This window comes from Paenibacillus sp. cl6col (assembly GCF_900102125.1).
GTDB lineage: Bacteria > Bacillota > Bacilli > Paenibacillales > Paenibacillaceae > Paenibacillus_B > Paenibacillus_B suaedae.
Map to the genome: position 1 here is coordinate 1 of NZ_FNAZ01000006.1, position 230,686 is coordinate 230,686.

General features: G+C 44.6%; 165 protein-coding genes and 8 pseudogenes (1 of these 173 cut by a window edge). 57 read left to right on the forward strand and 116 right to left on the reverse strand.

The features are described from left to right. Window positions 1–216 (reverse strand): transposase (locus BLS15_RS16405; RefSeq protein WP_090512751.1); only part of this gene is annotated, 216 nt, incomplete at its 3' end. 791 nt (window positions 217–1,007) lie between these two features. On the opposite strand from BLS15_RS16405, the gene BLS15_RS16410 reads away from it, so the two are divergent. From BLS15_RS16410 to BLS15_RS16450, 9 genes are all read left to right on the forward strand, one after another. Continuing rightward, complete coding sequence (locus BLS15_RS16410; protein WP_175460801.1) at window positions 1,008–2,354, forward strand: lytic polysaccharide monooxygenase; 1,347 nt, start codon at window positions 1,008–1,010, stop codon at window positions 2,352–2,354. Window positions 2,355–2,669: 315 nt separating this feature from the next. After that, the gene (locus BLS15_RS16415; RefSeq protein WP_028532866.1) at window positions 2,670–3,044 is read left to right on the forward strand and encodes a hypothetical protein; all 375 of its coding nucleotides are present in this window, start codon (window positions 2,670–2,672) and stop codon (window positions 3,042–3,044) included. A 201-nt stretch (window positions 3,045–3,245) separates the two neighbouring features. Then, window positions 3,246–3,878: an HAD family hydrolase gene (locus BLS15_RS16420; protein ID WP_021253360.1), complete on the forward strand. Its 633-nt coding sequence runs from the start codon at window positions 3,246–3,248 to the stop codon at window positions 3,876–3,878. 358 nt (window positions 3,879–4,236) lie between these two features. Next, the gene (locus BLS15_RS16425; protein ID WP_090512761.1) at window positions 4,237–5,208 is read left to right on the forward strand and encodes a glycerophosphodiester phosphodiesterase family protein; all 972 of its coding nucleotides are present in this window, start codon (window positions 4,237–4,239) and stop codon (window positions 5,206–5,208) included. A 366-nt stretch (window positions 5,209–5,574) separates the two neighbouring features. Then, complete coding sequence (rpiA, locus tag BLS15_RS16430) at window positions 5,575–6,270, forward strand: ribose-5-phosphate isomerase RpiA (RefSeq protein ID WP_021253362.1); 696 nt, start codon at window positions 5,575–5,577, stop codon at window positions 6,268–6,270. A 796-nt stretch (window positions 6,271–7,066) separates the two neighbouring features. Next, entirely contained in the window at window positions 7,067–7,333 is a 267-nt protein-coding gene (locus BLS15_RS16435) for a hypothetical protein (RefSeq protein ID WP_021253363.1), read from the forward strand. A gap of 46 nt (window positions 7,334–7,379) precedes the next feature. After that, the gene (locus BLS15_RS16440) at window positions 7,380–7,670 is read left to right on the forward strand and encodes a hypothetical protein (protein ID WP_021253364.1); all 291 of its coding nucleotides are present in this window, start codon (window positions 7,380–7,382) and stop codon (window positions 7,668–7,670) included. A 221-nt stretch (window positions 7,671–7,891) separates the two neighbouring features. Beyond that, on the forward strand, window positions 7,892–8,305 hold the full coding sequence (locus BLS15_RS16445; RefSeq protein WP_254777362.1) for a hypothetical protein: 414 nt from the start codon (window positions 7,892–7,894) through the stop codon (window positions 8,303–8,305). 30 nt (window positions 8,306–8,335) lie between these two features. Next, window positions 8,336–10,690, forward strand: coding sequence for a M13-type metalloendopeptidase (locus BLS15_RS16450; RefSeq protein WP_090513127.1), 2,355 nt, complete (start codon window positions 8,336–8,338; stop codon window positions 10,688–10,690). 484 nt (window positions 10,691–11,174) lie between these two features. Here the strand turns inward: BLS15_RS16450 and BLS15_RS16455 are convergent, their stop codons facing one another. Then, the gene (locus BLS15_RS16455; protein ID WP_021253367.1) at window positions 11,175–11,606 is read right to left on the reverse strand and encodes a protein-tyrosine phosphatase family protein; all 432 of its coding nucleotides are present in this window, start codon (window positions 11,604–11,606) and stop codon (window positions 11,175–11,177) included. A 370-nt stretch (window positions 11,607–11,976) separates the two neighbouring features. Between BLS15_RS16455 and BLS15_RS16460 the strand changes: the two genes are divergently transcribed. The 5 genes from BLS15_RS16460 to BLS15_RS29060 all read left to right on the forward strand — a co-directional run bounded on the left by BLS15_RS16460 (window position 11,977) and on the right by BLS15_RS29060 (window position 17,925). Further along, window positions 11,977–12,297, forward strand: coding sequence for an ArsR/SmtB family transcription factor (locus BLS15_RS16460; protein WP_021253368.1), 321 nt, complete (start codon window positions 11,977–11,979; stop codon window positions 12,295–12,297). A gap of 14 nt (window positions 12,298–12,311) precedes the next feature. Further along, window positions 12,312–13,370, forward strand: a complete 1,059-nt coding sequence (gene arsB, locus BLS15_RS16465) for an ACR3 family arsenite efflux transporter (protein ID WP_021253369.1) — start codon at window positions 12,312–12,314, stop codon at window positions 13,368–13,370. Between the two features lie 136 nt (window positions 13,371–13,506). Then, window positions 13,507–14,850, forward strand: coding sequence for an MATE family efflux transporter (locus BLS15_RS16470; protein ID WP_021253370.1), 1,344 nt, complete (start codon window positions 13,507–13,509; stop codon window positions 14,848–14,850). 26 nt (window positions 14,851–14,876) lie between these two features. Further along, complete coding sequence (gshAB, locus tag BLS15_RS16475) at window positions 14,877–17,216, forward strand: bifunctional glutamate--cysteine ligase GshA/glutathione synthetase GshB (RefSeq protein ID WP_021253371.1); 2,340 nt, start codon at window positions 14,877–14,879, stop codon at window positions 17,214–17,216. Window positions 17,217–17,772: 556 nt separating this feature from the next. Beyond that, window positions 17,773–17,925 (forward strand): hypothetical protein, encoded by a 153-nt coding sequence (locus BLS15_RS29060; protein ID WP_175460792.1) that lies wholly within the window; start codon window positions 17,773–17,775, stop codon window positions 17,923–17,925. Between the two features lie 363 nt (window positions 17,926–18,288). Here the strand turns inward: BLS15_RS29060 and BLS15_RS16480 are convergent, their stop codons facing one another. Then, on the reverse strand, window positions 18,289–18,690 hold the full coding sequence (locus BLS15_RS16480) for a hypothetical protein (RefSeq protein ID WP_021253372.1): 402 nt from the start codon (window positions 18,688–18,690) through the stop codon (window positions 18,289–18,291). Between the two features lie 640 nt (window positions 18,691–19,330). Here BLS15_RS16480 and BLS15_RS16490 point away from each other — a divergent pair. From BLS15_RS16490 to BLS15_RS28620, 6 genes are all read left to right on the forward strand, one after another. Further along, a complete protein-coding gene (locus BLS15_RS16490; RefSeq protein WP_021253374.1) occupies window positions 19,331–20,038 on the forward strand; it encodes a response regulator transcription factor in 708 nt (235 codons plus the stop codon). Continuing rightward, complete coding sequence (locus BLS15_RS16495; RefSeq protein ID WP_021253375.1) at window positions 20,035–21,441, forward strand: sensor histidine kinase; 1,407 nt, start codon at window positions 20,035–20,037, stop codon at window positions 21,439–21,441. The genes BLS15_RS16490 and BLS15_RS16495 overlap by 4 nt, the downstream gene beginning before the upstream one ends. Before the next feature lie 308 nt (window positions 21,442–21,749). Then, complete coding sequence (locus tag BLS15_RS16505) at window positions 21,750–22,007, forward strand: hypothetical protein (protein WP_021253377.1); 258 nt, start codon at window positions 21,750–21,752, stop codon at window positions 22,005–22,007. A gap of 453 nt (window positions 22,008–22,460) precedes the next feature. Then, window positions 22,461–22,742: a glutamate/cysteine ligase /amino acid ligase gene (locus BLS15_RS29550; protein WP_021253378.1), complete on the forward strand. Its 282-nt coding sequence runs from the start codon at window positions 22,461–22,463 to the stop codon at window positions 22,740–22,742. 282 nt (window positions 22,743–23,024) lie between these two features. Then, window positions 23,025–23,504 (forward strand): DUF2975 domain-containing protein, encoded by a 480-nt coding sequence (locus BLS15_RS16515; RefSeq protein WP_021253379.1) that lies wholly within the window; start codon window positions 23,025–23,027, stop codon window positions 23,502–23,504. Between the two features lie 278 nt (window positions 23,505–23,782). Beyond that, window positions 23,783–23,908, forward strand: a complete 126-nt coding sequence (locus BLS15_RS28620) for a hypothetical protein (protein WP_231515162.1) — start codon at window positions 23,783–23,785, stop codon at window positions 23,906–23,908. 283 nt (window positions 23,909–24,191) lie between these two features. On the opposite strand, the gene BLS15_RS16520 is transcribed toward BLS15_RS28620, so the two are convergent. Then, window positions 24,192–24,515, reverse strand: a complete 324-nt coding sequence (locus BLS15_RS16520; RefSeq protein WP_021253380.1) for a 2Fe-2S iron-sulfur cluster-binding protein — start codon at window positions 24,513–24,515, stop codon at window positions 24,192–24,194. Window positions 24,516–25,006: 491 nt separating this feature from the next. On the opposite strand from BLS15_RS16520, the gene BLS15_RS16525 reads away from it, so the two are divergent. Both BLS15_RS16525 and BLS15_RS16530 read left to right on the forward strand, forming a co-directional pair. Next, complete coding sequence (locus BLS15_RS16525) at window positions 25,007–25,597, forward strand: hypothetical protein (protein WP_021253381.1); 591 nt, start codon at window positions 25,007–25,009, stop codon at window positions 25,595–25,597. Between the two features lie 140 nt (window positions 25,598–25,737). After that, window positions 25,738–25,959 (forward strand): hypothetical protein, encoded by a 222-nt coding sequence (locus BLS15_RS16530; RefSeq protein WP_036590810.1) that lies wholly within the window; start codon window positions 25,738–25,740, stop codon window positions 25,957–25,959. Window positions 25,960–26,360: 401 nt separating this feature from the next. On the opposite strand, the gene BLS15_RS16535 is transcribed toward BLS15_RS16530, so the two are convergent. Then, a complete protein-coding gene (locus tag BLS15_RS16535) occupies window positions 26,361–27,209 on the reverse strand; it encodes a hypothetical protein (protein ID WP_028532859.1) in 849 nt (282 codons plus the stop codon). 559 nt (window positions 27,210–27,768) lie between these two features. Here BLS15_RS16535 and BLS15_RS29555 point away from each other — a divergent pair. From BLS15_RS29555 to BLS15_RS16550, 3 genes are all read left to right on the forward strand, one after another. Then, window positions 27,769–27,927 (forward strand): site-specific integrase, encoded by a 159-nt coding sequence (locus BLS15_RS29555; RefSeq protein ID WP_231515161.1) that lies wholly within the window; start codon window positions 27,769–27,771, stop codon window positions 27,925–27,927. 144 nt (window positions 27,928–28,071) lie between these two features. Beyond that, a complete protein-coding gene (locus tag BLS15_RS16545) occupies window positions 28,072–28,311 on the forward strand; it encodes a hypothetical protein (RefSeq protein ID WP_028532858.1) in 240 nt (79 codons plus the stop codon). 366 nt (window positions 28,312–28,677) lie between these two features. Then, on the forward strand, window positions 28,678–30,024 hold the full coding sequence (locus BLS15_RS16550) for a DJ-1/PfpI family protein (RefSeq protein ID WP_028532857.1): 1,347 nt from the start codon (window positions 28,678–28,680) through the stop codon (window positions 30,022–30,024). Window positions 30,025–30,217: 193 nt separating this feature from the next. Here the strand turns inward: BLS15_RS16550 and BLS15_RS16555 are convergent, their stop codons facing one another. From BLS15_RS16555 to alv, 15 genes and pseudogenes are all read right to left on the reverse strand, one after another. Next, window positions 30,218–30,607, reverse strand: a complete 390-nt coding sequence (locus tag BLS15_RS16555; protein ID WP_021253386.1) for a hypothetical protein — start codon at window positions 30,605–30,607, stop codon at window positions 30,218–30,220. Window positions 30,608–32,514: 1,907 nt separating this feature from the next. Continuing rightward, window positions 32,515–32,910, reverse strand: a pseudogene (locus BLS15_RS29560) (FtsX-like permease family protein); the annotation flags it as partial. A gap of 157 nt (window positions 32,911–33,067) precedes the next feature. Next, window positions 33,068–34,310: pseudogene (locus tag BLS15_RS16560) on the reverse strand (diaminobutyrate--2-oxoglutarate transaminase). Between the two features lie 24 nt (window positions 34,311–34,334). Next, entirely contained in the window at window positions 34,335–35,621 is a 1,287-nt protein-coding gene (locus BLS15_RS16565) for an MFS transporter (protein ID WP_021253392.1), read from the reverse strand. Window positions 35,622–35,651: 30 nt separating this feature from the next. Then, complete coding sequence (locus tag BLS15_RS16570) at window positions 35,652–46,637, reverse strand: non-ribosomal peptide synthetase (RefSeq protein ID WP_090512766.1); 10,986 nt, start codon at window positions 46,635–46,637, stop codon at window positions 35,652–35,654. 18 nt (window positions 46,638–46,655) lie between these two features. Next, the gene (locus BLS15_RS16575; protein WP_028532856.1) at window positions 46,656–54,365 is read right to left on the reverse strand and encodes a non-ribosomal peptide synthetase; all 7,710 of its coding nucleotides are present in this window, start codon (window positions 54,363–54,365) and stop codon (window positions 46,656–46,658) included. A 24-nt stretch (window positions 54,366–54,389) separates the two neighbouring features. Beyond that, window positions 54,390–70,097, reverse strand: a complete 15,708-nt coding sequence (locus tag BLS15_RS16580) for a non-ribosomal peptide synthetase (RefSeq protein WP_090512770.1) — start codon at window positions 70,095–70,097, stop codon at window positions 54,390–54,392. A 16-nt stretch (window positions 70,098–70,113) separates the two neighbouring features. Next, complete coding sequence (fabD, locus tag BLS15_RS16585) at window positions 70,114–71,325, reverse strand: ACP S-malonyltransferase (RefSeq protein WP_036590782.1); 1,212 nt, start codon at window positions 71,323–71,325, stop codon at window positions 70,114–70,116. Window positions 71,326–71,615: 290 nt separating this feature from the next. Then, entirely contained in the window at window positions 71,616–73,994 is a 2,379-nt protein-coding gene (locus BLS15_RS16590) for an ABC transporter permease (RefSeq protein ID WP_021253397.1), read from the reverse strand. A 6-nt stretch (window positions 73,995–74,000) separates the two neighbouring features. Then, window positions 74,001–74,771: an ABC transporter ATP-binding protein gene (locus tag BLS15_RS16595; protein ID WP_021253398.1), complete on the reverse strand. Its 771-nt coding sequence runs from the start codon at window positions 74,769–74,771 to the stop codon at window positions 74,001–74,003. A gap of 26 nt (window positions 74,772–74,797) precedes the next feature. Then, window positions 74,798–75,541 (reverse strand): DUF4097 family beta strand repeat-containing protein, encoded by a 744-nt coding sequence (locus BLS15_RS16600; protein WP_021253399.1) that lies wholly within the window; start codon window positions 75,539–75,541, stop codon window positions 74,798–74,800. 1 nt (window position 75,542) lies between these two features. Then, complete coding sequence (locus BLS15_RS16605) at window positions 75,543–76,088, reverse strand: HAAS signaling domain-containing protein (RefSeq protein ID WP_021253400.1); 546 nt, start codon at window positions 76,086–76,088, stop codon at window positions 75,543–75,545. Further along, window positions 76,085–76,402: a PadR family transcriptional regulator gene (locus BLS15_RS16610; RefSeq protein WP_021253401.1), complete on the reverse strand. Its 318-nt coding sequence runs from the start codon at window positions 76,400–76,402 to the stop codon at window positions 76,085–76,087. The genes BLS15_RS16605 and BLS15_RS16610 overlap by 4 nt, the downstream gene beginning before the upstream one ends. A 681-nt stretch (window positions 76,403–77,083) precedes the next feature. Further along, window positions 77,084–78,280: a macrolide family glycosyltransferase gene (locus BLS15_RS16615; RefSeq protein WP_021253402.1), complete on the reverse strand. Its 1,197-nt coding sequence runs from the start codon at window positions 78,278–78,280 to the stop codon at window positions 77,084–77,086. 266 nt (window positions 78,281–78,546) lie between these two features. Continuing rightward, a complete protein-coding gene (gene alv / locus BLS15_RS16620; protein WP_021253403.1) occupies window positions 78,547–80,052 on the reverse strand; it encodes a cholesterol-dependent cytolysin alveolysin in 1,506 nt (501 codons plus the stop codon). A 438-nt stretch (window positions 80,053–80,490) separates the two neighbouring features. On the opposite strand from alv, the gene BLS15_RS16625 reads away from it, so the two are divergent. Next, window positions 80,491–80,679, forward strand: coding sequence for a YgaP family membrane protein (locus BLS15_RS16625; RefSeq protein ID WP_021253404.1), 189 nt, complete (start codon window positions 80,491–80,493; stop codon window positions 80,677–80,679). A gap of 121 nt (window positions 80,680–80,800) precedes the next feature. On the opposite strand, the gene BLS15_RS16630 is transcribed toward BLS15_RS16625, so the two are convergent. From BLS15_RS16630 to BLS15_RS16700, 15 genes and pseudogenes are all read right to left on the reverse strand, one after another. Beyond that, on the reverse strand, window positions 80,801–81,697 hold the full coding sequence (locus tag BLS15_RS16630; RefSeq protein WP_028532854.1) for a LysR family transcriptional regulator: 897 nt from the start codon (window positions 81,695–81,697) through the stop codon (window positions 80,801–80,803). A 145-nt stretch (window positions 81,698–81,842) separates the two neighbouring features. Then, complete coding sequence (locus tag BLS15_RS16635) at window positions 81,843–83,381, reverse strand: acyl-CoA carboxylase subunit beta (RefSeq protein ID WP_090512778.1); 1,539 nt, start codon at window positions 83,379–83,381, stop codon at window positions 81,843–81,845. 31 nt (window positions 83,382–83,412) lie between these two features. Further along, a complete protein-coding gene (locus BLS15_RS16640) occupies window positions 83,413–84,195 on the reverse strand; it encodes an enoyl-CoA hydratase (protein WP_090512783.1) in 783 nt (260 codons plus the stop codon). A 51-nt stretch (window positions 84,196–84,246) separates the two neighbouring features. Beyond that, entirely contained in the window at window positions 84,247–85,149 is a 903-nt protein-coding gene (locus BLS15_RS16645; protein WP_090512787.1) for a hydroxymethylglutaryl-CoA lyase, read from the reverse strand. Between the two features lie 23 nt (window positions 85,150–85,172). Continuing rightward, window positions 85,173–85,385 carry an acetyl-CoA carboxylase biotin carboxyl carrier protein subunit gene (locus BLS15_RS29565; protein ID WP_021253409.1) on the reverse strand — a complete coding sequence of 71 codons (213 nt, stop codon included), beginning with the start codon at window positions 85,383–85,385 and terminating at the stop codon, window positions 85,173–85,175. A 63-nt stretch (window positions 85,386–85,448) separates the two neighbouring features. After that, window positions 85,449–86,795: an acetyl-CoA carboxylase biotin carboxylase subunit gene (locus tag BLS15_RS16655; protein ID WP_028532851.1), complete on the reverse strand. Its 1,347-nt coding sequence runs from the start codon at window positions 86,793–86,795 to the stop codon at window positions 85,449–85,451. Window positions 86,796–86,809: 14 nt separating this feature from the next. Beyond that, the gene (locus BLS15_RS16660; protein ID WP_021253411.1) at window positions 86,810–87,949 is read right to left on the reverse strand and encodes an acyl-CoA dehydrogenase family protein; all 1,140 of its coding nucleotides are present in this window, start codon (window positions 87,947–87,949) and stop codon (window positions 86,810–86,812) included. A gap of 17 nt (window positions 87,950–87,966) precedes the next feature. After that, window positions 87,967–89,265, reverse strand: coding sequence for a dihydrolipoamide acetyltransferase family protein (locus BLS15_RS16665; RefSeq protein WP_021253412.1), 1,299 nt, complete (start codon window positions 89,263–89,265; stop codon window positions 87,967–87,969). A 17-nt stretch (window positions 89,266–89,282) separates the two neighbouring features. Beyond that, window positions 89,283–90,266: an alpha-ketoacid dehydrogenase subunit beta gene (locus BLS15_RS16670; RefSeq protein WP_021253413.1), complete on the reverse strand. Its 984-nt coding sequence runs from the start codon at window positions 90,264–90,266 to the stop codon at window positions 89,283–89,285. A 15-nt stretch (window positions 90,267–90,281) separates the two neighbouring features. Further along, window positions 90,282–91,295, reverse strand: coding sequence for a thiamine pyrophosphate-dependent dehydrogenase E1 component subunit alpha (locus BLS15_RS16675; protein WP_090512791.1), 1,014 nt, complete (start codon window positions 91,293–91,295; stop codon window positions 90,282–90,284). A gap of 262 nt (window positions 91,296–91,557) precedes the next feature. Then, a complete protein-coding gene (bla, locus tag BLS15_RS16680) occupies window positions 91,558–92,484 on the reverse strand; it encodes a class A beta-lactamase (RefSeq protein WP_028532850.1) in 927 nt (308 codons plus the stop codon). 261 nt (window positions 92,485–92,745) lie between these two features. After that, a pseudogene (locus BLS15_RS16685) lies at window positions 92,746–92,841 on the reverse strand (DNA-binding response regulator); the annotation flags it as partial. 83 nt (window positions 92,842–92,924) lie between these two features. Further along, window positions 92,925–93,764 carry a polysaccharide deacetylase family protein gene (locus BLS15_RS16690; RefSeq protein WP_090513130.1) on the reverse strand — a complete coding sequence of 280 codons (840 nt, stop codon included), beginning with the start codon at window positions 93,762–93,764 and terminating at the stop codon, window positions 92,925–92,927. Window positions 93,765–94,063: 299 nt separating this feature from the next. Beyond that, the gene (locus BLS15_RS16695; protein WP_090512795.1) at window positions 94,064–95,419 is read right to left on the reverse strand and encodes an erythromycin esterase family protein; all 1,356 of its coding nucleotides are present in this window, start codon (window positions 95,417–95,419) and stop codon (window positions 94,064–94,066) included. A gap of 130 nt (window positions 95,420–95,549) precedes the next feature. After that, a complete protein-coding gene (locus BLS15_RS16700; protein ID WP_200865981.1) occupies window positions 95,550–96,215 on the reverse strand; it encodes an AraC family transcriptional regulator in 666 nt (221 codons plus the stop codon). A gap of 312 nt (window positions 96,216–96,527) precedes the next feature. On the opposite strand from BLS15_RS16700, the gene BLS15_RS16705 reads away from it, so the two are divergent. Beyond that, the gene (locus tag BLS15_RS16705; RefSeq protein WP_090512803.1) at window positions 96,528–97,970 is read left to right on the forward strand and encodes an MFS transporter; all 1,443 of its coding nucleotides are present in this window, start codon (window positions 96,528–96,530) and stop codon (window positions 97,968–97,970) included. Between the two features lie 175 nt (window positions 97,971–98,145). On the opposite strand, the pseudogene BLS15_RS28630 reads toward BLS15_RS16705, so the two are convergent. The 10 genes and pseudogenes from BLS15_RS28630 to BLS15_RS30025 all read right to left on the reverse strand — a co-directional run. Next, a pseudogene (locus BLS15_RS28630) lies at window positions 98,146–98,271 on the reverse strand (DinB family protein); the annotation flags it as partial. 28 nt (window positions 98,272–98,299) lie between these two features. Further along, the gene (locus BLS15_RS16710) at window positions 98,300–98,932 is read right to left on the reverse strand and encodes a class I SAM-dependent methyltransferase (protein ID WP_028532846.1); all 633 of its coding nucleotides are present in this window, start codon (window positions 98,930–98,932) and stop codon (window positions 98,300–98,302) included. Window positions 98,933–99,510: 578 nt separating this feature from the next. Further along, window positions 99,511–99,726, reverse strand: a pseudogene (locus tag BLS15_RS28635) (iron-containing alcohol dehydrogenase); the annotation flags it as partial. 52 nt (window positions 99,727–99,778) lie between these two features. Next, complete coding sequence (gene sbnB / locus BLS15_RS16715; protein ID WP_028532845.1) at window positions 99,779–100,744, reverse strand: 2,3-diaminopropionate biosynthesis protein SbnB; 966 nt, start codon at window positions 100,742–100,744, stop codon at window positions 99,779–99,781. 262 nt (window positions 100,745–101,006) lie between these two features. Next, window positions 101,007–101,357, reverse strand: coding sequence for an AMP-binding protein (locus BLS15_RS30020; protein ID WP_139170690.1), 351 nt, complete (start codon window positions 101,355–101,357; stop codon window positions 101,007–101,009). A gap of 207 nt (window positions 101,358–101,564) precedes the next feature. Beyond that, window positions 101,565–101,792: an AMP-binding protein gene (locus BLS15_RS16725; protein WP_021255702.1), complete on the reverse strand. Its 228-nt coding sequence runs from the start codon at window positions 101,790–101,792 to the stop codon at window positions 101,565–101,567. Between the two features lie 33 nt (window positions 101,793–101,825). Continuing rightward, window positions 101,826–102,224, reverse strand: a complete 399-nt coding sequence (locus BLS15_RS16730; RefSeq protein ID WP_021255701.1) for a VOC family protein — start codon at window positions 102,222–102,224, stop codon at window positions 101,826–101,828. A 108-nt stretch (window positions 102,225–102,332) separates the two neighbouring features. Next, window positions 102,333–102,887, reverse strand: a pseudogene (locus BLS15_RS16735) (GyrI-like domain-containing protein); the annotation flags it as partial. Window positions 102,888–102,938: 51 nt separating this feature from the next. Next, complete coding sequence (locus BLS15_RS16740) at window positions 102,939–103,187, reverse strand: VOC family protein (protein ID WP_021255699.1); 249 nt, start codon at window positions 103,185–103,187, stop codon at window positions 102,939–102,941. Further along, window positions 103,184–103,291: a VOC family protein gene (locus BLS15_RS30025; protein WP_139170691.1), complete on the reverse strand. Its 108-nt coding sequence runs from the start codon at window positions 103,289–103,291 to the stop codon at window positions 103,184–103,186. Before BLS15_RS30025 ends, BLS15_RS16740 begins: the two co-directional genes overlap by 4 nt. Before the next feature lie 1,178 nt (window positions 103,292–104,469). Between BLS15_RS30025 and BLS15_RS16745 the strand changes: the two genes are divergently transcribed. Beyond that, complete coding sequence (locus tag BLS15_RS16745) at window positions 104,470–105,099, forward strand: MMPL family transporter (RefSeq protein WP_051614122.1); 630 nt, start codon at window positions 104,470–104,472, stop codon at window positions 105,097–105,099. Then, window positions 105,099–106,109, forward strand: coding sequence for an MMPL family transporter (locus tag BLS15_RS16750; RefSeq protein WP_028532840.1), 1,011 nt, complete (start codon window positions 105,099–105,101; stop codon window positions 106,107–106,109). Before BLS15_RS16745 ends, BLS15_RS16750 begins: the two co-directional genes overlap by 1 nt. Here BLS15_RS16750 and BLS15_RS16755 read toward each other — a convergent pair. The 7 genes and pseudogenes from BLS15_RS16755 to BLS15_RS16780 all read right to left on the reverse strand — a co-directional run bounded on the left by BLS15_RS16755 (window position 105,999) and on the right by BLS15_RS16780 (window position 111,182). After that, window positions 105,999–106,597: pseudogene (locus BLS15_RS16755) on the reverse strand (DJ-1/PfpI family protein). The gene BLS15_RS16750 and the pseudogene BLS15_RS16755 sit on opposite strands and share 111 nt — an antisense overlap. Window positions 106,598–106,783: 186 nt before the next feature. Continuing rightward, entirely contained in the window at window positions 106,784–107,530 is a 747-nt protein-coding gene (locus BLS15_RS16760; RefSeq protein ID WP_139170680.1) for an aminoglycoside 3'-phosphotransferase, read from the reverse strand. A gap of 56 nt (window positions 107,531–107,586) precedes the next feature. Then, window positions 107,587–108,426 carry a GNAT family N-acetyltransferase gene (locus BLS15_RS16765; protein WP_368087129.1) on the reverse strand — a complete coding sequence of 280 codons (840 nt, stop codon included), beginning with the start codon at window positions 108,424–108,426 and terminating at the stop codon, window positions 107,587–107,589. 263 nt (window positions 108,427–108,689) lie between these two features. Continuing rightward, window positions 108,690–109,579 (reverse strand): annotated as a pseudogene (locus tag BLS15_RS16770) (alpha/beta hydrolase family protein). Between the two features lie 132 nt (window positions 109,580–109,711). After that, a complete protein-coding gene (locus BLS15_RS16775; RefSeq protein WP_021255694.1) occupies window positions 109,712–110,017 on the reverse strand; it encodes a hypothetical protein in 306 nt (101 codons plus the stop codon). A 10-nt stretch (window positions 110,018–110,027) separates the two neighbouring features. Next, entirely contained in the window at window positions 110,028–110,162 is a 135-nt protein-coding gene (locus BLS15_RS29850) for a hypothetical protein (RefSeq protein WP_268632172.1), read from the reverse strand. Between the two features lie 69 nt (window positions 110,163–110,231). Beyond that, window positions 110,232–111,182, reverse strand: a complete 951-nt coding sequence (locus BLS15_RS16780; RefSeq protein WP_036667250.1) for a BadF/BadG/BcrA/BcrD ATPase family protein — start codon at window positions 111,180–111,182, stop codon at window positions 110,232–110,234. Window positions 111,183–111,647: 465 nt separating this feature from the next. Here BLS15_RS16780 and BLS15_RS16785 point away from each other — a divergent pair, with 465 nt between their 5' ends. Then, window positions 111,648–111,896: a hypothetical protein gene (locus BLS15_RS16785; RefSeq protein ID WP_021255691.1), complete on the forward strand. Its 249-nt coding sequence runs from the start codon at window positions 111,648–111,650 to the stop codon at window positions 111,894–111,896. A 257-nt stretch (window positions 111,897–112,153) separates the two neighbouring features. Here the strand turns inward: BLS15_RS16785 and BLS15_RS16790 are convergent, their stop codons facing one another. The 6 genes from BLS15_RS16790 to BLS15_RS16815 all read right to left on the reverse strand — a co-directional run bounded on the left by BLS15_RS16790 (window position 112,154) and on the right by BLS15_RS16815 (window position 117,885). Beyond that, entirely contained in the window at window positions 112,154–113,581 is a 1,428-nt protein-coding gene (locus tag BLS15_RS16790; RefSeq protein ID WP_090512820.1) for an MFS transporter, read from the reverse strand. A 338-nt stretch (window positions 113,582–113,919) separates the two neighbouring features. Continuing rightward, window positions 113,920–115,209 carry a DUF4179 domain-containing protein gene (locus tag BLS15_RS16795; RefSeq protein WP_090512823.1) on the reverse strand — a complete coding sequence of 430 codons (1,290 nt, stop codon included), beginning with the start codon at window positions 115,207–115,209 and terminating at the stop codon, window positions 113,920–113,922. Continuing rightward, window positions 115,175–115,738: a sigma-70 family RNA polymerase sigma factor gene (locus BLS15_RS16800; RefSeq protein WP_090512827.1), complete on the reverse strand. Its 564-nt coding sequence runs from the start codon at window positions 115,736–115,738 to the stop codon at window positions 115,175–115,177. Before BLS15_RS16800 ends, BLS15_RS16795 begins: the two co-directional genes overlap by 35 nt. Before the next feature lie 234 nt (window positions 115,739–115,972). Further along, window positions 115,973–116,344, reverse strand: coding sequence for a hypothetical protein (locus BLS15_RS16805; RefSeq protein WP_090512829.1), 372 nt, complete (start codon window positions 116,342–116,344; stop codon window positions 115,973–115,975). A 33-nt stretch (window positions 116,345–116,377) separates the two neighbouring features. Next, window positions 116,378–117,145: a GNAT family N-acetyltransferase gene (locus BLS15_RS16810; RefSeq protein WP_217635866.1), complete on the reverse strand. Its 768-nt coding sequence runs from the start codon at window positions 117,143–117,145 to the stop codon at window positions 116,378–116,380. Between the two features lie 158 nt (window positions 117,146–117,303). Then, entirely contained in the window at window positions 117,304–117,885 is a 582-nt protein-coding gene (locus tag BLS15_RS16815; RefSeq protein WP_021255685.1) for a DJ-1/PfpI family protein, read from the reverse strand. A 140-nt stretch (window positions 117,886–118,025) separates the two neighbouring features. Between BLS15_RS16815 and BLS15_RS16820 the strand changes: the two genes are divergently transcribed. Together BLS15_RS16820 and BLS15_RS16825 are read left to right on the forward strand one after the other, a co-directional pair. Then, entirely contained in the window at window positions 118,026–118,463 is a 438-nt protein-coding gene (locus tag BLS15_RS16820) for an Lrp/AsnC family transcriptional regulator (protein WP_021255684.1), read from the forward strand. Between the two features lie 35 nt (window positions 118,464–118,498). After that, window positions 118,499–119,062, forward strand: coding sequence for an SMI1/KNR4 family protein (locus BLS15_RS16825; RefSeq protein WP_021255683.1), 564 nt, complete (start codon window positions 118,499–118,501; stop codon window positions 119,060–119,062). 184 nt (window positions 119,063–119,246) lie between these two features. On the opposite strand, the gene BLS15_RS16830 is transcribed toward BLS15_RS16825, so the two are convergent. Continuing rightward, window positions 119,247–119,543, reverse strand: a complete 297-nt coding sequence (locus BLS15_RS16830; protein ID WP_021255682.1) for a putative quinol monooxygenase — start codon at window positions 119,541–119,543, stop codon at window positions 119,247–119,249. 49 nt (window positions 119,544–119,592) lie between these two features. After that, a complete protein-coding gene (locus tag BLS15_RS16835) occupies window positions 119,593–120,231 on the reverse strand; it encodes a nitroreductase family protein (RefSeq protein ID WP_021255681.1) in 639 nt (212 codons plus the stop codon). Between the two features lie 229 nt (window positions 120,232–120,460). Between BLS15_RS16835 and BLS15_RS16840 the strand changes: the two genes are divergently transcribed. Genes BLS15_RS16840 through BLS15_RS16850 form a run of 3 tightly spaced genes read left to right on the forward strand, consistent with a single transcriptional unit; the run spans window position 120,461 to window position 122,776 of the window. Next, window positions 120,461–120,892 (forward strand): MarR family winged helix-turn-helix transcriptional regulator, encoded by a 432-nt coding sequence (locus BLS15_RS16840; RefSeq protein ID WP_090512832.1) that lies wholly within the window; start codon window positions 120,461–120,463, stop codon window positions 120,890–120,892. Window positions 120,893–120,910: 18 nt separating this feature from the next. After that, complete coding sequence (locus BLS15_RS28650) at window positions 120,911–121,357, forward strand: hypothetical protein (RefSeq protein ID WP_139170682.1); 447 nt, start codon at window positions 120,911–120,913, stop codon at window positions 121,355–121,357. Between the two features lie 36 nt (window positions 121,358–121,393). Beyond that, window positions 121,394–122,776 (forward strand): SMI1/KNR4 family protein, encoded by a 1,383-nt coding sequence (locus tag BLS15_RS16850; protein ID WP_090512838.1) that lies wholly within the window; start codon window positions 121,394–121,396, stop codon window positions 122,774–122,776. A 137-nt stretch (window positions 122,777–122,913) separates the two neighbouring features. On the opposite strand, the gene BLS15_RS16855 is transcribed toward BLS15_RS16850, so the two are convergent. The 6 genes from BLS15_RS16855 to BLS15_RS16880 all read right to left on the reverse strand — a co-directional run bounded on the left by BLS15_RS16855 (window position 122,914) and on the right by BLS15_RS16880 (window position 128,207). Continuing rightward, complete coding sequence (locus tag BLS15_RS16855) at window positions 122,914–123,474, reverse strand: SMI1/KNR4 family protein (protein WP_028532825.1); 561 nt, start codon at window positions 123,472–123,474, stop codon at window positions 122,914–122,916. A gap of 17 nt (window positions 123,475–123,491) precedes the next feature. After that, window positions 123,492–123,932: a DMP19 family protein gene (locus BLS15_RS16860; protein ID WP_021262872.1), complete on the reverse strand. Its 441-nt coding sequence runs from the start codon at window positions 123,930–123,932 to the stop codon at window positions 123,492–123,494. Window positions 123,933–124,048: 116 nt separating this feature from the next. Beyond that, on the reverse strand, window positions 124,049–125,716 hold the full coding sequence (locus BLS15_RS16865; protein ID WP_028532824.1) for a DUF6138 family protein: 1,668 nt from the start codon (window positions 125,714–125,716) through the stop codon (window positions 124,049–124,051). 49 nt (window positions 125,717–125,765) lie between these two features. After that, window positions 125,766–127,061, reverse strand: a complete 1,296-nt coding sequence (locus BLS15_RS16870; RefSeq protein ID WP_028532823.1) for a hypothetical protein — start codon at window positions 127,059–127,061, stop codon at window positions 125,766–125,768. 51 nt (window positions 127,062–127,112) lie between these two features. Continuing rightward, on the reverse strand, window positions 127,113–127,472 hold the full coding sequence (locus BLS15_RS16875) for a hypothetical protein (RefSeq protein WP_021255673.1): 360 nt from the start codon (window positions 127,470–127,472) through the stop codon (window positions 127,113–127,115). 60 nt (window positions 127,473–127,532) lie between these two features. Further along, window positions 127,533–128,207, reverse strand: coding sequence for a hypothetical protein (locus tag BLS15_RS16880; RefSeq protein ID WP_021255672.1), 675 nt, complete (start codon window positions 128,205–128,207; stop codon window positions 127,533–127,535). Window positions 128,208–128,584: 377 nt separating this feature from the next. Here BLS15_RS16880 and BLS15_RS16885 point away from each other — a divergent pair, with 377 nt between their 5' ends. The 4 genes from BLS15_RS16885 (at window position 128,585) to BLS15_RS16900 (ending at window position 131,833) form a co-directional block, all read left to right on the forward strand. Beyond that, complete coding sequence (locus BLS15_RS16885; protein WP_021255671.1) at window positions 128,585–129,397, forward strand: helix-turn-helix domain-containing protein; 813 nt, start codon at window positions 128,585–128,587, stop codon at window positions 129,395–129,397. Beyond that, window positions 129,372–130,004, forward strand: a complete 633-nt coding sequence (locus tag BLS15_RS16890) for a GNAT family N-acetyltransferase (RefSeq protein ID WP_021255670.1) — start codon at window positions 129,372–129,374, stop codon at window positions 130,002–130,004. Before BLS15_RS16885 ends, BLS15_RS16890 begins: the two co-directional genes overlap by 26 nt. Before the next feature lie 26 nt (window positions 130,005–130,030). Further along, window positions 130,031–131,038, forward strand: coding sequence for an alpha/beta hydrolase family protein (locus BLS15_RS16895; RefSeq protein WP_021255669.1), 1,008 nt, complete (start codon window positions 130,031–130,033; stop codon window positions 131,036–131,038). A gap of 177 nt (window positions 131,039–131,215) precedes the next feature. Then, entirely contained in the window at window positions 131,216–131,833 is a 618-nt protein-coding gene (locus tag BLS15_RS16900) for a hypothetical protein (RefSeq protein ID WP_021255668.1), read from the forward strand. A 117-nt stretch (window positions 131,834–131,950) separates the two neighbouring features. On the opposite strand, the gene BLS15_RS16905 is transcribed toward BLS15_RS16900, so the two are convergent. Both BLS15_RS16905 and BLS15_RS16910 read right to left on the reverse strand, forming a co-directional pair. Then, window positions 131,951–132,802: a lipase family protein gene (locus tag BLS15_RS16905; protein ID WP_090512841.1), complete on the reverse strand. Its 852-nt coding sequence runs from the start codon at window positions 132,800–132,802 to the stop codon at window positions 131,951–131,953. Between the two features lie 36 nt (window positions 132,803–132,838). Further along, on the reverse strand, window positions 132,839–133,654 hold the full coding sequence (locus tag BLS15_RS16910; RefSeq protein ID WP_090512845.1) for a lipase family protein: 816 nt from the start codon (window positions 133,652–133,654) through the stop codon (window positions 132,839–132,841). An 853-nt stretch (window positions 133,655–134,507) separates the two neighbouring features. Between BLS15_RS16910 and BLS15_RS16915 the strand changes: the two genes are divergently transcribed. Then, on the forward strand, window positions 134,508–135,854 hold the full coding sequence (locus BLS15_RS16915) for a lytic polysaccharide monooxygenase (RefSeq protein WP_028532817.1): 1,347 nt from the start codon (window positions 134,508–134,510) through the stop codon (window positions 135,852–135,854). 80 nt (window positions 135,855–135,934) lie between these two features. On the opposite strand, the gene BLS15_RS16920 is transcribed toward BLS15_RS16915, so the two are convergent. From BLS15_RS16920 to BLS15_RS16935, 4 genes are all read right to left on the reverse strand, one after another. Then, window positions 135,935–138,511 (reverse strand): ABC transporter permease, encoded by a 2,577-nt coding sequence (locus BLS15_RS16920; RefSeq protein WP_090512848.1) that lies wholly within the window; start codon window positions 138,509–138,511, stop codon window positions 135,935–135,937. Further along, window positions 138,508–139,191, reverse strand: coding sequence for an ABC transporter ATP-binding protein (locus tag BLS15_RS16925; protein WP_090512851.1), 684 nt, complete (start codon window positions 139,189–139,191; stop codon window positions 138,508–138,510). The genes BLS15_RS16920 and BLS15_RS16925 overlap by 4 nt, the downstream gene beginning before the upstream one ends. 94 nt (window positions 139,192–139,285) lie before the next feature. Then, window positions 139,286–140,287, reverse strand: coding sequence for a sensor histidine kinase (locus BLS15_RS16930; RefSeq protein WP_090512855.1), 1,002 nt, complete (start codon window positions 140,285–140,287; stop codon window positions 139,286–139,288). Beyond that, on the reverse strand, window positions 140,288–140,971 hold the full coding sequence (locus BLS15_RS16935) for a response regulator transcription factor (RefSeq protein WP_021255661.1): 684 nt from the start codon (window positions 140,969–140,971) through the stop codon (window positions 140,288–140,290). A gap of 315 nt (window positions 140,972–141,286) precedes the next feature. On the opposite strand from BLS15_RS16935, the gene BLS15_RS16940 reads away from it, so the two are divergent. The 3 genes from BLS15_RS16940 (at window position 141,287) to BLS15_RS16950 (ending at window position 158,109) form a co-directional block, all read left to right on the forward strand. After that, window positions 141,287–151,240: a hybrid non-ribosomal peptide synthetase/type I polyketide synthase gene (locus tag BLS15_RS16940; RefSeq protein WP_090512858.1), complete on the forward strand. Its 9,954-nt coding sequence runs from the start codon at window positions 141,287–141,289 to the stop codon at window positions 151,238–151,240. Further along, window positions 151,237–156,678 (forward strand): non-ribosomal peptide synthetase, encoded by a 5,442-nt coding sequence (locus BLS15_RS16945; protein ID WP_021255659.1) that lies wholly within the window; start codon window positions 151,237–151,239, stop codon window positions 156,676–156,678. The genes BLS15_RS16940 and BLS15_RS16945 overlap by 4 nt, the downstream gene beginning before the upstream one ends. Before the next feature lie 291 nt (window positions 156,679–156,969). Beyond that, window positions 156,970–158,109: a hypothetical protein gene (locus BLS15_RS16950; RefSeq protein WP_021255658.1), complete on the forward strand. Its 1,140-nt coding sequence runs from the start codon at window positions 156,970–156,972 to the stop codon at window positions 158,107–158,109. Window positions 158,110–158,228: 119 nt separating this feature from the next. Here BLS15_RS16950 and BLS15_RS16955 read toward each other — a convergent pair whose 3' ends face one another. From BLS15_RS16955 to BLS15_RS17005, 11 genes are all read right to left on the reverse strand, one after another. Then, on the reverse strand, window positions 158,229–159,125 hold the full coding sequence (locus BLS15_RS16955; protein WP_090512861.1) for a CPBP family intramembrane glutamic endopeptidase: 897 nt from the start codon (window positions 159,123–159,125) through the stop codon (window positions 158,229–158,231). 36 nt (window positions 159,126–159,161) lie between these two features. After that, window positions 159,162–159,452, reverse strand: coding sequence for a YfzA family protein (locus tag BLS15_RS16960; RefSeq protein WP_021255656.1), 291 nt, complete (start codon window positions 159,450–159,452; stop codon window positions 159,162–159,164). A gap of 55 nt (window positions 159,453–159,507) precedes the next feature. Continuing rightward, window positions 159,508–160,134, reverse strand: coding sequence for an ABC-2 transporter permease (locus BLS15_RS16965; RefSeq protein WP_028532812.1), 627 nt, complete (start codon window positions 160,132–160,134; stop codon window positions 159,508–159,510). Next, window positions 160,127–160,993, reverse strand: a complete 867-nt coding sequence (locus BLS15_RS16970; protein ID WP_021255654.1) for an ABC transporter ATP-binding protein — start codon at window positions 160,991–160,993, stop codon at window positions 160,127–160,129. Before BLS15_RS16970 ends, BLS15_RS16965 begins: the two co-directional genes overlap by 8 nt. Beyond that, entirely contained in the window at window positions 160,990–161,373 is a 384-nt protein-coding gene (locus BLS15_RS16975) for a GntR family transcriptional regulator (RefSeq protein WP_028532811.1), read from the reverse strand. Before BLS15_RS16975 ends, BLS15_RS16970 begins: the two co-directional genes overlap by 4 nt. 390 nt (window positions 161,374–161,763) lie before the next feature. After that, window positions 161,764–163,338: a sigma-70 family RNA polymerase sigma factor gene (locus tag BLS15_RS16980; RefSeq protein WP_090512865.1), complete on the reverse strand. Its 1,575-nt coding sequence runs from the start codon at window positions 163,336–163,338 to the stop codon at window positions 161,764–161,766. 306 nt (window positions 163,339–163,644) lie between these two features. Further along, entirely contained in the window at window positions 163,645–163,911 is a 267-nt protein-coding gene (locus BLS15_RS16985; protein WP_051614118.1) for a hypothetical protein, read from the reverse strand. Window positions 163,912–163,928: 17 nt separating this feature from the next. Next, window positions 163,929–165,137, reverse strand: a complete 1,209-nt coding sequence (locus tag BLS15_RS16990) for a hypothetical protein (protein ID WP_028532809.1) — start codon at window positions 165,135–165,137, stop codon at window positions 163,929–163,931. Window positions 165,138–165,151: 14 nt separating this feature from the next. After that, entirely contained in the window at window positions 165,152–165,979 is an 828-nt protein-coding gene (locus BLS15_RS16995) for a hypothetical protein (protein ID WP_028532808.1), read from the reverse strand. Further along, window positions 165,976–166,665, reverse strand: a complete 690-nt coding sequence (locus tag BLS15_RS17000; RefSeq protein ID WP_090512868.1) for an ATP-binding cassette domain-containing protein — start codon at window positions 166,663–166,665, stop codon at window positions 165,976–165,978. The genes BLS15_RS16995 and BLS15_RS17000 overlap by 4 nt, the downstream gene beginning before the upstream one ends. Next, entirely contained in the window at window positions 166,658–167,080 is a 423-nt protein-coding gene (locus tag BLS15_RS17005; RefSeq protein WP_028532806.1) for a GntR family transcriptional regulator, read from the reverse strand. The genes BLS15_RS17000 and BLS15_RS17005 overlap by 8 nt, the downstream gene beginning before the upstream one ends. Before the next feature lie 412 nt (window positions 167,081–167,492). On the opposite strand from BLS15_RS17005, the gene BLS15_RS17010 reads away from it, so the two are divergent. After that, entirely contained in the window at window positions 167,493–169,409 is a 1,917-nt protein-coding gene (locus tag BLS15_RS17010; protein WP_028532805.1) for an N-acetylmuramoyl-L-alanine amidase, read from the forward strand. Window positions 169,410–170,061: 652 nt separating this feature from the next. Here the strand turns inward: BLS15_RS17010 and BLS15_RS17015 are convergent. The 4 genes from BLS15_RS17015 to BLS15_RS17030 all read right to left on the reverse strand — a co-directional run bounded on the left by BLS15_RS17015 (window position 170,062) and on the right by BLS15_RS17030 (window position 176,084). Continuing rightward, window positions 170,062–170,406, reverse strand: coding sequence for a hypothetical protein (locus BLS15_RS17015; protein WP_028532804.1), 345 nt, complete (start codon window positions 170,404–170,406; stop codon window positions 170,062–170,064). A 140-nt stretch (window positions 170,407–170,546) separates the two neighbouring features. Then, window positions 170,547–172,139, reverse strand: a complete 1,593-nt coding sequence (locus tag BLS15_RS17020) for a SagB family peptide dehydrogenase (protein ID WP_036667245.1) — start codon at window positions 172,137–172,139, stop codon at window positions 170,547–170,549. Between the two features lie 43 nt (window positions 172,140–172,182). Beyond that, window positions 172,183–174,132, reverse strand: a complete 1,950-nt coding sequence (locus tag BLS15_RS17025) for a TOMM precursor leader peptide-binding protein (protein WP_090512872.1) — start codon at window positions 174,130–174,132, stop codon at window positions 172,183–172,185. Continuing rightward, the gene (locus BLS15_RS17030; protein ID WP_090512877.1) at window positions 174,129–176,084 is read right to left on the reverse strand and encodes a putative thiazole-containing bacteriocin maturation protein; all 1,956 of its coding nucleotides are present in this window, start codon (window positions 176,082–176,084) and stop codon (window positions 174,129–174,131) included. The genes BLS15_RS17025 and BLS15_RS17030 overlap by 4 nt, the downstream gene beginning before the upstream one ends. A gap of 101 nt (window positions 176,085–176,185) precedes the next feature. Between BLS15_RS17030 and BLS15_RS28655 the strand changes: the two genes are divergently transcribed. The 3 genes from BLS15_RS28655 to BLS15_RS29580 all read left to right on the forward strand — a co-directional run bounded on the left by BLS15_RS28655 (window position 176,186) and on the right by BLS15_RS29580 (window position 177,585). Beyond that, window positions 176,186–176,395: a hypothetical protein gene (locus tag BLS15_RS28655; RefSeq protein ID WP_139170683.1), complete on the forward strand. Its 210-nt coding sequence runs from the start codon at window positions 176,186–176,188 to the stop codon at window positions 176,393–176,395. Between the two features lie 513 nt (window positions 176,396–176,908). Beyond that, window positions 176,909–177,130 carry a hypothetical protein gene (locus BLS15_RS29575; RefSeq protein WP_235075106.1) on the forward strand — a complete coding sequence of 74 codons (222 nt, stop codon included), beginning with the start codon at window positions 176,909–176,911 and terminating at the stop codon, window positions 177,128–177,130. Window positions 177,131–177,222: 92 nt separating this feature from the next. Continuing rightward, window positions 177,223–177,585, forward strand: a complete 363-nt coding sequence (locus BLS15_RS29580) for a cytochrome P450 (RefSeq protein ID WP_231515132.1) — start codon at window positions 177,223–177,225, stop codon at window positions 177,583–177,585. Window positions 177,586–177,757: 172 nt separating this feature from the next. Here BLS15_RS29580 and BLS15_RS17040 read toward each other — a convergent pair whose 3' ends face one another. From BLS15_RS17040 to BLS15_RS17135, 20 genes are all read right to left on the reverse strand, one after another. Continuing rightward, window positions 177,758–178,330, reverse strand: coding sequence for a uridine kinase family protein (locus BLS15_RS17040; protein WP_028532799.1), 573 nt, complete (start codon window positions 178,328–178,330; stop codon window positions 177,758–177,760). Between the two features lie 71 nt (window positions 178,331–178,401). Continuing rightward, window positions 178,402–179,217, reverse strand: coding sequence for an ABC transporter permease (locus BLS15_RS17045; RefSeq protein WP_021255639.1), 816 nt, complete (start codon window positions 179,215–179,217; stop codon window positions 178,402–178,404). A 2-nt stretch (window positions 179,218–179,219) separates the two neighbouring features. After that, window positions 179,220–180,029, reverse strand: a complete 810-nt coding sequence (locus BLS15_RS17050; RefSeq protein WP_090512882.1) for an ABC transporter permease — start codon at window positions 180,027–180,029, stop codon at window positions 179,220–179,222. After that, window positions 180,026–181,015 carry an ABC transporter ATP-binding protein gene (locus tag BLS15_RS17055; RefSeq protein ID WP_090512889.1) on the reverse strand — a complete coding sequence of 330 codons (990 nt, stop codon included), beginning with the start codon at window positions 181,013–181,015 and terminating at the stop codon, window positions 180,026–180,028. The genes BLS15_RS17050 and BLS15_RS17055 overlap by 4 nt, the downstream gene beginning before the upstream one ends. Before the next feature lie 122 nt (window positions 181,016–181,137). Then, window positions 181,138–182,280 carry a radical SAM/SPASM domain-containing protein gene (locus tag BLS15_RS17060; protein WP_090512895.1) on the reverse strand — a complete coding sequence of 381 codons (1,143 nt, stop codon included), beginning with the start codon at window positions 182,278–182,280 and terminating at the stop codon, window positions 181,138–181,140. Between the two features lie 196 nt (window positions 182,281–182,476). Next, on the reverse strand, window positions 182,477–182,731 hold the full coding sequence (locus BLS15_RS17065) for an acyl carrier protein (protein WP_021255636.1): 255 nt from the start codon (window positions 182,729–182,731) through the stop codon (window positions 182,477–182,479). Between the two features lie 19 nt (window positions 182,732–182,750). After that, complete coding sequence (locus BLS15_RS17070; protein WP_021255635.1) at window positions 182,751–183,677, reverse strand: Gfo/Idh/MocA family protein; 927 nt, start codon at window positions 183,675–183,677, stop codon at window positions 182,751–182,753. Between the two features lie 28 nt (window positions 183,678–183,705). Beyond that, window positions 183,706–187,002: a beta-ketoacyl synthase N-terminal-like domain-containing protein gene (locus BLS15_RS17075; RefSeq protein ID WP_090512901.1), complete on the reverse strand. Its 3,297-nt coding sequence runs from the start codon at window positions 187,000–187,002 to the stop codon at window positions 183,706–183,708. Beyond that, entirely contained in the window at window positions 186,995–190,831 is a 3,837-nt protein-coding gene (locus BLS15_RS17080; protein WP_090512905.1) for a type I polyketide synthase, read from the reverse strand. The genes BLS15_RS17075 and BLS15_RS17080 overlap by 8 nt, the downstream gene beginning before the upstream one ends. Window positions 190,832–190,861: 30 nt before the next feature. Beyond that, window positions 190,862–192,121: an ACP S-malonyltransferase gene (gene fabD, locus BLS15_RS17085; RefSeq protein WP_021255632.1), complete on the reverse strand. Its 1,260-nt coding sequence runs from the start codon at window positions 192,119–192,121 to the stop codon at window positions 190,862–190,864. A gap of 13 nt (window positions 192,122–192,134) precedes the next feature. Beyond that, window positions 192,135–195,875: a non-ribosomal peptide synthetase gene (locus BLS15_RS17090; RefSeq protein WP_021255631.1), complete on the reverse strand. Its 3,741-nt coding sequence runs from the start codon at window positions 195,873–195,875 to the stop codon at window positions 192,135–192,137. A gap of 31 nt (window positions 195,876–195,906) precedes the next feature. Beyond that, window positions 195,907–199,014: a cyclic peptide export ABC transporter gene (locus BLS15_RS17095; protein WP_028532792.1), complete on the reverse strand. Its 3,108-nt coding sequence runs from the start codon at window positions 199,012–199,014 to the stop codon at window positions 195,907–195,909. A gap of 15 nt (window positions 199,015–199,029) precedes the next feature. Beyond that, window positions 199,030–200,280, reverse strand: coding sequence for a macrolide family glycosyltransferase (locus BLS15_RS17100; RefSeq protein WP_175460794.1), 1,251 nt, complete (start codon window positions 200,278–200,280; stop codon window positions 199,030–199,032). A 23-nt stretch (window positions 200,281–200,303) separates the two neighbouring features. Continuing rightward, window positions 200,304–204,818 (reverse strand): non-ribosomal peptide synthetase, encoded by a 4,515-nt coding sequence (locus BLS15_RS17105; RefSeq protein WP_051614115.1) that lies wholly within the window; start codon window positions 204,816–204,818, stop codon window positions 200,304–200,306. A 114-nt stretch (window positions 204,819–204,932) separates the two neighbouring features. Beyond that, a complete protein-coding gene (locus tag BLS15_RS17110; RefSeq protein WP_021255627.1) occupies window positions 204,933–205,958 on the reverse strand; it encodes a hypothetical protein in 1,026 nt (341 codons plus the stop codon). A gap of 240 nt (window positions 205,959–206,198) precedes the next feature. Beyond that, on the reverse strand, window positions 206,199–208,583 hold the full coding sequence (locus tag BLS15_RS17115) for a polyprenyl synthetase family protein (RefSeq protein ID WP_028532789.1): 2,385 nt from the start codon (window positions 208,581–208,583) through the stop codon (window positions 206,199–206,201). 328 nt (window positions 208,584–208,911) lie between these two features. Beyond that, a complete protein-coding gene (locus BLS15_RS17120; protein WP_090512913.1) occupies window positions 208,912–209,781 on the reverse strand; it encodes an anti-sigma-V factor RsiV in 870 nt (289 codons plus the stop codon). Next, on the reverse strand, window positions 209,778–210,284 hold the full coding sequence (locus BLS15_RS17125) for a sigma-70 family RNA polymerase sigma factor (protein WP_028532787.1): 507 nt from the start codon (window positions 210,282–210,284) through the stop codon (window positions 209,778–209,780). Before BLS15_RS17125 ends, BLS15_RS17120 begins: the two co-directional genes overlap by 4 nt. 356 nt (window positions 210,285–210,640) lie before the next feature. Next, window positions 210,641–211,603, reverse strand: a complete 963-nt coding sequence (locus tag BLS15_RS29065; protein ID WP_021255624.1) for a hypothetical protein — start codon at window positions 211,601–211,603, stop codon at window positions 210,641–210,643. A 274-nt stretch (window positions 211,604–211,877) separates the two neighbouring features. Then, complete coding sequence (locus BLS15_RS17135; protein ID WP_028532786.1) at window positions 211,878–213,005, reverse strand: NAD(P)/FAD-dependent oxidoreductase; 1,128 nt, start codon at window positions 213,003–213,005, stop codon at window positions 211,878–211,880. 311 nt (window positions 213,006–213,316) lie between these two features. On the opposite strand from BLS15_RS17135, the gene BLS15_RS17140 reads away from it, so the two are divergent. Further along, window positions 213,317–214,114 carry a DUF2935 domain-containing protein gene (locus BLS15_RS17140; RefSeq protein WP_021255622.1) on the forward strand — a complete coding sequence of 266 codons (798 nt, stop codon included), beginning with the start codon at window positions 213,317–213,319 and terminating at the stop codon, window positions 214,112–214,114. 13 nt (window positions 214,115–214,127) lie between these two features. On the opposite strand, the gene BLS15_RS17145 is transcribed toward BLS15_RS17140, so the two are convergent. After that, the gene (locus BLS15_RS17145) at window positions 214,128–215,147 is read right to left on the reverse strand and encodes a serine hydrolase domain-containing protein (RefSeq protein WP_028532785.1); all 1,020 of its coding nucleotides are present in this window, start codon (window positions 215,145–215,147) and stop codon (window positions 214,128–214,130) included. Window positions 215,148–215,220: 73 nt separating this feature from the next. After that, window positions 215,221–216,045 (reverse strand): MerR family transcriptional regulator, encoded by an 825-nt coding sequence (locus BLS15_RS17150; protein WP_090512917.1) that lies wholly within the window; start codon window positions 216,043–216,045, stop codon window positions 215,221–215,223. A gap of 272 nt (window positions 216,046–216,317) precedes the next feature. Here BLS15_RS17150 and BLS15_RS17155 point away from each other — a divergent pair, with 272 nt between their 5' ends. Then, window positions 216,318–217,862, forward strand: coding sequence for a flavocytochrome c (locus BLS15_RS17155; protein ID WP_028532783.1), 1,545 nt, complete (start codon window positions 216,318–216,320; stop codon window positions 217,860–217,862). Window positions 217,863–218,181: 319 nt separating this feature from the next. Here the strand turns inward: BLS15_RS17155 and BLS15_RS17160 are convergent, their stop codons facing one another. Then, a complete protein-coding gene (locus tag BLS15_RS17160) occupies window positions 218,182–218,784 on the reverse strand; it encodes an HD domain-containing protein (protein ID WP_254777364.1) in 603 nt (200 codons plus the stop codon). Window positions 218,785–219,100: 316 nt separating this feature from the next. On the opposite strand from BLS15_RS17160, the gene BLS15_RS17165 reads away from it, so the two are divergent. Then, on the forward strand, window positions 219,101–219,415 hold the full coding sequence (locus BLS15_RS17165) for a DUF1904 family protein (protein WP_021255617.1): 315 nt from the start codon (window positions 219,101–219,103) through the stop codon (window positions 219,413–219,415). Window positions 219,416–219,490: 75 nt separating this feature from the next. Beyond that, complete coding sequence (locus BLS15_RS17170; RefSeq protein ID WP_021255616.1) at window positions 219,491–219,676, forward strand: small acid-soluble spore protein H; 186 nt, start codon at window positions 219,491–219,493, stop codon at window positions 219,674–219,676. Window positions 219,677–219,880: 204 nt separating this feature from the next. Here the strand turns inward: BLS15_RS17170 and BLS15_RS17175 are convergent, their stop codons facing one another. From BLS15_RS17175 to BLS15_RS17185, 3 genes are all read right to left on the reverse strand, one after another. After that, complete coding sequence (locus BLS15_RS17175) at window positions 219,881–220,381, reverse strand: GNAT family N-acetyltransferase (protein ID WP_021255615.1); 501 nt, start codon at window positions 220,379–220,381, stop codon at window positions 219,881–219,883. A gap of 207 nt (window positions 220,382–220,588) precedes the next feature. Beyond that, window positions 220,589–221,140, reverse strand: coding sequence for a GNAT family N-acetyltransferase (locus tag BLS15_RS17180; RefSeq protein ID WP_090512921.1), 552 nt, complete (start codon window positions 221,138–221,140; stop codon window positions 220,589–220,591). 312 nt (window positions 221,141–221,452) lie between these two features. Beyond that, window positions 221,453–221,719, reverse strand: a complete 267-nt coding sequence (locus BLS15_RS17185; RefSeq protein ID WP_090512924.1) for a CD3324 family protein — start codon at window positions 221,717–221,719, stop codon at window positions 221,453–221,455. A gap of 444 nt (window positions 221,720–222,163) precedes the next feature. Between BLS15_RS17185 and BLS15_RS17190 the strand changes: the two genes are divergently transcribed. After that, complete coding sequence (locus BLS15_RS17190) at window positions 222,164–222,613, forward strand: MarR family winged helix-turn-helix transcriptional regulator (RefSeq protein ID WP_021255612.1); 450 nt, start codon at window positions 222,164–222,166, stop codon at window positions 222,611–222,613. 61 nt (window positions 222,614–222,674) lie between these two features. Continuing rightward, the gene (locus BLS15_RS17195; RefSeq protein ID WP_090512928.1) at window positions 222,675–223,883 is read left to right on the forward strand and encodes an MFS transporter; all 1,209 of its coding nucleotides are present in this window, start codon (window positions 222,675–222,677) and stop codon (window positions 223,881–223,883) included. A gap of 174 nt (window positions 223,884–224,057) precedes the next feature. Here the strand turns inward: BLS15_RS17195 and BLS15_RS17200 are convergent, their stop codons facing one another. Then, window positions 224,058–225,230 carry an outer membrane protein assembly factor BamB family protein gene (locus tag BLS15_RS17200; RefSeq protein ID WP_254777365.1) on the reverse strand — a complete coding sequence of 391 codons (1,173 nt, stop codon included), beginning with the start codon at window positions 225,228–225,230 and terminating at the stop codon, window positions 224,058–224,060. Between the two features lie 147 nt (window positions 225,231–225,377). Continuing rightward, on the reverse strand, window positions 225,378–226,217 hold the full coding sequence (locus tag BLS15_RS17205) for a helix-turn-helix transcriptional regulator (RefSeq protein WP_090512931.1): 840 nt from the start codon (window positions 226,215–226,217) through the stop codon (window positions 225,378–225,380). Between BLS15_RS17205 and BLS15_RS17210 the strand changes: the two genes are divergently transcribed. After that, the gene (locus tag BLS15_RS17210; RefSeq protein ID WP_090512935.1) at window positions 226,211–227,353 is read left to right on the forward strand and encodes an MFS transporter; all 1,143 of its coding nucleotides are present in this window, start codon (window positions 226,211–226,213) and stop codon (window positions 227,351–227,353) included. The genes BLS15_RS17205 and BLS15_RS17210 overlap by 7 nt on opposite strands. A 41-nt stretch (window positions 227,354–227,394) precedes the next feature. Next, entirely contained in the window at window positions 227,395–227,790 is a 396-nt protein-coding gene (locus tag BLS15_RS17215; RefSeq protein ID WP_090512939.1) for a carboxymuconolactone decarboxylase family protein, read from the forward strand. A gap of 91 nt (window positions 227,791–227,881) precedes the next feature. On the opposite strand, the gene BLS15_RS17220 is transcribed toward BLS15_RS17215, so the two are convergent. Next, a complete protein-coding gene (locus BLS15_RS17220; protein WP_090512943.1) occupies window positions 227,882–229,333 on the reverse strand; it encodes a 4-hydroxyphenylacetate 3-hydroxylase family protein in 1,452 nt (483 codons plus the stop codon). A 444-nt stretch (window positions 229,334–229,777) separates the two neighbouring features. On the opposite strand from BLS15_RS17220, the gene BLS15_RS17225 reads away from it, so the two are divergent. Beyond that, window positions 229,778–230,434, forward strand: coding sequence for a class I SAM-dependent methyltransferase (locus BLS15_RS17225; RefSeq protein WP_028532777.1), 657 nt, complete (start codon window positions 229,778–229,780; stop codon window positions 230,432–230,434). Between the two features lie 179 nt (window positions 230,435–230,613). Beyond that, on the forward strand, window positions 230,614–230,686 hold the 5' portion of the coding sequence (locus BLS15_RS17230; protein ID WP_028532776.1) for a glycoside hydrolase family 19 protein. It continues 1,172 nt past the right edge of the window; the window shows 73 of its 1,245 coding nt (coding positions 1–73); the start codon lies at window positions 230,614–230,616; its stop codon lies off the right edge, out of view.

A 230,686-nucleotide genomic window follows, 5' to 3' on the forward strand; every position in this document is an offset into this window, starting at 1 on the left:
CTGATCATTTTCTTCAGCTATTGCTTTGGAGTCGAACTCCGGGATTTGTTCCATTTGAACATCACCGAATTTGCCATCGCGATATTCATTAATCCAACGATGGAGCATATTCGTTGCTATTTCATAGCGGCGAGCAACTGCCGCTTTATTTCCAGTCTCCAGTGCTTCTTTCACCAATTGTAATTTGAAGTTTGTTGAATGTTTCGTTCGTTTCATTTCATCATCCCCTGTCAACTATTAGTGTAATTCATATACACTCTTAGTGTCCAAGATCATTAAGGGGCTTATGAGGTAACATACCTTGATGATTCCAACCACTCCACACTTATTAGAGGAACTAATCTTTAACTTTACAGGAGCGGATTTTTGTTTTAATGGTATAAGTTCATGTCCCGAGCTAAGGATAAGAACTTGTATTCATAGCCGATTAGATACCTGCATAAAAAATAAAAGCGGTATTATTTAAGTCTTATTGTTCAGAGGGAAAATCCCTTAAAGAAAAGTGCTAATCATGACACTCCGATAACACGACTCCAATTGAGACGAAATTCTATTATGCTTATCTGTATAAATTCCTCCATATTGAGACATGATTCCAATCCCCTCCATGCTTTACCCATAGGCGTACTTACTTGGTTTTTGATCCCCAATTAATTGCGCGTTATGAATGTCAGCGTTCATCAGCAGTTTACTAGCTGATTCTATATTGTAGAGCAGAGTTGCTCACGCTTAATTTCCCCTTCCTACGTAGATTCCCAACCCGCTTGTCTATGCTTCTCACGATGTGATTAGGTATTGTTTTTCATGACTTTGTACGAGTATATAAGCTCTAAGGAGTTTGTATAAATCGGTTTAAGAAGGAGTGGATGCCCGCACGTTAACGGTTGTGCACAGCTTAGGCAAGATCCTATTCAAGAGAGGAGGCAGCTCACAAGATCGAGGTAAAGAAGGTGTCGAAAAACGAAGGCACATTATGACCAAACCAAATCATGGGAGGTAATGTGATGATGTTTCAAACCCGTTTGGATTCCCGTTTCATCCAGCGATTAACGCTGATTGGAGGCGGATTGCTGCTCGTGTTCGCTTGTATGTTCGCGTTCTCGAAGACCTTGTCAGCCCACGGATATATTAATGATCCAGCCAGCCGGGCGATCCAGTGTAAAAACGGATTAAATACCAACTGCGGCCCGATCGTCTATGAGCCTCAGAGCCTAGAGGGGCCGAAAGGTTTTCCTGCTGCCGGACCCCCTGACGGCAAAATCGCCAGCGCCGGCCTTGCCGGCTTCGCTCCGCTTGACCAGCAATCAGCTACTCGCTGGAACAAGGTGAGCATGAAGAGCGGCACCAACAACTTTACTTGGATTTTTACCGCTCGTCATGCCACGACAAGCTACCGGTATTTCATCACCAAGCCGGATTGGAATCCCAATGCACCGTTGACCCGCGCCCAGTTTGATCTGACTCCGTTCTGCACGATTAACGGGAATGGCCAGCAGCCGCCGGCCACGTTAACCCAAACCTGCAATGTGCCGCAAAGAGACGGCTACCATGTTATCCTCGGCGTGTGGGATATCGCGGATACCCAAAATGCCTGGTACATCGTCATCGATGCCCAATTCGGTCCTGGCGACAGCGTTGCACCTACGGCGCCGACTAATTTGGCCGTCAGCAACGTTGGCACAACGACCGCTACACTGACTTGGGGGGCCTCGACAGACAACATTGCCGTCACGGGTTATGAGGTGTACAACGGCGTCAATGTCATCGCCACGGTTCCTGGCAATCAGACGAGCGCCAATCTCACCAATCTATTGGCAGGCACGACTTATAATCTAGCTGTGAAGGCGTTCGACGCTTCCGGTAATCGGTCACCGCTCAGCAATAGTGTCCAGTTTACAACCACGAAATTACCGGTTGACGTGACGCCGCCGACCAATCCGACCGGCCTGCATGTGATGGGCACCCCGACATCGACGTCAGTTACGTTGATGTGGAATGCATCCACAGATGATTCCGGCATCGCTGGTTACCGGATTTACAACGGCAGCACGGTGATCGCTACTGTCACTGGTACGGCAACCGAGAAGGTCGTTACCGGTTTGTCGCCGAACACGCAATATACGTTTACGGTTCGCGCTTACGACTCATCGAACAACGAATCTGGTGACAGCAATGCCGTGACGTTGTCAACGCCTGACGGTCCGAGTGCAACGCCATGGGCTCCAAATACCGCTTATGCGGTCAATGCGCTCGTATCTTATAATGGCAAGGTGTACAAATGCCTCCAGAACCATACCTCCTTGCCGGGTTGGGAGCCGAGCAACGTGCCCGCACTCTGGCAACTGCAACCGTAAACGCAGGCTTTAGAATAGCAGGAAGCCCGCCGCTTGCAAAGAGCGGCGGGCTTCTTGTTGATGGTCGATTCGATCGAGTGAATTTCATGCAAGGATTCTACAATACTACCAGTGTTAAATATACAGACTAGAAATGGGGAGTAGGATAAAAGAATTATTGCGGATCCGTACGCCTCATCCCAAAATGCTATGGAAGGTGTTCGGCCAACCGGAGACAGTAAAATTGAATGCGAATTCGAAACAGAAAAGATCATCCGCCTGGTACAAAGAAGTGCTTGTCGAGTTCACTCTATGAAAAAAGGAGCTTGAGATGGTATGAAAAGGAAAATCGCGTCTATCGCTTTCGTGTTTGTCCTGTTGTTCAGTTTTGTTTCCACTGGTTTGGCCGCCTCAAGCGGACCGGGTACAGGCAACAATACTTGGGCGCCGGTTCAAGCCCATGGCAATATTTATATCGAAGGCAACTTTATAAACAACGGGCAGATCAGCCTCGGGGTTAATTTTAATCTGTACCGGGTTACCCCGACGGGAGATGTGCTGGTAGGGAGTAATTCGACGAATACTATTGCGGCCGGTCAATATGCACGTCTCAAGGTTCCTTTGGCTTCGAATCAACCCGACGGACAGTATAGACTTGTCTTAAGCTCACCAGGTGACTTCACCGTCGTTGCCTATCTGGGCTACAATTAACGTTAAAAACCTCCTCGGCCACATTTCTCCTTACGTTGGCGATGGAGGTTTTCCTTATTTTTAACATATTAACGAACTCATATGTCTTTTAACAAAGTTAGCTGCTTTCGGAATCAATTTAGCTATTGACCTGAAATGGATTTCATACTTTAGCATACAAATAGGAGTTCTTTTTAAATATGCCAAAGGAGGATGATAACCATGTATACAACAATTATTTTTGATATTGATGGAACATTAATAAATACAGAACAAGCGGTGTTGAGATCCTTGCAGAAGCTGCTAAAAATTACCTATGATCGGGAAGTTGACTTCTCAGAACTTGCTTTTGTGCTAGGGATTCCAGGTTCTGTCTCCTTGAAACGACTGGGCATTAAGGATAATGACATCGAATATGCAAATCATTGTTGGAATGAGTTTATGGGGGATTATAAACATACAATCCATGTTTACGAAGGTATTCAACAGTTGCTTGCGAGTCTGAAAGAACATTCTATTTCTACCGGGGTAGTCACATCCAAGACGAAACAAGAATTTGTCGACGATTTTGTTCCGTTTGGTCTTGATCAATATATGCAATATGTAATATGTGCAGATGATACAACCTTGCACAAACCTAATCCCGAACCATTACTAAAGTTTCTGGATATCTCGGGGGCGAAATCTGGGGCATCCATATACATCGGCGACACCATTTATGATTCTGAATGTGCCAGAGACGCTGGTGTTGACTTTGGACTAGCTTTGTGGGGATGTAAGCATGGGGATTCTATTCCAGCAAAGTATAAGTTCAAACATCCACTGGACATGCTTACACTTTTAAATCTCCAGTAAAGGTATGCATTACAGCTAAAACTTCTCATCTAAAGATTGAATAGATGAGAAGTTTTTTAATATATGTAAATGATATTTATAGGTAAAGAGCATAGATTAGTTCAATCAGACTTATTGGGAATGATAAAAATTCATCTCAACTATCTGATGATGCCACTTTGACACCTGCTTGTCGGGGGACAAGAACACGGTCCTATTTAAAGTCGCTATTAGCGGATTTTTTAAGATTGATTTTTCAGATAGTCGTTATCTAGATTACATTTTTATACATTGAACTGTATTAAAAGTTCTAATACTCTTATAAAAAGGATATGACATTGTAAATTCATTTTAAAGTAAGAAAAGAAAGGATAAACAAATGAAAAAAAGAAAAAAGAAAAAGACTTATATCATTTTGGGGGTAACCCTTTTGGCTGTTATGGTTTGGATGAATAATACGAGTCTATTTTACTCGAAAGATACAAATTATAAGATTCTAGCTCATAGAGGGTTGGCTCAAACCTTTGATATTTCACAGGTAGCGTATGATACGAATACAGCTGAAATCATTTATCCACCTGAGCACCCTTATTTAGAAAATACAATTCCTTCCATGAAGGCAGCATTTGATCATGGTGCTGACGTAGTGGAATTAGATATTCAGTTAACGAAGGATCATCAATTAGCTGTTTTTCATGATTTTACTTTAGAATATAGAACAAATGGTAAAGGTGAAGTCAAAGATTATAGAATGAACGAATTGAAGAAACTAGATGTCGGCTATAGATATACGGCTGATAATGGTGAGAGCTATCCGTTTCGTGGCAAAGGCATTGGCATGATGCCAAGCTTAGATGAGGTGTTTGCAGTTTTTCCTAATAAAGAGTTTTTAATTCATGACAAAGATGGAGATATGGAAACAACAAAAGTATTGTGGGATTCTTATTTAAGTAAATTGTCTAAGAATCAATTAGATAAAATAACAGTTTATGGTGATGGAGACAGCGAAGGGTTTGATTATTTACGTTCAAAACATGCAGAGTTGAAATTGTTAACGAAAACAATGATGAAAAACGCACTTTTAAAATACGAATTATTAGGTTGGACGGGATATATTCCGAAAGAATTGCATAATATGGAGCTTCATTTGCCTTTAAATTATGCGAAGTTCTTATGGGGTTGGCCAAATAAATTTATTGATAGAATGGAATCTGTCAACACGCGAGTCGTAATCGTAGAGGGAAATGGTAAATGGTCAGAAGGATATGATACAAAAGAAAGCCTTGAAAAAATTCCAGCAGGATATCAGGGCTATATATGGACAAATAGGGTTGATAAAGTTACTAAATGATTTCATTCATCAAAAACAGTTGCTTCTTCATTGACCTTGAGGGGAATGCGGCACGGGATAAGGAATAGCGATTAGGGAATTAGAAAGCAATTAGAATCAGACATAGGAGGCATGGCCATCAGAATGTAGCGCTGGCATGCCTCTTTTTTGTTTTCAGGATTACATTCCAACGTATAGTATAGGAAGAAAGGCCCGACAAGGGTTTGAATATACTTTTATACATATGAACAAAATACAATGTATTCTACACTCTGAAGCATATATCGCCGAAGTGGTTGATACGGAGGAAGCCTTTGTTAAGACCAAATAGGTTTGTTGAAGAGGTTGTATCAAAAAATCAACTAGCTTGCGTGGGTGAAACGACAGATGACCAATTATGAACAAGAAAAAAAGCTAGCTGCATTAACGGCGCTGGCTTATGTAGAAGACAAGATGATAATCGGGATCGGAAGCGGGAGCACGGCAAGCCACTTTATCCAATTTCTCGGAGAGAAAGTGCGAGAAGGGCTTCAAGTAACCGGCGTGCCTACGTCCAAAGAGACGGAACGCCTCTGTACATTACTTGGCATTCCACTGATCACAACTCAAATTCCGGAAAAAATTGATCTTACCGTTGACGGAGCAGATGAATTCGATCCGTATCTGCGGTTAATAAAAGGGGGAGGCGGCTACTTGCTAAAAGAAAAACTGGTTGCCTCTTGTTCCGCTAGAACGGTTATTATTACGGATTCCAGAAAACAAGTCAGCGTACTCGGACGCACATACGCGCTACCGATCGAAGTGATTCCGCTAATGTGGGGCCAGATCGCGAAGAAGCTTAAGTACTTGGGAGGCGAAGCGAAATTACGCTCATTTGGGACACCGCCTGTACCTTATTTGAGCGAAAATGGAAACTATATTCTAGACTGCAAGTTCGCATCTATCGATCAGCCAGAACGCCTAGCCGATGAGCTTTCCCGAATGAACGGCATCGTCGAACACGGACTGTTCATCGGAATTGCTGATGAGGTCATCATGGGGGAGAATGAGGGGACGAGATGTTTTCGCATTGGCTCAAAATGACAGAGTTTCAATGTTGTTTTTCCGGAGCAGCAATCGACATCAATATCTTGAGACGTTTCTCGCTGCCAGAGAAATATCCGCAACTTCGTTGGGATGAGTCATAAGGATGGCGTAGAGTCGATAGCAAGCGTTTATTCCACCTTATTACAAACCGTAAATTGTAGGAATAAACTCTACGGACGAGCTTTTGACTTACAAATTATATTAAATATTAGGGACATTAAAAACTGCCTAAAATGCGGTTTTTTTGTTTTATGTCATCAACTTCTTAACAAAATCTATACGTTTCCTTGAAAGAGTTGGTCTTGACATACACATTAAGCACATTAAGCAATTTGAATTGGAGAAAGATTAGTCATGACGAAGATGACATTTGCACTTAAGAAGCGGGTTCCATTTGCACGTGCTCAATGATTCCAAGAACCAGATGATCTCCGCCGACGGGTATAATTCGAGAAACTCATTCTTTAACAGCCCGACATTAACTGACGAACGCTGCATCGCTTCGCCTAGAGGCACGGAAACCATATTAATAACATACTCTCTGAGCTCTACGGTGAGCTCAAGCGGCGCATTCCAAACATTAATTAGCGTTGAGTTTGTTTCTTAAGCCAGTATTGGCGATTGTAGGTCTGAATGAAAGGTTGTTCGGATTGCACTTGAAAGGTGAAACTGTGCTTTCATTGAGTCCATGTGAAACAAAGTGGAACATAATGTAATCATTTTACGTCTACGTTATTAAAGGGAGGGGTTCGATGCTTCGAAAAATACTGCCGATTATATAAGACCAGAAGAAATGCTTAGAGATAAGGAAAAAGAAACAGTAATTGCGAATGCAACTATTAAGTTTAGGTTTGAAGGAAAACAGCCGACGGAGATAAACCTTTCCAAATTTCATGATGGCGAACAGACCCAAGTAACAATAAGTGAAAACTACTTTCAAGCTCCTAAAGAAAAAGGTGCTTATTACTATTCTCTTTTTGCAACTTGGCTAAAAGATAAGGAAAAGAGAATTTCTGAAGGTAGTTCAAGCTACGTATTTGTTATCGAAGTGATAGATTAACTTGTTTGTTCAATGAAACCAGGGAGCAAACCTTAGGGGGGATTCAATGAGTGTACCTGCTCATTTGGACGGTGCGAAGGTGATAATGTATGTGGATAATGATGTGAACCGTCCAATCGCAAGAATGCTATATGAAGAAGATAATGGCTCTTCTAAGGAAATAATCATTACAGGGTTAGCACTTGCGAAATACGACGATTCCAATGATTATTATCTGTTCTTATGTGATAAGAACTGGGAAGTCTATCAAGATTTTGATATGGGATCAATCGAAGAGGCACTCCATAGTTCTATCGCAAGTTTTGAGCTAAACAAGAGTGATTGGAAGTATGTATAGATTACGCTAATAAGACACGATAGTTTAAACATATTTTGTTGAGCAGCTTCCGAAGCCAGCATACTTAATCAGTATGTAAACCTTTTAAAAAACAAAAAAAGGGACGGAGTCCCTCTTTTCAAAGAGTATATTAGATTTTAACTGTACCCGTTTGTCTGTCTGATGCAATAAATAATGGATTTCCAGTTTCAGTATGCTTCACACCTGCATCTGAAGTAAAGATGATGCCAATAGAAATCATCAAAAATAACAATGCATCAGGTGTACTATATACTTTTATTTTGATGAGAGACACAGCAGTAGGGTTTGAAATAGACACACTGATAAAAACATTAGTAGGAGCAACAGGCTATCTAACATTAACCACACTTCTCAGTGCAGCTGTAGGTGCATTACTAAGACTAACCACTCTTGCCTTAGTAATATTGCTTGGTTATTATTTCATTGTTAGTCCATTGTCGGGAGATTTTCTGCCTAATTATTTTCCGGATACGGCAGGATATTATATGTATATGCCGGCTTCCACTGATGAAATAAATATCTTTACACCAATGCAAGGGACAGGTATTTTAATGTTATGGACACTGGTTTTTATTACAGTAGCTATTATATTTTACCGTAAACGAGATGCCTAGATGCTCAATCCAAATTTAGGGGGAGAAGACTTGAAAAAAATTGCAGTATTATTATTGTCCTCATCATTGTTCCTGACCGCGTTGCCTACATACGTGCTGGCACAAGAAGCCAAACCGAACGTAACACGGGGAGAAGTTGTAGAATTTTTGCTGAATGCCGCAGACGATTACAATCCGGGCATCAAAAGAGAAGATATTTTGAAAGGTTACGGCAAAGGAGAGGCAAGAGAAGATCAGGAAGTGACCAGAATTGAAGCTTTGATCATGCTGGGCCGCGCGTTTTCGAACCTGCCTGCGCCAAAAGGCAATGATTTGCGCGTAGCCAACACCTCTGCATCCTATACTGACGTACCGAAATGGGGACAAGACGAAATCACCAAGCTGATTGCTTCTGGCGTGCTTACCGATTATCCGGACGGCAAACTCGGCGTTTCCGATCATATCACGAAAGAACAACTGCTTACGCTGACGAATCGGGTCATGGCCCTTAAAGGCTCGAATCCACGCGATGATTATTATGAATACGTTAATAAAAAATGGCTGAACGATTCCAAGATCCCAGCAGGCGAAATGTCCAACGGCGTATTTAACGAGCTGGCAAAAGCCAACGAGGACCGGACTAAAGCAATCATCGATGAACTTGTAAAAAAACAAAACCCAGCAGGCTCCAAAGAGCAAAAAATCGCCGATTTCTACAAATCGGTACTCGATATGGAAAGCCGCAACAAGCTAGGGATCAAACCGATTGCAACTTATATTACAGATCTGGACAAGGCTTCCTCCGTCAAAGAATTATTTGATATTAACATGAAGATGGAGAACGAAATCTCGAAAGGCGGTTTGTTGTCTTTTGCCGTGATGGGCGACGCGAAGGACAGTAACGTCAATGCGCTGTATTTCTCGGGCCTTGGCACGAGGCTTGACAAAAACAGCTATGTCTCCGGCGACGAAAAGACCAAAAAAGTGTACACGAACTACCTGACCAAATTGTTTGTACTGTCCGGTACCGACGAGATAGCGGCTAAAGCGCAAGCCGAAGATGTGTACGCATTCGAAAAAGAACTGGCTGCATCCTCAATGGATCTTCAGGATCAGGGGAAAGTTGAAAATTACTATAATCCTTACACCAACGATAAATTCATCGCGCTCTTTAAATCGATCGATATGGGCAAATATATGAAAGAACTCCGGGTAGATCAAGCGGACAAAGTGATTGTAACCGACATTGGATTATTGAATAAAAGCGCGGAAGTTTTGAACGAGAAAAATCTGGACAAGATCAAAGCCTACGCCAAAGCCACTTTGTTGATGAATGCCGGTGGCACTTTATCGGGAGATTTTGTGAAATTGGCAACTGAATTTGAAGCCCAACTGTTTGGAATTGAAGGAGAAAAGACAAATGAAGAAATGGCGGTCATGACCACCCAAACCGTCATGAGTCAGTATCTCAGCCAGGAATTCGCAGAAAAATATTTCACGAAAGAAGCCAAACAAGACGTTGAACAGATGGTTAAGCAGTTCATCGAGGTTTACAAAGAACGGATCAAAGCGCTGGACTGGATGTCTGAAGCAACCAAAGCCAAAGCCATCAAAAAGCTGGATAAAATGACAATCAAAATCGGATATCCAGATCAGTGGAATGATTACTTGAAGGATGCTTCGATTAAAACTTTTGCGGACGGCGGATCGCTGTTTGACAACATAGTGGCAATTAATAAAGCACTCAAAAAACAAGCGTTCTCTTCGCTTGGAAAACCTGTCGATAAGAGCAGTTGGATGATGAGCACCTATGAGGTAAATGCTTATTATAATCCGCTGAATAACGAAATTGTGTTCCCGGCGGGCATTCTGCAAGCTCCGTTTTATGATATCAAAGCCAAACGCGAAACGAATTTGGGAGCGATCGGCATGGTCATTGCACATGAAATCAGCCATGCTTTTGATAATTTAGGTTCTGCATACGATGAAAACGGAAATGCGGTCAACTGGTGGACTCCGGAGGACTTTAAAAAATTCCAGGAAAAATGTGATCAGGTTATTTCCTATTATGACCATGTTGAGGTGCTTCCTGGCGTGTACAATAATGGCAAGCTGACGGTAAGCGAAAATATCGCCGACCTTGGCGGTATGGCGGCATCGCTTCAAGTACTGTCCAAAATGGAAAACCCAGATTTCAAAGCCTACTTTGAAGGTTATGCAACGATCTGGCGTATGACCATGAGTAAAGAAACGGCTGCGTACCTATCGACAGTAGACACGCATTCAGCAAACAAAGTACGCGTAAACCGTACCGTCTCGAACTTCCCAGAGTTCTATAAAGTATACGAAGTAAGCGAAAAGGATGCCATGTACGTCGCTCCTAAAGACCGCGTGAGCATTTGGTAAACCTGCAATAAATAAGCCTTTTATTTTGCCACGAGCAAGTGACATGAAATAAACGAAGCTGAAAAAGCTGGCTCCGGAAACCTACCGGCGTCAGCTTTTTTTTAGGCTCAACAATTAAAAGAAAGGTTTAGAGTAAGCTCTACGGATATGTATGAAGCAGATTCATTTCTCCAAAAAGTCCAAACTCCCGAAGATCTATTTCAGAAGTTGGTGAATCCGGACAGAATGCTTTTCGATACAGACTGGGGACATCTGTAAACGAGCTGAAAACGATGCTAACGCAAAGTGGATTTCAAGATGTGGTGGTCGAGCCAAAAGAGGAATCCAGGGCGTTATTAAAGTTTGGGTTCCTGGGTCGAAGGTGGAGGGTTATATCGTTTAGCTGTAAAAAAGGGATCGAGCCGTAATTAAGTAGTCATCATGGTAATTAATGAATAAGAGCCACCCGAATTATTTGGGTGTCTCTTATTGTATTCAGCTTAACCTATAGGTAAAGACGCATCAAAGTTGCACGTTGAGCCTCATTCATCTTCAGAATGGAACGTGATTCTCTGGCTTTAGATAAAGCACTATCGATGTCGGAGGCTAATCCTAATTCCATCAATGTTCCAACGGCAACAGCTCCCGTGCGTCCTCGTCCAGCCCCGCAGTGGAAAGCAACCTTTTTGCCTGCTTGGTGATGGGTAACAACAGCCTGAATTGCTTCTTTCATTTGCGATTCTTCTGTACCCTCCGCATGATCCTCTAGAGGGGCATGAATTCTTGTAATGTTGAGTGGTGTAAGCTCAGCAGGGTCTACCTCTGCTCGTAGATCAACAACCACATCAATGCCTTGCTCTTGGATCAGTTGATTTACATCATTTGCCCCACACATATAGAGATTTGGTATCAACGCGTGGTAAGGTTTTTCGTTCATTTCAGGCTCCTTTAATGTTGAGTAAGAATTTCTAGCAGTCTCCATTGGTTCGGTTGTTTTCCAAAGAAAGAGAGCGGTGTGTTTGGATAACACCTTGACTTTTTGAATCCATTTACTGACGATTACAACGTGGGTCTCCTCAGGATTGCAAAGGTATGGGTACTTCTCCTCTATATCATCTCCAAGGGCGAGGGAGAGGTGAACTGCGGGATCTGTTGTCGTCTCCTTGAGTGTGATATTCTCGAATACGTGAGTAATTATATAATTATGTACTTATATTTTCAACAGTTTCCGTCGCATTAAATAATCAGTTGCTTATATAAGTGGATGATTATATAATAAGCTTGAAATCAGGGAGGTGCACCGAAACATGATGATCTCAATAGAGGAAATGGCGGAGCAATTTAAGTTGTTAGGTGATAAAACTCGACTAAAAATTGTCTCACTTTTATCCCAACAACAAATGTGCGTTTGTCATTTAGTTGAGCTATTGCAATCGACTCAACCGAATATTAGCCAGCATCTTCGCAAACTAAAAGACGCCGGTTTAGTGGTAGAAGAACGAAGAGGACAGTGGATTTATTACTCTCTTTCGATTGAGGATAAACCTCATTTAAAAGAAGCAATTGAATATTTGCCGAAGGTAGGGGAAGAAGAGCAAGAAAAAATCAACGCGATGATGTGTGAATAAGGAGTGTGGATGTCATGAGTCAAGACAACACCAAGAGACTCTCTTTTCTGGATCGCTATCTCACTTTTTGGATCTTTGGGGCAATGGCCATTGGATTAGGTTTAGGGTATCTGGTGCCTAATTTCTCTGATGTGCTTTCTAGTATGCAAATTGGAACGACTTCGGTACCGCTTGCTATAGGTCTGATTGTGATGATGTATCCGCCGCTTGCAAAAGTGAAGTATGAAAAGCTTGGACGGGTGTTTAAAGATTGGAAGGTGCTCCTTCTGTCCTTAGTACAGAACTGGATTATCGGTCCGATTCTGATGTTCTTCTTAGCCATTTTGTTTCTAAGTGATATGCCTGAATACATGATCGGGCTAATCATGATTGGGCTTGCAAGATGTATTGCGATGGTCTTGGTATGGAGTGATCTAGCTAAGGGAGATCCTGAATACACAGCGGGCCTTGTTGCATTTAACTCGATCTTTCAGATCCTGTTTTATTCCGTTTTTACGTATGTGTTTATTACGGTGCTACCAGGCTGGTTTGGGGTTGAGGGCGCTGTTGTTGATGTCTCCATGGGACAGATTGCAGAGAGCGTGCTGATTTATTTGGGAATTCCGTTTGCAGCAGGGTTACTGACACGCGTGATTGGGATCAAGCTGAAGGGTCAACAGTGGTATGAACAAGTGTTGATTCCGAAGATTAGTCCTCTTGCCCTAATTGCATTATTATTTACGATTGTCTTGATGTTCACGCTTAAAGCAGAATTGATTGTCAAGCTCCCGCTTGATGTAGTGCGTATTGCGATTCCAATGATCATATACTTTGTCGTGATGTTCTTAGTATCCTTCTTCTTATCGAAAAAGTCAGGAACCTCCTATCCGGTGGCTTCATCTTTATCTTTCACGGCTGCAAGCAATAACTTTGAACTAGCGATAGCCGTAGCAATTGGTGTGTTCGGTCTGGATTCAGGAGTTGCATTCGCCGCGGTAATTGGACCACTCGTTGAGGTACCCGTATTGATCGGGCTTGTAAATGTATCGCTATGGATTAAGCGGAAGTATTTCGAGCCTGCACTAAATAAGTAAGAACTCATAGCTCAATTCCGTGAGGTACGCGATACAATCAAAGCCAGAATCGAATGTTTCCTACAGAGGGGAAATAACAAGCGCTTTGAACCGACCCTTGTGGTCGGTTTTTACTTAGGGCATAAAGGAGTACAGCATGAAAGGCACAACTGATTTAACCCAAGGGAAGATTATGCCGACTTTGATGAAACTATCCCTTCCGATTATAGCAACCAACTTCATCTCTATGACTTATGGACTTGTCGATATGATATGGGTTGGCCGGCTTGGAAGTGGTCCTGTTGCAGCAATCGGGACGGCGAGCTTCTTTATTAATCTAGCGATCGCTTTGGCTACGATGATTACGATCGGAACGGGGATCAAGGTATCCCATTGCATGGGAGCAGGCGAGGGTGAAAAAGCTAAGACCTATATCAAAAATGGATTTATCATGTCTGTCTTGCTAGGCCTTCTTTATATGGCATTCGTCTTTTTGACAAAGGATCAGCTTATTGGGTTCTTCGATTTAGGTAGTGGTGAAGTTGAGTTGATGGCGAAGCAGTTCTTATTGATCTCCATCTTGGGTACTGTCTTTTCCGTCGTAAATATGTTGTTCGCGACCATATTGAACGCGATGGGGAACAGCAAGCAGCCGTTTCATATCTTCACGGTTGGTCTTATTCTTAATATCATTCTCGATCCTTTTCTGATTTTTGGCATAGGACGTTTTGAAGGGTTGGGCGTTGTAGGGGCAGCTATTGCGACTTTGTTGGCAAACCTTCTTGTGACGGTATTATTTATCATTCAAACAAGACATTCTGGAATGATTACCAAGTCATCAGCATGGAATAGCCATCTCATGAAAGAAGTCATCCGCATGGGGCTTCCGATCACGATTCAAAGGGTGACCTTCACGTTGATTTCCATCATCATCGCGAAGATCATAGTACGCTTTGGTGCGGATGCCATTGCGGTTCAAAAAGTCGGTATTCAGATTGAATCAATCTCCTACATGACCATAGGTGGGCTGCAAGGCGCTATTGCTGCTTTCTTTGGACAAAATTATGGAGCGGGTCGAATAGATCGTATCCGGCAAGGATACCAACAAGCTTTGCTGTTGACGTCGGGATTCGGCATCTTTATATCGATCATCTTTATTCTCTTTCCTGGGCAGCTCTTCTCTGTTTTTTTATCTGATGAGGCGAGTTTAGCGCTAGGGACGGATTATATGCGAATCCTTGGTTATTCCCAACTGTTTATGTGTATGGAGCTTATGACGGTAGGTGCCTTTAATGGAATCGGGAAAACCCATATCCCACCGATTTTCAGCATTACCTTTACAGCATTACGAATACCACTAGCTCTGTTACTATCCGAACCATTCGACTTGAACGGGGTGTGGATGTCTATTGCATTAAGCAGTGTGTTCAAGGGAATCGTTTTAGTCTTCTGGTTTAGGAGAACACTGCGTAAAATGAAAGTTCCACAAATTTCGGCTTAACATAAGTAAGAAGGAAGGTCCAACATGTGAAATTGCTACAACGTGAAATCATACAACAAATCATCGACAATTCGTTAAATAAGAATTTGTTTCGAGGTCATTTTGGCTTAGAGAAAGAGAATGTTAGGGTAGATCATGAAGGTAAATTGGCGCTGACTCCACATCCTAAGTCGTTTGGGAATAAGACGGAGAATCCCTATATCCAAACCGACTTTTCGGAGAGTCAGATCGAGATGATAACCCCATCTTTTGACTCGATTGAAGAGACATATGGGTTCATGGAAGCCCTCCAGGATATTGTGTCTTTAGAGCTTGATGGAGAGTACTTGTGGCCAAGCAGTAATCCTCCAATCTTACCCGATGAAAAAGAGATTCCTATTGCCAAGATGAATGATCCAATCGCGGATGAGTACCGTCATGAATTAGCAGATAAATATGGCCGTAAAAGACAACTGCTGAGTGGAATCCATTATAATTTCTCGTTTGATGAACGATTTTTACAAAAGTTACATGAAACAATAGGGCAAGGTGAAACCTACAAGGACTTTAAGGATGCAATTTACTTTAAGATCACACGCAACCTGCTTCGGTACCGTTGGTTGCTCATTTATTTAACAGGGGCAAGTCCAGTCTTTGATAAAACTTACATGCAAAAGTGTGTGTCATTAAGCCATTCAGATGATAACAAGAGCCACTACTTCGCGAATATGAATTCGCTGCGAAATAGTGTATGTGGCTATCGGAATGAAAAACCGCTCTATGTATCCTTTGATTCGGCACATGACTACGTACGGGATTTGAACACATTAATTCAGCAGGACGAATTAATGAATGCGAAGGAATTTTACAGCCCCGTTCGCTTGAAAACAGCCAAAGGATTGAATCCATTGCAAGAACTTTTAGAAGATGGTGTGGCTTACTTAGAGCTGCGCTTGATTGATCTCAACCCGCTTCATAAGATTGGGATCAGTAAAAATACGATGCATTTTGTCCATCTATTTATTCTCTTTATGCTGCTCAAAGGAGATGAGCCTTTTGGTGCGGAAGACCAGAAGATGGCGGAACTCAATCATGATCAGGTGATCATGGAAGGCCTGGAAGGGGTCCTACATGATTCAAAGAGCTCCCTTGGTACGATGAAGGAGATGGCCATTACTTGTATCCATGAGATGCAAGACATGGTGCAACTTTTGAATCCTCACAGGGAAGAGTTGATCCAAATCCTTGATGGAGAGGTGCAAAAAATTCTTCATCCCGAATTGAACTTTGCCTACAAGATTAAGTCGGATATTCAGAAATCCACTTACATGAAATATCATCTGGCAAAAGCCAAAGCGTATGCCGAAGAGAGTGAGAAAAGTGGGTATCGCTTTGCTGGATATGAAGATTTGGAATTATCAACACAGTTGCTTTTAAAGGCAGCCGTGAAACGTGGGATCAAGTTCAAATTAATCGATCGTGACGAGAACTTCGTACTGTTTACGAAAGGAGATCACAAGGAATATGTAAAGCAGGCTACCAAGACATCGCTTGATTCCTACAGTACGGTGTTGATCATGGAGAATAAGATTGTAACGAAAGAAGCCCTTAATGAGCGTGGTATTCGGGTACCAAATGGGGATGTGTTCCGTAGCCAGGAAGAGGCATTAGCTGCCTATGAGTCGTACCGTGACAAAGCTATCGTCATTAAACCGAAGTCCACCAACTTTGGGTTGGGTATCACAATTTTTAATTGTACGTTCTCGAAAGAGGACTATCAAAAAGCATTTGAGATTGCGTTTAAACACGATCAGACCGTTCTGCTTGAAGAATTCATGACAGGTAAGGAGTATCGATTCCTGGTCATGGGGGATGAAGTTGTAGGGGTATTGCATCGCGTACCAGCCAATGTCGTGGGCGATGGAGTTCAAACGATTGAGCAGCTCGTACATGAAAAGAATAAAGATCCGCTTCGGGGTCGCGGTTATAAGACGCCTTTAGAGAAGATCCAGCTAGGTGAAGCAGAAACCATGTTCTTAAACAATCATAATCATCAATGGAGCGGGATCCCTTCTTTAGGACAAGTTGTCTATTTACGGGAAAACTCCAATATCAGTACTGGGGGAGACAGTCTTGACTTTACCGATGAAATCCCGGAGAGCTATATGACATTAGCCATTGAATCAGCGAAGGCTGCAGGTGCAACGTTCTGTGGGGTGGACATGATGATTGATGATATTACATCTGAAGCATCTGATTCCAACTACAGTATTATTGAGATCAACTTTAATCCCGCCATTCATATCCACTGCTATCCATACAAGGGAAAGAACCGTAAAGCGGATGAGAAAATTCTCGACTTGCTGTTTGGGAAAGTAGGGAGTTAATTGTTGTCCAAAAAGAGCTTCAGCGAAAGCAGCAGCAAGAACAGCATGACAAATATATCAAAGAAAAGTCCCGGCTCACAAAAGCTGAGGAAGAAAAAATGAAAAAGGCGGATAAAATAACTCAAGCGAATGGACACTTTATACTGAATTTAGATGAGCCCACCATTTTTTTAGATGTGTTCTGTATTGAGAAGCATTGGAAGATTTTATATTACTCCATATAGAATGAGGGAAATCTCGGAATAATATATTTCTTTAGTCACATTTATCCATGATATCTTTTACATCTGAAAGTATTTAGCCCAAGGAAATTCACATGAAATCGTTCATACCAATTCAGCTGCCATGAATGTCTTTGACAACCCATGCGAAGATTACAGCAGCTTTTGTATTTGTATTTTACCGTCAACGAGATGCCTAAGTTTAGGTTATTACGTAGGGGATAAATCGCATATGTTACCTTGCCTGATTGCATAATAAGGAGGGTGCGTGATGAAAGGCCCGCAAAAACGGAAGAAGATGTTTCTTTCGTGATATGCAAAAGGAGGTGAAATCTGTGGGAAATAATAAAAATAAAACAGCAGCTTCTTCAGGTTATAAAACTCCGAATGAGAAGTTCAATACCGAATTTGCTGAAGAGAACACGATGACCACTGCTAAAAGGGTTTCTCGTAATGTGGAAACCAAACAAGGCAAACTCGTGCAATAACCCCAGAGATACGACGAGAATTTAGGGCACCCGTTAGGGAGCCCTTTTAAAGATAAATGATACATAGCTTTGAAGTCATTTCATATCCTCGCTCGATCGACTACATGTACTTTATGAGTAATATTCTTACTACATGAACGCAACAGAATTGGTACTTGCATGAGGAGTAGCAATACAATAAATCAACAATTATGACCAATCATTTAAGCAACAATTTTTTGTACATTTAAAGGTGGATATATACCCAACATTCAAATTCAATAGCCTTTATTATGTATGCATAATTGATGAACAGGTTTGCTGAGAAAAATGGATTCATTGGTAAAACATAAATAATAGATTAGGAGTTAAAATTGCATTCATTCAATAAATAATCATGTATTTCAGTTTACTAATAAAATTTCTGAGTGGTAGCTCTTCTGGGTCATCATGTTTTTTACCAAATAACATGACTTCGGTCTCTAGATTTTCCTTGTTCATTTCATAAATTGATTTTATTAAGTTCATACTAGGAGAGTCAACAGTACCGTTCTTCCACATTGTGACCATTTGGAGAACTCTAGACTCTCCTTTGTTTTTAAGCGTATTTATTAAGTTTACATAACCACAGTCGGAACCGAACACGTCACGACAGATAGCTACATGTACATTGCCATGGTCAGTAAGTAGTACTGTCGCCTGTGGTGGCATTTCTGAGTTTTGCAAAGGCAATTCTTCAGCAAGAACTGATTTTGCAGTTTCTATCATAGTTTCAAAGTTTATCATTCTCTTATTCCCTTCTAAACAGGTTTTTATGCACTTTTCACTACATTTAAATTCCAAAATGTTTGTTTCTTTTAATTACAAATACAATGCTACTCAAAGAAGATGAACCTTTCGGTATGGACGACCAGAAGATGGCGGGCCTCAATCATGATCAGATGATCGCAGAAGGCATAGAAGCGATTTTACATGATTCTTGGGGCTCCCGTGGCACGATGAAGGAGATGGCACTTACCTGTATCCGTGAAATGCAAGAAATGGTGCAACTCTTGAATCCTTATGGGAATGAGTTGACTATCCATACAAGGGAAAGAACCGTAAAGCGGTTGAGAAAATTCTCGACTTGTTATTTATACTCCATGATTTCAACATGGTTTCTACACAAACAGGATCTATAATCCAGATATAAAGTTCATGCACACAGACATTGCAATCATAAGGGAACTAACACCATAATCGCGGATGAATAACACTCATGTGTCCGTTGATGCCGCTGCCTATGTTTCTCTTATTTATGAATGGAAATCAGTCGGGGCAGTCTTCAAATGATGACCAATGGACAAAATGTAGATGGAAATTGATTTTTTGAAAGATCATAAAAAAGTTAACTTTCGAAATAGGATTGAAGAAGCGGGTGAGCGACATGTCAAAAATTCGGGTGCTTGTAGTCGATGACGAATGGAATATGCGTAATTTGCTGCGCATTTTTCTCTTAAAGGAAGGCTTTGAGGTTAAGGAAGCCTCATCTGGTTACGAGGCGTTGTCCATCATGAAGCAGAGTGCATTTGATCTTGTCATTTTGGATGTCATGATGCCAGGAATGGAGGGTTGGGAGGTTTGTAAAGCAATACGTGAAACCGAAACAATACCTATCCTCATGCTCACGGCTCGCTCTGATACAAAGGATAAAGTACATGGACTAGGCATTGGAGCTGATGATTACTTAACAAAGCCTTTTGAACCCGAAGAGTTAGTGGCGCGTGTATATTCCTTGTTAAGGCGTTCTATGATCAACCAATCGCAGAAGTTTCAGCATACGATCATTGAATTTCACAATCTGAAAATAAACGCAGAAGCTCGCGAAGTTCATATTCATGAAAAAAGTATTGATTTTACGCCCAAAGAGTTTGATTTGTTCCTTTATCTAGCGAAAAATACGCAGCGATCTTTTTCACGAGAAGAGTTAGTTGAACGATTATGGGGTTATGAATATACCGGTGACACTCGTGCTGTTGATACCCATATAAAAAATATCCGAGAAAAACTACAACGCGCAGGTCTTGGCTATAACCCCATTGAAACCGTGTGGGGGGTAGGATATAAATTTACAGCCCAAGGAGTAACGAGATGAGGAACAATAGAATTGGGGTGAAACTTGGTTTAATCATCATTTCGGTATTCTTTATCGTCATCTCCTTTCTGGGCGTAAGTATCTATCAGATGTTTTCTAACTTTTATCATTTGGAAATGAGAACGGAGGTCGCAGAGATGACCTCTCATTTCATCTCGATGGCAGAAACAACGGAGTCTTCCTCAGAGAAAATGATTATGACCTTCGCAGATTTTTCAAATGTAAGTATGTTTTATATCAACTCTAAAGGCGAGATAACGCTTCATACAGGTGAACACAGTGCTTCAGACCGATCGTTTATCCATCCAGAAGATATTAAGAAGATCTTCTCTGGAGATTCCATTAACTTAGAACACCAGGATCCATTAGGCAATCGTTATGTGGTGATTGGACAACCGATCTATCGCGATAATCAGGTATCTTCAGCAATTTATGTAATGGCCTCCACCCTAAGTATGGATAAGTCTCTTGCTGCTGTGCAAAATCTGCTGCTCCTTTCAGGAGTAGGAGCCTTTTTACTTGCAATCGGAATAACGTGGATTATGGCGCACCTCTTTTCTCGGCCCCTAATTCTTATGCAGCAAGCGACAAAGAAAATTGCCGTTGGAGAGTTAGAAACCCGATTAGAGATTCAACGAAAAGATGAAATTGGTGATTTGGCGGAGGCGATCAATAATTTAGCAACCGACTTACAGCGATATCGAGATACACGGCAAGAGTTTTTCGCTAATATATCTCATGAACTCCGAACTCCGATCACGCACCTTAAAGGATATGCCAGTGTGTTGAAAAACCATTTGTATCAGACAGAAGAAGAGAAGGACAGTTATCTAGACATCATTTATCAGGAAGGCGTTCGCCTCCAGCATCTGGTTGACGATCTGTTTGAACTTTCGAAGATGGAAGAAGGTAAGGTCAGTCTTGTCATCGAATGGGTCGATATAAATGACATTATAAATCAGGCCGTTAATAGGGTGACTTTAAAAGCAAAGGAGAAAGGACTAGCACTTAGCGTTCATCTGACGGATTCAATTCCGCTAATCCGCGGGGATGGAATGCGAATGGAACAGATCATGATCAATCTATTGGAAAATGCGATACGTTATACGGAACAGGGTACGATTCGAATCCATACGAATCACACTCATGATACGGTTTCTGTTTCCATAGAGGATTCAGGCATTGGTATTCCAGAGGAGGAGCTTCCGTACATTTTTGAACGTTTCTATCGAGCAGAGAAGTCCAGATCACGACAAACTGGCGGTACGGGACTCGGACTATCCATTGTAAAGAAATTAGTGGAGCTGCAGGGAGGAAACATTCAGGTTACCAGTAAGAAGGGGATTGGTACTTGTTTTACGGTTCTGTTTGCCCTCCCGACGATACAGGAGGAGTCGATATGAAAAAAGTCGACTGGTTGATCGCCGCATTCTTTGTGTCGATTGGCCTGGTGTGTTTAACCGTTTCGGCTATGTATTATCAAGGAGATACTTTCATAAGTAGAATAGCTTATTTCAAACGGACGACATGCATAGGGATAGTTGTTTTAGGTTTTGTCATTTATCTCATATACCGAAAAACTCGATTAAAAAAGCATAAACGAAATAGAAAGTGACTTCAATGAGGAGTCGCTTTTTGGATCCATAACAATCTACACAGTTTCAACATATTTGAAGAGTATGATTTAAGTAATTCATCAGGAGGTGACAACATGAAAAACAAGTTCATAGCGATAGTTGGTGCAACTGTTCTGACTCTTGGAATCGGATCTGCTGTCTATGCGGCAGATGTGAATCCAGGTACCATTAAAGACATGCTTCCTTTCATGAAAGAAATGCATCCAAATTTAAATGATTCAGAATTAGAACAAATGTACAACAATTGTCATCAGAGAGGGGCAAATTCTAACTCTCAGGGAATGATGCAGAAAAACTCAATGATGCAAGGAAGAGGCACAGGATCGATTTAGCATATATACTTTGCTGAATACTGTACGTCCAAGAACTGAATACCACGTAGGGCTTCACAAATGGCTCTAGAAAGAGCAGAATCATACATTCAAGTAATTCGTCCAGATCGAGACGTTGATTGCGTTAGAAGGCGGTATATGAAGTATTCCAAACGCGAGCTCGTCGATCTTCTGATTAACTCGGAACAATATTTAGCTGTTCATAATCATCTTTGGACAAAGAATGAGTTTTACAATATAGCTAGAAGTTCCTTCTTTATTCTGAAGGAACTTCTTTTTCATAAACGGCCGACGGTTTGCTATTGTAATTTACATTTCATATAGTCAAGATAGATAATCTGTGACAAAGTGTTACAGGAGTGAGGATGATGCAATACATAAAATTGTGTCCTGTACTTTAAAATTCGTGAGTGGATCGATCGTGAATCAGATCTTAAACAATCATAATCATCAATGGAGCGGGATCCCTTTTTAGGGCAAGTTGTCTATTTACGGGGAAACTCCAATATCAGTACAGGTGGAGACAGTCTTGACTTTACTGAGGAAATTCCGGAGAGCTATCAGAAATTAGCAATTGAATCAGCGAAGGCTGCAGGTGCAACTTTCTGTGGGGTAGATATGATGATTGATGATATCGCATCTTTCATGGAGTCTGACGGTAAGATGAGTACGATGGCTCATAAAAAGCACGTAAGGCAGCCAGTTCCTTATGACTGGCTGCTTTTCTCAGGATAGCTTAAAACCCTAACTGTCATAAAAATAAAAATACACATGATCATTATCATCAGTGACAGAAACAATTCGTTTCCAATGCTTCAGCGTTGTATAAAACGAGTATAAATCACTATCAAAAGTTGTAAATTTAATATTTTAAAGTAAGAGCATTTCTTTGTAATGAGAAATGCTTTTTTAATCGTACAACAATAAAAATGCAATTGAAATCAATGTTTATTTATTGTAAAACGATATATTTAATGATAAAGTTTCTTTATCATTAAATCAAGTGAGGTGCTTTTTTTGAAAAAAATAACGACGTTCTTTTTAAAGATAGCTGTTATTCTTATCGGAATCCCCGTTCTTGCATTTTGTATATTTTTGGCTCCTAAAATCGGAGTTTTTGCTGGGGAATTGTATCCAGATATTGCTTATCTAGAATCTCTCGTCTTAATTTTGTTGTATGGAGCGGCTGTGCCTTTTTACTTTGCTCTCTATCAGGCGTTTAACCTTTTGCGATACATTGACGAGAACACAGCGTTTTCGGATTTATCTGTAAAGGCGTTAAAGAACATAAAGTGTTGTGCAATTACAATAAGTGGTTTGTACGTATTAGGTATGCCACTCTTTCATTTTATAGGGGAGAAAGTTGACCCTCCTATCGGGTTTGTAGGGCTCATCATCATTTTTGGTTCGTTGGTTATCGCCGTTTTTGCAGCTGTTCTCCAAAGACTTTTACAAGAAGTGATTAATATAAAATCAGAACATGATTTGACGGTCTGAGGTGGAGGATATGGCAAAGCATTCTTGAATAAACTGAATCGTACCGAGGGAGTTAAATGGAACAGCGACAGTCTAGGACTTTATTTTCTCATCCTTAGCTGTCGCTGTTTCGATTTCTAAGATCAGTCTAAAACTTATTTTATGGAGTCTGGTGGTATGACAATTCGAAAAGTCGAATGGAATAAAGATACTTAGTCTAATACTTTATTTTCCACTGACAGAAGGAATGTTTTTGACCTAAATAACGTAGGTGAAGTAATTGAATCCACAAATGTGACCTGAATAAAACGCGATTCTCGCACTGCAATTTGTCACACGTAGAGATTACTGACTGCGATATAACGGGACTAAAGATCAACGGAATCTTGATCGAAGATTTGCTTAAGAACATCAGTGTTCGTTAACAACTCAATTAGAGAATCCCCTTAGTAAACGCAACTTCCCAAACACTAGTAACGTTAAACTATCGATTGCTGTCTTTATCCGATATGGGAAGCGTATCGTAGGATTTGGCGCGACTAGCCGGGCGACCGCTGCGTTCGCTGCACGACGAGGCTCGCGACATGTTCGCAAAAGGCTTAGCTGGTTCGGTGAACTGGCCAAGGCCATCAATTAAAAAACCACGCTGAGCACCTCATGCGAGATGCCTCAGCGTGGTTACGAGCCCGGAAGCCGGTTCGTGATCGGTTAGTCTTGCGGCCGATTGCCTGGCTCCAGACCGGATGACGATACCGTCATCACCGGTTTTACAGTAAGATCGTTATGTACTTGAATCTGGCACGATAAGCGGATGTTTGATTCCGCAATGCCTTTGGCCTGCAGAAGAGCGGCTTCCGCTTCACCAACCGGACCGGCGTCTCCATCCACCACTTCGACCCGGCACGTCGTGCATTTGGCCTTGCCGCCGCAGCGGTGCAATATGTCAACCCCGTTATCCACCAGGGCAAGCACAAGTTTAGTACCTTCTGCAACTTCATAGGAGCCTCTTCCTTCAATTTGAATCGTCGGCATTTTGGACTTCTCCCCATTCCTAATTTGGTAGCTGCGCAATCAATGGCTTATCATGTGCAATATCATTATCATACTATCCAAAATCGCGATCTGTAAACAACCGAACGCGTTAACCTTTATGCATGAGGAGATCAAGCTTTGCTACTTCATCACAGTTGTATAATAGCGGCATCGGATAAAATCGAGGGATATCAATAGCAACAAGAAGGTGGCCAATTATCGATCGGTTGCTTTTTCGTTATACTAATGGGCAGGTTTCTCAACAAGATTTTTAAGATAGCCACCAATTAATGCTTGTTGGTTTTTTTTATTTGAAATTTATGGATGCTCAAGGCGGCGAGTCGGGAATGGGATAAAGTTCTGGTCAACCAGTAAATAAGGTGCGAATGGTGCAAGGTTGTTGCGGCAAAGCTACACTTTTGGGAGGGGGGTTCCTATATATGGTAAAATAGGATGTGCTGTAAAGTTCGGCGGATAGGAGTGTGCCAACCATGGACACGAGTAGACTTAAATCCTTGCGCGTGAAACAAATCATTCTCATCAATGTATGTATTTGCATCCTCATCCCATTATCCGGCGGTTTCTTACTTGTTCTAGAGCCGTCGCCTTCGAACGTTTATCTTGTAGGCGTTTTTTTGTATGGGGCCCTGTTGCTTTTTGAATTTTGGGGACTCTTTTTCCCGAAGCATCTTCTCTTCTTACACTGGCCCCGGTTTATGCGTGAAATTGCGGAATATGAACGGGAAAAGTTAGGCAAGAAGCAGGAGCGAAATATACGGATTGTGAAACTATTTGCCTTTACGTTTTTATTGGCAAATCAATTAGTGGCTTTTACTCGCATAAGGGATGACGATCCCATGCAAATTCGGGATGTGTCTGGGTTTTGGATGATTATGACTATTATAGTTATAATCATTACCTTATCGGGCAACGCGGCCATCCTGTACCGCATTAAAAAAATCGATAAAACAGAGCCGGGGCAATTCCGCTGGTTTACGCTTGAATCGTTAGCACTGGGAGTTATTTTAGGTCTGGTCTCCGTGGCCCTTTTGAGTGTGGGGTTCAGAATCGTGTTGAATTAGCGGAGAGTTATTATCCTAACGGGCGGGGGATTCCAATATGTGGTATGCATAAATAAGACGAGATCCTACTTATTGGAGGAATTAAGAATTGTCCAATCCATTATTGGGGTATGTAGAGGGAGCGTAATGTAGTGGAAAAGATGATAGCTGTAATTTTTGTGTTTTTTGTTTTTATGATTCCTATGTATGGAGTATTAATATGGACTTATTTTTGTCCTGAGGATAGTTTATTATGGGGGAAACGATGGATGTATAAAGAAGAACCTGAAATATCTAATTCGGCAATTCGCTTTGCGAAAGTATCCTCATTGACAGCTATTGTGGTGCTGACTATTATATTTGGAGTTCTAATATTTAGTTAGCATCATCATTAGAGAATGAAGGGTCTTTAAGTCCTTGTTATCCAACTGCTTGAAATCAGATAAAATGTGTAACATCTTATCTGATTTTTTATAACTAAAAATGGGTAACATTGTCGGATGTATCAATTCTGCCAGAACTATATGAACTCTACAAATCAGCTATTCTAACAGCAGAAGATACTAAAGAAAGTTTTAATCGTTTACATTTAATTGGATTCGTTCTAGATGAGTTTTCAGAATTCCCAAAAGAAATGGTTAACGACTTAGATAAATGATTAATCAAATTGAGAAAACAGGATTTAATGAAGATTATTTTATATATGATTTACTTAATCACATGATTAAAAATCAAATATAAAGTAAAGAAAGAGCCTGTAAACTAGGCTCTTTCTTGATTAAAACTATTGGTTAATCAAAGAGATGATTTGAACTAACTGTCTTCCATCTCCAGTGACATTAACAACTTTATTAGTGTTACTAATAGCTTTCATCTGTGATGAACCACTTCCATCTAAGAAAACTCCATTGACTGAACTCGAAGAAGAACCATCTGTGATGTTAAAATATTGTTGTACAGCATCACGAAATTGAGAATGAGTATGGTGGTTTTTCTTATTATCTGTTTTCTTATCTTCTTCAGGTACATTTGTAACAATTAAGTAGACACTACTCTTATGATAAACTAGAGCTGTTCTTCCCATAGCTGGACTAGTTGAACCTGTCAAACCTTCATCCTCAGCCAGTTTCCTCCAGTTTGAATTTCCTAAATGCATTCCAAATCCGCCTTGTGCCCAGTAATTTTTTCTATTTTTCACGGAAATAGAACCTGCATCCCAGACTTTCTGAATTGAGAACGATCTTTTGTCACCATCCCATACTACAGTACTCGTTCCCTTTTCACCTTTTGTTTCATAATGGTTATACCATCCATTTCCGCCTTTTCCGCCATCAGATCCTACACCCGTGATAGGTTTATCATTTTTTACAGCAATGTGTAGAGTTCTACCAGCTGGAGTGAAGTAACCTCCATTAATCCCATAAAAGTTGGAGTTAGTCAAACTTTTTCCTTTTGAGAGCGTTTCAAACTTGATATTCTCCGGCGTTGTTTGAATAATGTTTAACGTTAATCCATTTTTTGCGTTGTAAGTAGAGTAAGAGTACGATGTAGGGCCTCCTACTCCTGCAAATCCAACCGAAGGGATGCTTAGTACCAACATAAGAACAATTGACAAGAGAATTGACTTCTTCATAATTTCACTTCCTTTCTACTTGATACCTTAAAAATAACATTCACTTTAGGTTAAACCTAGGGGAGTATCGTTACTTTTTTTGGTGCTTTGATGATTTTTTTGTATTTTTGAAAAAGTATCCCTTTTGTTTATTGTTTTTACACTTGTTTTAAGTGTTTCAACTGCAACAACTTCTATTGTTGAGACAGCATCTTATAACATACAACTCCGAACTGTGTGCCGTTTGACAACTCAGTCATATCGGTACTTTTTTGATTTCAAGGTCGTACTTTCGAGTTCCATTGGAAGGTGAACTTGCATGATTGAAAAACGCGTATCTACAAAAAAAGAAAGCCCGAGAGCTGGCGTGTACATTCGCTCAGAACAACCGGACTATGCTTACAGCATTTAAGAAGCGAGCTCGAAATTGAGGAATAAAAAGCTGCCTTACATACCCACAGCGGAAGAATTAAAAAGATACTATGAAGTGGTTTGGAAAGCCAAGAATTTTCAGGACATGATAATCGTGAAGACCCTCATGTAAACAGGTGTCAGGGCCAGTGAGTTAATCAGCATTAAGCTGGCGGACAGCGATTTTCATTACTGTCAAATCCGGATTAACAAAGGAAAGGGCAGAAAAGACCGCATTGTTCCATTTCCTCAGACTTTTAAAGAGCTACTGTCCATGCACACTGATTCGAGATTCGGTGAAAAAGAAGCAAGCGGCCTATCTGTTTGAGTCCTCATGTCAAAAGAAAATAAAGTTCAAGACTGAAAAATAGCCATTTATCAACTTATTTTAAAAACAAAGGTACAAAGGTAAAAGCTCCTGACAACTACTCTTGGATGGGTGATATGGATAAACCCGGATCTTATTTTAAAAATGGACAATATGTTTTTTTTGGACGAAAAGGGAAAGAGCGTAAAACAATATGATATCTATAGTTTAGTTAATGCATTCCCAAGTGAATTGCTATCAGGATACCCTGAGGTATTGATTCATGACGTTTCCAAAGACCAATGGTATATGTTTAGCAATGCGGCAGCAGAATCCATTCGTCAGATGATGGATACGGCCGAAAAGAACGGATTTCTGAAAGTGATCAGTAATACAGTTGCTTAATTCTTATCATACTAACGTGTCCCGTTAGTTCAACACCCAAACTACATATTCAGTCCACCATGCCAAAGGGATAAAAAAACGAAGACATCTGCTCGAAATTTAAATGACAGATGTCTTTTTTTATTTTTAAAGGTTTCGCTAGGATGAGAAACGTTAGTTCATCAGTGGCCCCATTACCCAGCGCATTGTCACCGTTTTGTTAAAATTATAGCCCATTTGAGTCATGCTAAAAAAAGAATACAGACTAGGGTCCAGTGGCAGTTCCAACGTTAGGCTGGCTTCTCTACCGAACCACAGACAGATGCCTTGTTCATCTTGATTTGTTAAATTTTATGGGAAAGAACCTAACTTGAAGGAGCGAAGCAAGTGAAAATTGTATTACGCATTATTATTTATCTCATCGTTTTTGTCGTCGTCGTAGGGGGGATAGGCGCGGTCGGGTTCATCAATACGATGAATGCCGGAATGTCGGTTTACGATAAAGCCCCCACTGCATTGACGGATTTGCAGGTACCGAAATATGACTCTAACAAACCGACGGTGGCCGTGCTTCTGGCGAACGAAGTGACGGAAGTGTTCGATTTTCTCGTCCCGTACGAGATGTTTGCGATGACTGAAGCTTACAATGTATATGGCGTTGCCCCCGATCGCGAAATAAAATCGCTAACCGGTGGACTCGATGTCGTCCCACACTATTCGTATGACGAAATGGATGCGATGCTCGGCAAAAGCCCGGACATTATCGTCATTCCGTTTATGCCGATTTTGGACGAGAATAAATATGCGCCTGTCCGTGAATGGATTCGGAAGCACTCGGGTGCCAAGACGACATTGATCTCCATTTGCAACGGGGCTGAAAACCTGGCGGATACCGGCTTGCTGAACGGGAAATCGGCCGCGACGCACTGGGGAGACATTAACAGGCTCATTAAAAAATATCCGAAAGTCCAGTGGGTGAATGACTGGCGCTACGTCCCACAAGGCAATATCGTATCTTCTGCCGGCCTGACATCGGGGATCGACGCTACACTATACGTCATCTCCAAGCAACTGGGCGAGGCGGCGGCGAAGAAAGTGGCGAAAGAGATGAACTATCCCTCTTACGAGTACGTGACAAACCCGCAAATGAAACCGTTTGTTGCCGGGTTGAGCGATATAACGTACGTACTGAACAACGCTTATCAATGGAACAAAGTAAAGGCGGGCGTGCTGCTATATAACGGCGCCGATGAACTGGATTTGTCCGCCGCATTCGATACGTACGCCGCTTCCGGTACGACGACGACGTTGACAGTTTCTAGCGCGAACCAACCAATCGTAACGAAGCACGGCCTACACCTAGTCGCGCGTTATCAGATAAAAAACGTGCCGAAGTTAGAGAAAATGATTGTCGTCGGTGCCGATGCCGAATCTGCAGCCTCCGAAGACATCAACCAATGGAAGAACAGCGGCTACAGCGCGAAACTGCTGTTCCTACACCGCGACGCGGCGGATCGGTTTGCAATGGATCCTGCATTCGAGGATTTGGCTGAGCAAGAGGATATCCAGACGGCGAAATTTGCCGCCAAGCGGCTTGAGTATCGCGCTACCGACCACCTGAAGCTGAAAGGTAGCTCCTTCTCTTTTGAAGCGTTTGGCGTACCGGTTTTACTCGGCGTCTTGTCCTTGATCATCGCTTTTTTCATCAATCGTCGCTTCATCCGTAGGAAATAGAAATCGTCTGCAGATGATGAGCGCATCGAGGATGGGGACATAAACTAAATTTCAAAGTAGTAAGCTTTTCGATAATAAGATTTAAGATCAATGAAATAGAACATAAAAACAGCACCTCTTAATTTCGAGGTGCTGCCGCAAATATGTGTAACGTGGATAAGTAGATCAATAATGATCGCTTTTCACTGCAGGCTTAGAATGGTTTTCTTATTACTGGGATGATGCGTGCACCACCTCGGATAAGTCGATTTGCTTCGTTACGGTTTATTCTTACTAAAACAGAAACGTCTGTCGAGTTTTCAACGTCAAAGACCGAAAATATCCGACCACCAGCAAACAATACGCCTTTCAACTCAACTTTCTTTCCAGCACTCGGCTTTGGAGGCGTAGCTCGAAAGATAGTCCGCATCACGCCTGCACGAATGAGGCTTGCAGCTTGTTTGGCAGTCGTTCGGACAGCAAATACCGGGTCAATTTCAACCCCAGGTGCTTTAGCCTCCACTTCAACAATTAGGAAAAATCGCTCGCCGATCTTTGCTATACTATTCGCTCCAATAGTTATCGGCTGTACTGTTTTCGCCATTCACATCACCTCCCTAGGGGCATTATATGGAGGGTGAAAAGTAATTGACTGTGATAATCGCCCAGACTTCGATTTTTTGATTCATGACCATTCACACTTGCTTTAATTTGTTCATTTTAGTGAAATTATCTATGAATGGTTTTTTACTCATGAATTGCTTATTCAGAAGATCATTATAATACTTGTTTTCTGGGGCTGGTCAATTCAACATTTGAGTGGGGAAGAAGCCGGTTAGTCCGAAATCTGGCGGAGCAGGACACTCTGATTCTTCTCTGCTCTTTAAGACAATTAAACGAAGAAACGTGGGTATAATTCGCGAATGATGAATTTCCATTCCGCTATGATTCCAATGTATCGCGTCCCAGGCGATCCAGCTCGGAAGACCAATCAAAAATTGCGAAAATCAAAAATGGTGACACTGTCATAATATGGACGGGGATAATCCATCTGAGGAACGAGTTTCTTAACAAAACAAGATTATTCAATTCGAAGAGGTTGATGTTACTGATTATAGCCTCAACAAAGACGACAACAAAGAGCCAGTCACGTGTTTAAATACGTTACCCCAGAACTGACACAAAAGTTCAAAGTTTACTTAATGATTGGGTAATTATGTAAGAATTGCATGCTTATTACGAATACTAGTGGACTACCGTTTCTGAGGATTACTATGGTACACACATTTTGATACACAAATCCAATGAATTTAGAAAAGCTTCCTATGTTGTTGGAGAAGTAATGGGGGAAGTCGCCCAATTAATACTTACTTTGCTTAACGTATTCACCAACTTATCAAAAAAGGAAAACTACAAGACGAGTTCTGCTTAAGTAACAATTGTATCGTAGGTGTTCATTGCGATTGATCAGTTGGCGTGTGTGAAAAGCAAAGTCAACGAGATGGTAATTGGCTTGATGATGTGATTGTTGAGAAGTTGTTTCCAATCAATATTATGTAGATAATGAACATCAATTATGTAGCAATAAAGCCGCAATAAATATTGGACACGAACATGTTCTTGTCCAATATTTATTCAAATGAAAAAATGAAAAGAGAAAGGAATATATAGATTGTGACACAATCCATATGAATGGTGTAGTGATATAGCTTAATTACGTTTATTAGACATATGTACAAAATACGGGTTTTGTGAAACAGTAGTATAGGTATAAAAGGAGTCTCTCCAAATTGACTTAAATTTGCTGCATATTTCGTTCAATCTTATATATCATGTGTTGCTTATTAATAAGTACATTTTTTCATTTTTATTGGTCATTATTACTTTTTTTATCTTATTGCTGTGTGCTCACAGAATTGATTTTGATTTGTCCTATCTAATCATTAATCATTTGCCGTTAGTATCTTTGTATCGTTAAACCGTGTGCTTATATACATCAATTGAATTCATACGTCGTTATAATATTCAATTTGCAAATGACTGCTTAACTGGCTCGGTGTTTATGTTTTGAACTTGTTGGTTCGATTCGTATATACCACATTAGTTGAGTTCCGATCCAGATAATTACTATCACCAGCTTAATAACACTCTTTAATCATATTATGTGAAATAATTCTCAATTATATGCCTTACTAGTTCATTGAATTATTAGTTAGCGTATCAAGTTTCTCTTTCACAATCAAATGTCTATAACGATGGACATCCCCCATTTTCATAAGCCTCCCATGTCAACTCAAGCATCTTTCCAGGCTCTCCTCTGTCATCGCTGTAATAATGATGAATATCCCATCGATCCTTAGGCATTTCACAAATGCCGTTTATCCAAATTGATTAAAACTTCCCAATATTCCTCAGGGCTATTGGCGTCCTCCGGAAAGCAACATCTAATCCCTAAAATCGCAACATCTACTTCCGAATCCCATTCTAAATACTGGGTGGAATACTGGTTGGCAGTAGCTTCTTCATCTTCTTAGGTGGTTTAAGGCATATCGCCATAGCTGCGTTCACGTAAGATAGGTCTGAACTTAAGTAACAAGCTATGATTCCAAATCCAAATGCACTTGGGAAAATGGATATAAACACAGAAGGTATGGATAGAGGGTAGATAATGTCAGGTAACGAAGAGGATTTCGCACCTCTCGCTATTATCATGGGAATAAAGACGCTATGCGGCAAAGACATAACCCAGAATGGAGCCAACGATCCCTGCCAACACCGGGTATCCCATGTAATGTAGCATGATGTTTCTGTTTTTTACACCCACGCCTTCATGGTACCTACTTGCTTCCTTTGCGAATCAATGATCCGGGACATGGTAAGGAACAAAATAATCGCTTCGCTGATAAAGGGGCTGTTCCAAAGTCATCAGAAATGACCAGGAACGCCCCTTTTCCTCAATCTGCACCGAAAGGCAAAACAGACAGTGCTCATTTTCTTCGTGTTACTGGCAGTAGATAGAAAGAGGGCTCCGGCTTCAAATTGGCGCCAGAGCCCTCTTGTCGGTCTATTTGCCTATCCAATCCATCGCATGAATGGTAGCATGCATGCTTTCCTTAATAATCTCGAGGCCTTCACCCAACTGTGAAGCTTCGATCGTTAAAGCTGGCATAATTTTGACAAAAGCCCTCTATCAAAGCACTGCTTCGTAATTGCCTGGGATATTTCCCTGATCCGGTAGACGTGTTACGTCGATGCCCCATATCATGCCAGTGCCTCGAATATCAATGGACGGATGAATCGGTCTTATTTCGGTTTCGAGGAAGTCCCGAATGTTTTGCTCTTTTTGCAGAACCTGCTCCTCCAGATTGACGGCATCTCTCCATTCGAGTGCAGCGGGCTGCAATACATGCCAGTTGGTTACCGCGGAATGTTCCGTTGTGCTCACCCGGGGGCCAAATATCCAACTCCGGTTTTAGCAGCAGCAGCGAAATCGGCAAACCGTAACCGCTGATCGATTTGGAAAGTACAACGATATCTGGCTTGATGCTTGCTTTCTCGAAAGAGAAGAACGGACCGGTTCTGCCACAGCCAACCTGGATATCATCGCATATGAGCAGAATATCGTGCTGTGTGCACAGATTGGCCAGTGCCGCCAGCCATTCCGCCGATGCAAGGTTAATGCCGCCTTCGGCCTGGACCGTCTCGACAATGATGGCAGCCGGCTTCTCAATACCTGAATTCGTATCGCGAATGATATGATCGATATACCCGATCGTATCTAGATTCCCTAGACTGCCGTCGAAAGAATGGCACAAAGGTAACCTGATCCATAGGCATTACTGCACCTGACCGGCAGTCCTTATTGCTTGTGACGGACAGCTCCCCAGGGACATGCCATGAAAACCGCCCATGAAGGCGAAGACGCCAGTCCGCTTCGTCACCTTCCGTGCCAGCTTTAACGCCGCTTCAACAGCATTCGTCCCCGTAGATCCGCAGTATTGGAGCTTGTACTCCAGGCCTCTGGGCCTTAGCACCCGGGAAGAGAACGCCGCTATAAATTCCTCCTACGCCGTCGTATACATGTCCAGTCCGTGCGTAATTCGGTCGGAATGGACATAATTGAGAATGCTCTCCTTAATATAGTCGTTATTATGACCGTAATTTAATGCTCCCGCGCCTGCGAAGAAATCCAGAAAAGCTTTGCCCGCAGTGGAGTAAAGAACCGAGCCTTCTGCTCTGTCGAACACAACAGGGAAATTCCGGCAATAGCTTCTTACATTCGAGTCCATCTCTTCGAAGATTGTTATATATATCTCCCTCTCACATCAATTTTACATGCTCTTTTCGGTTACGACGACAGGCTGATCGGCCTCCGGCTCTGAATCCCTGTTGAAGAATTCCCGTAAATCCCGGCTCCGATGCGCGAAGGCGCCTACAACCACGAGTACGACACACGAGAAAATGACAACATACGTGAAGCTGATCTGGTCAAGCAGAATACCGTACAGCCATGTTCCAATCGGAATGGCGATCATCACGACAGTACCCATAACTCCGAAGAAACTCCCTCGGATTTTCTCCGGGATGTACATCTGGGCGTAAGAGGTCATCGGAATGTTGCCCATTGCAAGAAATACACCAGTAAAGAACAGAAGCCCCATATATCCGGCCATCAGTACACCCTTCATCGTTGTATCTATCATGTTCAATTCCGGGAACACCCACAGTAAGATAAGCAGACCCTGCATCTGAATCATGAGAAAGATCTTGTTAATGACAAACGCATTGACCTTCTTCATGGAGACCAATATGGCGCCAACAATAAAGCCAACTGCCAATGCCGCTTCAATCAATGACAGTTGTGTGGCTGACATGTCGAACTTCTGGTAAACAATAAAGGGCAGCAAAAGCGAAATCGAAGGCGATACGACAAAGTTGGTCATCAAAAAGATAAAGAGCAAATACTTGATGGCCGAACGGTTTTTGATATATGCTCCGATCTCCTTCAAACTCTCTATATACGGCTTGTCCTTATCCTCACTACGATCCCTAGTATTAGAAAATCGTAGGAATATGATCAAGATGCCGGAAACCAGGTAGGATATACCGTCCAAAATAAAGATGTTTTGAAAGCCAATTCCGGTATACGCGAGAGCACCTACTACTGGACCAAAGATGCTGAGCAGCGCAGAGATGCCCTGATTGCTGGAATTAATCGCATTCAGACGTTCCTTGGATACCAGATTCGGGAAAGATGCATTCATCGCCAATGAGAAGAACGCCTGCAGTGCGCTAATTAGGACGGAGTATAGCACAAGAACTATAACATTCTCCGGTTGATAGCTATATAGTATGAACAGCAGGAAGATTAGCACGCCGCTAAGTAACTCACTAATGACGAGTACTTTCTTCTTGTCGGCTCGATCCACATATACGCCAGCGAACGTATTGATGAGAATGTTGGGAAGGTAGCTGATCGCTAGTACAATTCCGAACAAGCTGGCTGATCCTGTAACATCGAGTACGTATAAGCTCAAGGCGAATTTGAATACAGCGGTTCCAAGCTCTGAGATCGTGCGGCTTATGGTGAAGAGGATTATATTAGATATCTCTTTCATCGTTCTTTTACCATGCCCTTTCCATAGAGTTTAAACGCCAGACTGGATCATGAATTCGAACCTGCATGCTGCTTCGTATGCCTGCTCCAATAGACACTGGCACTTTTCCTTGTTTTCTTCATAAGGGAGAACAATCGTCAGATGGAGTGTGCAGGCTTGATGCCATGCCATGCAGACGATTCGATTGTTTACCTCGCAATTGACACCTTCGATTTCGACTCGGCTCATTGTATCCGATTGCTCCTTCAGCTCACCTAAGTAGTTGATGTTCAGCAAGAACTTCTCGAAGGATCCCTTCAAGGCTGTTCTCGATAACGGATAGGACATCTCCATCTGATCGTTGTAAATCAGGTTGCTGAAATTAATATTATGCTCGGTGACCATCTGCAGCTTGTCGCGAATATCGTCAACTGCTGTCTGAATGTCTAGATCGGTATCCACCAGGATTGGAATGTAATCGATACACTCACCGATAGTTGCAAAATACTGATTGCCCGCGTAAGTCCGTCCGTAATTCGTAAGCCACACCGGCAACTTCGTTATACCGAAATACAATTTGAAGAACTGGGCGCATGTTCCAAGGATCATCGGCCACATCAGCTCCGCATCCACCCCAGAAGCCTCTTCCCTATCTAATGGTAGCTGGAAAGACACTGCAGTATATCCGGAGGGATTATACCGATGAGCTTCCTCATCCATCTTCTGGGTCATAGGAAGCCATTCACCTAACCGGAACATCCGATACAGCTGCTCGTCCGTTACTGCATTCGGGCCTTGCTTGATTTGACGAATATAATCGCGATAGGTCAGTGCTGGCATAAGTTCGGTATTGCACCTGCTGCTTAGGCTCTCATACAATCTTACCACCGTATTCTTCAAGATTTCACCACTCATGAAGTCGAAGATGGCATGGGAGAACGGAAGCAATAGCAGATGCTCTCTTAGATTAAGCTGGATCAACATGACGCGGTACAGGATAGAACCATTCGTCTTGTACGCCTTCATAAAGAAATTGTGCATGATGTCCTTAAGAATCTCATCCCTCGTTTCCATGCGGTAACCTGTCAGATCCAGGAATGGAATCTCAATGCTTGCTGGCATCTCCAGCAGCCGCCACGACAATGTGCCGTTGTCGTCATGCAGGATACTTCGCATCATGTCCTGTGAGCTTATCGTTCTTAAAAGCGCCTCTTCCAGCGTCTTTCTATTCACATAATGGTCGAAAGTAATATGCGTGCCCGAAATATCTTTGTACATCAAGTGGTACTCCTGGGAAGGCGATGTTTCGAATTCGGCAATGATGGCGCCGCTTTGAATGCTATCCGCAAACCGGAGCTGCATCCGCTCAATGTCAGCTCGTACAAGTTCTAGATCAAGAGCAGCGGCAGAATGGCTCGCTTTCATTCTGGCATAGAACGCATCCTCATCGATAACCTCATCCCATTCCGTATCTGTGTACTCTACGATGTAATGAGGGTGGATAAAAGTGTCGGCATACTGGTCGAACCAATCGATAATTCTCCTCTTCAAAGCATCATCCAATCTCTCAGCCTGCAATACATACTGGATCGTACCGTAGGTGCTGAGCTGCGAGTATCGGATCACTCGCTTCAACAGTTCCTGTAATAGCGCCTCTGCCTTTCGGATATCTCCTACCATAGATGGCACCTGCCGTTCCATTTGGTCGCAAGCCTCGGCAAGCCCGGCAGGCGTTTGATGGACGAAGACCTGATTGATACTCAATTCCCATCCATGCTCGGCAAGCCTGTTGATCAGTTGGATCGCTTTCAATGAGTGGCCACCTATTTCAAAGAACCTGCTGTGCACGCCAATTTGTGAAGCCCCTAGGTCAAGCAACTCACTCCATATCTGGACGATTACCCGTTCTGTCTCATTTCGCGGAGCGACATAGATGTCATCTGTCCTTACTCTTACGGACGGTTCGGGAAGCTTTGCCTTGTCAACTTTGCCGTTCGACGTGAGCGGGAATGCATCCATAATGACAATGTCTGAAGGGATCATATATTCCGGCAAAGACTTAGCCGCATACTCCAGCAGCTGCTTCGAATCTGCCACGCTGTTTAAAACAACATAAGCACACAGTGACTTATGATGATCTATGTTATCCCTTGCAACGATGACGATGTCTGATACGGCCTGGTGCTTCGCAATACACCGCTCAATTTCACCAATTTCAATACGGAAACCCCTTATTTTTACTTGGTTATCGATTCGCCCCAAATATTCGATTGAGCCGTCCAGCCTCCAGCGTGCCATGTCCCCCGTGCGGTACAATCTCTCTCCTGTTACGAAAGGGCTCAGAAGAAACTTGTCTGCCGTCAACTCAGGATTGTCCATATAGCTTCGAGCTACGCCGTCACCGCCTACCCAAAGCTCGCCAGCGATACCGATCGGACACAATCCACCCAGCCGATCCACGATATAAGCAGTCGAGTTGCTGATCGGACGACCGATCGGGATCTGATCCTGATAATCCTCCCCGATCGTGAAGCAGCAGGAGAAGGTTGTATTCTCCGTAGGCCCGTAGCCGTTAACCACCTGCAAATCCGGACAACATGCCCTGACCTGATTGATGATTTTCGGAGTAAGTACATCGCCTCCGACAATCAAATAACGGAGCGGCCGGAACATGTCTGGCTTACGCAGCGCGAGCTGGTTAAATAACGGACAGGTCAACCACATGATCGTAATGTGGTAGTTGTGGATCGCCGCTTCAAGTTTGACCGGGTCAAGGATGATCAATTTAGGGACAATATACAGCTCCGATCCGTTCAGCAAAGCTCCCCAGATCTCAAAAGTGGTCGCATCGAATGCAGGTGATCCGGTTTGCAAAATTTTGTCCCCAGCCGAGAACGTAACATAGTTGGTATCTCGTACAAGCCTCACGACGCTGCGATGCTCGATCATTACGCCCTTGGGCCTGCCCGTCGAACCGGATGTATACATGACATAAGCAAGATCTGAGGCGCTTGTTACAGCGGATTCAGCAGCAGGTGTACCGTCGGTGTCCAGCAATATTGAATCCAGGATAATCAGATGCGTACCATCGACTGCGCGCTGTGCGTATTCCGGCTGGATGAGCGCGATGCTGGCCTTGCTGTCCGACAGCATGTAGGCGATACGATCTTCGGGATAATCTGGGTCGATTGGCAAGTAGGCGCCGCCGGCCTTCAGAACACCCAGCATGCCCGCGACCATCGCGATGGACCGATCTGCGACTATTCCGACCACCTCGCCGAGGTGTATGCCTTGCTGAATCAAACGCTGGGCGACACGGCTCGCAGCCTCGTTCAACTCCGAGTAGGTCAGTTTGCGGCTGAACTCAACGACAGCGATTCGGTCTGCATTCTTCGCCGCCTGTTCTTCGAAGAGCACATGAATCGGAAGATCCTTCGGATAGCTTGTGCTTGTATCGTTAAACACATGGATAATTTGATGTCTTTCCTCATTCGTCGTCATTTGGATGTCCTGAATATCCAACCCGGGGTCGTTAACTATCGCCCTTATGACGGTTTCGAAGCGACGTAAGAACCGTTCGATGCTTGCCGCCGTGTACAGATTGGCTGCATATTCAGCTTGTATCTCGAGCTCTTCCCCCTGCTCGATTGCTGTGACGGTAAGATCGAACTTGGAGATGTGGGATGCAAGTGAATATGGCATAATCACCCCGTCATCCAGCTCAATATCTCCTACATTAAGGTTCTGAACCTCAAACATCGTATCGAACAGCGGATTACGGCTCATATCCCGTTTGAGCTTAAGCTTGTCCAGCAGTTCCTCGTATTGATAGTCTTGATTATCAAAAGCCTCCAGTGTGCGATCTTTCACTTCATCTAGGAAGCTTCGGAATGGCTTATTTCCAGTCGGCTGGTTACGGATTGCGAGCGTGTTGACGAACATGCCGATCACGGCCTCCATATCCCCGGTAGGCCTGCCTGCAACCGGGGAGCCTACAATAATGTCCTCCTGTCCCGTATATTTGGAAAGCAAGACATAGTAGGCAGCAAGCAAAACCATGTAGAGTGTCGTCCCGGTTTCCGAAGCGAGCTTTTTGGTAGCGGATAGTACGTCCTTGTCCAGTACAACCGACAAGTGGCCACCCTCGAAGCTTTGGTTTGTTGGCCTTGGATAGTCGGTTGGCATATTCAGGAGAGGGATTTCACCTTGAAGCTGCTCTGTCCAATACCCCTCTTGCTTCCTAAGTGCACCGCTTGTGAGCAGATCATACTGCCATACGGCATAATCCTTGTACTGCAGCTTCAGCTTCGGTAGCTCCTGCCCGATATATAGCTTGTTGAACTCCTGGCTCAGAATTCCTATGGACATGCCGTCCGCAATAATATGGTGCATGTCGATCACGAGAAGCTGCTCGTTGTCAACAGTTTTCACTACGCTTACCCGTAGAAGCGGTGCTCTTCCTAGATCAAAAGGAGCAAGCAGCAGCTCAAGTCTATCGTGATCTAACTGTTGGTTCAGCTCCACCTGCTCAATTGCAAATTCTACCCTCTCATGAACCATCTGCATTGGTTCACCATCAATGAATGTAAAGGAGGTGCGGAATGACTCGTGGCGGTGAATGAGCCTGCGGAACACCTGCTCAATCCGCCTGACATCTACGCCTCCGGTCAATTTCAGAACAGCAGGTATATGGTAGGTATGTCCAACACCCTCCATACGGTCAAGGATGAGCATTCGTTTCTGGGCTGACGACACTGGGTAATACGCGGCCGGTGCAGCGGCAGGAATGAGCCGGGTACGTCCCTTGTCCAAAGCTAGAATGCGACTGCCCATCTCCCCAAGAGTCGAATACCGGAATAAATCACGCAGCGGAAACTCGACGCCGAACGTATAATTAATTCTCGCAGATAACGATGCTGCTTTGAGCGAATGTCCTCCAATCTCGAAGAAGTTGTCATAAACCCCGATTGGTGTAACGCCCAATACCTCCTGCCACAGGGCGGAAAGCTTGCGTTCGTGCTCATTACGCGGAGCTGTATATTCTACGGTAGAACGATGCTCTTGACCAGGCTCTGGCAACGCCTGGCGATCCGGCTTGCCGTTGGCTGTAAGCGGCATCTCCTCCAATTGAATGAAGAAGGACGGGATCATATAATCCGGTAGAACGCTAGTTAATTGGGAGCGTAACTCAGATGCAGCGAGTGCCTTATCCGCTACGATATAAGCGCACAGGTACGTATCGACGTTTTGATCCTTCCTTGGTAGCACGAGCGCCTCCGCAATCCGTTCGTGTTCCAGTAGCTTCGACTCGATTTCGCCTGTCTCGATCCGATAGCCGCGAATCTTGACTTGATGATCGGCCCGTCCAATATACTCAATCATGCCGTCCGGGCGCCAGCGGGCTAGGTCGCCTGTCCGATACATCCGTCCTCCAGGCAGGAATGGATTGGATACGAATTTGTCTTGTGTCTGCTGCTCATTGTTCAAATATCCTCTAGCGAGACCATCACCTGCTATACAGAGCTCACCCGTAATACCGACAGGCACTAGCTGGTTGCTGCCGTCCACGATATAGACCTGCGTATTCTCAATCGGCTGGCCGATAGGGACATGGGTACCATCTAGCATTTCACCCACCGGCTTCCGCCAAATTGTGGCACAGATCGTAGACTCCGTAGGGCCATAGGCGTTGATATAAGTTCGGCCGTCCCCCCACGTTTGGGCAATCTCCTTGGTTGCTTCCGATCCTCCAGTTAAGATAAGACGCAAGGCGGGCATACGGTCGGCGTTTAAATGGATAATATATGTCGGAGGCAGTGTTGCAACCGAAATTTGGTGCTGCTCCATATAGCTCTCGAACAGCCTGTAGTCGCCGATCGTCGCCTGCGGGACAAGGTACATGCAAGCACCCGTTAGCAACGCCATAAACATCTCCCATACCGATGCATCGAAGGACATGCTGGCGAATTGAACGATCCGGTCGCTTGGCTCTATGCCTAGCGTGTCCCTATAGAACGTCTGCATGTTAAGTATACCTTGATGCTCGATCATGACTCCTTTGGGCAGGCCTGTCGAGCCCGAAGTATAGATGATATATGCCAGATCATACGGAGAATTGATCACCGATAGGTTCGCTACAGCCTGATCGTCATCGGGCAATTTATCGGAGGCGATCAGTTCAATGCTCGTTCCCGCAGCATTTGCCCATGCCTCCATCTGGCCAATGAGATTGCCCCGGCTCACGATAAACCTTGCCCGGCTGTTCGCCAGCATATAGGAAATTCGCTCTGCAGGGTAGGATAGGTCAAGCGGCAAATAAGCACCTCCTGCCTTCAATACGCCCAATATGTGAACGATCATCCAGATCGAGCGATCGCCCGGGATGCCGACAATCTCGTCCGGCCCAATTCCCTTCTTCCGTAACACGTATGCCAGCGTATTAGCCTTGTCGTTCAGCTCCTGGTAAGTCAGGCTTTCATCTTCGCTGACGATAGCCTGCTGATCCGGCGTACGTCCAACCTGCTCCTCGAACAGTTGCTGAATCGTGCTGTTCCGCTTGTAATCAGCTTGCGTATCATTAAATACCGTAATTAATTTATGGCGTTCCGCGGCGGTCAATAGGTTCAGCTCACCCAGCGTCTGATCCGGATTGTCCGTAATCGATAACAGAAGCTCGCGGAAGTGTTCGGCAAATCGCTCTACCGTTGATTTCTTGTACAAGCAAGTTGCGTATTCAAAATCAAGCGTAATCGTGTCCTGCTCCTCAATTGCAGTAATGGTCAGATCAAATTTTGCGGTCCGGGCTTCATAGCTGTAAGGTGTAATGCGAAGTCCGTCTATTGTAAGTTCCGCACGGTCTATATTTTGAACAACTAGGATCACATCAAATATCGGGTTACGTCCGAAATCCCGTGCGATATTCAATCGTTCAACCAAATCCTCAAACGGATACTGCTGATTGGCGAAGGCGCTGAGTGCATCGTGTTTCACTTCATCAAGGAAGGCCCGGAAGGAGCGGCGGGCTGACGGGTTACCCCTCATCGCCAGCGTGTTGACGAACATGCCGATCACCTGTTCCAAATCCGCATGCGGCCTACCGGCCACTGGGCTGCCGATCACATTGTCTTCCTGGCCGCTATACTTGTACAGCCACGTATGGCAGGTGGCTAGTAGAAGCATATACAAGGTTGATCCTGTCTCCGAGCAGAGTCGGCGGATACGGGCGGTTAGTGATGAATCCAGCTGCAGAATCACATTGCCGCCCACGTAGCTTCGGGTATTCGTCCTTGCATAATCGGTAGGCAGATCGAGCAGCGGAACTTCGCCCTGGAATCGCCGCAGCCAGTACTGCTCCTGATGCTGCATGCCAAGGGCTTCCTGCCGGATCTGCCACATCGTATAATCCTTATAATGAATCCGGCACTCCGGCAGCTCCTGCACGTTATAGAGCTGGTTAAATTCATCCACCAGCACGCCGACTGATGTGCCATCGGCAATCATATGGTGAATGTCGATGATCATGACATACTCATCATCCGCAATCCGCGCAATTCCCACGCGCATGAGAGGAGCGGCGGATAGTTGAAAGGGCATGACGAACCGATCAAGCGAATCATGTAGCTTTCCTGGTTCCGGTGTTCCTAGCATGCTGAGATGAAACTCAGCCTCTGCGTGAACAACCTGGACGAGCTCACCGTCTTTGAATTCAAAGGAGGTTCTTAGACTTTCATGCCTGCGTATTAATGCAGCGAACGCTGCCTCGAGGCGTGTCATATCTACTTTTCCCTGGAGCTGGAGGACAGTTGGCGTATTGTATACCGCCTCTTGCCCACCCAGCTGGCTCAGCACGTACAGCCGCTTCTGAGTTGATGAGGCAGGGTAGTAGGGCATAACCGGTGCAGGCTCAATCGAGTCGACGGATGTAGCCCCCACTCTGCTACTATCTCCCCCCTCAGGCGTAGTGCTGATCAACTTGGCCATATCGCATAGTACCGGCGTTCGGAACACCTCGGTAAGCGGGAGTGTATACTTGAATTGCTTCTTGACCGCGGAGACCAGCCTGATCGCATTCAAGGAGTGACCGCCCAGTTCGAAGAAATGGCTTAAAGCTCCGGCTTGGTTCACGCCCAATACCTGATTCCATATCAAAGCAAGCTGCTCCTCGGTCTCATTACGAGGCGCCACATATTCTGTTGCCTCGATCCCTGAGAAGTCCAGGCGGGGCAGCGCCTGCTTGTCAACTTTTCCATTCGTTGTCAGTGGGATCTCTTCCAGTAAAACGAAACGCTGCGGTACCATATAATCGGGCAACTCGGCGCGCAGCCTTCCCTTGACCGCTTCAACATCCCCTGTACTGTGAAGGACGACATATGCGCATAGAACCGGTTCCCCGAGCGGGTTGTCTGTTGCCGTTACAACTGTTTCCTTGACCGCCTCCTGTTGAAGCAAGCGGTATTCAATCTCGCCCAGCTCAATCCGGTATCCTCTAATCTTGACTTGCTGGTCAAGCCTGCCAAGGAACTCGACATTGCCATCTGGCAACCAGCAGGCAAGATCGCCCGTCCTGTACATTCGTTCACCAGGCATAAACGGATGTGGAACGAATTTGGCCGCCGTCAGCTCTGGTTGGTTCAAATAGCCTCGGGCAAGGCTTTTGCCTGATATGCACAGCTCTCCCGGTACTCCGATTGGAGCAAGCCTGTTCAATTCATCGACGATGTACAGGCTCACGTTGGATATCGGCTTTCCGATCGGAATGTTCGCATACTCCCCCTCGACCAAAAAAGATGTCGAGCAAACGGTATTCTCGGTTGGCCCGTAGTTGTTGTACAGCTTGTAACCAGTTTGCCGATAGGTCTTCAGCTTGTCTCCACCTGTAATCAATCTCGTTAACGAGTGGTTATCAAGTTGCAAGAACTGCTCTGTAATCGCCGTCGGGAATGAGCTGATCGTAATACCGTTGCGATTATAAAAGGCATTCAGCTCCTCGACATTCAATCGGATCTCCTGCGGCACGATATAAATCGTGCAGCCTGTGATCAAGCTCGGGAAGATTTCGCTAACAGAAGCATCGAAGCCAAACCCTAGATACTTGGCACTCCGATCATCCCGCGTCAAACCATAGTAGTTTTGATGCCATAACGACATATTCACGAGAGCTCGATGCTCAACGGCTACTCCCTTCGGCTGACCCGTTGAGCCAGATGTATAGATGACGTATGCAAGATCGTAGGATGTATTCATCGGCTCCAGATTAGAGACGTCATAGCTGTCGATCGACAGGCTTTCCAGTTCCAGAACTGGAACTGCCGGCTGCACTCGTTGTGATAGCTCGCCGCGGATCAGAAGCAGTACGGCATCGCTGTCCTGAAGCATATAGCGCACACGCTCAGCTGGATATTCGTGATCAATTGGCAGGTACGCACCTCCAGCCTTCAGAATGCCAAGCACGCCGACCATCATCTCGAGTGAATGCTCCACCATAATCGCTACGATGCTTCCGGGCCGTACTCCTTGTTCATGAAGATGCCGGGCGAGTTGATTGGCTCTCTCGTTCAGCTGCTTATAGGTGAGCTGCATGTCACGGAATACGACAGCCGGATGGTCAGGCATCATAGCGGCGGAACGCTCTATTATCTGATGAACCATTACAGACTCGTCGTACTCCACGCGCGTATCATTGAAGGTAAATATAAGCTTGTTCTTATCTCGCTCCAGCAAAAGCTCGAGCTCATCGACGGGCCGTTCTGCATTCTGTCCGATTTCCTCCAGAAGATGCAGGAAGTGGCCGCCCAATTGCTGAATAAACGCATCGTTATAGACCTGTTCATTGTACCTGAACAGTACATTAATCCCTCGGCCGGGCATTAGGATGACATTAAAGTCATAGTTCGACTGCTCGAAGTCCTCTTCTTCGGTAATAGCCAGCTCCTCACTGAGACCGGCATCCGTGGACTCTTCATTAGCCAGGAAGTATTGGAAGCCGAATAGGTGATCGATCAAATTATGTTTCGGGCTAGAGAGCGATTGAATTTCCGCCAACGGTAAGTAGTCGTGATGCTTCGCTTCAGCGGATTGCTGCTGCACCTTCTTTGCCAACTCCGCGAATGTCTCATGATCGTGGCAGGAAACTCGAACCGGGATGGTGTTAATGAATAGTCCGACCATGCTCTCGAAGCCTTCAATCTCGGTTGGCCTGCCTGAAGCGACCATGCCGAATACGACATCGCTTGTGTTATTGTATCGGGCAAGCAGAAGTCCCCATGTTGTCTGTAGCAAGGTGTTCAGCGTCACCTGACTATCTTTCGCCGCAAGTTCAAGCCGTTCTGTTAACACTTCTGATACCGGGAAATAACGGTCAACCTGCTTGTAGCCGCCCGCTGTTTTCGCCATTGGCAACTTGGCCTTGCTGTCATAGCCGCTTAAATACGAGGACCAGAATTCGCGTGCCAGCTCCCGATCCTGTGCATCCAACCACTTGATATACTCCGAATATGGAGGTGGAGCCGGACGCTCCGGCAGCGGCTCCTTGCTGCAGAGCGAACGGTACGTCTCGAACAGCTCTTGTATAATAGTTTTCAGACAGCCTCCATCCATCAGAATATGGTGGTAACTCCAGATCAACTTGTGACGATGTGCCGTTATTCGCAGGACGCAAAGCCGCAGCAGAGCATCGGTCATCAGATTGAACCCGGCCTGCTTGTCCTGCTCTCGGTATTGTTCAATGAACAGCATTTGTTCCGCTTCTTCAAGCTGCGACAGATCTTCAAGCCGTACACGAATTTTACGTTCACTGAACACGACTTGCTTGGGCCTTGCGGTCTGTTCATGTACGAAGTTCGACCTCAAGACGTCGTGTCGTGCGATTAACACATTGAAGCTTTTCTCCAGAATGTCTACATCCAGCATGCCTTCAACGGTACAGGAGAACTGTTCGAAATACGCATACGACTTGGGATTTAACAGTGAATGAAACAGCATCCCTTCCTGCATCGGGCTCAAATTATAGATGGACATAATATTGCTTCTGCGTTCCACAACGAACCCCCCTCTCTATTAGCCTTCATACAAGGATAGAATGGCATCCAATTCATCAATGGACAGATCCTTCGCACCTACGTCCGAAGGTGTCACCTCGCTCGTTTCTTTCTCTGCGCAGTGTGCGATCATGAGGTTCAGGCTTTCCTTATACATGGAGCCAAAGGAGACAATGGTCGCTTCTTCAAACTCTTGCGTATTGTAATCAATAAAGATTGTCAGTATGCCATCCTCCACAATACCGCCGATGTTGAGAGCAATTTCTCTTTCCGATTCCAGGCTGACCGTACGTCCTTGCGAGATCGAAGAGGCTTGGAACGCCTCGGTATTAATATCGTTATCGAACTGCCCCAGGTAGTTGAACTTGATTTCCGGTTCAAGCTTAAATGCAATCCCACTCCGGCTTGACTCGGGGGTCAAGTAGCGGAGGATTCCATAACCGATGCCCTTATTTGGTACCTGCCTCAGCGTTTCTTTGACGTTTTTCAACTGGTAGGCATAATCGTCGTTTCTTCGCATATCCAGAATGACCGGATACATTGTCGTAAACCAGCCAACTGTACGGCCAATATTCATATCCGATAAAATCTCTTCTCTGCCGTGCCCCTCCAGGCATACCAGCACCTGATCGTGCCCGGTCCATCTCCGTACGGCCATGCCCAATCCGATTAGCAAAATATCGTTAATCTCCGTGTTGTAGGCTTTATTGACAACGGTCAGTAATTGATGCGTCGCTTCTGGCGACAGTGACCATTTCACCTGGCGATTATACCTGACTATAAGGTCGGTACTGGTAAAATTCTTCGGCAGTGGTTGAACTGCCGAGGCTTCAATCCGCCTCCAATACGCCTCCTCCGCCAATAGCGCCTTACTCTGCGCATACACCTTGAGCGCATGTGACCAATTCAAGTACGAGTCTGTCTTATCCGGAAGCACGATCATCTCTCCGTTCAGAGCCCGCCGATAGCTCTCGTTCAGATCCTCGAATAAAATCCTCCAGGAGACGCCGTCAATAACCAAATGATGAATGATAATGGCCAGGTGATCGCCAAGATCCGTCTTGAACAGGCCAATTCGGATAAGCGGCCCTTGCGTAAGATCGATGCTCTGTTGAATCTGATTAATCTTCTCGTCAATCAGAAGAGCAGTTTTCGCCGCTCCTTGGAAGTCAAACACCGACAGTACGAACCCATCTCCTGCTATGCCTTCATTGTAAGACATGACCGTGTCCTGCTCGATCTGGAAGGTCATACGCAGCGCGTCATGATGAGTGACAATCGCCTGCCATGCCTTCCTTAATGCCTCTTCCTCAAACCCGTTCTGGCTGTACAGAACAACGGCTTGATTCCAGTGATGCATCGAGGTAAAACGGCTATCGAAGAACCAGCGCTGAATCGGCGTTAGCTCGGCTTTCCCCTCGACCATCCTCTGATCGATAACCCTTTTGCTCCGCTTGACATGTTTGGCCAGCTTGCTGATCTGCGGGTTCTGGAACAAGTCCTTCACCTTCATTGTATACCCCATGCTGCCAAGCTTTGAGGCGATTTGAATGGCCTTGATGGAATCACCGCCGTGCTCAAAGAAGTGATGCTCGATCCCAAACTCATCTGCGCCCAGTACGTCTCCGAAGACGCCGACGAGCAATTCCTCCACCTCATTGCGCGGAGCAGTATAGTCCGTGTCGCCTACAGCTTGGAAGTCTGGTTCCGGTAAACCTGACCGACTAATCTTCCCGTTCTCAAGCAACGGCATCTTATCAAGCTGGATATAATGGGCTGGTATCATATAATCCGGCAGCTCAGATTGAAGCCGTTCTTTGAGTGCCGGCAGGCTGAAGGGCTGCATGGTGACCAGGTAGGCACACAGCCGCTTATCTCCCGCTTGATCGCCTTTAGCCACAACGACAGTCTCCCGAACACCGACTTCGGACAAAATCACCGCTTCAATCTCTTGTAGCTCGATGCGGTAACCTCTTATTTTCACCTGGAAGTCGGTTCTTCCCGAGAACTCGATATTTCCGTCTGGAAGCCAGCGGCCTATATCTCCCGTCTTGTATAGCCGGGTACCCCTCATGAATGGATTGTCAATGAACGCTGCCATCGTCCGAATTGGATCATGAATGTACCCACGACCGACGCCTAAGCCAGATACGGCGATTTCACCGAACACACCGACCGGGCACAGCCGCATGTTGCGATCTACAATATACAGTTTCATATTAGCGATCGGTTTTCCAATCGGCACAGACAAGGTACCATCTGGTAGCCACTCTATTACCAATTGGCTTACGTCATCAGCCGCTTCAGCCGGACCATAGGCATTGACCATCGGGATGCCTGGACACAGCCTGAACCAGCGCTCCGCCGTTGCAGGTTTAACCGTTTCGCCTGTAATCATCAGATACTGCAAGCTTGGAAGAAGGAGGCCTTCATTCTCGAGATAGTCCATTAGATGCTCCAAATATGTCGGGACAACCTCAAGAAGACGAACCTTGTCACGAATCAGCCTTTTAGTGAAAGCAGCGATTTCCAACACAAGTTCATTCGGATAAATCGCCGTTTGTCCGCCCAAGGCAAGTGGCCCGAACAGCTGCCAGACAGAGATGTCGAAGCATTGGTTTGCATTCTGCGCAAACACTAACTCAGGGCCCAACTGCAGCGCTTCTGCTTCAGCAAGAATATGGTTGAGCATCCCGAGATGCTCGATCATGACCCCTTTTGGCTTGCCTGTGGAGCCAGAGGTGAATAGAATATAGGCGAGACCGTGAATATCACCCGGTAATTGCAGGTTATCCGTCTGTTCCTCCTTCAGCTCTGCCGCAAGGAGATCAAGGCACATAATATGTCCATTGAATTCACGCTCAACCTCTGGTGACAGGTAAGCGGACATTGTAATTAGCACCTTCGCACCGGAGTCCATCAGCACCCCGACCTTCCGCTTAACACCATGGCCGATATCCATCGGCACGTAGGCGCCTTGGCTCTTCCATATGCCGAGTACGCATTCAACGAAAGCAGGTGAACGGTCCAGCAACACGGCAGCCACGTCCTCCATGCCCAGTCCCCTCTTTCTTAAGCAACGGGCAATCCTGTTAGCGCGTTGATTGAGCTCCATGTACGAGATCGCTTCGTCCTTATACAGCAGCGCGGGGCGGTCAGGCGAACGTGCCGCATGCGCCTCGAACCGTTCGTGAACGGTCTTGCTGAGGTCATATATCGCATCAGTAGCATTAAATTCGTTTACAATTTGCGCGGTTTCTGTCGCCGACAGCATGTTGATTCCGGCAATCATCATATCCGGTTCTGCACAAACCTCCTGCAAAATACGCATATAATGCTCCGCCATCCGTTGTGCCGTTGCATCCTTGAACAACGCTGTGCAATATTGCAGCTCGAAGAAAAAACTATCCTCGCTAAAGAAGGCGTCCATCATCAAATCGAATTTGGCTGATCGCTGCTCGAACGGATAAGAGGTAACGACCGCATCACCCAAGCGGAACTGCTCTTCATCCTGCTCGAACATGCTGAACATAACGTCAAACACCGGATTGCGGCTTGCATCCCGCGGCACATTCAGCTGCTCGACCAGCCGCTCAAATGGATACTCCTCGTTCGCGACCGCTCCACGGATCGCTTCGGCCACTTCATCCAGAAATCCGACGAAAGTCTTTTTGCCGTCGGGATAAACGCGAATCGCCACCGTATTAGCAAACATGCCGAGCATCGATTGAAGTTCCTGCTTGCCTCGGCCCGATACCGGAGAGCCGACAATCGTGTCCTCTTGCCCCGAATATCTCGACAGCAGAATTGAGAAGACTCCAAAAAGAACAGAGAAGGGTGTCGTGTTCGCACGTGCGGCTATCTGGCGTATTCGCTCTGCCAAGCCTGCTTCAGCCTGAAACCGAATCGTTCTGCCTTCGAAGTTTTGCTCGGCAGGCCTTCTGTAATCGAGCGGCAAATCGAGAACCGGGAGCTCTCCATTCAACTGCTCCAGCCAGTATTGCTCCTGTGTCAATAAATCGCCGCTCATATGCCGTTTATTATGCCAAACTGCATAATCCTTGTATTGTATAGCTGGGAGGGGCAATTCATGGCCTTCATACAGCTGGATCAGCTCCTCTAGAAACACCTGTCCCGACAGTCCATCTGAGATAATATGGTGCATATCGAACAGCAACATATGGTCGCCGTCTGCAACCTTTACGATTTCGATCCGAAATAAGGGTGCCTCGGCCAGGTCGAACGGGCGAATGAAAGATGCCACCGCATCATCGAGATTACTATATTTTGAAGCTGTGAGTTCATTGCAGCGCATCACGAACTCGATTTGCTCATGAACCAACTGAACAGGCTCTCCGTCGAGCGCTACGAAGCTCGTTCGTAATATTTCATGTCGGTTCACCATAGCCAGAATAGCTTGTTCCAGACGCTCAATGCCCAGCATACCTTGAATCTGGTAGACTCCAGGCATATTGTATGCAACGCTGTCGCTTGTCTCCAGCTCGTGCAAGATATACATCCGTCTTTGCGCTGCACTCAGCGCATAATAGTCGCTCTTTGGGGCAGGCGGAATTAGTGCATGGTAACCCTTGGCGCACGCGTCGATGTATTGGGCGAGCTGTGCAATAGTCGGATTCGCGAACAACTCCTTGACACCCAACTCTACATTCAACTCGTTGTAAATCCGGGATACGATGACCATCGCTTTAAGTGAGTGGCCACCCAGCTGATAGAAATTGTGGCGGATGCTGATTTGCTGCTTCGCTCCCAGTACGTCTTGCCAGATGGAAACTAGTAGCCGCTCGGTATCGGTGGCCGGTATGGCAAAGTCCTCTTGCGAGCCATGCTCCGGCTTCTGGAGCCGCTTCCGATCGACCTTACCGTTCGAATTTAGCGGCATTTCATCCAGCTGGATGAAATGCGCCGGAATCATATAATCAGGAACATACTCGCCCATGAATTGATTCAGCTCTTGTGCCGTCAAGCTATCATCCGATGTAAAGTAAGCGCACAGAAATTTGGCTTCGTTATGCTCCTCCCAAGCCAAAACGGCCGTTTCTTTCACCTTATTATGGGAGGTCAAGCGGCTCTCGATTTCACTCAGCTCAATCCGGAAGCCGCGAATTTTGACCTGAAAGTCCTTTCTGCCACAAAATTCAATGCTTCCATCGGCATTCCACTTCCCCAAATCCCCCGTCTTATAAAGCCGCGTTCCTTCTCCCAGCATAAAGGGATCGTCCATGAACTGCTCCTCTGTCTTCGCCTGGTTGTTCAAATACCCTCGGCCGACTGCTAAGCCTGCAACGCATATTTCGCCCTGAACGCCTACCGGACAACTGTTCATATGCCGATCGACGATATAGATACGAATGTTGGCTAGTGGTTTGCCGATTGGCACCGTATCCATCGTCTCTGCTGTTGCAGGATCTATAAGCAGCTGGGCAATGTCGTCCGAAGCTTCGGCCGGCCCGTACGCGTTCACCATCGGGATGTCCGGGCAAAGTGTGTACCATCTTCGTACAAGCGAAGGGGTGGCCGGCTCTCCTGTAATAAACAGATGGCCAAGGCGTGGCAGGTGAATCGACCGTTGTTCGATCAGGTCCAAAAGGACTGTTAAATAAGACGGCACGACCTCCAGCAGCGTGACTCCGTCCGCCTTCAACTGGTCAAGAAATTCGGCCGGTCGCATCACTACCTCATCTGGGTAGATTGCTGTCGTACCGCCAAGAGCAAGTGCGCCGAACAACTGCCATACGGAGATGTCGAAGCATTGATTCGCATTTTGCGCAAATACGAAATCCTCTGTCAGCCCCAGAAAATCGGCTTCTGCCAAAATGTGATTGAGCATTCCCAAATGCTCAATCACAACGCCTTTCGGCTTGCCGGTTGAGCCGGAAGTAAACAGTGCGTAAGCGACGTCCTGGATATGGATATCAAGGTTCATATTATGCTGAGGCTCCCTGCCTATCGCATCTTCATGCTCGTCCACTTTCACAAGGCGCTCGTCGTAAGGGAGGTTTTCATACACCGATAGCGATAGAATGAGTCTCGGCTGCGCATCGGCGATAACATCCGCATTCCGATCGGTCGGATGCTTTACATCCATCGGAATATAGGCCGCACCAGCCTTCCAAATTGCCAGAATACATTCGACCATAAGCGGTGAGCGCTCCATTAGTACATGGACGTAATCCCCCTTCTGAACACCACGATTGACAAGAAACCGCGCCAGCTGATTCGCTCTTCCGTTGAGATGCTCGTAGGTGATCCTCTGTCCATTAAATAGAAGCGCGGTGCGCCCCGGATCTTGTTCCGCGAATGATTCGAACCGTTGGAATAGCGTCCGACTCCAATCGTATGGCTTACCCGTCTGATTGAAATCGTACAGAATGGTTTGCTTTTCCTCGTCGGTAAGAATACTAAGTGTGGTTAGATCTGACGCTGGCATGGCGATCAATCGCGATGCAATCATCGTAATGTGGCCTTGCATCTGGTGAATAAAGGAAGATTCATAGACGGCCTCGTTATATGTAATGAGGAACGTCAGCTCCGGGTGCGGGAAGACGGTCACGTCAAAATGATAATTCGAATGCTGGTTCATATCGGACGCCGTAATGCGAAGACCGTGCTTTGGGTCAATCGTATCCCCATCCATCGGGTAATTCTCGAACACGAGAATATGGTCGATCAGATGGTTCTTCAAAGCCGACATGCCCGCAATATCAGCCAACGAGAGATAGTTGAAGTTGTTCACTTCCAGCATCGACTCGTTCACTTCCCGGAGCAGATCGCCGACTGACTTGCCCGCTGCGCTCGTTACACGCAGCGGAACCGTATTAATGAATAGGCCGATCATCTGCTCAATACCTGTAATTTCAGGCGGCCTGCCGGACACGACGGAACCAAACACAACATCGTCGGTGTTGTTATACTTCTGGAGCAGGATTCCCCAGATTGTATGAACGACCGTACTCATCGTGACCGAGTGTGCTGCGGCCAGTGCCTCTAATTCTGCGGTGAATCCCCGGCTCAGCTTGAATTCAGTCTGGATGTAGCTAAACGACTGCGTCGTTTCCGAAAAGCTGCTGACAGGAACAGAGGCTTGCTGCTCATATCCGTCCAGATAGCTCGTCCAGTACGCGATCGCCTTCTCTTTATCCTGTTCCTCCAGCCACATCAGGTAGTCGCCATATGGGAATACAGGATCCAACGTGAGCGGTGTGCATCCGGCTAGCGATAAATAAATGCCGAACAGTTCCTTTCCGACCAGGCTGAGGCTCCAGCCATCCATAATGATATGGTGATAGCTGACGATCAATTGATGCTTGCTTTCCTCTAGCTTGATAATCGCAAGGCGGATGAGTACATCTTTCTCGAGGTCGAAGCCTCGTTTCCTATTGCTTCTAATATAAGTCTGCACAGATTGTGCTTTGCAGTTATCCGTCGCATCGGAGACGTCTATGTACTCGATGCTCGTCGTTCGCTTATGGACAACAACCTGCAAAGGCCGGTCCGCTTCCTTATATACGAACAAGGTTCTAAGCGCGTCATGCCGCTCAATCAGCAGGTTGAGACTTTCCTCGAACAGAGCAGGGTTCAATTCCCCCTCGATAGTTAGGCTGACCTGCTCGACATAAGCCTCCGGGTCCTCACCGAGTACATAGTGGTACAAGATCCCTTCCTGCATGGGAGTCAATTCATAAATATCTTTAATATCAACTACACTCACACCAGTCCAACCCCCATATTCAACTTACTTATTCAATTTCAGCAGCTTGGCGATATTATTCAGCTGCTTCTGTGACAAGTTTTTGTACTGGTAATCGGTAAGCGTCGATTCACGTTGCTCCTTCGTGCAGCAATGCTCAATAATGGCGACCAGACGGCTCCGGTAGGCATCGCCGAGCTTCTGCACATCGCCAAGCTCATACTGGTTTCGGTTAAATTGGAAGTCTATCTCGAGCGCTCCGTCTCGAATCATGCAGTTGAGCTGGAATGATGCATGCCGCATAAAATCAAGTCCTGCTTCGCTTCCTGTCGACAGATCGGATGCGGTGAAGACATCGGTGGTGAACGTACCGTTGAATTCCCCGAGATAATTGAATATGATCTCCGGCTTCGAGTTAAACTTCAAAGGCAACTCCATGTAAGGTACGGTCAAGTGCTTCAGCACCTCATACCCGATTCCTTTATGGGGCACTCGCCTCAGCTCGTCCTTAACCGTTTTGATCAGCTCAAAACTGTCTTCAGTCTGTAGCACAAACGGGAACAAGGAGGTGAACCAGCCGACGGTTCGGGACACATTCATATCCGGAATTACTTCCTCTCGGCCATGCCCTTCGATCATCACAAGCACCTGAGCAATGCCGGACCACTCCTTTACCGCCATCCCCAGCGCCGCCAGCAGGAGATCGTTAATCTCCGTGTTATAAGCTGCATGCGCCTGTTTTAGCAATTGCTCGGTATGCTCGGCATCGAGCGTCAACTTGACGGATGAAACCTCCTTCACTGGATAGCCGATCGTTGGAAGCCTCATATTCAGGAGAGAAACGGTAGATTCCTCGACCTTCTGCCAGTACGACACCTCCCTTAGCAGCTTCTCGCTGACTGCATAACACCCAAGCTGCTCCGACCATACCTTGAACGAATCGGTTTTGTCTGGCAGCTTGATTCCCTGACCGCTTGTCAACTGGGCATATAAGGTGCAGAAGTCCTCAAGTATAAAGCGCCAGGACACGCCATCTATGACTAGATGGTGGATCACAATGAGCAGATGATCGCCATCATCGACCCGGAATAATGCCAGCTTCACAAGCGGTCCACGGTTTATATCGAAGGAGGCTTGAAGTTTGTCCGACTGTTCCGCAACCGCTGCACGGTAATTCGCCTCACCGATCAAATCGATCAAGCTGAATTCTGCCAAGGATTGCTCCAAGCCCCTGTTGTATTGGACGACCTCATCACCCTGCATGCGGTATTGCATGCGCAGCGCATCATGGTGCCGTACGATCTGCTCGAACGCCTGCTTCACAACATCGGCATCGAATCGCTCCTTCCGGTACAGCATGACGGAATGATTGTAATGCTGTGCTGCTTCCCAGGTTTGTTCGAACAGCCGCTTCTGGATCGGCGTCAGCCGGACCTCGCCTTCCACCGTCTCCTGCGATATCGTTCTCACGGACGGCTTCACATACTTGGCAAGCTCCTGAATAACCGGGTGGCGGAATAATGACCTCACCTCCATCTTGAGGCCATAGCGCATAAGCCGAGAAGAGATTTGCAAAGCCTTGATTGAATCACCGCCTAGCTCGAAGAAGTTGTGTTCCGTGCCAACCCCTTGTACGCCGAGCGTTTCCTCCCACACCTGAACCAGCTTCTTTTCGGTCTCATTCTGAGGCAGAGTTCCTTTCAGCTCAATGACAGCGTTAGCGTCCGGCTCCGGCAGTGCCCTGCGGTCAATCTTGCCATTCTCGTTCAGCGGCATATGCGCCAAGCAGATGATATGGGCCGGCATCATGTAGTTTGGAAGCTTCTTCTTCAGAAAGTTACGAATGTCCATGACGCTGCCTTCCTCATGCGTGACCACGTAGGCGCACAGATACGTGTGTATGGCATCCTGCTGCTTCGAAATTACGATCGCCTGCAAGACAGCCTCATGCGCAAGCAGGCATTGCTCGATCTCGGCCAGTTCTATCCGATAACCTTTAATTTTCACCTGGTGATCGACCCTGCCGATATATTCAATCGTTCCGTCAGGCAACCACCGGGCCATATCGCCACTTCTGTACATCCGTTGACCAGCTGCGTAACGATTTGGTATAAATTTGTCCAAGGTTAGTTGCTTGTTGTTCAAGTAGCCTCTGGCTAGCCCCTCGCCTGCGATCGCGAGCTCGCCCGGAACGCCAATCGGAACGAGCTGCCCGTATCGGTCCAGAATATAGATGCTCACATTGGAGATCGGCTTGCCGATAACCGACTGAAGTCTTAACGTTTCGAATTGCCCGGTCGGAATCGGGTACGCCACGCAGCCAACCGCGGCTTCGGTAGGTCCATAGTGGTTCGCAAAGACTGCCTTCGGATATTGGGTATAGAAGGCGGCCACGTCCTCCACGTTAACCTTTTCCCCGCCGCAGACGACAAGCCTTAATGAGTCGAGCTTATCGTGCGCAGCGAAAAGTTCATTGTTCACCAGCAGGTGGAAGAGCGACGGCGTCGTTTTGATAAAGGTGATGCCTTGCGCATGGATGTAGTTTAGTACATATTCAGGATCGACAACATCATTGCGACCAACCAGATGCAGCTCGCAGCCTTTCACTAGGCAAGAATAAAGCGCCGTGTAGCCAAGATCGAAGCTTGCAGAAGAAAGGAGGACAGTCCGGTCTCCCGGCACAATACTGAACTTGTCCGTAAACCATGAGATATAGTTGACGAGATTCCGATGCTCCAGCATAGCCCCCTTCGGCATGCCGGTCGTGCCCGATGTATAGATGACATAGATCAGATCCTCTGGTTTGGAGGAGCGGCTGACAGTTTCATCAGTGCCCTCATCATAGAGCACCTTATCCAGGCTAATAAATTGAACATCCAGACCAAGCTTTTCTGGCGTCTGTCCATAGCCGAGCAGCATCTGTGCCCCGCTGTTATCAAGCATGAACGCCATTTTATCCTCTGGAAAATCGGCATCGATCGGCATATATGCGCATCCAGCCTTGAGAACCGCAACGATACCAATGACGGTCTCCGGGCGATTGTCCGTTATAATCCCGATGATCTTGCCGACTTCCGGTTCATTCGGCTTCCCTTCAAGCAGAGCGGTTATGGACTTCGCAAGACGGTTCGCCTTCCTATTCAACTCAGCGAATATCAACTTGCCACCTTCGTACACAATAGCAGCCTTGTCTGGCATCAGGACTGCCAGCTCCTCAAATAGGTCAATTACTGTACGATCTCTCGGATATGGCGTTAACTTTCCGTTGAACTCAGTAAGCAGCATATGACGCTCTGACTCAGCCAACAGATCCAGTTCGCTGATCAGGCCGCCGATATGACCTGGCATGAGCTGTAGCGTATTGACATAATGGCCTGCCAGCCGTTCCATACTGTCCTTGCGGAACAGCTTCGTGCAGAAGATCAAGTCAAAGTAGAGGATTCCGTCCCTCTCTTCAGCCTGCAGGGACATATCGTATTTCGTCGTATCACGGTTTAGCTCTTGGAACGTAGCCGTAAGCTGTTCTAGCTGGAATGTGGCTGTACCAACATTATTCATCGTGAACATAACATCGAAGAGAGGATTACGGCTGAGGTTGCGGTTCAAACGCAAGCTCTCGACGAGCTCCTCGAACGGGTATTCCTGGTGCTCGTAGGCGTTCAGGCAGTTGTCCTTGACCTCGGCCAGAAACTCCGCCAGCGTCTTACTTCCTACAGGCTGGTTGCGGATGGCCAGCGTATTCACGAACATCCCCATCACTTGCTGAAGTTCGGCATGGGTACGTCCCGCGATCGGCGTGCCAACGACAATATCCTCTTGCCCTGAATATTTGGATAGAATAATGTTGAAGGCAGCGAGCAGTACCATATACAACGTCGTTCCCGTTGTCACGGCCAGGGCATTTAGTTCCCTCGTCTGCTCGGCACCGATGGCAAATGAATAGCGGTCTCCCTCGAAGCTCTGATTCTGAGGCCGAGGGAAGTCAGTTGGCAGCAACAATACCGGCGTTTCGCCGCTGAATTGCTTGAGCCAATATGGCTTGTGGCGTTCGTCAACCGCCTGCTGTACGAACTCACGATACCAGTTGGCGTAGTCTTTATACTGATATTTCAAAGGTGCGAGCGTATGCCCGGCATACAGTAGATTGAATTCCTCGATAAACGTTGCTACAGAAGCCCCGTCCGAAATGATATGGTGCATATCCAGCATGAGCACATGCTTCGTCTCGGACAGCCTGACAAGGCTTGCCCGAAAGAGCGGAGCATGGCCCAGTTCAAACGGCTCCACGAACCGCTTCATGATGTCCTGAAGCTCCGCCTCATCTGCCCATCCGGCTAGATCCAGTGTGAAAGAAACGTCATCGTCGACGATTTGCACAGGCTCTTCATCTACCAGCCGGAATGAAGTGCGCAGCGCATCATGCCGACTTATGAGTTGCTTCAGAGCACTCTCCAGTCGGTGTACATCAATCATGCCACATAGCTCCAATGCGCCCGGCATATTATAGGAGGTGTTCGCTTCCTCATGAATCTGATTAAGAATGTACAGCCGCTTCTGTGCAGGCGATACCGCATAGTATTCTAACGGCTCCACTTTCCGTATCTCATCGAACTCGCTAGTGCCTAGTGATGCAATCAGCTCCGCCAAGCCGCTGATGGTCGGATTCATGAACATATCCCGAATTGGAATACGCACATCCCACTCTTTATTGATCTTCGCAATAAGTATGGAAGCCTTGAGTGAGTGCCCGCCGCACTCAAAAAAGTTATCGAAGATGCCGATGCCGGTCTGGCCAAGTTCCTCTTCCCATAGGCGGACAAGCATCCGCTCGGTATCATTCCGGGGCGGAACATGATCGGCTCGATCCAGCATATAGCTGCTGATTTTCGGAAGCGCTTTCCGGTCCAGCTTCCCGTTCGATGTCAATGGCATGTGGCCGAGACGAATAAAGTAGGTCGGCACCATATAGTCCGGAAGCGACTCTAGCAATCGGCTTCTCATATACGAGACGCCCAGTTCCGTATCTGCCACATAATAGGCATAGAGCAGTTTATCATTCGAGCTCCCATCCCTCGCTAGAACGACCGCTTCTTTAATTTCGGGAATGAGAGACAAGCGATGTTCGATTTCGCCTAACTCGATTCGGAAACCACGGATTTTCACCTGATGGTCGATTCGACCCAAGTACTCCATTTCGCCATTAGCCAGCATCCGTACAAGGTCACCCGACTTGTAGAGCCGTTCCCCCGGCTTGTACGGATGCTCGACAAACCGCTCTCTAGTGAGACTGTCCCGGTTCAGGTATCCTCTTGCGACTCCTTCCCCGCCGACATACAGCTCGCCGGGCACGCCAAGTGGAACGAGCCGTTTATGCGCATCCATCACATAGCAGCTTAAAGTCGGGATTGGCGAACCAATGTTGCTAACATCGCTCTCCATCTCTCGCTCCGTGATTTCCTTGAATGTGACATGTACCGTTGTCTCGGTAATACCGTACATGTTGATTAGACGGGTGTCCGGGTAAGCTTGCTTCCAGCTTTGAAGCATAGCCGGCTTGAGCGATTCACCGCCGAAGATGATGTACCGGATCGAGCCCAGCGTACCCGATTGAAGCTTCGTTTCATGATGCAACAGGTGATAGAAGGCTGTCGGCGTCTGGTTTAATACCGTCACCTTTTCCTTCGACATTAGATCGATGAAGTCAGACGGATTCTGCGCCACATGCTTCGGTACGATGACCAACTTGCCACCGTATAGCAGTGCACCGTACATTTCCCAGACCGAGAAATCAAAGCAGTACGAATGGAACATCGTCCACACATCATGCTCGTTGAAAATAAACTGCATCCGGTTATTCGCCATTAGACGAATGACTTGCCGATGCTCGATCATGACGCCCTTCGGCTTGCCTGTCGTCCCTGAGGTGTAGATGATGTAGGCCAAATGCTCAGGCACAACGGGCTCATCTGGGTTTGCAGCAGGATACGTTTGAAGTACGGCGCAATCCGTAATGTTAAGCAGATGGCCCGAGAATACAATGCATTCCTCGATGGGCGCTCCGGTCAGCAGCATAGACAACCCGCTGTCGTCCAGCATGAACTGGATTCGCTCCTGCGGATAAGACGGATCGATCGGCAAGTAGGCCGCTCCCGCTTTCAGAATGCCAAGCATCCCGATGATCATCTCGATGGAGCGGTCAATCATGATGCCGACAAGCGTATCCGCCTTAGCTCCCTGCGACCGAAGCCAATGTGCCACTTGATTGGCCCGGTTGTTCAACTCGCCATACGTCATCGCGGCCTCCTCACAAACGACCGCAACCCGGTCAGGGGTTCGCATAGCCTGTGCTTCGAATACGCGATGAATCGTTGCAGCTGTGTCATATTTGGCATCCAGGCTATCCTGCTCATGGAGCAACCGGTGTTTCTCGTCAGCTGTCAGCAAATCGATATGTTTGATCTCCAGCGCCTCATGCGCAGCAACTTGATGCAGAATACGGCTGTAATGCGTGCTTATCCGCTCGATTGTCGCCCTCTCAAATAGCTGCGTGCTGTAATCCACATGCAGGATCAGTCCATTGGCGCGTTCCTCGACCGTAAACATGATGTCGTATTGGGATACACCTGGATTAATCTCCGAAGGGGTAAACGTCAATCCACCCGATGTCCATTGGCCGATCCCCATATTTTGAACGACGAACATTGTGTCAAATAGCGGACGTCGGCTGAGGTCGCGCTTCATATTTAACCGATCTACCAACCGTTCGAACGGATATTCTTGATGCTCGAAGGCCGACAGCACGCACGCCTTCGTCTCCTCGAGCAGCTCAATGAAGCTCCGATCTCCCGGATAGCCACGAAGGGCTACCGTGTTGACAAACATCCCAATCATTCGATCCACATCGGGATGACTTCTGCCAGATACCGGCGTACCTACAACGATGTCTTCCTGTCCGGTGTACAAATGGAGCAGCACTTGATAAGCCGATAGCAATACCATGAACAAGCTTGCGTTCGCATTCTCCGCTACATTCCGCAACTGCTGCGCCAACTGGCCATCCAGAGTGCACGTGAATCGATCCCCCTCTAGTGTGAGCTGCAGCGGTCTTGCAAAGTCCGTTGGTAGGTTCAGCACCGGAATTTCATCGCTGAACTGGCTCAGCCAATACGTCTCCTCTCGCACCATGCCCGCTTCGTTATTCGATTCCTTCAGCCACATGGAGTAATCGATGAATTGAATCTCAGTCGGTGGTAGCCGCTCACCGTCATATAGGCGAATTAGCTCATTCTGTATGACGGATACTGACACGCCGTCTGCGATAATATGATGCATATCGATAAGCAGAACATGATAGCTGTCCGAGACGGTAATCAGGTCTGCTCTACAGAGAGGGCCTTGCGCGAGATCGAACGACTGAACGAAGTGCGCGATTCTCGCTTCCAGCTCCTCTGCAGACATGCAGGTTCGATGACTGATTACAGGCTGCATTCGGTTCAAGATACGTTGGACGATACCGTCATTTTCTTTGTTGAACACGATCCGGAACACCTCATGTCTGTCAATCAACTGCTCCCACGCCTGCAGCAGACGGCCGGTGTCTAGCTCACCCTCGATAATGAGCTGGATTGGAATATTGTAGGCAAGACCATCCTTGTCGAATTCGTTCATGAGATAGATTCTTCGCTGGGCAGGGGTAAGCTCGTAGTATCCTTCTCGCTCAGCCCGCGGGATCGGTATGAAAACAGCATCCTCCGCTTCGGTAAGGCAGACGGCGAGCTGCTTGATGGTTGGACTCTGAAACAGCTGCCGCACTGGCAGCTGCTTGCCGAACTGCTTGTGTACATGCTTTAGCATGATGGTCGCCTGCAGAGAGTTTCCGCCTAGTGCCCAGAAGCTATCGTTTATACAGATGCACTGAACGCCCAAAATTCTGCTCCAAATCTCCGTCAGCTGCCGTTCGGTACTATTCCCCGGGCGGACATGCGGCTCCACTCGCTGAAGGAGATGCAATGCTTCCACGTCAACCTTGCCTTCATCGGTCAGAGGAAAGGTATCCACCACCGTAACCTGGCTTGGAAGCATATAATCAGGTAAACCATCGGCCAGTTTCTGCCGCACGTAATCTGCATCGAGCGAGCCTTCTATATAAGCTGCCAACTGCCGATCATGCTCTTTCCCGAATGTATCAAAGACGCATCCAACCACACCAAGGAGCTGTGCCACCGTATGTTCCAGTTGAACAAGGTTGACAAGAAAGCCTCGAATACGAATCATTCTTTCCTTATCGCCCAATACCGTCACTTTACCGTCCGCTGTATAGGCCGCCACTTTGCCCGTTGCCCTGTATTCTGAATCATCCTGCCAGTACAGTTCGCCAATCGTACCAATCTGCGACGGCTGCAGGTACGGATCCATAATCATATGCCCAGAGACTTCACCCATCTGTTCCGCGAATCTGCGATGCTCGGGCGAGATCAAATCAAGTTGACCGATATGACAATGACCATCTATTACGACGGCCTGCAGAAGTCGAATAAACGACTGCGTCCAAGCTTCCATCGTCTCCGGCTGCACGAGATCGGCGTTGTAATCAAAATCAAGCCGCAACTTATCGTTCATTTCCATCGCATTTAAGAACAGATCATAATGGGTGTACGGCGCCGGAAGCGGCGTCACCTCCAACGTTAAATCAGCGAACTTCAGGCCCCGCAACGGCCTATCCATATTAAACAAAATGTTGACCACCGGAGCTTGTCTGCCGACTAATCGTTCTGACAGACCGGCCAGGGAGTAGCTCTGGTAGGTATCGATCTCCTTAATCGCCATCTTCACATTGGCTGCGAATTCGCTGAAGGATGCGTCTCCGTCTGCACAAGTAATCACCGGCAGCAGGTTGACGCAGTTGCCTGCCAGGCAGTTCTGACCCATCTGTGCTTGGCCGGACGTAGCAATGGCCACCACCAGCTCATTCTGCCCTGTCAATCTATGCAGCCACACCTTGTACGCAGCAAGCAGCGTAACAAACAAACTATTGTGCGCGGAAATGCTGAACGATCGCAGCTGCTTCGTCAGCGCGGCATCTACGTAAGCCGTATGGCGGCCACTCTTGAAGAATCTCATCCCTATCGTTTCGTTCGTCGATGGAATCGACAGGGTCGGAACAGGCATCGCGAACTTATCACACCAGAATGATGCGGCTTCCTCGCTTTCCTGCTTATGCAGCTGCTTCTCCTGCCAATCGAGGTATGCGCCGAACGGAGTGGGATCGGGTAATGACAGCGACGTCCCGTCTCGCAGTGCAGCATACGCTTTGCCTAGCTCGTCCAAGTACAGCACGATGGACCAGCCATCGGTCGTGATATGGTGGAACACGAGCACGAGCTCATGCTCAAGCTCCGACAGCTTGAGCAGTCGAGCGCGGAATAAAGGCTCCCCAGTGAGCATACTCATGGCCGCTCCGGAAATCTGATGTAAGCACTGCTCCTTGGCAGCTTGCTGTTCCGCATGCTCCAGTCTGGACAGATCCAGCACAGGAAGGTGGACATCTAACACCGGGAGTACATGCTGATTTTCCTCATCTGCATCGACTACAATCCGCAAGGCATCATGGCGGTCGACGATTGTCCGCAGCGCCTCCTCCATCAGATGGGCATCCAGCGAGCCCTCAAGATTCAGGACAACCGTTTGGTTCAAAGCGGCCGACTGCGCCTCTCCGCCTAGCGATGCAAGCAGCAGTTGCTTCTGCTCTTCGGACATCGGAATGTACTTCGTATCCTTTCGTTCCACGTGCATATCCGGCGAACGGCCGCCAGGCGTTGGGGGTGTCGTCTCCGGTAAAAATCCACCCTTCCTTAGTTCCTCCACCGTTTCTTTGACCGCTTCAATGATCCGGTCAAGGTCTTCGCGGGTATGTGCTGTGGATAAGAAGCAATTGCGGCCCTCCCATATATAAATCCCTTTATGAATCAGATGATAAAAGAACAACTCGGTATCTCCGTACGATACGAATCGGAACAGTGACCCGTAATTTACCATATGGATGGGCACGCTGGATGCTTTGAAATAAGCATTAAGCTCCTGGATCAAATATTCGGTGTTCTGATTGAGCGAGCTGTACAGCATGTCCTTATGATCCTTCAAATATTGAAGCGTTGTTCGCGCTGCCCGCATCGTTAGCGGATGGGTACAGAATGTGCCACCGACGAATGTCTTCAATTCAGCTTGGGACGGATAGGACGAATCTCCGAAACGCCATGATCCACCGTCAACCGGGCTCATGAACGCTTTCGTTCCCGCTACAACGCCGATCGGCAGGCCGCCACCGACAACCTTGCCGTAGACAACTAGATCCGCTTTCACGCCGAACCATGCCTGTGCGCCTCCAATACCGATTCGGAAGCCTGTAATGATCTCATCGAAAATAAGTACACTACCTGCCTGCTCCGTAATGCTTCGAAGTTCATGTAGGAATTTTCTAGGTTGTAAATCCGGACGCCTGCTCTGGACAGGCTCGACAAGGACCGCTGCCAGCTCATGGGCGTACTGCCGGATGACCGCTAGTGAATCCTGGCTGTTATAATTCAGCATCAGGACATCGTGCAAATAATGGTCCGCTATGCCAGGCGCCATCGGCTGCGCGAACGGATTGTCCGGCTGTGGATTCGATACACCAAGCACACCGTCGAAGGTACCATGATAGGAGCCGGCAAAGATGACAATCTTAGATCTTCCGGTTACAGCCCGCGCCAACCTTAAAGCGACCATCACCGCTTCGGTACCGGAGTTGTAGAAGGCAACACGCTCCACCCCAGTCATCTCGCTAACCATCGTAGCCACCTCGCCAGCGAGATCGGACATCGGCCCAAGCGGCGGCAAATCGGAGGACAGACTTCTTTCATGCTCCTCGTTAATGAACGGTGGGTTATGGCCAAGCAGATTGACGCCAAAGCCCATCGTCAAGTCGATATACTCATTCCCGTCGACATCCCACATTTTCGAGCCGGAGGACGCGGATGCAGCGATTGGGTAAACCATTTCCTTCCAATATGAACGGAATCCGGCTACATTACGGTTATTGGCATGGGTGAGCCGTGACGCCTCTGTTAATCGTTTCGAGCCTTGCGTCCGGTCAATATACTTCGTCATAAAGGCACTTAAGTACTCCGCCTGCTTCGGCGTCAGTCCGCCGTCCCCGCTAATGACAATCGGCTGATACGGAATAAACGGCTTCGATTCAGAAGCAGCCGGTACAGCAGTAGTCTTCTGTACATTTGGGCCGAATGGCGAGGCAGGCTGATGCTGTGGCTCTATTTTCGTGGATGCGGTGCCGCCAAGCGCATTCAGCTGCATGCTAATAATGTCAGCCATATGCTGCTGCTGGGCGCTCATTAGTTCGAGCTGCTGGCTTATAATGCGCTCCAATGCAGAAGATGAGTTGACAAGTGCTCTTGCATTAGGGGCTTCGGCATTGCTGTCTCCTCCCTGATGAGATCCTCCAATCACCACCGGCTGAGCTGCGCGCTGTTCTTCCGGTGCGACAGCAGTCTGCATCTGTATAGCGGGCTCGTTACCCGCAGAGGCAGGATGTAGAGGAACAACAGTCGCATGTACCGCGATATGATCAGCCAGCAACTGCAAGCAGGTTAGCGTATCAAAAAATTGTTCCATTGGGATTTCGACGCCGAAGCACTTCTTAATGTCGTCCCGAACTTGAACCAACATAATCGAATCCAGTCCCATCTCAAGAAAATGGACGCCTGGGTCAATATGCTCTGATTCAAATCCGGATGCGCGGCTGATGATTCCCTTCAGCGTCTCTGCGACGTCATCGGATGAAACTGCTAAGCGAACTGAAGTTGCCTCCCGCTTCCTCTCGACCATCGCAATGCCTGCCGCTACCTCCGTCAACGAATGGACAGGGTTCGGCAGCAACTTCGCTTCATTTGTATACCAGCACCGGTTCCGCTCAAACGGGTAGATCGGTAAAGGAAGCTTCTGACGGGCAGTCATCAACACTTCATACAGTGCGTTCCAGTGAATCGAGGCGCCTCTGCTGTACAGTTCGGCAATCGCTTCAAGTTCTTCCCTGCCCGCATATCGGCTATTGCGCACTTGGCTGATGATCTTCTCCACCCGGCTCTCCAAGACCTGAAGATGGTCACCGGCCGGAAAAATATTCACTCGCTCTAGCGCATTCAACTGATCCTCTCCTGCAAAAATAGCCTTAAGCTTGCTCAGCAGCTCCTGCGAGCTGTCGGCGACGATCGCAAGCCGATAATCGAACAGGCTTCTGCCCGTATTCGCCGTATAGCAGACGTCCGCAATCGAGACCTCCGGATACTGGACGAGGTAATCCGAATATTCCTTCACAAGCTCCTGAAGCGCCCGCTTGCTCTTGGCTGACAGCGTCAACAACTGTGGTCCGCCATCCGCTTTCTTCACCCTCACCGAGGCATGTTGATATTCTTCCAGTACCAAATGAGCGTTCGTTCCGCTAAAGCCGAAGGAGCTGATTCCACCTCGTAGAGGCGTCCCATCCGATTTGATTAAATCGGATGTTTCCGTGTTCAAATAGAACGGCGAAGCCTCGAACCGAATATTAGAATTCGGCTTATTGAAATGCACCAGCGGCGGATTTTGTTTATTCTTTATCATAAGCACCGATTTAATCAAACCGGCGATTCCGGCAGCCTCGAAAAGATGCCCGATGTTCGCCTTGACCGAGCCAATCGCACAAAACTGCTTTCTGCTTGTATAGCGCTCAAAGGCCTTAATCAGGCCGTCGAACTCAATCGGATCGCCGATCTTGGTGCCGGTTCCATGCGCTTCGATAAAATCGAGCGTATCTGGATGGATCCCTGCATTCCGCCAGGCCTCTTCAATCACTTCCGTCTGGGAAGCCCGGTTCGGCGCTGTAATTCCGGCTGTTGTACCGTCTTGATTAATCGCGCTTCCCTTTATGACGGCATAGATGTGATCACCATCCTGCTCCGCTTTGGCAAGCGGCTTGAGCAATAACGCTCCGACCCCTTCTCCGAATCCGGTGCCGTCGGCATCGGCATCGAAGGTTCTTGCCCTGCCGTCGGATGACTCCATATCCAATCCAAGCTGCAAAGGCAGCAGAATCGTACGCACACCGCCGGCTATAGCCATGTCGCAATCACCGCTGACAATACCCTGACATGCTAAATGAACTGCGACAAGAGAGGAAGAGCATGCGGTGTCCACCGTAACGGCTGGCCCTTTCAAATCCAGGTAATAAGCGATTCGGCTTGCCAGGACAGAGGGCAGGTTACCGATAATGTAGTTCTGGAACTTGTCCTGGTTGCCGCTGAACAGAAGCCGTTCATAATCGTAACCTACCTTGGAAAAACCAACGTAGACGCCCACCTTTTTGTTCCGAAGCTGATCGCCAGCATATCCCGCATCTTCAATCGTATGCCAGGCCGTCTGCAGGAACATCCGTTGATTCGGGTCCATATATTTCGCTTCATTCGGACTTATGCGGAAGAACGAGTAATCGAATTTATCGATCTCTTTCAGATATCCGCCTTCTACAAACGCTTTGCCGGTGTCCTCCATACCGATAGCAGATAGGTAATCGGCAGCGTCCTGTGTCCGCTCCAATCCGTAGACACCGATTGAGTCACGGCCTGCGGCCAGATTGTCCCACAATTGCTCCTTCGTCTTTGCTCCCGGCAGATCGAAGGCGATTCCGATTATGGCCACATCGGTTTCCTTCCGAGTTTCCGCCTCCCTAGGAGAATCTGTAGCAGACTTCCTCGGTTGGCTATGCTCTGCAATAAATGCCGCCAATCTTGCGATCGTCGGATATGTAAACATGTCGGTGATGGATAGCGGCATACCGAATTTCACTTCGATCTTACCAATAATCTGGGTAAGCAGCAGCGAACTGGCTCCGACGTCAAAGTAGCTGTCATCACGACCGATTGATTCTCTGAGTAGAGCCTCTTCAAACAGCTGCATCAAAAACCGTTCGACCTCACCCTGTGTATATGCGGGCGATTGCGCCTTCTCCATCTTCTTCTCCGCTGTGATCGCCTTCAATTCGGCTATAACTTCCGCATACTCGCCATCCTCGAACAGTCTGGCTAATTTATAACGCTGCACCTTACCGCTTGTCGTCTTGGGCAGTTGCTTGATCGGAACGACCTCGCGTACATCCCAGCCCGCAGCCACCAGAAGATGCTGCCTTACGCTTGCTGCGATCGGGATAAACTTCTCCAGCGAACGCTTGGATACGACGAACAAGACGATATCCTCCTCTTGGGAGGAGGGTTTCCGCACACCACAAGCGACGACACGGCCGACGCCGATACCATCCACCTCTTCAGCAACACGCTCGATATCATGCGGATATACGTTCTGGCTATTGACGAAAATAATATCCTTCGCCCTGCCAGTTATTACGAGCTTGCCTTGCCTCATAAAGCCCAGATCGCCAGTATTCAGCCACCCGTCTTGCAGAATCACTTTGGAGGTCGCTTCCTCGTTGTTATAGTAGCCCCTCGTTACGTTCAAGCCTTTGATATGTATATTGCCGATGATGCCCTCATCCACTTGAAGATGGTTCTCGCCAGTAATCCGAATCTCGCAATAATCGATTGCTGTCCCGACCTCTACGAAACTCACGCAGTTAGGAGTGCCTTCTTCGACTTCGACGACCTTCTCGCCCGTATTTAGATGCTCTCGGTCGAGATACACGGTCACCATTCCATCTTCAATACCAGAGAAGGATACCCCAACCGAGCCTTCTGCCATCCCGTACGCGGGCAGCATGGCTGTTTTGCTTAATCCGTAAGGGGCCAGCGTCTCATGAAACGTCTCACATAACTGAGTTGAGATCGGCTCGGCACCATTGACGATGACTCGAACTTGCGATAGATCCCAGCCGATTGCCTTCTCGGGTTTAAAAAAGGTAAGAAAATAGTTGTAGCCAAAGTTGGGTGAGGAAAGATGTGTAATGCGGTGCTGGCTTGCTTTTTTAATCCATAATTCGGGGTGTCGGATGAATAGATTCGTCGGCAGCATATATTGGTCGACCCCGGCGACGTAAGGAGCGATATGGTTGAAGATCAGCCCCATATCATGCGTTAATGGCATCCATTGCAGTAGCCTGTCTTCGGTTCTGAGATTCATGGCTTTTATGAGAGCGTATGTATTGTGGAGTAAATTGGAGTGGGTTAGAATCACCCCTTTGGGATCGCCTGTGGAGCCTGAAGAGAATTGAATGAATGCGATATCTTGAGGGTTGGGTGTGCGAGTAGGAGAAGAAAGCGGGAAAGTGACCGATTCATCGATTATGAACGCCCTGCTCTGGATCGTGGCCCAGTGCACTGACTCGCACTGCTTCTGAATGAATTTATCAAGATTATCATATGTTTTGGACGTTGCTAGCAAATAAGGACGATTGAGAATGTCCCAGATTTTAAACATTTTGCTGATGTGTTCCTTGTTGTTGCCAATGCTCACCGGAACCGGAATCATGCCACCTAATATGCAGGCCCAGAAAGCGATAGAGAATTTACGGTTATCGTCGATTTGGAACAGCACTTCATCGTTGGGCATAACGCCTTGGTGCTGCAGGAAGCCAAGAAATCCAACTGCTTCTTCATACATGTCTCGGTACGACAAAAAACTTTCCCGTTCATCGCCCTCTATGAACATAATCCCTTGCTGCGTAAGGGCGCTTCTTTCTTTGATTACGTCAGCTAACGTTTGAACGATACTCATGATTTATCCCCTATCGTCAAAATAGTTGCTTGATTTTACCTAGAAAACGCTGTATTTCCGCCTGGGTAGCTTGCTTGGCTTCCAAGACGGCTTGCAGAAGAGTCAATGCCTCGTTAGTCACAGTCATGTTCATAGCATAAGTATGATCCTTCGTCTGCTTATGTAAAGTCTCGAGTGCCCTGCAGGATGCGTTCACACGCATCTCGTAATCATCGAGGCTCCAGTTGCGGTTACGTGCTGTAACAGCTGCGGTTAGGCATTGTTCAACAACCCTCTGTTGCTTGTCCCGAGTGGACGACAATAGCGTCCCAAATTCGGACAATGAGTCCGGTCCGGAGAATGAATGGGCAGCGACATCAGGTATGGTGTCACTTATGAATTCGCCAAGCAGCCGCTTCGGGCCTATCTCGATGACATCGGTAACTTTTTGCTTCTTCAAATAGCGCATCGTATCGGCCCACCGGACGGGCATGGTCATCTGCTTGAGCAGCATTTCCTTGACCGTATTGTCGATTCCCTCATATGGCAATGCGGTCACATTCGATATGACGCGGCTGTTCATTGGGCCAAACGAGTACTTCTTTAGCTCCGAATCCATCTCTGAAGCAGCTCCATGCATCAACGGGCAGTGAAAAGGAGCACTGACATTCAGCGGTATTGCCCTTGCATGCATTGCGTTTAACCGCTTGATAGCAACCTCCACCACTTCCGTATGACCGGAGATCACATTCTGGTTCGTCGAATTAAGACAAGCGACGTGAATGGATCGGCTTCCCTGCGTCAGATCGGCACATAAAGACTCTAAGACTTCGAGCGTGACCCCTTTAACGGCGGCCATCTTACCTTCTCCTAGCGGAACGGCCCGCTGCATGAAATTCCCTCTGTGACGCACCAGCTTTACCGCGTCGGAGAATGCGATCGCCCCACTGCATACCAAGGCGGTGTATTCCCCCAAGCTATGTCCTGCCATATATGCCGGTTCGATACCAAACTCCTCCTGCCACACCCGGAAGGCGATGACGCTAACCGTCAATATGGCAGGCTGGGCATTGCTTGTCATCGCTAATTCCGTACGTTCGCCTTCGAAGCACAAACTTTTCAAATCAAAGCCTAAGGAATCACCTGCCTCTTCAAATAGCTGCCGCGCGAATGAAAATTGCTGATAAAACCTGCTCCCCATGCCAGTATATTGGCACCCTTGTCCCGGAAACACAACTGCTAGGTTCACTACTCAGCCTTCTTTCTAGAACTATTTATGGGATGAAATAACTGCTTGCATAGGAAGTATATTACATCAAAATACAATATATAGTCAATTCAAACTATGTCGAATGACATAATATATTCAGGTTTCGTAGACATTTTTGCTGAACTAACGAATCAAAATCACTTAATGATGGTTTTTGTCATGTTTCGGGGGGAATCTCTTTTGAATCCATAAACAGCTGTCTCCTATCTGATGAACGCGACAAAAAACCTCTGGCACCAAGGCCAGAGGTCATGGATATTGACCGCCTATTAATCTACGGTCAGTATGCGTGGGGACATGCTCTTCACCGTCTTCGATGCAAGCCAAGATCCCAATGTGGCGGCAGCTACGCTCAGAATAGCTCCTAATACAACTTGCTCCGCTTGAATCGACAATGGCATTTCGACAATGCCATAGTTGGCAAGAATGACATTCAAGAGGCGCGGTAGTAGGAATAGACCCACAGGGATACCGATAATGGCCCCGATCATCGATAGATTAAAGACGCCGCTGGAGATCGATACTCTTATTTTGCGGGAGGTCATGCCGATTGATTTGTAAATACCATAGTTTTTTTGCTCTTTGCGGATGTTAATCCGGCAAATACTGAAAATAATAACGAACGTAGCGAGCAGGAACAGTAATCCGATGACGGACATCGGCAGAACCAATCCGGCTACCGCAGCAGAGAAAACCTCATTGACCAGCGATTCATGCGTAGCCGACCAGAGCGCGCTTCCGTACGAATTATTCAATTCAGTGACGAAGGTATCCGGATTGATATTGTCTTGAAGGTTAACGAAGTAGGAATCCATGTTGATGACATGTCGCTGACTGTTCGGAATGGCAGCAGCTTTCATGCGGGCAGAATACGCAAGATTTGCAATCGCCTGATAGACACCCGTGATCGTCATTGACTTCTTATCGCCAAGTACGTAGACATCGATTTTGTCCCCTACATCTTTTTTCAATTGCTTCGCAACGTTGATGCCGATCGAAATTTCATCATCCGCATGCGGATTGCCGCCTCTTAGATTCGACACTCCGATCTCATCATAATTTCCATCGACTAAAGTCAGCACGACATTGAGCTGGTTGGTGCCCGTATCGTCCTCGAAAGGGATAACGCCGTTCGTATCGCCAAATCGACTGTGGTTAACAATACGGCTGTCCCTAAACAGTGTCTGGTTCAACTGCTCATTAGACAGTTCCTTCGGCTCATCGATTCGCATCGAAATATCCGAGGAGTCATAACCCCAAGACGAAATCGTCTTGTTAATCGAGACGATGCTGTATATAAAGATGGAGCAGAAAATGAGCACCGCACTTGTAGCGACCGCCATTAACGTCATGAGGATGGAGCCTGCTCGGTTTTTTAACACCCCTCTTAGCCCCAGCACCCACACGATTGGAAGCCTGGAGAAGCTGATCAGCCAATTGGACTGCTGCTTCGCAGCACTTCTTTCGGACATACCGTAGCGGATAGCCTGGACTGGCTGTATGAACCGGGTACGATATGAGAACAACCATGAGATAACTATGACAACTACGAGAATGGACGCACCTACTGCTGCCGCCGCACCGAAATATTGAATGCTAAAGCTGGCGTCTCCCGATCTTAAGTAGGCTAGCGACTGGGCAATAATGAACTTGGAGAAGGGGTAGCTTAAGGCGATGCCTGGAATGATGGAAATGACGGACAGAACAGTATATTGTAAGACGTAAATCCCTGTTGTTCGGTACGAGGTGAAGCCTTGCGATTTTAAGATTCCTATCGTTTTGTAACTAGAAAGCACCGCGTCTGAAATCGTAAAGCCTACCGTATATAAGGCGACTAGAATCATCATAAGCGCCAGGAAAATGATCACGAAGCCCAGCATTTTGTTCGTCACCGTGTAGAACGAGGATAAGCTTTCAAACTTCGTTACGCTCTCCAAATACGGTGTTCCCAATTCGCGTTCGAATGATCGCCAATACGTAGCGTTCTCTTCGTAATGATCAAAGCGCAAGGCAAGCATAAACATGTCTTTGCCCTGCATGCTCAAGAGGTTACTTTGGAAATCAGCATGGTTCATCCACACTCTTCCTGTTGAAGTGAAGGGTGAACTGTACGCTACATCGATGACGACGGCAGCTACTTTCATTGACATCGTTCTCGTATCTTTCTTGAACTCAATTGTGTCACCGACCCCAATTCCTTTCGGGTAGGCGATTGATGTAGGCAGCCACACTGTGCCTTCCTCTGGCTCTGCCTGCTGTGTCCCCTCCGCGAACACAAGTCGATCCACCGTCACAGGCTGCGCAGGCGTATCCATCATCATTAGATCCGTGTTGGGATAATCCTTTCCGTTGAATGTATATCCTGTCATGCTCCGGTATCGCAGAAGCCCAGAGGACTGAACACCTTGCTGACTGCCCCACCAACTTTCCACTTGATTCGGATTATGCAAGTCCTGCTCCAATTTCAGAATTTGATGCGAGCCTTGTACCTTGGTATGAAAATCCATGTAGCTGTTATTCGTGTTCGTAATGACAATGACAGCAGTTGAGAACAGCAAGGATGCGAGTAGCATGATTAGCGCGATAAAGCCGTTCTGTATTTTCCTCCGTTTGAGATTGGATAAACATAACAGCCAAATTGGATACACGTGGGTTCACTCCTTCTCAGATACGAAATTGAAGATGGTACTTTCCCTCAATTTCATGTCGGATGACCGATAACTGCCCAACTCCAATATGCCGCCGATCATACCATCTCTCACCACGATGAGACGATTTGCTCTGCAGGCAGCCTTGATATCGTGCGTAACCATAACGATCGATTGGCCCTGCTCGTTCATCTGCGTGAAAATATCAAGAATTCCCATGCCCTGCTCATGGCTGAGCGCTCCGGTCGGTTCATCTGCAAAAATAATCTCTGGAGAGTTGATCAGCGCCCTGGAGATTGCCGCTCTCTGCTGCTGTCCGCCTGACACTTGAGAAGGTAAGCGGTTTTGATGCTCACTGAGCCCGACCCGCTTTAGAAGAGTGGCTGCTTTCTTGTTGACTTCGCTTTTACTGATACCTGCTATATAACCAGGGAATGCGACATTCTCAAGTAAGGTGAGATCAGGAACCAAATTTATCGACTGATAGACGTAACCGATTTTGCGGGCACGGAAGTCAGCCATTTCCTGTTCGGTGAAACGGTCAATTCGACGTCCATTGAAATAAATCTCTCCTCTTGTAACGGAGTCCAGGCCACTCAACATGTAGAGAAGCGTTGACTTGCCTGAACCGGAGCTTCCCATGATGACAGTGAAGTCGCCTTTGTACAAGTCCATATCGATATTTTTGATGGCATGGAATTGTTCTGAGCCGGATATGTATGTTTTGTTCAGGCCAGTCACTTTCAGAATTGTCTTTTTCTCTGTTAATACAGGCATCTTGATCGCATCCTTCTTATTCAAAATTATTGGGTCAGCATTACATCCCCAGAATCCGATAAGAGACTGACCATAGGTCCATCCATACCGATTGTCCCATTCGCTGCATCCGGGATATCTATGATGATTTTGCCTGAATCAGACTGCAGGCTCGTTTGCAGAGCGCTTGGGCGTTCCTTCACCTTTACCGTAATATTACCGGCATTCGTCTTCGCGGTAATCGGATGCTTGATCTCGGTTAGATCTAGGTTGACATGACCGGAGTCGGAGTAAATGTCGAATGCCCCGGCAGCTTCCTTCACATTGATGTTCCCGGTATCGCTGGCTAATTGGAACCGCTCTACGTTAATGTCCTGAACTTGAATGCTCTCGGTATCAGTAGTAACCTTGATCAAACTGAAGGATTGACTTGGAACCAAGAGAGATAGATGCAGCTTATTGTAGATATCGAAAAATCTCAGCGGCGTTTTTTCCTTCAGTTCGATTGTTAGTTGTCCGTTGTCGGTACTTGCGACAATTTCATAGTCATCTTTCCATTTATATGTCGTCTTGCCATGTATCTGTACTTCGATCGTATTTCCGTTGGTTGGAATGATCTTTACATCTGAGAGAGCCGACTTTACATCGATCGTACGAATGCCTTCGGCGTTTAACGTTCGGCTGCTGTTAATCTCAACAATGTTGTACGGTGAATTTCCAATCAGAAACCATACTCCCATTCCGAATATGGCAATTGTGATGAGCACGACACCTATCTTTTTGACTGACATATCAAGTTCTCCCCCTAATGATGGAAAGATTGTAGTTGAGGTAACGTAGAACCGTTTTATAATACCAGCGAGTCACCCGTACGACGCCGATTCCACAGAGTAACCCCAATCCGAATAAGCCCAAAATATAGAAGATGTCTTGGAAAAATGATGCGGAAAAGTTGTGCTGAATAAGAAAGAGGATCGGTGAGCTTAATAGAGCGGCAGTCAGGAAGTAGTATCCACCCAGTAGGACTAAAGTTACTATAAACGGCACGAGAACAAACACTAGATTCAATATGCTTACTCGGATCGTGACTCGAACGGCTCGAAGCAGGTTGCGGAATGATTGAGTATCACTGGCTTTGCGGATTTCGTATTGTGCTAAAATTTCATTTGCAATCGACGACGGCGCGCCCAACTTGCTTATAATTTCACTCATGGGACGACCTGCATCGATCGCGTAGTCAAAATGTTCAGAATAATCAAGTAGCACTTCATCTCTCTCGACCTTGGACAATGGCCTCAGCAGCTTGGCCATCTCTGCCAAATACGATTGTTTGTTCATTTCCTCCCCTCCTCGATTACAGCGTAGACACCATCTGTAAATCGCATCCATTCGTCTGTCAAATCGGCCAGCATTTCTCTCCCTCGTTCCGTCAGTTTGTAATATTTACGAGGTGGCCCTTCAGTTGATTCCTTTAAGTAAGTGGAAAATACGCCGTCAACTGTAAGCCTTCGCAAAAGTGGATATATTGTACCTTCGGCAATCTCGATCTTATTCGATATGGCCTCAACCAACTCGTACCCGTAACAATCTTTCTTGGCTGTCAGGGCCAATACGCAAAGCTCCAACACCCCTTTTTTGAATTGTACGTTCATCGCCATGTCACCTGCGCTTTGCTTGGTACTGATTATTGTAAGGTACTGTTTTTTTGCAAATCATACCAAATTATGTTCAGAATAGCAAGTGAACTTCATTATTACCAGAGCATTGCGGTTGACTCATATTGGGCTAAAGTTAAGGCAATATATAAGAAGGCATCAGGACGCGATAAGCATTGGCAATCACGCCGGCAGCAACTGGTCGACAGCTTTTAACGCACGGCAGCGGCGAATTCTGAGCGGATCAAAGCCTGCCAGCTCGGAGCTGGGGTTGAGCGTCATTTGTTCGGATTAAAGAGAATAGATCAAACGATGGGGGATGATTACCTGGATTACTTCTCGCTGCGCTATAACCGCTTGCGTCGAAATAATCAAGTATTAAGCATGCAACCGGATTACCCTATTGCTGACATGGTGATGCGCGAGCACTAGCCGTCGCTTGTGCTGGAATGACAAACTTTCGGAACTTTACCCAGTCCCTTTTTTAAATGATCGACCAATTGGATAATTTACAAAAAACCTGTACTTTCTAATCTATATGGATAAAAAAACAGGTTTTTGTAATATGAGCAATGTGATTCCGGACATCCCCCAAGACTCGAATGCCAATATGGCTGTAAATCTTGGGGGATGATTAATTCGTTATATACAGGGAATCAATTATGAGCATTCTGGAGACTAATTAAGGCTTCTATATTCTAATATCTCATCAACAGCTAGTACAAACCCACCCGATTCGCGGAAGGATTGTTGCATGTTTACAGCGGCTGTCTTGTAAGATGCGTGGCTTAACACATGGTCTGCGGCTTCGCGGATTTGCTCTGCAGTCAAGTCATCCATACGTAATGTAACACCCGCTCCAACTCTGGAGATTTGCTCGGCAATGACTGGCTGATCGGCACTTTGCGGGATAACAATGAGCGGAACTCCGTAATAGAGACCTTCATGAGCACTATTCATGCCACCATGTGTAATAAATAATTTCGTGTGTGGCAATAGATCGGTTTGTGGCACAACGTTTTTTACGATGAAGTTTGCAGGGATCCTACCTAAATCTGAAATTTGGACTTTATCACCGATCGACATGACAATCGTATGTTCCATGTCTCCCAAAGCATCCATACAGAGCTTATAGAAATCAATCGCTTGGTTAAAGACAGTACCGAGTGAAATGTAAATGAGGCTTCTTCCTTCGATTGCCGTAAGGTCGAAGTCTGTTTGGCTGACCCGTGAAGAGATGGATGGCCCAACAAATTGAAAGGAATGATCAAATGTTTCTCCTTCAGGTTGGAACTCCCTAGTCGTATACACGATGGTAAGTGGTGCTGGATTACAAAATACTTCATAAGGAGAATGGATCTTCACATGATAGGTTTCCTTTACTTTATCCGTCAGGCTTACAAATGTATCATGGATAGGCTTCGCGATCTCTGCAGGTACACTTGCATGGAACTGTTCCATCAAGCTTACGAAGGATGCCTCTGATTGCACAAAAGAAGTACAGGAATTGATTGCAGGCAGTTTCAACATGTGAGCTAGTATTCGTCCACAACCGAACATAGAATCATGAATGATGTAATCGAATTGCTCTCCCTTGATTTGTTCAAGTACGCTTGGTATGACGACATCTGCCGTAAGCAGCAAGCCGTTGATTCGTTCAAGTACATAATTTCGTCCACCTGAAATAAAGGCTTTGATGAATTTCTCATCATCAAATGTTCGTACGATAGCGCCTGTCTTCTCCAATCGCTCCCGGAATGCTTCTATGCAGAAGTACACGACCTCTTCTCCCCGTGAGATAAGCTCCTGTACGACTCCAATCGTGGGATTGATATGTCCCTCTGATCCCCCATTTATAAATAAAACACGTGCCATTATCATCACTCCTAAACAATACGGTTCGCTTACATTGTTCGCAAGGATCCACATGCCCTCGCTTGGATCAACTTGAAATTGTATTCGGGATCAAGTTTATCATAGTATACAAATAGTACAAATAATTTTTGTATAACCCCCGTAAATCTTCTCACTCCAAATGTAATTAGTGCAAATCCTATCATAAATGGGGATAAAGAAAAGATGCTAAAGCAAAAAAAACATCTCCCCAAATGAATGAGGAGATGTCCATGTATTCATATTAATTAGTGAGTAATGGATGATTTCGGATATAACGTTGTTCCCCAAATCGAAACATTAATATCGCTAGCTAACGGAACGTTATATTCATCAACAACTGTTCTCCACCATTCCCAAGCAAGACCTGTGCATTCTCTTGCAAAAATTCTGATGTTCTTGGCATTAGGCGGAAGTGGGATTTCTGTTGAGAAATGAGCAGTTCTATCGCGCCAATTTCCATCCCAACTTTTACGAGTCACGATTTCTTGTCCATTTTCATCATATGAAAACTCGTCCCAATATACTTCAAACTGAGCTACATATGCACCACTATGGTCAAGCTTAATTTTACCCTTCGTATATTCCGTCGTTTTCGTCTCGATATACTCGGTATTATTGTGAACGGCAGCGATGGAATTGTCTTTCAAGAAGACGCTTGTATATGAAATCGGGTAAGCTGGATTCTTGCTGCTGAATTCTGCATTGTCCTTGATTACGCTTTGGATAACATTGAAGTCTTTCGTGACAACTTGGTTATGTGTTTGCGCGTCGCCACCTAGTACAACGGCAGTAAATGAACTGTTTTCATAAATATCTTTGTACTGTCCGCTTGCCTGAATGCTAGGATTATTGAGCAATAATTTAAATGCCGTTTGTACATCATTGCTCTTGGAGGTCGTCTCCAATTTGACGTAAATGGTACGGCCATAAGCTACGTTTGATACCATCAACGGCGGAGTCTCGTTGCTAACCCCTTTACGGACTAGCTCGGCAAACGACACACTGTCATCAAACAGATCCGATGGATTGTTGGGCAGTCCTGCACTTACGGTATAGAAGATTTGCTTATAAGCAGCAACCATCACTTTTTTCTCGCCGTTTGCGACCGCGTTAAAGTCGATTCCCAGCGTCCCGTTAAGCACTTTAGCGTTCACATTCAGTGCACTGGAAATTTGATTTTGGCTGTAAACCATGGATTCAGCATACTGTAATCTAGCTGGGAGTGTATGCGTGCTGGAATACTTCTCGCCCCAAGTCGATACGAGCTGATCAATGGCACTAGATACGCTGCCGTAATTTGGATTTTGAACGGAAATTGTGTTCTCGTTCTTCAACCCAGGCAGATCAATGCTAATATCCATTGGCTTTCTTGCAGCCATAACCAGACTAGGCTGATTATCTGCAAAATCCTTATTTGCAAGCTGTATTGCACCTGGATAAGTACGATTCGTGATCGAATCAATGATTGAAATATCTACGGGTGACGTTGTAAGTGATTTTTTGTCCCGTTCAACCACGATGAATTTACCGTTGGACTGAATGCCTTCTTTGGGAACAAAACTACTGATTTGATCCCCTTGTACTGCCAAAACCTCATTGCGATTATAGTTCAAGCCTGCGATTCCAAGATCAATATCATTGGATTCGTTGGGTGCAGCGGAGGAAATACTCGCAAAAGTGAACACTTGCAAACTCACCAACAGACTTACGAGTACTTTCCTTCCTTTCACATAGTTTGATTTTTTCTTCATACAATTACCCCTCTTTATGTAAAATTGTAGTACTAATGTACTACATTAATTTTTTTATCGGTAATTTGGTATGAAATTTTTATATTTTTATTAAGAAATAATACGAAACTTCATAACTTTTATGACATGAATAAAATATTTTTAAGTCTAGTTCGATTATTTAGAGTAATATTTTCAAATTATAGGAATTTTCTTGTTTATTCTATTATCGTATATGAAATCCTAAATTACTAATAATATCCTTTTGATGAAAGAGTGAAATAAAACACTCCCCTAAGCATTACATTAGGAGAGTGTCGATAACCTGTTACATAAAAAGGCAGCCTCGAACCAATCAATTCCACGCATGAGAATGTGCCCTATTTCAAACCATAATTATGCGGCAACTCTAAATGGTGTATGAGCAAATTGACAGTAGCTTATGGAGGTGTAAAGTACGTGAACTGTAATGTTGGAAAAACGGAACAAGCGATTCGAATATCAGTTGGAGCTGCAATCATCTTTACGGGACTTTATTACAGAAAATGGTGGGGATTAATTGGATTGGCTCCTATCATTACAGGCACAACCCGCTATTGCCCGGCGAATGCAGTTCTCGGCATACAAAATTGCAAAAAAGTGAAATAAATGCTTCCCTTCGCTTTACTATTTACCGTAATCCAATGATGATTGGGTGAAGTCTCCAATAAAGAGTCTAAAACCTTAATAGGTTTTGGACTCATGCTTCATCCAATTTCTTCAGCCACTGTCATAATCCCGGTTGATTCGGCGGATTGGCCTTGATATAGGAGATAAACGCGCGGGATGCATAAGAAAGATATTTATCCCGAGGATAAATGAGAGCCAGCTCCCAAGCGATTTCCGGTTGGGACACGGTAACGGCATGAATGGCAAGATGATGCAATCGGTTCGCCATCGATCGGGGAATCAATGATATTCCTAGTTGCGAAGCTACCATCTCGCAGCAGAAATCCCATAGAGAGGTCAAATGAGCCACCTTGGGTTCGAACCCAGCCTGCAAGCATGCTTGCTCAACTACATCATGAAGGGCAAATTCCTTGGTGAACAGAATGAAGGGCTCATTCTGCAATTCGTTCAAGCTGACGGATTTCCTTCCAGCCAGCCAGTGATGATTACTCACGATGACAACCAGTTCTTCCGTTAACAAGGAAACCGTTCGATACAGCTGCGTGTTCACCGGCAGCACCGTGACCCCAAAATCGATATTTCCTTGCTCCATCTGCATCTTTACTTGTTTCGCGCTGTATTCTACCATTTGAATCTCAATCTTGGGATAGTTCTTCTTGAATCCGGAAATGATTTTTGGGAAAAGCAATGCGCTAATTGTAGGCATGATCCCCATTGTCACTTTTCCTCTTTGCACGTGAACCAGCTCATTTACGGAAGAAGATAAATCCTCTAGCATCTGCAAAATTTTTAAAGCTTTCTCGTTAACCAGCCTTCCTGTATCGGTGAGTACAACTTCCCTGTCGGAACGGTCAAGCAACATAACGCCCAATTCATCCTCGAGACTCTTGATCATCTTGCTGATGGACGGCTGAGAAACATACAAAACCTGAGAAGCTTTTGTAAAATTTTTATGCTTGGCTACTTCTGCAAAATAATGAAGTTGTTTAATATCCATGTGATCCGGATCTTCCTCCTTCCCCTACAGGCAAAGTGGTATCCAAACCATTCATCCCTTGGCTCAAGATCATGATATGCCTAACATGCCAAAAACAGCACTTCGCGCCGTTAAACGCTTAGTGCTGTTCAAATATGCCAATGGATTAAACCGGATATACCGGGTGCTTGCGCTCTGAGAAGACGACAGCCTTTGATGAATAAGCCGCAAAACGGTTCACTAACTCGGTACGCAGCGAATTGGCGGGAATAATTCCGTCAATAATCATTTCGGAGGCCAGTCGGTAAATATCAATGTCCTGCTTATATTCTTCACGCTTTTGTTCGATAAAAGCAGCCTTCTCGCTTTCAGGCAATTGAGCAATTTTATTGGCATAGACGGCATTGACTGCAGCCTCTGGCCCCATCACCGCGATTTGAGCTGTAGGCAGTGCGAGGCAACAATCCGGTTCAAAAGCTGGACCAGCCATCGCGTAAAGACCCGCTCCGTACGCTTTGCGAACGATTACTGAAATTTTAGGCACGGTTGCTTCGGACATCGCTGAAATCATTTTCGCCCCATGGCGGATAATTCCTGCCCGCTCCACCTTTGTGCCGATCATAAAACCAGGGACGTCGGCAAGGAATAGAAGCGGGATATGAAATGCGTCGCAAAGCGTAATAAATCTGGCTGCCTTATCCGCTGAATCGAGGAACAGCACGCCACCCTTCACCCGTGGCTGATTGGCAATGATCCCGACCGGTTTGCCATTCATTCGTGCCAGTCCTGTAATAAGCTCACCGGCAAACAGCTTCTTCATCTCAAAAAATGATCCCTCGTCGATAATACGGTCAATCAGATCAACCATATTGAACGGGGCATTCTGATTGGTCGGGATGAGCTCTTCTAATGATTTCTCAAAGGATGGCGGTGCCACTGGTTTCGCAACCGGCGGTTGTTCGGAAAAATGGGAGGGAAAGTATGAGAGATATTGCCGCGCCATCAAAATGGCTTCTTCTTCATTCTTCGCCAGCACATCCCCACACCCTGAAATCGAACAGTGCATGTGCGCACCGCCCATCTCTTCTAGCGTAACCTTTTCTCCGATTACCATCTCCGCCATCCGCGGGGAACCGAGATACATGGATGCATTTCCATCTACCATAATCACGATATCACAAAATGCCGGAATGTAGGCTCCGCCGGCAGCCGAAGGGCCGAACAGCAGGCAGATTTGAGGAATTTTGCCTGACAACTTGACCTGATTGTAAAAAATACGGCCAGCCCCGCGCCTGCCAGGAAACATCTCGACCTGATCTGTAATGCGGGCACCTGCGGAATCCACGAGGTAAATTAACGGCACTCTCATTTTCTCAGCTGTCTCTTGGATTCGAATGATCTTCTCTACCGTACGCGATCCCCACGATCCGGCTTTTACCGTAGAATCATTGGCCATTACGCATACGATTCTTCCGTTCATTTTCCCAATCGCCGTAACGACGCCATCCGCTGGAAGATCTTCTGCGGCGCAGTTGGCGAACAGCGCATCCTCCAGCTCGAAACCCGGATCAAACAGTAGGTTTAGTCGGTCGCGAACAAATAACTTCCCTTTTACCGCATTCTTTTGATGATAAGACGGATCCCCTCCTTCGAGGATTCGTGAAACACGTTTCTGCAGCTCCTCCGGATTGAATTCGATGGACATCCCCTATTCCTCCTTATCTGCGATATGCTTGTTACTCGCCCTTAAATATGGGAGGACGTTTATCTTTGAACGCCTGCAGTCCTTCTAAGCGATCCTTTGTCGGAATTGTGACTTCATATGCATGCTGCTCAATCGCAAGTCCAGTGTTCAGCTCCACTTCCAATCCCTTATCGATGGCGAATTTGGACTGAGTCACAGCGATAGGAGCATTTCGAACAATACGGCCTGCTATTTCCAAGGCCTTATCTATCAGGAATTCAGGCGGTGCCACAGCCTCTGCCAGTCTGATGTTCCTTGCTTCTTCAGCGTCGATTTTTCTTGCCGTGAAAATGAGCTCCTTCGCCCGTCCCTTCCCGATCAGCCTCGGCAGCCGCTGTGTTCCTCCTGCGCCGGGAATAATTCCAAGTGAAGTCTCTGCAAGGGCGAATGCGGCTGTTGTGGAAGCAATCCGAATGTCACAGGCCAAGATCAATTCCATTCCCCCGCCAATAGCGGCTCCGTTTACCGCGGCAATGACCGGCTGGGGCAAGGCTTCCACATCATTGATGGTCTCGCGAATGAAAGATACCGTTCTACGTACTTGGCTCATGTCCATCCCTGCGCGTTCTTTTAAATCAGCACCTGCGCAAAAGGCTTTCTCTCCAGCGCCTGTGATGATAATACAGCGAACAGCCCGATCCAATTTACATGCATTTGCCGCATCACGCAATTGTTCGAGCATCTTGATGGATAACGCATTGGCAGCTTCCGGCCGGTTCAACGTGATGAGCACAATTCCATTTCCCATATTGGAGACCAGTACGGCTTTTTCCATGATCGCCCCTCCTTCCTAGTACCGAATCATTCTCCTACATCATGTACCTGCTCATACGTTCGAGCTGCTGACCTGAAGATTCCGGCTCGGCAAGGTTCTTCCGACCTTCTCCTGAATATAACGCGCCGCGGAGAGAAGCTTTTCCTGATTGATCCCCGTCTGAATGCCCATTGAATCCAGCATGAACAACAAGTCCTCTGAAGCGACATTGCCGGAGGCTCCAGGTGCATACGGGCATCCGCCCAACCCTCCGACAGAGGCATCGAATGTTGTGATCCCCATGTTCATGGACGCTAGAATATTAGCCAGCGCCGTTCCACGCGTATCGTGGAAATGCAAAGTCAGTTTCTCGGCATCAAAACGCTTGAGCATCATTTCCAATACATCTTCTACCTGTTTCGGATTTGCAATGCCAATCGTATCCCCTAGAGATAATTCGCCAATCCCCATTTCGAACAACGTTTCCGATACACGGATGACCTCGTCGATAGAGATAGGCCCTTCATAGGGGCAGCCAAAAACCGTTGACACGTAACCGCGGACTGATTTTCCAGCGGAATGGGCTGCTTGCACGACTTCATGCAGAATGGGAAACGTAGCGTTTATTGACTTGTTGATATTTCTTTGATTGTGGGTCTCACTGGCAGACATAAAGACTGCCACCTCATCTACATCGGTCTCAAGTGCTCGCTCTAGGCCCTGCCGATTCGGAACGAGTGCCGAATGCGTAATGCCAGGCATCCGCTCAATCCCTTTGGCAACTTCAGCGGCATCTGCCAGTGCTGGAATCCACTTCGGATTCACAAATGAAGTGATTTCTAAGGATGTGATTCCGGTACGGGACAGTTGGTTGATCCAAGCGATTTTATCTTCTGTTGCAACGAAAACCTTCTCATTTTGCAGTCCGTCCCTTGGACCAACCTCTTTGATCGTTACTTTCGCCGGCCAGTTCATCTCCCCCAACCCCCAGCATCTGTTTAATCAAGCTCGATCAACAAATCTCCTTCATCAACAAAGTCGCCTTCGCTCACGTTGACCTTGTTTACCGTTCCTCCGGTGCCAGACGTAATCGAGATCTCCATTTTCATCGATTCCAACACGACTACATTTTGCCCTGCCTCGACTTGATCCCCAGGGTTGACAAGAATCTTGTATACATTCCCCGCCATAACCGCCACGATTTTGCTCATCTGAATAACCTCCTTTTTTACGAATAGCCTTACGGTAACTCGCCGAGGCCTTATCCGATACAGTTATGTCTGCTCCAGCACATATTTCGCAACAAAGCCTGTTGTTGTCTCGCCTGAACGGAATGCTGGATGCGCGATGACTTCTTGCAGCATTGGAATGTTGGTCTTGATGCCTTCAACCTGATAATCGGCCAGCGCCTGTTGAAGCCGCTCAATCGCTTCATTGCGATCCTTCCCTGCGACGATGAGCTTTGCAATCATCGGATCATAGAAGGGCGTGACGACAGAACCATCATGTACAGCCAGCTCATGGCGAATTCCGTCTCCTTCAGGGATAGCGAACTTCGTAATGATTCCAGGAGATGGGAAGAACGTCTTCGGATCTTCTGCATAAATCCGTACTTCTATCGCATGGCCTTCGCGTTTCACATCAGATTGACCGAAGTTCAAGGAATGTCCTGCCGCAATTCGCAGCTGCTCCGCAACCAGGTCCAAGCCGGTAATCTCTTCTGTGATCGTATGCTCCACCTGCAGACGAGTATTCATTTCAAGAAAGTAGAAATTTTTATGCTCGTCGACTAAAAATTCGATGGTTCCGGCATTCCGGTATCCGATGGATTTAGCGGCTCTAACCGCCGCTTCTCCCATTTTTTCTCGTGTGAGTTCATCTAAAAAGGTTGAAGGAGCTTCTTCCACGACTTTTTGATGACGCCGTTGTATCGAACATTCCCGCTCCCACAAGTAGACGGTATTTCCCTGGGCGTCCGCTAAAATCTGAATTTCGATATGCCGAGGATTTTCTACAACCTTCTCTAGATACATGGCCCCATCTCCGAAGAAATTAGAGGCACGCTTCTGGTTCCCTTCAAATGCTTGCTTCATCTCCGCTTCGTTATTCACGATTTGCATGCCGATGCCGCCACCACCGGCTGAGGCTTTCAGCATAACCGGATAGCCGATTCGGCCGGCTGCCTGTGCTGCTTCTTCCGCATCCGCTAATGCACAGGAAATGCCGGGAATAACAGGCACGCCTGCCTGTTCCATGCTGTTTCGGGCTTCAATTTTACTGCCCATGCGGGCGATGACATCTGATGATGGGCCGATGAATACAATACCCGCTTCCTCGCAACGGCGTGCAAATTCCGCATTTTCCGAAAGTAACCCGTATCCGGGGTGAATCGCATCCGCTTGTGAAAGCTGGGCGATTTCTAAAATCTTGTCGATTTTTAAATAGCTATCTGTAACTTTTGGATTTCCTACCTCATAGGCCTCATCTGCCATTTTGACATGCGGAGCTTCCTTATCCACTTTCGAGTAGATGCTGACGGTGGCAATGCCCAGCGCTTTGCAAGTGCGGATCACTCGAGCAGCAATTTCGCCTCGGTTGGCGATTAGAATCTTTTTGAACATAGAACCAATCCCCTTTAACAACCGATCTGGCGTGCAATGACCATTCGTTGCACTTCCGAAGTTCCTTCCCCGATCTCAAGCAGCTTGGCATCCCGAAAGAATCGTTCAACCTGGTATTCCTTCATATATCCATAACCGCCATGGATTTGTACGGCTTGATCGCATGCTTTCATGCATATTTCCGAGGCAAATAATTTGGCCATCGCCGCCTCCTTCTTGAACTTCCTGCCCTTATCTTTAAGCCATGCCGCTTTATAAACCATTGTGCGTGCGAGTTCAATATGCATGGCCATGTCAGCCAGCTTGAATTGGATCGCTTGAAAGGAGGATAAGCTTTGGCCGAATTGTTTTCTTTCTTTGGCATATTGAAGCGATTTTTCGTAAGCCCCTTGGGCAATTCCGACCGCCATCGCACCGATACCGATTCGGCCTCCGTCAAGCGTAGCTAAAAATTGCTTGTATCCATGCCCTTCTTTCCCGAGAAGATTTTCTTTGGGAACGGTTACATCTTGTAAAATTAATTCCGTTGTATTTGATGAATGCAGCCCCATTTTTTCATAATTGTCAATGACCGTAAATCCTGGCGCATCTGTAGACACGATAAATGCACTGATTCCATTCGTCCCTTTAGTGCGATCCGTAACGGCTGTGAGGGACAAGTTTTTGGCATAGCTTGCATTGGTAATAAAGCATTTGGAGCCGGAAATGATCCACTTATCTCCATGCAGATTCGCTTTTGTCTGGGTTCCGCCTGCATCCGATCCTGCATTTGGTTCCGTCAGCCCGAACGCGCCCATGTATTCTCCTGTACATAAAGGGGTTAAGTATTTTTCCTTTTGCTCATGTGTTCCGAATAAATGGATGGGTGCCCCGCCTAAAGAAATATGGGCGGAATAGGTAATGCCCGTGGAAGCACAGACCCGGCTTAATTCTTCTACAGTGATAGCGAAGCTAATGGTATCCGCTCCGCCGCCGCCATATTGTTCGGGAAAAGGCAGGCCCATGACGCCCAGCTTCGTTAATTTTTCGAAAACATCCTTCGGAAATTGCTTCGTACGATCTCGTTCATCCGCGCCTGGGGCAACCTCGCCCTCCGAAAAATCGCGCATCATTTTTTTGATCAACGCTTGTTCCTCGGTTAAATCAAAATGCATGAATTCATCGCTCCCTTTTAATATAGTCCGATGTCCGTGCCGTAGCTTTCAATCTTTTGCTTGACTCTCTTCAAGAAGCGGCCGCACACAAGACCGTCCAAAACCCGGTGATCCAAGGAAAGACAAATGTTCATCATATCGCGAACGGCAATCATGTTATTAATGACGATCGGGCGTTTGACGATGGCTTCCATACTTAGAATGGCTACCTGCGGTGGATTGATGATCGGGGCTGAAAGTACGGAGCCGAAGGAGCCTGTGTTATTCACGGTAAACGTTCCGCCAGTTAGATCCGCCTGCGTTAATTTGCCTTCTCTCGTTTTCGTGACCATTTCGTCTATCGCTTTGGCTAGACCGAAAATGCTTTTTTGGTCGGCGTCCTTAATGACAGGAACGAATAAGGCATTCTCGGTAGCAACGGCAATCGAGATATGAACCGCTTTTTTGGCGATGATGTGATTGTCTGTCCACTGCGAATTTAAAATAGGGAATTCTTTTAGCGTCTCTGCTACTGACTTAATAAAGAATGGCAAATAAGTAAGCTGGAGTCCTTCTTTTTTCTTAAATTCCTCTTTGATCTGGCTGCGATAACTAACCAAATTCGTGACATCACATTCCACCATAAGCCATGCGTGCGGAATTTCCTGCTTGCTTTGTACCATTCGCTTGGCTATGGTTTTGCGGATGCCGGTAACTGGGATCTTCTCGTCGGCTTGATGAATGGTAGAATGGCCAGCAGATAAGGCATCAAATGTTTCGGACGGTAACGCAATATCGGGAACTGATGCAGCCGCTTGTGATAATGACTGAGATGGAGATTCGATTTGCTGAGCTGGGGAGTCTTCAGACTGTTTCTTTCCTTGGACGAGTTGCAAGATGTCTCTTCGGGTGATGCGTCCCGCAGTGCCCGAACCCTCTATACAGGAAAGATCCAGGTTGTAGTCTTGCGCCAGTTTGAGTACGGCCGGCGAATAGCGCTGCTGCTTGGCTGATTGTATAGTTGAATCATCGGTCTCCTCGTATGGGGCGGCGGCATCGGCGGCAGCTGGCTTGGATTCAATCGGCGTGACCGCTTGTTTTTCCTCCTCAATACAGCAGAGCAGCGTTCCTACTGCTACCGTTTCGTCTTCTTGAACGACAATTTCGGTTATCGTGCCGCTAAATGAAGAAGGAACCTCCGCATTCACTTTATCTGTCAGCACTTCGCATACAGGATCGTATTTATTGACTTTATCCCCGACGTTGACGAGCCACTTGGAGATGGTTCCTTCCGTTACGCTTTCGCCTAACTGGGGCATGACGATTTTCTTAGCCATATTCTCCTCCCGTCGGCTCACAATTCGGCCAATTCTTTCATGGCCTGATATACTTTATCCGGGTTGAGCATGAAGAACTTTTCCATTGGCAAGCTGTAAGGCATAGCGGGGACATCCGGACTGCAGAGACGTTTGATTGGCGCGTCCAATTCATAAAGGCATTCTTCTGCGATGACAGCAGCTACTTCAGCTCCAACGCCGCCCTCTTTGTTGTCTTCATGAACAATGAGCACTTTGCCGGTTTTGCGAGCAGCCTCTACAATAGCTTCCTTGTCCAGAGGATAGAGGGTACGTAAATCCAGAATGTGAGCGCTGTATCCATCTTTAGAAAGCTGCTCTGCCGCTTTTATCGCAAAATGCAAAGAAAGTCCGTAAGAAATAACCGTGATGTCTTCCCCTTGCCGCTTAATATCCGCCTTCCCGATCGGAACCGTATAATCCGAGTCTGGCACTTCTCCCTTGATCGATCGATAGCATCGCTTATGTTCGAAGAAAAGAACAGGGTCTTCATCGCGGATGGCCGCCTTTAGCAGGCCTTTGGCATCATACGGTGTGGAAGGCGTGACCACTTTTAGACCAGGAATACAGCAAAACATCGCTTCTACGCTTTGCGAATGATAGAGGGCTCCGCGAACTCCTCCGCCATAAGGGGCACGGATGACCAAGGGACAGTTCCAATCTCCGTTGGAGCGGTATCTCATTTTGGCTGCTTCATTCACAATTTGGTTGACGGCAGGCATGATATACTCGGCGAACTGAATTTCTGCAACAGGCCTCATTCCATGAGCGGCTGCACCAATCGATACACCTGCAATGGCTGCTTCCGATAGCGGTGTGTCGATAACCCGTTGTTCCCCGAATTCTTCCTGGAATCCCTGTGTAACCCGAAATACGCCCCCACGCACTCCGACGTCTTCTCCTAATACAAATACCCTGCTATCTCGCTGCATTTCCTCTCGAAGAGCTTGGGACACTGCTTCAAGATAAGAAATTACGGCCATTTCTCCTCACTCCCCCTATTCTGCATAAACGTGCTTAAGGGCATCTTCCGGGGCTGAATCCGGGGCATTCTCCGCATATTCCGTGGCCTCATCGACCTCCATGCGTATTCGGTCATGAATCTCCATGTCTTTATGTTCATCTAATAGCCCCGATGCTTTCAGATAATTGCTGAAGGTTATGAGCGGATCCCGCTTCTTGGCTTCTTCCACTTCTTCACGGGAACGGTAGGTTCGATCATCATCGTCGCTTGAATGCGGGACTAAACGATAGAGCACCGTCTCGATAAGCGTTGGCCCTTCACCTCTTCTTGCCCGATCGGCCGCCTCTTTTGTGACTTTGTATACTTCTAATAGATCATTTCCATCCACACTGATGCCGGGAAACCCATATCCCTTTGCCCGATCCGCGATGCTTTCGCAAGCCGCCTGCTTGGAGAACGGAACCGATATGGCGTACTTGTTGTTCTCACACATGAAAATGACAGGCAGCTTGTGCACCCCAGCATAGTTAGCCGCTTCGTGAAACTCCCCTTGGTTGCTGCCGCCGTCCCCGAAGGCCGTTAATGAAACTAGCCTTTTTCCTTGCATTTTTCCAGATAAAGCGATTCCAACTGCGTGCGGAATTTGGCTCGACACGACACTAGAGCCCGAAAGAATATTCCGGCTTTTGCTCCCGTAATGACCTGGCATTTGGCGGCCTCCGCTCGTTGGATCTTCTGCCTTGGCGAAAGCGGAAAGCATTAATTCCTGTGCTGTCAGCCCGAAAGCAACGACCATACCCATGTCCCGATAATAGGGACACAGAAAATCTCTCGTTCGATCAAGCGCATATGCCGCCCCTACCTGAGCTGCTTCATGGCCTTGGCAGGAAACGAGAAAAGGGATCTTTCCCGCACGATTGAGCAGCCACATCCGTTCATCTACTTTTCGCGCCAGAACCATATGCTGATACATGTCAAGAACCTGCTGATCTGATAACCCCAGTGCTTGGTGCCGGTTCTGGACTTGACCAAATTCGGTGTTATTCATATCGTATCCCTCCGACAATTGTGCCGCTGCATACTGCGGTTTCCTTTATTTTATTAACCATCGTTCCAATCGTGAAATACATATACTGCATAGTAACGATGCAAAAAAAATATAGCCATTTGAAATGCTTCAGAAATATGTTCGACAAGAACCATGTGAAAATAAAAACACAGCGCCTTTGTCGGCGCTGTGCGTTTTTGATCTGATATGATGAGGGCCACCATATGGATAGCATTTTATAGGAGATGGAACAGCAAAGGGGTCACTGGAGAGCTTTCATTGTAACCTTAGCAGCCTCTGCAATCAGTTCATTATGATAGGCAGCATCTTTCTTATCGCGGCTGGATAGAACTGCAATGATAATAGGTGCTCGATTTGGTGGCCATATGATGGCGATATCGTTTCGCGTTCCGTAGCCTCCTGCTCCTGATTTATCGGCAACTTCCCAATCCTTTGGTACGCCAGCACGAATGAGCTTGTCTCCAGTAGCATTTCCACGCATCCAATCCGTTAGGAGTTTGCGTTTATCGGGCGGGAGCGCATTTCCGACTGTGAGGGCCTTCAGATCGTCAGCGAGCGCTTGAGGTGTGCTTGTATCACGAATGTCCCCAGGAGCAGCCTCGTTTAATTCTGTTTCAAAACGATCCGCGTGAGTAACTTGATCGCCAATTTGTCTGAGCGCTTTTTCGAATCCTTTCGGTCCATCTAGTTCTTTAAGAATAAGGTTGCCTGCCGTATTATCACTGAAACGAACAGCAGCCTCTGCAAGTTCTCCAAGCTTCATCCCTGTATCTACATGCTTTTCCGTGACCGGTGAATATTCAACAAGGTCATCTTTTGTATACGTAATTACTTTATCAAGCTGCTTTATTGAGTTTTGCTGCAGCAGAACTCCTGCAGCCAGAGCTTTGAAGGTAGACGCATGGGCAAACCGTTCATTCGAACGATAAGTGATTGATTGGTTTGTGCCCGTATCGATCGCATAAACACCTAGTCGAGCATCATACTTTTTCTCAAGTTGAACGAATTGTTGATGAACTTGATTTACAGGCTTGAGTTGTTGCTCATTTTTGTCTTTTGCTTCTGCCTGTAAGGATACTCCAGTAAACATGTTGCTATTTGCAAGAGACAAAGTTAGTATTCCGACGAACAGCGCTATTTTTCGTATCCTGGTATGTTTCAAAAAGATCCTTCCTTCCCTAGTTTGTTCAATACGTTTCACTACATTGATCGTGTATCGTGTTGATTATAAAATGTGTAGTTATTACCAGCTTAACAAGCGTTACCTAGAATTACAAATCTAGCTGTGCAGTTGAGATTGGTAGAGGCTCATTTGGCCACGATTTCAATCGGGGCTTGCGATACCTTCAGACTCAATTGCTTGTTTGAACTATCAGCATACAGCTTTTCGCATGATTGCTAGATGACAGTGTCAATAAGGAACGTTTCCAGCTTCTAAAACGAAATATCCTTCGTTAAGAAAGTAATCTTTCATAATTTCTCGTAAAATATGCTCGTCTTCTACAATTAATATTGATTTACTCATGGTTGATCCCCCAATTACATGAAAAATCCCCCCTTTTTATGGGGGGGGCTGCATACATAAATATCATCACCAACATGTGGGTGTTATAAACGGTTATCCTTTTGGAAGTTAAGACGAAAATGCTCTTCATCCCGGTACACTGCAAACTCAAATCCTTTTTCTTTATAAAATTCAATGATTTCCGGTAGTACCTGCAAGGTTTGCGGCTTCTCATGCATAAGGACAACTTCCAAATCTTCAGTCGTTTGTTCTTTTACATTTTCAACAATTTTATTTGGGTTATCTTTTAACTTCCAATCATACGAGTCAATCGTCCAATCCCATATTTTAATACCAGCATCTGCGATTTGATCACGAATTTGTTCTTCTTTCAAGCCGGGAGCTGAACCATATGGAGGACGTGTCAATTTCGGATTTGTACCGGTAATATTGCGGATCAAATGTAATGTTTCTAGCATTTCGGGGACAAATTGTTTATTGTCATATAATTTGATAGCATCATGCGTCATACTATGGGCTCCAACATAGTGACCTTCTTCTACGGCTCTTTTGACGTTATCTTGATACCCCGTATTTTCCAGATTGCTTCCTTGCATGAAAAAGGTTGCTTTTACATTGTGCTCTTGCAATACATCTAGAAATTGCCCCGTTAATGAACTTGGCCCATCGTCAAAAGTGAGGTAGACTACCTTTCCCTTCGGTTTACCGTCTGACTGTTTTTGCTGTGCTGGCTGTGTGAAAGGTCTCTTATCTTGCTGTTGAACAGCGCTTTGGCTGACATCTCTGACCCTTTCAGCTGCAGTAGAGGATAGTTTTCCAATATTAAAAAATATAAGAAAAGATACTACTAGGACGAGCCCTACTAAAAAACCTGCTTTCATGATTGAGCGCTTATTACTTCTGCCGTGTCGTGATGATCTCATGTTATCGATCCTTTCTCTGTCATTCACTTGTTGAGATGAATACATTCATGTCTATTTCTTCTTTTTACAAGTGATAGATTAATGTAGAAAGATAAAGATAAGATGCAGATCATGTCGATAATATTTAAAGAATAGACTGTACATTTATATTTATCGTGTAATGAGGTCAGTCAACTAATTGGTTACTTCTTCTTCGATTAACGAGGCTTGAGAACGAAGCCCGATGTCAAAAATCCCCCTGCAGCAACACGCGCGGTGTCACCGACAGGGGGAACGATTAATTCTCCAATGGAATAAGATTAGTATTTCGTTGTCGGTTCCTTCACTTGATCGAAGACGATGATACCGTCGAACTGTTCCCTTGGAACGAATCGCATTGACATCGGCTCAATAATCTCGGATGTCATGCCATCCTCCGCTGCATAGATCGGCTTGAACATCCATGAGTTGCTCTGCTTCGGGGACTTATGTTTGGATAAATCGGCAAATGCAATTTTATACCCGCTACGCATCATCAACTCTTCCAGACTTCCCTTCGGCATTGGCTTTATATCGAAGAGCTTCTGCGTCGTAATGGTGCTTGCCCTGCCGCTGTTCATATAGAGCCCAACTACATAAGCTTTATCCTTCAGCTTCTTATGAAGCAGTTCTCCCATGCTGGTGAAGCTGCCGATCCATTTTCCTTGCTCTTTGGTCTGAATCTTAGATGTATTCTTCTCCAAATGATCGTTATGTGCCCATAAAATCACTTTTTTGCCGGGATACATCACCTTCATTAGCCATTCGACGTTGTCAGCCATAATCCGGTCGCGGAATTCATAGCTTTCCTTCGTATTATACATCCCCATCTCGATGAACTTCACTCGATCTCCGAGCGTCTTGATCGCAATATCCACCATATGCGGGTTGGCAGGATAAGCTTCTGCGAGCTCCTTCTTGTGATCTTGGATGAATTGGATTAAGGCGTTGTATTTCGGTTCGTACGTTTCCTTTACCTTCTTCACAGCTGCCTTTGCCTCTGGATGGCCGTCTTCCATGCCATATTCATTAAACACCTTGTACAAATCCGTCATTGCTTGCATCTCGAAGTTGAAATACTGCTGTCCTTGATCCTTGTCCACCTTGGCAATCCAACCGGCAATAAACTGTGTGAGATAGCCCGAAGTGAATTGCATGTCATAACCTGCGAGATGGAGCGGGTTTTTGGTTCCCTGCTGCTTCTTGATGTATTCGAATAGATTCAGCGTCTCCTTGGAGTGCCAGATTGGGAATATCGAATGCTGCATCATCTCTTTCGGGGTCAAGTTGCGGGCATTCTCGTTCGTCATGAAGGCATCCCCAAGTCCGGATTCAAATGCAATCACGTCATAATCCAGCTCTTCGTGCAAATACTTAATCAATCTTGTCTTCATGCTGCTGTATTCTGCAACACGGTGGAAATTCTCACCGAGACTAACGACCGTCTTGTCCTTCAAGATCGGCTTCAGAAACTCTAAATCTTTATAATTCGATGACGTTGTTGATGTAATCTCCCGTATATTTTCCTTCACTCCGTCATTTTTTTGCGCTGCCGCTGAGGCATTGAACGGGGATAGAATGAGCGTAAACGCCATACCTAGAGCTATCAATCCTTTCAATCGTTGTACTGCTTGCATGATGAAAATACTCCTCCTTAGAAATCCATTCTCGCTACTCTTTTGTTTGCAAAGACATCGTAACAGCGAATTCTAAGGAAAGTATAAAGATAGAATACAATTCTAGTTATTTTCCGTCTGTATACCCCATTCAGTGATTAGGAGTATGTGGAAGGTTATGTTTCAATTCGCGTCTGACCGCCAAATAATGCGATGGAGAATCACCGAATGCGCGGCGGAACATCGCAATAAAGCTGCTCGGAGTTCCATAGCCAAGCGCATCAGCTACCATCCCTACAGAATCCCCTTGCGCCAGCATTTCCAATGCAAGCGTGAGACGAGCCTGTTGGCGCCACTGCGCAAAGGTCAACCCGGTTTCTGCCAATATTAAGCGGCGCAATGTACGTGGAGATAATGCTGCCCAAACGGCCCATTCGTTAAGCGTACGATTATCTTCGGGCTGCTGCAGGATCGCGTCCGTTATGCGCAAAAGGCGCGGATCAACCGGTAAGGGCAAATGTAATGGCTCAAGCGGAGCGATTTTAATCTCATCGAGCAAAACCGCGATTATTCTTTCTTGATGAGGTTCCAGGATTTCTTGATCCCTCCACGACACCGTTCGCTGCACAAGCGCACGCATGAGCTCACTTACATTGATGACACACGGAGTATGTGATAAGTCTCCGCTGATTTCAGGTGTAAGCAGTAAGCTCCAGCCGCTCATGGCTCCACTAACTGTGACCTTATGCGCTACATCCGGCGGAATCCACCCTGCACGGCGGGGAGGCAGCAACCAGGAACCGGTTGCAGTTCGCACATGGATTAGCCCGCTTTCCACACAAAAAAACTGCCCTCGCCGATGGCTGTGCCAATCGTATTCACGTGTTCCAAGCCGGAAAGGGTTGTCGGAATCATCATTGCCCCAAAAGGCAATTAATGAAGGCCCTTCCAGCCAATCACTCTTATCTACCTCTTCTGAGTTCAGTTTGCTACGCCCCTTTTTTTGGCCATTTCTCGTTATTTTTTGTCCAATTAACGTTATCGTACATCGTTATTCCTATTCTAAAATATAGAACAGACCATGTCTAATTGATTGAATTCACCAGCATATTTTTATGGAGGGATCTCGATGTCATCTAATTCTGTGAATTTGTCTGCCCCAATCGTGTCGTCACCACTGAAAAAAGGCATACCTGCATGGGTTGCCGCATTAGTTGCTTGTTTATGCGCCTTTATGGTTGTCATGGACAGCTCGATTGTTAATGTTGCTTTGCCGGCCATGCAAACGGATCTGGGCCTTTCTGTTGCTGAACAGCAATGGGTAATTGATGCCTATTTGCTGACATTAGGCGGTTTTATGCTGCTTGCGGCACGTGCCAGCGACATTTATGGCAGAAGAGTAATACTTCAGTCTGGACTTATCCTATTTACGTTAGCCAGCCTCGCTGGCGGACTTGCAACAACAGGCCCCATGTTATTAGCGGCACGTGCTGTACAAGGACTGGGAGGCTCTGTGCTCGCCACATCTACACTAACCGTAATCGTTGCTGCATATCCGAGAGGTGCCAAGCAAGATCGGGCGATATCGTTATGGGCAGCCTCTTCCTCTATTGCATCTGCGTTCGGAGTAATGATTGGCGGAGTTCTAACGAGCTTAATCAACTGGCGTTGGGTAATGTTTGTTAATGTTCCGATCGGGGTTGTGCTCAGCGGTATGGTCGCCATTTGCCTGCTTCCACAGTCGAAAGAAAATAGTCCCGCCAAGCTGGATATACCAGGAGCTGCTGCAATTACGCTTGCTCTGACAGCCTTTATTTTTGGAATCACACAAACGCTTGAACGGGGTTGGAAATCTCCAGTTGTTCTGTGCTCGTTAGCCGGTGCGCTTGTGCTATTACTGGTGTTCATCGCTATTGAGAAGAACACGGCTGCGCCTTTAATTCGTTTAAGCATTTTCCGCCACTGGAATGTACGGATTGGCATTTTCATGGTACTTGGACTTGGCGGAGCACTAACAGCCAACGTGTTATTTTCATCCCTAAGTTTACAGCAAATCAGCGGATACAGTCCGCTGCAAACGGGATTAGCGCTGCTGCCTATGGCGGCTATGCTTGCTATTTCTTCGATTATATCCCGGCCACTTCGTGCCGCTGGCTTTAAAAGGCTTCCATTTCTGGGTGGTCTCTTGGCCGCTGCAGGATTTGTCTGGTTCAATTGGCTGCCGGCTCAACCCGACTATATTTCTGAGTTCTTGTTTCCAAGTTTACTTGTAGGATCAGGACTAGGCTTGATGTTAATGACCGCCATCCAAGCTGTGCTTGCGGGCATTCCGGCACAGGATACAGGCCTTGCTTCCGGTTTGCAAAATACGGCACGTCAACTTGGTGGCGCGCTTGGTATAGCCATACTTGTGACACTCTCTCATACGGTGACCACGATACATGTAGAATCTGGGAGTACTGCCGTAGTGGCACAGCTAGCTGGTTACCATAGTGCATTCCTTGCAGCAGGCGTAATCTGTGGCATATCCGCCTTGATATCGTTATTACTTCGAAGTAATAGAGCCGATTGATAGTGAATACATCGCTAGTGTATGTCATGAACCGTAATGAAACCAACGGCAGACTTCTTAGAGTTTGTTCGAAGTTTCATTCATAGAACACAAATAAGCCGCAAGGAATAATCCTCGCGGCTTCGATATCCATAGTAATGAGTCTTTTCATTACCTCTTTCTTCCCATCAATCCTCTATTCTCCCAAATAACGTTCCTTCAGCACATGCAAATGATGCAGCTCATGCCCCGCGATCGTATAAGCAAGCGCACGCGCCGATATCGTCATGTTGTTCGTGGTACCTGTGCGAAGCGCAGCTTCTATGACTATTAACGAGCGGATTTAAAGTTTAGATAGCTCCCTTTTTACATGTTATAATTACAAAATTCATAGCAGGCTTATCTTTCATATTTTTATTGGGCTCGTCAATTTCTGAGAACTCGATTAATCCATACTTCTCAAATTCTCGTCTTACTGAATTCGAATCATAGTAGAACATTTTGACGCCTTCCATAATCTCAAATCGATCTTTACTCAGTTCTCTGCCTTTGCCATACATGGGAGCTTTTTTTGTAACAGCAGTAAACATCATGTATCCATCGGGTTGTAACTGATTGTAGCAATCTTGAATCAATTTTTCCCGTTCACGACGGTTCAGTAAATGAATCAGGGCGTAGCAGAATATCGCATCATATCGCTTGTTATCAAATGGCATATTCGTCACTGAACCATGATAAATAGTAGCATTTACCCCGTTTTTCCTAGCTAAATCAATTGCTGTTTTTGATATCTCAATACCTGTCACATGCATTCCGTTATCTGAGAATATCTTTGCATTTCTTCCGTAACCAAAACCAGGTATCAATACGTCCTTCACTTTCTTCTCGAGGAAAAAGTCCTTTGCCATAAAAGCAGAGTCGGAAGGTTCCAATCCCCACATCATTTGTTTCTCAATAAAGCTTGCTTCCCAGAATTCTGTCATTGCTTTCTCCTCTGTGATGGTTTCAAATGCGATATAATACAAAAGCATATAATGTATATTGTAGATATCTTATATCTGTAAATAGAATATAAAAAACATCTCTGATGAAGTGAATGTTACTTTACTTCATGAATTGCAAGCATATTGGGTTACTTTAGTAACCTTTTTGTTCTGCAGATGCGCTCTAAAATAGGTTTTGCTTGTGTCATCATATTGAAAAGAAAGAGGACAATTTCAAAAGATATTATAGATCCCATTTGTCTATTATTGTACAGATGCGAAGTACGTAAGTCAATCGGTTGACACGATGTGGTTCACGGAACCAGATTAGAATTTCGTCGCATCTTGAAATTGAAACACTGCTCACCTTGCTCCTTGTCCACCTTGGCGATCCAACCGACATTAAACTGCGTTAATTATCCCGAAGTGAAATGCATGTCATACCCTGCAACATAGAGCAACACTGATGATTAGTGAGGCATCACTACATATTCCCATACTCCAGACACATAATAAAAACCGATCCTGGCCCCCTTTACTTGGAAGGAGTAGGATCGGTAATATGAATTAATGTTCTCTTAAAGCGACATCCGGTATATATGCAAGACATCGGAGCGGCTCAATTTCTTAAAGTTTCCTAAATCACCATATATCATTGCTTTATCCGCCATTAATTCAATCGTTGAATCGTCGATGCCATAATCCGCTAATCTGCTTGGTGCAGAAAGGGATGCAAAGAATTTCCTAAGCTCGGCGATACCTTCTTCAGCAACTTGTTGATCGTTTTTGCGCTCCTACCGCGACTGCTTTCGCGTCTTCCTCCTTAATTGTAGCATTGTCTCATTTCTAGCTACTTAAGAGGGTTCCTATCCCTCGGTTCATAGCCAGCTTATAGTAGTGATGGGCCATGGCGATATCGAATATCGCCATGCCCATAGGGCTAAACATGATAGCATCGTTTGGTCTTCGTTGTTTTAGTTCATTTTCCAGCACAATGTCCACAATGGATTTCGTGTGCTCTTTTTGCAATCCCATTTGTTCATTCATGTGCAGGATATCCGTATTTTCCCGACAAACCTCTTCCCAGTTGTCGACTATAATGGATTTCGTGTGATTCAGAATTTCAGGCTTAAAATCCCTTAAGGATACATTCAGAATAAGAGCGTTGTCCTTTGGTTTTCGATCTATATAACCAGATTTGGACACCGTGCAAGTTATAAATATATCCGAGTTTACATAAGCATCTTCCCAGCTATTGCAAACCTCTACTTTCCCTTCTAAATGCGAAATTTCTTCTGGCCGAACTCCTGCTACATCATAAATATATATTTTGCTTAAGCGATCTCCCAGTAATGCGCATAGCATCTTCAAATGGAACTTACCGATAGGGCCAAATCCTACAATGCCGGCTTGAATATTTTGTAGCCGTCTCGTATTTTCATAGTACTTCACGATTAAGCCTGACACGGCTGATGTGCGTATGACGCTTATCAGCGAAGTATTGATAGTTGCTATCGGTACACCCGTTTCCGCGTCGTTAAGGATCGTTACCGAATTGGCCCGAGGCAAACCTTTTTGTATATTCTCTGGAAAGCTGGCAATCCACTTTATTCCCGCGATCTGAAATGCGCCGCCTGCGTAGGCAGGCATTGCAATGATGCGGTTGGCTTGATTCTGGAATCGCAAATAAGGTTTAATCGGTTGCGAGTATTCCTCATTCGCGATGCAACGAACCGCATGTTCGATGACATCAATATTGGCATCCCAATCCACACCGAGATCCAAAATATCAGCATGATTCAAATACAGCATATGGAGAACCTCCCGTCATTTGTACGGCCTTTGACCGGCACGCAGTTAAAATAGTGACTATCTAAGCTTTTTCCCAAATTGCTGAACGCCGTCCTGCGAGCATAGAACTCCGATTATGCGCTCTTCCTGGGAAATCCAGAAACATTGACGCCGCCCGTATGGCTGAGCAGCTGCCGGATACTGGACTATCTAAAAACTTCTCCATCGTCTGCTCTTTCGCCCGGTAATATCCGCGAGCCAGTCCAACACCTCCAATATAGAGTTAACCGACCATCCCAAGCGGAAGCACCTGTAGGTTTTCATCAAGTACATATAACTGAGTATTATAAACCGAACTGCCGATCGGCACATTCGTTCCATGAGATACATCTTGGTGAGTAAGCTGATAATAAGATGAGACATCCGTACATTCGGTTGGGCCGTACGTATTGATAATCTCTGCGCAGAAAGAAGGCGACGTTGTCCATGGTCGTAATTTTAATAAATTGATTGGTTCGCCTCCCAAAAACAATCGATTGACAGAGCGGAGACGCGAAAAATGATGCCCGAGATCCTTTTGATCTTCCTCAGGCGCATGCAAGTGATCAAGGGATATATACGGCTGTGCGCACAGTTGATCACAGTTACTTGCTCTCGTTCGATCGTTTCAGATATGCCTGCATAATCATTGACGCCTGCTGGAAAAAGACAAAGGCGTCCACCGGTTAGTAGCGGAGCATACAAGTTTTTTTGCGCCAAGTCAAGACTGATTGAAGCAATCAACAGTACACAATCCGATTCACTAAATGTAAATTCGTGCGTGTACCAATGCATTAGATTCTCAAAAGGCATGAGATCTAATCATGACCCCTTTGGGTCTGCCGGTAGAGCCGGAAGTGTAAAGCACATACATTAAGCGATCAGGGTTATAAGTAAGTGTGATGTTATCAACCGGGACAGAAGATTCTGATTCAAGCATTTCTTTTACTGGCACAATGCGGGTTTTTGCGGGCAAATCAAAGTGAAGCCTGTCCTTTGTGAGCACTACTGCGCACTCTGCATGCTGCATCAAGTAATGCCTCTTTGTTGTGTGAGAAAATAATCAGCTTTCTTCCTTTGGCCAACCGCCCCACAAATGCCCCATATGACCGTCCGGGTCGCGGAAAGTGAAGCCATACCCGCCCTGTGGCTTGTACACCATTTCGCCGATATCGTTCCCTTTCTTCTTTAACTCCTCGTACACTTCATGAATATTGTCTACCTCCAGCGAGATGATTGGCTGATGCTCTCCACTGCTATTCGTAAAGTCCAGCTTTGGCACCTCTGGGCATCGAATAAGCCCAAGTCCGACTCCCCCGACGTTAAGCCAAGCCTCTTGGTCACCCGGGGAGTATTCGAAAGTGAACGGAATACCGAGTACCTCATTGTACCACCTAACGGAAACCTCTAGATCACGAACCGGCAATGAAACAACTGCATAGTTTTTTATCTTTATTTCCATTATGTGTATTCCTCCTTGTTAAATATATTGATTTCAAGGCTTCTGTAATCACAATTCCCCATCGGCTTAAAGCTTTGGCGGGGTGCTGAACATGCTATTATGTACCTTTTCTATTGGAAGCACATAAATATGGCCAAATAATATCTCTCCATCAGTCTGCAAGCCGAGTAATTTGCAATACCAATCTCTTGCGTTCTCAATATTGCTTACTTAATCGATAACTGGAACGAATACATCTACTTTTCCTGGCCATTCCGGATCTTCAAATTGATAGACCTCAAGTGCAAGTGCCTTCGAATTGTTTTCAAATCCATTGTTTGCAAGGTAAGTATGGATTTCTTCATAAGGGTCTTTTTCTGTTCTTGTTGTCGCATAGGAATGTGGCGGAGCTGTAAAACCAATCATGCCTTCAGGGATATCCTCAAGGGAACTTACTTCCATGCAGAAAAAATAAGTAAATAGTACTTCCGATGAGAAGTGCGGACACACATATTCATGTGAATTGATTACGTTTTTGATTTCATGTTTGCGATTCAAGAAAGATTCTTTTGTAGCTTCAACTCTCTTTGGGTCATGATTCTGAAAACTAGATGTTACTGGAATGCCGATAAATTTTTTTTCCTGGAGGTGAACAATCTCGACTTGGTTTTGGTTCATATTCATTTCTCCTTTGAAATTATTTCGTAAGGCTTTTGAGCCATCTTGAATCCTGATTCAAATATCAATCAAACTGAGCAAGTTTCCATCTGGATCTTCAAAATCCATTAAATAAAAATCGCCACTGTCACGGATATCAAACACGTTTACTCCATTGTTCTTCAGATACTCATGGGCAGAGTGGACATCCTCAGTTAAGAAATTGTAGTACGGAGTGATTAATGAATCTTTCTTCTTAAATGTATCCGGCTGCTTTTCATCTACTTGAATCAGTCCTAATACAGCAGGAGTATGATTCAGTTTCAATGTTGCACCCTTCCCCAATTTACGGTTAGTTGAAAGCCTAAGATGCTCTCATACCAGTGAATGGACTCTTCAAGATTTTTGACTGGAATAAAGATACTTCTGATTTCAAATAGGTATGTAAAGACTCAATATCATTTGTGAAAAAGGTTATGATCCATCTCTTCTTATTGTTGATTTATTCGTTAGACCTGTGCAAGGAATACCTAGAATATTCGTTTTCTTGAGGTGTACAATCTCAATCGAGATGGTCAAGAAGATCATTTCTGAATGCTTAATATTTTTGGTTCTTCGGCAATTTCATAAAATGTCTCATGTATTTTACGGCGAGCAGCCTTATGGCTCCATCGGAACATGTTAGAATGTGTTGGTGTGCTAATATGAAGTCCTGTTGGTGGGTTTCTAGAGTTCTCTCCATCGACTTGCCTTGGAAGAGCGTGGGGCGCGAATGCTGGTACGTTACGCGAAAACTATGATTTTAGAAGTTAGTGCTCAAAACCATTAGTTTCTAGCTAGTTGAGATATTTAATATAATAGAACAATTGTTCTCTTTTGTAAATATAAACAATTTATTTCTTTCCGGAATATCGCATAGCCTTTGTATTCACGAATACAAAAGGCTTAAGGGCGTAGTACCGGGAGGCTTTTCCACTTTGATTCTCATCGTGTTAATATATATTATAAGTTTGGCCGTGGTCGCGTATTTCATAAATTATAATTTTCTCCGTAATCAGTCTTCCTCCTCTTTGTTCCACTAATCTACCGGTTACTTCAATAAAACATCAACAAAGCAGTTTAACAGATCCAAGTATTTGTTACTTGAAATTTCCCGGGTAAGCGCAGAATTCGCTAAAACAATCCACCTACTGACAGAATAGCTCAGATTGGTTTACGCCGAGTTCTTCCAACGCAACTACAAATCATAATGCATGCGAGCTAGAACCTGTAACCACTGCACCTCTGCGCCCATATTGTTAACATAATGTTATTACTGTTAACTCAACGCCGCTTTTCATCACTTTATTCAATTTAGAAAGAGTTATTGTTTCAACAGACTTGAGTCTGCTCGAATCTATCTTCATAATAAATTTGTTATCTTATCCATTCATTTTCACTCCCTGGCAGAAAGGATGCCCAATATGAACAGTAATTGGAATATACGAACAAAACGCGATATTACCAATGCATTTATGGAACTGCTGATAACTAAGACTTTTTCATCCATTACTATTCAGGATATTTGCGAAAAATCGCTTGTTCATCGCAGTACCTTCAACAAGCAGCTATGGCTAGCCAGGTACTTCAAGCATTGCCTGCTGTGCAGGATATGAATGACGATTTGCTGCATCAACTCGTATTTTCGGACAAGGGAAAAGTTCCTTCTCAGCTTTCTCCGATGATCTCCGATAACGGTGAGCATATTATCATCGTTCTAAATACGTCCAAAAATACCGACATCATCACCTATGCCCGTATCAATCGAGAAATCAATCAACTTATTGACAGCAGCAATTTCGATTCGAAGATTACCGTTAAAGCGGGAGGCATGCCGATCATTCTGGGCGAGGTGAAGGATGAAGTCATGTCTATCATGGCAATCATGCTTGCAATAGCCGTAGTATTAATGATTGTCGTGTTATTCCTTGTCTTCCCGGTTCGTCGTAGGGTGTTGTCGCTCGCATTCGTATTAATCGGTTTGATATGGACATTCGGATTTATGGGGTGGGCCGGTCTTCCGATCACAGTTGCTACCATGGCTACACTGCCCATCATTGTTGGGTTGGGAACCGACTTCGGCGTTCAATTCCACAATAGATATGAAGAAGAGCTGAAAATTAGCAGTTATAACGCGAAAACAGCCGTTGCGAATTCGATCAGGCATGTGGGGCCGTCCGTTGGTATGCCGTATTTGTGATGGCGTTAAGCTTTTTAACAATGCTGCTGTCCAAAGCTCCGATGATGCAGCAATTCGGTGTAACGTTAGCTATTGGTGTCATATTCTGTTATGTCATCGAGATCTGCCTGTTGTTCTCAACCTTCCATTTACTAGATCGAAAGCATACGAAGCCAGTTAAGATAATAAATGAAAACACATGGCTATCTCGATTCCTTGAAAAATACACCCATTGGGTGGGTAAACTGCCTATTCCCATATTAGTCGTGGCCTTGGTTCTATCTGTAATTGGCTTCTCCACGGAGTCATCTATACCTACAGAAACGAACTTGATGAAAATGATACCGCAGGATTTGAAGGCATTGAAAGATGCCAATTCCCTTCAAGACGTTGTGGGATCTACTATTTTCATCACATACTTAGTTGAAGCGGACGATGTAACCGATCCGGATACGATAAATTGGATGAATCTCTTCGGAGACAAGATCGTGGCTCAGCATAAGGACGTAGAAGAAGTTACGAGCTTACCACAGCTCCTGCTTCAAATGACTGGTAATCATGATTTTTCATCTGACAAGGAGCAGCTTGAGAATCTTATTAAGCAAATGCCTCCTACTCTACTGAAGTCCGTCGTTAGTGCAAATAAGCAGTATGCTACGATGCAGTTCAAAGTGAATCAAGAACTGTCATCGGCGCAGCAGTTGGAGCTTATGAATACCATTACACAACAAATCGATGCCAGCGATGGGATCCAAGTGAGCCCTGTCGGCACTCAAGTCATGATGCTGCGTGGGATCGATAATGTGAGTGCCAATCATAACGTAATCACGATTACAAGCCGCAGGACTAGGAATAGAGTTCGTGCGGCTTTTATATTTCGATTTGAAGGGACCAAGCACATTGGGGTAATTGCAGCACTCTTAACACCAAACAACACCTCGTCTCTCGTATTCCATTCTATATTCAACGGCAGCTGCAATTTTGGCGCTTGCGAACCGTTCCGTGATCCAATGTCCCAAATCAATTCCTGAAGTGACTCCTCTTGCAGTGATAATATTCCCTTGATCGACAATTCTGTAACGAAGAAGCTCTGCCCCGTATTCAATGATTTCATTCTGCGCCAAATGGTGCATCGTCGCCTGTAGACCACTCAATAAACCGGAGGCAGCTAGCAGCATACCTCCTGTACAAACTCCAGCAACAATCGTTCCTTCGTTGTGCATCTCCCTAATCATTTTGGTCAGGGTTCCAAGCTCTGCTTGCTTTCGTGCCCCATGTTCAGCTTTATGATTCCAGCCTCCACCAGGTACAATTAACAGATCTGGACATTATCCATTCGTAAAAAATCATGAAGTTTAACCGTTACTCCAAACGAAGTAGTAACTTCTTGTTTTGGTTCACTTGATACGAATTCAACCGTAAACAAAGCCCCTTCTTCTATCGCTCTTTTGAGTACCTCAAAGGATGCGAAAGAGACAAGCTCTCCGAAGCCGTCAAACAATACAATTTGAATTTTCAATTTAGAACACCGTCCATGTACGGAAAGAATGTTGTACTCTTCTTCCAGCCAGTTAGCTTAGTTCCCATGATTAAAGAAAAGTTCCGATGCACAATTCGAATATAACGAGAGAATTAACAAATCCCTAAAATAATCCATGTGTTTGCTGTGGTATCAGCTACGCTGGTACTCCCCCCCATTGCGAATCTACGATTCATAATAATCTTGTCCTCTAAAGCCGTTAAACACCGATAGAAGCCCACAAAGACGAAGCCGATTTTGATCAATAACATGTTCGCCATATGCTTTCACAAATCGATTGGCATAGTCAGCGCTTTTCAAGTTGAATTGTAGAGACCATAGCGCCCAGAAGATATCATAATGCCGATCTCCTATCCCGCCATACCCTACATCTATGAAGCCATTCCGTTTATTATCTTGCAGAATTAAGTTCGGCAAGCAATAGTCGCCATGTATGATCACTTTGTCTTCTTCAGCGTATTTATATAGAGACACCATATCTTTATATGCGGATTCTCTACTGGTATATCCCATATAGTGAAGAAGGCTCTTTTCTGCCTTCCCTTCCCTGTAATTGCGCTCTGCCCGGATGAACATATCCTCTAATCCGTTTGTAACAGGGCAATCTGTACGTGCAATTTGATGCAAATGTAGAAGGCTTTCCGCAAATACATCGCATAAATGCTCTGGGTGAGCTATAAATTCATCGCTTGCTGCATGTAAACCGGGAATTCGTTCGGTGACCAGATAATCATTGATATCATTGGAACTGTAGTGTAGTACACTTGGGCATATGCCTTTATGATGCAAATAGCTTGTCATGATGGCTTCACGCTGCATTTGTTCTTTTGGAGTTACTTTTAGGAAGACATCGTGGGATTGATTTTTCATGTGATATACTGATGATCTTGCGGTTTTCTTAACGACTGTCACTTCTGCTTCACTGAAGTAGGCTTGTATCTCGATTGGAAATAGTTCGGTTATAACTCTCACCTCGATTCAACTGACAATATCTCACTTGGCGGACTGCTCATTCGGGTGTCAGGTCTATAGTATTTGGTTAGCCAGTGGTACAATGACTTTTCATTGAAACCAAGACTTTCATATAACTTCCTCGCATAATTGCCTTTCACAACCCCCAGCTGAACGATGGTATTGCCGCGACGCATGATTTCGTTTACAAGAAATGAAACGAATGGTCTGCCATATCCTTGAGATTGGAGATCATGCCGAACAGAGACATGACTCAGCTCATTGCCATCAATATGTCCAACCCCTGCGATTTCCCCTTCAACAAGAAGCACGTATATGTTGCTTTTGTTATCGTACATGCGCTTTCGTTCATTTTCATTCGGAGGGAAATAATAGGTTGGAAGCATTCCCAGATTATCATGCAACTTGTAAAAAGCGACCTCGATAAGTACATGACAGGTCTCATAATCATCATCTTCATAAGGTCTAACCGAAATATGCTGTTCAGGAAGATAGCCACCTTCCCGCTCCATGATGTGAGACGACCAACTGATGTAGTAACCATTCTTATATAAAAATTGCAAAGTAGAACGATCGCCATCCATGCATCCACCCATCGAACGTTCTACGATCTTATGTGGGGTGAGCAAGTGGTCTACCTTCGCCATGAGGGCAGTTCCAATCCCCTTCCTTCTGTATTCCTCGCTAACATATATCATTGTCTGTGCTTTTCTCTTTATCCCATCAATGGATAGGAAACCTACTGTTATGCCATTGTAGCGGGCGACAAATATACCATCCGGGAACATTCTCTCGCATTTTAGCAATTCTTTAATCTGTTCATCTCCACACAACATAGCTCTGATTGAATTTTTATCCCTTTTAGGTTGGTATGGTTCTATTATCAGATCTTCCACGCGTACACTCCCTTTCGTTAGCCAGTTGATTTTAGGGAGTCATATTTTACCACATGCATATGTGTAAGTACTAGTTATTTTTTAACAGTCTTCTACACGAACAATTAGGCAGCTGACCCCAAGGAGTCGGCTGCCGCCAATTATCTTTATTGAGTTATCGTCCCGTTAGCCAATTCATTCTTCGAGGCATGCAACAATGATTACTACCGCTTCAGAAAGCTCGTGATTTCTGCGCACAGCTCCTTGTGGAACTGAATTCGATCAAAGCCGGGAGGATCCTGTGATGGCAGAAATGATGGTGAACTCATCGAAGGTGGAAATGGGCTCAAAAAGGAAAAGTGTCCGGCATTTTGTACGGTTCTATACTGAACTTTATTTCGATCTGCAACCCCATTCATAATAATTTGCGCATGAAAAGCGGGTGTATATGGGTCTTTTTCGGCGTCAAGCATCAAAATAGGGATATCAACCATGCGTAACGCTTCTTCGGATTGAAACCAAACCGATGCTGGCGCTAGTAGTACGAGCGACTGAATGCGGGAATCTGGTATGACTTCTATGTGTTGCGGTTGCCCATCTGATGACTCATGAGGAAATGAGGTGGGCTCCCCACCTGCCGCTGCCAAAGCCGTGTATCCTCCGAGAGAATGACCGATAATCGAAACGTCATTCGGGTTCACTTTCCTAGCAAACCTCTCATTTTCAAAAAACAAGTCGATGGCCATCCGAATGTGACGGGGTCTGTTCGTCAGATTTTGAACTGTACCTTCCAAGCTATTATCATTTCTATTATTGTATGGATGTTCAGGCATCCCGACGATAAAACCGTTCCGCGCTAATGCTGAGCTAACATACGATAGGCGAATGGAGTGCTGCCAGTACCGTGAGAGATCAGCACCAGCGGGAACGTTCCTTCCAAGACTTCCGCATCCTTCGCTAGCTCAATCGAATAAGGGCCTAATTGAACGGTCTGCTCTGCCGTTCCCGTCGGATACATCACCCACATTGGAAACGTAATGCCCAAAGCCTTATCCGATATTTCGACTTTGCGGAGTCCTGCGTACTCTGGTTTCTTGCTTTCATTTACATCCATTTTATGTGTTCCCCCTGAGATAGTAAGATGTAGACTCGCTTGGAATGTGACTTCATTTATACTATACGGTAATTCATGTTAGCGTGTTGAACCTATTTTGCAAAGGTACAGTCGGATGTTTTGTGGTCTTGTTTATTTCACTTGTCCATAATGTACTGCGCTGCATACGGCTAATGAATTCCCGTCCGAATCAAAAAATCCACTAACTCCATTCATCGTTACATTCCGAGAACGCAACCCTATTAGCATCTCCTCTACATTGGCTGAGCAGAAGTCAATTACACTATGGGCTACATCCGTATATGTATTCGTAAAAGCAAGTCGTTGTTCATCTTGATTCTCAACCAAGTATAAGTTTGGAACTCCGAGACGTTCGCCTCCATCCAGATAAAGCATGGATGCCTCCCAATCTTCGTCCGGTTCTCCAAGAACCTTCATGCCAAAGGTCTCAGTATACCAGGCTATCGCTTTTTTTCAAATCCGATACAGGAATTTCGATTGTAGCAATGCGTGGTACAATTGCACGCAGGACTTCTCGTTCGATGTTTTGCCCAAATCCATCATGATTCATGAAATCATCCATTAATACAAACAGCTCCTTTTTATCTACATAGCTATGTTAACAATACGATCTATGTTAGATAATCATGTTCTACTTCATTGCTAGATTCATTTCCGCTTGGACGCCTAGCTCCTTATAGGCAAGCAGAATGGCACCGACTACGGGTGGAAATAGTGGATCAACCAAGCGATATTGCTTAACTGGATGCGCTATAAGCATTTCAGATAGTTTGCTGCGCATGTAGGAACTGCAGATGACGCTGCCGATTAGCGCGACATCGATGCTGCGTTCAGCGAAGTTGGAGCCGACAAGCTCAATCCCTAATCGGAGCTGCTCTACAGCGCGGTTGCATACGCTTCTTGCTATACTGCTGCCCTGTTCTGCCGCTGTGGTTACACATGGAGCGAATTGCCCAAAATGCTGATCGCGCTTCATCGTATCTGGCTCAAATCCCCGCCGAGCAAGCTCCTGCAACTGCTCTAAGCTATTCAACTGCCAATGCTGCATCATCTCCGCAATCAGTCCTTTATTCGAATCATCTGGGGGACCTGCAAGTACTTCATACACAGCATCATAGGCAAGATGACGTGCTGCGCTATATGCGTAATGGCGATAATCCAAGTTTCGGGTTCGTGTACCGTATTCATTGATGCCCATAATCATCGTTCCTGTTCCGGCAATGGCAATGATACCTGGTTGATTTTGAAGTGCTCCTGCGTGAGCAACATCGGAGTCATTCAAATGCAGCTTGGGACAGTCAAGCCCCGGTAGGTCAGTAAATGCATGAATCCATACGTCATCTGCTTCTGAGTCATAGCCCGCAAGGCCAGCAACAAGCGCGGCCACAGAGGTTGTATCTCGCCCTGCTATCGCAAGCGCATTCTTAATCGCCGCTTTCACATTCTCAGCTGCGTTCTCGTCTTTATACTTGGATGCACAGCCGCCTTCCGCATACGCAAGCTCATTTCCGTTTAGATCACAGATCATAACTCTTGTATTCGTGCCGCCTCCATCAATGCCGATAACAATATTCCGCTCCATCACAGCAATGACCCCCTAACCAATTATCGAAATCAAACCCATCATCACTCTATTAGCAGCTATCCCTTAATCGTAAGTCATCCATGAAATTCCATTACGTTTCATATTCTTTAAGGATTTCGATAAACCTTCTTTTCCGGAGCAAGTGCAGCAATCTGCATAAGTAATACATAAAAAACTCGGATGATAGCCTCTCTTTGTCTCCAGTGGCGTTCTTCCGGGTTTCTGCTCCATGTAGATGAGTTATTGGTAATTAAAAGAGCAGGTAGTTGGACATGGCTCGAACCTACTGCTATTCGCAAGCTGGTTGTCACTCATGTCTCATGACCCGCTCACGTAGTCTGGATTAGCTGGTCGTAGTTGATTGATAATAGTAATGGTATGGGAAAAGATAGAATTTATTTCTATATTAAAGGAGGAAAACTTATTAATAGGTAGAATATATTCATAAAAGGGGGTGATCATATGAACAAAATAACAAAAATGATGGCGGTTGTTGTGTGCGCTTCTGCATTCCTCGTGGCGTTGCCAAGCCCATCCCATGCAGCCTGGTGCGGCGGAAAAACTTTAATCAGAACCGAAACAAACTGCCTCAATGGAAAAACCTACATCACTAAACACTACATGCAAACCTGCAAGTATGACAACGGCCAATCGGAGACCAAAACATGGACAGAGACAGAAACCCGTAGCGGATGTATTGCCCAGAACTAATTCGGTTCGCTAACAATTAATTTCATTCTTGTACATAAGCGGCTCTAATAATTCGTCCCATACCATGATAATGGTTCATGGTTAGTTGAGGAATTGTAGAGCCGCTTTATACTCCCTATTTTCGCACTATCGCCGTTTCTCCCCTGTGTGAATCTCCTCTACATTATCCAAGATAATTCCATCGCTATACGCCTTTTTGCAGTTACAAGTTGCTATATTTATACCTGGTAGTACCCACATAGCATCTTTGTTTACCATCATTTTTCTACACTGATTCCTTGCCGCCGCTTTACCATACTTCTCCGTACGTACCAACTGTAACAGAGCGGCAGCAGGCTGGCAGCGCCGATCCATGCGCCGAAACCAAAGATGTTCAGATATGCCTCCAACGGCTTGGCAGGATCGCCGTCGTCCATAAGTCCCAATCCTAGCGCGGCACCGAGCACCAAGCCCACGTTACGCGTCAATGCAATCATGCTCCCGAGCGATCCTGCGTCTTCCTTCACCGCATGGCTCATAATGAAGCTGTTATTCGGCGAAGCGATTAGCCCCATCCCCGAACCGATCAAGGCCAGCGTACAAATAATTGCCCACAGCGGCAATACGCCGAATACCCCAGAGAATAGCAGGAACCCGCCTGCCATGGCGCATAATCCAAGCCCCATTAAGCGACGCGATCCAATCCGATCAGATAAGTGCCCTGCGACGGGGCCGATTACAGCCAAGAGCAGCGGATATGCCAGCATGACATAGCCTGTATCCGCCGTGGATACCGAGGTGGTTCCGGAAATATAAAAAGGCATAAGAACCAATGCAATATTGGCCATCAGGAAAGATGCACAGCTAATGATCAGACCGCAGGCTACGGCTGGAATACGGAACGCCGAGAGCGGCAGAAAAGGCTCTTTCTGCCGGGACTGCCACAACCAGCCCAAAGGGCAAACAATCAGCAGGACTGCATACAGTAGAAGCATATTCGGAGATCGCCACCCTATCGCGCCTCCGTTCACAATGGCGTATATTCCAATGCTGATGCTGCACATGAACAAAATGGCTCCAATTACGTCCAATGAGGCTTTCCTCGTCTTAATCTTCTGATCAGCAGGGATGAAGCGCAGCGCTAACCCGGTTGCCGCGACCGCCACGGGAACATGAATCAGAAACGCCCATTGCCAGCTCAACCATGCCGCGGTGAAGCTGCCTGCAACCGGTCCCGCCATGCCGCCTAGGGCAACAGCGGTGCTCACAAAACCGAGAGCCCGCCCTCTATGTGTGCCCGGCATATGAAACGTGATAATTGCCATATTTGTCGCTTGGAACATTGCCGTACCTGTCGCTTGCACAACCCGCATGAAGAGGAGCACGGTGAGATTCGGCGAGAGCGCAACCAGAACAGAACTAATTGTGAATAGGGCTATGCCGCAGTTATGGATGCGGCGATGCCCCCAGCGGTCGCCTAACTTGCCCATCAAGGGGAGGAGCGACGTAATAGCGAGGAGATATCCGGTCGTCATCCAATGCACTGTCCCAATATCGGACTGGAATACTGTTACGAATCGGGGAAGCGACACATTCACTACCCCGGCGGTAAAGTGAGACAAGAATGCGCTGAGACAAATCGCCATCATCATCCATGCCCGTTTTCCGTCAGCTGTTCCTAGTCTTTCGTGTGCAGCAACGCTCAACAGTTTTCCCTCCCCTCAGCGGAAGAGCGGCTTGCCGGGTATCGAATACCGGCCCCAGTTTTGCGCAAATGGTTCTTCCTACATGGCCGTAGCCCTCGATGACAATAAGCTCATTTTTTGCATGCATTGTTATCACCATATCCTGTAAAGTTTATAATTAATATACATTGCGTTATAAAATGCACGCGCTGTATTTTGTGTGCAAAGTATAAAAACCCAGCGAATATCCACTTTTTGTCACAAGTGTCTATATTCTGGGCTTTCATATACTCTAAATCTGGTTATTTCTCTATTTTGGTTTGTGTACGTATGATTATGAACCGCTGTACAGCGTGATTTTATTTATTATTATCTACAGGAATCGATATTTTCTTCTTATAGGTTTTTATATATTGGTAGCCGTCCACCAGTAGGAATTCTGGTTTATCGGTTGTATTAAACGAATACGTCTGTTCCCACAGAATGTTGCCGTTCTTCAAATCCCATTGTCTTTCTTTCGATTTTGACGATACAGGAATAACTTTGCTGCCAGCCTGTATGGACAATGTGTCCGTCTTCAAGAAAGTAAATTGTTTTCTCGCAATGACGACATCATGACCTGTAGCCGTTTTGGTAACGCTGCGAATCCAGAACTTTTCATCTCCAATTTGAATGGAGCGATCGGATGGTGATGCAAGCGAGATAGGCTCTTGTATGTTATGATATCCTTCAAAATTGACGAGTTCAAGCTCAATGGACTGAATATTGTCTGTAGGGAATGGATCAAATTTCAGTTCGAAGTCTGGATTACTTCCCCCTCCTCTAGTCCAACTAACTTCTTTTCCATTCACATAGAGCTTGGTTTGGCCTGAAAATCTCGGGTATTCCTCTAATTCATAATGTCCCTTCACGATGGTTGAGGTTGGGGAAGCCGTAATGTAGTCATAATGAATGGTTCCTTTATCGACAACGATGGATTCGGAAATATCCTCTTTAATGATACTCTTCATCGCTTTGTTCGCTTCAAAATCGAAGGAGATGGGATAGGATATCTTCTCCCCATTGTCCAGCCACTCAGTGAATGTAAGGGTTAATGTACGAGAAAATGGACTGACTGGTTCGAACTCATAATTTCCTACGAACTGGCTTTTGTTTTTTCCTGGTCTTCCGCCCCCCTCAATTGGGCTGGAATCGGTCAAGAACCCTTTCACATGTTCAAAACTATACCGTAGAAAGTCGTGATCCGTATAATCAGTGCCCGCGGGTCGATCAATTGTATAATATAAGCGGAATACGTTATCGTCCGCAATTACAGCATTTATGGTCAGGACAGTGCCGTCCTTAAGCGTTGTACTTTTGTTTACTCCTTGTGCGACTCCCTGCTTCATCACATCCGCAATGCTGTTAAAGTTGATGCCGCCAAATAACTTGCTCCCATAATATGCTAAGGCAGGGTACTCATATACACCAACCATAAGAATGAGTGCTGCCGCTGCCGATGCAACCCATGCGCGAGTCTTATTCTTGTTCCTTTTCTTGTCTGGAACATGTTGAAGCGCATCTCGAAGTCTGCCCTCAAGGCCTGACGGAGCCTGAATTTGATTCAAGGTTTCTTTATGCTCCTGTAACTTCTCCTCGATCGTTGTCATAACGATCACCTCCGATCATCAGTTTTAGTTTTTGCATCCCTTGTGAAATTCTCGATTTGATGGTTCCGAGCGGCGCACCGGTCATATCTGCAATCGTCTGATACGGAAGATCATGAACATAGCGAAGCTCAATTGCTTCCCGCTGCTGTGCATTCAAATGCGATAGCAGCACCTGCATGTCCATCTCAGACTCGGTCTCGCGATAGGGATTATTGTCAGTAAATGCATTTAGTGATGGCTCTTGCTCATCTTCCAGTGGTACGAACCGATCCTTTTTGCGAAGTAATGTTTTACAGCGATTGACGAGAATCGTTTTGCTCCAACTGTAGAACGCTTCGCTATTCTGCAATTGCTCAATCTTCTCATATAGTGCGACTATCATATCTTCCATTGCATCCATCGCATCATGCTCATTGCCCATGTAGGTATAGGCAAGTCGGTAATAAGCGTCCTTATCGGCCATAATGAGCTGTAATAATGCCTCTTTGTTGCCTTTTTTGGCTTGTTTGACAAGATGGCTTACTCTCATGTTCACTCCCCTTTTCATAGATAAGAGATCGCGGGGATCAGAAAAGTTCATTTTATAAAAAAAATTATACATAAACGTCAAATAGCCCACACCTTGTTACACAGATGAGGGCTCTATTAATCGTTTGATTTCACTGTAGATTGCTGCACTAGTTTGGCGCCACGTGGCGTTCTGACGAACAACCATTTTTAAACTCTTATCACTAAAAATACGATTCGTAGAGAATCGATTCGATTAATCTTGATTTGATCTTCCTGTTATTACATTTACGGATGAGAGTTCTCTTGAAAATGCTCCATCATGCCGCCAAATATAATACGCTTGGTTCCCAATATAACCGCATACAAAATCTAAGAGTTCTGCAATAAAGTCTTGTTGCCACTCATTATCTAAATTCTGATGTGTTGCTAGGAGGCGGTCATATACCATTTTTTCATCCAAGCCGCTATCATGCAGCATAACTAGATAATCGTATCCGCGCTTTACTAAAGGGTAATAATCTACATCATTCAATAGCAACGGCAATTTTTCAATTTCATTGAAAATCTGTTCATAATTACTCGGATGTTTATCTGTTATAATCCTCTCCTTCTGTTTAAGGATCAACGCACATTTGACAGGTTCGTTTTAACCGATAATTCAGTTTACAGAGTCAGGAGAAATGATTTCCCACTTGCCAAACAGTGTTAAACCTGCGGCTTTAGCCAAGGACGTAGACGCATAGTTATCAAGCTGGCATCTGTATTGGGGTTCGTATCCTTGTGCGTAGGCGTACTTGCTAATGGAGCGTACTACTTTGCGGGCATGGCCTTTCCCTCGATAGTCATTCAGCGTGAGCACTCCGGTATCCGCTATATGCGAATTCAGCCATGGGTACATGCTGGCGGCACTCACTAAGCGGTTATGCTCAAACGAGCCAAACACAGCCCAGTGATCCAATTCCACATAGGCGTCATCCAGATCCTGTTCCGAGGCAGCGGCTTGGAATTCGGAAAATACAGCATGGTCTTGCTCTGTCAATTGCCGCAATTCACCGTCCACGGCTTCTTGCAGTAATGATTTTTTATCGGCCTCTGTAAAATAAAAGAGATAATCTGCCCCATGCAGCGTAACCCCTGCTTCTTTCAGCTTCTGCCGAAAGAGGGCTTCAGTCAATTTTGCTTGCTGAGTAAGTCCCGCCTTATCAGCCATTGCCGGCGTCAGAACCGCCATTACCTTCCCGTCGGTCATTGTCAGCACCATTACCCGGCTGTCATCACTCAAGTCAGGATTGATGGTGAGTGTAAAGACTTCATCGTGATAAAGGACTTCCCCGTTTCCGAATTGCCCCTGCCAAAAGGCAGCAATCATCTCTGAAAATCTAGGCATGCTTGTCGTTTGGAGTGTTTGATTTTGTTGATTTGGCATCTTGATCATTACCCTTTTCTTTAGACTTTTCTCTACTCATTCGCATGTGCTTCCAGATATAAGAAGCCCTATACCAAACTGTAAATGAAAAGATTTGCTTTTACTATGTTGAATACTCCTATATTTATTTTCTACACATTCACTTGCTTCTGAATGATTCAAAATCCCATAAGATCCTTCACATGTTCCGCATTTTTTTTAGACGTTAGTTTTTCGAGTAATAGAAATGCAACAGCAAAAGCTGTACCTGGATTTGAAGATGTAATAATATTTCCATCCTGAACAATTAAATCATGTTGCACATCTGCGCCGAAATTCTTTAACTGCTCTTTTCGTTTACTCGTTGAATGATTGTATGTGGTCGCTTTTTTTTCTTTAAGAATACCGCTTTTGCCAAGTGCTAATGATGCAACACAGATACTAGCAATCGGTTTCTGATTGGAATAAAAATGTTGAATGATATGTAAAAATGGCGCACTGAAGGCATCTTCGTAAAATCCAGCTTCTTCAAATCCTCCTGGAATAGCGAGTGCATCAAACTCATCTAGTTGAATTTCATTGACCGTTTTTTCAGGGATAATAGTAAAATTCCATGTACAGGTTAATTTATTCCGAAGACCTACGGTTACGACCTCAGTTGAGCCATCTCCCTCCCACTTATTCCAACCTAGCACATCTGTAAATACACTAGCTTCTACTGCTTCAAATCCGTTAGCTAATAATAATAATATCTTTTTCATGTTCTAAATCCCCTCCAGATCCTTATTTTATAAAAATATAGAAGGCTCATGAACAGGCTAGAAAAGGATATTTTATTGTTTGGCTTTCATTTATTAATTATTTTGGTTATTCTATATTATAAAAAAAGGTTGGGTATGTTATGGATCAAATTGATAAAAACATCGTGAGAATATTACAGTCGAATGCGAAAATTTCCATGAAAGATTTGGCAGAAGCTGTTCATTTATCTTCTCCATCCGTAACTGAGCGAGTACGAAAGTTAGAGGAGCAACAAATTATTGAGGGTTACCATGCACGCGTTTCTCTAAAAAAAATGAACCGTCCAATCTCTGCACTTATTTTGTTTGAATCGAAGGATTGTAAATCGTTAGCAAGCTTTTGTCGTAACCATCCAGATGTACTTGAGTGTCACCGGGTAGCAGGGGAAATTAGCTATATTGTCAAAATAGCAACGTATTCTGTAGAGAGTTTAGAAAAATTCATTGATGATTCAATGCAGTATGGTACGCCCTCAACAAATATCGTGTTATCTTCTTATGAACAAAAAGTAATCGACCCTTTTACTAGTGAAGAATAAAAAATAATCAACAGGTCAAAAGGAGGAACGCTCGGATGAATTGGGCGTCTGTATTCGAAGTGTGCTACCAGAAATATCCCGGTTTGACGGAGCAAGAAGTGGAACATTTTATTAGTCATTGGAACAACCCTCTATCTGAGGAGGAGATTGCGGAAATACGAGAAAGGCAGCGCAATCCCTTCCCTGTAACCGATCCTTTACATAAGCTATACCACCCGTTCGATCCGGCAAAATGGTCTATTCCGAACAAGTGTCTTCCCGCCGCTTATCTTGATTTACTGCGTTATTCCAATGGCGGTGAATTCGGAAATGGTGCTCGGCATTTTCAGTTTTTCAGTGCTGATGAGTTACGAGCGATGATGCTGGCCTATGAATTTCCCGAGTACATGCCAGAGGCGATCCCCTTTGCTATGGATGGCTGCGGGATTCATTATGCTTGGGATATGCGCAGCATCTCAGAAGAAAATGAATATCCCATTCTTGTGTCTCACTCGGGAAATTTAGGCTATGCGGACAGCGCACAAGTTGCTTCAACGTTCTTAGAGCTATGTACGGGAACAATCTCGGCTGAAGATTTACTTTACGGTAATGATGAATGATTGCAGGAAGACCATTCGATTTGTTTTACGCAAATGAAGGCTTGAACGTCAAGATGAAGCGCCAGCGATATTGGACTGTGTGTTTTCTTTTTCAGGACGACGTTATAAGGAAAATGACCTCTAAATTCCACAATATCGTGGTGGCTTTAGAGGTCATCTTTTTATAAATCATAGTTCTATTCTTTTACGCTTTTACTTCAGATCCACCATACACTTTCACTTCAAGCGGTGCTGTTAAATAAGCCTTAGCTTTTGCAACAAAAGAAGTGAAATGTTCACTTGAATTGTGTGCTGCCACCGCTTCTTGGTCTTTCCATACTTCCACCATGATATAGACATGTTCTGTTTCTACGCTTTTATAGAAATCATAAGCAATATTTCCGCTTTCCGCTCTAGAAGCTTTCACTAGAGATTGAATCTCTTCAACGTAAGCTTGTTCTTTTTCTGGATTTACACTTGAAACAGCATGAATAATGATCATTTGAATCCCCCTCTGCTCGTTTATTTTCATTCATAATTCACACAAAAATTTATTTCCACTCTGCTATTGTCTCCACAGGAAGACGTACGGATTGGTATCCTGCACCATCTGCTTTTCCAATGGAAATGAGCATGACCGGAACATAGCGCTCTTTATCCATACCGAAAGCTTCAGCAATCTGATCTTTTTCAAACCCTCCGATTGGACAAGTATCATATCCATGGGCACGAGCTGTTAGCATGAACTGCATCGATACGAGTCCGCCGTCAATTAGCACGGTTTCTTTGTTTACTTCTGGAGACAGATTTGCATAGTAGTTTGTTAATGCTGCCATCTGTTTTTCTTTTACTTCGGTTGGCATATATCCTAATTCTACCGCTTTGTTATAGATCGCTTCCCCATTTTCAAAGCTATTCAGATCCCCGAATACTGCAATCATTGCTGAAGAAGTTTCAACTTGCAGCTGGTTAAAACGAGCGAGAGGTGCTAATGTTGCCTTGCCCTCTTCACTTTCAATGACTAGAAAACGCCATGGCTGCATATTGACAGATGATGGTGCACGAGTAGCATCTTCAATCATTTCTGCCATTACTTCTTTGCTTATTTTTACGGACGAATCATATTTGCGAATAGAGCGGCGTCCTACCAGTATTTGTTGAAAATCATTGTTCCTTGTTGTGTTAGACATGATGTGATCTACTCCTTGCTCATATAAATGTAAATCATTTGATTAATCAACAATTGACTGGTCAACGATTGATATGTCAAACAATATATATCAGGTCTAACATTAAGTCAAGTGAAATTCTATAGATAAACTCAGACGAATGCTTACTGTCCGCCTTGAAGTATGAGGTTATGTATCCTATAATTGACGCATCAATGATTGATTAATCATCTATAGAGGTGGGAAAACAATGCAAGTGTCTCATCAGGAAATGAAACAAATATTTCTTATGTTCAAGAATATAGAAAGACATGTCACCCAGCACTTTGAGAAACGATTAGGCATTAGCTTAACGAGATATGAAATCTTGTACAAATTACTTGAAATGGGCTTGCTTTCTCAAATCGGTTTGCAACAAGAGATGAAGATTGATCAAGCTGCAATTACAAGACATTTAAAAATACTTGAGGGAAAAGGCTTTGTTACCCGCAATCGCAATGAGCAGAATAATCGTGAAGTGATTGTTCAGATTACGGAGGCAGGCAAGGACATTTTAAGGAACTGTGATGTAGATAAAAACCAATTTATCGCTGAATTGTTTGGCGGGTTTTCAGAGCAAGAGGTAAAGCAGCTGCAGATTTTAGTGAAAAAGCTTGATCATAACGTAGAAAAATTAATATAAGTCATGACATTTTTGCTTTTGATGGCGGGAGCCGCCGTAAACACGATCCTATGTGTGTTTGTAGGTGGCGTCGTTTTTGTAGGCTTTGTCTTTTACCTAGTCGGGTTGGCTCCAACGAAATCCTCGCAACAAAGGTTCTCACCGGACAAAATCAAGTTTACATTATCGGTCTTTTTTACCTTGTCCATTTTATTTTTGTATGCGATCATTACCTATTGGAACGTACGAACGGGAGGTATGTTAGCTTTCGAGCGCCCAGATTCGACCGATGCTTACGTGATGCAAGCCAAGAAGCTGGCTCTTTGGGGCACGGTACAGAGTGCCTATGCGCCCATTGCTTTTTTGTGGCTACTGCCGCGGGTCATTGGAGAGGTGAAATTAGATAAAAAGCATATATGGATCATTTCAGCTGGATCTCTCTTGACGATTGCAGGTGGTGGTACTGCATGGCTGACGTCGGTATAAAATGAAATACAATCTATTAAATTCATGGAGGCAGCGATGAACCAAGTACATATGGATCAATTGAATCAATGGCATGAAGATGATGAACACCAGCGAATTGTGGACACACTGTTAGCCATACCCGAGAACGAACGGGATTATGAAACGATTAGTCGACTGGCCAGAGCTTATAATAACTTGGAACTCTATGAAGAAGCGCTTCAACATTTTGATAGCATAGCTGAATCGGGACAGCGCGATCCATTCTGGCACTATCGGGTAGGATTTGCGCTCTTTCATCTAAAGCGCTATGAGGAAGCAGTTCAGGCATTTCGTACCGCTGATCAATTACAGCCTGGTGATGAGGATGTCGAATACTTAATGGAATTAAGTCTTCAAAAAGCAGAAAAACAGCAAAGACAAGAACGACGAATTGCAGCCAAGAAAGAAGCAGCCTTAAAAGCGAGTGGATCTGAAGTAGTAGAGCCTTTTTCAGATATATCTCTTGATGATTTTTGGGAAGACAGCGAGTATGCGAGAGAAGAATATCAGTCCGAGCCGCCTACGGATGAGCTGATTGCCTCAATCGAGGAGGAATTGGGATATAAGCTCCCCTCCTCTTATATTGCACTTATGCAACACCGCAATGGTGGAGTTCCGATGAACACCCGCTTCCCTACAGAGGACGCTACTTCTTGGGCTGAGGATCATATCGCAATCACAGGAATTCTGGGTATTGGCCGTGAGAAGAGCTATTCGCTCTGCGGGGATCTCGGCAGTCAGTTCATGATTGAGGATTGGGGTTACCCAGACATTGGCGTCGTGATTTGTGATTGTCCATCAGCAGGCCATGATGTGGTCATGCTGGACTACCGAGCCTGCGGTAGAGATGGCGAACCTGAAGTAATTCATGTCGATCAGGAGCAAGATTATGAAATTACGTTCCTAGCCGATAATTTCGAAGAGTTTATTAGAGGTCTGGTGAACGAAGAGGAATATGATACTTCTGAGGAAGATAAGCTAGAAGATCTTCATAGGGTAGCTCATGGCAAATTCTCTCCGTTGCTGGAGGAGCTATGCTCGAACGTAGTTGAAGTCGACCAGATCGAACCGAAAATCCGTCGTATCTGTACATGCATTGTTGAAGAGAAGGGCCATTTTTCCTTTCATGCGGATGAACGTTCGTATTTGATGTATGATTTGCAGTTTTGGTTATATACAAAGTCATATCCAGAGACCAGCCGCGAGCAGTACCTAGGTATCTATGAGAAAATGATCGCCTTCGGCGGTGAGTTCGGGCAAGGCGGTTACGGCCCATCCTTTATTACCGATTGGCTGGATCGCCGCAAGAAAGAAGGACGGATTGTGCAGGTTAATGGACACCTTCGGTTTACTGAGCAATCGATTGAGGAACTAGTTCAGCAGCTGCAAGAAGCCTAACAAGACCGAGCAAGCATCAAGCAACCAATCAGAAGAGCCCACGTTCGGACGAGGGCTCTTCTTCTTTTTTAGTAATGGGAGATTCGCTATACAGCGGGAACAAGAACATTTCCTTCTGGCAGAAAAAAATAAAGGACTTATTTCAATTCAAAAGCATCGTCAAAAAACGATTTGAAATTAGGATACAAAAATCTCATCGACGCTTTCAGTTGATCACGCCCTGTCTTTTCTTCATCAAAATCAAATAATATTTCATGGTCAATCTCATAGATTGCATAGTGCTCCTCATCCGGACCAGTAAGATCCATGCATAATATGTGACCATACTCGGAATCCCAGGCGAATGGAAGGTAACCCCACTTGCACAGTAGTGGATTATACATATCTTGAATGCGGCGTAACGGCTCATCGACCGGTTGTGCTGGCACGATGTCGAAATAGTGATGATAGGTTGAAATGAATGCTTGATACCATTCCGGAAAGTCCAGCCCGAATTCTTTTTCCAGCGCACAAATGGCGCCATCAGTAACGGTAGAAGGAACTAATCTCCATATCGACCACTCCTCATTAGAGTCAGTTGCCTTCATTTCACCCGGAACATCTGGTTCCATCCATCTACCAAATCCATCCTCCGTTACTTGGTCATATCGGCGATAATAAGCTTCAAACCCTTTTTTGATGTAGTCCCGTTTATCCAATGCATAGCTTCCTCTCATTAAGTATGTATTCCCAACTGCTCTACGTAGTATCGATGTGCGATTTCCGCGATTTTATCCGGGTCCTCCCAAAATCGATTATCCAACTTATCAAGTCTCTCTATCTCTTCCTCAGTAAGGAACTGAGGAATATCCCAGAGTTCTGTAAGGCGCTTGTCTTCTGACAAACGTTCGATACAGGCATATCCGGATTGTATGATGTCGAGTGCATGAATCGCTCCAATCGCTTGTAACGCTCGAATTGCATGGAGATATGCCACTTCTCCCCAATTGCAGAAAAACTGAATAAACCCGCCGTTATATAAGTCAACTTCCAACAGCCACAAGGAAGTGATCTCTTGTTCCTCTGGAGTCAAGGCATCCCAGCCTGAATCATTTTTCTTATCCACAAAGGAAGAGGCAAAATCGAACCAAATGTCGCAGATATCCGTCTTCTCCATTTTGTTTCCCCCTTTAATGTATAGACCTTATAGATCAGAACATCATTTATACGCTTCATTTATACATGGGACGTCGCTGCTCACCTGATCATTTATTAGGTTAATATTTAATAGAATTAACAGTTCGAGAGAGTCAATAGCTGCTCCAGTCTTTCTTTTAGCGGCGACTCTGCTTTTCGTGCCGCTCCCTCCAGCTTCTTCACGCTTCCAAAGATTCGGCACACGACCATCTCACATTGGTAATTCTCTTTGTCTTGCAATGCCTCGATAAGCGCCTCGGCAAGCTCAGGACGGTCGATAGTCAGATTTTTGACCTTCGTCCCCTCGTCAATGCCTCCCAGCAACATGGATACGATTACCGGCATATGCTCTGCCTTGACGCCATGCGCCTCGATAAATGCCTGCGGATAGCCGTCCTGCACCATTTGATGCTCCGTATCCACCATGCCCATATAACGGGATACCAATGGGAAATAATCCTCACTGTACAAGCCGAGGCCTAGTACGGCATAAGTGCCCGGCATAGCCGATTTCTCGCTTGGCTCCACATCGCTGTACCATGCGAACTCCTCCATTGCCGTCTCCGCATATTCTGCAACCTTGGGGAACAATGCCGGATAGCTGAGTGCATTGGCAAAAAATCGATGCAGCTTGGATTTCGCCAGCTTTTTATACGGAAGCACATGCTTTTGGCTGCTTTTCAGCTTAAGGTTATATTCTTTAGGGAAATCCCGCCGCAACAGATCAATGATATAATCGAGCGCTTCACCGTAAGCTGCCTCCTCTTCTGAGAGAATGCGGATGTCGATCGTCTTCGTCACGTCATTGTTGTGAGCTTCTACTTTCTCTCCCCGATAGGTGCTCTCAAATTTACCGCTGCCTATTTTTAAATAATCTGCTGCCCGCTTTGAACCCAATTGCGCCGCAAGTCCCAGATATTTCAGCCGATTATCCGGATCAGTGAAGCCAATCTGTACGGCTGTATAAATAAAGAACTCCAATTCTCCAGCATCCACGGAAGAAGGAATTGCTTCCTCCTTCAACACCCATTCGTTTCGATAATAACCGGTTTGGTTAAAATGCTGCGGTAAAAAGTGATCTTCCGCCCAACGTTTGAAGGTATAAGTATATCGGCTGATCCATTCTTTTTTGCGTTCCTGGTTCTCCTTCAGCTTGTTATTGAGTAGTCGGATCAATGGCTCGATCTCATCTACTTCCTGCTTCATTAAATCAGGATTGACCAAATGTTTGGCAAAAAAGAAATAGTCATCCTTGGCTGGTTGCGCCAGTGGATCAGATAAAACCTTTGTTTGAATAAATTGCTCTAGAGTCTTTTTCAGTTGATCTAACTTTGGCTCATTGATGAACTGTTGGTTACGCGATAACTTTGAATTTTCCCATTCAAAATCCAATACAACCTCAAACTTGTAATCAAAGAAACGTGCACCCAACTCCTCAGAGAGGAACAGTCGCTCTACTCGCTCGCACAAGGCAGGAAAGAACTCCTCAATGAGCAACTCATTGGTCAACTCTGTTATGTAGGCGCCAGCTTCCACTTTATACGAGCTGTCGCTCCAAGATAATGGCTCGTAGATATCGATATGGATGCTTCCATTTGCCCATGTAAACTTGCCTTTTCTCCACGCTACTTTCAGATAATTGTAGACCCCAGCCTGTAAACTTCTTTTATCCTTAAACTCGCTTATCCTTTTGCTTTCTTTTGCGTAAATCGATGTGACTTCCTCCCACACATCATTCAGAAAAGCTTCTACAGCGTGATTCAACGGTGTCTCCTCCTGATTAAAAAGTGATTATGCTTTCAGCATTTATGAATCAGCTCTGCTGATATAATGTAGCCGTCATCCTATCCTCTGTACAAATAAACATATAGAAAATGCCTTCACCATACTTATCGAAATCAGCCCAGTCCAGCTGACCGATAAACCGCATTCTTTGGGCGCAGCAAGGACAATGTGGGAAGTCGGCATCCTGCACCCAACTTGGATGACCTCCGATTTGCGAATCTTGCTGTGTTAATGTCCAAGTCGCAGCATAGTACGGAGAGTGCGGCTCGGATGATAGAGTAAGCTTAATTTCTTCAACAGCAACGTTGCTGTCCTCGTCATCCCAATTAGGCAAATAATCGGGCTTCTGATTAAACCGGCTCCAGACCGGTTCTCCCTGTTGATCGAGCTCCATGTAAATCGTGCTGAAACCTCCACAGTGTTCGCATGTTGCCACTTGCAGGCGTTCCATCGGCAGGCCGAGATACGCCAAGGATGGATGAGTGGTGTCCGCGTCCATCAAGATAGTGAGCTTCCTCTTGCACCATGGACAATTGGAATTGCTCGACTTTAGGAAGTGCGCAGCAGACGTTTCTGCTACTGAAAGTATCGGCTGTTCCTCCGTTAACCGAATCGCATAGCATCGCTCACTGATCAAATCTCGTTTTTTTTCGTTCGATGCAAGCTCCCAGCCCCCCTCTAGAGCATACACGTCGGGATTGACGAATAACTGTCCCGCCCATTTCGGCGGATGCAGCCGCCATTCCTCAAATTGTCTCACAACCTCAGCGTCACCGATCCAGCTCAGTATGATCAGAATATGATTGCGGTTGTCGTCGTCCCATTCTACTTGCTGGAGGAATCGCTCCCGGATTTCAGGCGGCGCATCCTTGAATAAGATCGAGGGATAATACATGTCACGCTCTATAAGCTTGGGCAGAACTTTTGAAATATCATCATTCCGGTAACATACGAGAGATAGTAGAATTTGTTCCGCTTCATCCTCATTCCCTGCATCCAGTAGCTCCACCGCAAACTTCAGCATTTGCTCCGCCTCAGCAGCCGTCAAGGATACATAGATGTGTTCCTTGCTATGCGGGTAATCGACATATTGAATTAGCGGGCTATACGTTCTTTGTGCATGCATAACCTTCAAAATGTCTACTAGGTTCGTTAAGCCTTCATATAAATTCACCGTTTTACGATGCTGCTCAATATACGCTTGCTGTTCCTGACGTACCTGTTCCTGTTGGCAGGGCATGCAGATACCGCCTGTTTTAGCCGCCGTAGCCGGCAGGATCGTCGAGCTGCAGCCTTCCGTTTTGCATGGAATGCGTTCTGCCATAGTTGAGTACCCTCCACATGTTGTTCTATTATTCATCGATCTCGAACCGATTCATTTCGGAAACTGCCCTTGAAGATAGGAATTCCAGAGTCTACTAACAAATGCATTGGCGAGCTTGCTATCGAAAGCCTTAGCAATAAGACCGAGGTCGTCAGACACATAACTAGCCAGCTCGGAATTTTGCGTGAGCCGAAACGTTTGCTTGAACGCATATTCTCTAATATCTCGAATTGTCGCACTTTCAGTGGGGTCTTTCTTATGTATGGTTTCGTAGCTGGAGTTCCATGCCGCATCGAATGCAGTTGATTCTCTAGCGTCTAGTTGTGCGTCCCAGTCCCCTTCTTTTTCAAAAACACGTTCGAAGAAACCGTCAGCACGAATCATAGTTAAGATTTCATTTGGTGTTATCAAAGCACTCTCGCCTCTTTCATCTCTATTTGTCTCTCGTTCAACGCATCAGCATACAACTTCTTACGAGCCGATGAGCAATTTGTGCTCTGAGAAGATTGCGGAATATCCGAGCCTATACAGCTCGAAATAAGGTGCGAATGGGTCGCCCTTAAGTCCGTAGCGGTGCCACTGCAAATAATAAGAGATCCAATAATCGCAGGCCATCGAGTAATAGGCTTCATCCAGAATTTCAATCGGTGCATCGTAATCCTTGTGTGCACTGATAACTTCAAACAGCGCATCATAAACATCAGAATCGTGTGATTGGCGGATCTTGTTTATTTTCCCATGCGGCAGGATTTGAATTTCTTTGATTCCAGAAAGGTATGACGCTGCATCTGCCGCACCCTCAATTTGTTCAAACTCTTGAAGCAGCTCCTTCAGCCCTTTAATAAGCTGCTCGCCATGTCCTCTCAGCACCTCTTCAGGTACAGCTGCAACTTTACTGTTAAAATAGCCTGGCACCGTGTCTCCGCCAAAATCCGCGGGATCGAGGACGTCATACATCGGTACAATCCGCTGTAAATAGGCGTCTCCATCTTTCAGCGGTGCAAAGGTAGCCTCCACCCCTTCACCGCTTGGCATATACATTTGAAAATATCCATACAGCTCGTTATCTTCAATGACTGCATCATCGGATTCTACTTCTTCATCCATAAGCTGAAGTAAATATCTCGCGTATGACTGTTTATCCATCTGTACATTTCCCTTCTCGCTAATCCATAGTAACAATCCCGTCATTTTCATGCAAAATACAAATAAATATCAGGAGATCGGAGTCCTATGTTCCTTTGATAGATCAAGTAGAAGGAAGGGACTCCATTCCTGATTATGGATAGTATACGGGGTAAGGAAGATAGCAATCAACCTTACAGCCCACTAGTATTTAGGGAACGATACATTAGTCCTACTTGTTTGCGTCTTTGTTCCTTGTAAATATTGTTGCAGCCATTAGATCAAAAGACACATTCCCTTCTATTTATAAAATGAATGTGCAACAAACACTTGACCTTAGGTCAGACCTAAGGTGTATCGTTGAGATATTCCAAGTTTCCCCCCTAGGAGTGGACGTGATGAAAAGTGAAATTACAATTAGTGAATTAGCGAAGCTGATGAATGTATCCGTTCATCAAATCCGGTACTTTGAAGAGAAAGGCGTACTTCAACCGAGCTACACAGATAACAACCAGTATCGCATGTACGATATGGAGCAAGTATACCAGCTGGCGCAAATTCTGCTGCTTCGCAAGTTGGAGGTGCCTGTCTCATCCATTAAGGAATGCATGACCTCTTATTCTGGAGCCCAATACCGACAGCTGCTTCAATCCTCCCTACGAGATATAGAAGCGGAATTACAGCGTCTTAGGGATCTCCAACAGTTCATTCAAAAAGTGCTGCACGAACAGCAGAACATAATGAACTCGAATAGCACCTATCAAGTCAAGCGGCGAGAACCTAGGCATTTCACACGGTGGATTGAGATGTATCCCCAGACAAAGCTTACGGCCAAACAATTGGTAGAGCATCAGAAACATATTCCGGACTTATTCGAGATGGATATCCACTACATCGATGATGGTTCAAGTCTGAGCACCTTGTGTCTGGAAACGCAAGCACCTGGCGATTTTTCTGTGCCGGAGGGAGATTACCTGTCGATGCAGTGCGCCATTCAAGAAGTCGATGAGCTTGATCAAGTTGTAGAACAGTTCTATGAATATGCTGCTGCGCAATTTTATGTTGTATGGGGACCTTTGATCGTTATTGAGAAATCGTATTTGTCTCTGTTCAGCAACAACCAGCTTCACTACGAGCTGCAAATGTTAATAGAGCCAACTGCCAATTCTGAAGGAGGCAATGATCATGACTGCGGGACAAATCACGATTGAACCGATGCAGGTCAAGTATAATGCCAAAGTCGGACGTTTGCTCGTCCACGGGTTTCGCGGGAAATTCCAGCACCTTACGAACTTGAGTGAGGAGAATCTTGCTCTTTTTTTCGAGAAAATGCTGGATTCCTTTCCTGCTGAACAGGCAAGCTTGAGGGTTGTCGCGGTGCAAGCGGGAGAAGTGATCGGTACTTTATCGATCAAATGGAGTGCGAATGCAGAAGTTCAACAGGCAACGAGCAATCTTCCTTCGTGGAAGGATTATCCTTTCATTGGAAAATGGGCATTTCTTAAACTGGTGATCGGATTGTCCCTACTAGAGCATAAGCCGTTAGCTGAGGAATGTTATATTGCTGACGTGGCTGTCCACCCCGATCATCGAAGCAAGGGAATTGGAAGATTGCTGTTGGAATGGGCGCAGCAGTTTGCGCTAGCAGAACCAAGCCTGAGCATACTAAGCTTGCATGTCGCAGGTACGAATCCACGGGCAAAACAGCTGTATGAGCAGTTATCCTTCTCTACCCAAATACAAGAATATAGTATTCTGCGTCACTTCTTCTTCAATGAAGGAACATGGCTTTATATGACCCGAAAATTGAAGACATAGAGAGATTCACACAAGGAGAATAGTAGATGAAAAAGAAACTAGCGATATCCTTAATCATGATTGTTCTGATTTTTGGCGGTGCTGGACTGTATATTTTGAATCAACACGACTATGACATGGATGAACAGGCTGTTGAAATCCAGACGCCTCAAGGCAAATTAACAGGCAGCTTCGTACTGCCTAAGAACTACACAAACAAGCTTGGACTTGTGTTGTTCATTCATGGGGACGGCCCTATTAACGCTACGCACGAGGACGGCTATAAGCCGCTATGGGAACGGCTGGCTTCCCTTGGGTATGCTTCTTTGTCTCTTAATAAAAGAGGCATTAACGGTTCAGAAGGAAATTGGGAGCATCAAAGTATAGATGACCGTGTGGAAGAAGCCCGTCAGGCGATTGCCTGGGCCATAGAGCAGCCGATGATCGACGGTAAGCAGATTGGGGTATGGGGAGCGAGTCAAGCGGGCTGGGTTATTCCGAAGCTTGCCAAGCAGGAACAGCTCGCGTTTAGCCTTCTTCTATCCCCTGCAATCAACTGGATTAGTCAAGGTGAATACAATACACGCAGTGAAATGCTGGCTGATGGAAAATCGGAAGCAGAGATTCAAGACAAACTGGCCTATAACCGACAAGTACGACAGCTGTTAGAGAAACATGCCTCCTATGAAGAGTATGTCAAAATCGCACGTAAAAACAGCTTGATGTCGAGAGACAGATGGATATTCGCCGGCAAAAATTTGATGTCGGATGCCACACAAGATCTTCGCAACTTCAACTCGCCTGTACTGCTGATTCTAGGTGAAGAGGATATAAATGTTGATGTGAAAAATACGGAGCGAGTCTACCGAGACATCGTTAAGCCTGAATTATTGACCGTTGCTGTCTTCCCTGATGCTGATCATTCGATGCTCGGCAAGCAGACGGTGAACTCGAATCTACGAGCAACGTTCCTTAGTCTGTTCGCCCCTAGACAAATAACAATACCGGGTTATATGGATGCGATCGAAAAGTTTCTGAGGAAGCTTCCTAAATAACATCATACCCAGATATAGATAGATGGGTCGGGGTTATCCCCGACCCTAAGGGCCTATTGGTTTTTATTGACCTTGCGAACGGTTCATTCTTTTCTGCACTTTTGTCCAATCCAAGCTTGCGTCATATGAATATCCTGCATGGGAACAGAGAAATCGTGCTCATGGGGGTGTCCATTTATGCCTTTCTTAGGGCAAACTGTCGTTGCAAGCAATGCAAATACTTATGTAGCACCTGATCAACTCACAGCGATAAATTTAGCTGTAACAGGAGCCGCTGGTAACAGGGCTACCGTCATTTCTCAATATCCAGTTTGGCCAAACATTACCAAGTATAGTAATGATACTAGTGGATTTGGAACTCCCGAATATATTTGGGATTCAACAACCACAGATAACCAGGTAAGGGCATTTGCTGCCTTTAGTGGTGGGGTTGGTAGTGAAGTAAGTTCAGTATCGCTTGACGTTAGTCTTACTGTATTTGCAGATAATGCTCATGTTGCACGTCTCGATGTCTACGATCTCTCAGGCCAGAATCCCGCTTTTATCACAACACTCACTCCTCCCGTATTGACTGACGGCAGTATGGATGCCAACACAGGATTGGTTGAAATTCTACCTTATAATTGGCAGAACATTCGCATTTATAACATATCCAGTAATCCGCTGCCAGCAGGAGGAATATACGGGATTCTCGCTTCGTTCACTGTCGTGAACTACTTGGGTCCTAATCCGCCTGTCACGCCTGGTAACCCAGCCGGTCTTATGTTCTACGCCAATATCAATTTTTTCAATTAGATATGTTTGTGTATAGCCAGCCCCTCCACTGTCTTCCGACTTATATTAAGGAGTTCGTTCAGCAATCTGGAGGGGAACTCCTGGAACTTCCCGTCTTTCAAGTCGGCTAATGTCGGCTTACCCTTCCTCCTCCACTGGACTGCATATTCCTTTAAACGGTACGCACCAACTTGTATCCGGACACAAACCTGGATTTTCTTCACAAAGTAAGCTCGCGTAATAAGGATTCTTTTTACTGAGATTTTTAAAATAACAGACAATCTCGTGATTGCGATTGGCCAAACTATTCAACTGAAATGAGATCGGATACTTCGTCTTCACATGCTCATAGGTTATTCCGTCCTTCGTAAACGGAGGCGGATACGATCGTTCCGGCAAGGTTGGAATAATGTCATGAATATTGACAATGCGAATGCTGTTCTTAACCGTTAGATCGAATTTTGATGCAAACGTAGGGCTTGCGACACGTGGGCTTCCGTACGTATATACAATAGGTTTCGTAAAGGGAGTGTTAACTGCAATATCATAAGCAGCCAGTACGGCTAAGGCTCCTCCTAAACTATGGCCTGTCACGAACAGTGTTTTCGATGTAAAAAGCTTGCTAAGTTCTCTAATCAACGCTACCCTTGCTGAATGATAGATACATGTGAATCCGCGATGAGTACGTCCAGATTCGGGGACAAAAGGATACGGAATCTGATATAAATCTTGATCCGACTCATTGTCCTTAAATGTTCGGGTTCCTCTGAAGACGACAATGATTCGATGACTGGATTGCGCAATATAACCGAACACTTCCTCCTCCGGCTCTTCAACGCCAGCAAGAGCACGAATGATCAATGATACGGAAAATCCCTTGGGGAGTACAAATGGTTCTTGTGCAAATAGTTGATAGGCCTGATGGATCATGGCTGATAGCAAGATGGCGTCTTCTGCGTCAAAACGATGTTCTAGTTTGGATACTTTCATCTAGGCCGCTCCCTTTTCTCATCAATTCTTCTTCCTCTAGCATGTTCCCCCAAACGGAACACAAATTTCGGGATTGGGGCAAAAACCGGGATTGTTGCTGCATAACACATCCGCGAAAACAGGGGCTTTCTCGCTGAGAGATGTGAAGTAACATGCAATGCTGTCATTTCGAGTAACCGTATTCAGTTGAAAGGCAAGCGGGTACTTAGTTTTGACATGCTGATATCGTATCCCCTGCTTCGTAAAAGGAGGCGGATAATGCTGGGCAGGAAACGTGGGAAATGAATCATGGATGTTCACAATCCGCACCTTATTGGCAATCTCACGATTGAACCGATTAGCAAAGCGCGGATCTCCAATACGGGGACTGCCGTACGTATATATGATGGGATTATTAAACTTGGTATTTACGGCAATGTCTAGAGCGGCTAACGTAGCCAGAGCTCCACCGTAGTTGTGGCCGGTAATATATAGTTTCTTTGTGGCAGACAGTTGATTCAGCACCTGGATTAATTTGGATCTTGTTGAGCGATAGATACATGTAAATCCACGAGAGGTATTCCCGGCATTAGGAACATAGGGATACTGTACCTGTAATATGTCATAGGCGGCTAACAGATCTTCAGGATAGGCCGCATATCCTCTGAACGCGATAATGATTTGATCTGGGGACTCTGCAATAAAACCAAATACGATTTCAGTAGGATTCTCAACATTTGCAAGTGCACGAATCGTATAGATAAGCTTATACTCCGATGGCAAGACAAGTGTTCCTTCTAAGTACAATGGATACGTCTGATAGCACATAGCAGCAAGCAAGATTGCAGTCTTGCTATGAAAAGATGACCCCATATCAATGATTCTCCTCTTATATCCAAGTCGATCAATTTTTATGATGAACTTAATTATTAACGGGGTTAATGAACTTGATTCTCCCCTATTCTGAGTATATGCCCAGCTGATTGATATGGTGTTCTTCGTATATATGCCTGTTGGACCATACGACACTACCCTAGAAGTTTTTGTATACGCCACTGGTACCCTGTCGTGCATGCAAATGTATGCTTTTGGTTTGGAGCGCATTTCCAATTATATACTCTCCTGGTTCGAAATTTGACTGGCCCTCTTTTTTTATTTATCACTTTCGCCATACAGCTGTGAGGCCTGAGAAAATATGCTGAGTCCGCAAGTAGGTGAAATGGTGAAATTGCACATATTTAAGCTACCAAAAACAAACTAATTGCCACAGAAAACATATAATGATATATTTTTAATGCATAGAAATTTATGGGTATAACTATGTTGTTGTCACATGGTACTACCTACTTCAGCTCGGATCCTTCCTGCCAAGTTACGCATCCACTTGAGACCTACCTCATGATCAACTATTGAACTTCCTGTCTACGTTCACGATAACGCAACTCGATTCCGAAATCCCTCAAATTAACACCCAATCACTCAACGACAAGAATCAGCTACTGCTACTTCATGATGCCGCTCCCATCGCTCTAGAATACGTCTATCACGTTTCGACAGTATCAAATGCATTTCTTTTCTACCACCCTGGTCAACAGATCTATTCGTTATGCGGGGAACTGATATAAGCTCCTATGAGAGTTTATATAATCAGCATATGAAGGAGGTGTGATTTGATTATTACAGCGGTTATACATTGCCAATAAAATGAATGAAATGGAGGAAATTCATGATGTCTACTTTATGTTCATCTGGAGCAAAACGGTTTAACTTTCTTTTTGCTGTCGGCACTGTGCTCGTGCTTCTCTTCGCGATGTCCCTCATACTCGGGGATAAGGCATTCGCACACGGTAACGTGACCAACAGCCGTGCAGGTCTTTGTGCAGACGGCGTCAATAAGAACTGTGGAGAGATTATTTATGAACCTTATAGCGTGGAAGGACTTAAGGGGTTCCCGGCGGGAGGCCCGGCCGATGGGAAAATTGCAAGTGGTGCTGTTGGCAGATTTGCTCCTCTTGACGAGCAATCTGCGACGCGTTGGACTAAGGTTAATTTAAGTCCAGGACCGACGACATTTAATTGGAAAATTAAAGTGCCTCACGCAACGACAAGCTGGAAATATTACATCACAAAGCAAAACTGGAATCCTAACGCACCACTTACTCGCGACTCCTTCGATTTAACTCCTTTCTGCAACGTGCCTTACAACGGTAAATTACCAGGCAACACATATTCCGACACTTGCAATGTTCCGAGCCGAACTGGGTATCAAGTCATTCTTGCAGTTTGGGAAATTTCCGATACCTTGAATGCCTTCTATAATGTCATTGACGTTAATTTTGGTGGGAACGTTGATAATGTAGCTCCGACTGCCCCAGCTGGTGCAGCGGTATCCAATATTGGGGCGACAAACGCAACGATCACTTGGAGCGCATCCACGGACAACGTTGGCGTAACCGGCTACCAGATCTTTAACGGATCCAACCAAATCGCAACGACAAACGGAGCGTTAACTGCCAACTTGACAGGTTTAACATCGAATACTTCGTATACGATTACAGTAAAAGCTGTTGATGCCGCAGGAAATATATCCGCAGCAAGCAATGCGGTAACCTTCACGACGCTTCCTGTGACTGGTCCAGATACAGTAGCTCCTACAGCGCCAAGCAGCCTTCATGTCATGGGCAGCTCGACTTCCACAACAGTCCCATTAATGTGGAACGCTTCTACGGATAATGTTGGAGTTACGGGCTATCAAGTATTTCAAGGCACGACGTTGATCGCGACTGTCTCAGGTTCAACTGTGGAATACCTTGTCACGGGTCTGACGGCAAATACTTCGTATTCCTTCACCGTTAAAGCGATTGATGCTGCTGGCAACGTATCGTTAGCAAGCAACGTTCTAAACGTCACTACACCGTCCGCCCCTACTACATATCCGTCCTGGAGCGCAACGACCGTGTATGTAGCCGGAAATAAAGTAACGCATAACGGTGTGAATTATGAAGCGAAATGGTGGACGCAAGGCGAAACGCCAGGTTCTTCAGGCGCTGATGTGTGGAAAGTAATCCCTTAGAATCGGCGCGCTATCAATTAGCTATGCAAATAGCCGTCAGCATTGAGATGCTGACGGCTATTTTTGGGTTGTTCGGGATCTTATATATTTTCCTGCTTCAACGCATCGATAATGTTCTCCTTCTTTACCTTGGCACTGGAATATAACATGGCCGCACTGACAATTACGAATACGGCAGCGATGACAGAGAGAATACTTATCCAAGAAAAAGTAAACTCAAAAAGATAGCGTTGCGACAATGTTCTATGAATGAAATACATGACGACGAAGCTTAGAGGAAGGCCGTACAAGAGCGATTTCACTCCATAGAAAATGCTCTCATAGTTCATCATTTTCGCAAAGCCTTTAGGCGTCATTCCCACTGATTTCAGCATCGCGAATTCCCGCTTCCGAAGCGATATGCTCGTCGAGATTGTATTGAAGATGTTCGCGATTGAAATAGCTGAAATCAAAACAATAAATCCATATGTGAAGACGGACATGATCAAAATCCCTTGTTCTTCCATTACTCTAGACTTGTATTCATTCAAAAAGGACAGATTAGAATCTCCGAATTCTTCAATCTCTTGCTGTGTCTTCAAAGGATCTTTGCTTTTTAAAAATAATTGAGACTGACCATAAGCCTTAATCTTTTCGTCAATGAGTCGCTCCAAGACATGTTTGGATACGACAATATCTAACTCGCCTACTGCTGACGAACGCATCCCCATTGGCAATTGATCCGTCTTCGCAGCAATGGTTACCTCTTTTAAATCTGTTTCTTTATTTGTTTCATCGCTTGTATAGCTCAACTGAAGACTTTGTCCGATTTTTGCATGAATAGCTTTCGTTTGCACAAATTTATTGGTCGCCTCGTCCTTATATTGAATCGTATCCACCACGATCGCGGCGGGATGATCTGGATTCAACAGCTGCTCGACATTTGCGCCAACCGCTTTGGCATAGGCTTGCAAGCTCGAGTCGTTCATTGCATTAATCTTTATGCTATAAAGGTATTTCCCTTCCTTCAGTACACTCCGATCCTTCTTGACCGCTTCTTGCAGCTCATCGGCGATTGCCGCTTCTTCGATCCAGGCGTTGACCATGTAACTTTTCGTCACATTGTATTCGCTCACATCGTCAAGGGATACAATCGATTGAACCGTCGTCTCGTCCATTTGTTTCCCATTGTTGTACCAGACTTGAATGTCGTAATTAACACCTTCCTGTGAGAGTGCTAGGGATTGCTTTAGATTGGCGGTATAAAATGACACCGTTAAAAACAGGACGATGCTGATTATGAGTGAAAATACAGTGGCATGGTATCTCCGTTTATTTCGTTTTATATTTTTCAATCCGATTTCGGCTTCGATGCCGAATAGCTTGCGCATGAGCTTCGACGTTTTCACGGCTCTCCTTGTAAGCTTCACATCGGAAGTTTGGCGAATTGCGTCAATAGCAGAGATTTTGGAGGCTTTTATCGCCGGGATAAATGTCGAAATGAAAATCGTCAACATCGAAACCACACAGGCAATCAGGAGCGACATTGGAGTGATGATGAGAGTTAATTTTTCCGAAGTCCCAAGTGCCCCTTGGATAATGGGATTGATGAGCAAGAAGGTAATCCCTATCCCGGCAAGACCACACAGGATCCCGATGGGTATGCTGATTATCCCTATAATGACACCTTCGAAGAACACCGAATTCCGCTTCTGCCGCTTGGTAGCCCCGACGCTTGCAAGCATCCCTAGATGACGGGAACGCTCCGAGACAGATATCGCAAACGCATTGTAGATCAACGAAATCGAGCCGATGATGATGACTGCCATGATGATCGCCGATATGGAAAATAATTCGCTTTTCGATATGCCATAATAGCGAAGTAAACGGTAATTGTATTGGACGGAATCGATGTTGTTGCTTTTCGCCAGCTGTTTAGCATGATCGTATAAGGAACGATCAACGGTTTTCAGGACAACTGCCGCATTGACTCGATCTGTCGCCTTGATATAGGATTCATCGATATAGTTAATGATGGTATATCCAGGGGACCATGCTGGTTCCATGACAGGACGTTTGATGAAGCCTACCACCGTGTATTCCTTGTTCGTGATTTGCTGTATGGATTCAGTCAATTTTCCATCTTCACGGCGCAATGAACTCGTTTGATCCAGCGGTTGATCGCTGCCCTTCTCGAATCGTACACCGACTGACAGCGTTAAGTGGTCGCCGATTTCATAGTTCACCTTTGCGTTCTTCACTATAGTTTCCGATATCACGACTTCCATTTCCGTTTGAGGCAGTCGTCCCTTGCTCAACTGAATGGGGAAATGCGTAAAGCCTTGTGCATTATACGCCTGGATAAACAAATAGGGCTTGCTTGAATTGTCCGCCCCTACTAACGGGGCATATCCGAGGTCTTTGGTGATCGTGATTGATTTGGTTGCATCATCGTTCTGAATGGCTTCAAGCTGTTCTTTGCTTACATTTTGATAAAGGACATGCCATTCTCCACTCTCTGCGATGGTTTGCCTTTTCATGAGATCCAAAAAAGAAAAGCCAAGCGTTGCCACAGCCGTCACCATAGCAACCGAAATGATGACGCCTATGATCGTAACCAGCGTGCGCCGCTTATTTTGCTTCAAATGTCTGATCGTGAGCGTATTGACGATGTTCATGGACGGATCACCTCGTCCTTGGCAATCCTTCCGTCTTCTATGGAAATAATCCTATCGGCCTGCAGGGCGATTCGCTCGTCGTGTGTGATCACGATCAGCGTCTGTTGATAGGTTTTATTTAACATCTTTAACAAGTCAACGATCTCACTGCTATTTTTGCTATCTAAATTCCCCGTGGGCTCATCTGCAAGCATGATCGCAGGATTGCTAATGAGCGCTCTGCCGATCGAGACCCTTTGCTGCTGTCCGCCAGATAGCTGATTAGGCAGGTGGTTTAGCCGATGCTTCAAGTTCAATGTCCCTACAAGCACGTCCAATTGCTTCTTATCTACCTTTTGTTTATCCAGCAAAAGCGGCAGCGTCATATTCTCTTCCACGGTCAGGACGGGAATGAGATTGAAAAACTGATAAATCAGCCCGATTTGTCTCCGCCGAAAGATGGCCAGCTGCGTTTCGTCCAAGGCATACATGTCCGTATCCTGAACGAATACTTTGCCGCTAGTTGGCCGATCCACACCCCCCAGCATATGCAGAAGTGTCGATTTCCCCGATCCAGACGGTCCAATAATTGCGACAAATTCTCCTTTTCGTACGGAAAAAGATACATCGTCAAGCGCTTTTACCGCCGATTCGCCTTTCCCGTATTCTTTAGACAGATGTTCGATTCGTAAAATGTCCATGTGTTAACCTCCATAGCTTTGCTGATGGATATCATTTTATCTGTCCAACATGACTATCCAGTGACTGTGAAAGTGACGATTTAGTCACTTTGGGTTAAATGACCTGCTTATACAATTTAATCCGAAACTCGGTCCCGTTTTCGCCGTCACTCCTCACATCGATCACTCCGCCCTGACTTGCGATAATACTGTGAGCCATGGCCAGACCGATGCCGATACTCCCCTCACTAGCATGCTTCCCTTTATAAAATCGTTTGAAAATGTAAGGCAAATCTTCTTTTGGTATGCCCTTGCCGTTGTCGGCAATGACAATTTCCGTAAATAACGCATTTTCCGTATATGAAATGGCGATTGCTCCGCCTTCCTGCGTATGCTCGACGCCATTTTTCAAAATATTGATGAGCGCTTCACTTGTCCAATTGAAATCACCTATAAATGAGACGTTGTCACCTCCATTGATCGAAACTGTCTGTTCCTTAATATCCATCGGTATCAGGACAGGCTCTAGCGCCTGCTGGATAAGCTGTTTAACCAATACTGGCTCTTTTTTGAATGGAATTGTTTTGGCATCCATTTTCGAGAGCTTTAGGAGAGATGACACAAGCCAATCGATTCGCTCCAGTTGAATTCGAATGTTGTGGGTGAATTCCATTCTTTTGACTGGCGGCAGATCAGCGCTGCTTAACAAATCGGCCATTACCGTCATGGAAGTAAGCGGCGTCTTGAGCTGATGTGAGATATCCGAAATGGCGTCCGTCAATTGCATTTTGTCCCGCTGCAGCAGTGAGCGCTGCTCGGATAGCATAAGTGTCACTTTGTATATATCGTTCTTCAAAATGCTGAGCTCGCCTTCTTGGTTATCGCGTACGTCGAGCGAATCATTGCCGCTGCTGATTTCGCGCAAATAAATTGAAAGTTTCTCAAGTTCTCGATATCTCCATCTCGTACATGCCAAGCAGCTTCCTATAAGCAGAAGCGACAAGATAACAACAAGTGCCAATGCAGCAGGCGATATAAAAGCAGCGACGGCGATCGCTGCTGCACTGATTGTGACCATAACTGTCAATAGGATTTGTATTTCTCGATTGCGGAGCATCTAATCACCCACCTTGTAGCCGAATCCACGGATCGTTTTAATCATTGCCGGATGCTGTGGATCATCCTCCAGCTTTTCTCGCAGCCTCTTGATATACACAGTTAGCGTATTATCGTTTACGAATTCGCCGGCAACATCCCAAATCTGCTCCAACAGCTGATTTCTCGTGAGAACCTGCCCAATATGATTGGCAAAGATCAGCAGCAAGCGGTATTCTAATGCGGTCAATAGGATTTCAGCCCGATCCTTGTACACTTTGCCTTCCAGCGTATTGATACGCACATTCCCGATATCAATGATTGTTTTTGCCTGCGATGGTTTATGGTATCTCCGCAACACCGACTTGATCCGTGACAGAAGTTCGCGAACTCGAAAAGGCTTCGTAATATAATCATCGGCCCCCATATCCAGACCCATGACGACGTTGACCTCATCGTCAATCGCGGTTAAGAAGATAACCGGAATATCTTGCCGCTCCTTCACCATTTTACACAGTTCATACCCGCTTCCATCTGGAAGCGACAAATCGAACAGACATAACGCAAATTGATCAATGTTTTCAGTGAGCATTTTCTTAGCTGATGCGACATCATGGCACAACAGGGTATCAAATTGATCCTGCTGCAGTGAATATTCCAATCCGGACGCGATCGTTTTATCGTCTTCTACAACTAATATCTTCATCACTAGTTCCCCTACTCTATGACTGAATTCATTCTTTCATCTTCGTGTCGACATTATATACTCTATCATTTTCTGATGGGAAGAGGTTTTATGCGTAATCAATAAGATTTATCATACATTATAAAAATATATATTATTTATGACATAAAAAACCAAATTGCGACAAAATCATCGATATACATTTTTTGTATCATAAACTAGAATAAGGGTTGTAAATAACAGGGAACCATTTCATGGTTTACATTCTATTTACTGAGAATTAAAGATTGCCGTCGTCGCACAATTCCCTTTCATTTTCACAAAGGAGGATAATCAATGAACGAATCCGAATCTGCGCTTATTCAGGCAGTAAGAGATGTCCGCGAGAACCATGTACATGGAGTAACGCTCATTACAGGAGATCGGCAAGAACGGTTTTACAGTTACAAGCAAGTCTTTGATAATGCCCTTATGTATTTGCATACCTTGCAAGCTCACGGCATTCGTGCCGGCGACGAGCTTGTATTTCAATTGAACGATGACGAATCGGAGCACTTTATTTTTTTGTTCTGGGCCTGCATACTAGGCGGAATCATTGCCGTACCCGTCTCGGTCGGCAGCAATGCGGAGCACAAAAACAAGTTTTTTAAAATCTGGGGTACACTCCAAAACCCTTACCTTGCAACTTCGCCGCCTATAATGGAAAGATTGCGCGCGCACGCCTCCGATAACCGACAAACATTGCACGACATGGACATGATAGCCGATAAGACCGTGTATCTGGAAGCGTTGGAGTGCTCCCTCCCCGCCCACGGAACGATTCATCAAGGTTCGTCCCGTACGATTGCTTTCATTCAGTTCTCTTCCGGTTCAACGGGCAATCCAAAAGGAGTCATTGTGACGCATGAAAATGTATACTCCAACACGCGTGCGATCAATAATCGATTCGAAACGAGGGATGTCGACTCCTTTTTGTCATGGATGCCGTTAACTCATGACATGGGGCTGATCTCCTTCCATATCACCCCGCTCATCAAAGGTGTAAATCAATACATCATGCCAACATCCGTGTTTATACGCAGACCGACGCTTTGGTTCAAAAAAATAAATGACCACAATATTACCATCACTTCTTCCCCAAATTTCGGCTACAAATACTTTCTGAAAATGTTCAAGCCTGAGATTGCCGCCGATTGGGATTTATCTAGACTACGAATTATTGTAAATGGTGCCGAACCCATTTCGTCAGAGCTTTGCAATGAGTTTTTGGATAAGATGGCTCCATATGGATTACAGCGGACAAGCATAAGGCCAGCTTATGGCCTAGCCGAGGCAACTGTTGCCGTCTCCCTCACTGATGGCAAAACTGAGTTTGTGCCGATTCACCTGGATCGCAGCTTATTAAACATTGGCCAAGAGATTGTCATTTCGGACAGATCCACTGAACATACTCTTACCTTTGTCGAAGTTGGACATGCAATTGATGACTGTGCGATCCGAATCTGCGACGATCATGATCGCATTTTGCCGGATAAGGTAATCGGCCATATTCAAATACAAGGAAAAAATGTAACTGCCGGTTATTACAATAACCGAGAGACTACTGCCGACATGTTCACGGCGGATCAATGGGTCAGAACGGGAGATTTAGGCTTTTTCATCGATGGAAGTCTAGTTATGACAGGGCGTTACAAAGACATGATTATTGTGAACGGCCAAAACATTTATCCGCATGATATTGAACGGACAGCGGAAGAAGTCGAGGGCGTTGAATTAGGTAAGATCGCTGCCTGCGGCGTATACAACAAAGAGAGAGGCGAGGATGATATCGTCGTATTTGTCGTTAGCAAAAAAAATGATGCTCACTTCGCCTCGCTGTCCGAAAGCTTAGAAGACCATTTATTCCAGCGCGGAGGCTGGAAAATCGCAAAGGTAATACCGATTCGGCAAATGCCGAAAACGACAAGCGGTAAAGTGCAAAGATACAAGTTGGCACAGAATTATGCCGCTTCGCAGGCGAAGGAAAGCGACAACATCAGTCCTGCCCCTGTTTCCACGGAGCGAAAATCTTCAAGCCTAGAAATGATCATGTCCTATTTGCATCATCATTGCAATGCCAAGACCAATCTGAATGAACATGAATCCTTTGTCAGATTCGGCCTGGATTCGTTAGAGGCGGTCAGAATGATCGATCATGTTGCCGACCGGTTGGGCATGGCGCTGTCCCCGGCCTTGATCTGGGACTATCCGACGCCAAATAAGCTTGCGCATTACCTAGACTCTATTGCAAGTCAGCCTTCCGTCCAAGAGCCTGATGCAGATCGCGGCTCGATTGATGATTCAATCGCTATCGTCGGCATGGAAGGGAAATTTCCTGGGGCGGACGGCATCGCGGCATATTGGGAACTTTTGAAGGGCGGGAAGAACGCGATATCCGACATCGACGACAAAAGGAAAGCGCTATGCGGCATAAATCCCGATTTTCATATGTTCGGCGGATTTCTGGAAGGCATCGATCAATTCGACAGTGAATTCTTCGCCATCTCCCCTAGAGAGGCGGCAAGCATGGATCCCCAACAACGGCTGTTGCTGGAGGTGACATGGAGAGCATTCGAAAATGCCAACATCAACCCCGCTCATCTCAAGGGCGGCGGCACAGGCGTATTTATAGGGGCCAGCGCAACCGATTATATCTATTTACCAAAAACAAGCAAAACGAATGAGTCCGAGCCGTATCAAGTGTCAGGTGGTGCGCTGAGCATAATCGCCAATCGGATTTCGTATTTTTATGATTTCCGCGGTCCAAGCATGTGTATCGATTCTGCTTGTTCGTCGTCATTAGTAGCCCTTCATTATGCATGTCAAAGTCTGCTCAACGGAGAATGCGATGCGGCTGTAGCCGGCGGGGTAAATCTATTGCTTTCCGCCAGCATCACGGAAGGCTTGCAGGAAGCCAAAATGCTGTCTGAGGATGGAACATGCAAGACGTTCGACGACAGGGCCAATGGTTATGTCCGCGGAGAAGGCTGCGGGGTCGTTATCTTGAAGCGCTTAAAGGATGCGATTGCGGATGGTGACCGGATTCATGCAGTCATTAAAGGAACGGCCGTTAATCAAGACGGTCGCAGCAATGGCTTAACCGCGCCTAACGGGATTGCGCAAAGACAAGTGATACGCAGAGCGATCGAGCAGGCTCAGCTGAAGCCTGCGGACATCGGCTATGTAGAGGCTCATGGCACCGGTACGCCTCTGGGCGATCCCATCGAAGCTGAGGCAATTAAAGAGATTTATGGTTGTCCGTCGGCAGGGATCAAAGACGACGACATCTGCTATCTCGGTTCCGTCAAAACGAATATCGGACATCTCGAAGCGGCTGCTGGCATTGCCGGACTTATCAAAACGGTGCTGGCGATTCAGCACGGCGAAATTCCTGCCCATTTGCACATGACCAAGCTAAATCGATACATAAGTCTCGATCGTTCCCGCCTCCGCATCCCTGTTGAGACGGAAAGCTGGATCAAACCTGTAAAAGCAGCCGGGGTAAGCTCGTTCGGATTTGGCGGAACGAATGCCCACGTTATTGTGCAGGAGGCACCATCCCGTGCCGATAAACGAGCTAACAATGCCATGGGATCGAGAGCGCATCTATTGACATTATCATCCCCTACCACGGACGGATTAGTTAGACTCGCTTCCACGTACGATTCCTATTTACAACATGCATCCTCGGAGCAATTAGGAGCCATATGCGGAACGGCCAATACCCGCCGAACGGCATTTCTACACAGGGCATCATTCGTTGGCGACTCACTTGAAGAGATACATGAGAAAGTCCAGAGCTTCTCCGCTCGCGGGGTCAACGGCATTGCAGGCAGTCTCGTCCACTCTCCCAAAATCGTCTTTATGTTTACGGGACAAGGAAGCCAATATGTTAATATGGCGCGCGGCTTGTATGCAAGCTCAGAAGTGTTTCGCACGAACATGAATCGATGCGCCGATTTAGTAAAGGATCGTTTGGATCATTCTATACTGGATGTCATTTATGATATAGAAAATAATTCTGCGTCAGCTCTCCTTCACCGTACAGACTACACGCAGTGCGCTCTTTTCGCGATCGAGTACTCTCTAGCACAAGTATGGCTATCGCTTGGAATCGAACCTGCTGCGGTTGTCGGACATAGTGTGGGCGAATATGTGGCAGCATGCATTGCAGGGGTATTTTCTCTTGATGATGCTTTGGCCGTAGTTGCCGAGCGAGGAAAGCTCATGACACAAAAGTGCGATCCTGGAGCAATGGCGGCAATCATGGGAGATATGGATGAACTGGTAAGCGTGCTTCACGCCCATTCGAACGTAGAAATCTCCGCCATTAATAGCAGCAATAACTTTGTCATTGCAGGCGCCCCGGACGATGTGGCTGAAGCTACGAACCACCTGCAACGGGCAGGCGTTCATTCCGTAACGCTTGAGGTAAACTATGGATTTCATTCGCAATTAGTCGAGCCTATGTTGCAAGACTATTACGATATCATAAAACGATTAAAATTCAATCCTCCCCAAATTCCGCTTGTCTCTAACGTAACCGGCGATTTCATCGGGTCAATTACCGCCGAGTATTGGATCAGGCATACGCGGGAAGCTGTTCGGTTCAAAGACTCTTTATATACATTGGTAAATGACGGGTGCAATATCTTTTTGGAAATCGGTGCTCATGCCGTACTGTCACGGATTGGACAGCGAGAATTCAATAATGGTGCCTATAAATGGATTCCTTCTCTCCTAAAAGGAAGGGATGACGAATATTCGCTGCTCGAAGCTGTGGGCAATCTGTACGTCGCCGGCGGACAAGTCCAGTTCGAGGCACTCTACCAATTGGACACTCATGAATGCGCGCAATTGCCGAACTATCCGTTTGCTTATACAAAATGCTGGCAAGGCGGTCATATGAATCCGGAATCGCCAAAGGAGGAAAAGTTGGTGAAAACAACCCAAGATAGCAATATCAGAACTTCTATTATGATGGAGATCAAGGGAATATTCGCCCAGTTGCTGAATCAAGACGTGGCAAGAATCGATGAGAACCTGCCTTTATTGGAAATGGGCGCTGATTCGCTCATTTTGATGGACGTGATTCAAAAAGTAAAGAATAAATACGGAGTAACCTTTTCGGCGCGAGATTTTTTCACCGAAATCACGAGCATTTCCAAGCTATGCGCAGCCATCGAATCGGTTATGCCGCATGAAGAACCGCCAGCGCTGACCGAAGAGCTTCCGATCCCGACAGCCGTTGATTCGCCATCCCCGGCACTCTTCAATTCGACAGTCGTCAATCAACCATCCCTAGCACTCTCCAATTCGATGCGCAGCGAATCGGGGCTGCTTGGTTTCATGAGCGAACAACTGGCTTCCATGGAACGTGTCATCCAACATCAATTATCCTTCATCCACAATCAACCACTGAATGGAACGGCTGTTCATCCTAATACAACGGCAATCAACCATTCGCAGAATGGATCGACTGTTCTTCATCCTAGTACAATGGCGATCCGACCGGAATCTCCTGCCGCGCCTTCACTTCCGACAATCTCTGAAAAAGCCTGGGTTCCCTATCAAAGATGGCAGGATCAGAAAGAAGAAAGCGTAACTGGTATGCAAGAACAATATGCCAGAGCGCTCGTGGCACGATTGGCCGATAAAACAAAAAAATCGAAAGAGTGGATAGCCAAGCATCGCCCCGTGTTCGCCGATTATCGCGGTGCATCTGGTTTCCGGTTTTCAACGAAAGAAGTTCATTATTTGCCCGTTGTCGATCATGCAAAAGGTTCGCGTTTTTGGGATAAGGACGAGAATGAATATATTGATTTAACGATGGGCTTCGGCGTGAATTTTTTCGGACACGCTCCTGAGTTCATCGACGACGCTATTAAGCGTGAGCTTCAAAACGGCTATGCTCTAGGCCCGCAATCCGGCATCGCAGGTGAAGTAGCCGACCTCATTCACCAGATTACTGGCTTGGACAGAAGCACCTTCTGCAATTCTGGGACGGAAGCGGTTATGGCTGCCCTAAGGCTTGCGCGCGCAGTAACCGGCAAGAATAAGATTGCCATGTTCGCAGGATCGTATCACGGCACGTATGATGGCGTCCTGGCCAGCATGTTCAATCGTCCCGGATCTAATGGAGCTTCGCCAATGGCGCCAGGCATTCCTGCCGGGATTACGGAAGACGTCATGATTCTCGAATATAATAATCCGAAATCGCTGGAGATCATACGATCCATGTCCGGTGAGTTGGCAGCAGTACTGGTCGAGCCTGTGCAAAGCCGACGTCCTGACCTCGTGCCTATCGCATTTTTGGAAGAGCTTCGCGAAATCACGCGTAGCAACAATACGGCGCTGATATTTGATGAAGTGATTACCGGCTTCAGAGTTCATCCTGCCGGGTTTCAGGGCATATCGGGGATTCGACCAGATATGTGCGTTTACGGGAAAATCCTTGGCGGAGGCATGCACATTGGAGTAGTGGCCGGCAGCGCGAAGTTCTTGGATGCCGTGGATGGAGGGCAATGGAATTTTGGTGACCGCTCTTACCCGCAAGCTGAAACAACCATCATCGCGGGCACGTTCTGCAAGCATCCCATTACGATGGCCTGCACGCATGCCGTTCTGCTTCATCTGTTGGAGTCCGGCCCAGAATTGCAAGAGAGCGTGAATGATAAGACCTCCTATTTGGTGCGTGAATTAAACGAATTTTTCGAGTCCGCGAATATTCCCATGAAGATGGTTCACTTCGGCTCCCTCTTCCGGTTCGTCTATCAAGTGAACATGGATCTATTCTTCTATGGCCTGCTGGAAAAGGGAGTGTATATCTGGGAAGGACGCAACTGCTTCCTGTCGACGGCGCATTCCGACGAAGACATCCGTAAGTTGATTGGGATTATCAAGGATACGATGACAGAGCTTATTGACGCCCAAATGTTTCCGGGTGCCCGCATTGCGGCTGGACAGCAGACCTCCGATAAGGAACTTATCCCCGTATCCGAGGATCAGAGGGAGTTATGGGTGCTTTCGCAGCTAGGCGATCAGGCAGCCATCGCCTGCAATGAGACCGTAGTGCTTTCCCTTAAAGGCACGCTCCGCCATTCATTATTAACAGAGGCAATGAACAGTGTTGTGGCGCGGCACGATTCCTTGCGGGTGACATTCGATCATCAAGGCAATATGATACCCATTCGGGGGACGGTTCGCATCGATATGCCGGTAGTGGATTTGAGCTCCGCAACTGATTCGAGTCCGGAATCTGCTGCAATAGAATGGATTCGAGATGAGACGGTGCGCCCTCTTGCATCAGGGAGCTTATATCGCTGCACGCTGCTCAAATTAACGACCGACAGGCATTATCTCGTATTTACTGCAAGTCACGTTCTCGTAGACGGATACTCTATTGGAATTATTCTTGAAGAAATGTTCGCCGCCTATTCCTCATTGTTGAAAGGCATGCCCATTCATTTGCCGGAGCCTTTGCAATTAAGCAGCTACATGGCCTGGAAGGCGGAGCTGGAATCCAATGAGGAGCGTCAAGCCAATAACCTGTATTGGTTGAACAAAACAGGCAGCAATACGACCCTGGATTTGCCGCTCGATATGAGGCGTCCGCACAAAAAAACCTATAATGGCAACATTGTTCGGCATATGGTCGATCCTACACTTGCCGAACGAGTGAACCGCTTTTCACAGCACAATAAGGTCACTCCTTTCGTTACATTTTTAAGTGCCTATGCCCTGCTTCTCAATCGTTTGACGCATCAGACGGAGCTGACCGTCGGGGTGCCTTTTGCCCAGCGCTCTCTTCCAGGCGGCTCCAGCTATGTTGGATATGCGATCACATTATTGCCGATAACTATCGAAATGGATGAGCACGCTGAGTTTACGCGTTTGCTAAGCCAGGTGAAGACTTCTGTTTTGGAGGCCCAGGAACACGGCGAGTTTTCATTCAGCAGCGTATTTCGAAATCCCGATGCCTCTCATCGTCTATCGCCACTTGAAGTTGTTTTTAACTATGAGCGAAGAGTCAATATCCCGGATGCTGGAAATATTGAAGTCGATACCATCCCTACTCCGATTACGGCAACGAAATATGAGCTCAGTTTCAATGTCATGGAATTCAACCGAAATATTCTTTTGGATCTGACCTATAATTCGAATCTGTTCCGGAGAGATACGATCGAACGATATTTAACCTATTACGAAAATATATTACAGGCCATTATGGAACCGTCTGCCGAAAAAGCCCCAATCGCCTTGCTTCCTCTCCTTAACGATGCAGACCGGGAACGGTTGCTTTTTGCTGGAGAGCCGACGAATCTTCAGCGCGATCATCGCTGCCTTCATGAAGTGTTTGAGGAGCAGGCCCGACACAAGCCCGATGCTGTTGCCGCTGTATATGATCAACAGCATCTAACCTATGGCGAACTAAATGAGAGAGCCAATCGTCTTGCGCGTCATTTGCGTACGCTGGGCGCAGGGCCGGGTGTGCTGGCAGCGATATTGGTCGAGCGTTCCTTGGACATGCTCGTCGGCATTCTCGGCGTGCTCAAAGCGGGCGCTGCTTATGTGCCGATTGACCCCGCATACCCTGCGGAACGCATCCGTTATGTGATGGATGACGCGGCTCCGGCCATTCTTCTTACCCAGTCTCATCTCTTGCGCTCCTTGCCGCAGCATGAGCTCGCAACGGTGTGCCTGGATGAAGAGCGAGATACGATAGAGAAGCTATACGGCGAAGATTTGAACGTGGAGCTGACTTCCACCAATCTTGCTTACGTGATTTACACCTCCGGTTCCACCGGGAAGCCGAAGGGCGTAATGATCTCGCATGAGAATGTCGTCCGGCTGTTTACGTCTACCGAATCCATTTTCGGTTTTCATGAAGACGATGTCTGGGCACTGTTTCACTCCTATTCCTTCGACTTTTCCGTATGGGAAATGTGGGGCGCCTGGTTCTATGGCGGACGGTTGGTGGTCGTGCCCCATCTGACGAGTCGTTCACCGGAGAACCTGTATCACTTGCTGGAGCAGCACAAGGTTACCGTCCTCAACCAGACGCCGTCGGCATTTCGGCCATTGGCACAATATGAGGAATCACAAGACTCGTCAAAATTAAGCCTGCGTTATATTAATTTTGGCGGAGAGACGCTGGATTTTCAGTCATTAAAGCCTTGGATTGATCGACACGGTGATCGTTCACCTCAATTTATCAATATGTACGGAATCACGGAAACGACGGTAGTTTCTACTTACCGCCGAATAACCGCTGAAGATATCGGGCAGGACACGGGAAGCTTGATCGGAATTCCATTTCCGGACACGAAGGTGTATGTCCTTAACCGTCATATGCAGCCCGTTCCTCCTGGTGTGACTGGCGAAATGTACGTAGGAGGCCCCGGAGTCGCTAAAGGGTACTTGAACCGGGTCGAATTAAATAGCGAGCGCTTCGTGCTCGATCCGTTCGCTAATGATCCTGATGCACGCTTGTACAAAAGCGGCGACCTGGCCCGCATTCGGCATAACGGCGAACTCGAATATGTAGGACGTGCGGATCATCAGGTGAAAATACGGGGATATCGCATCGAATTGGGGGAAATCGAGGCTGCGCTGAAGGAACATCCGTCTGTAAGGGAAGCTCTCGTTATTGCGGACGTTGATCCACATGGAGACAAGCGTCTGATTGCCTACGTGGAAACGGATCAATCGGGCGATATTATGCCGGTGCTGCGAGCGCATCTCGAAAGCAGGCTTCCAGATTACATGATCCCTTCCCTCTTTATGTGGCTGCAATCGATGCCTCTTACGAATAACGGGAAAATCGATCGCGATTCGCTTCCGAAGCCTGGTTACGAAAGAACGGATCTGCAGCCGACCTATGTGGCGCCGCGCAATCCGGCCGAAATGAAAATGGCCGCCATCTGGGCAGATGTGCTCGGGGTAAAAGAAGTGGGCGTGGAGGATAACTTTTTCGAGCTTGGAGGCCACTCTCTGCTCGCTACCCGGCTTCTCTCCCGCATTCGGGAAGCGTTCCAAGCAGAGCTCCCTTTACATGCCCTGTTCGATGCGCCGACTGTTGCGGCTTTAACCGCCAAGCTTGAAGACATGGGAATGACGGAAATGGAATCGGAAACAGAAATGGATCCCGTTCTCCTATCCGAACTGCTGACCGAGCTGGAAAAATTGCCAGAAGAAGAACGAGAAGCTGTTATGCGCGAACTGCCCCATAAGGAGGATGCATGGGTATGACGGATTTGCGGGATCGTTTGGCCTCGTTAACTCCTGAGCAGCAAAGAATGTTGGCAGCCCGGCTTGCCAAAGACAAGGCACCTCGCAAACCACCCATAAAGCCCCAGTCAAGGAAGCTGGCGGGATCCGTTATGTCATTTGCTCAACAACGATTATGGCTGCTTCATCAGCTTGAACCGGGCATGAATCATTATCATATTCCGTTAGCGTTCGAATTTATCGGAGAGTTGGACATACCGGCCTTACAGCGGGCGTGGATCGAAGTCATCCGCCGCCACGAATCATTGAGAACGCGTTTTTCAACAATGGAAAATGCGCCAGTACAAATCATTGAGCCGATCGACACCGTTCAACCAATGAAAGAAATCGATTTGTTCGCAGATGAACGCGTCGAGGACAAATACCTGGAAGCTCGCCACATCATCGATGAAGAGGCAGCCAAGCCGTTCGACTTGGAGCATGGGCATCCGTGCCGGAGCTTGCTCATCAAAACCGGCAAACAGGAGAATTTTCTCCTGTTTGCCTTCCATCATATCGTGTTTGATGGTTGGTCTCTGGGCGTATTTCAACAGGAGCTGCTAACGCTCTATTCCTGCTATTCGCAGGGAAAGCCGTCTCCCCTGCCCGAGCTCCCCTTCCAGTATGCGGATTATGCAATCTGGCAGCGCAAATGGTTAACGGAAGAAGAATTGGATAAGCAACTGCACTATTGGCTGGACACCCTGCATCATGCTCCTTCGGCGTTAGAGCTGCCCACGGATCGTCCCCGATCCGCTACACAAACTTTCCAGGGCGATACCGCTCAATTGTGCATACCGGAAGCCGTAGTGCAACCGCTCCTGCAATTGAGCCGTCGAGAGGGCTCGACATTGTTTATGACCTTGTTGGCAGCTTTTCAAGCTTTGCTTTATCGCTATTCGGGACAGCATGACTTTTGCATTGGCACTCCGATGGCCAATCGTGGAGTGTCGGAAATAGAAGGATTGATCGGCTTTTTTGTAAATACGCTCGTGATCAGAAGCGATCTGTCCACTAACCCGACATTCCGGGAGCTGATGCAGCAAACCAAGAAACAGGTGCTGGGCGCATATGAGCATCAGGATCTTCCGTTCGATCAACTGGTGCAGGCACTGCAACCTGATCGCGTAACGAGCCATAGTCCGTTATTCCAAGTCACGTTCGCAATGAATGACGATTCATTTCAGCGTATGGTGCAATCGGACGGTCTCAAGGTAAAGCTATTACCGATTGTCAACAAGACGTCAAAATATGACCTTTCCCTGGTGATGAGCCATGTCAGGGATCACGGAATCATTGCCGAGCTGGAGTACAACACGGATCTTTTCGATTCACAGACCGTGGAGAGGATGCTGGAGCATCTCCAACATCTATTGGAAAGCATCGTGCTCAATCCCAACTTGTCCTTGAGCAGTCTGGAGATAATGGGCGAATGCGAGCGGCAGCTTCTGCTATCGGCATGGAATCGGACAGAAGCCGCTGATTTAGGCAATATGTGCATCCATGAAATTGTTGAGAAACAAGCTTCCTTATTCCCAGATGCAATTGCGGTGACATTCGGGTTCGAGAAGTTCACCTATCGGGAGGTCAACATTCGCGCGAATCGGATGGCCCGCCATCTACAGCGGCTCGGTATTGGTCCAGAAGTATTGGTAGGCTTGCTGGCTGACCGTTCAGCCGAGCAAATTATCGGATTGCTCGCCATATTAAAATCCGGCGGGGCTTATGTGCCGATCGATCCGGCGTACCCTGACGAACGGATCGCTTATATGATCGAAGATGCCCAAATTCATGTTCTGTTGACTCACAAGCGGCATGCAGAGCGGGTTCGGCACACGAATTTGACCGTTCTTCCGTTGGACGGAATCGGCGCCAATCCGCAAGATGGCGATGAATCGGCTCCCGACAGCGGCGCTGCGTCCAGCAATTTAGCCTATGTCGTCTACACTTCCGGTTCGACGGGCCGCCCGAAGGGAGTCGAAATCGAGCATCATAGCTTGCTCAATTTAGTGTCCTGGCATCAGAATGCGTATCGCATATCCAACTGCGATCGGGCGACATGGCTGGCAGGCCCCGCTTTTGACGCTTCCGTCTGGGAGCTGTGGCCTTATTTGGCCAGCGGCGCCTCAATTCATATTCCAGACGAGGATACCCGCTTGGATCCGGATCGCCTGCGGGATTGGCTCGTGAATGAGCGCATTACCGTCAGCTTTTTGCCCACGCCGCTGGCTGAGGCGGTTCTCTCTCTGACCTGGCCTGACGAGTGCTCGCTGAGGTGCATGCTTACCGGGGGTGACAGACTGCGTTATTTTCCGCCGGAGACGTTGCCTTTTGCCCTGTTCAATCATTACGGGCCGAGCGAAGGAACAGTAGTCTCCACGGCATGCCGCGTGCCTGTGAAATCACGATCCTCCGCGGAGCTTACAGCACCGACGATTGGAAGACCGATCGCCAATATGAGAATTTATTTGCTGGATCGGCATCGCCATCCCGTTCCTGTCGGCGTTGTTGGCGAATTATACATTGCAGGCCACGGCCTAGCTCGCGGTTATCTGAGAAGGCCCGAGCTTACAGCTGAGCGGTTCGGGTACGTTACTTCCCTTCCAGGGGAACGATTGTATCGAACCGGCGATCTTGCTCGTTATTTACCGGACGGATCCATTGAATTTATGGGGCGTGCCGACGATCAAATAAAAGTAAGGGGATATCGCATTGAACCCGGCGAAATCGAGGCGGCGCTTACGCTGCATCCGGCTGTTGAGCAGGCGATCGTTTCCGTAAAGGAGCCTGGGCCGGAAGACAAGCGGCTGGTTGCATACGTGATTCCGTCAGCCGATATCACTCACGGATTGGATATTAGCGAGCTTCGGCTGCATGTGCAGGCCCGGCTTCCGAATTATATGGTTCCTGCCGCTTTCGTCGTTATGGATGCTCTCCCATTGACTCCTAATGGTAAAGTGGATCGCAATGCGTTGCCGTCGCCGAAATTTACGGACAAGGAGGAAGAATATGTGCCTCCCCGAACGCCGACCGAAAAAAAGTTGGCTGACATTTGGTCTCAGGTGCTTGGCATTGAACTCGTCAGCATCCATGATAATTATTTCAGCTTAGGCGGCGACTCCATTTTAAGCACTCAAATTACAAGCAAAGTACGTCAATTGGGTCTGGAAATGAAGCCGAAATATCTGTTTCAGTATCAATCGATAGCGGAGCTGGCTCCCATGTTAGAAGCTCTGAAGCCGCTCGAGCCAAATGAAATCGGGCAGCAAGAAGTGACGGGCTCGCTGCCGCTTACACCGATTCAGCGCTGGTTATTCGAGGAGATGTCCGTTCCCGAGCATTTCAATCAGTCCATGATTTTGTCCGTGAATTCCCAAATAAGCTATGAAGTTCTGCAGAGAGCGATCGCCCATCTCGTGGCACATCATGATGCGCTGCGTCTCCAATTTACGATGGGCCGATCCGGTTGGGAACAGGCATATGCCGCTTATACGGACGAATCGCCTCTGAAGCGCATTGATCTTGGCGATCAGCCTGCAAACTTACAGGCAGATGCTTTTGCGGCCGCGATCACAGAGGCTCAAACCGGCTTCGACTTAAGCGAAGGCATACTGCTGCGCGCCATCTATTTTGACTATGACACCGGACAGCCAGGAAAGCTGGCATTGGTTATTCATCATTTGGCGATAGATGGTGTTTCATGGCGCATTTTGCTGGATGATCTAAGCACGGCTTGTCAGCAAATAGTAGACCGTGAAGCCATATGCTTGCCGTCGAAAACTGCTTCATATCGCGATTGGGCGCACAGCCTTGCTGCCTACTCCGCTACGGATCAATTGCGGGCAGAGCTGGAATACTGGTTACATCAAGTCAGTCCTCCCCCTCCCCTAATTCCGCTCGACTTCCCAGACGGAGCCAATACGACGGCCTCTTTGGCAGTTGCGGAATCGAATTTGTCTTCTGAAGAAACGCGGATTCTGCTGCAGGAGGCTCCATCAGCATTCGGCGCGCAAATTGACGCTATTCTGTTGGCCGCACTCGGCCGCGCTGTCTCTGGATGGTCGGGAGAAAGGAAAATGTATGTCCATATGGAGGGGCACGGCAGAGAAGAATTATTCACTGACCTTGATATCTCGCGTACAGTAGGTTGGTTTACGAACATGTATCCAGTCATGCTTGAAGTGACAGATAGCGCGGATATATACGCGGACATCCAGGGGGTAAAAGAGCGACTGAACGTTATTCCAACCCGCGGAATCGGTTATGGCTTACTGCGCTATATGACTGAAGATGACAGTATTTCGAATCAGCTTCGCAAGCTTCCACGACCAATGATGAGCTTTAATTACTTGGGGCAATTCAATGCTGATTGGAATAAGGAAAAGGGGGCTTTATTCACGCTGGTTGCGGATACAGCAGGACTGGATCTTGCGCCTGATTCCGAACGGGCCCATTATGTCGACGTGGCGGCATTGGTGACGTCAGGCCGCCTGCACATAAGTTTGTCATACAGCGAAAATGTGCATCGTAAGCAAACGATCGAAAATCTGGCTCAAAGGTTTGAGGAAGAGCTTCGAATCATGATCGGATTATGCCAGCAATCAAAATCCCATTCATCTCTCAACGAGCAGAAGATGAACGATGTGAGCGGTCTTGATACAAGCAGCAAATGGTTCGTTCGCAATAAGGTGAATCAGAAAGACACAATACGGCTGTTTTGTTTGCCTTATGCTGGAGGGAACGCCTCTATTTTCCGCGCATGGCATGACTATTTGCCAGCGTTCGCGGAGGTTTGCGCAGTTCAATATCCAGGCAGAGGCGCGCGGTTGCGCGAACCAGCCTACACAAGCATGTCACCGCTGCTGGAAGCAGTCGCACATGCGATGAGGCCCCTATTGGACAAACCGTATATTCTGTTTGGTTACAGCATGGGAGCCTTATTGGCCTATGAATTGTCGATCTTATTATCGAGGAACTTGAATCGTCCTCCGTTAAAGCTTATTGTCGCGGGATTGAATGCCCCGTTTGTTCAGAGTCCGGTATCTCCCATTCATGGTTTGCCCGAGGAAGAATTCCGCAAGCGGCTTCGACTGAACGGGGGAATACCAGAAGAGCTAATTGATGATGAGGAATTGCTGGAACTCCTGTCCCCTTCTCTGAGAGCCGACTTTTCGGTCTGCGAGACTTATGAATATACACAAGGCATCATACCTTGTCCCATCGTTGCATTAGGGGGACAAGACGACGAATTTCTGTCCGAACAATCGCTGACATCTTGGCGCAGCTTGACCAATTCCGATTTTTCAAGCAAGCTGCTCCCGGGAGGGCACTTTTTCTTGCACTCTCATCCGGAGCAGCTATTGTCGGCAATTCGAGAAGAAATCGAATGCGTCAATACCGGATCTATTTTACTCAAGTAAATCATGAATGGAGGAACATGGGGAGTTTGCTGAATTTTTTCAGTAGACTCTCCTTTTTTTCGTTGGTTTAACACCTGTCAAAATAGGAAGAAAGAAAAAGTCGAGTCTTCCGACGACAAGGAAACGACTTTTAACTTTCGGTATACGCCTTGCCACTGCATATATAAAGTATGTTGAATAAAAATCGTACATAAGATGAATTCTACACATGCGTCATCCAATTTCTAGGTCAGGACGAAGCCCAGAAATATTGATTTTAACAAACAACAACAGTTATTTGGAGGCTTGAAAATGATCTTGTTCGTGACCCGCTCCATGATATTCCTTCTCCTCCTTACCTATTTTTCTGTTAGCAGCATGATTGTCCATGCTGACTACAAGGCGCCATCTGCTGAAATGAACATAAGTGTACGGACAAGCCCCTCCGCAACATATGAACATAAAATGGTTTTGAAAAATAAGGAAGCCCTTCGTTTATATAAGGATGGCAAGGAAGAACAGACAGAACATCGCCCTATACTCACCGACATATATGTAACGATTACAAAAAATAATAGAACAAAAAATTTCCGTATGGAGCAATCCGGTTCCTTATGGAACGAGGCTGAATCAACACGTCTTATCCTTACACCTAAAGCGACCAAGCAGTTGCTGGTACATGCAAATTTTCTAAGAAAACATCATTATGGGACGATTATTCCTTGGGGTGAGGCGAAAGCCTTGCTTCCTAGAAAAAGCACTTTCTCAATTATTGATTTGGAGAAAGGGTTGAAATTCCGTGTTCAGCGTCGTGCGGGAAGCAGGCATGCCGATGTGCAGCCGCTAACCAAAGAGGATACGAAGACGATGAAGCAGATGTATGATAATCATTGGAGCTGGAATCGGAAAGCGATAATCGTCGTTACTGATGACAATCGGAAAATCGCTGCTTCTATGAACGGAATGCCTCATGGCGGCGATGGGATTCCGGACAATGGATTTTCAGGACACTTCTGCGTACACTTTCTTGGCAGCAGTACGCATCGATCCTTTCACCCAGACTTATTGCATCAGGTGATGGTGTACACGGCTGCTGGAAAAAGAGAGGCTTTTTTACATGGCTTATCACCCGAGTTGCTCTCGGAAGTATTTATCGGAGCCTTGTCTCAACGGGATAATAATTTACTTATAGCAGTGTCTGAAGGTGCACATTCTGAAACGGTAAACTACTTTCTTAAGCAGATGGAGAACGGAACGACATATCGGATGATGAAAAGAAAAGAAATCCCCGATCCAGACAACGGGCATCGATTAACTACAGTGTTAGAACTACCTGTTTTCATGAAACAGAAGAATATGTCGGAAAAGAGCATAGCCATTCGATTTGAATTTGCAAGGGAATCGGTTCTTTCTCCATGGAAAATAAGGAATGTGAGCCCCAGAAAGAAATGAAGAGAGCGTAGGTCGCTCTCTTCAACTGTACTTATTTTTTTATATCAATCTATGCATTTGATTTAAATCTAATTAATCATGGATGGATCAGATCTATGCATATCAGATATTTCATTTGCTTAGTTCACCAGTTCGAGCGGATGCCTTTTCCGTATGATACGCTTCGCACTTAATATAACAAGCGATACGATAATGCCCCCGATTTGAATCATACTAATAGAGATTAAGTAGCCGAGTAAGGGCGCTGATTCTTGGTAGCTTATAATTGGGGGTACACCACCGCCATAGCCATGCGGAAGAGCGACAAACCGCATAATTTCTAAGTAGGTAAGGTGAAAACCGATTGACGCCCAAAGACTTCCGGTCCATAAACGGAGTAACTGCAAGCCTATTCCAAAACAAAAAATGACTACGATATAAAAGATATTAAGCGTTAATCCGGGTGTCTGTCCAACGAATGCTTGAAATAGGGCAACCGCTGTCGTGACGCATACAAATAGTATGGTTTGAAGGAATACGGATAACCAAGCTGGGAATCGATGACGTAGCACATCATACAGCAGCCCTCTTAACCCTAGTTCCTCCGGCAAAGCTTCAAAAAACACAGCAAACAATACATTGATAAGCAGCGCAGCAAACCACTGATCGGGGGCATGCCATTTTTCAATGACAATCCAACCTTGAACACTTGCTATAACGAAGCCCAATGCACCCAGTCCACTTGCCAATAGAACCCCAGTAAAAAAGTGATATCCTCTTCTCCAGAAATATACCGGTGTCTTCGGTTTTATACCAGTCATTCGATAGAGACGCTGATATAAATACAAAATAATAGGAACAACCAGGCCGCTCATCACAAGACTCTGAATCAGGTTCCGAACATGCCTTGATGAGCCGAACAATTGTTCAGCAATATCACCAGAAAGACCGGCTAAAAACAGGGCAGCACTTACTGTAAACCATCCTGCGAACAATAAACCTATCCATTTCATATTCTGATTTTCTTTCTTTATCATTACATCACATTCCTTTCATTCCTAACATGATTCAATTCATTTTCTGGAAAAGATATTCATAATCACACCTATTAATGAGGGCAAGAGTAAGGTTACGATCAAAAATGCCGTAATTACATTAGATATCGGCAAGTCATATGGAGTGAACCATTCTGTAAAAAGCTCGGAGTTCAAAATTCTACCCATAATCGTTCCTGGCTTGAATTCTCTGTACAGGTTCCATGAAAATCGATCACAGGCAATAAAATAGAGTTGTGCAACAAGAAATCCCACAAGAGGCATTACCCAGCCTTTTATTCGACTAGGACGACCTTTTTGAGTATGCATCCTGTCCTATCTCCCTTTTTTGTATATCTTTTGATCATGCAACAGCAACGAACTCTTATAATTCCTTTTTCGTAAACAGAGCTGCAGCTATAAAGTAGGAAGCAATGAACAGCAATAAGATGCCGATCAGGATCAAATACAAGATTGGGTTACTATGTAATCCGTTCTCGTTGATCATTTGCATAAATATTGCCGTAGGCTGCGCCAGTGCAATTAGGATTAATGTGAATACCCCTTGAATAATAGACGTTCCTTTCTTACTAAGCGTATAAAACAGCGGCAAATAAATGGAAGCAAGGGCTAGCGTGATGGCTGCTGGTCCTAGTATATCCATGACCGTTAATTCTGGTTTGTTAAATGCCGGGAATACATTTGTAACGATCAGGTGAATGCCATAAGATGCTAGGACGCTGACAAGGCTAATAATAATGCCCGTTATGTATTTCGCTTTTACGATATTTTTACGGCTAATCGGCAGCGTGACCAGAAAATTGTGGTTATGATTCTTTATATCGATCAGGGTAACGTGACTAAGCGTAGCGAATGCCGTATAAATACCCACAAGGTGAACAGACGATGAATGCTTTGGTATAAAAACAACACTAAATACAACAAAATACATGAGAGGTGTCCAGAGCGAGCTTTTAAAAGCGATGAACTCTTTCCGAAGCAAGTTAAGCATGTACACGTCCTCCCTTGGTTGTGAAATACACGATGTCTTCTAATGATGGTTTGTTGAGAACCGCATAATTTCCGAATAAATGCTCAGCCTCCTGCCGATTATCGACTAAGCCCTCAAAACCAACGGCTGTCTCACGAATTCCGACAAATTTTTTGCGAACATCGGAATCTAGTAGTTGGGAGTCACCTTTCACGATTACGTATCTATCGAGGACATCATCTTTCGCTTCATTGAATACGAGCTTTCCGCGATTGATGAAAGCAATGTAGTCGGCAATGCGATCCAAGTCTGTTGTGATATGAGTTGAGAAAATAATCGAATTTCGCTCATTCTGCATCATGTCCGCAAGAATATCGAGCATTTCCCTTCTAAACACAGGATCAAGCCCGGAGGTTGGCTCATCCATGATGAGGAGCTCTGCCTCATGTGAAAAAGCAACGGCAAGGGCAAACTTCACTTTCATCCCCTTGGATAATTGTTCAATCTTCTTATTTGGGGACAGCTCGAACTGTTCCAGATAGTTGTTAAATTTCTGCTCGTTCCACTTTTGATAGAAAGGCGCGATCACCTTCTTCATGTCACGAATCGTAAGGTGATCATAATAGAAGCAATCATCTGACACGATTCCGATACGCTGCTTGATGTCCACTTCTTGTGTGGGCATATCGCAGCCTAGTATCTTTACGCTCCCGGAGTCAGGGCGAATCATGCCGAGCATCATTTTGATTAAGGTGCTCTTCCCTACGCCATTGGGACCAATCAATCCAGTAATGTAACCCTGCTTCACATCCAAAGATACCTGATCAACTGTAAATTCAGGGTATGTTTTCGTTAAATTACGTATTTCGATTGCATTCATGATGTGTATTCCTCCTCAAACAATAGCTTCATATGATCAATTACATCTTGTTGACTCATACTTAATTCCTTGCTTTCACGAATGATCTCTATCATTTTTTCTTCTAATTGTTTCATACGCTGCTCCCGAATGAAGTCTTTATTGGCCCCTGATACGAACGATCCCTTCCCTACCACGGAGTCGATCAGTTTCTCTTTCTCCAGCTCTTCATATACACGCTTGGTTGTAATGACACTAACCTGCAAATCCTTAGCCAGCTTCCGGATGGAAGGAAGACTGTCACCTGCACGCAATTCCCCGCTCAGAATGCTCTGTCTGATTTGGTTCAATATTTGCATGTATATCGGATCGCTCGAGGCATTGGAAATAATAATTTTCAGCTTCTATCACCTCAATGCTGTTTATATCCATATAGTGTACATATACAATATATACACTGTTGCGATAAGTGTCAATAGAGTATTTAGTGTATATATATATTATACACACTGTTAAACCCAATGTGCCTATACCGATTCGGGTGCAGCATCTAATAACAAGCTACGTTTTTAATACTTTTAATACAACGGATGAGAATATCCCACTCCAATTAATCTCTGGATGCCTCGAGGAATTAATCAACTATTTAATGTGGTGAAATAATAAAACGGCCGAGCGTCAATATCGACTGCTCAGCCGTTTTTGTTATGAAAGGCATAATTTACGAGTTCAGTTGTTCAATGCAAGCAATAGGTCAAATAGGTCACCTTCGATGAATTTGCCCCGCTTTGCTACGCTCCCTGGTTATCGTTGACGAGTGTTCTCGCTTCAGTGTCCCACCGCCACGGTACAGTTTGTCCGGTCAGGTGCACACCACCCAGCCACGTATCGATCCCATTCAGTGATACCCAGTCTGCTTGGCCTTCCAGCACTCGTCGCCCCGTTTCCGTTAGTGACACCGTACATTCGCGGAATGAAGGCGGTGTGCCTTGGAAATTCGGGAAGGTCTCTACTCCTTTAACATGCAGAAGCGGATAGGTACCGCTAGTCAGGTTGGCCAACACATGCCAGTATTGCAAATCCCCCATTCCAAGTTCATGCAGCCTATTGCAGACATGCTTAAATAATTCATTCGGAGAAGCAATGCCAAAATCAATCTGCTCCAAAGTGAATTGCTCGACAATGCCGAGCCCATTGTGGACAGATGGGAAATGGGCAAGATGCTGCTGGAATGCTGCATTCGCATAGGGCAATGCCGACGTATCTTCTCGCAAAAGCTGTACGAGCTTGCTAGGATCAGGAGATGTATAAGCCTCCCATAATGCTGACCCTAGATCGAGCTGTTCACGACCGACAGTTTGCCACGTCCCTGATAGTGACGCTAGCTGCTCTTCATTTAATTGGCCGAGCCCACGGAATAATTCAATGCCGGGGAAGGATCCAACGCATAGCAAGCTTAGTTTCGTATGTCCAAGCGGCTGCTGTGCAAACCAATGGAGCAAGTAGCAGAGCATCGTCTGGTCAAATAAATCATGCTCGAACCACAACACAATCTCTTCGTATTCGGAAAAGCGAGTGAGCTGCTGTTCTTGTTCGCCAGAGAGACGTGTGAATTCTGCTGCGGGAATGCCGAGCGCCTGCTCCAAGTATTGAGCCCGTACCTGCCGATTGGAGGCTTCTGTGGGATTGGCGAAGTTCGGCCCTTCCGGGTACACTTCCCTCCACACGAGAATGTCCCCCTGAGGTATAACCTTACGCAATGTGTTCGCTACGTGATCTCCATTTACAATATGCAGCATATGCTTTCCCCCTTCATATAAGCCGTTGCATACATGGGCAAAATCAGCAACTAGCAGGATTCCTTTAAGTTTGCGTCGTGCGTCGAATAACCGTTTTTTCAATACAGGGATGGAAGTGCCTAAGTACGCAGAGATTTCCTGCAATGAATAGCCGTAGAAATAAAACAACTGTACCGCCACTCGCATATTCGATGACAATGTCGATACGGATTCATGAAGCAGCCTTCTCAGTTCTTTTTGCTCGACGATGTCGGAGATGCTCTTCCCACTTTCGGCTAAGCCGGTCATATCATCCAGTGGGACAGACGGATAACGTTTGCGCCGAAGAATACGGTTCGCTTGGCGAACGACAATCACCTTGAACCAGCCAGGAAATGCTTCGGTTTCTTTCAGGCGACTGAGGTTGATGAATGCTTCCGCGAATGCTTCCTGCACGGCATCCTCCGCCAACTGAACATCTTGCAGCCGTTCATAAGCTACAGCATAAGCCATTGAAGTGAACTGTCGGACGATGGGATCGAACGCTTCGCGGTCTCCTTGCCTTGCTGCCTCTATCCAATGGTGCACGCCCCCCAACTCCTTTCTTTCTATCCATCTATATAGTAGTGCCATGTAAATAGCAAAAGGTTACTTCAAATGATATTTTCTGTTAGGGTTTATTTGTGCTGATTGTGAAAAGACAGAAGGCCGCCGATTCAAGAGTGAATGAAAGCCACTGGAAAAATCAGCTGAGGAACGAAAAAGTAAAAGTCCCGTAATTAAAAATCCGCCTATCCTCAGACAGGCGGGAACCATAGACTTTCGTAGACATTATTAACTTCTTTTATCGAAGTATTTTAACCCTGATAATCAAGGGATAAAAAACTATCTAATTCAGTTTATAATGCCTTGTTCTTTTCTCAGACACTTTTGTTTCACAAGAAGTGCATGGCGTATAACAGTTCTGCAGAGTCTTGCTCTCTGCAATGAAGAATCTTCAGCGAAAAAATCATCATTTGAGCTCAACTCCAACAGGGCTGCTTTGGCCGCATCCAAAGCAAGTTCTTCCTCTTGCAGCAGATAATGCGCAACTTGATACCCGTACGTCTCTACCCCTCTTAAAACCTGTACTTTGTGCCCAAAGCTCACCGTTCGATTCATCGGGCTGTACCTCTTTTCTAAGAAGCCGTCTCTCGAATGTTCAGGCTATATAACCGCAAAAAATCCATCTCTTTATCACGTTCAGATTCAGGTCCTTCGTAGGTTACTTGACCCACGTAGCGTGTTTTTCCATTGGATGCATCCACAATCACTACGTGATGTGTTGAGCCTTTCTGACTCAAGATGTAGACACGATTGTGAGTGAGAACAAAAGATTGGATCTCATCAGCGCCAAGCTCCGAAGCTTCGATCTTTACATAATCTCGCTCTTCAAGACCTGTGTCTAAGTTATTGCGTGATAACTGAATTTCATTTTTATCGTAATTTGCGTAGACCAACGAATTGTTCTCTAAATAATAGGGCGTGTTAGGATTAAATTTCGGCTTTGAGTCTGGCAAGGCAAACAGCTTGCCAGTTTTATATGAATAAGCATATCTAAGCATGGCAAAGTTCGAATAATCTCCCCTCGATGTGACCTTATTCTCTAAAACTAGAAAGACCATATATTCATTCGGAGCAATGTCATTACTTAATGAGCGAACCTCAATTTTTATTTTTTTATCTGTGCTGTTCTTCCAATGGGTTACTTGCTTCCCCTCAATGAGTACGCCGCTCTTCAAATCCAGCACATAGTCAAAATATAGCGACGATTCATCCCTCTTACCCTGCATAATTAGTACATGCAGCTGATCATTGATGCGTTGTACATCGTCGACATAGATATAATCAAATGTGCTGTCAGTAGGGATTTCGGTGACATACTGCTTCTCCTCATTCGTCTTCACATTCAACAGGTCTACATGCAGCTGAAATTGCTTCTGTGGGGACTGACCTGAACTGGTATTTCCTTTCGCATAAAGCAACCATTCATTATCCTTATAAAATCCATTAGGATCACTACTCTTGCCCCTCATAAATTGGCGATAATCCCGAATGAGCTGCCCCATGCCTTCCGAAAAATTTCTCCATGTTGATACGGACGAGATCTGATCGCGAAACGTCTCCCGACTCCGATATTTGCTTCCTTCTATATTAATGGATAATGGTTCCCTTCCTATTCTACTGTAATTACCGTAAAGCTCGATACCCGCTCCCTCCTTCGGGTCGCCTTGAATCGTTACGAGCTTGTAAGCCGGCAGATGATCCGCCGCACCGTAAGTATAATAGGTACACAATATCCCTAACGTACAAAGTCCGAGAATGATCGATAATAAGTAACGTTTCATTGTAAATTTCTCCTTTACACCGTGATCTTCTTGCGAAGAAGCCAGCATCCGAGACAGCCGGAGATCGCAGCAACGAGCAAGCAGACACCAAGCTGCATTCCGTATATTTCATCCGGATACCAATACTCATTCAGGCGATCAAAGCCTACGAAAAACACGGGATACACAGTCAAGATCGCACAACATGCGAAATACGCAATCGCGTATAGAACACCGATCCTCCGATAGCTTCGCTCGAGTAGAACCGCAGTAAAGATAACCATTACAGCAACGATGCCTAAACCATAGGAATATATAAATTGCTCAAACTGTTTGGGCAGTAGCATTTTTAATGCATCATTCATCGAAATCGCTTCGACGAATGTCGAATCCGTCCGCAGTTCTGCCGGAACCATCGCCTTGAAGATCATATTCTCGCTGACGAGCAGCATCAATTGAAATGCAATCATACTAAATACAAACATAATAATAGCTGTAAGCTTCGATACGTATAACATCCATCTCTTTGATGGAAGGATCAGCAGCCGATAGATGAACGTCGATCGCCCGAACCAATCCCGATACCAGATGAGGATGGTATATAACACCAGAACCGTTATGCTAAGCAAAATCGGAAGAATGAACCATTCCTTTGTTTTGAGGATAACCCAGGGGAAGGTGAGGATTTTAGGTAAACCTATATCAACATAACCTAGCCCTTTTGCCGCTTTAATCGATAATGTACGCTTGATTGTCAGAATGAATGAACTAAACTGACAGACCATCGTCACCACCATTAAGGATGCCAAAATATATCGGAATCGATGGATTTCCATATGAACCAATTTCAAATAGCGATTCATCCCATATACACCTCCCTCATCACGTCAATAACGGATTTCCCTTCTGTCGTACGCATTTCCTCGCAGTCAAACGCAAGGTGAACCGCCCCATTCTGCAGTAGAATCGCCTTATCGATCAAATGCTCCATATCGTCTATTTCATGTGTCGTCAGCAGAACGCCCCGGTCCTCGATAAGATCCGACGAGAATACTTCAGCAATGATCTCACGGCTAAACATATCAATGCCTGAGAATGGTTCATCCATTAAGATATAATCCGAATCTTGCGATAAACCGAGCAGCAGACAATATTTCGCAGTTGTCCCTTTAGACATATTACCTACGCGCTCCGACCGATCCAACTTAAAAAAATCCAATAATTCCTTCGCTCGTGCCTCATTCCAATTCTGGTAGTAATCTTTCATAAATTGCATCCCGTCGGACAGCTTCATTCCCATTGGTACTGTCACATGATCTGGTACAAAAGCTACCTTCTCATATATCGCTGGCCCAACTGGCTTGCCATCAATGCGAATCGTGCCGCTCTTTGGTGGGGTAAGTCCCATAATTGATTTCAGAATCGTGGACTTCCCAGCTCCATTGATTCCGATCAGGCATGTAATCTGCCCTTTTTCGGCTGTGAAGGATATACCGTTCAGCACATTTCGCCCACGATAACGCTTATGTAAATCGACAACCTCAATCATCAGAGTTCACCCCTTCTACTTGGTTCGTACGCGTACGTTCCTCGATATACTTCGCCCGGACAAGATCCAGCAGTTCATCGACAGGTACATCAATTCTCCCTACTGACACGACAAAAGCCTCTACTGCATCTTCTATAAGTTCCGAACGAATTGCTCGCAGAATATCCGCTTCCTCCGTAATCCGACTCGGTGAGTTCCCTTCCGTTATAATCAACCGCTGCTCCTCCATTTCCTTGTAGGCTTTTTGCGCCGTATTTGGGTTTATTTTGAGCAATGCTCCGAGCTCTCTGCGGGAAGGAATAACCTGCCCTGCCTTTAATCGGCCTGTTGCGATCCGCTCCTTGAAATGCCTTACGACTTGCAAATAGACAGGGTCACGGTTATTAAGGACCACACTCGTCCACCCTTCATTCATCTCTATGATCACCCCTCGCATTTATCACCAAGTGTGTGTACTATGTGGTTCATACACTTCATGGGTGTATTATGCACGTAGTACACAACAACTGTCAATAGTTAGATTTTATCCCTTTCCCTAATTGTTAGCACGAACCTACCCACTTTTCGATTTGTTGCCAATGTTCGTCTCTCTTTTTACGTATATGGTACCTGTGAAATTGATAGGAGAAGCGTCCTTTTTTATTTGAAAAAATATTTCATCTTTTAAAAATATATTGAAAATTTTAATCGAAAGATAATATAATAGTTACCAATCCCCATATTATGGAATGAAGGTGATAAAGAAGGAAGCGCAAATGTGGATGCCAATTCTGTTTTGAAAGCGGTGTCATCTTGTCTTAGTGATTATCATTTTGGGAGGGAAATAATTGAAACGATTTCAAACAATCCAATGGAAAAAGCTATCGCTCACTCTCACTGTCGCCTCATTGGCGGCCGCGGGATTTGCGCCTGCGCTGCCTGCTCCATTCAACAGTGCACCGTCTGTCTATGCGGAGCAAGTCAAGTCGAATTCGCAGCATCTCCAGCAAGCCTTCGAATCTGCAGCGAAAGAGTTCGGAGTGCCTGTGAACATTCTGATGTCCGTCTCCTACAACCTGACACGGTGGGAGCATCATAATGGCGAACCAAGCACATCTGGTGGCTTCGGCGTTATGCATTTGACCGACATACCGATGCCGAAGCAGCAGCCAGAGGAACAGAATGCAACCGCTGACCAAATCAGCACATCGGATTCGCTTGATGATCCAAGCCATCATACTCTTGCTGCAGCATCTCAACTCCTGAAGGTAAATCCAATCTTTCTGAAGAAGGATCCAGTAGAGAACATTCGAGGCGGAGCTGCGCTGCTGGCAAAATATGTGAAGGACATTGCAGGCAAACTGCCGGTAACAGAATCCGATTGGTATGGTGCAGTTGCCAAATATAGCGGCTCTCAAGAATTGTATTATGCACAGGATTTCGCCGATCAAGTGTTCCACACGATACAGCAAGGGATCGCACGGCAAACTCCGGAAGGTCAGGCGCTGCGCCTCACATCCAAGGAAGTAAAGCCAAACCCAGCCACTTTACAGAGTCTGCAACTGCATTCAACCATTTCAAGCAGCGCTGATTGCCCTTCCCTACTACCTTGCAGGTCTATTCCTGCAGCCTATCAGCAGAACGGGGATGACCCGTCAGACTATTCCAACTATGATCTTGCAGACCGTCCTAAATTCGGGCCAGATATCCGCTTTATTGTCATTCATGATACGGAAGAAACATATCGAGACACCATTGGCATTTTTGCAAATCCGAAGAAGAGCGTGGCCGCCCACTATGTTGTTCGCTCATTTGATGGCGATGTAACGCAAATGGTTAACAACAAAGACGTGCCATGGCATGCAGGCAACTATTACTTCAATATGCACTCCATCGGCATCGAGCATGAAGGCTATGCGATGGAAGGAGCAACATGGTACTCCGAACGGCTTTATCGCTCTTCTGCCGCACTCGTTAAGTATTTGGGAGAGAAGTATGATATTCCGCTGGATCGAGCGCATATCATTGGGCACAACGAAATTCCGGGGCTTACTCCGAAGCGAACACCGGCAATGCATCAGGATCCCGGTCCATTCTGGGATTGGGAGCATTATATGGAGCTGGTTGGAGCACCACTTGGCGCCACGCATAGCCTCAAGGACATCGTGACAATTAAGCCTAATTTTAAGAGTAATTTACCTGAAGTTCAGGATGCTCCGCTCCAACCGACGAACTTCGTTTATTTGTATAAGGAGCCGCAGTTTGATGCTGATTTAATTGATGACCCTGCCCTTGCCATTCAAAACAAGAAAGACGGACTGAGCATAGGCGCTAAAGCTACGACAGGGCAAACCTTCTCGCTCGCAGGAGAACTGGGGAACTGGACAGCAATCTGGTACGGTGGACAAAAGGCATGGTTCTATAATCCGGCAGGAAGCAATGCGGTTGCGGGTTCAGGAGAGCTCATTACTCCGAAAGCGGGCACAACCTCTATACCGGTTTATGGTGCGGCCTATCCAGAAGCGGCAGCATACCCTGCCGATGTAAAGCCGAACGAACTCGTACCGCTGCAGTACACAATTGCACAGGGACAATCGTATGTTGCCATCGAGAAGGTCAATGGCGATTATTACGAAGCCCCAGTATTCACGAAGGATCCTTATGCGACGAATAAGCACATTAAAGGCAAAGAGGCATTCTTTCGCATCTTCTTCAATCACCGCTTCGCCTTTGTGAAAGCTTCTGATGTCGAGAAGATGCGATAACATTCGCTAAATGAAGAAGAGTATGGTGACTGAATTGCACGTAAGGATAAGGATATCCCATACGTGTGCAATGCTCTTCTCTCAGATATTGATTGAAATGATATTGTATTAAAGAAGAGGCTCTCAGGCTTTCAACAGGCTCTCATATCATTATTGGTGCACAGAAATGTCTCTAAGTTGTTATTAAAAACGAATGTCCTCAAGTTCTTGTCAAATAAAAATGACAAGAACTTGGGGACATAAAATAAATTGACCCATTTATTCAGAATACGGATAGATAATCTGATGACTTGATTCATCTGAGAAAGTTTAGGGATCAAGGTATCACAATTTTATTTGCTATAACCTTATCATCACTGTCACACGCTCGATCTCCGTTTCGACACCAATTTCGTTCCTTGCTTCTCCTCCTCTTGGGTAGCTGCCCATTTTATAGGGGCAAGTGCCCTTTCCTCAATCTCAGCATATTGTGAATTATGCCTAGCGGTAGCTTCCAAGCGAGCTTTGCCAGAAGAGGATTCACGATGCAATGCCCCTCAAAAGATTAGGAGGAAAACGATGATATACCATCAACCTTACGTTCAGAACCCGGCCGGCGTGCAGAATTCCGATCCGTCCGAGCAAGCATTTGAGCAGCAAGCGAATAATCAAATTAGACCTCGCGATGACGGTTATCAAACGTCACACTATCCCTGGTGCCATATTCCTCATCATCACGGATACCACCCCATGATGTGTCATCCTTGTGGTAACGAGCAGCAAGCTGTAATGGCTCATCCCTGTGAGAATATGCACTTACCTGCGATGGTTCAGCCCCTGGAGCATGAGCAGCACCCCGATATGGTTCACCACTGGGAGCATGAGCACTGTTCTTGTATGATCCATCCCTGCATGCATCATCCATGGAATCCGTATATGGATGACCACCTTCATCCTTATCTGTATTCAGGGTGGGACTGTTGCGAGTTCGATTACCATCATGATTGGTTCCATCCATGGGATCATACTCACATGCATTGCCATCATCCGTGGGATAACTATCATTGCTAAGAGAAGTCCGGTCTCCCTTTCTTGAAAGGGTGGTTTCATCGCTGAGGACATGACCGTTCGCGTCAATGTCATTAGCGATGATTTTTTTTAACGGCTTAAGCTGCCTACCAATCGCAATCGTTGACGGTAGGGACCAACCGGTATAAAAATCAGTCCCGTTTCATCTCGGGAAGCCGTCCCGTAAAGCGCATCGCTGGAATTGGCGTCAAACCCGAGAAGGGGGCGCCCTCCCATCCCGAGAGCGGATGCTGCCAGCAATAATCGGTGCACGAGCATCCCGGCTTCCATTTGCTGTATGCGGTATCCCCGCTTGCCGAGCTGCGATTGATAGAAACTCCTCTTCCCTGCCACATGAAAGCTGAGCGGTACTTGAAACAAATTGATATTGGGAAGTGACATTCCCTCTTGCATCCGTTGCCGGTGATCTCCAAGGCCAACCGACTGCAGCGCATGCGCAGTGCTATCGTACCGATAAGCGCCATCCGGAACGTCTTCGACCCCGTAGAAGCAGCCGTAAAGACATACACGGGGTTCCGGCCTCTTCTGCGGGCCATCCAGGTCGTTGCGATAAGTGAAGGAAGCCGTCGCTTCCCGAAGCAGAGATGCAAGCCGCGAAATACCGATCGGCTTCCAGATAAATTCCGTCTCGGGTGAGAAACGGTTGCGGCAAACCGCCGCCAAATCATATGATAAGCGATCTACAGGCGGCAGAGGCAGTACGGGCGCTTGATTCGGAATTGCTTGCTCCTCCTGCCGGATCTGTTGAAACAATCGCGCCGAATCAAATCGGGACGCATCGCTCATCCGGAGCAGCATTGGATAATCGGCGCTCCTCCGCGACTTTACATAGTGATCATGATTGACCGGCGACAACTCCCGGCACAGCTCGGAGGCGGACACGATGTCCGTATCCTCGTTCCCACTTTCCATCCACCGGATTGCCGGATTCACCGATAACGGGATTACCGCATACACGCTCTCCTCTTGTTCTGATAGACCGAGCAGATGATTGATGGCTTGATCGAGAAATTGAAAATGCACGCCAGATGAAAATCTGAATCGTTTTGCGATTTCGAGCAGCTGTCCAATCAAAATACCGGCGTCCAGTCCCTGAAGCCGGTAGGCGAAATTATTGTATTTGTAAAAATTCTTCCAAAATACCGTAGATACGAACGCGGCTCCGAAGCAGCCGTTCGCGTCGCATCGATTACCGAGCGACCTCGCCAAATAATCGTCGAAATTCCCTTTGCGCAGCAACGCCAACCGATGATGTGCCGCATCGTAATGGTATACGCCTGCAGGCAACTCATCGAGCTTAAGATAGAGATACAGTTCACTCGGATAGAGCCCGCCTCCGGAAGGAACGAAGCGCCGGCACATCTGCAAGACGCCTCCCGATTCCTCCGACGCATCCCGTTCCATGACGGACTGGGTCAATTGTGCAAGCCCGTATACATAGTAGAGGAAATGTCCAATATTGCGAAGGGTTGGCACATCGGGTGTATCCATTCCTTCGAGCGTTATCGGCACTTCCCTAGATAGTGGAAACATTGGCAAGTCACGATAAAGCTTGTAAGGAAGCGGCGCGTACTCCCAATCCGTCTCCCAATCCAAGGGCTTGACCTTATCCGGATCATATTGCAAATGGTGAAGAAAAACGTCCAGATTCATTAGACTCATCGCTTTCCTCCCTGGTTTCATCCGTGCCGTTCCATAGCCGTATTTATGGGAACGGGTGCGGATATGGATTAAGCTGCTCGGGTGACAAGGGCTCCGGCGAATAAGACAGCTCTGCAGGAATCCTGAGCACTCTATCCAGTCCCGTCAACCGGATGAGATGCTGCCCGAACGTCATCGGCAACATGCCGGGAATGAGTACTTTCACACAATGCAGTCCGTTGCGAAGGGTCTCCGGAGTCGTCTGGTCGACCACGATCACTTCAAGATTCAATCGGCGAAAAACAAGCAGCATGACCTTTAGATCATCAGTCAGATCGGCGTTCCAGCTCGTCGGTTCAAATGCTTCTTCGAACGTTTGCATCGGACGATCGTCGTTCAGCAGAAAATCGAGCCTTTCCTCTGCCTGTTTCAACCCGTACAGCATGGAATGATCCTCCATCTGAACAACCTGGTACGGATCGTGAAGCATCCGTTCGTACAGCTCACGGTTTTCCTCGAATTTCTCGCTAACCGTGAGGAGCATGCCTGCCAGCTCGTGGATCGCGCTCTTTGCCGCACGAATCGGATCCGGATGGGCGCCCGCGGCGCAAATGAGGTTCACGCCCTGCTCTTTCTTATTCTTCGCGAGCGCCCACACGCTTGGTATGCCGTGCTCCATTGTCGATTTATACAAATACAGTTCATAGCCCGACACCGTCTCCAGTCGCTCCGTCATCCAATTCAATTCCCGATCCTGAACAGATCGGAGATCCAGGCGAGGCAGGGGCAGACGAGCATACCAAGTCATGAGGAAGGAGTCGCGCTCCACCACTTCCAGCATCCCATAGAAGATCGCTTCCTCCAGACTTCCGCCCAGCGCGCAGCCATTGGAGGTTTCATAGACGAATCCGTGACCGCAGCCCGAACTGTAATAAGCCAGCTGCTCCGGTACAAGAATCGGACGCTCCTGCAGAAACGAATAGCCCCATACCCAATCTATAGGCCTTTCGGGGTCGAATGACTTGAACGGGAAGTCAGAGCGTTCATACTGTTCCTTAGCATATAGTCCTACACGGAAGGGATCGAGCGCATGGTGCTGTACATTGAGGAAACTGTCATGAACGACGGATCGTTTCCCATGGGGCGACAGACCGCAATAACGCTCCAGTCCCTCCAGGATGGCTGTCATTTCGCTAACCGCATAGGAGTGGGTTCGACCTGCACAAGCCTCATCTCCGCCAAACAAGGGCAAATTAATGCTCGCATCAGCGAAAGGCGACACAAGATCCACCATTTTCCCATTCAAAAATCCGGTCCTGGCATCCAAGTATTCTTTGGCTAAAACATCTTTCAGTTCATCCATCGAGCGGCTGCGATACGTTTCGGTGCCGATTTTCATGCTTGGCTTCAGCGCAATGCGGGCCAGCTCCTCATCATCTTCCGGCAATCGGCCGCAGATTGGACATAGCGGAACGGGCAGGAAGAAGTGCAATGAGGTTTTCAACGTACGCATATCGATCAAGTACATCCTGCTTTCCGTCTCCGGCTGCCCGCCCATCAGCATCTTCACGGCTTCAGCTGCAACAAGGCGCGCCACCTGCAATAATCCCGTGCGAGAGGCCCAAGCGTCCCGGGCGATTCCCCCATTTGACACCAGCTTCTGCTGCAGTTTCCACGATTCCCTACGGTCACTTCCCGCCATCAGGAGCCGGGTATCCGCACATTGTGAGCACCCTTGCCCCTCTGGACGAACCAGTGGACCGACAATCCCCTCTCCGAATGCAACAAATCCGCGCAGCCAAGGCATTCCCGACTGTCTGAACCGATCTTCTGCCGCAGAATGAGAGGAAGGATCCCAAGCATCGTTCAACACCAGCGCCAAGTCTCCCGTTGCTGCTTCTCCAGACTCTATGTTCTTCTGCCGGATTAGTCGATAGCGATCATCGGCAGACAATTGCCTGGTTACCAAATCCGCGAGCTGTCCTCCCCCGATGACCGTTACAATCGCGCTCAATGCGTCTCCTCCTCTCTCAACGACACGCCGAACACGCCTGCCAGCTCTTCTTTCATGAACGGTTCTATCGACAAATCAACGACCGCGATCCGCTTACGGTTCCAGTGCAGAATCTGCCGTACAGACTGCATTATCATGCCGTATTCCGACTCATCGAAGCCGGGGATCGTCAGACTCTGCGCCAAGGCATCTTCCACCATGACCGAAGAGCGTTCTAGGATTTGGTCTTGGATGTCCGCCGAATCGTTTTGTATTTTCATCAGCGCTTGTCGGAGCGCTTCTCGCAGTGCCATCGTGCGGTTGACTCCGACCCCGCCGTACCAGTAACCGTTCGTACCGACCCAGAAGACGGGGAAGCCCGCCGCTTCTTGTCCCAATCCGATTACCGGGGTGTCCTGCATCGTAGTCAATGCACGCAAGCAATAGCGGCAATATTCGTCTTCAACCTCGCTTAGCTTGATTGGATTAACGGAGGGTATGCTGGATTCGGAATGACTTTTCAGCTCCTCGAATAGACACTTCCGCAGTCCGCGAAGGACCGCTTCCGCAACGGTCTCTCCCGCTCCGACCCCTACATATTCATGGGACTGCGACTCGAGCGGGCTAGCAGAATCCGGCTTCGCAGGACTGGTAGCCTTCAGAACACCGGCCATTCGCGAGACGTACGCCTCGATGCCTGCCAAGCCTGCTTCCTTCCTTGCTTCATGGTGCGTCATTCCCGAACAGACGATCTGCGGCAGAAGCTCAGCGGGGCCTTCCGACAGCGGGTCGACTGCCTGGACGCGACACTGCGAGAGCGGAAGCTGCTTCGAGTCACCTTCCTCCCACCGGTGAAGAATGCCGGTTTCCGTCGAAGTCAAGCGATAGAAATAGGAGAAGAGTCGGTCTGATTCCTGCCGCTCCGCACATGGATCGATTGGAAGGTCAAACGGATCCGTTGGCTCGACCTGACGAAGACCTGTGACTAGCGGATGAGGTAGTAATGAATGCCACTCGCCAACTAATGTTTCCGGATTCAGCAGAAACAGCTTTCCGTTCAATTCCGAAGCCGTCCCCGTAACGGTCTTAAACCATTCGAATACGAGCACATTCGCTAGCATGGCTTCCGGCGTGGTAGAGACGGCGGACGGCCGCTCCGCATTGCCAAGGGCGGTTCGGTGTATCCTGCGCCATGCGGATTCGAAGCAGACATCCGAATCCGGGTGCACCAACGGCCCTGCTATGCCCAACTGTGGCAAATAGATGGCGGGCAGCAGTGGCTTCTTCGCGTCCCTGCAGGCCGCATGCAATGCTCTAAGCTCTCGGGGATCGTCAACCTGAGCGACATATAGAACGGAATCCGCCAGCTGTACGACTTCTTGCCAATCGAGGAAGCCGTCATTAGAGGGTAAGATCTCCTCTACCTCGATCTCGCTGTCCGATAGACGTGCAGTCGCCGTCAGTTCGGAGATCCGCTGCCGATCCGTGGTCGTCTGGTTCGTGATCAGCACACGAAACCGGGGTAATCCGGATTCAAACAAGGCAGCAACGAGCGAGACAAATATCGGACCGGAACCGACCGCAATCGGATTAGCCTGGCGATAGGTTTGAAAGCGATGAGCGCCCGAACCGCCCAAGCTGTCCAGAAATTCGATCTGTGCGGCATATTTCCGTTCTACTGCTTCGGGTAGGTCGTGCGGTAGGTCTTGGCTGGAATCTCGGACAAAGCCGTTATTGAGCAGTACTTCCGCGATTTCATAAACCCGTACCCTGTATGGTTCCGGCAGCCCGTCCGTCAGTTCCGACATGGAATAATCCCCACTAAACATGGGCATCAATTTTTCGATCCACTGATCAACCATGTCGCCTTCCATTCGGAACGAACCTGTATTGTTGCGAAAGTAGACGCCTCCTTTCGAATCTGGAAGAAAGAACGTATCCCCTTTCACTTTCAGACGCATAGAAGGATTCAAGTTTTTATTCCTCCTTAAGGTTTTGCCGGAGGCAAAACCGCATTGTAAGCAGGCCTTCGGTTATCCGTCATTTATAAGTTATGTAGAGCATTTTGTCCGTCATGCCAGAAACTAAAAAAGGAACAGCCCCTACAGGAAGAGACACTGTAGGGGCATACCGTTTACGTATCGCTAAGGGAGCTTTTTGGTACTCAGCGGCAGCGAGCGCAGCTTCCGCAACGTGCGCAGCTACTGCAGCGGGCGCAATTGAAGCAGTTACTGCAACGTGCGCAGTTGAAGCAGTTGCTACAGCGAAAACAGTTGCTGCATGAACAAAACCCTACACAAAAAAAGCAAAAGCCAACACATAAGCGTGAATCCCCTGCTCCGTTCTGATTTTGCCCCGACGCAGACGTCATCCCCGTCGAATTGAACTTGCCGACATTCAAGTTTTGCAGATCCTTCTGAAAATCGTTCATTTTATACCCTCCTTATCATTCATTTCACTGTACATGCATGTGACTATCGTTAAACGAAAATGTTAGAGCTGGATCCGACCGGCATGCTGCCCATCATCCATCTCGACTAGATAATTTATGAAATTGGCTCCGCTAGTGTTCCTATGACACCCGCCCACCAAAATATGGTTAGGCAGGTATCCCTGCTGACCGAACTCCACTATGAGCTTTTGGGATTTCGATCCTTCGGATTGGGCGTGATTCCTAGATTCCCTCTTCGCTGGCATCGATTAAGGGAAACCATATAAAAAAGCCTAATTTCTCGTTTACAACACTGAGAAATTAGGCTTTTGCTAATTTATTCTTCGCCAAAGTGATTTTCACTAGTTGTCTCAACGAATCAATTTGAGCTCGTATCCCCCGCTGCACCACAAAAGCCGCAGTCTGTTATCCGCGGTCTTTACATCTAGAAGCTTAAGCTTGTGGCCGATTATTAATATCGTCAGGAGCTTTACCAACGCGCTGCCGACGATCGATATTGCAGATTTGCTTGGTGTCCCATCGGAGGATCGCTTCCTCTTTAAGGAATGGGTGGATGTCATTTACTAGTGAACACGTTCTATTCCTTTTTGCATGATATCGATTAGATCTATGCTGAGATACAGGCCAATCGCGAACTTCTTCCGAATACAATCGAAGAAATGCTTCGTTACGGCTTCCATGTTACCATGATGGATAATAAAGTGCTTGGCGAAGAACTCAAAAAAGGCGATGTCGTCGTCGCCTGGATGAGCGCAGCCAATTTGGACAAGGTGGTATTTGTGGATCCGTTTACACTGAACATTCACCGTCCAAATAACAAGCAGCATTTAACCTTTGGATACGGCCCTCACTTCTGCCTTGGAGCTCCACTCGCACGGCTGGAGGCAAACATTGGTCTGAGGTTGTTTTTGTTTCATTTCCAACGTATTGAGCCGGTTCCCGGATTCAAATTGGAGGAAAATCTGACGCCTTTTGCCGCTGGGCAGACGCTGACTGATTTACCAATGCGTGTACAACGCTGATAGACGATTCAGCGATTAAATATCAGAATCCCCAAAAAATACCAATCTATGCGGTAACATCCCCTCTGAGCAGACAACGAAAAAAGACATCTGTAAAGATGGTCTTATACGCTGCTACCGGAGGGGATTTTTTTATGGGGCAAACGAGCCGTACGAATAATAGCTGCTCATTTTAGGAATGTTCTTTTGTTATGTTACTTCTTATCCAACAACTGATAATATGTTTCAAATTTCCATCTAGATGATTGCCATTAATAATTATATCGGCGAATTTTTTAGTAGGGAGCGCAAATTCTTGTTCTCTATGTTTTGCAGCATCTAGATAATAAGTTGCAACTTCCTCGAGCCCCATTCCCCAGCTCTTCATATTCCTACTGATTCTTCTATACATGCGCTCATCTGCATCAAGTTCAGTAAAGATCTTGACATCTAACAATCGCCTCAGCTCTTCAAAATAAAGTGTGAAAATGCCTTCTACGATAATTACATCAGGACGTTTTTTAGAATTCAGTATATTGTGTAAGTACGCCATCAACTTATTATAGTCCAATGCATCTGGATGGTTGTAATCGTCATATTCCACATTTGAAACAGGTGATATCATTTTGGGTAACACTTTTTTATAGAAATGGTCAGTAGAGACTACAGAAACTTGGCAATCACTCAACTCATCATGCAATAATTTACAAAAAGTGGACTTACCACTGCCCGTACCGCCGGCAATTCCCACAATAACAGGTTTCAATTCTATCAGCTCCTCTTTAATATTGGCAAAAAAGACCTTTGAGTATTTTGATGAGATTCATTTCAGACATTTTAGCTACTTGCACTGTTATATTTTTTTATTGCAAGGTTCCAAAAAATCCTTATTAGCAACAGAGATAGAATAGGTACAAAAATGCACCACCAGATGTAGAAATGGTTAAGTCGATCAAGAACAAACAAAGGTGCAAAATTAGTAATCAAAAAAATAGGGACAACAAAGGTACCTAATCTTTGCATCCATTTTTTATAAATCATCATCGGCATGACGTTAAAATTGGATAAGGCCGATGTAATTTCATTGATTGCTCTCGTTTTTGTGGTCCAAAAAGCAAGCAATTGAGGGAAAAGTAAAATACAATACATTATAATTACACCAATGAAGATAAATCCAATGTAACCCAATATGTTGAACCATTCTATAGGAATGTTCATTGCTTTCCAACCTTTCATCACTAGGATGATTCCCGCGGTCATATTGGGGATAAAGGCAGCAAAGTCTACCTTACTCATAGTGGCCATAAATTGAAGAGATACAGGCTTAGTCATATATAGATCCAGTTCTCCATCTGAAACAAGCCCCTGAAAGGTATAGAAATTATGCAAGAACAAACTTCCGTAAATAGCTGAGATAATAAAAAAAGTACCGGTAAACATAAGTATTGCATCGGGCGGCAGTCCGTCAATATCAACGCCAGTACGATAAATTACTACAACATATAGTAGTTTCGAGATTAGTATTAAAATCTCAAGTATCAAAAAGGAAAAGAAATTTCCTCTGTACTCCATCTGCGAGATAATATATCTACGAATAAACAAGAAGTATAATAAGATATGCTTATGTAATTCTTTAATCATAATTCTCAGCATACCTATCCCCCCACCGCGACATATTTTTTTAGCCCCGTTTTCCAAAGGAGGTTGGCTGCAATCAACATGACAATGATCCAAACAGCCTGTATGGTTATGCCCCTCATAATTTCAAGAAAATTAATTTTCCCGCTGATAATATTGATAGGCAAATAAATAATATACTGAAAAGGGAAATATTGTAATATGTTTGTGATTGTCGAACCAAATATTTCAAGAGGAAAAACCCCACCTCCAAGAATACTAATCAAATATCGTATCCCAAAAAAAACACTGCCAACTTCTGTCATCCAGAATGCAAGTGTGCTAAAACAGAAAAAAACAAGGAAGTTGATGATCGTCGACAAAAAAATAGCACAGATAAAAAACAAAAAATGAACTGGATTTAATTTCATATCCGCTGATATTTGTAGGAATATCAGTAAACCAAATGTAATGATTAATATAATAATTGTTTGAAATGATTTACTGCCCAGGAATCCACATATTTTATGACTGAAGTAATTGATTGGTTGAACAAGAAATTTGCTTAAGCCGCCATTTTTAATTTCACTTGCAATTTCATATTCGAAACCTGCTGATGAAAGCTTGGATATGATCCCCGCCATTATGATATATATGATCATCTGGTTAAATGTATATCCAAACATTTCTGAATTTCCAGAGTTACTATAAATAGTACTCCAAAGAAAGAACTGTATCATTACTGGAAAAGATATGCTAAAAAGACTTAATAGAAAATCAGCTCTATATGCCATTGAACTCTGAAGACCAAGCCTGAAAGCCATAAAATATTTAAGCCACGGTTTCATGAAGGAACATCACCATCCATTTTGTAAAGCTTCGCTATCCCTTCTTCTATCGAAATGTCTTCAATGGTGAAATCAAATACTGGAAACCGATCTAGTATTGCCTTCAAGGTCTGCTTTATCCCATTTTTATTAACTTCCAGCAAGACATTATAACCACTATATTCTCTAATAGTTCCATAATCTATTAAGCACGCCTGCTCAACAAATTCAGAGAACTGCAAATGAATTAATTTCCGATCCATGAAAACACTATTGACTTTATTCAATTGGCCATCATAGACTACTATTCCTTGATTAATTATTATTGATCTTTTACATAGATCCTCGATATCATTCATGTAGTGGCTTGTGAGTATTATGGTTGTTTTCTTTTGTTGGTTATAGTATTTTAAAAAATCTCTTATTTTTTTTTGTGAAATAATATCGAGTCCAATAGTCGGCTCATCTAAAAACATGACTTTAGGTCTATGTATCAAGGCAGCGATAAGTTCTAATTTCATTCTTTCACCAAGAGATAGCCTTCTAACCTGTACTTTGAGTAGATCAGCGACATCCAGTAACTCTGACATCTCGCTAAGCGAAGATTGATAATCCTTGTCAGGGATCTCATAAATGTATTTACTCAACAATAACGATTCGTTTGCCGGTAGATCCCACCAAAGTTGACTTTTTTGACCCATTACAATTGAAAAATTCATCTTGTATTGTTTTTTGCGTTGCCAGGGAATAAATCCCATTACAGATGCGGTTCCTTCTGATGGATAAAGGATGCCTGACAGCATTTTTAATGTAGTTGTCTTTCCTGCGCCATTTGGCCCTAAAAAGCCTACAATTTCACCTTCATCAATTGAAAATGACACTCCCTTTACCGCTTCCTTGGAAAGTTCATTTCGCTTGAACAAGTTCTTGAACGAATTTCGAAGACCAGTTTCTTTTTCGTAATATGTAAATGTTTTTGTCAGGTTGTTGGCTTCGATGATGGGCAACTAGTTCACTCTCCTTCTTTTTTAAATGATATGAAACTACGAAGAGAGTTCTTGAAATGACCTAATACTCGAGAAGCCCTTATTAATCAAGGGCTCTCTCCAAATGTAATCCGAGTCATCAATTAATAAGAATCTTTATCCGCAAACATGCGAGTACAACGATTACACATCATGAGATTATGCATTTTTAGATGTTCTCTAAACTTAGTCGCTCGTTCTCCCTCCCAAATTTCTTCAAACGTCGAACTATATATATTGCCCAGTTTATAATCTGGCAGGTCAACACAAGGATAAACATCTCCCGTTCTACGAATAATTAGTTCATGCCATGGAGCCACGCATTTTGAACGGCCAAAAAGATTTTCTATATCCGTGTAATAATCATGAATATCAATAAATCCCGAATAATCGACCCCCTCTGAACGCCAAATTTCTTCAAGGTCTCTTTTCAAAATATTTGTATCGATATCAATCGAATCTTCTACGAACCCATTCCATGCTGGAGACACGTCACAATCGAGATACTCCTTCATCTCATTAGCGTAAGCGAGTCCTCTTTCACGTGTCGTGTAGAGGAGAGGCGCGAAATTAACAGAAAGATCCCTTCGTTTCGTCCATGGATTTTTTGTGTCATGCAGAACAACTTTGGCATCTTTAAAACGCTCGCGCAATGCATGTAAAAAGTCTTTCGCACTTCTGTAATTATATTTGGAGAGCACCATTGTGATATTGATTATCGGAAACATCTTATTCTGTTTCTTTTTTTCTCTTATTAATGCTTCAATATTTTCACAAACCGTATTAAAGCTGTTTTTGCCTCTTATGGAATCATGGAACTCCTCTGGCCCATCGAGAGAGATATTCATTGCAACAATATTTTCTAAAATAAATGGGATTCTATTTTTTATTAATGAGCCATTCGTAAGTAGATATACGGAAGCCTTTTTCTTGCGAAGATGTTCCACCAGTTCAGTGAAATGCTTATAAAGCATTGGTTCTCCGCCAGTTATTATAACGCCAAGATTCTTGTTGACCGCAGTGACTTGATCAATGAAATTTTTGAGCACATCAATATCTAGCTGTTCCTTAATAACCCTTTGAGGTTCCTTTAAGGCCCAACCAGTTTCTCCCCATATATGGCAGAATGTGCAACGATAGTTGCACAGTTCAGATGGAAATAACGTTAGCTGTTTAATCTGAGGAGCTAAATTCTGTACATATTCCACCAACTTTTCATCTCTCAGTTCTCCGGCTCTTACTAACATAGTCTCCCTCTCTTTCAATGGATATGATGATTTCGATCGGGCGGAATCTACTTTCCATGTGTTGTACCGCTTCTATCTGATTGATACTGGAGCCATATCATTTCAATCTCTTGTTCTAAATATATCAGAGTGATTCGATATGGCTCTCTAGTATGGTAAGTGCATCACTTTACAAAGTTGTTGGACTCACATTTACCTAAGCAATTGCATTGGTTGAAGAAATATAATTTACAATGTTGTTGATTGTTGAGAAGTTGCTAAAATCTAAATCTTCGTCCTTCCATTTCAGTCCAAATTCCATTTCTGCTGCGATAACCAACTTAATGAAGGTGAGTGAATTCACACCGTAAATTGACAAATCCTGATCAGGATCGATTTGATCCATTTCATTGATATCCTCCAGATTTTCCCTGAGCAAGTTGACTACCTTCTCCTTAATATCGTTTACCATGATAACTCCTCCTTAAATACTAGAGTATTACTGCTTTGCCTGCTCGGGCAGATTCCATCCCCGCTAATGCAATTTCTATAGCTTTATAGGCATCTGATGTCGTAACTAATGCCTCACTATCATCACGAATACAATCAACAAAATTCTTAAGCTCACAATAATACGGATTATCAGTATAAGATTCGACATGGCCCTCGTCTACTGGTGAATCTGTACTATCAAAACGTACCTTTCCTTGTGAACCAATCACCTCAGCTACATTTAAATAAGAACCAGGTGCCCCCCAATACGCTTCTAAATTTGCTGTTGCACCATTCTCAAACCTCAAAGTACTAGTCGCATATTCCAATTTTTCAGTGCGGCGCATTATGCATTGTATCGTTTTCACCTCCCCCAACACCCAGCGCAAGTAATCGATATCGTGAATCATTAAATCAAAGATTACGTTTCCACCTTTGTCACTGTCTCGATACCAACTAGATTCCGGAAAAGCTACTGCTCGTCTCGTATTTGCTTTTTCAACGATTCCGATCACGTCACCTTTGATTTTTTCCTTCATTTCAGCATAAGCTGGAAAATAACGCAGTACATGTCCAACGAACAGACGAACCCCTTTCTTTTCACAATGCTCAATCATTTCTCTTGCGTCTTGAAGTGTGTGTGCAATTGGCTTCTCACAAATGAGGTGAGATCCATAGTCAGCTGCCTTGACAACAAATGTTTTATGTAGATAAGTGGGCAAAGTGACACTAACTACATCAGGCTTAATCTTCGTCATCATTTCATCAAATGATTCAAATGCCTGGGTTCCAGTTGAATTTGCTAGCTCTTCAGCCAGAGGGAAATTAGAGTCGCAAACGCCAACAAGTTCAACATCGGTCATTTTCTGATAGCACATTGCATGTGTACGCCCCATTACTCCACAACCAACGACTACTGCTTTCATAGATTCTTCTCCTCCATTACAATTTTCTTTACAGTTGATTTTGCCTTGTGACATGATCCAATTTTGCAAACAATGTGATGTGAAATGATTTTTCATCAGCTTCAAGCTCAAGTAATTTCTCATAGGCTGGTTGAAACATATCAGTATGATAAATAGGCTGATACTTGAACCTAAGAACTGATTTTCTAATATGATCCCATTGTGCTATCAATTTAATTACATGAAGCACAACTTCGTCATCTTCACCAAACAATAATGTTAAACGATATTTCTCGATATACTTAGCATTTAAAACATCATTGAAAAAGCTGATCAAAGTATCGAGTTGGGATCGTAATTCTAGCTCATTGCTAGCTAATGTGATGAAATATTGATTGAATTGGTGCAAAGCGTTCATGCTTGATTGTAGTTTATCTCTATGATTTTCTATGTTTTCTGCAAAGATATCGACATAGTCAGGCTTTCGCCGCTCCCTTTTTTGATGACTGAAAATATAATGACTCGGTTTATTTTCACTCGAAAAATTTCTCTTGTACCCTTCCGAACCATTTATAATATCAGTGAACGGCATGATGCATTTCTTGTAGGAAAGGTTTTCGCGTCGATCATGTTCAATTACGTGGAAAAGCTCATTTTTTTTATCGTAACCATATACAAGTATGGTGTGATCCAAATGTTGTTTGAGAAAGGTGTCTTTTCGAATTGATTCGTAATAGGAGTCGACCCACACAACTACCGGCCTATCCCCTGAGATGCCTTCAATAATGTCTTCAATTATTTTTTCATGATCCCATTTGCTCTCCACGACAAGATTCGAGTCTTCGAACAGGTCTTGCAATTCATGCGATGCGCAATATTCGACTGAATAGATTTTGCCGCCATCATCACCTTCCATGAAAGTGAACAAGATGAAATCATCAAGTAGAAAAGGAAAAATATCTTCTTGAAAGTGTGAAATAATCGGAAAGACAGAGTTATAGAAGCAATTTTTGAAAAAAACATCATTAAACGGATTGAATCTTTCCAAAAGTCTACTGTCCTGCAACAGGGAATCCATAATGATCTCATCTGACAGGAAGTTGTTACTTACATTTTTTGAATCTAACTTTTCCAATTGTTCAACTATTGCATGAAGACTCCGATAGTTGTATATCATTTCTGAAGAAACGGAAATATTCAGTCGTTCCAAATCAACTTCCATTTTAACAGCTAAGATAGAATTCCCACCTAGGTCAAAAAAGTCAGCATAAACATCGATTTCAGTAAGTCCCAATGTCTCTCCCCATACAGTTGCTATTTGTTTTTCTAGCTCTGGATAATCATTATCTGTCCTTCCTGTCAGCCTAACCTCTGTATGGTTCAATTGTTCATGAACTGCATCATTCGTATCAATCCAGCATCTGACACGTTGAAATGGGTAGGTGGGGACTCGAACTTTTCTCCTGTTTTCTGTCTTATAGTATAATTCCCAATTAATATTTGCCCCCTTGATATACAATTGGCAAATCGTATTTATGTTGACCCATTTATTATTGTTATCTATATCCAAAAGTTGTTCATTCGCTTCATCACTTAACTGTCTGCATTCTTCAGTTGTGATTATCCCCTGTGATCTGTCATTTCGAATCACAGTTACCGCGCGATGTTCGCCAAAGAAAATTCCGTTATTAGGCGGGATATTGAAATTTTGAACTAAGATTAAATTGAGCTTTTTTATCAGTTCTCTTCTGTCATCCGCAATGATAGCCAATCGAACATTGTAATGCCCTCGTCCTGTGTTGGCAGTGTAACAAATGTCATGTAAATTAACTTGGCTGTCCTCTAAAAACGGAATATATTTTTCGACTAATTCTTTCAAAGCCGAATTACTTTTAGCAGATAATGCAAGGACAATCTCGCCACTGGCATCAATAGATTGATTCTCATCTAGAAGGGGAGATTCTTCTAAAATCACGTGACAATTCGTACCGCTAAATCCAAAAGAACTTACACCACACCTTCTAGGGTTATATCCTGTCTCCCATGTCTGTAATCGATCATTCACATATACTGGAGAATCTTCAAACCCAATTTTACTGTTAGGCTTCGAAAAATTAATTGTCGGGAGAAGTTCTTTATACTTTAGTGATGCGATAGCTTTAACCAAACCTGCGACTCCAGAGGTGCCGTCTAGGTGCCCAATATTTGTTTTAACGGAACCAATTCCACAAAATTGTTTTTTATCCGTAAAATGACGAAACGCCCTTCTTATTCCATCAATTTCAATAGGATCACCCAACTTTGTTCCAGTCCCATGTGCTTCGATGTAGGAGATTGTTTCAGGGTCTATCCCAGCATCTTTCCACGCATTCATTAGTAATTTTTCTTGTGAAGCAGCATTCGGTGCAGTAATTCCTACGGAAGCCCCATCTTGATTCATGGCACTGCCTTTTATGACTGCGTAGATATAATCATTATCCGACAATGCTTTTTCCAGAGGCTTTAGTAATAATGCAATACTGCCTTCACCCCAAACAGTACCATCTGAGTCAGCATCAAAAGTCTTCGTCTTTCGGTTAGACGACTCGATTCCTATTTCGAACACGCCTTCGGCGGGTATAAGAGAAACCTTTACACCACCTGCGATAGCTTGTTCACATTCGTTATTCTTTAATGCCGTGCAAGCTAAATGGATCGCAACCAATGATGATGAACAAGCTGTATCAACAAGAAAGGCTGGCCCTTGGAAGTTAAGCAGAAAGGAGATTCGGCTTGCAATGATTGAAGGGGTGTTGCCAACGCTAGCTGTATTAATAAAGGTTGGACAATTCTTCGAAACATATTGACCGTAAACAGGCCAGTCGGCATAACCAAGATAAACTCCCGTTCTGCTTCCAATTAGTTTGTTGCCTCCGTAACCAGCATCTTCAATTGCCTCCCAACAGCTTTCGAGGAAGAGTCTCTGATTGGGATCCATATACGCTGCTTCATTTGGAGATAAATGAAAGAAACTATAATCAAAATGATCAACGTTATCTAAATACCCACCGTAACTGTACCTTATGCTTTTTTTGTCAAGATGTGTGAAGTTTAATATAAATGATTCGCTATCTTGCTTTCTAACATTAGATAGTTCTCGAATGAATTCACGTTTATTTCTAATATTCCTCCAAAATTCATCCAAGTTGCTAGCTCCTGGCAAATTAACGGAGAGGCCGATAACTGCAATATCTTGGTTGTTTGTTGTGTTGATCTCTTTTAATTCTTGTAATATATCCAAGCCAATTTCTTTCTCTAATTCACCTGAAGAAACTTTTTCAAATATTATCCGTGCAATTTTATCCATGCTTCACCCCAATTGCGCGATATAATGTTATAGCTTGTTCAATGGTTATTTCTTCTTGTGATACTCGCTCGAACAATGCTGAGATATTTGATCTGACATTATTGCTTACTTTAGGCTGACTACTGGATGTATAATCATCCTTACTGATATGCTCAGATAACTTGGCTACTGTAGGGTAAGAAAATAGATCTGCGATTGTTGCTTTATTAGGAAATTCCTTATCAATGATGGAATGGACTCGAGTGATCATAATCGAATCTCCACCAATATCAAAAAAGTTATCGTTTACATCCAACTCTTCATAACCAAGAACTTGACGCCACGCCTTTGCAATCTGTTTTTCTACATACGTATATGCACTGGATTTCCCTTTAAGTTTGACCTGTAATTGGTTTCCTGTAGGAACCATGTCCTGTGTGTTAACATTTCCTGTTACTATTTCCTCCCTCACCTTAGGAGATAAGCGGAATGGAAGAAAATCGCCTAGTTCAAATACATCACTATTTACATTTAAATTACCAATGAACATCTGTGCCGAGTCACTCTGGATCGCATTATAAAATGCCTTAACTGCATCTTCCGGAGATAGCATGCTAAATAATTCCTTCTTTTCATCAACAATGCTGCTATTATCAGCTAAACTTGTTTTCTGCCATGACGGCCAGTTGATCACCATTGTTTTTCCAATTTTGCTCCCCCGGTAAGAAGGAAATGCATCCATAAACGCATTTGCAGCTGTATATGGACCGGAACCTAGTCCCCCGATTAAAGTAATGGCTGAGGAGAATAACACAAAGAATTGCAAATCTTCTTCGTGCAGATATTTGTTAAGTAACCAGGTTCCTTGCACTTTAGGTGCCATCACCTTTTTGAACGTATGAAGTGATAAATTTCTTAACAAGTCTCCCTCAGCAATTCCTGCTGCATGTACGACACCGTTGATTTTCCCATATCGATTTTTTAGCAAAGCGATGGCAGTCTTCAATTGCTCTTCATCTGTAATATCTGCTTGGATATACTCTAGCTTGGCCCCCATTTGTTCAATATTTTTCATTGCGGTGAATTGTGCGAGTTGTCGATCCCTATCGCCTGTTGGAGAGATGGATCCCTTCGGCAACGGAGAGCGATTTAATAACGCCAACGTAATTTTTTCTTTTGCAGCCAAAAATGTAGCTATCTCTAATCCGATACCACCTGCTCCTCCAGTAATGATATACACACCATCAGTTTGCAATTTAAATCCTGCTTGGCTTGAACTTGGAAAATTTTTACTGATAAGCCGTTCAACGTATCTTTTGTTATTTCGATATGCCACTTTGTATTCTTTATCTTGAGCACGGAATTCATTGATCACATTGTCCAAATCAGTTTTGTCATCGATGTCGATACAGTTCACATGCAAGGTTTTATTTTCCCATCCGATGACTTTGCCTAAACCAAATAAAGCAGAACGTTCAGGGCGTATTTCCGTTCTTTCATTACTTACTTGAACCGCATAAGTGGTTACAATTTTAATATTTATCCCATTACTTATTTGTTGAGCCGTTAAAGCTTTTATGAGATAGAACAGACTATATACGCCACGTTCTAAACCTTGCTCCAAATTGTCCAATGTATCTTCATACTCATTGCCAGATAATGAGCAAATATGAATAACTCTGGTCACCTTTGTCCAATCGATATCCTTAATCAACAGATTATAATCATTAATGTCTCCTGCGATAATATAAGCTTCTTCATTAATTTTTTTGAATGTTTCGCCTGCTTCTACTTTTATTACTGTTTCGCCATCTTTTCTAAGCTTTTCAGCGATTATAGTACCTACTCCATGACCATCATTAATTAGCAATGATACTATCGGTTTTTTCTCAACAACCTTTTGCAGATCTTTTATTTCCCATGTGCTTGTGTAAAATCTGTCCAGCTTATTTTCAACGGTTGATATGTTCTTACGCGGCTGAATATCCAACCAGCATCGATTCTTTACAAATGAATAAGCCGGAAGATGTAACCTGTATCTTTTTTCCCTACGGTACAGACTTTCCCATTCAATATCGGCTCCTTGAACGTAAAGAGTGGCTACTTCTTGCAGTATTCTTGTTTCCTGCCTCTCAGTCGCCAAATAATTGATTATTTGTTCGTGTGCCAATAGAGTCTGTTCTTTATTAGCCACATGTTGTAATGAAAACTCATTATATTGCATCGTGCTTCCGTATTCTGTGTTCAGTCCATTTCGCTCAATCAGATTTAACTTTTCCAGAAGATCTTCTGTACTCTTTGCAATGATAGCCAGCCTGTAATTGTAATGACCTCTTCCTGTGCTAAGCGTGTAACATAAATCAGCAATATTGATTTCTTTATGTACATGTAAGTAAGATATAAATCTTCTAACCAGTTTATTGATAGAGGTCTCCGTTTTAGCTGAAATAAGGAATATTTCATTTCTTGGTACTGGCGCAGATGTTACTTGTTCTGGAGCTTCTTCCATTATTACATGACAGTTAGTTCCGCTTAATCCAAACGAACTTACGCCACATCGACGTTTGTCATTTCCAACTTCCCATTTTTTTAACTGATCGTTTACATATAAAGGTGATGACTCAAAGTTAATTTTACGGTTAGGTCTCTTGAAATGAAGAGTTGGAAATAATTCTTTGTATTTTAGAGAAATGACGGCCTTTAACAATCCCACGATTCCAGAGGTATTGTCTAAATGACCGATATTGCTCTTTACAGACCCTATGGCACAAAATTGTTTTCGATCTGTATACCGTTGAAAAGCTCGCTGTATGCCTTCTACTTCGATAGGGTCCCCCAATTTAGTTCCTGTCCCATGAGCCTCAATGTAAGATATCGTTTCAGGATGAATCCCAGCTTTGTTCCATGCGTCTACTATTAATTCTTCTTGCGCCTCAGCATTGGGTGCAGTGATTCCTGGTGAATTGCCGTCTTGGTTAACTGCAGTTGATTTAATTACAGAATAAATATTATCTCTGTCCTCTATTGCTTTGGTCAGCGGTTTTAACATAATGGCAATTACGCCTTCACCGGTTCCTGTCCCGTCCGAACTATCGTCAAATGCGCGCGTTCGTGAAGTTGACGATTCAATGCCTACCTCGAAATCCCTTACGGGCAATAAATGAATTTGTACGCCCCCAGCAATCGCCATATCACATTCTCCATTACGTAATGCCTGACAAGCGAGATGAACGGCCACAAGTGATGAGGAACAAGTCGTATCTACAATCATACTGGGGCCTTTTAGATCTGTAATATAAGAAATTCGGCTAGCGATGATCGGCCTTACATTCCCTGGCATAGACAACTGAAGGGATTCCGGATCAACTTCATGTATTATTTTTTTATAGTCCGAATCGGATCCGAATCCCAAATAAACCCCCGTATTGCTTCCTTCAAGCTTCTTGCCTCCATAACCTGAATCCTCAATTGCACTCCATGCAACTTGAAGAAAAAGGCGTTGGTTGGGATCAAGTAGACTTGCCTCCTTAGGGGATATTTTAAAAAAATTGTAATCAAACTTATCTATATCCTCTAAATATGCAGCCTGACCGTAACGGATTGCTTTTGATTCTTTGCCTAAACAAGCAAAATAGTTATCAACATCTTTTTTTCTCGAAGTCGGAATATCTCGAACACCATCAAAACCAGTGCGAAGGTTGTGCCAAAACTCTTCAACCGTATCCGCTCCAGGAAGGTTTACACCTATCCCAATTATTGCAATATCCGACACAATAGAATCGTCAACGTGTACGTCATATTCGCCTTTTACCGTAATATCTTTTAATTGAATTGAATTTAGATCTAACATGGTTACCTCCGAACTTCCTAAGGATAATGACTAAGATAAAATATCCGAGAATAAAGAAGTCGTCCCAGTTTGCTCTAAAATCTCTTTAAATCGTTCTTGTTGTTCTTGTAGAGGTACTTGCTTTGTTTCGAAGATCGTTTTCAACAGATATATTGCTTCCTTTAATTCTTCAACAGTTGGGAAATGATCATACAAGTCGATTTTCTGCTGTATTTGTTCGATTTTCTTGTATGATTCAATGACACCCGATCGGTAAGCTTCATTATCCCAATTATTATTTTTTGTGCACACAGCTGCAGCAAGGCATTTCGTTATCAAGTTCTTTTGTTCTCCATTAGAGGTATTACTCATCATTTCGATTTCGAATACTTTCTTTGCGAGCTCGACATCTTGTATTTTCCCAAAAGCTAGACTTACTATTTGCTCATTATCCTTTAGTAATTTCGTCAGTATGTTTTGTGGCCCTAACTCCACAAAGTGGTTTATCCCCATCTGAACAAGATACTGCATAGATTCATTCCATCGTACAGGTGAGGTCATTTGAGCGGTAAGCGTTTCAATGACCTCGCTATCATCACGGTATGGTCTTCCAGAAACATTGGATATAACCGGAAAATCAAACTGATTGTATTTATAAGTAAGCAATTCTTGATGTAGCTTACATGCAGCCGGTTCCATTAATGGGCTATGAAAAGGAGCACTGACTCGCAAGAACGAAACACGGGCACCTCGATCTTCAAGTTGTTTAGCAACTGAGTTAACAGCTTTCCTATGTCCAGAAATAACCGTTTGTTGTGGAGAATTGTAGTTAGATATTACAGCAATTCGATCTGATTCCGAGAATTTCTTGCATTCTTCCTCAACAATTTCTTGCCGCATACCAATGATCGCACACATCGCACCGATCTCTTCTGCAACTGCTTCCTGCATGAATATTCCTCTTTGCCTCACTATCTGCAATGCATCCGCAAATGTAATAACTCCTGCACATGTTAACGCAGAGAACTCTCCTAGGCTATGTCCGGCGGCATAAGCGGGTTGAAAGCCAATGAGCTCCATATATAGCTTGTACGCGGCAACACTCATTGTAAGTATTGCAGGTTGTGTATTTTCAGTGCGAGCAAGCTCATCTGAAGCACTGTCAAAACATAATTTTACAAAATCAAGCCCTAGTGTATCACTGGCCTCCTCAAAAACATCTTTCGCCACTTTATAGTTGTCATAGAACTGCTTACCCATGCCTACGAATTGAGATCCTTGCCCAGGAAACAAAAACGCTAAACGCTTCATATTTCTTCTCCCCTTATGAAAAAACATGATTGTCTGCAAGTTGTCCAACAACATCCAAATAGCCATTAATTAAGGAGGATATTTGTTGCGTTCCAAGTCGCCTATTGTTAAATTTGCATACGAATAAGAACTGTTCATCCTCGTAGTGTTCTTCTAGAATTAGAACAAGATCAAATATTTCTAATAACTTTGAATTAATAGCTAACTCATCACCAATCGAAACTAAAGGTAAGATTTCATCGAAACCTTTGTTTCTTCGAATCGTATAGGCTTGATCCAAGTGATACGTTTGGTTATAGAAATCATCATTTCTTTTCTCACTAATGTATTGAAATAGTCTAGGGAACTCTTGAAACTGTGATAAATCTATGAGCAGAGGAACAGCATATCCATTAGCTCTTGTAAATTGAAGGGTCACTGTCTTCTGCTTATTAATCTGAGAGAATAGAAATACATACATCGATAACAGTACATCTAAGAGTTCAATATTGTTGACTGTAGCTACTTGTTTCAATGTTTTGAAACGTTGATTTTTCAAGTAAAACTTGATTGTTCCCTCACCGTTTGCATTTGTATTATGTTGAAAGAAGTTAGAGGGGAGTTTTTCATAATTTAAGAACACTTCTTCACTGAGTTCTTGTTTTTTGGTCGCAACATATTTTGCAAGCTTGGAAATCGTAGAGTAGATAAATAAATCAGGTATAGAAACACCCCAACTATACTCTTTTTCTAATTTTGCGTGCAGCTGCATTAATAGAATTGAATTTCCTCCAATATCGAAGAAGTGGTCATGCAACCCAACATTTTCAAGCTGTAAAATATCCACCCACACTCGACGTATTAAACTTTCAATTTCATCGGGAGTGTCGCTACTTTCTTCCCCAGCATGTAAACTGCGGCCGCATTTGATCAAAGCTGACTTATCAATTTTTGCATTTGAGGTAAGTGGTACAGCATCAATTTTATAAAAGTGGGAGGGAATCATATAATAAGGCAATTTCCCTGCCAAATAATCTTTTATTTCACTAACCGTTAGTTGAACCTTTGACTTCAAATAAGCTGAAATCGATTTGTTGCCTGTGTGATCATTTACGATCAAAACGACTGCATCCTCGATACTTTCATAACTTGAAAGATGATGAGCAATTTCACCAAGTTCGATCCGAAATCCCCTGATTTTAACTTGCTCATCTTTCCGCCCCATAAAATGTATGGAACCGTCAGGGAGCCACTTTCCGAAATCTCCTGTCCTGTACATTCGTAGACGGGAATTGAAAGGATCTGAAATAAATTTTTCAGCAGACAAATTCGGATTATTTCGATATCCACGACCGACTCCTGCACCAGCAATGCATATTTCACCAGGTATACCAATAGGCAAAATCTGATTCTCTTGATTAAGTATATAGACGTTGTATCCTAATACTGGACCTCCAATAGGGATACTATTATCATCGGTTCGATTGCACCGATAATAGGTGGCACACACAGTTGTTTCAGTAGGGCCGTAAGTATTATAAACTTTCGAATGTCCAATCAGATTAGAGATATAGTTTGGCTTAAGAACATCTCCCCCACTGATAAAAGTATGAATAAAAACAAAGTTTGCTCTTCGATTCAACTCGTTCAATAGAAGAGGTGAACAAGATACAATACTGACCTGATGGGTGTGGAGCAAGTTTTCAAGCTTTTTTAAATCCAGAATATCTTCTTTATCCGCAATAAGCACAGTCCCGCCGTTAAGCAAAGCTGGGTAAACTTCCTCCACAAATACATCAAAAGAGCAAGAGGCTTGTTGAAGAATAACATCCTCCGTTGACAAGCTGAATTCCTGTTGAAATGCTCTTACATAGGCAAGTAAATTACGATGCTCAATCATTACCCCTTTGGGTATGCCAGTGGAACCTGACGTATAGATCATATAAACCAAATGTGATGAGCAGTTCAGATTACTGGGATTTGTGGCGTCAGCTTCACCAAAATCATCTTCTACGAAAACAGTGTGACCTGAAAAATGCATGTCTTTCATAAACTTTTGCTTCGTTACGAGAATGTTTGCCTCACAATCAGCTAAGATTCTTGAAATTCTGTCGGAAGTGTATTCACTGTCAATCGGAATATACGATCCACCAGCTTTTAGAACACCTAACATAGATATAATTAAGGTTTGCGATCGTTCCATCAAAATTGGTACAAAGCTCTCCTCGTGCACACCTTTTTGTCTCAACATTCGTGCTAGTGCATTCGCTTTTTCATTGATCTCACGATAACTATATTTTATCCCTTTATAGATAATTGCCGTTGCATCAGGAGTTCTATCTGCCTGCTTCTCAAAAGCCTGATGAACGACTTCACCATTATCAGGCAAATGCAAATCTTTATTAAATGCATATAAAATCTGATTTTTCTCAGTAGCTGTAACGATTTCTATTTCACTAAGTCTTATTTCTGGCTTGTTAATCACCTGTAACAAAATATTTTGAAAATGCCCATACATTCTTTCTACGAACTCCCTAGTAAATAAACTAGTATCGTATATGAATTCCAGTTCTAATTTTTCTTTCAAATTGATTCCAAGAGTTAGTGGATAATTCGTAGTTTCGTACATTTGGTAACTCTCTATATTTAAAAAACCTGCTTGTCTAAGCTTCGAGTCTACAGGGTAATTCTCGATCACAACAATGGAATTAAATAGTGGCGCGATCCCTTCATGATTGCAATATTTCTCTATTTCCACTAGCGGTGTTTGTTCAAATTCTTCCCTTATTCGCAAGGTTTCATCTACATAGCGAATGAAATCATGGGCCTGCATGCCGAAATCTGATTTTATACGCAATGGTACTGTGTTTATAAAAAGGCCCACCATTTCCTCAATTGCTTCAATTGAGGGAACTCTCCCAGATACTGTAGTTCCAAAAACGATATCACATTGAGAGTTATATTTGATTAACATCAACGCCCACACACTATATAAAAGCGAAGAAATGGTAAGTTGTTGCTGTCTTGCAAATTCAACTGCAAGGGAAGTGTCAGATAAAGACAACTCCGAAATAAACCTATCTACGACCCCTGATGGCTCCCCACTCCAGTCATATGGCAAACTGGATGATTCTTCAAAGTGACAAAGAAAGTTACTCCAGAATGTCTCTTGTTTAGATCTGTTCTGCCGTTGGTGCCACTTGATGAATTCCTTGTATTTTGTTTTATTTGTTTGTTTTGGATGATTACCAAGATAGTAGGAGTTGTACGCATCCAGTAATTCTTTTAGAATAATTGCATTACTCCACCCATCAAATAAGATGTGGTGCCAACGAACGATCATCTCGGAAGTGTTATTCGTTAATTTGCACACTGTTACTCGGATTGGTTCAACTTCAAGGTTTAATCGAACATTACGTTCTTGCTCTCTAACGTTTTGTACTAACTTTTCTCGCTCTTCTTCAGTAAGAACCGAAAAATCGTGAATCGTTACGGGAATTGTATGTTGTTTCAATATAATTTGAAGGGGATGATCTAGGTTTTCCCATCTAAAAACGGTTCGCAGCAACTCATTTGTTTCGGCTACAAAATTCCAAGCTCTTCTTATGGATGATAAGCAAAGCTGACCCGTAAGCGTTAGGTCGAGATGCTCAAAATAATAATCAAGTTCTCCATGTTTTAAATAATGATATAGCAATCCTTTTTGTATCGGTGATAGAGCTACTATGTCTTCTACATTAGATTTATCAATCTTTTTAGCATTGTCTCCTAACATATATGGTCACCGACTCTCCATAGATTTCATTTCAAACAACCTCATCTTGTACAAATTCAGAATCAGCCTTCAACTTCATTTGTACAATCTTCCCCATCTCCATCTTTATAAATTTGTCAGCAACATGATAGAATCGGTCATCATGAGTTACAGCAATGATGCACTTCCCTTGATTCTTCAGTTCAGGGAGTAACGTATAGTAGAAGAATTCTCTGAATTCAGGGTCTTGATCTGCTGCCCACTCGTCAAAAAGATATATAGGACGATCCTCTAGATAACTAATTAATAGAGCTAATCTTTTTCTTTGTCCCGTTGAGAGTTTTGTAGTACTTAATTTACCGTTTTGGATATGAACCTTTTCATTTAGAAGCAATATTTTTAAGAAATGTTTTATTTCATTTTCTTTTGCCGAGTAATCAACCCCGTACAATTTATCAAACAAATAAAAATCACTGAAAATTGCTGAATAATTCTGACTCAATTGATCGTACGTAATTTCCTTACCATTTACTGATATTTCTCCGCAATCCGGCTTATATAGACCAGTGAGCAACTTCGCCATCGTCGACTTGCCACTGCCGTTCCCGCCAGTGATAAACGTTATTTCACCTGATTGAAATACACAATTTATCGGTCCGATCGTAAAGAATTCTTGTTCTCTGTTTTTATAACTATATTCAACTGCTTTCAACTCTAACGTTATTGATTGAGGCTTGCTATTTTCATTATGAGTGAGTCCTTCATCCTCGTTTAACTGTTTGGAAAGCTGGTTGATTCGGCTCCAACTTATCCGAACTCTAAGAATGCTTGGAATCGTACGCAATATCCCATGGACAGGCCCCGTCATATACAAAAAAATGAATACATAATTTCGTAGAGAGTCTATTGTCAATTGTTTCTTAAATAGTAAAGGGAATGCGAATACAACAGCTCCTATTACAAATGTAAAGAGTAATTCCCCAATAACATTAATATTTGCAAATTTAAGGCTTCCTAATATTTGTTTATCACGATAGTTCTCACAACTAATCTGTAAATCTTGTTTGAAATCCAACTGTTTTTTTCGATGTAAACTAAGTTCTTTGAATCCACCGATCATATCATGAATAAATTTATAAAACGTATTCTGTATATCCCTTGTTTGCTCCCATAATTTGTTCGCTTGACGACCTATGATAAAGTGGAGACCAGCTGCTATAACAATGACCATGATAGACGCAAACATACCGTATGAACTAATCGATCCCATGTAGAGAAAACAACAAATGAGAGTGACGAGACTGGTCGCACCAGTAACGATAATATTAGAAAAGTCGCTGACTGTTTCCGCATCATTTATTAATGTTGTCTGAATATTTCCCTGTTCTAGAAGTTCTATTTTTTGATAAGGGGTACCAAGTATCTTACTGATTAATTTGGTTCTTTGGTCATAAATAATATTGTTCGTGATCGTTATCATCCGCGTTCTAACAAGTTTCTGCCCGACAACGTAGATAACAATGCCAAATATGAAATATAGAAGTAACCCAGATTGGAATTGGAGTTCATTATCGCTTCGGTTTAAGGTCTCATTGATAACAAAAATGATAAGTGAGTTTCCAAAACCGCTTGCAAGACTCAACATAATTAGTACTAAGAGAGATTTATCGCCTTCTTTAGGGAAAAGTGAAGTCAGCAAGTAGTAAATATTAAACAACAAAACGGAGATAAATAAACTAATTACAGCATATATCAGACTATCTGGTGCCCATACCCGAACGAAATCCCAATTTAAGTCGAAATACAATACATCCGGGATCTTGTACAGGAAAAACGCAAAAAATATGGTGAAAATCAGCAATAACATAAAACTCTTTATTACTCCACTAGGTTGCCCCATAAACTTACGTTTTTTTCGAAATGTTTGATTAATAGCGATGGATGTAAAAAACAATATGATAGGGATAAACGCAAAGGTAACAAAAATGACTACGGAAGCAGTGATATCAATGTTTTTATAGGTATCAGCAACGGATTCATGAGGCTCAATACCTCGCAATATATCCATTATCCCTTGTCCTATGATTTTCGTGTTAGCTGAGTTCGAATTTGCCAAGACAGCGACTCCAATCTGATCTTGGGGTCTGAATACAATGAACGACGAAAAGTTCGGATTACTCCCTTCATGGGAAATCTCCCCTGTCCCTGACTGGAATACTGACCATCCTGCAGCATAGGAGGATCCACTTTCACCTGGAGGAACAGTACGATCCGGCAAATGTGACTTTTCAACTAGTTGCATATTGAAGTTTTCGTTATTTCCACGACCGATTTGTATTTTTAACCATTTTGCGATATCTATAGCGTTTGTAATGACATATCCAGCCGGCACATTACCTCTGTATATTGGTGCATCATATTCTTCAAGTGTTAGTAAGTGAGGCTTATAGCCCTTGGCCATGCCATGAAGTTCAGCTTCATTTCGGAATAAATAGGTGTTGTTTAAATCTAGTGGTTTTAATATTTGATCACGTAAATAATTTTCAAAAGATTCACCCGTTACCTGTTGTATAATGAATCCTAATACATCGTAATTTATGGTTGCATAATGAAATTTTTCTCCTGGCATAAAATCTAAACTCTTATTCATTAATGTACGAACCGTTTCTTCTAATGCATGATTCCCACTTTGTATCGGGATGTCCCCTATTGTCTTAAAGGGGATTCCACTAGTATGATGCAATAGATGTTTTAACGTAATATCTACATTTTCCCCCTCATAATTCATTTGGAACCAAGGGATGTATTTCGTAACCGAATCGTCTAGATTGAGTTTTCCTTGATCTTCTAGTTGTAAAATAGCAAGTGCGGTAAATGCTTTACTCGTAGAACCGAGTTCAAACAAGGTGTCCGGTGTCACTAATTTTTCTGCCTTTATATCGGCGTATCCGAATCCTTTACTGTATATTGTCTCATCGCCCTTTACAATAACGGCGGAAAGCCCCGGAATTGTAGCATCGTTCATGGTGTCTCGTATAAAATTTTCAATTACAACTTCCTCGGAGTTAGGCAAGACAGTTGCAGCTATGACCTGTTCTTGATTAAGAGAGCAAATTAGAAGCATAAAGAGCATTAAAATAATTACTTTACTTCGTTTCATATTCTGCTCCTTTTTCTACTGTGAGATAATCGAAAACTTGGATGTATAGTTTATTATTTCATCAACAGCGTTCGCTATACCGCCAGTATCAACAAATGATTCATGTATTCTTTTGCAATTCAACTTATATTGGCTATCATTCAATATTCTCTTTACTCCCTCTCTCAACTGAACCGCATCAGCTTCACGATTGCGAATGTATATCCCAGCTCCGGCCTCCTCAACCATCATTGCACCCATAAATTCATCAAAAACTTGCGGTACAACGACTAAAGGTACATGAAAACATATCGATTCGTAGATACTGTTTGCTCCACCATGACTGATAAATACACTGGCACGTTTCAATATTTCGAGCTGCGGAACATAACTTCGGACAATGAAATGATTGGGAATTTCCCCTAAATCATTTAAATCAATTTTGTCTCCGACCGATAATACAACTTGTTGTTCGGAATTTTTAAAAGCTTCAAAACAAGATTTGTATATATGCAGCAGCTCATTATAAATAGTACCAAACGCTATATAAATCAATGGCTTATTTGGATCTAGTTTCTCATAGGGAAAATCAACATGTTCTACCCTTGGATATATGGAATATCCTGCAAACAAATACTGATCACTGAATGCATCAGCGTGAAGTTGAAAACACCTAGATGTAAAAAGGATATTTAATTCTTCTTTGCTGCAAAAGACATCATTTATTATGTTGATTTCTTGCATTCCATATTTATGCTCAATGATTCTAGCCAATTTATGCATGAGATTGGAGTATATTTCTTTTGGGTTGTTAAACCGTCGACATATAGGGTCATCCGATGCTCTCACAACATGCTGCATAAAAAACGTTGGGTCGATATCGGCCATTTCATCGATATATGGGAAATTGGCAATGACAGAGATACCTGGAACGCCAAGCAGCTCCGCGAACACTTTCCCCCAATGGCAAAACGAATCGTGAATAATGTAATTCGGCTCTAAGTCTCTAATTTCTTCCATAAAATGAGTGACGATGATTTGACTTTTACTTAAAATAAAATCAGCAAATACAAGAAACGTATCAAGACCATGGCCATCATATGTTCCAAATCCAAGGAGGCCTTCATAACTCCTAAAAATAGCTCCTGTATCTTCAATTCTATGCCGAAATTTTTCACAAGAGTAATAATAGATTTCTACCCCTCTATCAACCAGTGATTTGATCAAGCCGAGTGTAGGATTGACATGACCATGCAAATCGACACTAAAATAAACAGCCCTTGGCATAATGACCCCTCCCAGCATCATTGTCAATTGAAGAGTTGATCAAGTTCCTCTTGTGAAATATCAATCGTTTCAAAATCAGAAGGTGTAAAGTCAATTCCACTTTTACTAGAACAATGATGGATGATCTCAGTAAGAAAACCAACAAAACTGTCAATAAAATGTACAATTGTATGTTCTTTAAACTGTTTTTGCCCAAAGGTCGTATGGATACACAAATGACTATCTACGATGAAAATATTAATATCGATTAGAGAAGTAAGATGATTGCTTGAATCATATTCAGAGCCTGTGTTCTCTTTTGCAAAACAAAATAAATCGTTATTAAATGCGGCCTGGAAATCTCCAAGATAATTAAAACGAATCCTTTTTTGTTGGCTAAATGCGGGAATTTCATCTAATAGGTGGGTAAGAACTCCAAAACTTCTGCCACCATTAGGATTATGCCGGAGAACTTCTTTAATTAATTTGATTTGATCTGCGATCCCCTTCGTTAACGCTTTGGTTAATTTAACAGGGTAAATACTCGTAAACCAACCAATAGTGCGTGAAAGATCATAGTTCTCGCCTAACTCTTCACGACCGTGGCTTTCCATTTCTATGACAACATCGTCTATTGAAAATACATTGAATATCGCCAACGCAAGTGCAGATACGATCAAATCTTCTGATTTCGTCGCATACGCAGTGTTTGCTTCAAATAACAACTGAGTTGTTTTCTCTTTCGATAATTGTCGAGTTAGCGTACATGAATTCAGAACCGTATCATCATTTTGATCAAAATCCAATGGGATCCTAGTCTCGTTTTTCAAAATTGAAAGCCAGTATTGTTTCTCCTTTAACGATTCAAAATGCAAATGTTCCAGTTCAAGCGCCCAACTTTGCATCGAACACGTTTTAAGTGGTAAATTCGAGTTGCCCCCATCTTCCAAGCATTTCATTAAAGTGACAAAGTCTTCTAGGAGGATTCTCCAGGATACCCCATCAATCACTAAATGATGAGCTGTCAATAACAATCGTTGACCGTTTCTGCCAAGGTTAAATATTGCGCTTTTGATCAAAACATCTGTATAAATATTAAAACTCGACTTCAATAATGCCCCATACATACTCATTTTATTTAGCTGCTCGTTCTCATCATCTTCCGATAAATCATAAACAATAACTTGACTTTGCTTATCATTCGTGTAAATTAATTGTGAGTTGTTCATGTCAACATTGAGGCGTAAAGAATCGTGGTGTTTCATTAGCTCATTCATAATAAATTCAATCTGTTGAGCCGTTATAGATCGCTTAAGTTGAAGTAATATTGATTGATTATAGTGATTTGGATTCTTAAAGTTTTGAACAAGAAACCAAGAAATCATAGGAGTCGATCTTACGCTGCCTTCACAAACTTTTTGATGAATGGATTGTTGCTTTACATAGGGCTTAATATTAGACGACATGTGTTCGATGACTGGATTGGCAAGGAGATCTTTAACTCTTACTGAATAACCTTCATCAATAAGTTTAGAGGCAACTTGAATAGCTTTTATTGAGTCACCACCAAGATCATAAAAATTATCCGAAAGGCTAATATCAAGACAGCCTAAAACAGCACTAAGTATCTGTAACAACTTTTCCTCTGTTTCATTTCTAAAAGGAAGGTTCTCATGTTTACTTGTGGTTCTTCTTAGTTCCGGAGCTGGAAGTAGATTCCTATCAAGTTTTCCATTTGAACTAAGAGGAATATCTTGAATTTCGACAAAATATGCAGGTATCATATGCTCTGGCAAGAAAGCTTTTAGATAATCTCTAAGCATATCGAATGATAATTCCGCAACTTTGTCCCGCTTCACAATGTAAGCGCATAAATATTTATCATTATTATCATTTTCGCGGTCAATGACTACTGTATTATCAATTGATTCATGCTGGATAAGGTACTTTTCTATCTCAGCTAATTCAATTCGAAACCCACGTATCTTAACTTGATGATCAATTCGTCCAAGATAAATGAACTCGTCATTTTTCATTTTTGCCAAGTCGCCACTTTTGTACATCATAAGACCCGGAACAAATGGATTCGGTATAAACCTTTCTTGAGTTAGCTTCGCCTGGTTTAGGTAACCTCTCGCTACTCCGTCGCCTGAAATATATAGTTCACCGATGGAGTTCTCCGGTACAGGTTTTAGATGTTTATCAAGGATATAAACTTTCACATTGTGAGCCGGAACCCCTATCGGGACAGATACTCTTGAATCCATGAATGGTTCGTACTTCCTAATCATGCACCCTACCACAGTTTCTGTAGGTCCGTACTCATTAAAAATTTCAACGTTACCTCGAAAATTATTATGGATTGCCATAGCAAGCGTAACCTTCAAGTCTTCTCCTCCAACAATAAATCTTTTGACAGAAGAATTACTGCAATCCATATCCCTTAATAACGACAAATGTGAGGGAGTTAACTTAATGACCGTTGCTTTGTTTTCCTTCATTATTCGGTACAATACAAACTGCTCTTGGTTATCCTGGTATACCATGATCGTGCCACCACAGATAAGAGGTGTGAAAATAGAGGTAACGGTTAGGTCAAATGCGAGTGATGTAAATAACGGAAATACTGCATTTTCGTTATTTGCGTACATCTCTTTTGCCCACCAAATGTAATTCATGAGCCCTTGATGTTCGATCATCACACCTTTAGGTCTACCTGTTGATCCGGATGTATAGATGACATAAACCAGATCTCTAGGCGTATTTATCATCCCAAGGTTAGTATCGTTTCCGGTATAGATTCTTGCATCATTAAGATCAATAACCACTCCAGGAAATGTTATTTTTTTCACATTTTCGTTTGTAAGTAATATTCCTGCCCTAGACTCATCCAATATGTACGTAATTCTATCATCTGGGTAGGAAGGATCGATAGGTAGGTAGGCACCCCCTGCTTTAAGGATTGCCAGTATACCTACAACTGTTTCGATTGAATGATGTGTCATGATAGCGACTATACTCTCAGATCCTATACCTTTATCTATAAGCAATCTTGCCAGTTGATTAGACTGTTGGTTAAGTTCCCTATAGGTTAAGCTATATTCATCCCTACAAATCGCAATATTGTTTGGTGTTTTTTCTACTTGTTGTTCAAAAAGTTGTTCTATCGTTTGATTTTTAGGATATTGGTAATTTGTAGCGTTAAATTCATATAGCTGTTTTTCCATTTCATAATTTGACAGAAAAGTAAGATCACAGATTGGGTGATTTGGATAATCGATAATTTGGCCAATGATGTTTTCAATTCTGTAATATAATTCATCAATTTGTTCATCTGTATACTCACTTAACTGGTAATCGATCTCCAATTTCAGACTTCCCGACTCAGACCAATCTTTAATAATCAATTGAAGCGAATAGGCTTGGTTCCCATTGTAAAACTCTATATTCTCAGTAGGGAAATTATCTATTTCAGTATGTAGTTTTGTGTTGTAATAATTTACACAAATATCGAATAACTTCCCTGCCCCTTTTTTTCTAAAATCTAATTCCTGCAATAGAAGATCATAGGGGAACCGTTGATGAAAGTAACAATTCGTTAACTCTTTATTCACAGCAACAATGATGTCGGCAAAAGTGCTCTGTTCATCAATGCAAAATCGAAATGGCATAGTACTTGTAAACATTCCAACCGTACTTTTTTCCTTTTGTCCAGTTCGGTTTAGAACAGGTATTCCTATGATCATTTCATTTTCCTGTCTAGATTTATACAAGTAAAGTAATGTTGTTACAACAAAGAAAGTGTTTAGCGAGCATTTATGATTCGCAGCAAAATTTTTAATTTTTGCTGAAAGCAATGAGCTGTATTCGTATGATTTTCTTTTACCAACGGTCTCTCCTGAATCGAAACATATTAATGAGTCAGGCGTGCTACTGAATTTATCGCACCAAAACCGTTTATTCTTTTGAAAACGGTCAGATTGTACATATTTCTTTTCCTGTTCAATGTAATCAAGATACGTTGGTTCAAGATCCACATTTATCTCGTCATTGTACAGCAGCCGCAAATAAATAGTTCTAATTTGTTCGGTAATAATACCAAATGACCAACCGTCACATATGATATGGTGCAGCTTGACAAAATACCCATTTTCATTATCAGAAATCTTAAATAGTGCAAAATAATATAGTGATTTTTCTCCCACTAGCAGTGATGGTTTGCTAGCCACGTGATTCACCCATTTATTAAATTCTGCTCGCGGATTATTGCTCAGAGAAAAATCCATGCGTTCTAATGGACTTCGTTCATAGTTATGTAAGTATTGATACGGTTCACTGTTGTATTCTATAAAACGCAATCTCATTGCTTCATGTTTTTGAATTACTACATGTATTGCTTCTTCAAGTAAGCTAAAGTTCACTAATCCTCTAACCGTAACTGTTCCGCCTATATTATGAAGAGACGTCTCGGTGTATATTTTTTCAATATACCAAATTCTTTTTTGAGGATGAGTCAAAGGAAAATATGTTTTTCCTTCAGACTGAATAATCCCACCCATATCCGGCCCTCCTTCACTTAACAAGGATGTAAGTTTAATATGAGAATTTCATACTCAATTATTACAATATTGCTAAATAAGCTATTGAGAGACTCAGAAGTCAATAAGTTGAGTTTATAAAACAATTGATTCAATCAAAGTTTCTAATGCGGAACGCTCAAAATCTTTGATTTCGTCAACGATGTATATCATTTTTTCTATATCATAGTGATCTTTGTTAAAAAGACTTTTTATCATCATCATTCTTAGTATGTTCGTTTTCTTCTCAAGAACACTATAATTATTATAGTTCTGTTCTGAATTCGTTAAATAATTGTGTCCCACCATATAGTTAATTCTTTCAAGCATTGTTCTCTTATGCTCCCAGAGCAGTTGGAATGAGTGTCGTTTGAACCGCCCCCCATTTATAACATTGTCCAGGTGTATCTTAAAATCATCATATATTTGAAGACCATACTTCCCCTTTAACGGGTTTCTAAACGCCCTATGCCTCTTTGAAGTATTTCTAGAATAATAATAATCTTGTAATTGTTCATGCACAGAATGAATATCAAAATCATACTTTCCATGTTTATTAAATGAATAAAAAAGTAGATGGTTCATAAAATCCTTTCCATCAATGCAACTTGAATCATGGCTGTAATATGCTTGCTCTACTTGTTCAAAACTTGCAGTGGAAACTGAGTATTTATTACCTCCGAAAAAACCAGCAGTGTTAAATATTTGTTTATCTTGGTCAAATCCATATATTAAAATCATATGGCGCCAATAATATTTTTGATATGCTGGAGAACCTGGGATGTATTGCTCATTCACAAAAGCGAAGAAATAATAATCTTGTTCAATTGACTCTATTATGAAATCAATTATATTAATGTTTAACTTATCAATCGTCATTTTAGGTAGACGTTGGATCTTGATAAATGGTGTATGGTCATACTCAATATCAGTAGTATAAAAATCGATGAGTAGATTGTTTGAATCAGGATCTTTCGTCACCTCATTTTTACTTTGTAATTGAATATATCCACTATAGAAAAAAGAAGAAAATTGTTCGTACGCTGTACAACCCGAAAGAATAAATGCATGATTTGGATACGTAGTCACAGTGGGATAATGAAAAGGAAGGATTTTATTCATGTTATAGTTCCTCTATTCACTAATAGAAGTTATTATTTTAAAGATTTAGTTAAAGTATAGATAGTAAAAGGTTTCTTTGCCATATACTGATTTTTACAATCATATACACTTCTTTACATAGGGCAATCATTGTCTTATACCTTATCCTCAACAAACACACCAACCGATATGCAAATATCGATTGGTGTGCTAATACTGCGAGATGAACTCAATCGCAAGGATCTAAGTTCAATGTCCGAATTAGTGATCTCGGGTAACGATATAATTCAATAAGTGCTTCAAAAATGCAATTGTCCGGGGTAACTCCTTCAAGGCTTCAATGGCCAAGCAGTAGTGCTCCCACATCATCTTCCTCGCTTCATTCACACCTAGGATGGACACGAAATTCGAATTATTGTTCTCCTTATCTTGCCCAACTGGTTTACCAAGCACGTGCATATCCCCTTCTTGATCAAGTAAATCATCCTTAATCTGAAAGGCAATACCAGCGTGATAGGCGAATTTCTTTAATATCATTATCTCAGCTTCAGAAGCCTTGGCTAGAATTGCAGGCATGACCAGGGATGCCTCGAAGGCAGCCCCTGTTTTGTAGAAGCAGATTGCATTCAATTGCTCTAACGTCAGCTGCTTACCTTTTGCCTGCAAGTCCATGGCCTGACCTCTGCACAATTCCTCTGTCTTGCATGCCGAATACCGAATTAAGTCCAGAACAATAGCAGCATCGAATTCATCTAGAGATGATTGCTCTTGAATCGATCTCTGAATTAGCAATAGAGCCGTAAGTTCCGCAGTGGCACTATTATATATATGATGTAGCGTAGGTCTTCCTCTGCGCGTATCTGCATTGTCTTGAGACGGAAGATCGTCGAAGATTAAGGAAGCCGTATGCATATATTCCAGTGATCGAAGCAGCGGTCCAATTGCTGCCGGCTGCAATCCATACTCGTTCACACCTATGATCCAAGTTAATATAGGGCGTAATCGTTTTCCGTCACCTGTTAGACTGTAATTGGCTGCGTCGAAGAGTGAGTCTTCAATCGGAAGCGAGCTAGGCTTGGTGATGTGCAGAATGCTGTTAATCTCTTGTCGAATTGCCGCAATCGAAGCATGGAAGTGTTCCTTCTCCTTCCGATTATTCGCGAGTTGGATAACGAGCTGATCGCGAAGCAGCTTATCGAAGAAATCCACGTTGTCCGCCTTCTGCACCATTTGTTGCACAAGAGAATGAAAGGCCGGTTCATTGAAATCGAATATATCCATGATTTCTTCATACTTCGCTTCCCCTACCCGTTCTCTGCAGCGCTTCAAGCCATTGATTGCCCGATCCAATATGACCTCGCGCGTCGCGGCATCTGAATGATGGATCTGATGGATAATATGGGAGATCACTGACCAGTACAACTCGAACGGATTCAGCAAATCAGGCCGTTGTTGATGATACTTCAAATAATACGTATAGGGCGTTACGGCTCCTTCCTGCATATCGTCGAACATATCCGCGAAATCATCCGCCAGCTGATTATAGATTCCGTAATAGAATGCCCGGTGTTCGAACCCGGAATCTTCAGGTGCACGGATAACCGAACGGACGATTAAGCGGGAAGATGATGATTTTAGGATGATTGGGATATAGAGCTCTTCATTCGTAAAATTTGCATTTGCTAGATCTTTGACACGATCAATGTCCTGAGAATGAAAAAACACATAGGATTGCTCGAAAAAAGTGTTCTCAGACCGTGGATTTTGGTAACCCTTAATATAGGTGAACGCCTCGCTCAGCTCAGAGTGGATAAAGCGGAACATATCTGTATGCTTTCCCGTCCACGCTCCGAGATCTGGAACGATTCCTGTTAGCAGAGCCTCTCGAATCATATGTGTATATTGTATTTGTTCCTCTGCCGTTAATGCTCCAGAATCCAGTAAGTCGTCAACGAACGGATAAGTCAGACCATAGCTATAACCCAATCTGATTGCATCACCGAGCCGCTTGGCGCGGTCTGCTGGGGGCGCATTATCATCTATTTCTTCCTTCATATTCAGAACTACCCCGAGAATGATCTTAATCAGCTTGCGCTGGGCATGCTCTGCATTCATCTCTTTCGGAATATGAGAGGATACGGCATTCAGCTTGTTGATTACCCAGATGACGTCCTCTTCAATTCCCTCCTTCTGGGCCCACCGATACAATCCCGATAAGCTCATCAATTCTGGAGGTTGGTTCCGATTCCTTATTTCCTGAGAGGCAACAAGCTGTTGCTTGATATCGGCAGCCAGACGTTTCACTCGAGCGCGTATGTCAGGAGAATCTAGGGACTTGCCCAGATCTCTCATGTACATGTAGGATACGCTTCGATCCAAGTAATCATCTAGCTTGCCAGTTTGATTCAGCCATTGAATATACCTGTAGTACTCTTTCGTAGATGGCTTTTTCCTAATTTTTGAAAAAAAAGAGAACCATGAATGACGAGGAAGATGACTCTTCTTCCATAATCGAAAATCCTCTGTTAACTTCGTCACGTAAGTCTTCTTAGTTGTCTGTTCATACAACGCTGCAAAATATTGCGCTGCTCGCTGCTCAGCATGCCGGTATGCGGTATGGGCATGATCGATAAGTGCTTCATTCATCTGGTGGCTTCCCTCGACTTCGATTAAGATTATTCATTGTGCATGCGTCAACTCGTCAACAATTATTATCATTATACGTACAAGAATATTTTGGGTTACGTATTTTAGGCGCATCACCTCTTAACTCGAAGAAGCTGCCTTCCCAGACGAAGGCAGCTACGTGAGAACTTATGAATGTTATTGCTAACGAGCCAGTCACAACGACGGTAATGTATTCTCGAATTATCGCGTTCGGCCAAATAGTACAGCGCTCATACAGCACGTCCTAAACTTAAAGAGAGCACAACAAGCAGACGTAATGTTGCTTGGAGTACATCTTGAACATCCCTTACTTGACATAAACATTGCTTACTAGTACATCCGCAATTACTTTTATCGGTATGATAAATTCAACCACGCCCATATAGCCAGGTGCGACATCATATTTATTGAAGGAAATGACGAGTTTTCCATTATTGTTTATATAGAAGCTCTGATCATGAGTTATGGTTTTGAAGCCCATTTCACCATCTAACCAATAGGTCTTATCGGAATCCGACTTCATTTGCTGTTTCATCTGTTCTTTAATATTTTCGCTGATAAGCTGTATATAGCTATTATCTTTAAATAAACTTGGTAAAGTAATTAATAGTTGATTTTGTTTGTCTATCGTATTGTACGTAAATGTAGTAGATGATGTACCGACCGTATTTGCAACATATCTGCCAATGGCAAGTATCTGATTGTTGTCAGTTTTGACCTCATAGCCGCTTTCTACACCTATATGTCCCCCGCCGCTTTTCTTTACTTCTTCCATTTCATCTTTAAAATCATTGTACAGTTTTTTATTTTCTTCGAGATATTTATTGTTTATGGCAGTTTCTAGTGCTTTATTATCCATATTCGTGATGGCAGGCACCTTGATATTGGCTTTGGCGGTCTCTTCATTCACAGTAAATTCAGTAAACGTGAGCACCTTGACGAGCGAACCAACCAAGGGCACATTCGATATGGCTTTTGCAAAGGCGGGGCTAGTGTTGATCCCAGCTATCATCAGAATAGCTGCAGCTGCGCCTGCTCCAATCAGCTTCTTCGTCCAGTTCACTCGTTTCCGTTTCTTTTTCCCTTGTTTTATCGCATTCTTTACAATAGAATCTAATTCTTTAGGGATGGGTATATCTTTATATTTTCTTTTTAGATGGTCAAGTTGCTCGCTCATTTCTTTACCTCCTCTAACAATTCATTACTCAATTTAATTCGGAGTTTGCGGAGTCCTTGATATAACCGTGTTTTTATCGTATTGACGTTTTCATTCATGACTTCCGAAATTTTTTCTATTTTCATATCTTCAAAATATCGAAGTACAATGACAGTCCGGTATGCAGGAGGCAATTCATCCAATGCGTTTTCGAGATCAATGTCGTGGTAGACATCTTCTCCTGCTGGGCTGTGTAATTCCAATGTCTTATCATCTACAATCTGTATTTTTTTTTGCCTTCTTAGGAAATCGATCGCTGTATTGACTAATATTCTGTAAAACCAGCTCTTTATCGAGCCTTCGGATTTCAACGATTCTGATGATGACAGTGCTTTATGAATGGTATCCTGGATAATATCCAGTGCGTTTTCAGCATTTTTAACGTAACTGTAAGCCAATCGATATATATCCTCTTTATGTTCCGTAATGAAACGAATAAGTAACTTTTCGAACTTGTGATTCATGCAGAGATTCTCCCTTTGATATGCGCATATCTTTTTGTTGCTATAGAATAAGACGAAGACAGCAACTCAAAAAGTTTGTACTTGAGTAGTGAAAAGTAGATGTAAAATTTTCATTTTTTTCGAGCTCATTGGGCAACTTTTATTTAATCACAAAAGTAAGATCATTCTGTGATGTAAATATAGGTACTGTCATCATCGTTTAACATTTTACGTTGTTAATGAAATCAAAAAAACTCGATCTCCTCTTCAAAAGGAAAATCGAGTTTTCGTGTCCTGCAGCTTCATTGATATTTATTTCTAATCTGCAGATGTATTGATAACCTTTCTATATCTCTTAGATGTATGAACTAAAAAACCTATTTAATCAGCACGAAAGATTTATTCAAATTTAGATCTTGATAGAGTTGATCGAACATTTTGCCATCTTTGGACTTCGGATCAAATGGATTGGATTGTGGCGTTGTAGATACATATACCATACCGTCGGCCTCCGCAATTACACTCCCTACAGGCGGGCCATCTTCATTGGAGAGGCTGCTCCAATCAGTCTTGGTAAAAACGGAGATCATCATCATTATTTCCGAATCTTTGTTATCTTTCGTCACGTATTCGAACTGCACGACATGCTTTGCGAATGGCATGACTTTATCTGCCTCTGCGCCTGAAATCGGGTTTACCTTGTAATGCCCATTCCATGAAGCAGGCAGTTTAACGCTGAATTTTGCCTGAGAATTCTCGTATAGTGCTTGATTATCCGCCATAACATCTTTGAGGTTAAGGTTTTCCCCAGTTAAGATAAGATGATCCACGAATCCGCCATTTCCGCCTTGAGGGGCCGTTACGATAATATCGTTCACTTTATTGCCCGTATAGTCGCCAATAATCAAATTCGGTTCTCTTCCGATTTCTCGATACATTTTTCCGTCCGATCCTTTGAATATCCAATCGTATTTCACGTATTTTTTGGTTTTTCCGTCCTGAATGATAATGGACAAGTCTCTCGCATAAGTATCCAGTTTTCCATTTAACTTTTCTTTTGTCCCGACCAATATCACGTTGTCTTGAATGTTATCCCCAGTAATTTCGGATTGCTTATAATCAAGGACATACGTATTTTCCTTTAGTTTTAGTTCTGGGATTCTACATTTTTGGCCAATCTCTACTTTTGATGACTGATTATTTTTTGTCGGTTGAGTTACTGCTTTTGGAGTTGAGGATGCCTGTTTTGCAAATAATACTTGCGGTGTTCCGATGCTGACAGCACAAATGAGACCCGCCATCGCCAATAAAGGAATTTTTTTTGCTTGTTGGTTTTTCATTATGTTACCTCCATGTATTCTTGCTTGCTGTACATAAGAAAGACGAATAAGCTATCTGAAAAAGTTTGATTTCGATAAAAAGAACAAGGGGGAATGCTGGATTGTATATGGTGAAGTGTGTTAATGGAACGAAATCATCGGTATAGAAAAACGCCGCTATACTTCGAGGCGGAAGCTAGCGGCGTTTTTGTACTCATGAACCTATGACGATCCTGAATCTTGTTATCATTGCTAAAAATTATAAGTATGATGCTGCTTATCGATGGTCAGAGTTTCAGCTTTCCTCCATAGCATTTCGAATATCATAGTCCGTCGGATCGATATCAAGCTCCATATTCAGTGCCATTTTGGCAAGTTGGCTACCCAAATAAGGCCCTGCCGTCAATCCAGATGATCCTAGCCCATTGGCTGCAATAAGCCCCTCCCAGCCGGGAACAGCGCCGATAACGGGAAGGAAGCCTGGTGTGAAAGGGCGGAATCCGACTCTAATCTCCTCCATTGTGCTGTCCGCCAACGGTGGTGCTAAGTGCAATCCTTTATTCAGAACCTCTTGTACTCCCCCTGCTGTTACTCTCGTATCATAACCTTCGACATCATTTTCATGTGTGGCTCCAATCACGATCTTCTGTTGGTCAAAGGTAAGCAGATATTGATCAGAAGGCGGAATAATTAATGGCCAGCTGCCAGTGTCGTGTTCCCCCTGAACTCGCAAGTGCATAATTTGCGCCTTCTGATAGCCTACCTGAAAGTCAAGCCCTAATGGCTGAAGAAGTGGGTTAGCCCATGCTCCTGCACATACAATTACAAGCTCAGATGTGTAGCTCTGTTCATCTACGGTTACACCTGTAACACGATTCGACTCATATTGAAGCGTAGCATCACCATTTATAAAGACAGCGCCATTTCTTTGAGCGGATCGGAGCAGAGCATCACGCAGTGCACGACCGTCTACTCGAGCGGCACCACTTATATGTACGGATCGATATCCCTCAGCCAACAGAGGAAATCGTTCCTGCGTTTCTGATTCATCAAGCTGTGTGATCTCCCCGATTTCTGGTGCATCTGCTTTACGTACGTATGCGCGCTCTTCCATTTTGATGAGTTTCTCAACATCTTCATGTATACAGAGAGCTCCCACTTGCGCATAACCCGTATCCGTCTCCCCTTCACTCTGGAGATCCTGGATTAACTGCGGATAGAAATGGGCTCCGGCCTTCGCTAATCGGTACCAAGCTTTATTGCGTCGCTGTGACAGCCATGGACATATAATCCCTGCTGCAGCGTCTGTAGCTTGTCCTTGATCCTTACGGTCTACAATCAGGACATCCGCTCCGAACTTAGCCAACTGGTAAGCGGTCGATGCCCCAAGAATTCCTGCTCCTACAACGATGACTTTTTTCATACTTGATTTCCTTTCTTCAATTCCTGAGTCTATTATAACGAACTTTTCTTGAAAGGATAACATTAGCGATAGGTTCCAGTTTCTTTTTTCAGCGAAGAACCAATTCCTGAGCTGTAAGTTCAACAAAAGAAGAGCTTGATGGTTCAAGCTCTTCCTGACTTCTTGTTTATTTACATACACGTTCATTCAACAATACCTGAAAAATAAGACTTGGGCTAATTTTCATTCCCTATGTTTGAAATATTACATAATCTGAATGCCAGAGAATACGATGAACTAAAGACGTTGTTGACCCATTGGAGGTGTGCCTCGTGTCGAACTTATTTGTCTCGCGCTCGCTAGACGAAATACGTTTTTGGTCGCGCATTATGAAAGAGCATTCCCTGTTCTTAAAGTTAGGATTTAGATGTGAGGATACACAGCTTATCAATGAAGCGAATCAGTTCTATACCTTGTTTGAGCAGATAGAAAATCAATCGCATGCTTATACGGTTGATACAGATCCTCAACAAATTGTTCGTTTTAACACGGAAGTGCGCAACGCAGCGGCGTACATATGGGCCTTTAAACGTAAAATACTCGGCTTTGTGCTCACTTGTCAAATGCCAGGCGCGAATAACTTCCCCTTACTTATTGATCATACGAGCAGGGAAGCCAACTATTTCAGAAATCGTATGGAACAGCTGAACAGTGGTCAGTTGGATCCACTCCCCGATGCAATCATTAATGAAAATGTATTCTTCTTGAAAATCATGGCCGATCACGCGAAGTTTATTGGACATTTGCTTGATCCATCTGAACGCCAATTAGTTGAGCAGGCCCGCAATTTTAGTCATGACTTTGACCAGCTGCTCTATCAAGCGATTGATTTAGATCACATGCGACCACAATCGCAGACGAAGCCGCTATTGGAACAATTTTTGGATCAGAACCGCGTCTCGGTAACCTCCCTGCGTGATTTCAAAAAGACGGCGAGAGACTTGATTGATGCATGTAAAATCAAGAGCATTATTCATCCATTGTTAGCCGACCATGTATTTCGTGAAGCTGAACGCTTCCTTGAAATCATTGATATGTTCGAGAATAGCTTGGAGCATGTGAAACCGTAAGTTGCAAACTTACTTAGTCTATTACTGCTGAAATAATCTTCTTCATCAGTGGCCATCTATCCCGAGGATCCGGCATGAATTCAGATGCAATGGTGATGACTAGATCTTGATCTGGAACGCAGCAAATAACGTTGCCGCCATCGCCTAGTGCCATGTAAGCAAGGATCCCATCCTCCTCACGCAGCCACCATAGGTAACCGTAATGATTAGGGTTCTTCGCTGTTGATTCATCAATCCATGAGCTTGATAGGATTTGATGATTGTCCCACATGCCACGATTCAAATACAGAACACCGAACCGAGCCATATCACGGGGACTTAGTGTAAGTCCCCACCCTCCTGTAGAGTTGCCGTCTGGGTCTTGCACCCACCCTCTTACCTTCTTCCCGAATAAATGGTCAAAGTCATATTCCTTCATCTCATAATCAGGGATTATGCTCATGCCGATGGGGGCAAATAATCGTTCGTTGGCAAACGATTGAGCATTCAGTCCTGTGCTGCGTGTAATTATGGCCGATAGTAAATGTGCCCCTGCTGTTGAATATTTAAAAGTCCCAATACTTCCATTCTGCCCTAACATATCCAGCGTATAAATCATCCAGTTAGGCTGCATACACATCTTGTCCAGCGGCTCCCGCCAGTCCTCAAATGCATAAGGAGCTGTCATCGTAAGAAGATGGCGAAGGGTGATTTCTTGCATCAGCCTGTCAGCCTTATCAGGCACATATTCAGGAAAGAAATCAATCACCCTCTGGTCTATATGTTGAATGTAGCCTGCATCTATAGCAATTCCAATCAGCGCGGAGAGCACACTTTTCGTCACCGAGGCTACATGGTGCGTATCATCTGGGCCGAAGCTATTAAAATACCTTTCGTAAGCAATGTATCCATGTCTCGCAATGACAATCCCGTTTATATTGCGATACTCTGATTGTATGATAGGTTCAAGCGTTGATAGTTTATTAGCGTCCATTCGCAAGACAGATGGGACTTCAACTTGCCATTCTGTAGTTGTTAAGTTATTTCTATTCATATCGCAACTCCTTCGAGAGTACTGTCCTAGTTAATTTGTTTAACCTAATTAAGGATGATGGCAGTCTCAGGTTCTATCTTTTCTTGACAGGAAAATATACCTCAGTAACCATTGCCTCAGGCTCAGCGGCTTGATTTGGATCCGTTACGTAGACTTCATAGGGGGAGTTTACTAGTGCATAACCTTCTTTTTCTGCCCACTCCCTTAACTTGGCATATACCGAGGTTAATTCCGCATATGGCCCCCTCACGACAGACTTTGCACATAGTCCTTCCGGCAAATCTCTTGTCCCCTTAACCGCTTCCCGAATCGGAATAGCAAACTCTGTATCGTTGCCTGCAGGGTTGTATTCTGGACTGTGATAAATCGTCATTGGTGTGCCCGTCATTGTGAGATGATCGGCGGAAATTTTTTCATAGAGCGCACCAAAATACTTGCCATATCCAGCAGCGTAGTCAACGCTGCTCATCATCCGACGCATATACAAAATATTCATAGGCTGAGTCTCAACAAGTTGCACTTCAATATGATCAAGGTATGACATGATCGATACGCCCTCTTCTACATTTGAAATATCATGATTCATTTGTGCAAGCGTAAGTTCTAATGCATGGATTTTGAGTTGTAATTCCTCTCGCTTGCGGTTCAGGGAATCGCACAATTTTTCTTCCGAATCATTCTCCTCCCACACGAGCATGTCTTTAATCTCCTCCAACGGGAAGTGATAAGATTTCAAACGGTTAATGAAAAGCATTTTTGTAAGCTGCTTAATGGAATAATACCGATATCCATTTTCAGGGTTAATCTCACTAGGATTAATTAATCCGATTTCACCATAATATCGAAGTGTTTTGGTCGATACTCCGCATATTTTCGAGAATTCTCCGATTGACAACAAGTGATGCCCTCCGTTCTTTATCATTTATCCAGTCATCAGTATGGATCGTATATCGTTCTGTGTTCAACTCCACTGTACCTCTTCCCCTAAGGGCAAAGTCAACTTCTACCGTTCATGTCTCCCCATCCAGGTTACAGATGTTCATAAATAATATAAAGCTGAAAATGACATGATAAATGTGATGAAACGCTTAGTTCAATTTAGGGTGATTTGTATACATCCTAGCGACAAGAACATATATGAACAGATTCCATCGTGGAGGATTGCGCATCATGCAAAAAAAATCAACCATCGTCATGATTCTCTTGCTCTCTATGCTGCTTATGATTTCGGGCTGTGGGAATGCAAGCAAGAAGCCCGAGACAAATGCGGGCGAGAACAAAAATGTACAAAAAGAGAAGGATAAAGGGGAAAAAGATGCCACATCAGGTGCTTCAGTGGCAAAGTATACCCCGCTTGAGGAATTGAAGGAAAGCTACGATATTGTTATCGTTGGCGCGGGCGGTGCTGGCATGACTGCCGCGCTTGAGGCGAAGGCAGCGGGGATGAATCCTGTCATTCTTGAGAAAATGCCGGTTGCAGGCGGCAATACAAGCAAAGCATCTTCGGGTATGAATGCATCAGAAACGAAGTTCCAGAAGGAACAAGGCATTTCGGATAAAAATGACTTGTTCTATGAAGAGACGCTCAAAGGCGGACATAACACGAACAACAAAGATATGCTTCACTTCTTCGTAGACAATTCGGCCAAAGCAATCGACTGGCTCGATTCTATAGGGATCACGCTCAACAATATAACCATTACCGGGGGCATGAGCGAGAAGCGTACCCACCGTCCCAAAGACGGTTCAGCCGTGGGCCAGTATCTCGTGACTGGATTGCTTAAAAATGTACAAGAAAAAGGCATTCCGGTATTTGTAAATGCGGATGTTAAAGAAATTACAAGTTCAAATGGCAAAGCAACGGGAGTGAAGGTTGGTTTCAGCCAGCATGGAGAAAAAACGATTGCAGCAAAATCGGTTGTCATTACAGCTGGTGGTTTTGGAGCCAACATGAATCGCATTGCTGAAGTTCGTCCCGACCTGAAAGGCTATGTCACAACGAACCAACCGGGAAGCACAGGTGATGGCATCTCTATGGTTGAGAAAATGGGCGGAACTACGGTTGATTTGAAGCAAATTCAGGTGCATCCTACTGTACAGCAGGAAAACTCCTACCTGATTGGTGAAGTTGTGCGCGGCGAAGGTGCGATTCTCGTTACGAGCAAAGGGAAGCGATTCGTTAACGAGATGGCGGCCCGAGACAGTGTAACGGCTGCGATTACAAAGCTGCCAGAGAAAAACGCGTTCCTTATATTTGACGCGGGTGTCCGCTCACGAGCAAAAGCCATCGAACAGTACGAAAAGATGGGTTTTGTCAAAACAAAAGACTCTATCAAGGCGCTGGCAGAAGAAATTAAGGTACCGGCTGAAGAGCTGCAAAAAACGCTCGATGCGTGGAACAGTGCGGTGAAAAATAAGAAAGACGCGGAGTTCGACAGAAAAACGGGGATGGATCATGAATTGTCAGCTGCCCCATTCTATGCGATCAAAATCGGCCCAGGGATTCACTACACCATGGGTGGCGTAAAAATCAACACGAATACAGAAGTGCTGGACAAGGACGGCAAGCCTATCCCAGGATTGTTCGCTGCAGGTGAAGTGACAGGTGGATTGCATGGCGAGAATCGAATTGGAGGCAACTCCGTTGCGGAAATTATTATCTTCGGTCGCCAAGCCGGTACGAAGTCAGCAGAATATGCAAAATCGATCAAGTAAGCGATAAAGCTTTTATGAGGAATATCAAATTAGCCTACCCAAGGATTGAATAGTAAATTGCTGCATCACAGAATGACCCCACCGACGCATTGGCGTTCTGGCGGGGTCATTGTCATTTTTAGATGATGTGTATCTGTACCCCATTAAAATAGCTTGTAGCCTTAGTCCCCGAAGATATGCGATATATTCATATTGCCGCGCTCTCTATTTGATTCGGGGTGTAGATAGCAATTCCTGTACGGCCTTATTCGCAACCTGGATCATCGCTTGCGTTAAGACTTTCGCTTTAATTTCCAATTGGCTAGAAATTGGCCGCCGTTCATTTCTTACTCTTGCGATTGTCTACATCAATACCTGCACGTTGTAGTTTATCCTCTGCTTCCTCTTCAATGAGTTCTTTCAGCTGGGTCAATACAGGGCTAAAGTCGGTATGCTTCCCCATCATAAAGCTCATCTCGTATTCGATTTCAATCCATGTGCTTATATCCGCCTCATTGTGTTGGATTTGAGCTTCGAGTTTATCCAAAGCATTTGCAACCTTGGCTTCATACGATTGCTTATGTTCAAATTCGATCCACAGGTCATATACGTCTCGCCCTAGATCCCCTTTCAATGTTTCCCGAATTCGTTGTATGGCCTTCATTTCGTTTTGAGCCTTTTGTTCTCGCAATTGTTCGTTGTTCATCGTATCGAATGCAGGGATATCTTTCGCTTCTGCTTCCACTAAATCATGAATAATGATCATTTTCAGCATTTTGGCGGTATCGATCTCTTGATCTAAATACGGCTCAATCAGCATGGCCATGAGCGATACTCTCCACGTGTGCTCCGCCACGCTCTCCTGTCTGCCGTTTGACAGCCAGCTGTGCCGCAGTTCAGACTTTAACTCCTCACCAAGATTAACCACATTAAGTATATTCATCAATTGAGTCCTCATCGATTGTCTCTCCATCATTTCTTCGCTCCCAGTGAGTCATTCTCTACTCTGTTTTATGCTATGAATCTCTTAAGTGTAATAAAAAGATCCTGTTTGTTCAAACAGGATCGAAGCGAGTCATGTTTTTTGTTAATATGATTAAATAAATGAGTCTTTACTCTTCAAGGAAAGAAAAAGGATTTACGCCCCCGCTGCTGAATATAGGTATTGTGCATTGTTTCGATACAAGGGAATTGACTTTTCCATCGATTTGCGCCTAAAATCACAATATTGAACAATAGAACAGATTGAAGGGATTTATATGCCATACATTCGATTTAAAGCTTTTCCAGATGCCTTCGTGGAAGAGATTGCACCAAACATTGTAGAGGAATTCTCCTCGATTGTACGCGTGGAGCCGGAGAAGGTCAAGATTGAAGTATTGAACGTTCATATTATAACGAACACTCCGCTTTCGGTCGAGATTATGATGTTCCAACGGGACAAGGAAACACATGACGCCGTTGCCGCCAGCATCGACCATATGTTGCGAGAGCGAGGATATCCAGGCGTTCACATTTTCTTCATCATCCTCGATCCGCACTATTATTATAAAGAAGGCAAGCCATTGAGATGATTAGCTTCATGCCGATTATTTTCCATTTCATTTACACACAATAGTGTATAGATGATGATTGCAGGAGGTATCGGCATGAATGCACAACGCGCACAAGAGATCGCAGGCTCTCCAATGCTGGCTAACGTAACCTACAACGGTAGACAAGTTTATATTCAGCATGTAGATTCCGACAACGAATCTGCTCGAATTTATCCACTTGACGATCCAGAGCAGGAGCAAGAGGTTCCGCTCGCAAACTTGATTGAGCATCTGGGTTAAATGGAACTCGACGGATTGCCAGCTGCATGACAAAAAGTGCCTTCGTCAAGAGGGCACTTTTTTTCTATAACTGTTTTGTATGATTGAACTCACTTAAAAACTTACCTGGGCATTGGTCATTCTATCCCCGATTGGGATGAGTAGTGATTCTACGTAGATAGGTAACATTTCTTTCTTAGAGATCCTGTTCTACTAAGGATTCTGTTATTTTCCTATTAGATTTTTAATCGCCAACATCGAATTATCCTGAATGATACCTGTATCTACGAAACCAAATGAAGCGTATAATGTTTTAGCTATGACATTACTTGTTCGATAAAAGAGGGTTACATATTCTGCTTCCCCATATGGCATATTTTTAATATCCATCAACATTTTTTCAAAAGCAAGTTTTCCATATCCTTTCCCCTGATAACTCTTTTCAATCATAATATGCCAAATAAAATAGCTCTTCTTCCCATAAAAAACTTCATTTTCAAATAATTCATGATCCAACGTATCATAAATATACATCAAAAATCCAACCGCAACTCCATCGGCATAAATAGCAATGGGAGTCGCTGGTATCCCGTCTGCGTTCAACATATGAGCGTCTGCAAAGCTTCTAAGGTTAGTAGTTTGTATATAGTCTTTCTGGTTTTCTCTTACTTCAAGTGCTATTACTTCATCTATGTTATCTCCGGTAATTTTTCGTAATTCGATCATTTATTTATCTCCTCTCCTAAGACAAGCCACTTTCACACATGGCCTCAAGCATCCCGAATATCTTTTCCATAATTCTCAAAATAGGATACACAAAATATTCAACAAAGCTAACTCTTTTTCCCCTGTGATTTCTAACCCTTGTTCCGCAAAATGGCCCGTTTGTTGAATTGTCATAATCCATCTTGTTAATGCAATTTATATTTAAATCTACAGTTGGATCGTGATGTTCGCTTTTTTTATGTACTCGGTATCGAGTATCGCATAAAAATATTGGTCAACCCATTGGTTCTTCCACAATAATTCCTCTTTGAAAATCCCTTCTCTTCTCATACCCAACTTCTCCATCAAGTTCATGGATTTCATATTGTGACAATTACACATAGCAACGACTTTATGAGCGCCTAACTGATGGAATGAGAAATCAAGTAATAGATTTATGGCTTCTAACCCGTAACCGTGTCCTTGGAATTCTGGGATTATCGCAAATCCGAGTTCCCAACTCTTTCGGTGTTCGGAGTAACTCCATATTTGAGCTAATCCAACAGGAATTGACTTTCCATCAGCTTCCTTCGTTATGACAAAATCATATTGGGATGTTGAATTCATCTGCTCAAGATACTTGTTCCTAACTTTCTCTTTATCAGATTCAACTTGTTCTTCATACAACCAGATGCCGGTGTTCGTCTCAAGTCCACAAATAAAATCTAAGTCATCTGCAGTAACCCTTGAAAGACGAACACGCTTTCCATCTATCTTCATTTGAACCCTCTCCGTTTCTATGAATCTGCATCAATTCCCGATCACATATGGATGGGCGAACCTAGTGGTGATAAAGTTAGCTGATGCATTGTGCAGCTTTCTACGGTGTTATTCTCCTTGTCTATAATCAAGTCGGGCTGCAGCGGTTCATCGTAATGGACATCCATTAGCAGCATGCAAGAACGATACTGCTGTAAATGATTGTAGCAATGTGATAATCGAGTCGATAGACAGCAAATGAATCTAAACCGTTCTTTGCACATAAAAAGCCACGTCAGATCGAAATCTGATGTGGCTTGCGCATTGAATCATCTATTTTAACTTGGTATATACGATTTTCTTAATACTGTCGTAGGACAGGAAATAATGCTCCATAAGCTGCTCGATTGTTGCACCTTCGGCAAATCTGTTGCGAATTTCATGATTGCGTAAGGCCAGCAGCTTTCTGCTTCCGGATTTTGTGCCCCATGCCTTACGTTCTTCCTCGCGTTTCGGAATGTACAGCATGACACCATTCGTATATTTTTGAACTTCCTTTAGCAGTTCTTGTGGTAAAATGTCCGCGTTGACATATTTCATGATAACTCTACCCCTTATATTAGTTAGATAGTAAGGTGGCAAAGTCTCAATATAAACATATCTCACCGTCACGGATGAAGGCGGTTCAAGCATGCTTGGCTCTATACAAACAACCGCCGTTGTTTATAGGTAAGACTTTGCATAGAGCGATGTCCCGAGTTCGTTTTTTAACATGGTTTAACCTCCTTATCTGAAGTAACGAATTCAGTATAGCATGAATCTATTTCCACAAAAACCCTCAATCTTATGTTGGTATCGCAAGCTTACTCCATGAATCGACGTTTAACCTCATTAATTATCCCTATTAATGAATTGACAATAGCGTATTCTATCTATATAGTTAAGTGAACTTAACTAAACTAAACTAAAAGGAACTTATCCTAATGAAACTGAATTTGATTCTAGTTGAGGAAAGTGAATACTACCGCTATGGAGGGAATTGATATGATTGCGGAATACCGGAGAGTTATGAACGAGCTCAATGATGCTTTTCAAGATTATTTCACGGTCTATAACAAGGGAGCTAAACAAATAGATGATTATCATTTAACCGTGCAACAAGAAAATATGATGCTATTTATTATGCGAAACGAGCGGACGACCGCTCATGAGATTGCAAAAGCATTTTCGATTTCCAAAAGCGCGGTTAGCCAGGTGCTGTCTAAATTGGAGGCTGGACACTTTATTATCCGTGAGAGCAACCCAGAGAATCTGCGCGAATCCTTTATTCTTCTTGGAAAGGAAGGAACAAACTATGCGGAGCTCATTAACAAAGCGGATGAGTCGATTGTACAGAAGTTCTCATCTCATATTGAGCTTGAGGAGTTGGAACAGATGCTTCACACGATGAAGAAGATCAACCAGGTGATATCGGGGTCTGATGAAGAACAATAACGGTTATGAAACATCATCACACAACATGAATAGACAGAAAATTGAATAAGTGAGGAATAACATGAGTACAGTTACAAAGGAAAAAATGTCATTAGCACTCGTATTGTTTAATTTATTTATTGCTTACGTCGGTATTGGTCTTGCCGTACCTGTCATGCCGTCCATTGCGAAGGAGATGCACTTAAGCGGACAAATGGTCGGGTATATGATTTCGGCCTTTGCTTTTGCTCAGCTGCTCGCCTCCCCGTTTACAGGGGTTTGGGTAGAGACGCTGGGCAGAAAGAAAATGATCGTATTCGGGTTATGTCTGTTCTCGTTCTCAGAGATCTTGTTCGGCATTGGAACGCAGGCTTGGGTTCTATTTGCGTCACGAATATTAGGCGGTATTAGTGATGCATTCATTATGCCAGCCGTTATTACGTACATTGCGGATCGAACGTCAATTGAGAATAGAGCCAAGGTATTAGGTTATCAAGCTGCTGCTATTAGTGCAGGTTTCATTATCGGGTCGGGACTAGGCGGTTTCATTGCCGAATTAGGCATACGTGCCCCCTTCTTCTTCGCTGCTGCCTTTGCATTCATCGCGGCGATCTTCTCCATCTTCCTGCTGCAGGAATCGCTATCTCAGGAGCAAATGGAGAATAACCGTGCACAACATATTCGCGTCAACTTCTTTGCTGAAATGAAAAAATCAGTGCAGTCCGTCTATTTTGTACCGTTCCTCATCGTGTTTGTGCTCGCGTTTGGATTGGCAGCATACGAGATGATGTTCAGCCTGTTCGTTGATGCAAAGTTTGGATTTACGGCCAAAGATATTGCATTCATTATTACGATCGGCTCAATTCTAGGAGTTGTTGCGCAAATTCTGTTCTTTGAGAAGATGGTGGCGAAATTTGGGGAGAAGAATATCATTCACGCTTCCCTCGTTATAGCGGCATTATTCATTATGGCCACGGTATTCGTAAGTAGTTATTTAGCCATTATGGTTGTGACGAGCATTGTCTTCTTCGCTTGTGATATTCTTCGTCCAGCCGTCACTTCCTTACTCTCGAAAATGGCTGGAGAAAATCAAGGCTTCGTCGCTGGAATGAACTCCACTTATACAAGCCTAGGCATCATTGCTGGGCCGGCCATAGGCGGCTTCTTATTCGATCTGAACATTAATGCGCCATACATGTTCGCAGCAGTAATCCTGCTTGCTGCGCTTGTGATGTCAACCTTATGGAATCGCAAATCGCAATTGAAGCTCAATGGACAAAGCAATGATTAATTGGGACAGTCTCATAGGTCAATATTAAATTTGAAGCCTCCACATTGATAGGTACATGCACGAAGAAAGACGCTTTCATCCCCACATATTCAGTGGTTTTGGAAGCGTCTTTGTACATCTTATGGGACTTGCCTCAATTGATCCTATCCTTTTGAGACAATCCCATTCATTGTGTTATTTTTGCAATTTATATTGGGCTAGCTGATTCCCTTGGTTAATCGAGTACAGATATCCATTGCCTGCATAATGATACTTCTGTCTGTCTTGATAATTAGGATACTCATATATCGTTTGCAGGGTCTTGGCATTCAGCACCTTCTTCGCATTCTCTGTATGTATCTCGATTTGCTGATCTGGTGTTTCGAAAATAATGGCTATCGGGAGATCCGCTTTCACTTCGGCTTTCGTGACAAGTCCATTGGCATCGAACAAGCTCATTACCCCATCTGCGTACACAACATAGTTCTGTCCGATGGATTGAACTCGTGCATTTCCTGGAATACTGCGTTCCCATAATGTCTTCCCTTTAGCGTTCATCGCGATTAACTTATTTCCGCTCTTCGGCACATTCACACGAAGCAGAATATCGCGGTTGTTAATGACCCAAGTCGCCTCATTCACATAGGTAACCGCGCCGCTAGGGAGGTTATAAGTGAATAGCTTGTTTAATTTCGAACCATACACCGCTAAATTGGACTTCCCGATCTCTCCTATTTGGGACACAACATATTGACCGCCAATTACGGAATACATTTGTCCCAGAGATAGTTCAGCAAGTTTTTTGCCGTTTGCACTATAGGCATATGCACGAGGTTTGCTTTTCGCTGTAGGTGTAACCTTTCTATCCGGGTCAATTAATAGAATCGTACCATCATTCATCACATGCACGTCTTCGGCATTCGGAACGGGGATGGTCCAATTGCTTTTGCCAGAGGCATTCACGGAGAATAATTTCGTTCCTTGACCATCTTTTACGAGGGCATACACCGAGCCTAACTTGCTATAAGCAATCTTCGTATTCCATGGATAAGGTGTTCCTTTTTGATAGAATGTGAAGGACCATTTCGGCTTGCCGCTGCTCTCATCTACGGCAGTGACAACACCTGCTTCCCATACTTTCGTTTGTGAGGCGATATAAGTATTTGAAGCCAAATACACGGTCTTCGTGCTCGGAATATGAAATGGAGCCTCAATAAATTGATTTACCTCAGACAAGTCTTTTTGCCAACTTGGCTTTGGCAGCGGTTTGCTTGTTCGACTAGCTGAGACACTAGTTACAGCACTCAAGCACAATACAACTGCCAACAAGGCACTGCTCCATCTTTTGATCCTTTTGTTCGACAACATGATGTTTCATCACTCCTGTAATGTATGTAACTGCATGAATATATGAACATGAAATATTTTAACACGGACGCTTCAAATTTTCAGGAAAAATAAAGTCTATCAGGTAAATGTTCAACTGCTATTTGCAGTCAGGCTATTTGTATCCTGTTATTCCTCAAGTAGTTTGGCGAGTGTCGCCACTGTGTTATTGTCAGGAAGCGGCCGATACAATGTCACCTTCAGATCCGGAGCATCATATACCTGGAACGTGATATGCTCCATCATCATTAGCCCTGCCTTTAGGTGGAGCAATGCTTTGGTGCCAATCGGGGTTCCCATGATGTCATGGCGAGGCCACCATTGCTGGAACTCCTTACTATGCTCGATTAATTCTTGGACAAGCTCTTGGTACCAATCCTCCCCTACGTAACATGTGCTGGTAGATCGGAATGAAGCAAGCAGCCGCTTCGCGTGACCTTCCCAATCGACCAGCAGCTCTCGGTAAGAAGCTGAGCGAAAACAACGCCATACCGCATTTCGCTCTTTCCCATTCATGGCGGAAAAATCGCCAAATACCGCACATGCAGCGCGGTTCCAAGCCAACACATCCCATTTATGATCGGTTACGTATGCAGGACAATCCGCCCAGTGATCTAGAAAATGCTGCAAAACAGTTTGAACATCCGCACGAATCGTTTCCGGCTTGTTCGCTGCCGGAGGCTGCTGAAGAGCAAGTAGAAACAGATGATTCTTCTCTTCCGCGCTTAATTGCATAACCCGAGCCAAGCTCTCTAATACGTCTTGGGAGACATTGATTTCTCTTCCCTGCTCCAACCATGTATACCACGATAGGCCGATGCCAGCTAACTGTGCTAGCTCTTCCCATCGAAGACCCTTCGCTTTGCGTCTCGTTCCGATCGGCAGACCATAATCGGCAGGCTGCAGGCGATTGCGCCGTGACTTCAGAAAGTCCCCTAATTCTTGGCGTCGCCCCTGTTTTAATGGCATTAACATGCGGCTTTACGGTCGCCAATGTGTATGTGAACCAAACCTTGCTTGCCAGTATGGCCCAGACATTCGGAGGGACGATTACTCAAATTGGCTGGGTTGCAACATTGGCGCAAGTAGGCTATGCACTGGGCAATCTGTTCTTAGTTCCGCTTGCTGATATGGTAGAGAGACGGCGTCTTATGATTGTCCTTCTCGGGATCGTGAGTATCTCCTTAGCGGCAGCTGCGGTATCCCCGAATATGAACTGGTTAATAAGCATTCATTTGGTTATCGGAATAACCACTGTTATCCCACAAGTTGTCGTTCCGATGGCGGCTTCTCTGGTCATAGCGGAACAGCGAGGGAGAGTGCTCGGAAATGTAGCAATCGGGTTAGTGTGCGGAATATTGGGTGCCAGGTTCGTTAGTGGATGGATAGACGATATCTATGGCTGGAGAATCATGTACTGGATATCATTTGGCTGCATGATCGGTCTGATGATACTCGTTCGCAGCTTGTTCCCACGCAGTTATGGCCGAGCAGAGATGACATATCGAGCGTTAATCGCCTCTCTTCTTCCGCTGATTCGGAAGGAGCAAGTACTGCGCAAGACATGTATAAGTCAAGCATTCGTATTTGGAGCATTTAGTGTGTTTTGGACAACGTTAGCCTTGCTGCTTGCCTCGCCTGCCTACTCCTTAGGTTCTGGTGCAGTAGGTATGGTCGGTCTGGTTGGGATTGGAGGCGCGTTCGCAACTCCCCTCGTCGGGAGAGTGATCGATCGCATGGGAGCTGTGTTTGCTGGAAGAGTATGTACGGCTGCTGCTCTGTTCTCTTACTTGCTGCTTCTGTTATGGGGAGAAAGTCTGCTGGTACTCGTGTTCGCCGCTTTCTTGCTAACGATTGGTACGCAAGCGAATCAGGTGGCTTGTCAGGCACGTCTTTTCGAACAGTCTTCCGAAGCTCGCAATCGTCTGAATGGACTATATATGGTTGCAACGTTTTTGGGAGGGGCTCTAGGCTCTTACTTGGGTTTGCTTGCATGGAGCCATTGCCAATGGGTAGGAGTCTGTGTCACAGGACTTTCTATGCTCCTCATCTCTTCCATCGGTCTGATTGACAGAGGGAACTCATTTGGAACATCTAACGGTTGAGCAAATGGAAAATGAATTTTTTACAAAGGGGAAATTTCATCATGTCACGCTGTGAAGACCACTATCAAAAAGGCTTGGACATCTTGGCACGTATCGACAAAGATCATGTTGAGGCCATTGTAAACAGCTTCAAGGATTCGCCTGCTCCGGACTTAGGACGACTTGCTGTAGAATTTAATTATGGACAGATCTTTGCACGACCCGGGCTCGATTTGAAATCACGTCTGCTTGCTGCGGTGGCAGGTTTGACTGCATTAGGCAATACGACGCAGCTCAAATTTTATATCAATGGAGCGCTCAATGTTGGATGGACAGAGGAAGAGATCGTTGAAGTAATTATGCAGATGATCATTTATGCCGGATTTCCACATGCCCTGAACACGATCTTTAAGGTAGCAGCGGAAGTCTTTGAAGAACGAAGAGCAGCTGCTAAGTAGGAATTTGTAGGAATTCAATACGAAATCTATATCTTCCCTGGGTACTTTGGCTGGTGATGGCAAGGTACTCAGGGATCATTCACATTCAAGGTTATGTCAAAAAGCGGTTGACCCGATCTGCATATTTAGCTCGACTATCTTGGTATTCGGCATACATCCGGTTATTTACAACAGTGCTGTTGCCGAAGAAGAAGCGCTCATAGACAGACTGCCTGCCACCGAATGAGCTGACGCTCAGCTCCCATGCCAATCGCGCCAATTGCACGCTCTTCTTGGCATCCAGATCGATACCCTTCATGTAACGATCTAGCTGATCGCGAATATCGGTGTTGAAGTCCTTCTCATGTGGAATCATGATTAAATTGCTGGCGCCAATCAATTGGATGATTTCAATGATACGAGGATACATCTTCTGATAATATACATTGGCGGCAATAAGCGGCTTGCGATTAGGAAGCATACTGCCCCATCTATCTACAGCTGCCCCCTTCTCGGCTGCAAGTTGGAAAGCCTTGAGCGTCTCCACGGCTACAATAACTTCTGTAACCTTTTCAATAATATGTTCATGGTTATTAATCCCTGTGGCTTCGACCAGCATTTCGATCGTACCGAGCATGAACTCCGTTTTTGCAATATTTTTGCAAATGATTTGAGTGCCGGCATAAACGTGGAATTGACTTTCCGTCATGAGCCGAGACGCCATCCTCTCGTCCCCGCATACAAATACCCGATCCCATGGGACAGTAACATCATCGAACACGACAAGCGTATCCATCTCTTCAAATCGGGAACTAAGCGGGTAATCATAGGAAGAATCGCCTGCTGAGAAGCTTTCTCTGCATATAAAACGGATGCCCTCTAGGTTGCTAGGAACCGCAAATACGAATGAATAAGGATTGTCTTCCGTTTCAGTCCAAGAGAAAGGAGTTGGATATACGAGTATTTCATCTGAGGTTGCTCCCTGTGTATCTAATAGAAACGCCCCGCGAACAACGATCCCATCCTTATTTTTATCCATGATACGGGCAGCTTCCGGTTCTCTGAAAGTCCGGAGAAAGGTAGATATTCTAGCTGCCTTAGGCTGAATGAATACATGAGAGAGCGTGATATCGTTCTCGCGGCAATACTCATAATACCGTTTCAAGTTGGATGCATACGCAGGGTAATCATCTTCAAGTATCCCGGCAGCTGAAGCATACGCCATAATGGCTGTGTTCATATAATCGGGAGCACGACCAAGAAATCCATGATGGACATTCGCCCATGTCTCCATCATAGTTCTTCGTTGTACGAGATCCTTCATCGTCTTCGGCTGCATGTAGGACAGACCTACTGGATCGCCTGTTAAGGGCGAAGAATACACGAGGCGTGCCTTCACTTTCCCGGCAACCTGCATGTCATACATGTTCGCTTGTGTAGCCATAAGTCCCTTGAAGGCTTTGTGTTCGGAAATTTCCCCTCTTATCTTTCCCCCTGCGATTCTAACATCGGGGAGATTGTTGTTAATCCGTTCTATATATTCCTTGCCACTCTTCACGGGCATTGAATCCGCCTCCATCGCCGCTGCGTTGTTATGGATACATTATTCCATACAGGGCGAATTGGAAATGGGCGAATACCCGAAGCGCAAGCCATATTGGCAAGTATTCAATAACAATCCCAATTCAAATACCACTCATCGTCTGTCGTGGATCGGTATATACATGTTCCGTTGTCACCGATCATGAAGCTAGGCTTCTCTTCAGATGCGATCTGCATGACGGATTCAAATTCTTCCATGGATTCAGGACATTGGATAAAAGCGGATAACTGTGTCGTACCTGGTCATATATATGAACTTTTCACTGGAGGTTAATACTAATGTACTGACATATTTACCCTTATATGTTAGTATAGTACAGAGATAAGAATAACATATGAATAATCCCACATTACACATCTTACATACTTCTGCATTCGAACTAAGGAGTAAAGGGGCTGTGCATTCATGACACAAAAAGGGTATATTCCGGCTATGAAGTTCCATTGGTTAACCCCTATATATGATCCGGTGTTAAAATGGGGGATGAAAGAGAACAAGTTCAAGACCCATTTGGTTCAGCAAGGGAATGTGAAGCCAGGTCAACGTATTCTCGATTTGGCTTGTGGAACGGGCACATTGACGTTAATGTTGAAGCAAGCGCAGGGGGAGGCTGAATTTGTAGGGCTTGATGCTGATCCAGAAATATTGACGATTGCGAAGAATAAGGCAGTACAGAATAAGGTGGATATTGAGTTTCAGCAAGGCATGTCCACGGATCTCCCTTTTCCAGATGCCCATTTGGATCACGTTTTTTCAAGTCTCTTTTTCCATCATTTGACCCTCGATATGAAGCGTCGAACGATAGAAGAGCTGCATCGCACCTTGCGTCCTGGCGGGACGATTAACATCATTGATTTTGATAAACCGCAAAACAGTTTGATGCGTCTTGCCTTTTACCCGATTCAATGGCTGGATGGCTTCACAACGACCCGGGATCATGTCCACGGTATTCTTCCTGAATTGTACCAGGAATGTGGATTTGAGAATGTGGAGCAAACCGGTCAGTTTGCGACCATATTCGGTACGCTGCGCTCCTATCGTGCACAGAAGCCGTCAGTTTAATGGCCTCAACTTATTTCCACAACATGTATGAAAATTGTTCTAATCTCCTCTATTGAAAAAGAAGTATTCATTCTATCACATTCCCATGTTAAGACGACTCCATCGAATCAGAGGCTATGTACAAGGATGACCAATTGTTTGATTCTATTTCTTCTAACTTTACTATAAGGAGGCTTTCTATGAAAAGGATGATTGATAAGAGAATATTCATTCTAGCAATTGTGATAATAACCGTTCTTGTATCTCCTCTTA

Coding starts and splice junctions, on each gene's coding strand:
- BLS15_RS16665 (WP_021253412.1), bottom strand. CDS start 89,265: ATGGCTAAGAAAATCGTCATGCCCCAGTTAGGCGAAAGCGTAACGGAA.
- BLS15_RS16995 (WP_028532808.1), bottom strand. CDS start 165,979: ATGAATCGCTATTTGAAATTGGTTCATATGGAAATCCATCGATTCCGA.
- BLS15_RS17120 (WP_090512913.1), bottom strand. CDS start 209,781: ATGAGCGAGCAACTTGACCATCTAAAAAGAAAATATAAAGATATACCC.
- BLS15_RS16860 (WP_021262872.1), bottom strand. CDS start 123,932: ATGGAGAAGACGGATATCTGCGACATTTGGTTCGATTTTGCCTCTTCC.
- BLS15_RS17220 (WP_090512943.1), bottom strand. CDS start 229,333: ATGCCCGTGAAGAGTGGCAAGGAATATATAGAACGGATTAACAACAAT.
- BLS15_RS17080 (WP_090512905.1), bottom strand. CDS start 190,831: ATGTTAGATCTAAATTCAATTCAATTAAAAGATATTACGGTAAAAGGC.
- BLS15_RS16415 (WP_028532866.1), top strand. CDS start 2,670: ATGAAAAGGAAAATCGCGTCTATCGCTTTCGTGTTTGTCCTGTTGTTC.
- BLS15_RS16690 (WP_090513130.1), bottom strand. CDS start 93,764: ATGAGATCATCACGACACGGCAGAAGTAATAAGCGCTCAATCATGAAA.
- BLS15_RS16445 (WP_254777362.1), top strand. CDS start 7,892: ATGATGCCAATAGAAATCATCAAAAATAACAATGCATCAGGTGTACTA.
- BLS15_RS17195 (WP_090512928.1), top strand. CDS start 222,675: ATGAGTACAGTTACAAAGGAAAAAATGTCATTAGCACTCGTATTGTTT.
- BLS15_RS16775 (WP_021255694.1), bottom strand. CDS start 110,017: ATGAAGGTTCTTGGAGAACCGGACGAAGATTGGGAGGCATCCATGCTT.
- BLS15_RS17050 (WP_090512882.1), bottom strand. CDS start 180,029: ATGAAACCGTGGCTTAAATATTTTATGGCTTTCAGGCTTGGTCTTCAG.
- BLS15_RS16710 (WP_028532846.1), bottom strand. CDS start 98,932: ATGACAGAATTCTGGGAAGCAAGCTTTATTGAGAAACAAATGATGTGG.
- BLS15_RS16800 (WP_090512827.1), bottom strand. CDS start 115,738: ATGAGAGTAAGCCATCTTGTCAAACAAGCCAAAAAAGGCAACAAAGAG.
- BLS15_RS16830 (WP_021255682.1), bottom strand. CDS start 119,543: ATGATCATTATTCATGCTGTTTCAAGTGTAAATCCAGAAAAAGAACAA.
- BLS15_RS16490 (WP_021253374.1), top strand. CDS start 19,331: ATGTCAAAAATTCGGGTGCTTGTAGTCGATGACGAATGGAATATGCGT.
- BLS15_RS16480 (WP_021253372.1), bottom strand. CDS start 18,690: ATGATAAACTTTGAAACTATGATAGAAACTGCAAAATCAGTTCTTGCT.
- BLS15_RS16530 (WP_036590810.1), top strand. CDS start 25,738: ATGATAGCTGTAATTTTTGTGTTTTTTGTTTTTATGATTCCTATGTAT.
- BLS15_RS16555 (WP_021253386.1), bottom strand. CDS start 30,607: ATGGCGAAAACAGTACAGCCGATAACTATTGGAGCGAATAGTATAGCA.
- BLS15_RS17075 (WP_090512901.1), bottom strand. CDS start 187,002: ATGGATAAAATTGCACGGATAATATTTGAAAAAGTTTCTTCAGGTGAA.
- BLS15_RS16880 (WP_021255672.1), bottom strand. CDS start 128,207: ATGGATAAACAGTCATACGCGAGATATTTACTTCAGCTTATGGATGAA.
- BLS15_RS17200 (WP_254777365.1), bottom strand. CDS start 225,230: ATGTTGTCGAACAAAAGGATCAAAAGATGGAGCAGTGCCTTGTTGGCA.
- BLS15_RS16730 (WP_021255701.1), bottom strand. CDS start 102,224: ATGGAAATAAAGATAAAAAACTATGCAGTTGTTTCATTGCCGGTTCGT.
- BLS15_RS16670 (WP_021253413.1), bottom strand. CDS start 90,266: ATGGCCGTAATTTCTTATCTTGAAGCAGTGTCCCAAGCTCTTCGAGAG.
- BLS15_RS17225 (WP_028532777.1), top strand. CDS start 229,778: ATGACACAAAAAGGGTATATTCCGGCTATGAAGTTCCATTGGTTAACC.
- arsB (WP_021253369.1), top strand. CDS start 12,312: ATGAGTCAAGACAACACCAAGAGACTCTCTTTTCTGGATCGCTATCTC.
- BLS15_RS17215 (WP_090512939.1), top strand. CDS start 227,395: ATGTCACGCTGTGAAGACCACTATCAAAAAGGCTTGGACATCTTGGCA.
- BLS15_RS16440 (WP_021253364.1), top strand. CDS start 7,380: ATGAGTGTACCTGCTCATTTGGACGGTGCGAAGGTGATAATGTATGTG.
- BLS15_RS16750 (WP_028532840.1), top strand. CDS start 105,099: ATGGCGTTAAGCTTTTTAACAATGCTGCTGTCCAAAGCTCCGATGATG.
- BLS15_RS17210 (WP_090512935.1), top strand. CDS start 226,211: ATGGCATTAACATGCGGCTTTACGGTCGCCAATGTGTATGTGAACCAA.
- BLS15_RS16765 (WP_368087129.1), bottom strand. CDS start 108,426: ATGTTGTGTGGAGATGAACAGATTAAAGAATTGCTAAAATGCGAGAGA.
- BLS15_RS17205 (WP_090512931.1), bottom strand. CDS start 226,217: ATGCCATTAAAACAGGGGCGACGCCAAGAATTAGGGGACTTTCTGAAG.
- BLS15_RS17180 (WP_090512921.1), bottom strand. CDS start 221,140: ATGAAGATAGATGGAAAGCGTGTTCGTCTTTCAAGGGTTACTGCAGAT.
- BLS15_RS17065 (WP_021255636.1), bottom strand. CDS start 182,731: ATGGTAAACGATATTAAGGAGAAGGTAGTCAACTTGCTCAGGGAAAAT.
- BLS15_RS16950 (WP_021255658.1), top strand. CDS start 156,970: ATGATCTTGTTCGTGACCCGCTCCATGATATTCCTTCTCCTCCTTACC.
- BLS15_RS16525 (WP_021253381.1), top strand. CDS start 25,007: ATGGACACGAGTAGACTTAAATCCTTGCGCGTGAAACAAATCATTCTC.
- BLS15_RS16695 (WP_090512795.1), bottom strand. CDS start 95,419: ATGCAAGCAGTACAACGATTGAAAGGATTGATAGCTCTAGGTATGGCG.
- BLS15_RS16940 (WP_090512858.1), top strand. CDS start 141,287: ATGAACGAATCCGAATCTGCGCTTATTCAGGCAGTAAGAGATGTCCGC.
- alv (WP_021253403.1), bottom strand. CDS start 80,052: ATGAAGAAAAAATCAAACTATGTGAAAGGAAGGAAAGTACTCGTAAGT.
- BLS15_RS16470 (WP_021253370.1), top strand. CDS start 13,507: ATGAAAGGCACAACTGATTTAACCCAAGGGAAGATTATGCCGACTTTG.
- BLS15_RS16985 (WP_051614118.1), bottom strand. CDS start 163,911: ATGAATCGAACGGTGAGCTTTGGGCACAAAGTACAGGTTTTAAGAGGG.
- BLS15_RS17145 (WP_028532785.1), bottom strand. CDS start 215,147: ATGAATAGAAATAACTTAACAACTACAGAATGGCAAGTTGAAGTCCCA.
- BLS15_RS16905 (WP_090512841.1), bottom strand. CDS start 132,802: ATGAAAGTATCCAAACTAGAACATCGTTTTGACGCAGAAGACGCCATC.
- BLS15_RS16960 (WP_021255656.1), bottom strand. CDS start 159,452: ATGCATACTCAAAAAGGTCGTCCTAGTCGAATAAAAGGCTGGGTAATG.
- BLS15_RS16605 (WP_021253400.1), bottom strand. CDS start 76,088: ATGAACAAACAATCGTATTTGGCAGAGATGGCCAAGCTGCTGAGGCCA.
- BLS15_RS16610 (WP_021253401.1), bottom strand. CDS start 76,402: ATGAACGTACAATTCAAAAAAGGGGTGTTGGAGCTTTGCGTATTGGCC.
- BLS15_RS16520 (WP_021253380.1), bottom strand. CDS start 24,515: ATGCCGACGATTCAAATTGAAGGAAGAGGCTCCTATGAAGTTGCAGAA.
- BLS15_RS16900 (WP_021255668.1), top strand. CDS start 131,216: ATGCCTTTCTTAGGGCAAACTGTCGTTGCAAGCAATGCAAATACTTAT.
- BLS15_RS17090 (WP_021255631.1), bottom strand. CDS start 195,875: ATGTTAGGAGACAATGCTAAAAAGATTGATAAATCTAATGTAGAAGAC.
- BLS15_RS17125 (WP_028532787.1), bottom strand. CDS start 210,284: ATGAATCACAAGTTCGAAAAGTTACTTATTCGTTTCATTACGGAACAT.
- BLS15_RS16895 (WP_021255669.1), top strand. CDS start 130,031: ATGAAAAAGAAACTAGCGATATCCTTAATCATGATTGTTCTGATTTTT.
- BLS15_RS16580 (WP_090512770.1), bottom strand. CDS start 70,097: ATGAGTATCGTTCAAACGTTAGCTGACGTAATCAAAGAAAGAAGCGCC.
- BLS15_RS17105 (WP_051614115.1), bottom strand. CDS start 204,818: ATGGGTGGGATTATTCAGTCTGAAGGAAAAACATATTTTCCTTTGACT.
- BLS15_RS17070 (WP_021255635.1), bottom strand. CDS start 183,677: ATGAAAGCAGTAGTCGTTGGTTGTGGAGTAATGGGGCGTACACATGCA.
- BLS15_RS16640 (WP_090512783.1), bottom strand. CDS start 84,195: ATGGAAAAAGCCGTACTGGTCTCCAATATGGGAAATGGAATTGTGCTC.
- BLS15_RS16915 (WP_028532817.1), top strand. CDS start 134,508: ATGATGTCTACTTTATGTTCATCTGGAGCAAAACGGTTTAACTTTCTT.
- BLS15_RS16785 (WP_021255691.1), top strand. CDS start 111,648: ATGAACAAAATAACAAAAATGATGGCGGTTGTTGTGTGCGCTTCTGCA.
- BLS15_RS16595 (WP_021253398.1), bottom strand. CDS start 74,771: ATGCCTGTATTAACAGAGAAAAAGACAATTCTGAAAGTGACTGGCCTG.
- BLS15_RS16820 (WP_021255684.1), top strand. CDS start 118,026: ATGGATCAAATTGATAAAAACATCGTGAGAATATTACAGTCGAATGCG.
- BLS15_RS16495 (WP_021253375.1), top strand. CDS start 20,035: ATGAGGAACAATAGAATTGGGGTGAAACTTGGTTTAATCATCATTTCG.
- BLS15_RS17185 (WP_090512924.1), bottom strand. CDS start 221,719: ATGAAATATGTCAACGCGGACATTTTACCACAAGAACTGCTAAAGGAA.
- BLS15_RS29565 (WP_021253409.1), bottom strand. CDS start 85,385: ATGAGCAAAATCGTGGCGGTTATGGCGGGGAATGTATACAAGATTCTT.
- BLS15_RS17115 (WP_028532789.1), bottom strand. CDS start 208,583: ATGAATGAAGCACTTATCGATCATGCCCATACCGCATACCGGCATGCT.
- rpiA (WP_021253362.1), top strand. CDS start 5,575: ATGACCAATTATGAACAAGAAAAAAAGCTAGCTGCATTAACGGCGCTG.
- BLS15_RS16420 (WP_021253360.1), top strand. CDS start 3,246: ATGTATACAACAATTATTTTTGATATTGATGGAACATTAATAAATACA.
- BLS15_RS16890 (WP_021255670.1), top strand. CDS start 129,372: ATGACTGCGGGACAAATCACGATTGAACCGATGCAGGTCAAGTATAAT.
- BLS15_RS16990 (WP_028532809.1), bottom strand. CDS start 165,137: ATGAAACGTTACTTATTATCGATCATTCTCGGACTTTGTACGTTAGGG.
- BLS15_RS16945 (WP_021255659.1), top strand. CDS start 151,237: ATGACGGATTTGCGGGATCGTTTGGCCTCGTTAACTCCTGAGCAGCAA.
- BLS15_RS16615 (WP_021253402.1), bottom strand. CDS start 78,280: ATGGCACGTGTTTTATTTATAAATGGGGGATCAGAGGGACATATCAAT.
- BLS15_RS16645 (WP_090512787.1), bottom strand. CDS start 85,149: ATGAACTGGCCGGCGAAAGTAACGATCAAAGAGGTTGGTCCAAGGGAC.
- BLS15_RS16600 (WP_021253399.1), bottom strand. CDS start 75,541: ATGTCAGTCAAAAAGATAGGTGTCGTGCTCATCACAATTGCCATATTC.
- BLS15_RS17005 (WP_028532806.1), bottom strand. CDS start 167,080: ATGAATGAAGGGTGGACGAGTGTGGTCCTTAATAACCGTGACCCTGTC.
- BLS15_RS17045 (WP_021255639.1), bottom strand. CDS start 179,217: ATGCTGAGAATTATGATTAAAGAATTACATAAGCATATCTTATTATAC.
- BLS15_RS16435 (WP_021253363.1), top strand. CDS start 7,067: ATGCTTAGAGATAAGGAAAAAGAAACAGTAATTGCGAATGCAACTATT.
- BLS15_RS16635 (WP_090512778.1), bottom strand. CDS start 83,381: ATGTCCATCGAATTCAATCCGGAGGAGCTGCAGAAACGTGTTTCACGA.
- BLS15_RS29065 (WP_021255624.1), bottom strand. CDS start 211,603: ATGAAAAACCAACAAGCAAAAAAAATTCCTTTATTGGCGATGGCGGGT.
- BLS15_RS16965 (WP_028532812.1), bottom strand. CDS start 160,134: ATGCTTAACTTGCTTCGGAAAGAGTTCATCGCTTTTAAAAGCTCGCTC.
- BLS15_RS29550 (WP_021253378.1), top strand. CDS start 22,461: ATGGAGCGGGATCCCTTTTTAGGGCAAGTTGTCTATTTACGGGGAAAC.
- BLS15_RS16795 (WP_090512823.1), bottom strand. CDS start 115,209: ATGACAACGATCGAGGAGAAGTTACAGGAGCATAAAGAAACCTTGAAT.
- BLS15_RS16925 (WP_090512851.1), bottom strand. CDS start 139,191: ATGGACATTTTACGAATCGAACATCTGTCTAAAGAATACGGGAAAGGC.
- BLS15_RS17155 (WP_028532783.1), top strand. CDS start 216,318: ATGCAAAAAAAATCAACCATCGTCATGATTCTCTTGCTCTCTATGCTG.
- BLS15_RS28655 (WP_139170683.1), top strand. CDS start 176,186: ATGCCAGAAACTAAAAAAGGAACAGCCCCTACAGGAAGAGACACTGTA.
- fabD (WP_021255632.1), bottom strand. CDS start 192,121: ATGAAGCGTTTAGCGTTTTTGTTTCCTGGGCAAGGATCTCAATTCGTA.
- BLS15_RS16970 (WP_021255654.1), bottom strand. CDS start 160,993: ATGAATGCAATCGAAATACGTAATTTAACGAAAACATACCCTGAATTT.
- BLS15_RS17165 (WP_021255617.1), top strand. CDS start 219,101: ATGCCATACATTCGATTTAAAGCTTTTCCAGATGCCTTCGTGGAAGAG.
- BLS15_RS17060 (WP_090512895.1), bottom strand. CDS start 182,280: ATGTTAGTAAGAGCCGGAGAACTGAGAGATGAAAAGTTGGTGGAATAT.
- BLS15_RS17110 (WP_021255627.1), bottom strand. CDS start 205,958: ATGAATAAAATCCTTCCTTTTCATTATCCCACTGTGACTACGTATCCA.
- BLS15_RS17170 (WP_021255616.1), top strand. CDS start 219,491: ATGAATGCACAACGCGCACAAGAGATCGCAGGCTCTCCAATGCTGGCT.
- BLS15_RS16505 (WP_021253377.1), top strand. CDS start 21,750: ATGAAAAACAAGTTCATAGCGATAGTTGGTGCAACTGTTCTGACTCTT.
- BLS15_RS16545 (WP_028532858.1), top strand. CDS start 28,072: ATGGACAATATGTTTTTTTTGGACGAAAAGGGAAAGAGCGTAAAACAA.
- BLS15_RS16840 (WP_090512832.1), top strand. CDS start 120,461: ATGCAAGTGTCTCATCAGGAAATGAAACAAATATTTCTTATGTTCAAG.
- BLS15_RS16410 (WP_175460801.1), top strand. CDS start 1,008: ATGTTTCAAACCCGTTTGGATTCCCGTTTCATCCAGCGATTAACGCTG.
- BLS15_RS16780 (WP_036667250.1), bottom strand. CDS start 111,182: ATGGAGCGGAATATTGTTATCGGCATTGATGGAGGCGGCACGAATACA.
- BLS15_RS16885 (WP_021255671.1), top strand. CDS start 128,585: ATGAAAAGTGAAATTACAATTAGTGAATTAGCGAAGCTGATGAATGTA.
- BLS15_RS16655 (WP_028532851.1), bottom strand. CDS start 86,795: ATGTTCAAAAAGATTCTAATCGCCAACCGAGGCGAAATTGCTGCTCGA.
- BLS15_RS16930 (WP_090512855.1), bottom strand. CDS start 140,287: ATGCTCCGCAATCGAGAAATACAAATCCTATTGACAGTTATGGTCACA.
- BLS15_RS29850 (WP_268632172.1), bottom strand. CDS start 110,162: ATGGATGATTTCATGAATCATGATGGATTTGGGCAAAACATCGAACGA.
- BLS15_RS17015 (WP_028532804.1), bottom strand. CDS start 170,406: ATGGATGGAACCAATCATGATGGTAATCGAACTCGCAACAGTCCCACC.
- BLS15_RS16935 (WP_021255661.1), bottom strand. CDS start 140,971: ATGAAGATATTAGTTGTAGAAGACGATAAAACGATCGCGTCCGGATTG.
- BLS15_RS17000 (WP_090512868.1), bottom strand. CDS start 166,665: ATGATTGAGGTTGTCGATTTACATAAGCGTTATCGTGGGCGAAATGTG.
- BLS15_RS16455 (WP_021253367.1), bottom strand. CDS start 11,606: ATGAACGAAAAACCTTACCACGCGTTGATACCAAATCTCTATATGTGT.
- BLS15_RS16705 (WP_090512803.1), top strand. CDS start 96,528: ATGTCATCTAATTCTGTGAATTTGTCTGCCCCAATCGTGTCGTCACCA.
- BLS15_RS16810 (WP_217635866.1), bottom strand. CDS start 117,145: ATGCCAAATCAACAAAATCAAACACTCCAAACGACAAGCATGCCTAGA.
- BLS15_RS17095 (WP_028532792.1), bottom strand. CDS start 199,014: ATGAAACGAAGTAAAGTAATTATTTTAATGCTCTTTATGCTTCTAATT.
- BLS15_RS16835 (WP_021255681.1), bottom strand. CDS start 120,231: ATGTCTAACACAACAAGGAACAATGATTTTCAACAAATACTGGTAGGA.
- BLS15_RS16630 (WP_028532854.1), bottom strand. CDS start 81,697: ATGGATATTAAACAACTTCATTATTTTGCAGAAGTAGCCAAGCATAAA.
- BLS15_RS16725 (WP_021255702.1), bottom strand. CDS start 101,792: ATGCAGCATGCAGAGTGCGCAGTAGTGCTCACAAAGGACAGGCTTCAC.
- BLS15_RS17190 (WP_021255612.1), top strand. CDS start 222,164: ATGATTGCGGAATACCGGAGAGTTATGAACGAGCTCAATGATGCTTTT.
- BLS15_RS16825 (WP_021255683.1), top strand. CDS start 118,499: ATGAATTGGGCGTCTGTATTCGAAGTGTGCTACCAGAAATATCCCGGT.
- BLS15_RS16460 (WP_021253368.1), top strand. CDS start 11,977: ATGATGATCTCAATAGAGGAAATGGCGGAGCAATTTAAGTTGTTAGGT.
- BLS15_RS17175 (WP_021255615.1), bottom strand. CDS start 220,381: ATGATCGAATTACGAAAAATTACCGGAGATAACATAGATGAAGTAATA.
- BLS15_RS16850 (WP_090512838.1), top strand. CDS start 121,394: ATGAACCAAGTACATATGGATCAATTGAATCAATGGCATGAAGATGAT.
- sbnB (WP_028532845.1), bottom strand. CDS start 100,744: ATGCTGTATTTGAATCATGCTGATATTTTGGATCTCGGTGTGGATTGG.
- BLS15_RS17100 (WP_175460794.1), bottom strand. CDS start 200,280: ATGCCAAGGGCTGTTTATTTTAGTGTCGATTTGCATGGTCATGTCAAT.
- BLS15_RS16675 (WP_090512791.1), bottom strand. CDS start 91,295: ATGAATAACACCGAATTTGGTCAAGTCCAGAACCGGCACCAAGCACTG.
- BLS15_RS16870 (WP_028532823.1), bottom strand. CDS start 127,061: ATGGCAGAACGCATTCCATGCAAAACGGAAGGCTGCAGCTCGACGATC.
- BLS15_RS16745 (WP_051614122.1), top strand. CDS start 104,470: ATGGCTAGCCAGGTACTTCAAGCATTGCCTGCTGTGCAGGATATGAAT.
- BLS15_RS16815 (WP_021255685.1), bottom strand. CDS start 117,885: ATGAAAAAGATATTATTATTATTAGCTAACGGATTTGAAGCAGTAGAA.
- BLS15_RS16565 (WP_021253392.1), bottom strand. CDS start 35,621: ATGAAAGAGATATCTAATATAATCCTCTTCACCATAAGCCGCACGATC.
- BLS15_RS17160 (WP_254777364.1), bottom strand. CDS start 218,784: ATGAATATACTTAATGTGGTTAATCTTGGTGAGGAGTTAAAGTCTGAA.
- BLS15_RS16955 (WP_090512861.1), bottom strand. CDS start 159,125: ATGATAAAGAAAGAAAATCAGAATATGAAATGGATAGGTTTATTGTTC.
- BLS15_RS16535 (WP_028532859.1), bottom strand. CDS start 27,209: ATGAAGAAGTCAATTCTCTTGTCAATTGTTCTTATGTTGGTACTAAGC.
- BLS15_RS16910 (WP_090512845.1), bottom strand. CDS start 133,654: ATGGGGTCATCTTTTCATAGCAAGACTGCAATCTTGCTTGCTGCTATG.
- BLS15_RS17135 (WP_028532786.1), bottom strand. CDS start 213,005: ATGAAAAAAGTCATCGTTGTAGGAGCAGGAATTCTTGGGGCATCGACC.
- BLS15_RS29580 (WP_231515132.1), top strand. CDS start 177,223: ATGCTTCGTTACGGCTTCCATGTTACCATGATGGATAATAAAGTGCTT.
- BLS15_RS16425 (WP_090512761.1), top strand. CDS start 4,237: ATGAAAAAAAGAAAAAAGAAAAAGACTTATATCATTTTGGGGGTAACC.
- BLS15_RS16920 (WP_090512848.1), bottom strand. CDS start 138,511: ATGAACATCGTCAATACGCTCACGATCAGACATTTGAAGCAAAATAAG.
- BLS15_RS17020 (WP_036667245.1), bottom strand. CDS start 172,139: ATGAGTCTAATGAATCTGGACGTTTTTCTTCACCATTTGCAATATGAT.
- BLS15_RS16660 (WP_021253411.1), bottom strand. CDS start 87,949: ATGCATTTTGATTTAACCGAGGAACAAGCGTTGATCAAAAAAATGATG.